188 protein-coding genes, 1 tRNA gene and 1 rRNA gene are annotated in these 228445 nt (G+C 67.3%); 83 read left to right on the top strand and 107 right to left on the bottom strand.

Annotated elements, in window-relative coordinates:
* Positions 1-83: 83 nt before the first annotated feature.
* The 4 genes from hutH to ACNQPB_RS06945 form a co-directional block, all read right to left on the bottom strand.
* Complete coding sequence (gene hutH / locus ACNQPB_RS06960) at positions 84-1676, bottom strand: histidine ammonia-lyase (RefSeq protein ID WP_498750280.1); 1593 nt, start codon at positions 1674-1676, stop codon at positions 84-86.
* A gap of 9 nt (positions 1677-1685) precedes the next feature.
* Complete coding sequence (gene hutU / locus ACNQPB_RS06955) at positions 1686-3413, bottom strand: urocanate hydratase (RefSeq protein ID WP_498750279.1); 1728 nt, start codon at positions 3411-3413, stop codon at positions 1686-1688.
* Between the two features lie 159 nt (positions 3414-3572).
* The gene (locus ACNQPB_RS06950; protein WP_498750277.1) at positions 3573-4379 is read right to left on the bottom strand and encodes an IclR family transcriptional regulator; all 807 of its coding nucleotides are present in this window, start codon (positions 4377-4379) and stop codon (positions 3573-3575) included.
* Between the two features lie 150 nt (positions 4380-4529).
* Positions 4530-4919 carry a hypothetical protein gene (locus tag ACNQPB_RS06945; protein ID WP_498750275.1) on the bottom strand — a complete coding sequence of 130 codons (390 nt, stop codon included), beginning with the start codon at positions 4917-4919 and terminating at the stop codon, positions 4530-4532.
* Positions 4920-5080: 161 nt separating this feature from the next.
* On the opposite strand from ACNQPB_RS06945, the gene ACNQPB_RS06940 reads away from it, so the two are divergent.
* On the top strand, positions 5081-6562 hold the full coding sequence (locus ACNQPB_RS06940) for an amino acid permease (RefSeq protein WP_498750273.1): 1482 nt from the start codon (positions 5081-5083) through the stop codon (positions 6560-6562).
* 50 nt (positions 6563-6612) lie between these two features.
* Here ACNQPB_RS06940 and ACNQPB_RS06935 read toward each other — a convergent pair whose 3' ends face one another.
* The 3 genes from ACNQPB_RS06935 to ACNQPB_RS06925 form a co-directional block, all read right to left on the bottom strand.
* Positions 6613-7047, bottom strand: coding sequence for a hypothetical protein (locus ACNQPB_RS06935; protein ID WP_498750271.1), 435 nt, complete (start codon positions 7045-7047; stop codon positions 6613-6615).
* A gap of 102 nt (positions 7048-7149) precedes the next feature.
* A complete protein-coding gene (locus tag ACNQPB_RS06930; protein ID WP_498750269.1) occupies positions 7150-7902 on the bottom strand; it encodes a 3-hydroxybutyrate dehydrogenase in 753 nt (250 codons plus the stop codon).
* Complete coding sequence (locus ACNQPB_RS06925) at positions 7899-9284, bottom strand: MFS transporter (protein ID WP_498750268.1); 1386 nt, start codon at positions 9282-9284, stop codon at positions 7899-7901. The genes ACNQPB_RS06930 and ACNQPB_RS06925 overlap by 4 nt, the downstream gene beginning before the upstream one ends.
* Before the next feature lie 128 nt (positions 9285-9412).
* Here ACNQPB_RS06925 and ACNQPB_RS06920 point away from each other — a divergent pair, with 128 nt between their 5' ends.
* Positions 9413-10306 (top strand): LysR family transcriptional regulator, encoded by an 894-nt coding sequence (locus ACNQPB_RS06920; RefSeq protein ID WP_498750266.1) that lies wholly within the window; start codon positions 9413-9415, stop codon positions 10304-10306.
* Here the strand turns inward: ACNQPB_RS06920 and ACNQPB_RS06915 are convergent.
* A complete protein-coding gene (locus ACNQPB_RS06915; RefSeq protein ID WP_498750264.1) occupies positions 10303-11235 on the bottom strand; it encodes a spermidine synthase in 933 nt (310 codons plus the stop codon). The two genes, ACNQPB_RS06920 and ACNQPB_RS06915, sit on opposite strands and share 4 nt — an antisense overlap.
* 150 nt (positions 11236-11385) lie before the next feature.
* Between ACNQPB_RS06915 and ACNQPB_RS06910 the strand changes: the two genes are divergently transcribed.
* Positions 11386-12645, top strand: coding sequence for a multidrug effflux MFS transporter (locus ACNQPB_RS06910; RefSeq protein ID WP_498750718.1), 1260 nt, complete (start codon positions 11386-11388; stop codon positions 12643-12645).
* Positions 12646-12743: 98 nt separating this feature from the next.
* Here the strand turns inward: ACNQPB_RS06910 and ACNQPB_RS06905 are convergent, their stop codons facing one another.
* Genes ACNQPB_RS06905 through ACNQPB_RS06895 form a run of 3 tightly spaced genes read right to left on the bottom strand, consistent with a single transcriptional unit; the run spans position 12744 to position 14111 of the window.
* Positions 12744-13217 carry a nucleoside deaminase gene (locus ACNQPB_RS06905; RefSeq protein ID WP_498750262.1) on the bottom strand — a complete coding sequence of 158 codons (474 nt, stop codon included), beginning with the start codon at positions 13215-13217 and terminating at the stop codon, positions 12744-12746.
* A 23-nt stretch (positions 13218-13240) separates the two neighbouring features.
* The gene (locus ACNQPB_RS06900) at positions 13241-13387 is read right to left on the bottom strand and encodes an N-acetyltransferase (RefSeq protein ID WP_498750261.1); all 147 of its coding nucleotides are present in this window, start codon (positions 13385-13387) and stop codon (positions 13241-13243) included.
* A gap of 52 nt (positions 13388-13439) precedes the next feature.
* A complete protein-coding gene (locus ACNQPB_RS06895; protein ID WP_498750259.1) occupies positions 13440-14111 on the bottom strand; it encodes an O-methyltransferase in 672 nt (223 codons plus the stop codon).
* A 120-nt stretch (positions 14112-14231) separates the two neighbouring features.
* Here ACNQPB_RS06895 and ACNQPB_RS06890 point away from each other — a divergent pair, with 120 nt between their 5' ends.
* Both ACNQPB_RS06890 and ACNQPB_RS06885 read left to right on the top strand, forming a co-directional pair.
* Positions 14232-14762: a YbhB/YbcL family Raf kinase inhibitor-like protein gene (locus tag ACNQPB_RS06890; protein WP_498750257.1), complete on the top strand. Its 531-nt coding sequence runs from the start codon at positions 14232-14234 to the stop codon at positions 14760-14762.
* A 43-nt stretch (positions 14763-14805) separates the two neighbouring features.
* Positions 14806-15414 (top strand): TetR/AcrR family transcriptional regulator, encoded by a 609-nt coding sequence (locus ACNQPB_RS06885; RefSeq protein WP_498750255.1) that lies wholly within the window; start codon positions 14806-14808, stop codon positions 15412-15414.
* 1 nt (position 15415) lies between these two features.
* Here the strand turns inward: ACNQPB_RS06885 and ACNQPB_RS06880 are convergent, their stop codons facing one another.
* The 3 genes from ACNQPB_RS06880 to ACNQPB_RS06870 all read right to left on the bottom strand — a co-directional run bounded on the left by ACNQPB_RS06880 (position 15416) and on the right by ACNQPB_RS06870 (position 18374).
* Positions 15416-16834 (bottom strand): APC family permease, encoded by a 1419-nt coding sequence (locus tag ACNQPB_RS06880; RefSeq protein WP_498750254.1) that lies wholly within the window; start codon positions 16832-16834, stop codon positions 15416-15418.
* Complete coding sequence (locus tag ACNQPB_RS06875) at positions 16831-17784, bottom strand: carbon-nitrogen hydrolase family protein (RefSeq protein ID WP_498750252.1); 954 nt, start codon at positions 17782-17784, stop codon at positions 16831-16833. Before ACNQPB_RS06875 ends, ACNQPB_RS06880 begins: the two co-directional genes overlap by 4 nt.
* A gap of 263 nt (positions 17785-18047) precedes the next feature.
* On the bottom strand, positions 18048-18374 hold the full coding sequence (locus ACNQPB_RS06870; RefSeq protein WP_498750250.1) for a thiamine-binding protein: 327 nt from the start codon (positions 18372-18374) through the stop codon (positions 18048-18050).
* A 92-nt stretch (positions 18375-18466) separates the two neighbouring features.
* Between ACNQPB_RS06870 and ACNQPB_RS06865 the strand changes: the two genes are divergently transcribed.
* Together ACNQPB_RS06865 and katG are read left to right on the top strand one after the other, a co-directional pair.
* A complete protein-coding gene (locus tag ACNQPB_RS06865; RefSeq protein WP_498750248.1) occupies positions 18467-19084 on the top strand; it encodes a TetR/AcrR family transcriptional regulator in 618 nt (205 codons plus the stop codon).
* Positions 19085-19232: 148 nt separating this feature from the next.
* Complete coding sequence (gene katG, locus ACNQPB_RS06860) at positions 19233-21461, top strand: catalase/peroxidase HPI (protein WP_498750247.1); 2229 nt, start codon at positions 19233-19235, stop codon at positions 21459-21461.
* A 40-nt stretch (positions 21462-21501) separates the two neighbouring features.
* Here the strand turns inward: katG and ACNQPB_RS06855 are convergent, their stop codons facing one another.
* Together ACNQPB_RS06855 and ACNQPB_RS06850 are read right to left on the bottom strand one after the other, a co-directional pair.
* Entirely contained in the window at positions 21502-21813 is a 312-nt protein-coding gene (locus ACNQPB_RS06855; RefSeq protein WP_120522655.1) for an AzlD domain-containing protein, read from the bottom strand.
* A complete protein-coding gene (locus ACNQPB_RS06850; protein ID WP_498750244.1) occupies positions 21810-22547 on the bottom strand; it encodes an AzlC family ABC transporter permease in 738 nt (245 codons plus the stop codon). The genes ACNQPB_RS06855 and ACNQPB_RS06850 overlap by 4 nt, the downstream gene beginning before the upstream one ends.
* A gap of 126 nt (positions 22548-22673) precedes the next feature.
* Between ACNQPB_RS06850 and ACNQPB_RS06845 the strand changes: the two genes are divergently transcribed.
* The gene (locus ACNQPB_RS06845; RefSeq protein ID WP_498750243.1) at positions 22674-23411 is read left to right on the top strand and encodes a fumarylacetoacetate hydrolase family protein; all 738 of its coding nucleotides are present in this window, start codon (positions 22674-22676) and stop codon (positions 23409-23411) included.
* On the opposite strand, the gene ACNQPB_RS06840 is transcribed toward ACNQPB_RS06845, so the two are convergent.
* Positions 23408-24229, bottom strand: coding sequence for a helix-turn-helix transcriptional regulator (locus ACNQPB_RS06840; RefSeq protein ID WP_498750241.1), 822 nt, complete (start codon positions 24227-24229; stop codon positions 23408-23410). The two genes, ACNQPB_RS06845 and ACNQPB_RS06840, sit on opposite strands and share 4 nt — an antisense overlap.
* Positions 24230-24331: 102 nt before the next feature.
* Between ACNQPB_RS06840 and ilvD the strand changes: the two genes are divergently transcribed.
* The gene (ilvD, locus tag ACNQPB_RS06835; protein WP_498750240.1) at positions 24332-26218 is read left to right on the top strand and encodes a dihydroxy-acid dehydratase; all 1887 of its coding nucleotides are present in this window, start codon (positions 24332-24334) and stop codon (positions 26216-26218) included.
* A 71-nt stretch (positions 26219-26289) separates the two neighbouring features.
* Here the strand turns inward: ilvD and ACNQPB_RS06830 are convergent, their stop codons facing one another.
* Complete coding sequence (locus ACNQPB_RS06830) at positions 26290-27201, bottom strand: glycerophosphodiester phosphodiesterase (protein WP_498750238.1); 912 nt, start codon at positions 27199-27201, stop codon at positions 26290-26292.
* A gap of 50 nt (positions 27202-27251) precedes the next feature.
* Between ACNQPB_RS06830 and ACNQPB_RS06825 the strand changes: the two genes are divergently transcribed.
* A complete protein-coding gene (locus ACNQPB_RS06825) occupies positions 27252-28607 on the top strand; it encodes a DUF445 domain-containing protein (RefSeq protein WP_498750236.1) in 1356 nt (451 codons plus the stop codon).
* Positions 28608-28641: 34 nt separating this feature from the next.
* Here the strand turns inward: ACNQPB_RS06825 and ACNQPB_RS06820 are convergent, their stop codons facing one another.
* Positions 28642-29391 carry a LamB/YcsF family protein gene (locus ACNQPB_RS06820; protein ID WP_498750235.1) on the bottom strand — a complete coding sequence of 250 codons (750 nt, stop codon included), beginning with the start codon at positions 29389-29391 and terminating at the stop codon, positions 28642-28644.
* Positions 29375-30187 (bottom strand): hypothetical protein, encoded by an 813-nt coding sequence (locus ACNQPB_RS06815; RefSeq protein WP_498750234.1) that lies wholly within the window; start codon positions 30185-30187, stop codon positions 29375-29377. The genes ACNQPB_RS06820 and ACNQPB_RS06815 overlap by 17 nt, the downstream gene beginning before the upstream one ends.
* 112 nt (positions 30188-30299) lie before the next feature.
* Here ACNQPB_RS06815 and ACNQPB_RS06810 point away from each other — a divergent pair, with 112 nt between their 5' ends.
* The 3 genes from ACNQPB_RS06810 to ACNQPB_RS06800 all read left to right on the top strand — a co-directional run bounded on the left by ACNQPB_RS06810 (position 30300) and on the right by ACNQPB_RS06800 (position 32647).
* Positions 30300-30449: a hypothetical protein gene (locus tag ACNQPB_RS06810; RefSeq protein WP_498750233.1), complete on the top strand. Its 150-nt coding sequence runs from the start codon at positions 30300-30302 to the stop codon at positions 30447-30449.
* A gap of 57 nt (positions 30450-30506) precedes the next feature.
* Complete coding sequence (locus tag ACNQPB_RS06805) at positions 30507-31211, top strand: DNA alkylation repair protein (protein ID WP_498750231.1); 705 nt, start codon at positions 30507-30509, stop codon at positions 31209-31211.
* Positions 31212-31276: 65 nt separating this feature from the next.
* On the top strand, positions 31277-32647 hold the full coding sequence (locus ACNQPB_RS06800) for an MFS transporter (protein ID WP_498750229.1): 1371 nt from the start codon (positions 31277-31279) through the stop codon (positions 32645-32647).
* A 158-nt stretch (positions 32648-32805) separates the two neighbouring features.
* Here ACNQPB_RS06800 and ACNQPB_RS06795 read toward each other — a convergent pair whose 3' ends face one another.
* Positions 32806-33753 (bottom strand): TM2 domain-containing protein, encoded by a 948-nt coding sequence (locus ACNQPB_RS06795; RefSeq protein ID WP_498750228.1) that lies wholly within the window; start codon positions 33751-33753, stop codon positions 32806-32808.
* A gap of 412 nt (positions 33754-34165) precedes the next feature.
* Positions 34166-34594 (bottom strand): MarR family transcriptional regulator, encoded by a 429-nt coding sequence (locus tag ACNQPB_RS06790; RefSeq protein ID WP_498750226.1) that lies wholly within the window; start codon positions 34592-34594, stop codon positions 34166-34168.
* 98 nt (positions 34595-34692) lie between these two features.
* Between ACNQPB_RS06790 and ACNQPB_RS06785 the strand changes: the two genes are divergently transcribed.
* The gene (locus ACNQPB_RS06785) at positions 34693-35322 is read left to right on the top strand and encodes an FAD-dependent oxidoreductase (protein ID WP_498750224.1); all 630 of its coding nucleotides are present in this window, start codon (positions 34693-34695) and stop codon (positions 35320-35322) included.
* Between the two features lie 47 nt (positions 35323-35369).
* Here the strand turns inward: ACNQPB_RS06785 and ACNQPB_RS06780 are convergent, their stop codons facing one another.
* From ACNQPB_RS06780 to ACNQPB_RS06755, 6 genes are all read right to left on the bottom strand, one after another.
* On the bottom strand, positions 35370-37763 hold the full coding sequence (locus ACNQPB_RS06780) for a glycoside hydrolase family 65 protein (RefSeq protein WP_498750222.1): 2394 nt from the start codon (positions 37761-37763) through the stop codon (positions 35370-35372).
* A gap of 141 nt (positions 37764-37904) precedes the next feature.
* Positions 37905-38642 (bottom strand): HAD family hydrolase, encoded by a 738-nt coding sequence (locus ACNQPB_RS06775; protein WP_498750220.1) that lies wholly within the window; start codon positions 38640-38642, stop codon positions 37905-37907.
* Complete coding sequence (locus ACNQPB_RS06770) at positions 38635-39684, bottom strand: LacI family DNA-binding transcriptional regulator (protein WP_498750219.1); 1050 nt, start codon at positions 39682-39684, stop codon at positions 38635-38637. Before ACNQPB_RS06770 ends, ACNQPB_RS06775 begins: the two co-directional genes overlap by 8 nt.
* Before the next feature lie 133 nt (positions 39685-39817).
* Positions 39818-40435, bottom strand: a complete 618-nt coding sequence (locus tag ACNQPB_RS06765) for an alpha/beta hydrolase (protein ID WP_498750217.1) — start codon at positions 40433-40435, stop codon at positions 39818-39820.
* A gap of 88 nt (positions 40436-40523) precedes the next feature.
* On the bottom strand, positions 40524-41753 hold the full coding sequence (locus ACNQPB_RS06760; protein ID WP_498750216.1) for an amidohydrolase: 1230 nt from the start codon (positions 41751-41753) through the stop codon (positions 40524-40526).
* Positions 41754-41806: 53 nt separating this feature from the next.
* Positions 41807-43189 carry a DUF3100 domain-containing protein gene (locus tag ACNQPB_RS06755; protein WP_498750215.1) on the bottom strand — a complete coding sequence of 461 codons (1383 nt, stop codon included), beginning with the start codon at positions 43187-43189 and terminating at the stop codon, positions 41807-41809.
* Positions 43190-43299: 110 nt separating this feature from the next.
* On the opposite strand from ACNQPB_RS06755, the gene ACNQPB_RS06750 reads away from it, so the two are divergent.
* The 3 genes from ACNQPB_RS06750 to ACNQPB_RS06740 all read left to right on the top strand — a co-directional run bounded on the left by ACNQPB_RS06750 (position 43300) and on the right by ACNQPB_RS06740 (position 45927).
* Positions 43300-44286 carry an Lrp/AsnC family transcriptional regulator gene (locus ACNQPB_RS06750; protein ID WP_498750214.1) on the top strand — a complete coding sequence of 329 codons (987 nt, stop codon included), beginning with the start codon at positions 43300-43302 and terminating at the stop codon, positions 44284-44286.
* A 107-nt stretch (positions 44287-44393) separates the two neighbouring features.
* Positions 44394-44717 (top strand): hypothetical protein, encoded by a 324-nt coding sequence (locus ACNQPB_RS06745; protein WP_498750212.1) that lies wholly within the window; start codon positions 44394-44396, stop codon positions 44715-44717.
* Positions 44701-45927 (top strand): HNH endonuclease signature motif containing protein, encoded by a 1227-nt coding sequence (locus tag ACNQPB_RS06740; RefSeq protein WP_498750210.1) that lies wholly within the window; start codon positions 44701-44703, stop codon positions 45925-45927. Before ACNQPB_RS06745 ends, ACNQPB_RS06740 begins: the two co-directional genes overlap by 17 nt.
* A 651-nt stretch (positions 45928-46578) precedes the next feature.
* On the opposite strand, the gene ACNQPB_RS06735 is transcribed toward ACNQPB_RS06740, so the two are convergent.
* From ACNQPB_RS06735 to ACNQPB_RS06710, 6 genes are read right to left on the bottom strand one after another with little or no spacing between them, the layout of a single operon-like run.
* Positions 46579-47682: a C45 family autoproteolytic acyltransferase/hydrolase gene (locus ACNQPB_RS06735; protein ID WP_498750209.1), complete on the bottom strand. Its 1104-nt coding sequence runs from the start codon at positions 47680-47682 to the stop codon at positions 46579-46581.
* A gap of 7 nt (positions 47683-47689) precedes the next feature.
* Positions 47690-48520, bottom strand: coding sequence for an ABC transporter ATP-binding protein (locus tag ACNQPB_RS06730; protein WP_498750208.1), 831 nt, complete (start codon positions 48518-48520; stop codon positions 47690-47692).
* Positions 48517-49350: an ABC transporter ATP-binding protein gene (locus ACNQPB_RS06725; protein WP_498750207.1), complete on the bottom strand. Its 834-nt coding sequence runs from the start codon at positions 49348-49350 to the stop codon at positions 48517-48519. Before ACNQPB_RS06725 ends, ACNQPB_RS06730 begins: the two co-directional genes overlap by 4 nt.
* Entirely contained in the window at positions 49347-50258 is a 912-nt protein-coding gene (locus ACNQPB_RS06720; RefSeq protein WP_498750205.1) for an ABC transporter permease, read from the bottom strand. Before ACNQPB_RS06720 ends, ACNQPB_RS06725 begins: the two co-directional genes overlap by 4 nt.
* Positions 50255-51196, bottom strand: coding sequence for an ABC transporter permease (locus tag ACNQPB_RS06715; protein ID WP_498750203.1), 942 nt, complete (start codon positions 51194-51196; stop codon positions 50255-50257). Before ACNQPB_RS06715 ends, ACNQPB_RS06720 begins: the two co-directional genes overlap by 4 nt.
* Positions 51197-51245: 49 nt before the next feature.
* The gene (locus tag ACNQPB_RS06710) at positions 51246-52883 is read right to left on the bottom strand and encodes an ABC transporter substrate-binding protein (protein WP_498750202.1); all 1638 of its coding nucleotides are present in this window, start codon (positions 52881-52883) and stop codon (positions 51246-51248) included.
* A 166-nt stretch (positions 52884-53049) separates the two neighbouring features.
* On the opposite strand from ACNQPB_RS06710, the gene ACNQPB_RS06705 reads away from it, so the two are divergent.
* Positions 53050-54072: a LacI family DNA-binding transcriptional regulator gene (locus ACNQPB_RS06705; RefSeq protein ID WP_498750200.1), complete on the top strand. Its 1023-nt coding sequence runs from the start codon at positions 53050-53052 to the stop codon at positions 54070-54072.
* Positions 54073-54101: 29 nt separating this feature from the next.
* Here ACNQPB_RS06705 and ACNQPB_RS06700 read toward each other — a convergent pair whose 3' ends face one another.
* The gene (locus ACNQPB_RS06700; RefSeq protein WP_498750198.1) at positions 54102-54821 is read right to left on the bottom strand and encodes an SDR family NAD(P)-dependent oxidoreductase; all 720 of its coding nucleotides are present in this window, start codon (positions 54819-54821) and stop codon (positions 54102-54104) included.
* Between the two features lie 163 nt (positions 54822-54984).
* Here ACNQPB_RS06700 and ACNQPB_RS06695 point away from each other — a divergent pair, with 163 nt between their 5' ends.
* On the top strand, positions 54985-56229 hold the full coding sequence (locus ACNQPB_RS06695) for an MFS transporter (RefSeq protein ID WP_498750196.1): 1245 nt from the start codon (positions 54985-54987) through the stop codon (positions 56227-56229).
* 80 nt (positions 56230-56309) lie between these two features.
* On the opposite strand, the gene ACNQPB_RS06690 is transcribed toward ACNQPB_RS06695, so the two are convergent.
* The gene (locus ACNQPB_RS06690; RefSeq protein WP_498750195.1) at positions 56310-57188 is read right to left on the bottom strand and encodes a helix-turn-helix transcriptional regulator; all 879 of its coding nucleotides are present in this window, start codon (positions 57186-57188) and stop codon (positions 56310-56312) included.
* A gap of 253 nt (positions 57189-57441) precedes the next feature.
* Here ACNQPB_RS06690 and ACNQPB_RS06685 point away from each other — a divergent pair, with 253 nt between their 5' ends.
* The 5 genes from ACNQPB_RS06685 to ACNQPB_RS06665 are packed head-to-tail and all read left to right on the top strand — an operon-like array spanning position 57442 to position 63356.
* On the top strand, positions 57442-58230 hold the full coding sequence (locus tag ACNQPB_RS06685) for a DeoR/GlpR family DNA-binding transcription regulator (protein ID WP_498750193.1): 789 nt from the start codon (positions 57442-57444) through the stop codon (positions 58228-58230).
* Entirely contained in the window at positions 58227-59210 is a 984-nt protein-coding gene (locus ACNQPB_RS06680; RefSeq protein ID WP_498750191.1) for a 1-phosphofructokinase family hexose kinase, read from the top strand. The genes ACNQPB_RS06685 and ACNQPB_RS06680 overlap by 4 nt, the downstream gene beginning before the upstream one ends.
* Positions 59211-59212: 2 nt before the next feature.
* Positions 59213-61294: a PTS fructose transporter subunit IIABC gene (locus ACNQPB_RS06675; RefSeq protein ID WP_498750189.1), complete on the top strand. Its 2082-nt coding sequence runs from the start codon at positions 59213-59215 to the stop codon at positions 61292-61294.
* A 34-nt stretch (positions 61295-61328) separates the two neighbouring features.
* Positions 61329-63041: a phosphoenolpyruvate--protein phosphotransferase gene (gene ptsP / locus ACNQPB_RS06670; protein ID WP_498750187.1), complete on the top strand. Its 1713-nt coding sequence runs from the start codon at positions 61329-61331 to the stop codon at positions 63039-63041.
* A gap of 36 nt (positions 63042-63077) precedes the next feature.
* Positions 63078-63356 (top strand): HPr family phosphocarrier protein, encoded by a 279-nt coding sequence (locus ACNQPB_RS06665; protein ID WP_498750185.1) that lies wholly within the window; start codon positions 63078-63080, stop codon positions 63354-63356.
* 66 nt (positions 63357-63422) lie between these two features.
* Here ACNQPB_RS06665 and ACNQPB_RS06660 read toward each other — a convergent pair whose 3' ends face one another.
* Entirely contained in the window at positions 63423-63902 is a 480-nt protein-coding gene (locus ACNQPB_RS06660; protein ID WP_498750183.1) for a Dps family protein, read from the bottom strand.
* A 198-nt stretch (positions 63903-64100) separates the two neighbouring features.
* Here ACNQPB_RS06660 and ACNQPB_RS06655 point away from each other — a divergent pair, with 198 nt between their 5' ends.
* Together ACNQPB_RS06655 and ACNQPB_RS06650 are read left to right on the top strand one after the other, a co-directional pair.
* Positions 64101-64541, top strand: coding sequence for a hypothetical protein (locus tag ACNQPB_RS06655; protein ID WP_498750182.1), 441 nt, complete (start codon positions 64101-64103; stop codon positions 64539-64541).
* 449 nt (positions 64542-64990) lie between these two features.
* Positions 64991-65497 (top strand): DUF6328 family protein, encoded by a 507-nt coding sequence (locus ACNQPB_RS06650; protein WP_498750181.1) that lies wholly within the window; start codon positions 64991-64993, stop codon positions 65495-65497.
* 20 nt (positions 65498-65517) lie between these two features.
* Here the strand turns inward: ACNQPB_RS06650 and ku are convergent, their stop codons facing one another.
* Positions 65518-66429, bottom strand: a complete 912-nt coding sequence (ku, locus tag ACNQPB_RS06645) for a non-homologous end joining protein Ku (RefSeq protein ID WP_498750180.1) — start codon at positions 66427-66429, stop codon at positions 65518-65520.
* A 38-nt stretch (positions 66430-66467) separates the two neighbouring features.
* Here ku and ACNQPB_RS06640 point away from each other — a divergent pair, with 38 nt between their 5' ends.
* Entirely contained in the window at positions 66468-69023 is a 2556-nt protein-coding gene (locus ACNQPB_RS06640) for an ATP-dependent DNA ligase (protein WP_498750178.1), read from the top strand.
* 97 nt (positions 69024-69120) lie between these two features.
* On the opposite strand, the gene ACNQPB_RS06635 is transcribed toward ACNQPB_RS06640, so the two are convergent.
* Together ACNQPB_RS06635 and ACNQPB_RS06630 are read right to left on the bottom strand one after the other, a co-directional pair.
* Entirely contained in the window at positions 69121-69375 is a 255-nt protein-coding gene (locus ACNQPB_RS06635; protein WP_498750177.1) for a hypothetical protein, read from the bottom strand.
* 94 nt (positions 69376-69469) lie between these two features.
* Positions 69470-69664 carry a hypothetical protein gene (locus tag ACNQPB_RS06630; RefSeq protein ID WP_498750175.1) on the bottom strand — a complete coding sequence of 65 codons (195 nt, stop codon included), beginning with the start codon at positions 69662-69664 and terminating at the stop codon, positions 69470-69472.
* A gap of 436 nt (positions 69665-70100) precedes the next feature.
* Between ACNQPB_RS06630 and ACNQPB_RS06625 the strand changes: the two genes are divergently transcribed.
* The 3 genes from ACNQPB_RS06625 (at position 70101) to ACNQPB_RS06615 (ending at position 73159) form a co-directional block, all read left to right on the top strand.
* Positions 70101-70913: a putative protein N(5)-glutamine methyltransferase gene (locus ACNQPB_RS06625; RefSeq protein ID WP_498750173.1), complete on the top strand. Its 813-nt coding sequence runs from the start codon at positions 70101-70103 to the stop codon at positions 70911-70913.
* Between the two features lie 212 nt (positions 70914-71125).
* Positions 71126-72712 carry an MFS transporter gene (locus tag ACNQPB_RS06620; RefSeq protein ID WP_498750172.1) on the top strand — a complete coding sequence of 529 codons (1587 nt, stop codon included), beginning with the start codon at positions 71126-71128 and terminating at the stop codon, positions 72710-72712.
* Between the two features lie 45 nt (positions 72713-72757).
* The gene (locus ACNQPB_RS06615) at positions 72758-73159 is read left to right on the top strand and encodes a VOC family protein (RefSeq protein WP_498750170.1); all 402 of its coding nucleotides are present in this window, start codon (positions 72758-72760) and stop codon (positions 73157-73159) included.
* Between the two features lie 6 nt (positions 73160-73165).
* Here the strand turns inward: ACNQPB_RS06615 and ACNQPB_RS06610 are convergent, their stop codons facing one another.
* Positions 73166-73720 carry a TetR/AcrR family transcriptional regulator gene (locus tag ACNQPB_RS06610; protein ID WP_498750168.1) on the bottom strand — a complete coding sequence of 185 codons (555 nt, stop codon included), beginning with the start codon at positions 73718-73720 and terminating at the stop codon, positions 73166-73168.
* Positions 73721-73820: 100 nt separating this feature from the next.
* On the opposite strand from ACNQPB_RS06610, the gene ACNQPB_RS06605 reads away from it, so the two are divergent.
* Entirely contained in the window at positions 73821-75275 is a 1455-nt protein-coding gene (locus ACNQPB_RS06605) for an MFS transporter (RefSeq protein ID WP_498750166.1), read from the top strand.
* Here ACNQPB_RS06605 and ACNQPB_RS06600 read toward each other — a convergent pair.
* On the bottom strand, positions 75272-75718 hold the full coding sequence (locus tag ACNQPB_RS06600; protein WP_498750165.1) for an SRPBCC family protein: 447 nt from the start codon (positions 75716-75718) through the stop codon (positions 75272-75274). The two genes, ACNQPB_RS06605 and ACNQPB_RS06600, sit on opposite strands and share 4 nt — an antisense overlap.
* 113 nt (positions 75719-75831) lie before the next feature.
* Here ACNQPB_RS06600 and ACNQPB_RS06595 point away from each other — a divergent pair, with 113 nt between their 5' ends.
* On the top strand, positions 75832-76914 hold the full coding sequence (locus ACNQPB_RS06595) for an FUSC family protein (protein WP_498750163.1): 1083 nt from the start codon (positions 75832-75834) through the stop codon (positions 76912-76914).
* Here ACNQPB_RS06595 and ACNQPB_RS06590 read toward each other — a convergent pair.
* The 6 genes from ACNQPB_RS06590 to ACNQPB_RS06565 all read right to left on the bottom strand — a co-directional run bounded on the left by ACNQPB_RS06590 (position 76850) and on the right by ACNQPB_RS06565 (position 84496).
* Entirely contained in the window at positions 76850-77656 is an 807-nt protein-coding gene (locus ACNQPB_RS06590; RefSeq protein ID WP_498750162.1) for an SDR family NAD(P)-dependent oxidoreductase, read from the bottom strand. The genes ACNQPB_RS06595 and ACNQPB_RS06590 overlap by 65 nt on opposite strands.
* Entirely contained in the window at positions 77653-79188 is a 1536-nt protein-coding gene (locus ACNQPB_RS06585; protein WP_498750160.1) for an APC family permease, read from the bottom strand. The genes ACNQPB_RS06590 and ACNQPB_RS06585 overlap by 4 nt, the downstream gene beginning before the upstream one ends.
* Positions 79189-79217: 29 nt before the next feature.
* Entirely contained in the window at positions 79218-80909 is a 1692-nt protein-coding gene (locus ACNQPB_RS06580; RefSeq protein WP_498750159.1) for an amidohydrolase, read from the bottom strand.
* On the bottom strand, positions 80906-82330 hold the full coding sequence (locus ACNQPB_RS06575) for a purine-cytosine permease family protein (protein ID WP_498750157.1): 1425 nt from the start codon (positions 82328-82330) through the stop codon (positions 80906-80908). Before ACNQPB_RS06575 ends, ACNQPB_RS06580 begins: the two co-directional genes overlap by 4 nt.
* Before the next feature lie 170 nt (positions 82331-82500).
* A complete protein-coding gene (locus tag ACNQPB_RS06570) occupies positions 82501-83994 on the bottom strand; it encodes an aldehyde dehydrogenase family protein (protein ID WP_498750155.1) in 1494 nt (497 codons plus the stop codon).
* A 31-nt stretch (positions 83995-84025) separates the two neighbouring features.
* Positions 84026-84496 (bottom strand): hypothetical protein, encoded by a 471-nt coding sequence (locus tag ACNQPB_RS06565; RefSeq protein ID WP_498750153.1) that lies wholly within the window; start codon positions 84494-84496, stop codon positions 84026-84028.
* Positions 84497-84616: 120 nt separating this feature from the next.
* On the opposite strand from ACNQPB_RS06565, the gene ACNQPB_RS06560 reads away from it, so the two are divergent.
* Entirely contained in the window at positions 84617-86599 is a 1983-nt protein-coding gene (locus tag ACNQPB_RS06560) for a primary-amine oxidase (RefSeq protein WP_498750151.1), read from the top strand.
* A 90-nt stretch (positions 86600-86689) separates the two neighbouring features.
* Entirely contained in the window at positions 86690-87304 is a 615-nt protein-coding gene (locus ACNQPB_RS06555) for a TetR/AcrR family transcriptional regulator (RefSeq protein ID WP_498750150.1), read from the top strand.
* A 75-nt stretch (positions 87305-87379) separates the two neighbouring features.
* On the opposite strand, the gene ACNQPB_RS06550 is transcribed toward ACNQPB_RS06555, so the two are convergent.
* Positions 87380-88294 carry a LysR substrate-binding domain-containing protein gene (locus tag ACNQPB_RS06550; protein ID WP_498750148.1) on the bottom strand — a complete coding sequence of 305 codons (915 nt, stop codon included), beginning with the start codon at positions 88292-88294 and terminating at the stop codon, positions 87380-87382.
* A gap of 130 nt (positions 88295-88424) precedes the next feature.
* Here ACNQPB_RS06550 and ACNQPB_RS06545 point away from each other — a divergent pair, with 130 nt between their 5' ends.
* The 3 genes from ACNQPB_RS06545 to ACNQPB_RS06535 are packed head-to-tail and all read left to right on the top strand — an operon-like array spanning position 88425 to position 90662.
* Positions 88425-88847 carry a RidA family protein gene (locus ACNQPB_RS06545; protein WP_498750146.1) on the top strand — a complete coding sequence of 141 codons (423 nt, stop codon included), beginning with the start codon at positions 88425-88427 and terminating at the stop codon, positions 88845-88847.
* On the top strand, positions 88844-89515 hold the full coding sequence (locus ACNQPB_RS06540) for a DUF1028 domain-containing protein (protein WP_498750144.1): 672 nt from the start codon (positions 88844-88846) through the stop codon (positions 89513-89515). Before ACNQPB_RS06545 ends, ACNQPB_RS06540 begins: the two co-directional genes overlap by 4 nt.
* Positions 89505-90662, top strand: coding sequence for a M20 family metallopeptidase (locus ACNQPB_RS06535; protein ID WP_498750142.1), 1158 nt, complete (start codon positions 89505-89507; stop codon positions 90660-90662). The genes ACNQPB_RS06540 and ACNQPB_RS06535 overlap by 11 nt, the downstream gene beginning before the upstream one ends.
* Before the next feature lie 94 nt (positions 90663-90756).
* Here ACNQPB_RS06535 and ACNQPB_RS06530 read toward each other — a convergent pair whose 3' ends face one another.
* Together ACNQPB_RS06530 and ACNQPB_RS06525 are read right to left on the bottom strand one after the other, a co-directional pair.
* The gene (locus ACNQPB_RS06530) at positions 90757-90933 is read right to left on the bottom strand and encodes a hypothetical protein (RefSeq protein WP_498750140.1); all 177 of its coding nucleotides are present in this window, start codon (positions 90931-90933) and stop codon (positions 90757-90759) included.
* The gene (locus ACNQPB_RS06525; RefSeq protein ID WP_498750138.1) at positions 90930-91304 is read right to left on the bottom strand and encodes a hypothetical protein; all 375 of its coding nucleotides are present in this window, start codon (positions 91302-91304) and stop codon (positions 90930-90932) included. Before ACNQPB_RS06525 ends, ACNQPB_RS06530 begins: the two co-directional genes overlap by 4 nt.
* A gap of 165 nt (positions 91305-91469) precedes the next feature.
* Here ACNQPB_RS06525 and ACNQPB_RS06520 point away from each other — a divergent pair, with 165 nt between their 5' ends.
* Positions 91470-92927, top strand: a complete 1458-nt coding sequence (locus ACNQPB_RS06520; protein WP_498750136.1) for a GntR family transcriptional regulator — start codon at positions 91470-91472, stop codon at positions 92925-92927.
* 36 nt (positions 92928-92963) lie between these two features.
* Here the strand turns inward: ACNQPB_RS06520 and ACNQPB_RS06515 are convergent, their stop codons facing one another.
* A complete protein-coding gene (locus ACNQPB_RS06515) occupies positions 92964-93902 on the bottom strand; it encodes a LysR family transcriptional regulator (RefSeq protein WP_498750135.1) in 939 nt (312 codons plus the stop codon).
* A 239-nt stretch (positions 93903-94141) separates the two neighbouring features.
* On the opposite strand from ACNQPB_RS06515, the gene ACNQPB_RS06510 reads away from it, so the two are divergent.
* Both ACNQPB_RS06510 and ACNQPB_RS06505 read left to right on the top strand, forming a co-directional pair.
* Positions 94142-95260 carry a PrpF domain-containing protein gene (locus tag ACNQPB_RS06510; RefSeq protein WP_498750134.1) on the top strand — a complete coding sequence of 373 codons (1119 nt, stop codon included), beginning with the start codon at positions 94142-94144 and terminating at the stop codon, positions 95258-95260.
* A 12-nt stretch (positions 95261-95272) separates the two neighbouring features.
* Entirely contained in the window at positions 95273-96712 is a 1440-nt protein-coding gene (locus ACNQPB_RS06505) for an SLC13 family permease (protein WP_498750132.1), read from the top strand.
* Positions 96713-96892: 180 nt separating this feature from the next.
* On the opposite strand, the gene ACNQPB_RS06500 is transcribed toward ACNQPB_RS06505, so the two are convergent.
* On the bottom strand, positions 96893-98167 hold the full coding sequence (locus ACNQPB_RS06500) for a flavin-containing monooxygenase (RefSeq protein ID WP_498750131.1): 1275 nt from the start codon (positions 98165-98167) through the stop codon (positions 96893-96895).
* 209 nt (positions 98168-98376) lie between these two features.
* Here ACNQPB_RS06500 and ACNQPB_RS06495 point away from each other — a divergent pair, with 209 nt between their 5' ends.
* Positions 98377-98886, top strand: a complete 510-nt coding sequence (locus ACNQPB_RS06495) for a tetratricopeptide repeat protein (RefSeq protein ID WP_498750129.1) — start codon at positions 98377-98379, stop codon at positions 98884-98886.
* A gap of 17 nt (positions 98887-98903) precedes the next feature.
* Here ACNQPB_RS06495 and ACNQPB_RS06490 read toward each other — a convergent pair whose 3' ends face one another.
* The 6 genes from ACNQPB_RS06490 to ACNQPB_RS06465 form a co-directional block, all read right to left on the bottom strand.
* Positions 98904-99173, bottom strand: coding sequence for a hypothetical protein (locus ACNQPB_RS06490; RefSeq protein WP_498750127.1), 270 nt, complete (start codon positions 99171-99173; stop codon positions 98904-98906).
* Positions 99174-99286: 113 nt separating this feature from the next.
* Positions 99287-101179: an IucA/IucC family protein gene (locus tag ACNQPB_RS06485; RefSeq protein ID WP_498750125.1), complete on the bottom strand. Its 1893-nt coding sequence runs from the start codon at positions 101177-101179 to the stop codon at positions 99287-99289.
* Positions 101163-101804, bottom strand: coding sequence for a GNAT family N-acetyltransferase (locus ACNQPB_RS06480; RefSeq protein ID WP_498750124.1), 642 nt, complete (start codon positions 101802-101804; stop codon positions 101163-101165). The genes ACNQPB_RS06485 and ACNQPB_RS06480 overlap by 17 nt, the downstream gene beginning before the upstream one ends.
* Complete coding sequence (locus ACNQPB_RS06475; RefSeq protein ID WP_498750122.1) at positions 101801-103153, bottom strand: lysine N(6)-hydroxylase/L-ornithine N(5)-oxygenase family protein; 1353 nt, start codon at positions 103151-103153, stop codon at positions 101801-101803. Before ACNQPB_RS06475 ends, ACNQPB_RS06480 begins: the two co-directional genes overlap by 4 nt.
* The gene (locus ACNQPB_RS06470; RefSeq protein ID WP_498750717.1) at positions 103150-104772 is read right to left on the bottom strand and encodes a pyridoxal phosphate-dependent decarboxylase family protein; all 1623 of its coding nucleotides are present in this window, start codon (positions 104770-104772) and stop codon (positions 103150-103152) included. The genes ACNQPB_RS06475 and ACNQPB_RS06470 overlap by 4 nt, the downstream gene beginning before the upstream one ends.
* 433 nt (positions 104773-105205) lie before the next feature.
* Complete coding sequence (locus ACNQPB_RS06465; protein WP_498750120.1) at positions 105206-106189, bottom strand: GlxA family transcriptional regulator; 984 nt, start codon at positions 106187-106189, stop codon at positions 105206-105208.
* A 51-nt stretch (positions 106190-106240) separates the two neighbouring features.
* Between ACNQPB_RS06465 and ACNQPB_RS06460 the strand changes: the two genes are divergently transcribed.
* Together ACNQPB_RS06460 and ACNQPB_RS06455 are read left to right on the top strand one after the other, a co-directional pair.
* Entirely contained in the window at positions 106241-106630 is a 390-nt protein-coding gene (locus tag ACNQPB_RS06460) for a cupin domain-containing protein (RefSeq protein WP_498750118.1), read from the top strand.
* A gap of 350 nt (positions 106631-106980) precedes the next feature.
* On the top strand, positions 106981-107337 hold the full coding sequence (locus tag ACNQPB_RS06455; RefSeq protein WP_498750116.1) for a hypothetical protein: 357 nt from the start codon (positions 106981-106983) through the stop codon (positions 107335-107337).
* Positions 107338-107351: 14 nt separating this feature from the next.
* On the opposite strand, the gene ACNQPB_RS06450 is transcribed toward ACNQPB_RS06455, so the two are convergent.
* The 5 genes from ACNQPB_RS06450 to ACNQPB_RS06430 all read right to left on the bottom strand — a co-directional run bounded on the left by ACNQPB_RS06450 (position 107352) and on the right by ACNQPB_RS06430 (position 112194).
* Positions 107352-107708, bottom strand: a complete 357-nt coding sequence (locus ACNQPB_RS06450; RefSeq protein ID WP_498750114.1) for a GNAT family N-acetyltransferase — start codon at positions 107706-107708, stop codon at positions 107352-107354.
* Complete coding sequence (locus ACNQPB_RS06445; protein WP_498750112.1) at positions 107705-109036, bottom strand: acyltransferase family protein; 1332 nt, start codon at positions 109034-109036, stop codon at positions 107705-107707. The genes ACNQPB_RS06450 and ACNQPB_RS06445 overlap by 4 nt, the downstream gene beginning before the upstream one ends.
* Positions 109037-109143: 107 nt before the next feature.
* Positions 109144-109536: a DUF1304 domain-containing protein gene (locus tag ACNQPB_RS06440; protein WP_498750110.1), complete on the bottom strand. Its 393-nt coding sequence runs from the start codon at positions 109534-109536 to the stop codon at positions 109144-109146.
* Positions 109537-109591: 55 nt separating this feature from the next.
* Positions 109592-110764, bottom strand: a complete 1173-nt coding sequence (locus ACNQPB_RS06435; RefSeq protein WP_498750108.1) for an amidohydrolase — start codon at positions 110762-110764, stop codon at positions 109592-109594.
* Positions 110761-112194 carry an MFS transporter gene (locus ACNQPB_RS06430; RefSeq protein WP_498750107.1) on the bottom strand — a complete coding sequence of 478 codons (1434 nt, stop codon included), beginning with the start codon at positions 112192-112194 and terminating at the stop codon, positions 110761-110763. The genes ACNQPB_RS06435 and ACNQPB_RS06430 overlap by 4 nt, the downstream gene beginning before the upstream one ends.
* 122 nt (positions 112195-112316) lie before the next feature.
* On the opposite strand from ACNQPB_RS06430, the gene ACNQPB_RS06425 reads away from it, so the two are divergent.
* The 3 genes from ACNQPB_RS06425 (at position 112317) to ACNQPB_RS06415 (ending at position 117869) form a co-directional block, all read left to right on the top strand.
* On the top strand, positions 112317-113321 hold the full coding sequence (locus ACNQPB_RS06425) for an Lrp/AsnC family transcriptional regulator (RefSeq protein WP_498750105.1): 1005 nt from the start codon (positions 112317-112319) through the stop codon (positions 113319-113321).
* A gap of 129 nt (positions 113322-113450) precedes the next feature.
* The gene (locus ACNQPB_RS06420) at positions 113451-116258 is read left to right on the top strand and encodes an aminotransferase class I/II-fold pyridoxal phosphate-dependent enzyme (protein ID WP_498750103.1); all 2808 of its coding nucleotides are present in this window, start codon (positions 113451-113453) and stop codon (positions 116256-116258) included.
* Positions 116259-116579: 321 nt separating this feature from the next.
* The gene (locus tag ACNQPB_RS06415; protein WP_498750715.1) at positions 116580-117869 is read left to right on the top strand and encodes an ATP-binding protein; all 1290 of its coding nucleotides are present in this window, start codon (positions 116580-116582) and stop codon (positions 117867-117869) included.
* Between the two features lie 6 nt (positions 117870-117875).
* Here ACNQPB_RS06415 and ACNQPB_RS06410 read toward each other — a convergent pair whose 3' ends face one another.
* From ACNQPB_RS06410 to ACNQPB_RS06395, 4 genes are all read right to left on the bottom strand, one after another.
* Entirely contained in the window at positions 117876-118775 is a 900-nt protein-coding gene (locus tag ACNQPB_RS06410) for a class II fructose-bisphosphate aldolase (protein ID WP_498750101.1), read from the bottom strand.
* On the bottom strand, positions 118775-120277 hold the full coding sequence (locus tag ACNQPB_RS06405) for a GntP family transporter (RefSeq protein ID WP_498750099.1): 1503 nt from the start codon (positions 120275-120277) through the stop codon (positions 118775-118777). Before ACNQPB_RS06405 ends, ACNQPB_RS06410 begins: the two co-directional genes overlap by 1 nt.
* A 115-nt stretch (positions 120278-120392) precedes the next feature.
* A complete protein-coding gene (locus ACNQPB_RS06400; RefSeq protein ID WP_498750098.1) occupies positions 120393-121292 on the bottom strand; it encodes an NAD(P)-dependent oxidoreductase in 900 nt (299 codons plus the stop codon).
* A gap of 28 nt (positions 121293-121320) precedes the next feature.
* Positions 121321-122820, bottom strand: coding sequence for a four-carbon acid sugar kinase family protein (locus ACNQPB_RS06395; RefSeq protein ID WP_498750096.1), 1500 nt, complete (start codon positions 122818-122820; stop codon positions 121321-121323).
* Positions 122821-122949: 129 nt separating this feature from the next.
* On the opposite strand from ACNQPB_RS06395, the gene ACNQPB_RS06390 reads away from it, so the two are divergent.
* The 3 genes from ACNQPB_RS06390 (at position 122950) to ACNQPB_RS06380 (ending at position 128268) form a co-directional block, all read left to right on the top strand.
* Entirely contained in the window at positions 122950-123978 is a 1029-nt protein-coding gene (locus tag ACNQPB_RS06390; RefSeq protein WP_498750094.1) for a lactonase family protein, read from the top strand.
* A 667-nt stretch (positions 123979-124645) separates the two neighbouring features.
* Entirely contained in the window at positions 124646-127375 is a 2730-nt protein-coding gene (locus ACNQPB_RS06385) for an alpha-amylase family glycosyl hydrolase (RefSeq protein ID WP_498750713.1), read from the top strand.
* A 191-nt stretch (positions 127376-127566) separates the two neighbouring features.
* On the top strand, positions 127567-128268 hold the full coding sequence (locus ACNQPB_RS06380; protein ID WP_498750093.1) for a FadR/GntR family transcriptional regulator: 702 nt from the start codon (positions 127567-127569) through the stop codon (positions 128266-128268).
* Between the two features lie 89 nt (positions 128269-128357).
* Here the strand turns inward: ACNQPB_RS06380 and ACNQPB_RS06375 are convergent, their stop codons facing one another.
* Entirely contained in the window at positions 128358-129401 is a 1044-nt protein-coding gene (locus ACNQPB_RS06375; protein WP_498750091.1) for a metallophosphoesterase family protein, read from the bottom strand.
* 278 nt (positions 129402-129679) lie between these two features.
* Between ACNQPB_RS06375 and ACNQPB_RS06370 the strand changes: the two genes are divergently transcribed.
* The gene (locus ACNQPB_RS06370; RefSeq protein WP_498750089.1) at positions 129680-129889 is read left to right on the top strand and encodes a dodecin; all 210 of its coding nucleotides are present in this window, start codon (positions 129680-129682) and stop codon (positions 129887-129889) included.
* A 106-nt stretch (positions 129890-129995) separates the two neighbouring features.
* On the opposite strand, the gene pdxR is transcribed toward ACNQPB_RS06370, so the two are convergent.
* Positions 129996-131432 (bottom strand): MocR-like pyridoxine biosynthesis transcription factor PdxR, encoded by a 1437-nt coding sequence (gene pdxR, locus ACNQPB_RS06365; RefSeq protein WP_498750088.1) that lies wholly within the window; start codon positions 131430-131432, stop codon positions 129996-129998.
* A gap of 122 nt (positions 131433-131554) precedes the next feature.
* Here pdxR and ACNQPB_RS06360 point away from each other — a divergent pair, with 122 nt between their 5' ends.
* Positions 131555-132460, top strand: coding sequence for a dihydrodipicolinate synthase family protein (locus tag ACNQPB_RS06360; protein ID WP_498750087.1), 906 nt, complete (start codon positions 131555-131557; stop codon positions 132458-132460).
* Positions 132461-132465: 5 nt separating this feature from the next.
* Positions 132466-133701 carry an MFS transporter gene (locus tag ACNQPB_RS06355; RefSeq protein WP_498750085.1) on the top strand — a complete coding sequence of 412 codons (1236 nt, stop codon included), beginning with the start codon at positions 132466-132468 and terminating at the stop codon, positions 133699-133701.
* Between the two features lie 33 nt (positions 133702-133734).
* Here the strand turns inward: ACNQPB_RS06355 and ACNQPB_RS06350 are convergent, their stop codons facing one another.
* Positions 133735-133962, bottom strand: a complete 228-nt coding sequence (locus ACNQPB_RS06350) for a hypothetical protein (RefSeq protein WP_426301600.1) — start codon at positions 133960-133962, stop codon at positions 133735-133737.
* Positions 133963-133970: 8 nt separating this feature from the next.
* Complete coding sequence (locus ACNQPB_RS06345) at positions 133971-134168, bottom strand: hypothetical protein (RefSeq protein ID WP_115790145.1); 198 nt, start codon at positions 134166-134168, stop codon at positions 133971-133973.
* A 248-nt stretch (positions 134169-134416) separates the two neighbouring features.
* Between ACNQPB_RS06345 and ACNQPB_RS06340 the strand changes: the two genes are divergently transcribed.
* The gene (locus tag ACNQPB_RS06340; RefSeq protein WP_498750084.1) at positions 134417-137074 is read left to right on the top strand and encodes a GH32 C-terminal domain-containing protein; all 2658 of its coding nucleotides are present in this window, start codon (positions 134417-134419) and stop codon (positions 137072-137074) included.
* An 89-nt stretch (positions 137075-137163) separates the two neighbouring features.
* Here the strand turns inward: ACNQPB_RS06340 and ACNQPB_RS06335 are convergent, their stop codons facing one another.
* The gene (locus tag ACNQPB_RS06335) at positions 137164-137457 is read right to left on the bottom strand and encodes a putative quinol monooxygenase (protein WP_498750082.1); all 294 of its coding nucleotides are present in this window, start codon (positions 137455-137457) and stop codon (positions 137164-137166) included.
* A gap of 44 nt (positions 137458-137501) precedes the next feature.
* Complete coding sequence (locus ACNQPB_RS06330) at positions 137502-138500, bottom strand: LacI family DNA-binding transcriptional regulator (RefSeq protein ID WP_498750080.1); 999 nt, start codon at positions 138498-138500, stop codon at positions 137502-137504.
* Between the two features lie 165 nt (positions 138501-138665).
* On the opposite strand from ACNQPB_RS06330, the gene ACNQPB_RS06325 reads away from it, so the two are divergent.
* From ACNQPB_RS06325 to ACNQPB_RS06310, 4 genes are all read left to right on the top strand, one after another.
* A complete protein-coding gene (locus tag ACNQPB_RS06325) occupies positions 138666-139787 on the top strand; it encodes a substrate-binding domain-containing protein (protein WP_498750079.1) in 1122 nt (373 codons plus the stop codon).
* Between the two features lie 24 nt (positions 139788-139811).
* Complete coding sequence (locus tag ACNQPB_RS06320; RefSeq protein ID WP_498750077.1) at positions 139812-140861, top strand: ABC transporter permease; 1050 nt, start codon at positions 139812-139814, stop codon at positions 140859-140861.
* On the top strand, positions 140858-141652 hold the full coding sequence (locus ACNQPB_RS06315) for an ATP-binding cassette domain-containing protein (protein ID WP_498750076.1): 795 nt from the start codon (positions 140858-140860) through the stop codon (positions 141650-141652). The genes ACNQPB_RS06320 and ACNQPB_RS06315 overlap by 4 nt, the downstream gene beginning before the upstream one ends.
* A gap of 103 nt (positions 141653-141755) precedes the next feature.
* Positions 141756-142712, top strand: a complete 957-nt coding sequence (locus ACNQPB_RS06310) for a carbohydrate kinase family protein (protein ID WP_498750074.1) — start codon at positions 141756-141758, stop codon at positions 142710-142712.
* A 22-nt stretch (positions 142713-142734) separates the two neighbouring features.
* Here the strand turns inward: ACNQPB_RS06310 and ACNQPB_RS06305 are convergent, their stop codons facing one another.
* Positions 142735-143289, bottom strand: a complete 555-nt coding sequence (locus tag ACNQPB_RS06305; RefSeq protein WP_498750072.1) for an HdeD family acid-resistance protein — start codon at positions 143287-143289, stop codon at positions 142735-142737.
* A 70-nt stretch (positions 143290-143359) separates the two neighbouring features.
* On the bottom strand, positions 143360-143953 hold the full coding sequence (locus tag ACNQPB_RS06300) for an HhH-GPD-type base excision DNA repair protein (RefSeq protein ID WP_498750070.1): 594 nt from the start codon (positions 143951-143953) through the stop codon (positions 143360-143362).
* 795 nt (positions 143954-144748) lie between these two features.
* Here ACNQPB_RS06300 and yidC point away from each other — a divergent pair.
* Positions 144749-145708 carry a membrane protein insertase YidC gene (gene yidC / locus ACNQPB_RS06295; RefSeq protein WP_498750068.1) on the top strand — a complete coding sequence of 320 codons (960 nt, stop codon included), beginning with the start codon at positions 144749-144751 and terminating at the stop codon, positions 145706-145708.
* Between the two features lie 238 nt (positions 145709-145946).
* Here the strand turns inward: yidC and ACNQPB_RS06290 are convergent, their stop codons facing one another.
* The 9 genes from ACNQPB_RS06290 to ACNQPB_RS06250 form a co-directional block, all read right to left on the bottom strand.
* Entirely contained in the window at positions 145947-146105 is a 159-nt protein-coding gene (locus ACNQPB_RS06290; protein ID WP_498750067.1) for a hypothetical protein, read from the bottom strand.
* Positions 146106-146383: 278 nt separating this feature from the next.
* On the bottom strand, positions 146384-147439 hold the full coding sequence (locus ACNQPB_RS06285; protein WP_498750065.1) for a HoxN/HupN/NixA family nickel/cobalt transporter: 1056 nt from the start codon (positions 147437-147439) through the stop codon (positions 146384-146386).
* The gene (locus ACNQPB_RS06280) at positions 147439-148329 is read right to left on the bottom strand and encodes an urease accessory protein UreD (RefSeq protein WP_498750063.1); all 891 of its coding nucleotides are present in this window, start codon (positions 148327-148329) and stop codon (positions 147439-147441) included. The genes ACNQPB_RS06285 and ACNQPB_RS06280 overlap by 1 nt, the downstream gene beginning before the upstream one ends.
* 10 nt (positions 148330-148339) lie before the next feature.
* Positions 148340-148957, bottom strand: coding sequence for an urease accessory protein UreG (ureG, locus tag ACNQPB_RS06275; protein WP_498750061.1), 618 nt, complete (start codon positions 148955-148957; stop codon positions 148340-148342).
* A gap of 26 nt (positions 148958-148983) precedes the next feature.
* On the bottom strand, positions 148984-149664 hold the full coding sequence (locus tag ACNQPB_RS06270) for an urease accessory protein UreF (RefSeq protein ID WP_498750059.1): 681 nt from the start codon (positions 149662-149664) through the stop codon (positions 148984-148986).
* Positions 149645-150124 carry an urease accessory protein UreE gene (ureE, locus tag ACNQPB_RS06265; RefSeq protein ID WP_498750057.1) on the bottom strand — a complete coding sequence of 160 codons (480 nt, stop codon included), beginning with the start codon at positions 150122-150124 and terminating at the stop codon, positions 149645-149647. Before ureE ends, ACNQPB_RS06270 begins: the two co-directional genes overlap by 20 nt.
* 13 nt (positions 150125-150137) lie before the next feature.
* Positions 150138-151874 (bottom strand): urease subunit alpha, encoded by a 1737-nt coding sequence (ureC, locus tag ACNQPB_RS06260; RefSeq protein ID WP_498750056.1) that lies wholly within the window; start codon positions 151872-151874, stop codon positions 150138-150140.
* Complete coding sequence (locus ACNQPB_RS06255) at positions 151871-152209, bottom strand: urease subunit beta (RefSeq protein ID WP_498750054.1); 339 nt, start codon at positions 152207-152209, stop codon at positions 151871-151873. The genes ureC and ACNQPB_RS06255 overlap by 4 nt, the downstream gene beginning before the upstream one ends.
* A gap of 9 nt (positions 152210-152218) precedes the next feature.
* Positions 152219-152521 (bottom strand): urease subunit gamma, encoded by a 303-nt coding sequence (locus ACNQPB_RS06250; protein WP_498750052.1) that lies wholly within the window; start codon positions 152519-152521, stop codon positions 152219-152221.
* A 186-nt stretch (positions 152522-152707) separates the two neighbouring features.
* On the opposite strand from ACNQPB_RS06250, the gene ACNQPB_RS06245 reads away from it, so the two are divergent.
* Complete coding sequence (locus ACNQPB_RS06245; protein ID WP_498750050.1) at positions 152708-153082, top strand: VOC family protein; 375 nt, start codon at positions 152708-152710, stop codon at positions 153080-153082.
* A gap of 57 nt (positions 153083-153139) precedes the next feature.
* On the opposite strand, the gene ACNQPB_RS06240 is transcribed toward ACNQPB_RS06245, so the two are convergent.
* Positions 153140-182278, bottom strand: coding sequence for a Calx-beta domain-containing protein (locus ACNQPB_RS06240; RefSeq protein ID WP_498750048.1), 29139 nt, complete (start codon positions 182276-182278; stop codon positions 153140-153142).
* A 377-nt stretch (positions 182279-182655) separates the two neighbouring features.
* On the opposite strand from ACNQPB_RS06240, the gene ACNQPB_RS06235 reads away from it, so the two are divergent.
* Positions 182656-183300: a DNA alkylation repair protein gene (locus tag ACNQPB_RS06235; protein ID WP_498750711.1), complete on the top strand. Its 645-nt coding sequence runs from the start codon at positions 182656-182658 to the stop codon at positions 183298-183300.
* Positions 183301-183324: 24 nt separating this feature from the next.
* On the opposite strand, the gene ACNQPB_RS06230 is transcribed toward ACNQPB_RS06235, so the two are convergent.
* Together ACNQPB_RS06230 and ACNQPB_RS06225 are read right to left on the bottom strand one after the other, a co-directional pair.
* Complete coding sequence (locus ACNQPB_RS06230; protein ID WP_498750046.1) at positions 183325-183804, bottom strand: carboxymuconolactone decarboxylase family protein; 480 nt, start codon at positions 183802-183804, stop codon at positions 183325-183327.
* Between the two features lie 43 nt (positions 183805-183847).
* Positions 183848-183920, bottom strand: a tRNA-Lys gene (locus ACNQPB_RS06225).
* A 316-nt stretch (positions 183921-184236) separates the two neighbouring features.
* Between ACNQPB_RS06225 and ACNQPB_RS06220 the strand changes: the two genes are divergently transcribed.
* The 4 genes from ACNQPB_RS06220 (at position 184237) to ACNQPB_RS06205 (ending at position 187799) form a co-directional block, all read left to right on the top strand.
* Entirely contained in the window at positions 184237-184896 is a 660-nt protein-coding gene (locus tag ACNQPB_RS06220; protein ID WP_498750044.1) for a hypothetical protein, read from the top strand.
* Between the two features lie 422 nt (positions 184897-185318).
* Entirely contained in the window at positions 185319-185936 is a 618-nt protein-coding gene (locus ACNQPB_RS06215; RefSeq protein ID WP_498750042.1) for a DUF47 domain-containing protein, read from the top strand.
* 1 nt (position 185937) lies between these two features.
* Positions 185938-186954, top strand: a complete 1017-nt coding sequence (locus ACNQPB_RS06210; RefSeq protein ID WP_498750040.1) for an inorganic phosphate transporter — start codon at positions 185938-185940, stop codon at positions 186952-186954.
* Positions 186955-187022: 68 nt separating this feature from the next.
* Complete coding sequence (locus ACNQPB_RS06205) at positions 187023-187799, top strand: SDR family oxidoreductase (RefSeq protein WP_498750039.1); 777 nt, start codon at positions 187023-187025, stop codon at positions 187797-187799.
* 36 nt (positions 187800-187835) lie between these two features.
* Here the strand turns inward: ACNQPB_RS06205 and ACNQPB_RS06200 are convergent, their stop codons facing one another.
* From ACNQPB_RS06200 to ACNQPB_RS06185, 4 genes are all read right to left on the bottom strand, one after another.
* On the bottom strand, positions 187836-188735 hold the full coding sequence (locus ACNQPB_RS06200; protein WP_498750037.1) for an RNA polymerase sigma-70 factor: 900 nt from the start codon (positions 188733-188735) through the stop codon (positions 187836-187838).
* Positions 188736-188745: 10 nt separating this feature from the next.
* The gene (locus ACNQPB_RS06195; protein ID WP_498750035.1) at positions 188746-189339 is read right to left on the bottom strand and encodes a carboxymuconolactone decarboxylase family protein; all 594 of its coding nucleotides are present in this window, start codon (positions 189337-189339) and stop codon (positions 188746-188748) included.
* A gap of 82 nt (positions 189340-189421) precedes the next feature.
* Positions 189422-190111, bottom strand: coding sequence for a response regulator (locus ACNQPB_RS06190; protein ID WP_498750034.1), 690 nt, complete (start codon positions 190109-190111; stop codon positions 189422-189424).
* On the bottom strand, positions 190108-191760 hold the full coding sequence (locus ACNQPB_RS06185; protein ID WP_498750709.1) for a sensor histidine kinase: 1653 nt from the start codon (positions 191758-191760) through the stop codon (positions 190108-190110). Before ACNQPB_RS06185 ends, ACNQPB_RS06190 begins: the two co-directional genes overlap by 4 nt.
* Before the next feature lie 221 nt (positions 191761-191981).
* Between ACNQPB_RS06185 and ACNQPB_RS06180 the strand changes: the two genes are divergently transcribed.
* From ACNQPB_RS06180 to ACNQPB_RS06135, 10 genes are all read left to right on the top strand, one after another.
* Entirely contained in the window at positions 191982-192995 is a 1014-nt protein-coding gene (locus tag ACNQPB_RS06180; protein ID WP_498750032.1) for a Bug family tripartite tricarboxylate transporter substrate binding protein, read from the top strand.
* The gene (locus tag ACNQPB_RS06175) at positions 192992-193507 is read left to right on the top strand and encodes a tripartite tricarboxylate transporter TctB family protein (RefSeq protein WP_498750030.1); all 516 of its coding nucleotides are present in this window, start codon (positions 192992-192994) and stop codon (positions 193505-193507) included. The genes ACNQPB_RS06180 and ACNQPB_RS06175 overlap by 4 nt, the downstream gene beginning before the upstream one ends.
* A 1-nt stretch (position 193508) precedes the next feature.
* Positions 193509-195035 carry a tripartite tricarboxylate transporter permease gene (locus tag ACNQPB_RS06170; RefSeq protein WP_498750028.1) on the top strand — a complete coding sequence of 509 codons (1527 nt, stop codon included), beginning with the start codon at positions 193509-193511 and terminating at the stop codon, positions 195033-195035.
* A gap of 195 nt (positions 195036-195230) precedes the next feature.
* The gene (locus tag ACNQPB_RS06165) at positions 195231-196226 is read left to right on the top strand and encodes a LacI family DNA-binding transcriptional regulator (RefSeq protein WP_498750707.1); all 996 of its coding nucleotides are present in this window, start codon (positions 195231-195233) and stop codon (positions 196224-196226) included.
* Between the two features lie 117 nt (positions 196227-196343).
* Complete coding sequence (locus tag ACNQPB_RS06160; RefSeq protein WP_498750026.1) at positions 196344-197339, top strand: LacI family DNA-binding transcriptional regulator; 996 nt, start codon at positions 196344-196346, stop codon at positions 197337-197339.
* 53 nt (positions 197340-197392) lie between these two features.
* A complete protein-coding gene (locus tag ACNQPB_RS06155) occupies positions 197393-198694 on the top strand; it encodes an ABC transporter substrate-binding protein (RefSeq protein ID WP_498750024.1) in 1302 nt (433 codons plus the stop codon).
* The gene (locus tag ACNQPB_RS06150) at positions 198691-199662 is read left to right on the top strand and encodes a carbohydrate ABC transporter permease (RefSeq protein WP_498750022.1); all 972 of its coding nucleotides are present in this window, start codon (positions 198691-198693) and stop codon (positions 199660-199662) included. Before ACNQPB_RS06155 ends, ACNQPB_RS06150 begins: the two co-directional genes overlap by 4 nt.
* Positions 199655-200560 carry a carbohydrate ABC transporter permease gene (locus ACNQPB_RS06145; RefSeq protein WP_498750020.1) on the top strand — a complete coding sequence of 302 codons (906 nt, stop codon included), beginning with the start codon at positions 199655-199657 and terminating at the stop codon, positions 200558-200560. Before ACNQPB_RS06150 ends, ACNQPB_RS06145 begins: the two co-directional genes overlap by 8 nt.
* Positions 200561-200586: 26 nt before the next feature.
* The gene (locus ACNQPB_RS06140) at positions 200587-201951 is read left to right on the top strand and encodes a glycoside hydrolase family 172 protein (protein WP_498750018.1); all 1365 of its coding nucleotides are present in this window, start codon (positions 200587-200589) and stop codon (positions 201949-201951) included.
* A 32-nt stretch (positions 201952-201983) separates the two neighbouring features.
* Positions 201984-203381, top strand: coding sequence for a glycoside hydrolase family 32 protein (locus tag ACNQPB_RS06135; RefSeq protein ID WP_498750016.1), 1398 nt, complete (start codon positions 201984-201986; stop codon positions 203379-203381).
* A gap of 66 nt (positions 203382-203447) precedes the next feature.
* Here ACNQPB_RS06135 and pstB read toward each other — a convergent pair whose 3' ends face one another.
* The 4 genes from pstB to pstS form a co-directional block, all read right to left on the bottom strand.
* Positions 203448-204227, bottom strand: a complete 780-nt coding sequence (gene pstB, locus ACNQPB_RS06130; RefSeq protein WP_498750014.1) for a phosphate ABC transporter ATP-binding protein PstB — start codon at positions 204225-204227, stop codon at positions 203448-203450.
* Between the two features lie 48 nt (positions 204228-204275).
* Positions 204276-205385: a phosphate ABC transporter permease PstA gene (gene pstA, locus ACNQPB_RS06125; protein ID WP_498750012.1), complete on the bottom strand. Its 1110-nt coding sequence runs from the start codon at positions 205383-205385 to the stop codon at positions 204276-204278.
* Positions 205386-206318, bottom strand: coding sequence for a phosphate ABC transporter permease subunit PstC (gene pstC, locus ACNQPB_RS06120; RefSeq protein WP_498750011.1), 933 nt, complete (start codon positions 206316-206318; stop codon positions 205386-205388).
* Positions 206319-206452: 134 nt separating this feature from the next.
* Complete coding sequence (gene pstS / locus ACNQPB_RS06115; protein ID WP_498750009.1) at positions 206453-207571, bottom strand: phosphate ABC transporter substrate-binding protein PstS; 1119 nt, start codon at positions 207569-207571, stop codon at positions 206453-206455.
* Between the two features lie 210 nt (positions 207572-207781).
* On the opposite strand from pstS, the gene ACNQPB_RS06110 reads away from it, so the two are divergent.
* From ACNQPB_RS06110 to disA, 4 genes are all read left to right on the top strand, one after another.
* Positions 207782-208909 carry an FUSC family protein gene (locus tag ACNQPB_RS06110; protein ID WP_498750007.1) on the top strand — a complete coding sequence of 376 codons (1128 nt, stop codon included), beginning with the start codon at positions 207782-207784 and terminating at the stop codon, positions 208907-208909.
* A 38-nt stretch (positions 208910-208947) separates the two neighbouring features.
* Positions 208948-210321, top strand: coding sequence for a DNA repair protein RadA (gene radA, locus ACNQPB_RS06105; RefSeq protein ID WP_498750005.1), 1374 nt, complete (start codon positions 208948-208950; stop codon positions 210319-210321).
* A gap of 103 nt (positions 210322-210424) precedes the next feature.
* On the top strand, positions 210425-211066 hold the full coding sequence (locus ACNQPB_RS06100; RefSeq protein ID WP_498750004.1) for a Pr6Pr family membrane protein: 642 nt from the start codon (positions 210425-210427) through the stop codon (positions 211064-211066).
* Positions 211067-211322: 256 nt separating this feature from the next.
* Complete coding sequence (gene disA, locus ACNQPB_RS06095) at positions 211323-212399, top strand: DNA integrity scanning diadenylate cyclase DisA (RefSeq protein ID WP_498750003.1); 1077 nt, start codon at positions 211323-211325, stop codon at positions 212397-212399.
* 83 nt (positions 212400-212482) lie between these two features.
* Here the strand turns inward: disA and ACNQPB_RS06090 are convergent, their stop codons facing one another.
* Complete coding sequence (locus ACNQPB_RS06090) at positions 212483-213283, bottom strand: hypothetical protein (protein ID WP_498750001.1); 801 nt, start codon at positions 213281-213283, stop codon at positions 212483-212485.
* A 284-nt stretch (positions 213284-213567) separates the two neighbouring features.
* Between ACNQPB_RS06090 and ACNQPB_RS06085 the strand changes: the two genes are divergently transcribed.
* The 3 genes from ACNQPB_RS06085 to ACNQPB_RS06075 all read left to right on the top strand — a co-directional run bounded on the left by ACNQPB_RS06085 (position 213568) and on the right by ACNQPB_RS06075 (position 215725).
* On the top strand, positions 213568-214686 hold the full coding sequence (locus tag ACNQPB_RS06085; protein WP_498749999.1) for an A/G-specific adenine glycosylase: 1119 nt from the start codon (positions 213568-213570) through the stop codon (positions 214684-214686).
* Between the two features lie 26 nt (positions 214687-214712).
* A complete protein-coding gene (locus ACNQPB_RS06080) occupies positions 214713-215144 on the top strand; it encodes a DUF3592 domain-containing protein (RefSeq protein ID WP_498749997.1) in 432 nt (143 codons plus the stop codon).
* Positions 215145-215233: 89 nt separating this feature from the next.
* Complete coding sequence (locus tag ACNQPB_RS06075) at positions 215234-215725, top strand: hypothetical protein (RefSeq protein WP_498749995.1); 492 nt, start codon at positions 215234-215236, stop codon at positions 215723-215725.
* A gap of 12 nt (positions 215726-215737) precedes the next feature.
* On the opposite strand, the gene dhaM is transcribed toward ACNQPB_RS06075, so the two are convergent.
* The 9 genes from dhaM to lysS all read right to left on the bottom strand — a co-directional run bounded on the left by dhaM (position 215738) and on the right by lysS (position 226387).
* On the bottom strand, positions 215738-216448 hold the full coding sequence (dhaM, locus tag ACNQPB_RS06070) for a dihydroxyacetone kinase phosphoryl donor subunit DhaM (protein WP_498749993.1): 711 nt from the start codon (positions 216446-216448) through the stop codon (positions 215738-215740).
* The gene (gene dhaL, locus ACNQPB_RS06065) at positions 216445-217095 is read right to left on the bottom strand and encodes a dihydroxyacetone kinase subunit DhaL (protein ID WP_498749992.1); all 651 of its coding nucleotides are present in this window, start codon (positions 217093-217095) and stop codon (positions 216445-216447) included. Before dhaL ends, dhaM begins: the two co-directional genes overlap by 4 nt.
* 2 nt (positions 217096-217097) lie before the next feature.
* Complete coding sequence (gene dhaK / locus ACNQPB_RS06060; protein WP_498749990.1) at positions 217098-218099, bottom strand: dihydroxyacetone kinase subunit DhaK; 1002 nt, start codon at positions 218097-218099, stop codon at positions 217098-217100.
* Between the two features lie 422 nt (positions 218100-218521).
* Positions 218522-219031 carry an amino-acid N-acetyltransferase gene (locus tag ACNQPB_RS06055; protein ID WP_498749989.1) on the bottom strand — a complete coding sequence of 170 codons (510 nt, stop codon included), beginning with the start codon at positions 219029-219031 and terminating at the stop codon, positions 218522-218524.
* 143 nt (positions 219032-219174) lie between these two features.
* The gene (locus ACNQPB_RS06050) at positions 219175-221277 is read right to left on the bottom strand and encodes a S9 family peptidase (protein WP_498749987.1); all 2103 of its coding nucleotides are present in this window, start codon (positions 221275-221277) and stop codon (positions 219175-219177) included.
* Between the two features lie 174 nt (positions 221278-221451).
* Positions 221452-223944, bottom strand: a complete 2493-nt coding sequence (locus ACNQPB_RS06045) for an ATP-dependent Clp protease ATP-binding subunit (RefSeq protein ID WP_498749986.1) — start codon at positions 223942-223944, stop codon at positions 221452-221454.
* A 294-nt stretch (positions 223945-224238) separates the two neighbouring features.
* A complete protein-coding gene (locus tag ACNQPB_RS06040) occupies positions 224239-224565 on the bottom strand; it encodes a histone-like nucleoid-structuring protein Lsr2 (protein ID WP_498749984.1) in 327 nt (108 codons plus the stop codon).
* Between the two features lie 125 nt (positions 224566-224690).
* A complete protein-coding gene (locus ACNQPB_RS06035) occupies positions 224691-224867 on the bottom strand; it encodes a hypothetical protein (protein ID WP_498749982.1) in 177 nt (58 codons plus the stop codon).
* A 2-nt stretch (positions 224868-224869) separates the two neighbouring features.
* Positions 224870-226387: a lysine--tRNA ligase gene (gene lysS / locus ACNQPB_RS06030; RefSeq protein WP_498749980.1), complete on the bottom strand. Its 1518-nt coding sequence runs from the start codon at positions 226385-226387 to the stop codon at positions 224870-224872.
* Positions 226388-226468: 81 nt separating this feature from the next.
* Here lysS and ACNQPB_RS06025 point away from each other — a divergent pair, with 81 nt between their 5' ends.
* Positions 226469-227323, top strand: a complete 855-nt coding sequence (locus ACNQPB_RS06025; RefSeq protein ID WP_498749979.1) for an alpha/beta fold hydrolase — start codon at positions 226469-226471, stop codon at positions 227321-227323.
* Positions 227324-227385: 62 nt separating this feature from the next.
* A complete protein-coding gene (locus ACNQPB_RS06020; protein WP_498749977.1) occupies positions 227386-228219 on the top strand; it encodes an alpha/beta fold hydrolase in 834 nt (277 codons plus the stop codon).
* 116 nt (positions 228220-228335) lie between these two features.
* On the opposite strand, the gene rrf is transcribed toward ACNQPB_RS06020, so the two are convergent.
* Positions 228336-228445: ribosomal RNA gene (rrf, locus tag ACNQPB_RS06015) — 5S ribosomal RNA — on the bottom strand; the annotation flags it as partial.

The raw sequence follows: 228445 nt of genomic DNA, 5'->3' as shown, positions 1-228445 counted from the left end.
ACGGAAGGCGCCCCGGACGCGGCTGTTGCCTAACATTTCCGGGGCGCCATCCAATGTTTACCTGGACCGCATTTTCTTCGGGATCAGGCGAGGATCCCGACGGCGGATTCGGCGGCTTCGCGCACGGCGCCGGAGCCCACCAGACGGTCCGCCGCTTCCAGCTCCGGGGAGAGGAAACGGTCGGTTCCGGGACCGGCGACGACGGCGCGCAGCACCTCGAGCACCGCCGCACCGGCGGGGCCGGGGGTCAGTTCGCCGTCGGACAGCTTGGTGCGGATGTCGATGGCGCGGGTGCTGGTGACCAGCTCCACCGCCAGGACGCGGCGGAGGTTCTCCACGGCCTTGCGCAGCTTGCGGGCGGCGTGCCAACCCATGGAGACGTGGTCTTCCTGCATGGCGGAGCTCGGGATGGAGTCCACCGACGCCGGAACGGCCAGCCGCTTGTTGTCCGAGACCAGGCCGGCCTGGGTGTACTGGGCGATCATGAGGCCGGAGTCCACGCCGGGATCGTCGGCCAGGAAGGCCGGCAGGCCGTGCGAGCGGGCCGGGTCCAGCATGCGGTCCGTGCGGCGCTCGGCGATGGAGGACAGGTCCGCCACGGCGATCGCCAGGAAGTCCAGCACGTAGGCCACGGGGGCGCCGTGGAAGTTGCCGTTGGAGGACACGCGGCCGTCCGGGAGCACCACCGGGTTGTCGATCGCGGCGGCCAGTTCGCGGGTGGCCACGAGCTCGGCGTGGGTCACGGTGTCGCGGACGGCACCGGCAACCTGCGGGGCGCAGCGCAGCGAGTAGGCGTCCTGGACGCGGGTGTCGCCTTCACGGTGGGAGGCCACGATCGGCGAGTTGGACAGCACCTTCAGCATGTTGTCAGCGCTGGCGGCCTGGCCCGGGTGCGGGCGCAGGGCTGCGTGCAGCTCGGGCAGGAACACCTGGTCCGTGCCGAGCAGCGCCTCGACGCTGAGCGCGGCGGTGATGTCCGCCGTCGTCATCAGGTTGCGGAGGTCCGCGATGGCCATGAGCAGCATGCCGAGCATGCCCTCGGTGCCGTTGACCAGCGCCAGGCCTTCCTTCTCGGCCAGGGTCACCGGCTCGATGCCGTGCTGCGCCAGCAGCTCGGCGACGGCGGGGCGGCCTTCGACGCCGTAGAGCTCGCCGTCGGGGCCGGTGGCTTCGCCTTCACCCATGAGCACGAGGGCGCAGTGGGAGAGCGGAGCGAGGTCGCCGGAGCAGCCCAGCGAACCGAACTCCTTGACCACCGGGGTGATGCCGGCGTTGAGCAGCTTGACGAAGGTCTCCAGGACCACCGGGCGGACGCCGGTGCGGCCCGAGGCCAGGGTCTTGGCACGCAGGAACATGATGGCGCGGATGACTTCGCGTTCCACGGCCGGCCCCATGCCGGCAGCGTGGCTGCGGATCAGCGACTTCTGCAGCTGGGTGCGCAGCCCGCCCGGGATGTGGCGGTTGGCAAGGGCACCGAAACCGGTGGAGACGCCGTAGGCCGGGGTCTCGCTGTGGGCGAGGCCGTCGATGTGGGCGCGGACCTGGGCCACGTAGTCCAGGGCTTCCTGGGAGACGGCGACCTTCGCGTCGTGGCGTGCAACGGCAAGGACGTCCTCGGCGGTGACGCCGCTGGAACCGAGGGTGACGGTCAGCGCTTCGTTGGTGATGGTAGTCACTTTTGTTTCCTACTTCTCGTTCATCGGGATGCGGACACCGCGCTCGGCGGCGACCTCGACGGCGCGCTCGTAGCCGGCGTCGACGTGGCGGATGACACCCATGCCGGGGTCGTTGGTGAGGAGGCGCTCAAGCTTCTGGGCCGCGAGCTCGGTGCCGTCGGCCACGGAAACCTGGCCGGTGTGGATCGAGCGGCCGATGCCCACGCCACCGCCATGGTGGATGGACACCCAGGTGGCGCCGGAGGAGGCGGCGGTCAGGGCGTTCAGCAGCGGCCAGTCGGCGATCGCGTCGGAGCCGTCCTTCATGGCTTCGGTCTCGCGGTACGGGGAGGCCACGGAGCCGGAGTCGAGGTGGTCACGGCCGATGACGATCGGGGCCTTGACCTTGCCCTCGGCGACGAGCTTGTTGAAGAGCAGGCCGGCCTTGTGGCGTTCGCCGTAGCCGAGCCAGCAGATGCGGGCCGGGAGGCCTTCGAACTCCACGCGCTCCTGGGCGGCGTCGATCCACTTGTGCAGGTGCTTGTTCTCCGGGAACAGCTCCTTGATGGCTTCGTCGGTGACGCGGATGTCTTCCGGGTCGCCGGACAGTGCCACCCAGCGGAACGGGCCGAGGCCCTCGCAGAACAGCGGGCGGATGTAGGCCGGAACGAAGCCGGGGAATTCGAAGGCGCGGTCGTAGCCGCCCTTGCGTGCTTCGTCGCGGATGGAGTTGCCGTAGTCGAAGGTCTCGGCGCCGGCGTCCTGGAACTCGACCATGGCCTGGACCTGGCGGGCCATGGAAGCCTGGGCCTTCTTGGTGAAGCCTTCCGGATCGGCCTCGGCTTCGCGGTGCCATTCGTCCACAGTGATGCCCTCGGGGAGGTAGGACAGCGGGTCGTGGGCGGAGGTCTGGTCGGTGACGACGTCGATGGTCAGCTCGCCGGCCTTGTGGCGGCGGAGCAGCTCGGGGAAGACCTCGGCAGCGTTGCCGACGTAGCCCACGGACCAGCCGCGGCGCTCTTCCTTGGCCTTCTGGACCTTGGCGATGGCGGTGTCCAGGTCGGTCTCGACCTCGTCCAGGTAGCGCTTGCCGACGCGGCGGCGCAGGCGGGACTCGTCGACGTCGACGATCAGGCAGGCGCCGTCGTTCAGGGTGACGGCGAGCGGCTGGGCGCCGCCCATGCCACCGCAGCCGCCGGTCAGGGTCAGGGTGCCGGCCAGCGGGCCCTCGGTGGAACCTTCGGCGGCGGGTGCCGGGTGGCGGCCCTCGGCAGCGAGCTTGTTGCCGACGGCGGCGAAGGTCTCGTAGGTGCCCTGCAGGATGCCCTGGGTACCGATGTAGATCCAGGAACCGGCGGTCATCTGGCCGTACATCATCAGGCCCTCGGCCTCGAGGCGGCGGAATTCGGGCCACGTTGCCCAGTCGCCCACGAGGTTGGAATTGGCCAGCAGCACGCGGGGTGCCCATTCGTTGGTGCGGAAGACGCCCACCGGCTTGCCGGACTGGACCAGGAGGGTCTCGTCCTTCTCCATGGTTTCCAGGGTGCGGGTGATGGCGTCGAACGCGGCCCAGCTGCGGGCGGCGCGGCCGGTGCCGCCGTAGACCACCAGGTCGTCCGGACGCTCGGCGACCTCGGGGTCCAGGTTGTTCATGAGCATGCGCAGCGGCGCTTCGGTCTGCCAGCTCTTGGCGGTGAGCTCGGTGCCGCGGGCAGCTTTGACCGGGCGGGCTCCGGTGGTGAAATCGGCGGGTGCCATGGAGGGCTCCTTCGTCTCTTGATGGGTGGTTTCGGGAAAGATCTTCTGTATCCAGTAGAGCCTGTCCGCAACGGCGGCGGAATGGCTTTTCTGGGGGTTGTGTCCGGGATTCCAGACTGGAACGGGAGGCTCGGGAACCTCGTCCGCCGTGCTGCCCGCCTACTGGGCCGGACGGCCGTAAATGCGGTTCGAGAGCTCGTCCGCCGCCTTCTGGATGCGGCCGGCGAGGGCCGGCCACTCCCCGGCGGCCACTTTGTCCTCGAGGAAGGTCACGGCGACTGCCGCCGTCGGCCATCCCACATGGTCCGTGACGGCGGCGGCGATCGAACCGAAGCCGGGCGTGACTTCGCCGTGTTCGGTGGCGTAGCCGCGCTGGCGGACCTGGTCCAGATGCGAGGAGAGCGCCGAGTACTTCATGATGGGCGATTCCATCTCGTGCCGGGCCGTGAATGCTGCCGCGTTCGGGTACAGCGCGCGGACCTGCGACTTCGGCAGCGCGGCCAGGATGGCGCGTCCGCTGGCGGTGAGGTGGCTGGGCAGGCGGACGCCGACGTCGGTCACCAGGGAGGGGCGGTTCTTGGCCCGCTCCTCCACGATGTAGAGAACGTCGCGGCCGTGCAGCACGGCGAGGTGCGCGCTCTCGCCGATGACGTCCACGAGGGACGCCAGCATGGGCCGGCCCAGCCGGGAGAGCGGCTCCTGCCGGGAGTAGGCGGAGCTGAGCTCAAAGGCGCTGATGCCCAGCCCGTAGCGCTGCTCCTCATGCAGGTGCAGCACGAAGCCGTTGGCCTCCATCACGCCCAGCAGGTGGTAGACGCTTGAGCGCGGCAGGCCCAGCGAGGTGGCAATGTTCGACGCCGCCATCGGGCCGCGGCGGGAAGCCAGCAGTTTGAGGATGCGAAGGGTGTTTTCGGCGGCCGGGACTTTGGAAGTGGCTTTGCCTGGCGCCAGCGGCTGTGCGGTCATGGTTCCTCTTGGAAGGGTATGAGTGTCCGGTATCCCGTACTTAAGCTTGCGCCGACCGCAAGAAAATGCGAAGGCCCGCCGGCCAATAGGTGTCTTGGATCCCGGACAACCGCGCGAATTCCCGGGCGCCGCCGTGAGCCATCCGGATGGTCAGCCTTTCCCGGGCCGCGCGAAACCGGCGTGCAGCTCACGGACGATGACGGTGCCGCTTCCCAGGAGTTCGGCCTTCGCCTTGGATTTGGCAAGCAGTTCCTCGGTGGGGTGACCGAAGATCTCAATGCTCTTCATGCGGATGAGCGGGGCAATCGGCGGGAATTTCGCGCCTGCGACGTCCATGTGGAACATCAATGACTCCACATCCTCGTGAAAGTGCAGGACGCTCATTTCCGTTCCGTCCTCGGTGAAGTGGACGGTATAGCCAAGGATCCGGGGTTCGTTTTCCTCCACGAACCGGGCCAGTGCGGCCATGGCGGGTTTGAGCTCCTCCAGCTTCCCGGGGAGGACCTCCGAGGTATCGAGGTACGCAATGAAGTCACCCATGACGCTGCTCCTTAATGCCGGCTGGCCGGGGAATCCCGACCCCTCAATTCTCCGACCGTCTGAGATGAAAGACACCAATGGCCCGTGAAACCAATCACAGGCCTCCGGAAAATGGTCTGCTGGTTAACGATCCCCCTCCCAATGACGAGAAGGTTATTCGCATGCAACAAGCACCAAGCGCCGCCGGAGCGGCCACGACCGGTGCGACGGCCGGCACTGTGGCGACCGCACTGAACCGAGGCCTCAACGTCCGCCACATCCGCTTCATGGCCCTCGGCTCCGCGATCGGCACCGGCCTGTTCTACGGTTCCGCGGCAGCAATCCAGAAGGCCGGCCCGGGAGTGCTCCTCGCCTACATGATCGGCGGCGCCGCCGTATTCATGGTGATGCGGGCCCTCGGTGAAATGGCCGTGCGGCACCCCGTTTCCGGTTCCTTCGGCCAGTACGCCAGCCGCTACCTCGGACCCCTGGCCGGCTTCGTGACCGGCTGGACCTACGTCTTCGAAATGGCGATCGTGGCCATCGCCGACGTCACGGCGTTCAGCATCTACATGGGCTTCTGGTTCCCGCAGGTGGACCGCTGGATCTGGGTCCTGGCCATCATCCTGTTCCTGGGTGCCATGAACCTGCTCAGCGTCAAGGTCTTCGGCGAACTCGAATTCTGGTTCTCCCTCATCAAGGTCTCCGCGATCATCGCCATGATCGCCGGCGGCGCCGCAATCATCGTGTTCGGCTTCCAGACCGGGGGCAGCAGCGTGGCTCCGGGCCTGGGGAACCTGGTCGACCACGGCGGCCTCTTCCCGAACGGTTTCGGCGGCATCCTGGCCGCGTTCGCCGTCGTGATGTTCGCCTTCGGCGGCATCGAAACGATCGGCATCACCGCAGGTGAGGCAGCCAACCCGAAGAAGGTCATCCCGCAGGCCGTCAACACCGTTCCCGTACGTGTCCTGCTGTTCTACGTCCTGACCCTCGGCGTGCTGATGAGCCTCTTCCCGTGGAACGAAATCGGCAACAACGGCAGCCCGTTCGTGCAGATCTTCGACGGCCTGGGCATTCCGGCTGCACCGCACATCCTCAACGCCGTGGTGATCACGGCCGCGCTCTCGGCCATCAACTCGGATATCTTCGGCGCCGGCCGGATCCTCTATGGCCTCTCCCAGCAGGGACACGCACCGGCCAGCTTCGGCAAGATCTCCCGGCACGGCGTCCCGTGGATGACCGTGGTGCTGATGGGCGGCATCCTGCTGGTGGGCGTGGTCCTCAATGCCGTGATTCCGGAAGACGTGTTCGTCATCATCGCCTCGATCGCCACCTTCGCCACGGTGTGGGTGTGGGTCATGATCCTGGCCTCGCACGTGGCCATGAAGCGGGAAATCGCCCGGAAGGGCCTGCCGACCTCGGAGTTCCCGTCCCCGCTGTGGCCTGCCGCGTCGGTGCTCACCATCGGGTTCATGGCCCTGGTGATCGTCATCCTGGGCGTTTTCGAGGACACCCGCGTGGCGCTCTACGTCGGCGGGGCCTGGCTTGTGCTGCTCCTTGTGGCCTACAAGCTCTGGGTGCGCGGCGGCGGACGCCAGCGCGCCGAACTGGTCGACGAGACGGCTGCGATCCCCGTGGTGAAGGAAAGCGAACTCGTTAAGTAGTCCCCCGCCGAGTTCACAGATGACGGCAGTGTTCCCAACAAACACTGCCGTCATCTGTCATTTCGCGGGAAAAGTTCGGCTTCCAGAACTTCCATCGCCTCCGGGAAGCCTGCGACTTCAACGCTGCCCCTGGTGGTCAGCAAATGCACCGAGCGGACATTACGGCCCAGATAAGGGACAGGGTTTCCGCCACCCTTTCCGGTGCCCGGATCCGACCTGCCGGAAACGAGGAAGGTGAAGGGCGGGTCACCCGGTGGCCGGGAAAACGCAGTCCGGATGAAATCCACGTTCGGCGGCCGGAATGACACGAATCCACGCTCCCAGTCCGTCCAGATGCCGCTCTTCGCGACGTCATTCGAGCGGATCCAGCACTCTGTTTGGCCGCGCCGCAGCATCTTCTTGAAGCGCCGCCTCGCGAGGGGGCGGCCCCACGGATGGGCCTCCAACACGGCGGCAAGCAACGACCCGAAAAAATCAGCGTCCATCGGGCGGATTCCTGTCACCAGCCGAGTCGATCGTGGCCATGCCACACTCTATTCCGCGCCGGACGGTTTGCAGCGCCCCTCGCGATCTTCAGTCCGCAAAGATCACCGCGCCGACCAGCCACCGTCCATGGTGTAGCTGGCGCCGGTGACCATGCCGGCGTCGGCGGAGGCCAGCCAGGCGGCCAGCGACGCAACCTCTTCCGGTTCCACGAGCCGTTTCACGGCGGCCTCGGTGAGCATCACCTTGGCGAGGACCTCGGATTCCGGGATGCCGTGCAGCAGCGCCTGATCCGCCAGTTGCTTCTCCACCAGCGGCGTGCGCACGTAGCCGGGATTGATGCAGTTGGACGTCACGCCCCGTGGCCCACCCTCCAGCGCCGTCACCTTGCTGAGCCCTTCGAGCCCGTGTTTGGCCGAAACGTACGCGCTCTTGAACGCCGACGCCCGGAGCCCGTGCACCGAGGACACGTTGATGATCCGGCCGAAACCCTGGGCATACATATGCGGCAGGGCGGCACGGATGAGCAGGAACGGCGCTTCGAGCATGAGCGCCAGGATGCGACGGAAGTCCCCGGGTTCGAACTCCTCGATGGGCGCCACCTTCTGGATCCCGGCGTTGTTGACCAGGATGTCGCAGTCGAGGCTCAGCCCCGCCAGCGCCTCCGTGTCCAGCAGATCCACGGCCCAGGCGGTGCCGCCGAGTTCGTCGGCCAGCGCTTCGGCCCCGGCGGGGTCGACGTCGGCCACCACCACCTTGGCGCCGCGGGCAGCGAACTCGCGGGCGCACGCGGCTCCGATGCCGCCGGCTCCCCCGGTGACCAGCGCCTTCCGTCCGCTGAGCGGGCCCGCACTCACGCTCCCGCCCCCTTCGCGGCGGGCAGGCCGTGGCGGCGGGCGTCGGCGTCGTCGATGTCCTCCAGTGCGACGCCGCGCGTCTCCCGCAAGGTCAGGACGACGACGGCGGTCACCGCGCAGGCGAGCAGCAGGTAGACCGCGGTTGGCAGCCAGGAGCCGGTGTCCTTGAGCCATTGGGTCGCCAGCAGCGGAGCAAGGGAGCCGGCGAAGATCGACGTGACCTGCGAACCGAGGGAGACGCCGGAGTAGCGCATCCGCGTGGGGAACAGCTCGGACATGATGGCCGGCTGGCCCGCGTACATGAAGGCGTGCAGGCACAGGCCGATCGTCACGGCCAGCACAATCACCACGGGGTTGAGGGTGTCGAACATCGGGAAGGCGAAGAACGGCCAGGCCGCCCCGGCCACCGCGCCGGTGAGGTATACGGGCTTTCGACCCCAAGCGTCGGCCAGCCGGCCCACCTGCGGGATGACCACGAAGTGCACCACATGGGCGATCAGCAAGGCCAGCAGCAGCGAGGAGGTGTCGTACTTGTGCACGCTCTTGAGGTAGACGATCGAGAAGCTCACCACGAGGTAGTACATGATGTTCTCCGCGAAGCGCAGCCCCATGGCCTGCAGGATGCCCTTGGGGTACCTGCGCAGCACTTCGCCGACGCCGTAGCTGACGGCCTGCTCCTTTTCCACCTGGGCTTTCGCCTCCAGGAAGATGGGCGCCTCGGTGACGTGGGTGCGGATGTAGTAGCCCACGAACACGATCACCGCGGACAGCCAGAACGCCACACGCCAGCCCCAGCTGAGGAAGTCGGCGCTGCTGAGTGTCTTGGACATGATGAACAGCACCAGGGTGGCGAGGAGGTTGCCCACCGGCACGGCTGCCTGTGGCCAGCTGGACCAGAACGCCCGCGATTTGTTGGGGCTGTGTTCGGCCACGAGCAGCACCGCCCCGCCCCATTCGCCACCGAGCGCGAAGCCCTGGATGAAGCGCAGCGCCACCAGCAGCGCCGGGGCCAGGTAGCCCAGTTCGGCGAAGCCGGGGAGGCAGCCCATGAGGAAGGTGGAGACACCAACAACAACGATGGTGAGCTGGAGGGTCGGTTTGCGGCCGAGCCTGTCGCCGATCTGGCCGAAGACGATGCCGCCCAGCGGCCGCGCCACGAAGCCCACCGCGTAGGTGAGGAAGGCCTGGATGACGCCGTCCAGCTCATTGCCGGTGCTGGGGAAGAAGTACTTGCCGAAAACCAGGGTGGCGGCGGTGGCGTAGAGGAAGAATTCGTACCACTCCACCACGGTGCCCACCATGGAGGCGGCCACGATCTTCCGCAAGCCTGTGCCTTTAGCCGTTTGGCCCGCCTCTGCCAGGGAGCGCTGTTCTACGCCCATGTCCAGCTCCTTTGTGTCCTCGTTGACACGTGCCGTGATCCACAACACGATTGACCCGTTGAGTCTTGCTGCACATTCCTCGCAACTCAATGGCCAAATCGGCACCGCACATGTGCAGAATTGCAGATATGAATCCGAATCCGGACGACCTCCTGGTCCTCCTGGCCGTGTCGCGCACCGGCAAATTCACGACGGCGGCCCAGCATCTGGGACTGAACCACACCACCGTCTCGCGCCGGATCGCCGCGCTGGAGAAGGCGCTCGGCGGACGGACCCTTGCCCGGGCCGCCGGCGGTTGGGAACTCACCGGGCTCGGCGCCGAAGCGGCCGCCGTGGCGGAGCGGATCGAGGCCGCGGTGGGCACGCTGGAAGGGCAGGACCGCGCGCCGGACCCGATTGCCGGCGTCGTGCGCATGACCGCGACCGACGGCTTCAGCGCGTACATCGCGGCGCCTGCCATCGCACGGCTGCGGAAGCAGCATCCGGGCCTGAGCGTGGAGATCATCACCGTGACGCGCAGGGCGCTGCAGCAGCGTTCCGGCCTGGACCTGGAGGTGGTGGTGGGCGAGCCGCAGGTGCACCGCGCGGAGTCGGTGCGGCTGGGGCAGTACATGCTGGGCATGTACGCGTCGCGGGATTACCTGGCGGCGCACGGCACCCCGCGCACGGTGGAGGAACTGGTGAAGCACCCGCTGGTGTATTTCGTGGATTCGATGCTGCAGGTGGATGACCTGGATGCCCCGCGGCGCCTGGTCCCCTCCATGCGGGACGGTGTGTCCTCGACGAACGTGTTCGTGCACGTGGAGGCCACACGTGCAGGGGCCGGGATCGGTTTCCTGCCGTGCTTCATGGCCGGGCGGCACGAGGACCTGGTGCGGCTGCTTCCCAAGGACTTCGCCGAGCTGCTCCCCTATTGGCTGGTGCTCCGCCCGGACTCGATGCGCCGCCCGGCCGTTGCCGCCGTCGTGCGAGCCTTGCAGGAGGAGACGGTGGCCCGGCGGGACGTACTGCTGGGGGCTTAGGTTTCTGGCCCGGCCGGCGTCGGCGCCTCTTCCGGCACCGCCGGATCGTGGCGGATCTCGGCGCCGCGGGCGAAGGCCCGGACCTGGGCGTCGTCCCAGATGTGCGCCGGCACCGCACCACCGAGGAGCTTGCGGGCCAGCTTCGGGTCGTCACCGAACGGAGTGTCGCTGCCTGCCATGATCATGTTGCCGTAGCGGCGGCCCTTGAGCATGGCGGGGTCGGCGATGATCATCGTGTGCGCGAAGGTGTCCGCGATGGTTGCTGCGTCCTGCCGGGCGTTCTTGAGGTCAGGGCTGTCGCCGGAGTTGACCACGTAGAGTCCGCCCGGTGCCAGGACATTCCTGGCGTGCGCGTTGAACTCGCGCGTGGTGAGGGCGCGCGGGGTGAAGGCCCCGGCAAAGACGTCGCGGATGATCAGGTCACGGCTCTGGGGTGTGAGGGTTTCGGTGACGGCCCGGGCCTCGCCCACCCGGATCCGGAGCAGCGGCGCCTTGGGCAGGTCGAACCAGCCGCGGACGTAGTCGGCCAGTTTCCCGTCCAGCTCCACCACCACCTGGCGCGCTTCCGGGTAGGCGGCGTGGACGTAGCGCGCCACCGAGCACGCCCCGCCGCCCAGGTGCAGCGCGCGCAATTTCGGGTTCTCCGAAGGGGGCCACACGGATTCCACCAGGGCGGCGATCCAGCGCATGTATTCGAAGTCCAGGAACAGCGGATCCGCGAGGTCGATGTGCGAGCTCATCACGCCGTTGACCTTCAGGAGCCAGCCGTTGGGGTTGTCCGGGTCGGCCACCAGTTCGCAGTCCCCGGTGTCGATGTAGTAGACGCCCTCCACCGGACCTTTCGGCCGGGCGCCGGCTGGAAGTTCGACGACGCCCCTCACTTGCCTGCCTCCGTTCGCCTGCCGGGCTGACCGACCGCGCCGTGCCATCAGCGGGGTCCTTGGTGAGTCATGGTTCCAAGACTAGTCCCCACTGGGAGAGTCCCCCGCCCCGTGGGAGGGACCAACAGTCCCTCCCACAACTGCGGCCTGCAAAATACAGTGAGCATCAGTTTCTTCCCTGCCAAAGGAATTCCCGTGATGCACAATTCTGCTGCCCAAAAGGTCGGACCGGCCCTTGCCACCCTGTTGATGCTCCTGACAGTGTTCGGTCCAATCTCCATGGACCTCTACCTCCCGGCGCTACCTGCTTTGACACAGGAGCTGGGTACAACCACCTCCGTAGCCCAGCTCACCGTGACGGCCTGCCTCATAGGCCTCGCGACCGGCCAGGTGATCGCAGGTCCTTTGTCCGACCGGTTCGGCCGGCGCAAACCGTTGGTCATTGGAGTCGCCGCGTTTGTGGTCGCGTCGGTGCTCTGCGCCGCCAGCCCGACGATCGAAACCCTGGTCCTGGCCCGCTTTGTCCAAGGCCTTGCCGGCGCCGTGGGAATCGTGATTTCGCAGGCCGCAGGCCGCGATGTGTACGAGGGCGGAACGTTGATCCGCTACTACGGCAGGCTCACCGTCATGGGCGGGCTTGCCGCGATCATCGGTCCCGTGATCGGCGGCCAACTCGTCCAGTTCACCAACTGGCGGGGCCTGTTCATCTTCCTTGCCGCCGTCGGCGCCGTGCTCCTGACGATGGCCTTGGTGATCTTCCGCGAAACCCTCCCGCCGGCGCAGCGGAGCAGTGGCGGGATGCGGCAAACAGGGCGGGACTTCCGCAGGCTCCTGTCCGACCGGCTGTTCCTTGGCGCGGTCCTCATCACGGGCTTCGTCTTCGCCGCGATCTTCGCCTACCTCGCCGGAGCCACCTACATCCTGCAAGGCGTCTACGGGCTGTCACCGCAGGGCTATGCGCTGGCCTTCGGCTTCAACTCTGCCGGCGTGATGCTCTTTGGTTTCCTCGGAGGCCGGGCCGCGGAACGCTGGTCGGAACGGGGAACCCTCATGATCGGGCTGTCCATGTGTGCACTTGGCGCACTGGGGCTGCTTGCGACCGGGCTCTTGGCGCTGCAGCTCCCGGCGATCGTCGCGTCGCTGTTCATCCTCGTGGCGGGCATGGCATTCGGCTCCGCCTCCACCACATCCCTCGCCCTGGCGGACTACCCTGAGCTCGCCGGCACCGCGTCCTCCCTGCTCGGACTCGCACGGTACGCCTTCGGCGGCATCGCCGCGCCACTGGTCGGGCTTGGCGGCTCACATGCCGTACTGCCGCTCGGCATCGTCACCGTTGCCTCAATAGCAATGGCGGTACTGTCCTTCATCGTCTTCGTGGGTCGCGAGCGGACGCAGCATCACGTCGCCCCGGAAGCCCGTGCAGCCGTTGAAGCCCTCCGGCAGGCAACCAGCGAGTAGACCGCTTGGATCTCCGGTCCTCCGGGGGCGCCGCGATCCAACGCACTTTCCGGGCCGCGGGTCCGCGCGGCTGTGGCGTGTGCCGTTCCAAGGAAGTCCTAGTTCCAGAATCCCTCGTGAGGGGCCGCTGCTTCTTCCTCGATATGCGGACCTGAGACTTCCGTGGGGCGGCCTCCGTCGGCAAAAACGAGCCGGCACGAGTGGGCCAGCGTAGGGTTCTCCGGATGGCCGCTGCCGGTGATTTCCAACAAGCCAGTCTCTGCCAGGCCATAAACCACCCGAGCTATGCCAGCCCAGTAGATTGCGCCGGCACACATGGCGCAAGGTTCACAGGAGGTGTAGAGGGTGTGGCTGGGAAGCTGGTCGTGCGGAATGGAACGCGATGCCAGGCGAACAAGGTTGGTTTCGGCATGGTTCGTGACGTCGTTCTCCGTGGTGACGCTGTTCTCAGCCTCAAGCACAATCTCTCCATCGCCATTGACGAGAATCGCACCAAACGGGTGGTTGCCGTTTGCCCTGGCGCTCCGGGATACCTCAATCGCGCGGCGGAGAAAGTCGATGTCGTTACGCATGTTCGTCCTGTCAGCTGCAGTTGTCATACACCCCACTCCCCGACGGCGGGACGCACCATCCGGATCTCCGGCAGTTCCTGCCACTCGGCCGGGAGGAGCTCCCGACCGCCGTCGGGCACGAAGCCGTTGCGTCGGTAGAAGGCCTGGGCGCGGGGATTGTCCTCAAGCACCCATAGGCCTCGGCGTCGCCTGCCTCAGCCGGGCGCAGCGTAAACGTCAAACTCACACCACCCTCGCGATCGCGAAGCCGTCCCAGCCCTTGGTTCCCACGGTCTGGATGGCGGTGGCGTCGAGCCTGGGGTCCTGGCCCATCATCTCCAGGGCCGCCGTGATTCCGGGGGCGTTGATCTCGTCCATGGAGTTGTCCAGGATGGCGCCCTCCCAGATGACGTTGTCCATGACGATCACGGTGCCGGGCCTGCCGAGCCGGATGGCCCAGTCGAGGTAGTTGGAATCGTTCTGCTTGTCGGCGTCGATGAACACGAAGTCGAACGCCTCCCCGTCGGCAAGCAGCGGCAGGGTGTCCAGCGCCGGCCCCACCCGGATGTCCACCTTGTGCCCCACTCCGGCGGCATCCACGTTTTTCCTGGCCACCTCAGCGTGCAGGGGAAGGTACTCGCAGGTGACCAGCCGGCCGTCGTCAGGCAGACCCTGTGCCATCCAGATGGTGCTGAAGCCGGCCAGCGTGCCGATCTCCAGCACCCGCTTCGCGCCGCTCAGCTGCACCAGCAGCTTGAGCAGCTTCCCGGCGTTGGGCGCCACCTCTATGGCCGGCATCCCGGCGTCGACGGCGGAGCGCAGCGCCCGGGCAAGCTCGGGACCCGGCCGCACGACGGCGGCGGACAAGTAATCTTCGACCTCTGCCCAGCCGTGCTGGACCCTGTGTTCGAACATGGCCCCCAGTCTGGCACCCGGGCCGCGGGCTGGGAAGGCCGCCCACATGGTGGAAGAGTGGATCCTGCCGACAATCGCGATTGCGCCCGGCCGGACCGGCCCGCGCGGGAAGGAGCAGCAATGGGAGCGCCACTGCCATACAAAACGCCAGGATCCCTGCCCGCTTTCACGGTGGAGTCCGCGTCATTCAAGGACGGGCACGCTTTGCCGCCGGCCCAAACCAGCGCGAGGCTGGGCGTCGCGGGCGGCAAGGACGAATCGCCCGGGCTCGCGTGGCGGGGCGCTCCCGAGGGAACCAAAGGCTACGCCGTCACCGTCTTCGACCCGGACGCCCGCGGCGGGTACTGGCACTGGGCCGTCGTCGGAATACCCGCCAGCACCGCATCCCTGCCGGCCGGCGCCGGCACCGCCGACGGAAGGCTGCTCCCCGGGGGCGCCTTCCAGTTGAAGAACGACGGCGGTACCGCCGGTTATCTGGGCGCCGCACCGCCCAGGGGGTCCGGACAGCACCGGTACGTCATGGCTGTCCACGCCCTCGACGCAGCGGATCTTGGCCTCAAGGCCGGTTCGCCGTCGTCGGCGCTGGGGCCGCTGCTGGACCGGCACACCCTGGCCCGCGCCACGATCACGGGGGTCTTCGAGCGGCGCTGAAGCCGCGTCCCGGCGCCCCGCCGGAAATGAGAGGATAGGGCCCATGGCACGACCCCGGAACCAGGCAGCCCGCCGTCTTGAGCTCGTCTCGGTGACGTCGAAGCTGCTGGTGGAACGGGGAGCGTCCGGTGCGCGCCTCACGGACATCGCCGAAGCCGCGGGCATCACCCCCGCCGCCGTGACCTACTACTACCCGAACCTGGTGCAGCTCTACGCCGAAACCTACGCCACGGCGACGCAGGAGTTCATCACTAAACGGCGCAAGCGCGTGGATGCGGCGGACGGCGCCGTCGCCAAGCTCACCGAATGCATCCGATTGGGCGTGCCCCGCAAAGGAAGTGGCTCCTATGCGGCCACGGTCCTGCTGGGCGAGCTTTCGGCGCTTGAGTCCCGGGAGCCATCCATCTCCGAATCCGGCCGTGCCTTCGACCAGGCGCAGTTGGAGCTGTTCGCCGAAATCCTCGACGCCGGTGTGGACGAGGGCGCCTTCACCCTCGTCCACAGCACCGCGGACACGGCCCGCGCCATCCTGGCGTTGGAGGACGGCCTGGCCCCCGGCGTCGTCAGCGGACGGCTCACCGCCGCGACGAACCTGCGGCTGGTGCTCACCATGACCGGCACGCTGGTGGGCGCCGGGCTCGGGCCCGCCTGACTTACGACGCCGGTGCTGCCGCCGCTTCCTTGCCCGGCACCGTTGCGCCCGGCACGGCGGCGTCCTGTTCAGCGGTGTCCTGTTCAGCAGCGTCCGGGCCGCCGTCGAAGTCCATTTCCGGCGTCGGGCGCTTGAATCCGCGGGTGAGCCAGAGCAGATAAGCGACGCCGAGCGCCAACCAGCAGCCGCCGATGGTGAGCGCCACCGGGTTCAGCTGGGTGAGCATGTAGACCGTGACGCAGGCTCCGAGCCCGGGGATGAGCACGTAGCCCACGACGCCGGCCGGCTGGCTGCGGCGGTGCCGGAAGAAGAACACGATCACGCAGATGTTGACGATCGTGAAGCCGGTGAAGGCTCCGAAGTTGATGAACGCCGTCGCCGTTTCCAGGGTGAGGCCAAGACCCACGAAGCACATGGCGCCGGTGGCGAGCAGGCAGTAGACGGGCGTGCGCGTCTTCCCGTTCAGGGCTCCGAACACCCGCCGCGGCAGCACGCCGTCGCGCCCCATGATGAACAGCAGGCGGCTGGAACTCAGCTGCACTGCCAGGCCGGAACCGAAGCCCGCGATGATCCCTGCGAGGTTGGTCCAGTCCGCAAATTCCTGCCCGCCCACCTGGATCGAGAGCGTGTAGCCGGCGATTTGAGGATCGTCGAACGCGCCGCCCGGGTGGACCAGCTGCATCAGGTAGGCGACGACGGCGGACAGGGAACCGCAGATCAGGATCACCAGCACCACGGCGCGCGGAATGTTCTTCTTCGCGTCCTTGGTCTCTTCGGAGAGCGTGGTGACGGCGTCGAAGCCCAGGAAAGAGTAGGCAGCCACAGCCGCGGCGCCCGCGACGCCGGGCAGGGTGCTGTTTTCGTTCCAGAGCGGGGCCGCGGACGATGCCGGCCGCTCACCGGCCAGGTAGACGATGCACGCCGCCGCGAACAGCAGCACCAGGAACATCGCCGCACCCGCCAGGACCTTGTTGATGCGGTCGCTGAGCACCACACCCATGATGTTGATGCCGGTGGTGAGGCCTGCGTTGATGAGCATCCAGACCCACACCGGGATGCCCGGAAACTGGGCGTTGAGGTAGATCGACTGGACCAGCCACGCCACCATGGGCAGGAACAGGTAGTCCAGCAGCACGCTCCAACCGGCCAGGAAGCCGACGGGTGCGCCGATCAGCTTGCGGGCATAGAAGTAGGCCGAACCGGACATCGGATAGTGGCGGGACATCTTGGCGTAGCTGAGGGTGGTCAGGAAGATCGCCGCCGTTGCCAGCGCGAAGGCGGTGGGCGCCGTGCCCCCGCTGGCAGCAGCGATGACGCCGAAGATCACCATCACCAGGCTCGGCGCCATGTAGGAGACGCCGAAAGCGACCACGGAGGCCAGCGAAAGTTGCGGCTTCAGGGCCGCCGGCTGGGTGCTCACTCGGCGGCCCGGATGCCCGCGGCGGAACCGACGCCGCCCGCGCCCCGCTCAAGGACGGAGCCCGCGGGGCGCAGTTCATCAGGGGTCTCGCGCGACACCGCGGGACGCCAGCTGCCGGGCTCGATCCGGCCGTTGTAGAGCGGGAGTTCCAGCGGCGAATCGTCTTCCTGGAAGTGCGACCACGGCCAGGAGTCCCCGCCGGTGCCGAAGGTGCGCGCGGCGCCGACCCGGTTGAAGTCGATGACGCTGATCAGTGTGGCGTCCTCCGGCCCGGCGGCCTCGACGCGGACTTCGCCTTCGGGGTCGATAAGCAGCGACTTGCCCAGGGCGGTCGGCGAGGCGCCGTTCACGCTGGCCACCCACACCTGGTTGACGATCGCGTTCGCCACATTGATGGGCACTTCCTGGGCCCGGCCCGTCGTCGGGGTCTGCACCAGGTTGACTATCAGCTCGGCGCCCATCCAGGCCAGGTGCCGGGAGTGCTCGGGGAACCAGGAGTCGTAGCAGATCGAGAGGCCGATCCGGCCGCGGCCGGGCATATCGAACACCACGAACTCGCGTCCGACGCACATCGGCTCGTAGGGACGCCAGGTGAAGATCTTGCGGTAGCTGGCCACCAGTTCGCCGTCCGGGCTGTACACGACGGCGGTGTTGTAGACGTTGCCGTCCTCGCCCTTCTCCAGGACTGTCCCGGGAATCAGCCAGATGCGCAGTTCCCGCGCCAGCGCGGCGAGCGCCTCGCCGCGGGGTCCGTCGAGGGGTTCGGCGTAGCTGCCGTAGTACTCCTCCAGGCTCATGGATTCCATGCCGAGGGAGCAGAGGTGGAGTTCGGGGTAGATCACCAGCTCGGCTGCATTGGGGGATTTCATCCGCAGGCGGAGGCCTTCGGCGAAGGATTCGAAGGACTCGGCGGGGGCTTGGACCAGCGCAAGGCGCAGGTAACGGCTCATGGTTGTCTCCTTGGCAGCGGCGGCAATGGAAGGGGATCCGTCCACAACGCGCGATGAACCACCTGATTCGTATTGGGCAACACATCAGTTGTGGCATGGCTCACGTCATTGATTATTTAAAGTTTCTTTAACAAACACGAAGCTGTCAATCCCACACTGGAGGCCGCGGGTCCGGCAAAGGGCAGCAAAAAGGCGGCCCGCTCTTGGTGCGGGCCGCCTGTGGCGAAGCTGTTCGGGACGGGTCCTTTCCAGGAGTCCTCCTGTCAGGAGTCCTGTGCGGAGATGGCGTCCTCGAGCCGCTCGATCTTCCCGGTGATTTCCCCGGAGTAGCCGGGGCGGATGTCGGCCTTGATGACCAGGGACACCCGGCTGCCGTACTTGCCAACGGCTTCGGTGGCGCGCTTGACGACGTCGAACACCTCGTCCCATTCGCCCTCGATCGTGGTGAACATGGAATCGGTCCGGTTCGGCAGGCCGGAATCCCGGACGATCTTCACGGCCTCGGCAACGGCGTCGTGCACGGAGGCATCAGCGGCAGCGGAACCTTCGGCGGGCTGCCCGGACGGGGCTACGGAAAATGCGAGCAACATGGGCCAAGTCTTTCATGGCATGCCATGTCACAAAAAGCGTCCGCAGCACCAGATCGGAGGTTCGCGGCGGCTGCGTTGCTAATCTGGGCAGCATGAGCCTGCCCCCAGAACGGAAGCCGCTTCGGGCCGATGCCGCCCGGAATGTGGACAAGATCATCACTGCGGCGAGGCAGTGCTTCCGCGAGCTGGGCCCGGATGTGCCCCTGCAGACCATCGCTTCGACTGCCGGCGTCGGCCCGGCCACTCTGTTCCGGAACTTCGCGGACAAACAACAGCTCGTCCTCGCTGCGCTCTCCCGCCAACTGAGGCTCCATGTGGACCCGGTGGCCGAGGAGGCCCTGGCCGGAATGGACGCGGCGAAGGGACTCATCCAGGTGATCGACGCCGTCGTCATGGTTGCCAGCGAAGACGCCAACCTGCTGGGCGCGGTCGCCGGAAGGCGCAGCCTGCTGATGGGGATCACGGGCGGGCTGGTCGATTCCATGGCCGTCCTGCTGGCGCGCGGCCAGGGGCAGGGCTCACTGCGCAAGGACATCACGATCGAAGACATGATCCGGCTGGTAGCCATGCTGATCGGCTCCGTGGACACCATGGAACCGGGTTCGAATGCCTGGGAACGGCCGGTTGCCCTGATGGAAGATGCGATCCGCACCGAACGGCCCGGCCGGCCGCTGCCGCCGCAGACCCCGATCCCGGGCGTCTTCCTCTAGCTTTCCCTTGGAAGGGATCGGCGCCCGCCGCCAGCCCGCTTCCTCTTTCCCGGCTGGGGTTCAGCTCGCCGCCCGTTGGTGCTCAAATGGGAGGGTTAGACCGGCTGCCCGAGTCCGACCACGGCCTCGGCCATTTGGAAGGAAGCACATGTCTGATCCCCAGGAAGCCGCCGCGGACAGCGTGACATCGCACGGCAGCGAGAGCGAGAACCCCGCGATCCCTTCGCCACAGCCGAAGCGGCACAGGCCCCGGACGAACGCCGATTGGTGGCCGAACCAGCTCGACCTCTCGGTGCTCCACACCCACCACCCGGCAGGGAATCCGCTCGGGCCGGGGTTCAGCTACCCGGATGAGTTCCGGAGTCTCGATGTCGATGCGCTCAAGCAGGACATCGTCGACGTGCTGACTACCTCGCAGGACTGGTGGCCCGCGGACTTCGGCCACTACGGCGGGCTGATGATCCGGATGAGCTGGCACGCGGCCGGCACCTACCGTGTCCACGACGGCCGCGGCGGCGCCGGCGACGGCAGCCAGCGGTTCGCGCCGCTCAACAGCTGGCCCGACAACGCCAATCTCGACAAGGCCCGGCGGTTGCTGTGGCCTGTGAAGCAGAAGTACGGCCAGAAGATTTCCTGGGCGGACCTGCTCGTCCTCGCGGGCAATGTGGCGCTGGAGTCCATGGGGTTCAAGACTTTCGGATTTGCCTTCGGCCGCGAGGACGTGTGGGAACCCGAGGAGATCTTCTGGGGACCTGAAGACACGTGGCTGGGCGACGAGCGCTACATCGGTGAAGGCAAGATGGCGCCCAACGTCGGCGCTACCGAGATGGGACTGATCTACGTCAACCCGGAGGGCCCCATGGGCAATCCCGACCCCGCCGCGGCCGCAGCGTTCATCCGGGAGACGTTCGGGCGCATGGCGATGAATGACGAGGAAACCGTCGCCCTGATCGCCGGCGGGCACACCTTCGGGAAGACCCACGGCGCAGGCGATGCCGACGGGCACGTCGGCCCGGAGCCGGAGGCGGCCGCCTTGGAGAACCAGGGCCTGGGGTGGCTCAGCAGCTACGGTTCCGGCAAGGGAGGCGACACGATCACCTCGGGGCTGGAGGTGACCTGGACGGACCGGCCAACCCAGTGGAGCAACCGCTTCTTCGAAATCCTCTTCGGGCACGAGTGGGAGCTCACCAAGAGTCCGGCAGGCGCCAACCAGTGGGTCGCGAAGGACGCCGAAGCGATCATTCCGGACGCCCACGACCCGCAGAGGAAGCACCGGCCCACAATGCTCACCACGGACCTCTCACTCCGCGTCGACCCAAGCTACGAGCAAATCTCGCGGCGGTTCCTGGAAAACCCCGACGAGTTCGCGTTGGCCTTCGCCAAGGCCTGGTACAAACTGCTGCACCGCGACATGGGGCCGGTGGGACCGCACCTGCTCGGACCCTGGGTTCCCGAACCGCAGCTATGGCAGGACCCGATCCCGGCGGTCGAGCACGAGCTGATCGACGAACAGGACGCCGCTGCCCTCAAGACCCGGCTCCTGGATTCGGGACTCTCCCTCCGCGAGCTCATCAACACGGCATGGGCAGCCGCGTCCACGTTCCGCAAGACCGACAGGCGGGGCGGAGCCAACGGGGCCCGCATCCGGCTGGAGCCCCAGCGCAGCTGGGAGATCAACCGGGCCGGACAGCTCGATGCCACCTTGCAGGCGATCGAGTCGGTGCAACAGGAATTCAACGCCGCGATGAACGGGGGCAAGAAGGTGTCCCTGGCCGACCTGATCGTGCTGGGCGGCTGCGCGGCGGTGGAGAAGGCCGCCAGGGATGCCGGCGTCGAGGTGGCCGTGCCGTTCACCCCGGGCAGGGCCGACGCGTCCCAGGACCAGACCGACGTCGAATCCTTCCAGTACCTCACACCGCGGGCCGACGGGTTCCGCAACTACGTGCGTCCCGGCGAGGAGCTCCAACCGGAAACCCTGCTGGTCGACAAGGCGTACCTGCTCGACCTCTCCGCGCCGGAGATGACGGTGCTCGTCGGCGGCATGCGGGCCCTCGGCGCCAATCTCGGCGGTTCGCCGCACGGTGTCCTGACCGGGCGGCCCGGTGTACTGACAAACGATTTCTTCGTCAACCTGCTCTCGCCGGGCACCCAGTGGAAAGCCTCGGAGTCGGAGGAGGGCGTCTTCGAGATCCGGGATGTCTCCACCGGCGAGACTAGATGGACGGCCACCGCCGTCGACCTGATCTTCGGCTCCAACTCCCAGCTCCGGGCGCTGGCCGAGGTTTATGCCAGCAGCGATGCGCGGGAGAAGTTCGTCCGCGACTTCGTGGCTGCCTGGGCGAAAGTCATGGAACTGGACCGTTTCGACCTCCGCTGAGCGGTGCTCTTCCGGGCCGGCCGCGGAAGCGGGCGCCTGCTCAGCCCCAGCCGAGCAGGCGCAGTCCCGCGGCCGCCGCCGCACCGACGATCACCACCACGAGGAACGGCGCACGGAGCCACAGCGCGACGGCGGCCGCGACGAGGGCGCCGATCCGGGCATCGAAGGCAAGGGACTGCCCCGAGGCAAAGGCATTGACCACCGTCAGGGAAGCCAGCAGACCGATGGTCATGGTGCCCGCGATGTGCATGGTGCGCGGGTTCTTCAGCAGGCTGCGCGGCACGAAATAGCCGGCCAGTTTGGTGGCGTACGCCAGGACGCAGGCAGCCAGGATCCAGGGCCAGAGATTCATTCCGCCTCCCCTCTGTCGTGGCGGTGCGCGTAGGGATCGATATCCGGCTCCAGCCCTTCATCGCTGCGGGCGTGGCTGAGCCAGCCGAAGACGCCGGCCACCGCGGCCGCCACCAGGATGGGCACCCCGGGCGGCACGAACGGCACCGCCAGCAGCGTCGCGACGGCGCAGACGACGGCGATCGCCCACGGCTCGCGGCCCTTCAGGCGGGGCCAGAGCAGGGCGAGGAAGGCGGCGACAGCAGCGCCGTCGAGCCCCCATTGCTTCGGGTCCCCCAGCGCGTCCCCGGCGAGCGCGCCGACGGCGGTGAACAGGTTCCAGAGGACGTAGATCCCGACTCCGGCGCTCCAGAAACCGCGGCGCTGTTCGTCCGGCTCGGACTGGCCCGACGCCGTTGCCGTGGTTTCGTCGATGCTCAGCTGGGCCTGGAGGTACTTGAGCTTGCCCTTGGGCAGCAGCAGCGCGTTCATCTGCATGCCGTAGATGCCGTTCCGCAGGCCGAGCAGGGCGGCCGCGGTCATGGCGGCAACGCCGGAACCGCCGCCGGCCACCACCCCGATGAACGCGAACTGCGAACCGCCGCTGAACATGATCAGGCTCAGCGCCATGGTCTGCCAAAAATCGAAGCCGGACGCCGAGGAGAGGGCTCCGAAGGAAACCCCGTAGAGCCCCGTGGCGATGCTGATGGAGAGGCCGACCTTCACGGCCGGGGATTCGAGCAACTTCGGGGGCATGCCTTCATGCAACCACAGCCCCGCCGGGCACCCTAACCACGGTCCCTCGGCCCGTTTTTGGTTCAGCATATTGAACTGCGTTCAGCATGGTGTTAGCGTGGCTGGACGAATCCAAGGAGGAACCGCATGCGCATTGCCCGTCTCCAGACTCCGTCGGGGCCCACCCACGCCGTATTGCAGGGGGAACGCTGGGAGCACATCGAGGACCCTTTCGCGGAGGAGTTCGCCTTCACCGGCGCATCCACGGCGGCTGACGACGCCGAACTCCTCGCGCCGGTGCGGCCCGCCGTGCTCCTGGGCATCGCGCAGAACCTGGGCAACAACAGCCATCCGCTCCCCATCCAGGCCTGGCACAAGTCCGTGCACACGGTCGCGGCGCCGGGCGCCGACATCGTGGCGGTGCGCGGAGCGGGCACAGTGAACATCGAAGGCGAGCTGGCCGCAGTGATCGGCAAGCGCGCGGAGAACCTCACGCTGGAGAACGCCCTGGAACACGTACTGGGCTACACGGTGGTCAACGACGTCACCAACGTGGAGCAGAACCAGGCGGACGAGAAGATGTTCCAGGGCAAGGCGGGCACCAACTACACCCCGCTGGGTCCGTGGATCGAAACCGAGCTCAAGGACCCGGACGACGTGGCCACCACGGTGACCATCAACGGCGAAACCAAGGCCAAGTCCGGCTCTTTCAACCTTTCCTCGTCGGTGGCCGCGTGCCTGGTGTACGCCACCCGCTGGCTCACCCTGGAACCCGGGGACGTCGTCATGACCGGGGCACCCAACACTTTCGTGGCCGTGCAGCCCGGCGACCTCGTTGAGATCACGCTGGACGGGATAGGGACGCTCGCCAATACGGTCTTCTAGCCCAACTGACTGGGCGACGCCGACTCAACCACAGGCACCGGCGTGTAGACGATCAGCTTGAGCGCCGGAGCGTCGGCCAGGGTGAGCTGGTGGTGCTCGTAGACCTCGGTACCGCCGTCGGGACGGTTGAAGGAACGCGTGCGGGGCGTGAAGCCGCGGATGCCGTGGGCCTCCCACTGGGCCCGGAACTCGGGGCTGGCCTGCAGCAGCCCGGCCACCAGGCTGGCCTTGCGGGCGTCCTGGATCCGGGACCCGGTCTCGGCCCGGAACTCGGCCAGAAACTGGGCGCTGGTCTGTTCCCAGTCGGGCAGGAGCGCCCGGACCGCCGGGTCAGTGAAGACGAGCTTCAACAAGTTCCGCTCCGCCCCGGAGACCTCCAGCACCCTGGGGAAAAGGGCACTGTAAGCCTGGTTCCACGCCACGATGTCCCAATTGCCCTCCAGAGCCAGCGCAGGGTTGGGATCGATGGCGTCAAGGAGCCGCTGCACGTGCTCAGTGGTTTCTGCATTTCCCGGCCCGGGAGCCGGCAGAGCGTAGCCGAAGGGCGTGAACAGGTACCGCTCCCCCGCCGCATCCAGCCGCAGCACGGTGGCCAACGAGGCCAGCACCTCGCGGGAGGGATTGACCTTGCGGCCTTGCTCCAGCCAGGTGTACCAGGTGACCGAGATGGCGGCCAGGAACGCCACCTCCTCCCGGCGCAGCCCCACCTCCTTGCCCCGGGTGGCCTGCGGCAGCCCATAGCTGCTGCGCACCGCCTCGCGGCGACGCGCGGCCAGGAAGTTTCCGAGTTCCTTGCGCCACGCTTCGGTTTCTGTCACCTGTGCCTCCTCATTTCCGACGCGGAGCCAATTCTAGTACTGCCACTACCAGTATTGACGCCGTCTTGGTGCCAGGGTTATCCGCGCGAGAGACTGGGGAACATGCCTGCATACCGTTCACGCACTGTCACCCATGGCCGCAACATGGCCGGAGCCCGCGCACTGCTGCGCGCCTCCGGCGTCGCCAACTCCGACATCGGCAAGCCGATCATCGCCGTCGCGAACTCCTTCACCGAATTCGTGCCCGGCCACACGCACCTCGCCCCCGTGGGCCGGATCGTCTCCGACGCGATCCTCGCCGCCGGCGCCGTGCCGCGCGAGTTCAACACCATCGCCGTGGACGACGGCATCGCCATGGGCCACGGCGGCATGCTCTACTCGCTGCCGTCCCGCGACCTGATCGCCGACTCCGTGGAGTACATGGCCAACGCACACTGCGCCGACGCCCTGGTCTGCATCTCCAACTGCGACAAGATCACCCCCGGCATGCTCATGGCCGCTCTGCGCCTGAATATCCCCACCGTGTTCGTCTCCGGCGGTCCCATGGAGGCCGGCCGCGTGACCCTGACGGACGGTTCCGTCCGTTCGCTGGACCTGGTGAACGCGATCGCCGACGCCGTGGACGAGTCCATCTCCGACGAGGACATCAACCTCATCGAAGAGAACGCCTGCCCCACCTGCGGTTCCTGCTCCGGCATGTTCACCGCCAACTCCATGAACTGCCTCACCGAGGCCATCGGCCTCTCGCTTCCGGGCAACGGTTCCGTCCTGGCGACGCACACCGCGCGCAAGGCGCTGTACGAGAAGGCCGGTTCCACCGTCGTCGAACTCGTCAAGCGCTACTACGACGGCGACGACGCCTCCGTGCTGCCGCGCTCCATCGCTACCGCCAAAGCCTTCGACAATGCCATGGCCCTGGACATCTCCATGGGCGGCTCCACCAACACCATCCTGCACCTGCTGGCCGCAGCCCAGGAGGCCGGCGTGGATTACGGCCTGGCCGAGATGGACGCCAAGTCCCGCCAGGTTCCCTGCCTGGCCAAGGTGGCCCCGAACGTCGCCAAGGACAAGACCTACTACATGGAGGACGTGCACCGCGCCGGCGGCATCCCCGCGCTGCTGGGTGAGCTGAACCGCGGCGGCCTCCTCCACAAGGATGTCCACTCCGTGCACTCCGCCGACCTGGACGGCTGGCTGGACGACTGGGACGTCCGCGGCGGCAAGGCCACCGAGGAAGCGCAGGCCCTGTGGCATGCGGCTCCCGGCGGCGTCCGCTCCTCCACCGCATTCTCCCAGTCGAACGAGTGGACCTCCCTGGACACCGACGCCGAGGGCGGCTGCATCCGCTCCGTGGAGCACGCCTACTCCAGGGACGGCGGCCTGGCCGTGCTGCGCGGCAACGTCGCGGTGGACGGCGCCGTGGTGAAGACCGCCGGCGTGGACGAATCGATCTGGACCTTCGAGGGCCCGGCCGTGGTGTGCGAGTCCCAGGACGAGGCCGTGGAGAAGATCCTGAACAAGACCGTCAAGGAAGGCGACGTGGTGGTCATCCGCTACGAAGGCCCCAAGGGCGGTCCGGGCATGCAGGAAATGCTGTACCCGACGTCGTTCCTCAAGGGCCGTGGCCTCGGCAAGAAGTGCGCCCTCATCACGGACGGCCGCTTCTCCGGCGGCACCTCGGGCCTGTCCATCGGGCACATCTCCCCGGAGGCTGCCTCCGGCGGGACGATCGCCCTGGTGGAAGACGGCGACATCATCCGCATCGACATCCCCACCCGGTCCCTGGAACTCCTGGTGGACGCCGCGGAGCTGGATGCCCGGCGTGAACGCCTCGAGGCCACCACGGGCTACCACCCGGTGAACCGTGAGCGCGAAGTCTCCGCCGCCCTGCGCGCCTACGCGGCCATGGCCACCTCGGCTGACAAGGGAGCAGTGCGCGACGTCGATTCCCTCTATCGCCTGACCTCGCCGCAGCCTGTGGCCAACTAAGCCCGGTCATCCGACTGACAGTCAAGGCCGTTTTGAGCGTTCAAAACGGCCTTGACTGTCAGCTGGTCGGGTTAGGACTCGCTCACCTGCGCCAGCACCTGGGCCGGCTTGTTCGTGGTGATTTCGTGGACGCCCAGGCCCTGGCAGAGTGCCACGTCCCGCTCCGTATCCACGGTCCACACCCGGAAGCGGCGTCCCGACTCGAGCCAGCGCTGCACGGTGCGGGCATGCTTGCGGACGTAGTCGATCCCCGGCCCGGCCAGCCCCACCTCGCAGTCGTCCAGGATCCGCTCCCCCTCCAGCTGGGCAGCCTTCATCACATTGGCCACCGCGCCCCCCGTGATCCGGCCGAGGCCCAGCTCCTCGCGCACTTCCTCCACGCTCACATCGTCCACCAGCTGGCAGATGTGCCGGGCCGGAACGAACTGCAGCAGGTGCTTCACGGAGTCCGGGCTGAAGCTCATGAAGGAGACCGTGATGTTGTCCAGCCGCGAGCTTTCCGCATCCCAGCCCTCCCGGACCAGGAGTTCCAGCAGCCGGTCCTCGAGCTTGAGCTGGTACGGGCTGGGGTGCTTGAGCTCGATCGCAAGCCCGATCTCCCGGCCGGCCCCGCGCAGCAGGTCCAGCAGTTCGGGCAGGGTCAGGAACTGCTCGGAAATCCCGCCGTATTCGTCGGGAATCCGGGCGCCCTTCCACGAAGAGAAGTCCAGGGTGCGCAGTTCGGCCAGGTCCTTCTCGGCCACCGGCCCGGTGCCGTCGGAGGTGCGGTCCAGGTTCGCGTCGTGCAGCAGCACCAGGTGCTGGTCCCGGCTGAGGTGGATGTCGCACTCAACCCCGTCCGCGCCGTCGGCGATCGCCTTCAGGTACGCGGCGCGCGTGTGCTCGGCGAAAACGGCGCTCGCCCCGCGGTGCGCGTAGACCAGCGGCCGCCGCAACGGAGCTGCGTTTTCCGAGGAGTCGCTCTCGGGTGCCTCGATAGTCATGCTGACACGGTAGCCCACCGGCCCGGCGGACACGGGGCTACGCTGGGCACATGCAGGTGAACTCTGAACAAATCCCGACGCCGGAGCGGACCCGCGCCGATAACCCGCCGGAAACGCCGCGCACCGGCGGGGCGTCCGCCGTCGGGCATCCCGCCGCCGTGTCCGCGAGCGACGCCGCCAAGGCCGCGGCGCTGCGCCGGATGAAGAGCGTGGCGCTGGCGCTGCTGATCGGCATGGCGGTGGTGTTCACCGTGGCGTTCGCCCTGCAGAAGCAGCACACGTGGATGGAATACGTGCGGGCCGCGGCCGAGGGCGGCATGGTGGGCGCGCTGGCGGACTGGTTCGCGGTGACGGCCCTGTTCAAGTATCCGATGGGCCTGAAGATCCCGCACACCGCCATCATCCCGCGGCGCAAGGACCAGATCGGCGAGTCGCTGTCCGACTTCGTGGAGAGCAATTTCCTCTCCGAGCAGGTGGTGAAGGACAAGCTGGCCAGCGTGGACATCGCGCGCAAGGCCGGCGAGTGGCTGCGCTCCCCCGGCGGGCCCGAGCGCGTGGCCAAGGAAGGGTCCGCGCTGATCCGCGGCGCGTTCACGGTGTTGAACGACGACGACGTCCAGGCCGTGATCGAGGGCATGTTCCGCAAGCACGTGCTGACTCCGCCGTGGGGACCGCCCGTGGGCCGGATGGCGGAGCGGATCTTCGCCGAGGGACACCACCACAGGCTGGTGGACCTGCTGGTTGACCGGGCCGCGGACTGGGTGGCGGCCAACCACGCCACCGTGAACCGGCTGGTGTCCGACCGTTCGCCGCTGTGGGTGCCGTCCTTCCTGGACGACATGGTGGGCGACAAGGTCCACACCGAGCTGTCCAAGTTCATCCGCGCAGTGCAGGAAGACCCGGACCATCAGGTGCGCCTTTCGATCGACACCTACCTGACCGAACTGGCCTACGACCTGCAGCATGATCCGGCGATGATTGCCAGGGCCGAGGGAATCAAGGCCCAGATCCTCGGTGACCCGGAGGTCCGCGAACTGGCCTCCCGCACATGGGGCACCATCAAGAACGCGCTGCTGAACGCCGTCGACGATCCGGACTCGGAGCTCAGCCTGCGCTTCAAGTCCGCGGTGCGCGACTTCGGCACCCGCCTGGTGGACGACGCCGAACTGGCCGAAAAGGTGAATGCCTGGATCGGCGATGCCGCCGGGTACCTCGTGAACACCTACCGTTCGGACATCGCCGGGGTCATTTCGGACACGGTGGCGCGCTGGGACGCCGAAGAGACGTCACAGAAGATCGAGCTCCAGGTGGGCAAGGACCTGCAGTACATCCGCATCAACGGCACGGTGGTGGGCGCCTTGGCGGGGCTGGCCATCTTCACGGTGGCGCATTTGGTGTTCGGCTAGGCGCCGACCGAGCGGCCCTAGCGAACGGCACGGCTCAGGCGAACGGCGCGATCTCCACGCCGGCGTCTTCCAGGCCTTTCCGCACCGCGGCCGCCAGTTCCACCGCACCCGGGGTGTCGCCGTGGATGCACAGGGAGTCGGCCCGGACGCGGAGCACGGAACCGTCCACGGCCTCCAGTTCGCCGTGGCTCGCAAGGCGCACTGCCCGCTCGACCACCTTGCCGGCGTCGTGCACCACGGCGCCTTCCTGGGAGCGCGGCACCAGGGTGCCGTCCGGGAGGTAGCCGCGGTCCACGAAGGCTTCATGGAACACGGGGTGGCCCACCTCGCCGGCGAGCCGCAGGAACGCGGACCCGGGCAGGCCGAGCACGGGCAGGCCGGGATCGTAGGCCTGGATGGCGGCGACCACGGCTTCGGCCTGGTCCGTGTCGTGCACGATCCTGTTGTACAGCGCGCCATGCGGTTTCACGTAGTCCACCGAAGCGCCCACCGCGTGCGCGATCCCGTCGAGAGCGCCCAACTGGTAGAGCACGTCGCCGTAGAGCTCATCGAAGGACATCTCCATGCTGCGCCGGCCGAAGCCGTGCAGGTCCCGGTAGCCGACGTGGGCGCCCACGCGGACGTCCAGTTCGAAGGCGGCGCGGCAGCTGTCCAGCATGGTCACCGGGTCCCCGGCGTGGAAGCCGCACGCCACATTGGCGCTGCTGACGATCCGGAAGATCGCGGCGTCGTCGCCCATGGTCCAGGAGCCGAGGCCCTCCCCCAAGTCAGCGTTCAGGTCCATGGTTTCCTTCCGTAAGGGTCTTGTTTTCAAAAGGGGTTGCGTCCGCCAGCAGTCCGCCGGGAATGGTGTCCGGCAGCGGCCCGAAGGCGTGCTTGGCCGAGGCCGCGACGGCCCGCCCCATCATCAGGTTCCCGCCGCCACCCACCACGGCGCCCACGCCGAAAGGCAGTGCCCGGCCCAGAAATGCGGTGCCCTGGCGCTTCAGGAGGTTGCGGAGGAAGGCCCGCTGGATGGCGTCCCTGACCATGCCGAAACTGCTTCCGGGCATCTTCCTGCTGAGCGTCTTGCCCCAGGCGTGGGTGACGCCCTTGCCGCGGCCGCGGCTTTGTCCGCTGAATGCTTCAAGCAGCGCCGTGCCCTCCTCGCCGAGCATGATCGCCATGACCATGGTGCGGGCGCGGTCCGGGTCCGTCAGGTGGATGCCGTGCAGCTCGGCGAGCGAGGCGGCGTACAGGGCGGTCGCCTCCAGGAAACCGACGGTGGCCAGCCCGGACAGACCCAGCGAGGCCACCGTTCCCAGTCCCGGCACGACGGCGGTGGCCCCCACGGCGGCTCCCCCGCCTGTGACTGCGAGCAGGTAATCCCGCTCCAGTTTGGCGGCTAGCTGCGCTGCCGTGGCGTGCGGGTGGCGGCGGCGCAGGCGCCGGAGGTTGGCAAGGACGAGTGGCCGCTGCACCTCCACGGCGCGCAGCAGCACGCTGTGGACGCCGGGCTTGGCATTGCCGTGCTCGTCGAACACCGCGTTGTGGACGGTCTCCTGGGCAATCCTGACAGCCGGGTTGGGACGCTTCGCCATGCTCACCTCCGCCTCGGAATGGGTTGCGGTCCTCCGCCCAAGCGTACCGGTCCGGCGTAGACTGGAAACCGTTCACAGGGACCGGTCCAAGCCAGGACAGGAAGTATCCGGAATGAAAAAGAACAGCAACCTGAACGACGTCAGGCACCACAGCGACGCACCCGCCGAAGGCGAAACCGAGGGTTGGGTTCCGCACGACACCGGGCTGCACAGCCAGGACCCGGCCGAGGGTCCGGACGAAGACGAACCCGCCGGCCAATAGCCCGCCCAATTGCCCCGAGCAATAGCCCAAAATCCCCGGCGATCCTAAACTTTAAGCGTGGCTCCACGCCTGCTTGCGGGATCTCCGGGGGACGCAAAACCGGGGCAATTGCTGGAGCGTGTACTGGACGAAGTACACGCCCTGCAGAAGGCCGATGCCGCCAGCCTCCGCGCCCTGCGGCGCAGGTTTTCAGCCCAGATCGCGACGCTGGACGCGGCCGCGGTCTTTGAACTCGCAGACGGTCTCCGCGCAGCCGGCTATGACTGGCTGGGCTGGGAACTGATCAACGCGCACGACGCCGCCTTCCACTCGCTGACCGCGACCCGCCTGCAGGAACTCGGTTCCGAGATTGCGTCCTGGGGCCAGGCCGACGCCTTCGGCACCATCCTCAGCGGACCGGCCTGGCGAGAAGGACTGGTCAGCGATTCCGACGTGGCAGGCTGGGCCCGGAGCGGCAACCGCTGGTGGCGGCGGCTGGCCCTCGTGTCGACCACCGTCCTGAACACCCGCTCCCGCTGGGGAACCGGCGACCGCGACCGGACGCTCGCCGTCGTCATGATCCTCATGCATGACCGGGACGACACCGTGGTGAAGGCGCTCAGCTGGGCGCTGCGTTCCTTGGTGCCCTGGGATCCGCGCGGAGTGCGCACCTTCCTGGAAGCGCACGACGCCGAACTCGCCTCCCGCGTGAAGCGCGAGGTCCGCAGCAAACTGGACACCGGGCTGAAGTCCCCGCGGCGGCACTCACCGCCGCATGCCTGAACCCCATCGAAACGGCCCATCGAAACCCCATCGAAACGGCAGAGTTCCGACGGTAGGCTGGGCTGATGGCTGCTCCGCGAGCCCTCCGGCCCTTTGCGCACCGCGAATACCGGGTGCTGATTATTGCCTTGGCCATTTCGATCTTCGGTTCGGGCATGTGGGCCGTGGCCATGGTGTACCAAGTGATCCAGCTCGGCGGCGGGCCGGTGGAGTTGTCCCTCGTGGCAACGGCGGCGGCGATCGGGCTGGTGGCGTTTGTGCTGGCGGGTGGGATCGCTGCGGACCGGGTGCCCCAGCGGCTGCTCATCATCGCCGTCGAGGGCGCCAACCTGGCCGTTATCGGCACCGTCAGCGTGCTTTCGATGACCGGGCTGCTCCAGCTGTGGCACCTCGCAGCAGGTGCCTTCGTCCTCGGCGTGGGGGCGGCGTTCTTCTTCCCGGCGTACTCGGCGATCCTGCCGAGGATCCTTCCCGCCGAGGACCTGCTCGCGGCCAACGGCATGGAGGGCACCATGCGGCCCATCCTGCAGCAGGCCGCCGGGCCGGCCGTGGCAGGCGTGGTGGTGGCCTCGTTCTCGCCGCCGTGGGCCGTGACCGGGGTGTCCCTGTGCCACCTGACGGCGTTCATCGTACTGAACTTCCTGGGCCGGCACGCCCTGGATGCGCGGGCGAACGGGGCTGGCGGCGCTGGTTCCAGGGGCACCGGTTCCTCGCGCGGTTCCGGCGGCGCAGTCCGCTCCTTCCTGCGTGACCTGCGCGAAGGCGTCAGCTACACCCTGCGCACACCGTGGCTGCTTTGGACCCTGATCTGGGCCTGCCTGTCGGTGCTGTTCATCATCGGGCCGATCGAGGTACTGATCCCGTTCGTGGTGCGCGACCAGCTCGGCGGCGATTCGCGGATGTTCGGCTTCCTGCTGGCAGTCATGGGCGTGGGCGGTGCCATCGCATCGCTGGCCACGGCATCGTTCAAGCTGCCCCGGCGCTATCTCACGGTGATGATCTCCTCCTGGGGGCTGGGCAGCCTGCCGCTGGCCGCCGTCGGGATCATGGACAACTTCTGGGTGCTGGCCGCGGCGCTGTTCATCTTCGGAGCCACCGGCAGCGTGGGCATGGTCATCTGGGGCACGCTGCTGCAGCGCCGGGTCCCCCATCATTTGCTGGGACGCATTTCGAGCCTGGATTTTTTCGTGTCGCTGGCGCTGATGCCGGTGTCCATGGCGCTTTCCGGGCCGGCCGCGCAGGTGGTGCCGATCTGGCTGATCTTCCTGGCCGCGGGGGTGGTGTGTCCGCTGATGTCAGTGGTGGCCCTGTTCGCGGCGCGCATGCTGACGGATGAGATCGAGCACCCCCTGGAAGCGGAGCCTGTGGCTGCCGGGGAGGTTGCCGCGGGACCAGCGGCGATTGATTCTGCAGATCAGACGGGTTCAGGACTGTAAAACCCGCCTCATCTGCAGGATCGATTCCAGCGATCCCGTTGCCCGGTACCAGTCGGATAACGGCGCCCAACGGGGTGCCCGGGCACTGACGCCACGAACGGGACGGCCCCCGCGGTTCGCAAACCGCGGGGGTCATCCACACGAGAACCCTCAGCCCGTTACTTGGCTGTGATGGTCCAATCACCCTCCGAGATGACCTGGATGAATCCGGCCGTCAGTTCCACGGTCCCCGAGTAGGACCCGATCTCGTTGACTGCGAGTTCCGGGAAATCACCACCGTAGCCCTGGACGACGAAGTTGCCTTCGCCCTTGTTGGTGACGGCGGCTTTGGTGCTCGTCCCCTCAAGGAAAACCACCTGGTCTCCGTGGCCCTTCGCCACCCCGTTTGAAGGAGTGACGGACGAAGGGTCTTCAATGACGAGGGTCCAGGCGCTGTCGGCCTTAATGGTGAACCGGGAGGTCGCTGAGCCCTCCTCGGTGTCGATGAGGTAGCTTCCGCTGTAGGCGCCGATGGCGTTCACGAGCACGCTCTCGGCACCGTTCGTTTCCACGACGGTGTTGCCAGTGCAGGCCTTGCAGGTGAAGGTCACGATCGCAGGCTGGCCCGCGAGATCCGCCGATTTGATGTCATCGCCGGTACCGCTGAAGGTCTTCTTCGCGAGTGCGCCAGCACCCGGAGTTTCTTCAGCAGCGGGGGATGCGTCCGGCGTCTCCTGCGGCGAGGCTACCTGCTCAGGATTTTCGGACGCGCTGACGGCCGGCCCGGCAGGGAGCGCTGACGCATTCTTGATGGCGGTCGATGCGACCACCCCGCCTACCGCTCCGGAAACCACTCCCCCGACAAGCAGGACACCCGTGACGATCAAGGCCACAAGCTTGTGCCGGGCATAGCCTTCCAAGGGCTGGCGGTTCTTGTCCGTTTGTTTTCCGGCCACGGTGATGATGAGGTCGACAAGGCTCCAGATGCCGAGACCGCCAGCGGTCACAAGCTTCAGGATGCCGGTCCCGATCTTGCCGAGGTAAAACCGGTCAACGCCCAGGCCCCCGAGGAAGAGGGAAAGCAGCCAGGTGGCCAGGAAAGACTTCCGGGGTGCAGTCGGCGGCACCGGGGCGGCTGGGAAAGCACTCTGTTGGAAACTCTCCGGGGGCGAATAAGGTCCAGGCTGACTCATTTTTGGGTCCTCTCATGGCAGCGGGAAAACAGCCCGCTCAATGACGTGGGTTCGGATGCGAGAAGAGGCGAACGGATCAGTCCGAATCGCAGGAAGCTCGGGGGAAGGCCGCGGAAGGGCCGTAAGATGCGCTACAGGCAGCTGCCAGGCATTTGTCCCCCATTTTCAACACTTCGGCAAATCGCCTCTTGGGGATGCTACACACGATGGGGAAATTCTCCCATTATGACTGGACCACCCGCCCGCCAAGCCGCCCGCCCGCGCACCACCGGCCCCCTGACCGCGCCCATTTAGACGGTTCCCGCACCACTAGACGGCGGGCACCATCGAATAGTGCGGGAACCGTCTAAATGGCGGGGCCGCGGGCGCCGTCCGTGTTCCCCCCAACGGCGGCACCCAGCCGCCCCGCGGCATCCTGCTGGATCCGTGCTGCTTTGGATGAGTAGTCCGCTATGACGCGCAATTCCTCGTCGCTGTACCCTTCCAACAGGGCCGCCAGACCGCCCATGAAGTCGACGAAGTAGGGCATTGCGGCCGTCACTTGGTCCCCCACCAACTCGATCAGGACTTTCCGCTTGTCCTCCGCGTGCTGCACCCGGCGGGCCACGCCCTTGTTCTCAAGCCGCCGCATCAATCCAGTGACCGAGGCTGGCGCCAGGCCGGAATGTTCGCCGAATTCCCCCGCTGTCATGGGCCCGAAGCGCAGCAGGATGTCGATCGCCTTGCCCTCCGTCGCAGACAGCCCGCGCAGCTCGGACAGCTTTGTATGGAACATGACAGCCGCCGTCGAAAGTTCCCGTCCGGAGGCGAAGACAGCCTCGAGCAGGGCTTGGCGCTGCGCACGTCGACGCGGGACTCGTCCCGGCTGAGCTCATGGACGTCGAGGCCGGGCGCATGAAAATGGTCTTCGGCAAGCGCTGCTTCTACTGTTACATGCAGGGCCCCGACGGCAGGATCTGGTGGTTTGCCAACCCGCTCCAGCGCTCATCGGAGGACCCGGCCACCCTGGACCAGGCCGCGCGCAAGTCCTGGCTGACGCAGCTCGTCGACGGGGACCGCACGCCGATGGCCGCCATCGTCGCGGCGACTGACGACATCATCCGGCCGTACACCACCTCCGATTTTCCGAGCATCCCCCGCTGGCACCGGGGCAGGCTGGTGCTGGTGGGGGATGCCGCCCACGCGGCTTCGCCGTCGTCGGGGCAAGGCGCATCGATGGCCATCGAAGACGCCGTCACGCTGGGACGATCACTCCGGTCCGCCTTGCCCGCTGACATTCCCGCCGCCCTGTCCCGCTATGAGGAGGAACGGCGCAGCCGGGCCGAGTTGGTGGTCGAATGGGGCCGCCGGAACGCGGCCCCGAAGATCCGCAGCCAGTTCAGGCGCGTCTTCGAGGACCTCGTACTGAAGGCAGTCTTCCAACTACTCGCCCGGAAGGCCGCCGACAACTTCGACTGGGTTTACCGCCACCACATCGACTGGGATGCACCGGTCCCGGCCTGAGCTTGCGAGGCCGGGACCGACGCCATTCTTTCGCCTCTTTCTTCCGCCTAGCCTTCCAGCGTTCCGACCACCGGCACGCCGGCCGTCGGGAACAGGCTCGGGAAGACCGATGGGTGCGGGACGGGAACCGCCTCGAGCGGCAGCGTGACCGTTTCGGGCCCGACGACGACGCGCTGGCCCCGGACGCTCACCTCCAGGTCGGTGCCACCCGGCTCAGTTGCGGAAGCCGCCGCCGCACCCGAATCAGCCGCGGTCGACAGGGCAATGCTGCCGGGCCGCAGTTCCACGTCCAGCACCTGCCCGCGGAGCCGCAGGCGGAAGGACAGGCTCTCCCAGTCCTCCGGCAGGCGCGGGTCGAAATGCAGCACCTCGCCCTGGTCCCGCATGCCGGCAAAACCGCTCACCAGGGAACTCCAGATGCCGCCGGTGGATGCGATGTGCACGCCGTCAACGGTGTTGTTGTGGGTGTTGTCCAGGTCGATGAACAGCGCCTCGGTGAAGTGCTTCAGCGCGACGTCGGAGTAGCCCACCTCGGCGGCCATGATGCCCTGGACGCATGCGGACAGCGTGGAGTCGCCCGTAGTGATGGGGTCGTAGAAGTCGAAGGCGCGCTGCTTCTCCTCGGCGCTGAAGTCCTGCCACTGCAGGAACATCGCCAGCACCGTGTCCGCCTGCTTGAGCACCTGGTGGCGGTAGATCACCAGCGGGTGGAAGTTCAGCAGCAGCGGGTACTTGGACCGCGGGGTGTTCCAGTCCCAGGGCTCCAGGGTCATGAAGTCGTTGTCCTGCGAATGGACGTCCATGTGCGGGTCGTACGGCAGCGCCATGCGCGAGGCCGCCTGCCGCCAGATGATCCGCTCGCTCTCGGGCACATCCGGGTGCTCCAGCTCGGCTGCGGCCCGGAGGTTAAAGCGTGCCATGACGTTGGTGTAGAGGTTGTCGTTGACCACGGCGGTGTACTCGTCCGGGCCGGTGACGCCGTGGATGTGGAACATGCCGTCCTTGCCGAAGAAGCCCAGGGACGCCCACATCCGGGCCGTTTCGATCAGCAGTTCGGCACCGATCTCGTTGGCGAACGCGGTGTCCCCGCTGGCCCACCGGTAGCGGTTGGCCGCGAAAGCGATGGCCGCGGCGATGTGGAACTGGGCCGTTCCGGCGGCGTAGTAGGCGCTGGCTTCGAGGCCGTTGATGGTGCGCCACGGGAACAGCGCGCCGTCCACGCTGAGCTCCTTGGCCCGGATCCGGGCGTCGGGCAGCATGGCGTGGCGCGATTCGAGGACCTGCCGGGCGGCCGCCGGATTGGTGTAGCTCAGGTACGGCAGCAGGTAGATCTCCTGGTCCCAGAAGTAGTGCCCCTCGTAGCCGGAACCGCTCACGCCCTTAGCCGGGATGCCCGCGACGCCGGCCCGCGCCGTGGCCTGGGCCAGCTGGAAGAGGTTCCAGCGCACAGCCTGCTGCATCTCGGCCTGCCCGCCGATCACGATGTCCGCGGTGGCCCAGTAGTTGCGGTAGTGCTCCGCGCTTTCGGCGAGCAGGGCGTCGAACGTGACCAGGCGCAGTTCCGCCTCCGCGGCGAGCGCTTCGCCCGGGTCATCAACGGTGTCCTCCACCGCACTGACCACATAGCTGACGCTCTTCTCGAGACGGAAGGTCTCGCCGTCGTTCACTGCCAGGACGTACCGGACAGTCGACTCGTCCTCCCCCACCACCGTCTCGAAAGGCTGGCCTTCCATGGAGATCCAGTGGTCCACGGCCAAGCCGATGCGCTGCCGGGATTCCGCGGTTTCCCAGGCGAGGCGGAGCGAGCCGTCCGTGCCCTGCATGTGCAGCGGACGCAGCACCCGGCCCGCGTGCCGGCCCGAACGCCGGGGGTCGTGGGCCGAGTGGTCCTCCACAGGCTGGTCCTGCCGGTTGAGGACGGCGGAGGTGATATCGACGGAGGCTGCACGATCGGAGCTCAGGCTGAATTCGATGCCGAGGCAGCCGCGCGATTCGAAGCCCACCACGCGGCGCTCGACGGTGGTGACAATGGCGCCGGAGCGGCATTCCCAGGTGACGGCGCATTCGTATACGCCGGTAGCGAAGTCAAGGCTGCGCCGGTAGTCGCGCACGGCGGACTCGGCGAGGGAGAGCTGCTCGCCGTCGACCATCACGGTGAAGTTGTTGGCGTCCGGGACGTACACGATCCGCTGCCCGGTGCGGGCAAAGCCGTAGGCGTTCTCGGCGTGCTTGATGTCCCAGATCTCGTGGAATCCGTTGATGAAAGTTCCGGGGAGATCGCCGTCAGCGGGGGCCCAGTGCCCGCCACGGATTCCGAGGTGCCCGTTGCCGAGGCTGAAGAGGGTTTCAAGGGTGCCGGCGTCGCCGGGGACATGGATGGATTCCACGAGCTTCCACGGTTCGCAAGGGAAGCGCAGCCGGTCGGAGCTGATGAGTGCCATGGGGAGGTGCCTTTTCGAACGGAGATGGATTGGGGAGATTCGGAGCTTTAGGGTTCTGAGTTTGGGATTCAGAGCTTGGGGGGTTCTGAGTTTGGGATTCAGAGCTTGGGGGGTTCTGAGTTTGGGATTCAGAGGAGGGGTTCAGAGGAGGTCGTCGAGGTCGTCCACCACAACGGTGGCCCCGGCGTCGAGCAGGGTCTGCCGGCCCGCACCGCGGTCCACGCCGATCACCGCCCGGAAGTTGCCGGCGCTGCCGGCCTGCACGCCGGACACCGCGTCCTCCACCACGATGCAGTCCTCCGCCGGAACATCCAGCAGGCGGGCCGCGTAGTCGAAGGTGGCCGGGTCGGGTTTGCCGGGGAGTCCGACGGCGTCCGCCACCTGCCCGTCGACCACCACCGGGAAGTAGCCGTCCAGCCCGGCAGCCTTGAGTACCGCGGGGGCGTTCCGGGAGGAAGAAACGACGGCGAGCTTGAGTCCGCGCTCCAGCGCGGCGTGGATGAAACGGACGGAGCCGGCGTACGGCTCCACCCCGCGGTTGGACACAATTTCATTGAAGATCAAGTTCTTGCGGTTGCCAAGTCCCTGCACGGTTGCGCTCTCCGGGGCGTCGTCCAGGGGTCCTTCGGGCAGGGTGATTCCGCGGGAGGCAAGGAAGTCCCGGACACCGTTGAAGCGCGGCTTTCCGTCGATGAAGTCGAAGTAGTCGCTCTCCTGGTAGCCCTCGGCGTGGCCTGTCTCGGCGAGGTAGCCGTCGAACAGTTCCTGCCAGGCCTGTTCGTGCACCACTGCGGTGGGCGTCAGCACGCCGTCGAGGTCGAACAGCAAGGCCGAGGCACCCGTCCAGGTGGAGCTCAGGGCAGCGTGGGATTCAGTCATGGTTCTTTTCCGTTCGGCGTTTGCGGCGGGTGGTCTTGCGTTCGATGAGTTTGGTGTCGAGGAAATGGCTGGTGGGCGGGTGGTCCGGTTCCGGGTTCAGCAGGCGTTCGCAGAGCAGGTTCGCCGCGAAGGCTCCCTGGTCCGCGACGGGCTGCGCCACGGTGCTCAGGCCGAGGAACCAGCTCATGGGGTGGTCGTCGATCCCGATCACGGATACGTCCTTCGGGGCGCCCAGGCCGTGCTCCCGCAGCGCCATCAGGGCACCGAAGGCGGTCTCATCGCAGTCGGCGAAGAGGGCGCTGGGCAGCCCTCGGTGGGCGATGAGCTCGGTCATGGCACTCCGCCCGCCCTCGATGGAGGAACCGGCATTGACCACAAGGTCCGGGTGGACGGTGAGGTCGTGTTCGGCCAGCGCGCGGCTGAAACCATCAAGGCGGTTGTTGCTGGTGCGAACGGAATACCCGCCCAGTTCCCGGCCGGATAGCACTGCCAGGTCCCAGTGGCCCAGCTCCAGCAGGTGGGAGGTGGCCGCCCAGGCGGCGTGTTCGTCGTCGATCCCTACGTTATCCCAGGGGACCCCGCTCATTCCAACGCTGGCGACCGCCAGGCCGGATCCTGCCAGCGCATCGATTTCACCGGCGTCCAGGTCCACGTTCAGCAGCAGGACCCCGTCCACCCGCTGGCGCAGGGCGGCGAGGTCCGCGAATATGCGGTTCCTGACCCCGGCGTTATTCCGCAGGCTGACCAGGACGGTGTCGTGCCCGCCGTCGGCGAAGACTTCCTCGGCAGATTCCACTGCCTGGGCGAAAAACCAGGCCGTGGCCGTCGGGGCGATGATGGCGATGGATCCCGTGCTCCCGCCGGCCAGCCGTGCGGCGGCGGGAGAAGCCCGGTAGCCAAGCTTCTCAGCCGCTTCGGCAACCTTGCGGTGGGCTTTTTCGGACACATTCGGCAAATTGCGCAGGGCCCGGGAAACGGTGCAAATGGACAATCCTGAGAGGACAGCAACGTCCTGGATGGTGGCGCGCTGGGCACTAACCATGCAACACGGCCTCAACCCTTTCCATGCTTGTTCAACGGTGCGGCGACTCACCGCACCGAGAGATTGTAAGCGTTTACAATTTTGCCTATCAAGGGCTGCACGAACGCGTCGCCAGTATTACGCGGGGCCCACTTCAGCGGAGCACATAGTGGCGCAGGAAGGTGCCCACGTCGGCCAGTTCCATGGCCTCGATCCGGTGGCCCATTCCGGGGTAGGTGCGGGCTGTGAGGGCGGTGTTTTGCTCCAGCCAGTCAGCGGTGTATTCCACGGCGTCCTCGTTGATCACGGGGTCCGCCTTGTCCCGGCCCCAGAAGAACGGCGGCGGGGCGTCGAAGGATTCGCTCAGGGACAAAAGCTCGTTCTCCAGCACGAAGCCGGACAGGCCAACCGTCGCCTTGAAGCCGTGTGGCCTGAGCCGCAGCAGGGTGCTGGCCATGGCCATGCCTTGGGAATAGCCCAGCAGGCTCACGCTGCTGTGGTTGCCCTTGACGGAGTCGATCCAGGCGAACACCTTGTTGGCTGCCGTGATGACGTCGGCGAAATCGTTGGCCAGGAAGTAGTCCAGCAGGAACCAGCCGTAGTCGTCCCCGATCACCATGGGAGCGCGGGGCGCGGCGCAGGTGAATTCCTCCGGCAGTTCGGGGAAGAGCTTGGCCATGCGCTGCTCGTCCGTGCCGTAGCCGTGCATCATCACAAGCAGGGGCGTTCCCGCACGCTCGTTTTCGGGCCTGGACCACAGGACGGTATCCATGGGGACAAGCGTAAGCGCTCACACAAAACGCGGCAGGCCGCCGTCGGGATCAGGTCCCGACGGCGGCCTGCCGCCTGTTGCTGGTGCCTCAGCCGAGCGCCGGGCTGCGGGTGGCGCCGGGGCGGCGGGCGGCCTGCAGCGCGAGCAGCACCTCGCGGGTTTCCGGGTTGGCGACGGTGTCGATGGTGGTCCAGGCCATGCCGAGCGCGCCGTCAAGGGCGGCCTGCTCACCGGCGGGGGATCCGGCGTCGGCGGCGAATTCGATGGTGTGCGGAACGCCGCTGGCACCCAGCACCGAGATCATCGGGTGGATGGACGGCACGGCGTGGGACACGTTGCCCATGTCCGTGGAGCCGCCGCCGAGCCTGCTGGTCTGCACCACCGTGCGGCCCATGCTGCCCAGGTTCCGGTCCCAGGCTTCGGCGAGCAGGGTGTTCTGGACGAGGTTCTCGTAGCGCGGCTCAGTGGGGGTGACCTCCCAGGTGCAGCCGCTGGCCAGGGCGCCGCCTGCGAAGCAGTTGAGCATGCGCTCCTTGGCGTCCTCGAGGGTCGCCAGGTCGTGCGCGCGGACCTCGGCGCTGACCACGGTGCGGGCCGGGATGATGTTGGTGACCTCGCCGCCGCGTTCCACGAAGGCGTTCAGGCGGATGCCGTCGGCGAGCTGCTGGCGGAGCAGGCCGATGCCCACGAGGGAGATGGTGGCGGCGTCGGCGGCGTTGATGGCCTTGTCCGGGGCGGCTGCGGCGTGTGCGGCGCGGCCGTTGAAGGTGATGGCGAAGCGGTCCACGGCCTGGGTGCGGGTGATGGCGCAGCTGAGGTCCTCGCCGGTGGCGCCGTGCACCATCATGGACACGGTGGCCTGCTCCCAGGCGCCGGCTTCGAGCAGCAGCGCCTTGCCGCCGCCATGCTCCTCCGCCGGCGTGCCGAGCAGCACCACGCGCAGGCCGAGCTCGTCGGCAACTTCGCCGAGCGCGAGCGCGGCGCCGAGGCCCGCCGTCGCGATGATGTTGTGGCCGCAGGCATGGCCGATTTCCGGCAGGGCGTCGTATTCGGCGCAGATCACCACGGTGAAGTCGCCGGTGCCGCGCACCGCCTCGAAGCAGGTCTCCATGCCGTAGGCGCTGCGTTCGACGGCGAAGCCGGCCTCCTCGGCCACCGTTGCCAGGGTTTCAGCGGCGAGCCGTTCCTCGAAGGCCAGTTCCGGGTTGTCGTGGATGATCCGGCTGACTTCGCGGAGGCGGTCCTCCCAGGAGGCGATGGTGCCGGAGGCTGCCTTCTTGAGGGTTTCGACGTCGACGGCGGTGGCTTGGCTGGGCATGGTGGCCTTTCGGGTTCGGCGGGTTGTCGGGGGGTTGTCAGGGGCGGGTTGCGTTAGTGGTGGCCCATACCGAGCGTGAACTGGGCGATGACCACGGAGAAGAAGTAGGAGGAGGCGATGGCGACCAGGCCAACCGGAACGATCCGCCAGCCGATGCGGCGCAACAGCGGGATGTCCTTGCCAAGGCTCAGGCCTGCGACGGTGAGCACCACGGTGCAGATGGACAGGAAGTTGACGCTGCCGACCATCGTGATGAGGGTCTTGGCGATCGGCGAGACGGGGCTGGAGGCCAGGGCGCCCAGGGTGATCATGAAGACCATGCTGGGCACCTTGCCGCGGCACAGCCTGGACAGGCCCAGGCCCGCCAGCAGCAGGGCGTCGATGATGGCGTAGCCTCCGACGATGTTCCAGGAGAAACCGCCCGCCGCGATCGAGGCAATGAAGATGCCGATCACCGTCAGGACGGGCATGGCGATGTAGAGCGGCACCCGCACGGGGCCGCGGTTCTCGCCTTCGGCAGCGGCGGATTCGGCAGACGCGGACTCGACGGCGGCGGACTCGACGGCGGCCGTATCCGCGGGCGCGGCGGTGGCCTTTTCAGCCGTGGTGTCCAGGTGCGGGAAACGGCGGATGAGGCCGTTGTAGATCTTGTCCGCCAGGGGCAGGGCGATCCAGATGCCGACGTAGACGCCCAGCAGGCTGGTGATGATGTTGGAGGTGCCTGCGACCGCGATGATCTGGTCCTTCAGTTCGGGGAACTGGGCAGCAACGCTTGCGGCGCCGGCCGCCATCATGGAACCGGACCCGACGCCGGCACCCATGGCCAGCGCCAGCGGGTCGAAGACCCTGAGGGACGCGGCGACGGAGGCCAGCAGGGAGATGAAGACGGCGCCGAAGATGGTGCCGAAGACGTACATGGACAGGACGCCGCGGTACGGGTGGGAATCGGTGCCGTACTTTTCGCTGACCATGGCGAAGGAGCCTTCGCGGTCGATGGAGAAGGTGGCGCCGATGGTTGCGGGACCCATCTTCAGGAACACGGCCAGGGGCAGCGCCAGGATGAGGGTGCCCAGCAGGTGGCCGAGCTCCTGGAGCAGCAGGGCGGGGCCGGCGCGGAAGAGCAGCGGGATGTTCGGGCCGATGGTGAAGGCCAGACTTCCCACGAGGATGAGGACGGAAACACCCATCAGGGCCCCGGCGGCGGACTGGAAGCTCCGCGGCAGCGGCCGGAACTTCTGCGAGGAGACGATACCGCCCGCCAGGATGCCCCACACCATGGGCAGGATGGTGATGGCGGCGAAGCCCACGGGAATGACCAAGGGGCCGACGAGCTGGCTCAGCGTTGCCAGGAGCAGCGCGAGCCCGCCGATGGGCCAGAGCCATGCCAAGGAACCCCTGGTGCGTTTGGGGGCCGCGAGGAGAGTTGGTGAAGTCATGGGATTTCCTTGCTGGGGACTGGGGATGGAAACCGGATGGGCTTATAAGCTATATAACGCGCATCACAGCGCCTCGAATATGCAGGAAATTCAGGAAAGTGAGGGCGATAATGCAGGATTTCGATTTCGATGAGCGCGATCTCCGCCTGCTGCATGCCCTCCAGATCCGCCCGCGCGCGCCGTGGGCCACCCTGGCGCCGGCCGTAGGAGCGGACCCCGTCACGCTCGCCCGGCGTTGGGAACAGCTCCAGGAACAGGGCCTGGCATGGATCGGCTGCTACCAGGGCGCGGGGAGGGGCGTCGTCATGGCATTCCTGGAAATCGAGTGCGCGCCGTCGAGCATGGCCCCGGTGACGGAGGAGCTGGCGGGCGACCCGGAAGTGCTCACGATCGACCTGACGGCGGGCGGGCGCGACATGGTGGTCACCCTGGTCTGCCGGGACGACGCCGAGCTGTCCCGGTACGTGCTGGACCGGCTGTCCACCGTGGAAGGCATCCGCAGCATGCGCACGCACCGTTCCATCCAGGTGGTGGCCGACGCCCAGGTGTGGCGCCTGCGCTCCCTGAATACGGGCGAGGTCAAGGCACTCGAACGGGCCGTGGCGCCGCCGAAAGAGCTTCTGTCCAGGGTTCCGGCGGACATCGAGGAAGGCTTGCTCGGGATCCTGCGCGCGGACGCCCGGGCCTCCGTGTCCAGGATTTCCGGCGAACTGGGCATCAGCCAGGCCCGGGCACGGAGTGCGTTGAACACCGTCCTGGCCCAGCAGCGCGTGGTCATCCGCCTGGAGGTGGCCCGGCCATACTCGGGGTGGCCGGTGTATGTGTGGTTCTTCATGCGCGTGCCGGCAACCCAGGTGGGTTCGGTGGCGGGGAAGCTGGTGGGCCTGGACGAGGTCCGGCTGGTCACCACCACGGTGGGCAACTACTCCCTGGTAGTGGCCGTGTGGCTGCGCCGCATCGAGGACATCACTCTGCTGGAGCGGCATCTCGGCGAGCGCCTGCCCTTCGCCGAGATCGTGGACCGCTCGATCGTGCTGCGTACCCCGAAGCACCTGGGCATCCGCTTGGACCCTTCGGGCCGGCGGATTGTGGGTTAAGGGCGGACCGGGCCGGCGGATTCTGGGTTAAGGGCGGACCGGGCCGGCGCGTCCCGGCTGGATTCGGTGGCGCTTATAAAGTCAGACCCCCTTGCTTGAATTGGTTCATGGAGATCAGCACCCGTTTGGAGGAGAGGGCACCGCACACCGATGCGGTGTTCGATCCTTTGCTGGTCTTGGACGGGTTGGTCTCCACGTTGGTGTCTTTGGAATCGACGATCGCCAGCTTGCAGGGCCTGCGGGAGTACACCCTCGCCCTCGCTTCCCGGCTCGGTGATGCGATGAGCGACGGCGGCGCCCGGCCGCCAGGATTCAACACCGCCCGGTGGGATGCGGCGGAGCTGGCGCAGCGTGCTGTGGCGGCGGAGATCGCGACGGCGACCCGCGCGAACGACCGCACTGTGCAGCGGCCAGATGAGCCAGGCCGTTGAGCTGCTGGACCGATTCCCGGCAACGTTCGAGGCCTTGGCGCAGGGCCGGATCAGCCTGGCCCACGCCCGCGTGATTCAGGACGCCGGCACGCCCTTGGACGATCCCGCCGCCTTGGCCCGGTACGAGACCGTGATGGTCTCGTACGCCGAAGAGCAGGCTCCCGGACGGGTGCGGCGCCTGGCCGTCCGGGAAGCCGAGAAAGCCCAGCCCGAACCGTTGGCCACCCGGCATGAACGGGCGGCCGGGGAACGGCGTGTCTGGGTGACACCTTTGCCGGACGGCATGGCCGAACTCGGCGCCGTGCTGCCAGCAGCGGTCGCCTACGGCATCCACGACCGCCTCACCCGTATGGCACAGGCACACGCAGAAGCCGCACGGACGCCTGCAGCCGACGCCGGCGAACCGCACCCGAGCGATGAATTAGTCCGGAACACCGATCAACTTCGCGCCGACCTGCTCTCAGACCTGCTGCTCCGCGGCGCCCCCACCGGGCACGACACCCCGGACGGACTCCTGGCAGCCATCACGGCCCGCGTGGATGTCACTGTTCCAGTGCTGACGCTCATCAACGGGACGAACCCGGTCCATAGCCAAGGCCCGACTGCAGGCAACCGTTCCGCAGCAGGCAATCCGGCCGCCGGACACACAGCCGGCGACAAGCCCGCGGACACCGCTTCTATGGCCGACGGCCCCGGCGTTCCGGACGCCCGGATCCCGGCCGAACTCGACGGGCGACACCCCATCGACCCGGGCACCGCAAAACTCCTCGCCGGACAAGCCACGGGCTGGAACAGGGTTTTGACCGATCCCTACTCCGGCGCGGTCCTGGCCGTGGACAGATACAGACCCGGCGAAGACCTCAAACGACTGCTTGCGGCCCGGGATTCACGCTGCCGCTTCCCGGGCTGCGGGATCAAAGCCCGCGAACTGGATCTCGACCACACCCACGACGCCGCGCTCGGGGGGACCACCGAAGCTGCCAACCTCGCCGGACTCTGCCGGCGCCACCACACCCTGAAACACCATGGCCGTTGGACTACCCGGCAAACTGGAAATGGAAACCTCGAGTGGACCAGCCCCACCGGCCGGACATACAAAGACAGTCCACCCCTGCCTCCAAGCCACACGGTTGACTCCATCGACACCTCAGGGGCAGCGCCGAAAACCACCGGCGATCAGCCAGCTGCCCCCGAGCCGCCGCCCTTCTGAGCGCCCTGCCGCCCGCGGCCCACCCTTCTGACCGCCCTGCCGCCCCCGGCCCATACTTCTGACCGCCCTGCCGCCCGGAAGACAAACCTGTCCTCCGGAGACCAGATGTGCCGGTTGTCGCAGCTATAGCCGCGCAGCCACGGCTGACCATCCACGACACGAAGATAGAAGCCCTTCGGATACTCGTCGTCTTCGCTGAGGAGCGGCGAAGCGACCGTGATTGCGCCCCGAGGCGCACGGCCCGAGGACATGACCGGGTCGGACGCCGTCGCCTGACTGAGCCACGCGAGACGGAAGTACGGACCCGTATCCGGCGGGCAGTGCAGGAGCCCTGTGCCTGCGCGGCAGCGAAGATGTCGGTCAGCACCGCACCGTCCGCCAAGCCCAATTCACCGACCGTGCGCTGGACAATGACAACTTCCTGTCCTGCCCGCTCGTCGAAGACGGGATTCCCGAGCAGGGCAGAGGCGTGCGCATTCGGGAGAACGTCGGCTGAGTCCAGTGCGCCCATCAGTTCTTCACGGGAAAGCCCGCCGACCCGCAAACTGAACCGCGTGGTGCTTACCACTGCGTGCTGCTTACCGCGTCTTCCATGGCTTCCTCCCATATTTGCCGTGCTGCGCCCGTTCACTCTACGGGCGCAGCCCCCCGTTACGACGACGCCGGCACCAGCGCCAGCCACTCCTGGCCCCGGGCGTCGATCGGGGTGCCGTTGGCCACCCGCATCTCCCGCTTGCGGTTCTCCATGGTGACTGTGGCGAGGGTGGCCCAGCGGCTGCCGAACACGGCGTCGGGTGCGGGGACGCAGCAGAGGCCCGGCTCGCCCGGACCGGAGTACAGGAACGGCACAATCTCGTCCACGCTGTCTGGCAATCGGCCCCCGTCGCCCCCATCCAGCCCATCCAGCCCATCCAGCCGGGACTGCACCAGGGCCAGGCGCTGCTGGGAGTCGGGGTCGTAGAGCCCGGGCTTCTCCCCTGCCGCCAACGCCGGGTCCAGGAAATGGTTGGTGTGGGCCAACGTGCCGTTCTCCGGCTGGATGAGCACGGCCGCACCCGGGCCGATTTCCGCCGTGACCGCGGAGTTTTCGTCCATAAGGGTCAACGCGGTGGAGGTGGTGGCCCCGGCGGAACAGACAATCGCCACGGCTTCGGCCACGGACGAGGCGTTGGCCAGCACCTCGGCGGCGATCAGGTGGACCGGAACCCCGGCCGGCCGGTCGTCCTGGTGGCCCAGGATGTTCAGGAACACGGACACCCCGGCGTCGTTCATGCCGATCTTGCCCAGCATGCCGTGCTCGGTGAGGCCTACGAAGGACTGCGCGGGCCCGGTCACCGACTGCAGGTGCCAGTACGGGTCCAGCTCCTCGTGCCAGTCCCAGGTCTGCACGCCGAACACGTGGCTGCCCTTCCGGCCGATCGTGGAGCATTCGCCGGGCCGGGTGCCGAGCGCCTGCGAGAGGATTTCGGTGCGCCCGTTCAGCGCCGCGATCTGCCAGCTTTCGACGCCGGCGCCGTCGGCAGTGCCACTCATCTCCGCGGCGAGCCGCGGCGACCAGGAGGCGACGACGTCGAGCAGCCGCTCGGCGTCGGACCTCACCGTGGACTCCAGGACGCCGACGGTGCGGAACAGCCGGAAGTACGTCTCAAGGCCGCCCAGCAGTTCCGCGCCGAGTGCGGCGCTGCGCTGTTTGCCGCGCTCGTACGGGTCCGGGCTGTCGAGGGCGATGACCGTACGGATGGTGGGGGTTTTCATGCTTTGTCTAGCTCGCAATCTCTGAGTTGAGGTGTTCGATCACGCCGCGCCGGGGTTTCCAGCCCGGCTTCGGCGCGCACTCCAGGAGGAGTTTCGTGTAGGGGGAACGCGGACGGTCCAGCACGTCGCCCACGGAGCCGCGTTCCAGGACCTTGCCGTGGCGCATCACCAGCACGTCGTCGGCGATGTTGCGGACCACGGAGAGGTCGTGGGTGATGAAGAGGTAGCTCAGGCCCTTGTCCCGGCGCAGCTCGTGCAGCAGTTCCAGCACCTGGGCCTGCACCGAGACGTCCAGGGCGGACACCGCCTCGTCCAGCACGATCACCTTGGGTTCGGCGGCGAAGGCCCGGGCGATCGCCACGCGCTGCTTCTGCCCGCCGGACAGGTTCGCAGGCAGGGACTGGGCATGCGCATCCGTGAGGCCGACGCTCCGGAAGAGCTCCGAAACACGGGCCTTGCGCTGCGCGGCGCTGAGCTGGAAATGCGCGCGGAGCACCTCGTCGACGGCGGTCCCTACCGGCAGCCGCCGGTTGAGGGAGCCGTTGGGGTCCTGGAAGACCATCTGCACGGCGCGCGCCCTTTGCCGCTGCTCCCGGCGCCGCAGGGACGCCGTCACCGGGGAGCCAGCGATGGACACCTCTCCGGAGTCCTTGGTTTCCAGGCCCACCAGGACCCGGGCGAGAGTGGTCTTGCCGGAGCCGGACTCCCCCACCACGGCCATGCAGCTGCCTTCGCGGACGCTGACGGAGACGTCGTCCAGCGCGCGCACCGGCTCGTGTTTTCCGCTGACTCGGAAGGTCTTGTTAAGCCCGGAAATCTCGATGATGTTGCTGCTCACAGGGTGCTCCCGATGGGGGTTTCGGGCGGCAGGGCCGTGCCGTCCAGCGTGGGCCGGATGCTCATCAGCATCCGGGTGTAGGGGTGCCGCGGGTTGTCGCGGATCTGTTCCGGGGTGCCGATTTCCACGACCTCCCCGTACCGCATGACCGCCAGTCGGTCCGTGACGGCGGCGGCGAGGTCCAGGTCGTGGGTCACGAAGATCATGGACATGCCCAGGTCGCGCCGCTTCTCGTCGAGGATGGCGGCCACTTCGGCCTGGGTGGTGACGTCCAGGGCCGTGGTGGGTTCGTCCGCCAGCAGGAGGTCCGGTTTGCCGGAGATGGCCCCGGCGATCACCACGCGCTGCAGCATGCCGCCGGAGAGCTGGTGCGGGAAGGACTTCAGCACGCGGTCCACGCTGCGGATGCCCACCTGCTCCAGCAGTTCCCCGGCGCGGAGCCGCGCGGCCTTGGCGTTGCGGATTTCCGGCATGCCTTCGAGGAGGTACGTCTCGATGGGCAGCACGGGGTTGAGCGCGGCGTGCGGGTTCTGCGAGATCAAGGCGATCCGGCCGGACCGCACCCTGCGCATCCGTTCGGCGGGCACGCTCCGGAGGTCCTCGCCGTCGAACATGATCCGGCCGCTGACCACCGCGTTGCGCGGCTCGATGCCGAGGACGCAGCGCAGGGTCATGGACTTTCCGCTGCCGGATTCGCCCACCAGGCCGATCGCCTCGCCGCGGCCGAGCTCCAGGGAGACGCCCTTCAGCACCGGCTTCAGGGCGCCGGAGTCCGGGTCCTTGATGCCCAGTTCCAGTTGCTCAATGCTGATCATGGCCGGGCCGATCATCGCTTGCTCCTTCCGGCCGCGGCGCGCCCGCCGAGCCGTTCGCCGATGTAGGCCATGGCCGCCACCGTGACCACGATGCACAGGCCCGCGTAGAGGCTCTGCTCGGGGAATCCCTGCTGCAGCGATTCCTGTCCGTTGGAGATCATCAGGCCCCAGTCGGCTTCCGGCGGCTGGATGCCCAACCCGAGGAAGGACAGCGCCGCCAGGTCCACGATCGCGTAGCCGAAGTTGATGGTGGAGCCGGTGAGGATCTGGGTCCAGACGTTGGGCAGGATGTGCCGCACGGTGATGGTGAAGCCGTTGATTCCCTGCAGTTCCGCGGCCTTCACGTAGGGCAGTTGCCGCTCGCGCAGGGCCACGCTGCGGATCACCCGCGCGCTGTAGGGGACGTACGCCACGGCCAAGGCGATGGAGGCTGTCACCAGCCCGGGTCCGAAGATCGCCACGCCGAGGATCGCCAGCAGCAGGCTCGGGAACGCGAACAGCACGTCCAGCACGCGGCCCAGGAAGGCGTCCACTTTCCCGCCGAACCAGACGGCGGTGAGGGCGAGCGCGGAGCCGGCCACCGCCGTCGCGGTCACCACGATCAGCGGCCCCAGCAGGCTGGTGCGGGCCCCGGCGATGAGCCGGGAGAAGATGTCGCGGCCGGCCTGGTCGGTGCCGAGCAGGTGCTCGGCGCCGGAACCAAGGTGCCGCTGCGTGACCGAACCCACCGTGGGGTCGTACGGCACCAGGAACTGCCCGACGACGGCGGCCAGCACCACCGCGGCGACCGCACCGACGCAGGCCACGCCTATCCAGCCGAGACGGCGGCGGGCACCGGCCAGGCGGTGGACATAGGGCGCTGCCGTTTCGGCAGCGCGGGTTGTTTCACGTACTTCCATGTCTCTTATTGCCACAGCGTTCACGCTCCTTTCTTCAGCCGGACGCGGGGGTCGATGACGGTGTAGAGCAGGTCCACCAGCAGGTTCACCACGCCGAAGGCGATCACCATGATCAGCGCGATGGCTTGCACCACGGCGAAGTCCTTGCGCTGCACGGAGTTGACCAGCAGGGCGCCGATGCCGTCCAGCGTGAACGCGTACTCCACTACGAACGCCCCGGCGACCAGGCCCGCAATGTGCATGCCTACCGCGGTGGTGACCGGCAGCAGGGAGTTGCGGACGGTGTGCCGCCACAGGATGATCCGCTTCGGCAGGCCGCGTGCGACGGCGATCAGCACGTGCTCGGACTCGCTCTCCTCCACGATCGCCGTCCGGGTGATCCGCGCGATGACCGCGATCGAGGGCAGCGACAGCGCCAGGGCGGGCAGGGTCAGGTGCCAGACCCGGTCGACGGCGCCCTCCCCGGCGCCGAAGACCGGGAACCAGCCCAGCCCCACACTGAAGACCGACATCAGGACGAGTGCCGCGAAGAAGGTCGGGACGGCAATCCCGAGGTTCGACGCGAAGATCACGATCCGCTCGGCCAGCCCGCCGCGGGTTCCGGCAAGGATGCCAAGGCCGATGCCGCCGACGATGATCAGCGCCGCGGCGAAGGCGGCCAGGGAGAGGGTGGTGGGGATCCGGCTTGCCACGAGGACTCCAACATCCTGCTGGGTGAGCAGCGAACGGCCCATGTCCCCGGTGAAGACGCCGCTCAGCCAGTTCCAGTAGCGGATCGGCAGCGGGTCATCCAGGGAGTACTGGGCGCGGATGGCAGCCAGGACTTCGGGGCTGACTGTGCGCCCCTGGACCAGGAACTGCTCGGGGCTGCCGGGGGCCAGGTAGAGCGCCCCGAACACAATCATGCTGGAGGCGATCAACACTCCCCCGAGCGCCAGCAGCCTGCGTACTAAGAATCTCAAGACTCGTCCTTTTCAGTCACAGTGCAGGTTCAGTCACAGCGAGGGCAGGCTACTTGCCCGTGCCGCCCAGGTCAGCGGCCCAGGGGTAGTAGAGGTAAACGAAGGAAGCCGGGGCACCCGTGACGCGCTTGTTCATGAAGAGGCGCGTGGAACTGTCCACAACCGGCAGCCACGGTTCCTTGTCCATGACCAGCGCCTCGGCTTCGACGGTGAGCTTGGCGCGTTCCGTATCGTCGGTGGTCGCCCGTGCCTTGTCGAGCAGCCCGGTGATCTTCGGGTCGGAGAAGCCGGAGTAGTTCTGCATTCCGCCGGGGCCGGCAATCGCGGTCAGGTGGATGAGCGGATCGGGCACGTTCATGTAGTTCGTGGTGACGAAAGCATCGGCACCGGCGCGGGCCTTCGGATCGGAGAAGAAGGCGCCGAACTGGGCACCCGGCACACCGCTGGGCTCGATCTTCAGGCCGAGCTTGGCGCCGGCGTTGGCGAACTCGGAGATGATGTCGGCGTAGAAGGTGCGGTCGATCGGGTAGACGATCTTGATCGGCTTGCTCAGGTCCGCCTTGGCGTCCTTCAGGGCGTTCTTGGCCGCTTCGAGGTCCGGGGTGGTCGGGGGGAGGTTCTTGCGCGCGCCTTCGAAGACTGCGCCGCCGTAGTTCCAGCCGCCGTTCGGCACCAGGGACTGGGCCGCCGTCGATGTTCCTTCATAGACGGTTTTGGCGATTGCCCCGCGGTCGGTTGCCAGGGTGAGTGCCCTGCGTACGGCGGGGTCGCCCAGGGTTCCGACGCCGGTGCTGATGATTGCCATGTTCTGCATGGACTTGCCGTAGTAGACCTGTCCGCCAGTGGACTTCGAAAGCTGGCTGAGCGCGCTCAGGGGAACGTCGTAGCTTCCGTCGACGGCGCCGGTGGCAAGGGCGTTGGAGATCGAGCTGGGGTCGGTGATGAACTGGATTTCGACCTGCTTGGTCCTGGCCTTCTTGGCCGTGTTCCAGTAGCCCTCGTAGCGGTTCAGGGTGATGGAGGCACCCTGCTTCCATTCGCCCACCGAGTACGGGCCGGTGCACATGACCCCGGCGCCGGGGTTGCCGTAGTTGACGCCGGCCTTCTCGCGCTGGGCCTTCTCGACGACGGCGCCGATGGGCGTGGCCAGCTGGTTGTTGAAGGTGACGTCGGGCTTCTTGAGCTTCACGGTGACCTCGTTCGGCCCGGTCTTCTCCACCGAGGCGATGTTCGCGGTGACGTCGGAGGCCCAGTAGCTGATTTCCTTCGGGTCGCTGTGGCGCTTGAGGCTGAAGACGACGTCGTCCGCAGTCATCGGCCTGCCGTCCCAGAACGTCACGCCGTCCTGGAGCTCATACACGTACGTAGTGTTCCCGGTGTTCTTGAAGCTCTTGGTCAGGTGCGGCTTGATCGAGAAATCCGGCTGGATCTGGAAGAGGCTTTCGCAGAGGTTGGAGACCACGCCGCTTGCGGGGTAGTCGGCGGCCTTGATCGGATCGATCGACGGCGGTTCGCCGAAGTTGTTGTTCCAGACGATCTTGTCGAGGTCGGTGGTGGCCGCCGGTGTGGTGACGAGCAGGTCATTCGAGTCAAGCGACTCCGGGGACTTGGCATTGCCCCCGTTGGAGCACGCGCTGAGAAGGATCAGCAGGCCTGCCGCTCCTGCGCCGATGAGTTTCTTGTTCAATGTTTCTCCCGAGCTTGTTAGGGCCGCCCCCACGGCTGAACGTCGTGGAATGTGACGGTATTCACCCAAAACGGTTTGGGCAAGAGTTTCGCCAAAAATTCCCAAATCGTTTTCGGCACAGCGTTGCAGGGCTTACTCTGGCTTGTATGACCAAGCGGACCCAGCCATGAGCCCACGGAATGCCAGGACCACCATCCGGGACGTCGCGCGCGAAGCGGGCGTCTCCGTGACCACGGTGTCCCATGCCCTCAACGGCAAGGGAATCGTGGCGGATGGCACCCGGGACCGGATCGCGGAAATCGCACGCCGGATGCATTACCGGCCGCACGCCGTCGCGAGCGGTTTGCGGAACAACCGCCTGGGCGTGCTCGCGCTGGTGCAGCGTCCGCTGGACACCCTCGAATCATTCCTGCCCGACGGCGTGGACTACTTCGTGCGATTCGCCGGCGCCGCGTCGTTGAGCGCGCTGGAGCACGGGTACGGGTTGATGCTGCTGAGCGATCCCACTCTGCCCGAAACACCCAGTGTGTCCCTGGCCGCCGACGGCTTCATCATCACCGAGCCGGTGGAAAACGATCCCGTCATCGACCTGTTGCTGGCCGAGGAAATCCCCTTCCTCACCGTTGGGCGCGACCCCGGACGGAAGGACTACAGCAGCTTCATCGAACCGAACACGGCCCGGATCACCACCGAAGTGCTCGACCACCTGGCCGGCAACGGCGCGCACAAGGTGGCGATCGCCGTCGGGACCGACCGCAACCACTGGAACCTCAACACCGAGGCCCGCTACCGGGAATGGTGCGCGGAGCGTGGGCAGGAGCCCGTGGTGCTGGTGCAGCGGGAAACCAGCGGCCTGGCAGGCGGCCGGGCGCTCGGCGACGAGATCCTGGCCATGGCCGAACGGCCGGACGCCGCCTACTGCCTCACGGGCCGCCACGCCGCGGGGCTGCAGGCCCGGCTCGCCGAAGCCGGCGTCACCACGCCCCGCGATTTCCTGCTGGTGGCCGGCTCCGACTCGGAACAGACCCGCAACAGCACCCCGCCCATCACTGCCATGGACCTGCTACCCGAAGCCTCGGCCCGGGCGGCCATTGCGGCCCTCGTGGAGCAGCTGGGCGGCACGCCGAAGCGGGACGGGCTGGACGGCGTCGACGGCCGTTTCATCATCCGGGAGTCCAGCCGGCGGTAGCGCCGTGGCGATGGCGCCCAAGCAGTGCGTCAGCCCGGGAAAGTCAGCCCCGTGAGTGCCTCAAGGTGCCTGATGAGTTCATTCTGGAAGGCCTGGTCGAGTGCCGCGGGATGCGGCTCGCGCGGCTTCCGGTGATGCCAGTATCCGCCCGTGCGCGGAACGATGTCCTCCGGGCGGGCCGTCGCGAGCCAGTCCTGCGTGCGGTGCCCTTCAGCCAGGCTGCCCGGGGCGGAGGGGCCGCCCATCCGGGTCGGCACCCAGCCGGGATCCACCGCATGCGCCAGGGTGCCGGGCAGCCGGCGCGCCATTGCCATGGCGAGCGCAGTGACGTACAGCTTGCTGTCCGAATACGTGACCCCACGGCCGCCACGCGCCACGCGTTCGAGGCTGGCGGACCCGGAACGGTGCAGCCCGCTGCTCACGATGATCGAGCGCGCGGGCTGCGTCATCAGGGCAGTCAAGATGAACGGGGCCAGGAGGTTGACGGGGAAGACTTCCGGGCCCTCCCAGACGCCTGCGTTGTGGATCACCGCGTCAAAGCGCCCGACGGCGTTCGCCTCCGCTGCGAGGCGGGCCGTCTCTTCCGCGCTGGAAAGGTCCGCGAACAGGACTTCCCGGACTTGGCGCGGTTCTTCGAGGCGGTCCGCCCGCCGGACGTGCAGGACCACCTCATGCCCCTGCTCCGCGAGGGCGTTTGCTGTTTCCCACCCGAGGCCTGCCGATGCCCCGGTCACCAGGATGAGCGCCATGCTTCAGTATCCCTCCTGCCGCTGCTGCTTGCCGTTCAGGTATTTCATGCCGGGGGCCGCGGAGGGAGGCTCTCCCAGTACCCGTATCAACCGGGCCTCCCTCAACAGGCCGGCGCATGGTCCGATGGATGACTGGAGATGGACTGCAATGAGAGGGAAATCCATGTCACACGACACTTCCGTCCTTGCCGGGCGCGAAGCGCGGGGACCGGCCGGCGTCGAGCATCACCCCGCACACTGGGGAGGGGTCTTCGCCCTGTCCTTCGGCGCCTTTGCCCTGGTCGCCTCCGAATTCATACCCGTCAGCCTGCTCACGCCCATGGCATCCGAGCTCCAGGTCACCGAGGGGATGGTCGGCCAGGGCATCGCGATCTCGGGCCTGTTCGCCGTGCTCACCAGCCTGTCGATCGCCGCACTGACCGGCGGCATGAACCGCAGGACCTTGCTGATCGGCCTCGCGGCATTGATGGGGGTTTCCGGTGCCCTCATCGCGCTGGCCCCGGGCTATTTGCCGTTCATGGTCGGCCGGGCGTTCATCGGCGTCGTGATCGGCGGCTTCTGGTCCATGTCCGCCGCCACGGCCATGCGCCTGGTCCCCGCGGGCCGCGTGCCCCGCGCCTTGGCGATCGTCAACGGCGGCAACGCCCTCGCCACCGTGCTGGCCGCACCCCTCGGAAGCTACCTGGGGTCCATCATCGGGTGGCGCGGAGCGTTCTTCTGCCTGGTACCGGTGTCCATCGTCTGCGTGGCCTGGCTGTGGTTCAGCCTGCCGTCGCTTGCCGCTCCGGGGCGCTCTGGCACCCGTTCGACCGGCTTCCGTGGCATCTTCACGATCTTCACGGCCTTCCGCGACCCCACCGTTGCCTGGGGCATGGCCGCCTGCGGGGCCTTCTTCATGGGCCAGTTCATCCTGTTCACCTATGTCCGGCCATTCCTGGAGACGGTCACCCGGATCGATGTGACCGCGATATCCCTGGTTCTGCTCGTCCTCGGAGTGACCGGTTTCGCCGGCACGGCGTTGATCGGCCGCTTCCTGGGGCCCGGCCTGCACCGGACCCTGATTGCCATTCCGGCCGTGATGGCGCTTATCGCGGCCGCCTTGATTCCCTTCGGTGCCTGGTTCGCCGCCGTCGTGATCCTCCTTGGCCTGTGGGGCCTGCTGGGGACGTCGGCGCCCGTGGGCTGGTGGAGCTGGGTCGCCCAGGCCATGCCCCACAATGCCGAGCAGGGCGGCGGCCTTATGGTCGCCGTCGTCCAGACCTGCATCGCCTTCGGTTCCACCCTCGGCGGCCTCCTGTTCGACTCGATCGGCTACCAAAGCACCTTCCTGGCAAGCGCCGCGGTGCTGCTGCTGGCTTCGCTCCTGGCAGCTGTGACAGCACGGCTTGCCCGCCGGACGGCCGCGTAAGCCTGCGCGACCGCCCCCGTCCCGCACCACGCCGCGACCGTGGAAATCACCCCGCGGACGGCCGGCTGAACCGCCGTGGCTCAGCGCTCCGCCGGCTGGTCGGCGTCGCCGTACTCCGCCGCCGCCCAGGAGGCGAGCATCTTCATGGCATCCGCGGACGGGGTGCCCGGCTCCGCGGTGTAGATGGTCAGCGTGAGTCCCGGGTCCGATGCCATTTCCATGCCCTCGAATGCCAGCGTCACCTCGCCGACGATCGGGTGGCGGAAGTACTTGAACCCCGCGCCCGGACGCAGGACGTTGTTGGCAGCCCAGCGACCGCGGAACTCGCCGCTGCGCGTGCACAGCTCGCCGATGAGTTCGTGGTGTTCCCTGTCGTGCGGATCCCGTCCGCCCTCGCTACGGAGGATCTGGACGGCGGTGTCGGCGGCGCGGTCCCAGTCGGGATGGAAGTCGATGCCACGGGGATCCAGGAAGATGAACCGGGCGAAGTTCGGCGCATGGTCCGGGTTGCCGTACATGTCCTTGTAGAAGGCCCGGCCCAACATGTTGGCCGCCAGCAAATCCATCCTGCCGTTGCGCACGAACGCGGCCCCTTCGGTGACGGAGTCGAGGATCCATTGGAGGCTGGCGTGCGGGGTCCAGGCCTGCGCGCTGCGCCTGCGTGGCGGCCGCGCGACAGGACTTGCGGCGTGGGCGAGCTCGAAAAGGTGTGCCCGTTCGTCGTCGTTCAGCAGCAGCGCGCGGGACAGGCTGTCCAGCACCGCGGGTGATGCGCCGCTGATCGCACCGCGTTCCAGCTTGGTGTAGTACTCCACGCTCAGACCGGCCAGCGCCGCAACCTCGGTGCGGCGCAGCCCGGCCACGCGGCGGTTGGTTCCGGCGGGCAGGTTCACCTGCTCCGGCGTCACCCGCGCCCGGCGCGAGGTAAGGAAGTCCCGGACTTGGGCACGGTTGTCCATGGATCCACGGTAGACCCGCCGCCCGGCCGCAGGGAGTCCCTCCCAGTACCTCCATGGCGGTCTGAGACGCGCCCCGGACTCCCCCGCCAAAATGACCGGCACGTTACGCCACCTTCACGGCGCACAAACTCGCATCTTTGTTTGTGTTGTTTTTTATTGACATACCCACACGAACAAAGATAGAGTCAAGCAATTCCACATCATGTGATGGTGGTCACCAAGCCGGATTCTGCTAGTACGCAATGGAGGGTATGTGTTCGCTGAAGAGCGCCAGCAGCTGATCTCCGGGCTCGTCGCCGAGCTGGGCCGGGTCAGCGTGAACGACCTCGCGGAACGTTTCAGCATCACCACCGAAACCGTCCGCCGGGACCTCGCCGCTCTTGAATCCGCCGGCAGCCTTCGCCGGGTCCACGGCGGCGCTGTCCCCTCCGATCGCCTCAGCACCCGCGAGGAAAGCGTCGGCGAACGCGCCGTCCAGCGCCAGTCGGAGAAGCTCCGCATCGCCCAGGCTGCCCTCTCCCTCATCCCGGAAAACGGCGCGGGAAGCGTCCTCCTGGACGCCGGTTCCACCACCGAAACCCTCGCCGGACTGCTCGCCGCCCAACGCGGCAACGGCAGCGACGGCGAACTCGTGGTCATCACCCACGCCATCCCGATCGCCGCACGGCTGTCCGGCAACCCGGGCATCGCCCTGCAGATCCTCGGTGGCCGTGTCCGCGGGCTCACCCAGGCCGCCGTCGGGCAGTCCACTGTCGATTCCGCCTCCCGGCTCCGGCCGGACATCGCCTTCGTGGGCGCCAACGGCATCCACGCAACGTTCGGGTTCAGCACTCCGGATCCCGAAGAAGCCGCCGTCAAGGCCGCCTTCGTCACCTCCGCACGCCGCGTGGTCGTCGTGGCGGACTCTTCCAAACTGGACGCGGAAACCCTCGTCCAATTCGCAGCCCTGAAAGATGTAGACACCGTGATTACAGACCGCGAACCCTCTGAAGAGCTTTCGGCCGCCCTGGCCGAAGCCGGTGTGGATGTCGTGCTCGCATGATCGTCACACTGACCGCCAACCCCAGCCTCGACCGCACGGTCGAGCTCCCCGCCGCTTTGGCCCGCGGCGAAGTGCAGCGCGCCGTCGCCGTCCACCAGCATTCGGGCGGCAAGGGCGTCAACGTCTCCCGCGCCCTGGTGGCGTCCGGTCTGGACACCGTTGCGGTCCTGCCGGGCGGAGATTCGGACCCGGTGCTCAGCGGCCTGCGGGAGGACAAGGTGCCGTTCGCGGCCCTGCCCATCGCCGCGCCGCTGCGCAGCAACGTCACCCTTACCGAGCCGGACGGGATCACCACCAAGATCAACGAACCCGGCCCGGAACTGAGCGCGGAGCAGCAGGAAGCCCTGATCGGGCTGCTGCTGGAGCGTTCGCAGGGCGCCAGCTGGGTTGTCCTGGCCGGCTCCCTTCCCCCGGGAGTCCCGGCGGACTTCTACGCCACGGTGGCAGCCCGCCTCCGTAGCGCGGACGACGGCGGAGCCCCCCTTATCGCGATCGATTCCTCCGGCTCCCCGCTGGCGGCGGCGATCAGCGGACGCAGGGACGGCAAGCCGGACCTGCTGAAGCCGAACGCGGAAGAACTGGCCGAGCTGGCCGCCGCAGCCGGATTCACGGGCCACCACACCGCCGAGGAACTGGAAGCGGATCCGGGCCTTGCCGCCCGGGCCGCGGCCGCCGTCGTCGGCTCCGGTGTGGGAACGGTCCTCGCAACACTCGGTTCCAAAGGCGCCGTCCTGGTAACCGCCGACGGCGCGTGGCTGGCTACGCACCCGCCGATCCAAGCCGTCAGCACCGTAGGTGCCGGCGATTCCTCCCTTGCCGGCTACCTGCTGGCCGCCACCCAAGGCGGCACCCCGCAGGACTGCCTCCGTCAAGCTGTGGCACACGGTGCCGCCGCTGCTTCGCTGCCGGGCTCCACTGTCCCGGCAGTCCACCAAACAACTCCCGACGCCGTAACCATCACGGCCCTCCCGAAGGACTAACAGTGACCGAGCTCATTACCCCCCAGTTGGTCGCCCTCGACCAGAACCTCGGCGAGGCTCCCGCCGACGTCATCCGTTTCCTGGCAGGCAAAGTGGCCGACGCCGGCCGAGCCACCGAGGTGGAAGGCTTGTTCGCCGACGCCTTCGCCCGCGAGTCCAAGACCGCCACCGGCGTGCCCGGCGGCATCGCGATCCCGCACTGCCGCTCCGCGGCCGTGACCGTGCCGTCGCTGGCCATGGCCCGCCTCTCGCAGAAGGTGGACTTCGGCGCCAAGGACGGCCCGGCGGACATCATCTTCTTCATCGCAGCCCCCGAGGGGGCGGACCAGGAGCACCTGAAGCTGCTCTCCAAGCTGGCCCGCTCGCTCATCAAGAAGGACTTCACCGCGGCCCTGCGCGCGGCTGCCACTCCCCAGGAGATCGTGGAGCTGGTGGACGGCGCCCTCGCCGACAAGCCTGCCGCCCACATTGCAGAACCCGTCGCAGTTGCTGCGGCTGCCGGCTCGGAATCGGCCGCATTCGCCGCGCCCGGGGCTACCCCGGCACCCATCGGCGGAGCAGGAAGCCACTCCGGCCCGAGGCGCATCGTGGCCGTCACTGCCTGCCCCACGGGCATCGCGCACACCTACATGGCAGCGGACTCGCTGGTGGCCGCGGCTATGGAAATCGGCGTTGACCTCCAGGTGGAGACCCAGGGTTCGTCCGGCGCCAAGCCGCTGGACCCGGCCGTGATCGCTGCGGCCGACGCCGTGATCTTCGCCGTCGACGTCGACGTCCGCGGGAAGGAGCGCTTCGCCGGCAAGCCGGTCATCAACGCTCCGGTCAAGCGCGGCATCGATGAGCCGGAGAAGATGGTCTACGAAGCCCTCGCGGCAGCCGAGGACCCCCGGGCCCACCGCGTGCCGCACGCCGGCGCCGAGGACATGGCCGAGCGCGAGGCCGAAGCGAAGAGCGAGCACATCGGCCAGAAGCTGAAGAGGGCGTTGCTCACCGGCGTTTCCTACATGATTCCGTTCGTGGCAGGCGGTGGTCTGCTGATCGCCCTTGGCTTCCTCATGGGTGGCTACCTGATCACACAGTTTGCCGACAAGATCGTGCTGGAAAACAGCATCTTCAACCTGCCGACCCAGTACCCCGATAACGCTTGGGGACCGTTGGGCGCCTACTTCGGTGCGGTCCTGTTCAAGATCGGCGCACTGTCCCTCGGCTTCCTGGTCCCCGCCCTGGCCGGCTACATTGCCTACGCCATCGCGGACCGGCCCGGCATCGCCCCGGGCTTCGTGGCAGGTGCGGTCTCCGGATTCATGGGCGCAGGCTTCCTGGGCGGCATCGTCGGCGGCCTGCTGGCCGGCTACATCGCCCACCAGTTCGGCAAGCTCGACGTGCCTCGCTGGCTGCGCGGCCTGATGCCCGTCGTCATCATCCCGCTCGGCGCTTCCCTGGTGGCTTCCGGCCTGATGTTCCTGATCCTCGGCGCTCCGATTGTTTGGCTCACCAAGGCCCTCAGCTCCGGTCTGTCCGGCCTCACCGGCACGGCCGCCATCATCCTCGGCATCATCCTCGGCCTCATGATGTGCTTCGACCTTGGCGGCCCGGTCAACAAGGTGGCCTACTCCTTCGCCGTCGCCGGTCTGGGCGCAGCCTCGGTCAGCAACCAGGCACCGTGGCAGATCATGGCTGCAGTCATGGCCGCAGGCATGGTTCCCCCGCTGGCCATGGCCCTCGCCTCCACTGTCCTGGACAAGAAGGGCTTCTCCCTGGCCGAGCGTGAAAACGGCAAGGCCGCCTGGCTGCTGGGTGCCTCCTTCATCTCCGAAGGCGCCATCCCGTTCGCGGCAGCCGACCCGCTGCGCGTCATCCCGGCCAGCATGGTGGGCGGTGCCGTGACCGGTGCCCTTTCCATGGCTTTCGCGGTCGGTTCGAAGGCACCGCACGGTGGCATCTTCGTCTTCTTCGCCATCGACAACTTCTTCCTGTGGGTGCTGTCGATCCTGGTCGGCGTCGCTATCACGGCGCTCCTGCTCATCGCCCTCAAGCGCTGGGCAGTGAAGAAGCCCGTTGATACTGTTGCGGCAGCAGCCTGACATCGCCGTTAGATAGCTAGTAGAGGACTATTCCATGCAGACCTTCTCAGGTGTTGGTGTCGCTCCGGGCCGGGTTTTGGGTCCGGTGCGGCAGATGCCCAAGCCGGTGGCCGAACCCCACGCGAACGTGAACATCCCGGCGGATGTGACAGTTGAGTCGCAGGCGGCGCGGGTGAAGGACGCGGCAAAGGCCGTCCAGGCCGAGCTCCGTGCCCGTGCCGCGACGGCCTCGGGTGAAGGCAAGGAAGTCCTCGAGGCTACGGCGTTGATGGCCGCGGACCCGATGCTGATCAAGTCTGCGGTCAAACTCCTCAACCCGGAGGCCCCGGGCGGCGCGCGTACAGCGGAGCGCGCCGTCTGGGAGGCCGCCGCCACGGTGGCCGAGACCCTGAAGGGCCTGGGCGGGTACATGGCCGAACGGGTCGCGGACGTCCTGGACGTCCGTGCCCGGATCGTCTCGGAGCTCCGGGGCCTGCCCGCCCCGGGCATCCCGGCCTCAGAGGAGCCGTTCATCCTGGCCGCGGAAGACCTGGCCCCGGCCGACACCGCCACCCTGGACCCGGCCAAGGTCATCGCCCTGATCACCTCCGGCGGCGGACCCCAGTCCCACACCGCCATCCTGGCCCGTGCCCTGGGCCTGCCCGCCGTCGTCGCCGCCACCGGCGTGGACGCCATCGACGACGGGGCCGAGGTGTACGTGGACGGCGCCGCCGGGACCATCACCACCGAACCGTCCGAGGAACTGCGCGTCGCGGCGAAGGCCTGGGCCACCCAGGCGAGCACCTTGGCCGCGTTCACCGGGGACAACGCCCTGGCCGACGGCTATCGCGTGCCCCTGCTGGCCAACGTGGGCACCGGTGCGGACGCCGTCAAGGCCGCCGCCGCCGGCGCAGAGGGCGTAGGTCTGCTCCGCACCGAGTTCTGCTTCCTGGACCGCGACGCCGAACCCACGATCGAGGAACAAATCACCGCCTACGGGGCCGTGTTCGCCGCGTTCCCGGGCAAGAAGGTCGTCGTCCGGACCCTGGACGCCGGGGCGGACAAGCCCCTGCCCTTCCTGACCAACGCCGACGAACCCAACCCCGCCCTCGGGGTCCGCGGCTACCGCACCGACCTCACCAGCCCCGGCGTCCTGGGCCGCCAGCTGCAGGCCATCGCCGCGGCCGAAGCAGCCCACGAGGCCGAGGTGTGGGTCATGGCCCCCATGATCTCCACCCCCGACGAGGCCGCACACTTCGCCGCCCTGTGCGCCGACGCCGGACTGAAAACCCCCGGCGTCATGGTCGAAGTGCCCTCCGCGGCGCTGACCGCCAACGCCGTGCTCCGCGAGGTCTCCTTCGCTTCCCTGGGCACCAACGACCTCACCCAGTACGCCATGGCCGCCGACCGGCAGCTCGGACCCCTCGCCACCCTGAACGACCCCTGGCAGCCCGCGGTCCTGCAGCTGATCAAGCTCACCGCCGACGGCGCCGCCAGGGCCGCGGCCGCCACCGGCCACGCCAAACCCGTGGGCGTCTGCGGGGAAGCCGCCGCCGACCCCGCCCTGGCCGTCGTGCTCGTCGGACTCGGCGTCACCACCCTGTCCATGAGCCCCCGCGCCCTGGCCGGCGTGGCCGCCGTCCTGAAAACCATCACCCTCAGCCAGGCCCAACACCTCGCCCACACCGCCTTGGCCGCACCCAGCGCCGCCGCAGCACGCCACACCATCCGCGAACACCTGCCCGTCCTGGACGAGCTGGGCCTCTAAGACCGTTTCCACACCACCGAACCGAAGGAGCACACCATGCCCGAACGCACCGCCACCATCGCCAGCCGTGTCGGCCTGCACGCCCGCCCTGCCGCGATCTTCGCCGAAGCCGCAGGCGAACTCGACCTCGAGGTCACCATCGCCCGCCAGGGTGAGCCCGCCGACGAAGCCATGGACGCCGCCTCCATCCTGTCCCTCATGAGCCTCGGCGCCGCGCAGGGCGACGTCGTCGTCCTGCGCGCAGAAGGCACCGGCGCCGACGAAGCACTCGACAAGCTCGTCCAGATCCTCGAAACCGACCACGACGCCGAATAGCACCAGTCGACGCAAAAGGAGCGTGCCTTCCCTTTCGAGGGAAGGCACGCTCCTTTGTCTATGAGGCTAGTCCTGCGCGGGCTCCGACACCGCGGCGCCGGCCGTCATGGTTTCGGCACTGATCATCCAGGCGAGCTGCTCAAGGCGGGCGATGAAACCGTGCAGCAGGTCCGCCGTCGTCGGGTCTTCTTCGTCCACCTGGTCGTGGACATCGCGCATGGTTTGCACGGTCCGCTCAACCCGGGCTGTGATCAGCTTGACGGCGTCCTTGGTTCCGGTGAGCCCCTCGGGGAAGGGCTCCAGCCGGGTGCCGCCCGCAACGGTGGCGCTGCGGCCGTCCGGCAGGGCGTGCAGGGCCCTCATCCGCTCGGCTGTTTCGTCGGCGAAGGCGCGGGCGGCCGCAACAAGTTCATCCAGTTGCAGGTGCAGGTCCCTGAAGTTCGGGCCCACGATGTTCCAGTGCGCCTGCTTGCCTTGGAGCTGGAGTTCGATCAGATCCGTCAGGACCAGCTGCAGGTTTGTTGCCAGTGTTTGCGATGCCTTCATGTCTTCCTCTCAGGATGCCGATCCGGTACCAAAGCCGGCCCGCAGCGCAGGATCTCCGGCGCGGGCCACTTGTAAGCTTACGACCCGAACTCTGGTTTAGTAAGCATGCTTACTAGTAAGATGAGTCATCTGGGCCAGCTCGCAGGTGGGTTTTCGAAGCGGTGCTGAGAAGGTTCGGACAACTGAAAGGAAGGGTCAATGTCGACGATTTCCCATCCCGCATCTCCCAACGAGGCGCCACAACCGAGCGCCGAACCCATCTGGTGCGGGAACTGCAACACCACCGATCACCTCATCCTGGACAGCATAGAACCGCTCAAACCTCCCGTCGACGGGCTTGTCGACATCTCCTACACCTGCGTGGAGTGCGACACCTTCTATGCCCACGTTGCCGTCTTCCTGGACGCGGCCTCAATCCTCAACGAACGCGGAAACACCATCGGCGTCCTGCAATTCGGCGGCGAGTACGTCCATTGCGGTCAGCCGATGCGGCTGACCGGTTCCGCCCACCGGAGCCTGCACGCACCGATCCTTACTGACGATCCGGGCAAGGACCCGGCCAAGGACCTGCTCGACGTCTACCTGAAGACGAAGGTGCTGCAATGCAGCTGCGGATTCCGGATGGAACTGCCGGCCTAGCCGCGCTCCGGTCCCGGTTGCGGCTCCGGCGGCGCCGCGTCCGGGTCCCCGGGAACCGGGAAAGTGTCGGGCCCCGGGGGCATGGGGAAAGGTTCAGGTTCCGGCGGAATGGGCGGCTCGATGGGCGGTGCCGGCGGCTCGAACGGCGGCGGCTGGGTGCCCGGATCCGGCGGCAGGGGCTCCGGCGGCAGGGGCTCCGGCGGCAACGGCGACGGCGGCCCGAACGGCGACGGTGGATCCCCGCCGTCGGGTTGGACGGGTGAAGGGAATTGCTGCTCATCTTTTCCTCCGATACGCGTTGGAATCCAGCTCCAGCACTCCCGACGCTAACCGCCGGCCGGCACGGAGTCCAGCATTCCGGCGAAGTTACTCAGCAGGCTTAGTTTCCCATTGAATTCCGCCGCGCCACACCATAGCGTGAAACCCGAGGGCACTGCGGAGGTTGCCAGATGGACGAAACAGGGATCCCCGAAGATGACGACCGCGGCGAGTCTCCGAACCAGAAACTCGACCGCAATTGGATGGAGCTCCTCCAGGAACTCCGGGTGCTCCAAACCGGCGTCCAGATCCTGGCAGGGTTCCTCCTGACGCTGCCGTTCCAGGCGAAATTCGCCACCTTGGACTCCTTCCAGGTGGGCCTCTACCTGTTCAACGTGATGGCCGCGGCTCTCACCACCTCCCTGATCCTGCTGCCGGTCAGCGTGCACCGCCGGCTGTTCCGGAAGCGGCTCAAGTCCGTCATTGTGGCGAGCGCGGACGCCATTGCCAAGACCGCCCTGTTCGGGGTGGCGGTCCTGCTTGTGGGCACCGCGGTGTTGGTGTACGACGTCGTTGCCGGCCGGGGTGCCGCGCTGCTCGCAGGTGCCGCAATCGTCCTCGTGCTGCTGTTCCTGCTCCTCGCGGTGCCTCTGTGGCTCAGTTACCGGTCACGCCGCCCGCCAGGTCCCCACCTTTAGGAGAAGACGTGCCGACGGCCTCAGGCGTTCTTCTTCGCCCGGACCCTGGGCTTGGCCGGGGCCTTCTCTTCCTCGGCGTCTTCCTTCGCCTTGGCCCTGCCGGCAGTGGCCCGGCTGGCAGTCTTGGAAGCGGCGGCCGCAGTCCCGCCGCGCTTCTTGTCCAGGCTGCGCTTCAGCGCCTCCATGAGGTCGATGACCTCGCCACCTTCGCCTTCGGCAGCCTGCACCCCAAACGTTTCTTCAGTGTCCAGCGAATCGCCGCGTTCAAGCTTCGCCTCGATGAGCTGGCGCAGCTGCACCTGGTAGTCGTCCGTATACGCCTCGGGATCGAAGTCGCGGGCCATGGAATCGACCAGCGCCGAGGACATCTCCAGTTCCTTGTCCGAGATCCTGATGTCGGAATCCAAAGCCGGGAAGTCTGCCTCGCGGACCTCGTCGTCCCAGAGCAGCGACTGGAGCATCAGCACGTCCCCGCGAACCCGCAGGGCTCCCAGCCGGGTCTTCTGGCGCAGGGCGTACTGGACGATCGCCACCCGCTCGGTGTCCTGCAGGGTGCGCAGGAGCAGCATGTAGGCCTTGGGCGATTTGGAATCGGGCTCCAGGTAGTAGGGCCGCTCGTACATGATGGGGTCCAGCTGCTCGGCCGGAACGAATTCCACCACTTCGATGTCGCGGCTGTTCTCCTCCGGGAGGGACTTCAGGTCCGCCGCCGTGAGGACCACGGTGCGGCCTTCCTCTTCGAAGGCCTTGTCGATATCCTCATAAGCCACAACTTCGCCGCAGACTTCGCACTTGCGCTGGTAGCGGATGCGTCCTCCGTCCTTGTTGTGGACCTGGTGGAGACTGACGTCGTGGTCTTCCGTGGCGCTGTACAGCTTGACCGGAACGTTGACCAGCCCGAACGCGATAGAACCCTTCCAAATGGCCCTCATGCACTAAGTGAACATCACATCAAGGCGGAGGTGAAGAGATGGCAGAGCGCCAGAAGGAGCGCGTGAACGTCGAGGGACGCGAACTGACGCTGACCAACCTGGGCAAGATCATCTACCCGGAGACCGGCACCACCAAGGCCGAAGTGCTCGAGTACTACGCCGCCGTCGCGCCGTTCCTGATCCCGGCGGCGGCCAACCGGCCGGCCACCCGCAAGCGCTGGGTGAACGGCGTGGGGACCGCGGAGAAGCCCGGCCAGATGTTCTTTCAGAAGAACCTGGACGCCTCCACGCCGTCGTGGGTTCCGCGGGTGACCATCCAGCACAGCGACCACACCAACGACTATCCCCTGGTGAACAACCTGGCCACCCTCACGTGGCTGGCGCAGATCGCTTCACTGGAAATCCACGTGCCGCAGTGGCAGGTGGACGCCGAGGGGACCATGCTCAACCCGGACCGCCTTGTCCTGGACCTCGATCCCGGGCCCGGCGCCGGCCTGCCCGAGTGCGTGGAGGTGGCCAAGCTGGCGCGCGCCATCCTGAAGGACGTCGGCATGGACCCGGTTCCGGTGACCAGCGGCAGCAAAGGCATCCACCTCTACGCAGGGCTGGACGGCACGCAGAAATGGGAGCAGGTTTCGGCCTTCGCGCATGAATTGGCCCGTTCCCTCGAATCCGACCACCCGGACCTCGTGGTCAGCGATATGAAGAAATCCCTGCGCGGCGGCAAGGTCCTGGTGGACTGGAGCCAGAACAGCGGAAACAAGACCACGATTGTGCCGTACTCCCTGCGTGGCCGCGCGCACCCCATGGTGGCGGCGCCCCGCACCTGGCGGGAGCTCTCCTCGGCCAAGCTCGAGCACCTGGACTTCACCGCCGTGATGAAGCGGGTGAAGGACGGCAAGGACCCCTTCGCAGCGGTGGCGGCCGGGCATTCCGGCCATGCCCCGTCGCGCCTCGGCGGGGACGACGCAGAGGATGACGACGGCGGCGCTTTGGACGGTACAGCGGGTGTCCACCCTCGCCTTAAGGACTACGTGCGGAAGCGCGATCGGGGCAAGACGCCGGAACCCTTTCCCGCCGTCGGGCAGCCCGCCGGGGCGTCCGCCGGGAAGCAGGCCGACGCGGAAGAAAACCCGGCCGGCGGAATCTTCGTGATCCAGGAACACCACGCCCGGGCCTTCCACCTGGATTTCCGGCTGGAGCACCACGGAGTGCTGGTTTCCTGGGCACTGCCGCGCGGAGTGCCCGAGACCCCGAACAAGAACCACCTGGCGGTGCACACGGAGGACCACCCGCTCGAATACGCGCAGTTCCAGGGGATCATCCCCAAAGGCGAATACGGCGCGGGAACCGTGAGCATCTGGGACAACGGCACCTTCGAATGCGAAAAGTGGCGCGACGGCAAGGAAGTGATCGCCACCCTCACCGGCCGGCCCGGCGGCGGCTTGCACGGCACCCGGCGCTTCGCGCTCATCCGTACGGGTGAATCGGACAAGCAGTGGCTCATCCACCTGATGAAGGAACAGCCCGGGCACTCTGTTCAGAAGGCAGCCCCTGCGGCCGCCTCCCGCACTCCCGCCCCGAAAAACCCCGCCCCGCCCAGCCTCGCCGCGCCGCCGGATTACGCGCCCATGCTCGCCAGCGCGGGAACGGCCGGGGACCTTAGCGGAAGCCGCTGGCTGTTCGAACTGAAATGGGACGGCTTCCGGGTGCTCGTCTCACGCTCCCGCGGGAAGCTCCGGCTCGGCAGCCGCACCGGCAAGGACATGACGGCCACGTATCCGGAGCTGAGCGACCCCGCCATCTGGCCCGAACACGACTTCGTGGCCGACGGCGAAATCGTGGCTTTCGGCAAGGACGGCCGGCCGAGCTTCGAGCAGATGCAGAAGCGGATGAACCTCACCAAGCCGGGCGATGTGGAGCGTGCGCGCGCTGTGGCTCCGGTGCAGCTGATGCTCTTCGACCTCCTGTATGACGACGGCGGCGAGCTGGTTTCCCTGCCCCTGGAGGAACGCCGCGAGCGCCTGGAGTCCTTCGTGAAGGGGCTGCCCAAACCGAAGGGAACGGGAAAAGGCAGTCCGCTGCATTTATCCGAAGTCCTGGACCACGACCATGAGGAGATCCTCGCCAGCGCCGCCGAACTGGGCCTGGAGGGAGTCATGGCCAAGCGCGCCGAAAGCCGCTACCTGCCGGGCCGGCGCAGCCATTCCTGGATCAAGCTCAAGCTTGAACAAAGCCAGGAGGTGGTGCTGGGCGGCTGGCGGCCGGGTGCCGGCGCCCGGCGCGGCACCATCGGCGCGCTCCTTGTGGGGATTCCCGACGGCGGCAAGCTGCGGTTCGCGGGGCGGGTCGGCACCGGCTTCAAGGACTGGCAGCTGCGGGACATCCTGAAGCGGGTGAAGGAACTGGAACAACCGGAGTCGCCGTTCCTGGACATCCCGACCGAAGACGCGAGCACCGCGCACTGGGTTTCCCCGGAGCTCGTGGGCGAGGTGACCTTCGGTGACTGGACCGGAAGCGGGCGCATGCGGCATCCGGTGTGGCGGGGCTGGCGGCCGGACAAGTCGCCGTCGGACGTGGCGCGGCCCAACTGACTGGCAGTTGCGGCCGTTTTGAGGGCTCAAAACGGCCTTGAATGCGAGTCAGTTGGGCCGGCGTGGTGGGTTGGTTACCCGGCGCAGGACGCGCTTGCTAGGAGGAGTGCGGCATCTGCGGACGGCTGGTTCGGTGCACTGCCGTCACGGCTGCGCCCTGGCCGGAACGTCCGTGGCTGGCGCCGCGTTCCTTGGGGTGCCGGTGCTTGCCGTTCCCGTCCGGCCAGCCGGTCCCGTTGGCCGAAGCAAGGGTGGGGGTTACGGCGGCGGGTTCCGGCATCGGGGCCATGTCCATGGCTCCGGCCAGGTGCTCGGCGAGCTCCGGATTGATACGTGCTGGGTTGTCGGCCATTGTTCTTCCTTTCCGCGGTGTTTCTGGGGTACGCAGGTGAAACGAAAGGTCTTTCAGGGTACTTCCAGGGCCTGTGCCTGTCAGCAACGGTGCGTTACCAGCGGACCTTCTTCTCGGTCTTGGCGAGTTTTCCGCTCGCGTGCGTAGGCTTCTGGCCGCGGCCGGTGCTCTGCCAGCCGGGGCCGGAGCCGCCGCGGGACTTCCGTTCCAGCATCTCCTTCTGGGCATCGCTCAGTTTGGACATGACGCCGTCGTCCCGGGCGGGCTTGTTCGCGGAATCCGCAGTCATAAAGTGCTCTCCTTAGCTTTCAAATGCCGTCAGAGGTGCCGGAGATGCGTCGTTCAAAGTGCCTTTTTTGCTGCGGAACTTAAGGTGAAAGCTGGTTCCGGATGCGGGAAAAGGGAACGACGCTGAGGCATGGCCTCAACAGGCGTGGATTTTTGTTCGGATCAAACGCAGCGGCGCGGGAAGCCCGGGCCGGCCAGTCTACTCAAAAATCAGTGTTCCCATGCCCACTACCCTAGGCAGACTCACGGGCCCTTGTGAACCCCCGACTTTTCGTGACATCGGCTAGCATTGCAACTCAGACGACCCGTACCGGGTCCCGGATCCAGGAGGTGAGACCCATCAACGCAATGGCAATCAGGGTGCTCCCTCCGCAGTCACTTCCCAGCCTGGCTTAGCCGGCCGGAGAGCACCCCTCGGTATCCCGAAAGGCTCTCCTATGACCACATCCCCTGTGCAACCCACCCATTCCGCACTCACCCTGCGCCTCCGTTCCGCGGGCTGCGTTTTCGCCGAAGAAGAGGCCACGCTGCTCCTCGCCGAAGCTGATTCGCTGGCGGACCTGGAACGGATGGCCGAACAGCGCATCGCCGGCTTCCCCCTCGAGCAGGTCCTCGGCTGGGCCGGTTTCCGCGGCCTGCGCATCGCCGTTGATCCGGGCGTCTTCGTCCCGCGCCGCCGCACGGAGTACCTCGTCGAGCTGGGTGCGCGGTTAGCACGGCCCGGCTCCGCCGTCGTCGACCTCTGCTGCGGCACCGGCGCGGTGGGTGCAGCCCTTGCGGCAGAGGTTCCGGGAATCGAGCTGCATGCGGCGGACATCGATCCCGCCGCTGTCCGCTGCGCGCGCCGCAACGTCGAGGCAGCCGGCGGGTTGGTCCACGAAGGCGATCTTTATGCGGCGCTTCCGCCGTCTCTGCGGGGCCGCGTTGATGTGCTGCTGGTCAACGCCCCGTATGTGCCCTCGACGGACATCGGGACCATGCCCCAGGAAGCCCGTCTGCATGAGCCGCTGGTAGCGCTCGACGGCGGGTCGGACGGCTTGGCGGTGCAGCGGCGGACCGTCGCGGAGGCTCCGCTGTGGCTGGCACCGGGCGGCCGCCTGCTGATCGAAACAAGCGTCCGGCAGGCAGCGGCGACAGCAGCCCTGTTCAGGGACGCAGGCCTGCTCACCCGGGTGGCGCATTCGGAAGAGCTGGATGCCACCGTGGTCCTTGGAATCCGGCCGGAATCAGCCCGCAAAGGTCACGATTAGGTAACGACTCCACGCGAAGGCCGGAAATCCGCAGGATTCCGCGGCTTCCACGATGGAATCCGTTCCGCAATACGCAACAAATCGGCTCCGAAAATACCCGAGCAGCGGGGTCGGAACCCTTAGTATCACCGCGACCCGCGTAAAATTGAAACCCTGCCCGGAGCGGGGCAGCTGTACGTCGCAAGCAAATGACCTCCTTAGGAGGGGCCCAAATGCCCACAGACCAAAGCATCACCGACTCTCCGACAGGCGCCAGGAACGCCTCCGGTTCCACCGCACCCACACCCCGCGGTTCCGCAAAATTGAAGTTTCCCGTCCGCCGCCGGCTGAAGGTTTCCGACGTCAACGTCGTGGACCAGCCGATGCTCAAGAAAGCCCTCGGCGGAACCATCGTCGGCAACACCATGGAATGGTATGACGTCGGTGTCTTTGGCTACCTGATCACCACCATGGGTCCGGTCTTCCTTCCCGAAGCCGATCCCTCGGTCCAAACGCTTTTCCTCCTTGGAACGTTCGCCGCCACCTTCATCGCCCGCCCGCTCGGCGGCGTGGTGTTCGGCTGGCTGGGCGACAAGGTGGGCCGCCAGAAGGTGCTAGCCGCGACACTGCTGCTCATGGCGGCAAGCACCTTCGCCGTCGGGCTCCTGCCCGGCTACGCACAGATCGGTATCTGGGCCGCCGGCCTGCTGGTGGTGCTCAAGCTCATCCAGGGCTTCTCCACCGGTGGTGAATACGCCGGCGCCACCACGTTCGTCAGCGAGTACGCACCGGACAAGCGCCGCGGCTACTTCGCGAGCTTCCTGGACATGGGTTCCTACATCGGCTTCGCCCTCGGTGCCGCCCTTGTCTCGATCCTGCAGCTCACCTTGGGCCAGTCCGCCATGGAGGACTGGGGCTGGCGCCTGCCGTTCTTGATTGCCGGACCGCTCGGCGCGATCGCCGTGTACTTCCGGAACAAGATCGAGGAGTCCCCGCAGTTCCAGGCCACCCTGGACGCCCAGGAAGCCCACGCCGCCGAGGCCGCCGCCGGTGACGCCGCCGTGGCCAAGGGCCCGATCGGCATCATCAAGGCGTACTGGCGCCAGATCCTGCTGGCCATGATCCTCGCCGCGGCCGCCAACACCGTGGGCTACGCCCTGACCTCTTACATGCCCACGTACCTCACCACGTCCAAGGGCTACGATCCCGTCCACGGCACCCTGCTGACCATCCCGGTGCTGGTGGTCATGGCCCTGTGCATCCCGCTCACCGGCAAGCTCTCGGACCGGATCGGCCGCCGCCCCGTGCTGTGGATCGGTGCGATCAGCACCATCGCGTTCTCGGTGCCCGCGTTCCTGCTGATCGGCATCGGCGAAATCTGGTCCACCCTGGCCGGTCTGGCACTCATCGCGTTCCCGGTGACGTTCTACGTGGCCAACCTGGCCTCCGCCCTCCCGGCGCTGTTCCCGACGTCGAGCCGCTACGGCGGAATGGGCATCGCCTACAACTTCTCTGTCGCGATCTTCGGCGGCACCACGCCGTTCATCGTGGACGCCCTGATCCAGGGCACGGGCAACGACATGATGCCCGCCTACTACCTCATGGGCACCTCCGTGGTGGGTGCGGTGGCCATCTACTTCCTGAAGGAATCGGCCCAGCGTCCGCTCCCGGGTTCCATGCCGAGCGTGGATACCCCGGCGGAGGCCCGCGAGCTGGTGGCCACCCAGGACGAGAACCCGCTGATCGACCTGGACGAGATGCCGTTCGACGACGGCCCCGCACCGGAGCTGGTCGGCGCGGCTCCGGCGGCTGGTCGCTGAGGGCAGCTTCTACCGGCGCATCGGCCATCGCCGTAGACTCGGCAGATGGCCGATGCAGCTGTGGGCTCGCTCCACCACTTGGAAATCTGGGTCCCGCATTTTGAGCGCGCCGCGGCCGAGTGGGGCTGGCTGCTCACCGAACTCGGCTACACCCCGTTCAAGCAATGGCCCAACGGCTGCAGCTGGGCACTGGGCTCCGCCTACGTGGTGGTCGAGCAGTCCCCGGACCTCACCAGCACCATCCACCGGCGCACCGACGCCGGCATGAACCACGTTGCCTTCCACGGCGGCAACCGGGAGAACGTGGACCGGCTGCGGAACCTCGCCGTGGACTCGGACTGGTTCGAGCTCTATGCGGACAAGTACCCGCACGCCGGCGGCCCGGAGCACTACGCAGCCTTCCTGATCAACTCGGACGGCTACGAGGTGGAGCTGGTGGCGGAGTAGGGGCTGCTAGCTCACCAGGCGCCGGACGCTCTCGACGACGACTTCCCGGCAGCGCGCGCGACCAGGCCGGCGGACGAGAGCGAGCTCGGGGGTGTGGAGGTGCCAACTCATCGAAAGGGCCCGGACCTCGGTAAGCAGTTCGAGCGGTGAGTACGCCGTGGTCAGTTTCCCGGCCTTCTGCGCTTCCTCGATCTTGGCGAGCTTCGCGTTGTTGGACTCCATGATCGCGGGCAGCTTTCCGTCGGCGCGCTCCAGCTGGTACCAGGTGGTCAGCCGAAGGGTGTTGGGGTAGAGCTCGTAGAGATCGAACGCACGTCCGGCGTAGCCGGGCAGGTCTGTCGCATCGAAGTCGACCTGGTCGACAAAGGCGAGCACCCGGATGGCGAAGACTGCATCGAACAGTTCTTCCTTCGTGCCGAAGTACCTGTAGATCATGGCCTTGTTCGCCGGAGCTGTCTCGGCGATCCGGTCGACGCGGGCACCCGCGATGCCGTAAGTCGTAAACTCTGCCTCGGCAGCGTCGAGGATGCGGGTGCGGGTCGCTTCGGAGTCTCTGGCCATATCCACATTCTAGAGCAAGTAACTGGTTAGTTGCATCCTGTCGGACCGAGTGCTCTACTGAAGTAACCAACTCGTTAGTTACTTTTGATCGGAGATGCGCATGTCCGTTTTATCGGCACAACCAACAACCAGCGCCCGGCACCGGACGATCGTCCTCGCGGTCATCCTGGGCTGCCAGCTCATGATGACGCTCGACGCCTCGATCGTCACCACGGCGCTCACCCACATCAAGCAGGAGCTCGGCTTCACTGACTCGTCCCTATCCTGGATTCAGAACAGTTACGTTCTCGTGTTCGGCGGACTGCTGCTGCTTGGTGCTCGTTTTGGCGATCTTGCAGGTCGGCGTCGGGTGTTCGTCGCAGGTACCGCAGTGTTCACCGCCGCGTCCCTTCTCGCCGGGATCGCGCCGTCGGCCGGTGTCCTCATCGCCGCGCGGGCGTTGCAGGGCCTGGCGTCCGCATTTGCCATCCCGTCCACGCTGGCGCTCCTGATCACCAGCTTCCCGGCGCCAGAGGAGCGTTCCCGCGCGATCGCGATCTACAGCGCCGTGATTGGCGCCGGCGCCAGTGTCGGCATCATCGTCGGCGGCATCTTCACCCAGTACGTGTCGTGGCGGTGGGGCTTGCTGGTGAACATCCCGATCGGGATACTGATACTCGCCCTCTCGCCCCGCTACCTGCAGGAAACGGAGCGCCGAGCCGGCCGCATCGACGTCCCCGGCGCGCTGGCCATTACCTTGGGTATGTCCGCCCTTGTCTACGGGCTGGTCGATGCCGCCGAGCTTGGATGGGGCAGCGCATACACGCTGGTACCCCTGGCTTCCGCGATTGTCCTCATCGTGGCCTTCGTGTTCATCGAACTACGCCAAAAGCAGCCGATCGTCCCCTTGCGGCTGTTCGCCAGCGTCCAGCGCACGGGCGCCTACCTCGGCCGCATCCTCATCGTCGGCGCGATGTTCTCCACCTTCTACTTCCTCAGCCAATACCTGCAGACCGTCCGCGGCTACAGCCCGCTGATGACCGGCTTCGCCTACATCCCGATCACGGCGATGTTCTTCGCCATGGTGTATGTGGTCCGATTCCTCGCCCCGAGGATCAGCAAGCCCGTCCTGCTGCTCGCCTCCCTCATCGTGGCGTTGGCCGGGATGGCATGGCTCAGCCGAATCGACGCGACCACGGAGTACTTCCCACAGATCGTCCTCCCGCTTATCGTCCTCGGGATCGGACAAGGTATCGCGATCATCTTGCTTACGGACTTCGGCATGGCCGACGTCGAACCCTCCGACGCCGGCGCAGCTTCGGGCTTGGTTAACACGGCCCACCAGCTCGGCGGTTCCATCGGACTGGCGCTCCTGACCGTGGTGTTCGGAGCCGCGGTCCACGACGATCAGGGTCCTGTTGCCTCCACCGCGGCCCAGGGGTATTCGATGGTCTTTCAAGTTGCGACGATCTTCTACGCCGCGGCGGCCTTCGTCAGCCTTGTCATCCTCATCGCCCAGCGGCGCGCCACCCCAAAGGACATCCCCGTCCTCGAGCCCGCCGCCTCTGTCGACTAAACCAACCCCTGCAAATACCTGTTCCGCTCTTCGATCAGGCGCTGCAGGTAGCGGCCCAGGAAGGCCTTCTCGACGATCCGGCCGAGCACTCCGAACGGCGCAGTGAACTCGACGTAGTCGATCATCAGGGTGCCGCCGCCGTCGGGCACAAACTCGTGAAGGTGCCGGAAGGCACGGAACGGACCGCGCTGCTGCTCGTCGGTGAAGGAATCCGGGAAGCTGAACTGCGTGATCCGGCTGGTCATCCGGAGTGGCAGCCCGAAATGCCGGGCCCGCCAGGTCACCACGTCGTCCAGGGACATCAGGCCGGCCGTCACCCCGGCCACCGCCCGTTCCCGGGACTTGGCCATCGAGCCCAGGTGGACGTCGACGCTGCGGGAGAGGTCGAACGCCTGCTCCGGGGTCATGGCCAGCCGGGTCCGGCAGGTGAAGGAGACCGTCATGTGACGATCCTGCCATGACGCTGCGCACATTGTGACCGGGCTGATAGCGGCGCGTCCGCGCGGTTTGGTACTTTTCCGGAAGGCCCGGTCACAGGAAGAATGGCGGTATCCCGGTGCGCAAGCTTCTCTCCCTCGCCCGGGACCTCAACTCGATCGGCCCGGCGAACAACGACCGCCTCTCCGCCGTCCGCGTTGCGCTCAGCGTGGCGGTACCCACGCTGTTCCTGCTGGCGATCGGCCGGCCCGAACTCACGTTGTACGCAGTCTTCGGCGGGCTCACCGCAATGTACGGCAGGAATGAAAACCACCAGCTGCGGCTCAAGCACCAGCTCCAGGCGGCGGTGGTCCTGCTGGGCGGCGTCACCGTGGGAACTTTCCTTGCGGTGAACCACATCCACTCCTGGGCACTGGTTGTGGTGGAGGCCCTGTTGGCCGGGGTGGGATCCGTCTACTCCGACCGGGTGCGGCTCAAACCCAACGGGCCGTTCTTCGGCATCCTCGCGCTCGGCGCCTGCGCCTCCGTCCCCCTGGCTGTCCCCTTCGGAGTGGCCGTGCTGATCGCGGCGGTCTCGGCGTCGTTCTCGCTGCTCGTCGGATTCGCGGGCTGGCTCCGGGTCCGAGCCTGGAAGTCCGGCGCCACGCGTCGCGCGCCGCGCCTGACGCCGGGACTCCGGCAGGCCGCCGTCGTGCATGCCGCCCGCTACATGACGGCGGTCGGTGTTGCCGGTGCGGTCGGGGTGCTGAGCGGCAGCGGCTATCCGCACTGGGCGATGGCCGCCGCGGCGGTCCCGCTTGCCGGCGCGGACATGCCCAGTGCCGTCAACCGCGGCATCCACCGCATTGTGGGCACCTTCCTGGGCCTGGGCGTAGTGGCGGTGGTGCTTTTCCCCGGCCCGCTCTCCCCTCTGCAGTACGTCCCGGCGACGGCGGTGCTCGTCTCCCTGGTAATCATCTGCCAGTTCTGCACCGAGCTGTTCATGACCCGGCACTACGGCTGGGCCATGGTGTTCTTCACGCCCGTGATCCTGCTGATGACCGAGCTTGGCGCGCCCGTGGACCCCGGGCGGCTGCTGGCGGAGCGCGCCGCGGAAACCCTCGTGGGCGCGCTGACCGGCATCGCCGTGGTGGTCCTCATCCGTTCGCGGAAGCGCCGTTCCGGGAAGCCGGCAGCGGCCTCCGGGGCGGGCCTGCCGTAAGCCGCGCGGGCAGGACGCGCGCGACGGCGGTCACCACCTTGTAGCGCTTAGTGGGAATCGAGATGGCCTTGCCGGCGTCGTTGTCCGCCAGTGCCTCACTCACCACTCGCTCCGGCTTGAGCCACATCCACCGGGGGGCCACGGACTTGTCCATGCCCATGCGGTCGTGGAATTCGGTGTGGACGAAGCCCGGGCAGAGCGCCGTCACCTTCACCCCGCGGGCCGCGTAGGCCAAGTTCGCCCAGCGGCTGAAGCTCACCTGCCAGGCCTTGGCGGCGGAGTAGCTCCCCCTGTTGGCGAACGCCGCCACGCTGGCCACATTGATGATCCTGCCCGAGCCGCGCTCCAGCATGCCTTGCAGCGCGGCGTGGCACAGTTCCAAAGGGGTCTGGACGTGGAGGCGCAGGTGCCGCTTTTCGTCGTCGACGCTGTTCTTCTCGAAGGAGTGCAGCAGGCCGATGCCGGCGTTGTTGACCAGCACGTCCACCGGACGCCCCGCGTCCAGGAGGCGTCCGACGACGGCGGCCACCCCGGCGTCGTCGGCCAGGTCCGCGGGAAGCACCTCAGCGGAGATGCTGTAATCGCGTTCCAGGACTTCCGCTGTCGCACGGAGCCGGCCGGCGTCGCGCGCCACGAGGACAAGGTGGTGGCCCTCCTCGGCGAGCTGCCGCGCGAACTCAGCCCCCAGCCCGGCGGTAGCCCCGGTGACGAGTGCGGTCAAGGCGTTCGCAATGGCGGTCATACGCCAAGCGTAGTCCTGCCTTCGGCAGACGGGACGCTGCTCTGACCGGCGGCTTCGCGGACCTTCCTGCCGCGGGCATAGCCCACAAGTCCCAAGGCCAGGATGCAGGCGAGCGTGCCCAGTGCGAAGGCCTCGAAGGTGAACTGGGAGACGCCCCAGACGGCTTCGAAGTCGTACTCCAGGCCGAAGAGGACCTCCAGGGTTCCGGGGAACACGGCCACCCACGAACCCACCAGGATCCACAGGAAGCAGATGGCGCCGAGGACCCGGAAGACGGCGTCGGACACGGGGACCTTGAAGGGCCGCTCGGCGTGCGGGAACTTGCTCCGCAGCCTCACAGCCGCGGGAACCGCGAAGAGGTAGCTGAGCAGGAAAGTGGAGATGGCGATGGCCAGGACCACGCCGAACAGTGCGCTGCTGGTGCCGCTGAGCTGCATGGCGGCGAACATGAACAGGGTGGCCACGACGCCGGAGAGGGTGTTGACGCGGATCGGCGTGCCCAGTTTGGGATGGAAGCGGCCGAAGAAGCCTCCGAAGAATGAACCGTCGGCGGCTGCCATGGCCTGCATGCGGTCGCTGATGATCATCCATGCGGCGCCCTGGGACACCAGTACGAAGCAGAAGATGATGGCTGAGACCGCCAGCATGGCCTGCGCGGCCGGGCCGAACACGGTGTAGACGGTGGCCACCGCGCCGAACAGGCCGCCGATGCCGGTGATCTGGTCCAGCGGGACCACCAGCAGGATGGCCAGGATCGGGAGCAGGTAGCTGGCGGCGGCAATCATGGATGAGCGTCCCACGGAGATCGGGACGTCCTTGGCCGGGTTCTTCATCTCGCCGGCGGCGCTGTTGCCGGATTCGAAGCCGAGGAAGGAGAACAGCAGCAGCGGTGTGACGCCCAGGAAGCCTGCCAGAGTGGGCGAGAAGAAGCCGAGGTCCAGTCCGTTGAAGCCGTGCTGCAGCCCGTAGACCAGGGTGACGATGATGAAGAAGGTCAGGAACATCACCTTGAGGATCGCGCCGAGCGAGGGCAGCCATTTGCCGTGCTTCAGGCTGATGACGGCGGAGGTCACCGTGATCCAGATGAACACGAGCTTGAAGATGTAGTCCCCCACACTGCCGGCTTCGACGTGGCCCACGTACTCGGACCAGGTTTCCACCGCGACGAAGGACATGGCGCCGCCCACCCACACCGGCTGGGTGACCCAGGTGAACAGGGAGGTGATGGCAGCGACCACGCGGCCGTAGGCCATTTTCGTCCAGACGTACACCCCACCCTCCTCGGTGAACGCACCGCCGGTCTCGGCGAAGATCAGGCCGTACGGCACCATGAAAGTGACCGCCAGGATGAGGGTCCAGGTGAAGGTTTCGCCGCCGAAACCCGACACTTGGCCCAAGACCTCCACCGAGATGACGGCCGCGACCACCAGCAACAGGATGTCGAAGCGGCCGAGGGATTTCTGCAGATGCTTGCTTTGCTCTTGGGCAAGGCTTGTTTGGGCAAGGCTTGTTTGGGCTGTTGGCTGATCCATGATCGGTCCTTTGCTACTGCTTGAGTTTGCTACTGCGCAAGGTGGGTGGACTGCGCGAGAGGAGTGGACAGTGCGGCACCGTCCGCGCGGCTGTAAACGGCGCGCCCGCCGGCGAGCGTGAGTTCGACGCCGATCCCGCCCAGCGCGGCGGCCTCAACGGCGTACGGGTCGGCGTCGAGCACCACCAGGTCCGCCGCCCTCCCCTCACGGATGGATCCGCGTTCCGCCTCGAGCCGGTTGGCGCGCGCGGCGCCGGTAGTGTGGGCGGCAAGCGCTGCGGTGAGGGTGATGGCCTCCGCCGGCAGGAGCGGCTCGTTCTGCGAACGCGCGTCCCTGGCGTGGGGGTCGGCGGGCGGCGCCGTGCGGTTCACCGCGGTGTGGATTCCCCACAGCGGATCCGGGCTGGAGACGGGCCAGTCGCTGCCGATGGCCAGCCCGACGCCGGCGCGGCGCAGCGTTTCGAAGGCAAAATGGACCCGCTGGTGTGCCTCGTCCAGATAGGGCAGCTTCGTCTCCACCAGCACGGGATCCTGCCGCGCCCAGAGCGGCTGGATGTTCGCGATGGCGCCGGTCGCCGCGAAGCGGGCAACGTCGGCAGGGTCCACCAGGTCCAGGTGTGCGATCTGGTGCCGCGGATCCCACCCCTGGCGGCCGGGCAGCTCGAGGGCGGTGACGCAGTCGCGTACAGCCTGGTCCCCCACGGCGTGCAGGTGCAGATCGAATCCCTCGGCATCAAGCGCCCGGACAATCCGCGCCAAGTCGTCCGCCAGGATCAGGCTCATGCCCAGTTCGTGGGGGTGCCCTTTGTACGGCCTGGTCATGGCCGCGGTGAGGTTTTCGCAGACGCCGTCCACCATGATCTTCACGGCGGTGGCCCGGAAGCGTCCGCGCGCCGCGGACCTGCGTTCCTTGAACAGTTCGATCTGCTCCAGGCCACGACCCCGCTCCCACCAGAGGGCCCCGGTCACCGTGGCAGTCAGGAGCCCGTCCGCTTCCAGGGCCAGGTAGTGCCCGAAGGAATCCGGCATTCCCAGGGCCTGCCCGACGGCGGCATCCTGCCAAGCGGTGACGCCCAGGGAGTGCAGGTAAGACTGCGCGGTGAGCAGCGCCCGCCGGACGTGCTGTTCGTCCGGCTCCGGGATGAGGGCGGACACGAGGTCTGCGGCGTGCTCGATGAGCATGCCGGTGGCCGAGCCTGCGCCGTCGCGGGCGATGATGCCGCCGTCCGGGTTCGGGGTGCTGTCCGTGATCCCGGCGAGTTCAAGTGCCCGCGAGTTCACCCAGGCGCCGTGGCCGTCATGGCTGATGAGGAACACCGGCCGGTCCGGCACCAGCTCGTCCAGCAGCGCGTGGTGCGGGAAGCCGCCGTCGAACACGTCCCCGTACCAGCCCGCCCCCTGGATCCACTGGTCGCGCTGGTGCGTGCGGGCAAAGTCCGCGATCAGGGTCCGGTACTCCACCAGCGAGTGGACGCCGGAGAGGTCGCAGCCGAGCATCTGCATCCCGCCGGCCAGCGGATGGACATGTGCATCCTGGAAGCCGGGGATCAGCGCCTTGCCCGCGAGGTCAATATGCTCGGTCGCCGGTCCGCGCCAGGCGGCGGCGTCCGCGCCGAGGGCCACGATCCTGCCGCCGGCCACGGCAACGGCGTCGCTCAGGGGACGGGACGGGTCCATCGTGTGGACGGGGCCGCCGTCGAAAATCCAGTCTGCGTGGGTCATGGCGTTACTTTCGTGTAGGTCTTGCTGGAGCCGGGCCCGAGCCGCACCAGTGCGGGGGCGGTGCGGGCGATCGCGATGTAGGCAAGCGCGCTCACGCTGAGACCCACCAGCCAGGCGATGTCGATCCCGCCCATCGCCTCGGCCACGGCACCCGTGTAGAAGGGCGTCGCCATGAACGGAACCTGGGCGAGCACGCCGATGGCGAAGACGATCAGGGAACCTGCGTTCCACCGCCCGTAGCGGCCGCCGTCGGAAGCGTAGAACTCATCCACCGCGTAGGAACCGTGACGGATCACGTAGTAGTCCACCAGGTTGACGGCGGACCACGGGATGAGGACGTAAAGCAGCACGCTGAGGAAGCTGAAGTAGGACGAGGCGAAGCTCGTGGCCGCGGCGAGCGCCAGGGCCACGCCCAGCACGTGGAGCACCAGGGAGGTGGCCAGGCGGGCCTTGGCTCCCGGGCGCCAGCCGCTGAAGAAGGTTTCCACGAACGTCAGGGCGCACAATGCGCTGCAGTAGGCGTTGACGGAGTTTCCGGCGGCAGCCACCAACGCGAACCCCACCAGGACCACGACGCCGAGCACCGGGCCGAGGATGCCGTTGAGCCCGGTCATGGTGTCCGCACCCGCCACGGCGAGCCCGACGCCGGCACCCAGGATCATCAGCAGGGCGCTGGAGAGTACGCAGCCCAGGTACGTTCCCCAGAAGGCGCCCCGGGTGCCGGTCCTGGCCGGCATGTAGCGGGAATAGTCCGACACGTAGGGTGCATAGGTCAGCTGCCAGACGATTCCGATGGCCAGCATTGCCAGGAAGCCGGTCCAGGTGAAGTCGCCGTGGTTCATTTGCGCCCAGAAGTCGCCGCTGGCAAGCAAGGCGACGAAGGAAACCAGCACCAGGGCGCCGACGATGTACGCTCCCAGCTCAGTGACCTTGCGGACCAAGTTGTAGCCGAACGCCGCGATGGCGAAGCTCAGCGCGGCGCAGCCGACGATCAGGCCGGTCCCGCTGGCTTCCGGCAGCAGTGCCGTGGTGGAGTCCGAGGAAACAATCAGGTTCGAGGAGAAGTACCCGACGAACATCAGGATCGCCACGAGCACAATGAGGCTTGCGCCGCGCGAACCGAACTGGCCGCGGGCCTGGAGCATTTGCGGAACGCCCAGCTGCGGCCCCTGGGCGGCGTGCAGGGCCATTCCGATGCCGCCCAAGGCGTGGCCCAGCAGGATGGCAAGCAGCGCCCCCGCCATGGGAAGGCCGAGGAGCGTGGTGGCGGTCGCGCCGGTCACCACGGTCAGCGGTGTCATGTTCATGCCGAACCAGATGGTGAAGAGTTCCCGGGAACGGCCATGCCGCGCTTCCTCGGGGATGGGGGCAATGGATTCCTGTTCGATTTCGAAAAGCCGTGAACGGAGCATCGTTTTCATGAAAGGCAGTCCTTAGGAAATTGGACGGATGCTTGCAGATTTGGCGGCTGGCCCTCCCCCTGGATTCTCTGCGGGCCGGCCTGCTCTGCTGTCAGGACCAGCGTAGGAGCGTGAGTTGCATCACGTAAATAAGGGAATGGCGATGTGGATCATCACTTTCTCCGATGCACTTAGCCGAACTGGATCCACGTCGTCTTGGGGGCCGTGTAGTTGTCGAAGGCGTGCAGGGACAGATCGCGCCCGAAGCCGGACTGCTTGAAGCCGCCGAATGGCGTGGTGTTGCCCAAGGCATCCACGGTGTTAACCGAGACCGTGCCGGCCAGCAGTTCCCCCGCCACCCGGTGGGCGCGGGAGAGGTTGGATGTCCACACGGAGGCGGCCAGGCCGTAGTCTGTGGCGTTGGCCAGCCGCACCGCTTCCTCCTCGGTCTCGAAGGCCTGCAGCACGGCCACCGGCCCGAAGATCTCCTCCCGGTGGACGTCGTGGTCCGCAGCCAGGCCGCCCAGCAGTGTGGGCTCGAGGTACGCGTCGGAGCCGCGGATTTCCCGGCGTTCGCCGCCGAAAAGCACCTCACCTTCGGTGCGGCCGCGCGTGATCCAGCGTTCGACGTCGTCGGCGTGCGCGCTGCTGATCAGCGCCCCGTTGCCTTCCAGGCCGGCCAGCGGATCCGCCGGCGCGTAGCCGGCCGCGGCACCGGCGAGCAGGGCCGCGAACTCGTCATGGACTTCCCGCTGGACCAGGATCCGCGAGTTGGCCGAGCACACCTGCCCCTGGTTGTAGAACGCCCCGAAGGCGGCCTTGGCAGCTGCGGCGGCGAGGTCATCCGTGTCCGCGAAAATGATGTTGGAGCTCTTGCCTCCGGCCTCGAGGCTGAGCCGCTTGAGGTTGCTGCGCCCGGACGCTTCAAGCAAGGTCCTGGAAACGGCCGTCGAGCCGGTGAACGCCAGCGCGTCGACGTCCATGTGGTGCGCCAGCGCAACTCCTACCTCGCGGCCCGAACCGGTGACGACGTTCAGCACGCCGTCCGGGAGTCCTGCCTCGCCGGCCAGTTCGGCCAGCCGCAGGACACTGAGGGAGGTCTGCTCAGCAGGCTTGAGCACCAGGGTGTTCCCGGCCGCCAGCGCGGGAGCGAGCTTCCAGACGGCGATCTCCAGCGGAAAGTTCCAGGGCACGATGGCGGCAACGACGCCCAGAGGCTCGCGTGTGACGAGCGCCGTGGCCCCCGAAGGTACCGCCGGCAGTTCCCCGCTCTGCTTGTCGGCAGCCTCCGCGTACCAGCGCAGGGTGGAGATGGCTCCCGGGACGTCCACGGTGGTGGTCTGCAGGATCGGCTTTCCGCTGTCCAGGGTTTCCAGCAGTGCCAGCTCATCGGCGTGGCGCTCCATCAGCGCGGCCAGCGCCAACAGCAGCCCCTTCCGCCCCTCGGCCCCCAGACGGCACCAGGCAGGGAAAGCGCGCCGTGCCGCGGCAACCGCACGGTCGACGTCGGCGGCAGTGCACGCGCTCAGCTCGGCGAGGACCCGCCCGTCGATGGGGCTGATGGTGGGGCGCGGCGGTTGCCCGGCGGATGTCCGGCGACCGTCCACGAAGGCGCGGCCGTCGATCGCCAGGGCGTCAGCCCGGCCCTGCCAGCCGAGGGAAAGAGTGGCGGAAGTGGTGTTCATGGTTGCTCCTTTTTCAGGGTTGCTTGTGGTTTCAGGCTTGCTTGTGGGGTTGGAAGGTCGTTCGTGGATGCTTCATTTGGGCGGACCGATGCAGGCGGAGCGCCGCGGAAGCGCCTGCCATGCAGGCCAGTTCGACGGCGATGAGGACGAGCATGGAGCCCGAATGGCCGGGCAAAGCCGAGGCCGCCCCGCCCGCTCCGTGGTGTCCCCCGGCGCCGGACGATGCCAGCAGCACCAGGTGGATGAGGATCATGGCGGCGCTCATGGCGAGCAGATGCCCGGCAGCCCGTCCCGCACAGAGCGGCCGGGCGGCCATCGGGGAAGCGCAGGCCAGGCAGGCCACACCCATCGCCGCCATCAGCCAGGTCATGGCCCCGGCAGGCGTGGCCAGGGCGGCTGCCACGTGGGCGGCGGCTCCGGCGCCCACGGATGCGCCGACGATACCCGCCGGAATCCGGGCGCGCCCGGCGCGGGCCGCGTGCGGTACTGCTGCGTGGTCCATGGATTTCCTGCCTGCCCGGCGCCGAACAAGCGAAGGACTTTACGCCGGGGCTGTGAGGTGGCTAACATCAAAGCGTTGGTTGAACAGTTGTACCATCAAAATCAGACTTCAGGAAGTGCCATGACCCTTCAAACGACCCCCTTGGCCACCTTGGCGCAGCACCCGCTTGAGCAGCTCTCGGGCCCGGAAATCCACCAGGTCCGCCGGATCCTCGCGGACGCAGGCCTGGTGGCCGACACCGCCCGCTTCGCCTACGTCGGCCTGGTTGAGCCGCCGAAATCCGCCCTCTACACGGCCCCGGGCGCGGGCGCGGCGCCAGACCGCACAGTGCGGGCAATGCTGTGGGATGCGGCCCTGTCCCGCTCCCTCGACGTCCGGCTGTCCCTCACGAGCGGCACTGTCCTTGAGAAGCGCGAGCTGGATCCCGCCGTCGACGGCCAACTGCCGGTACTGATCGAAGAGTTCGGGATCATCGAGGACATCCTCGCCGCGGACCCGCAGTGGAACGCCGCCCTCGCATCGAGGGGCCTGACGCCGGAGCAGGTGCGCGTCGCGCCGCTCTCCGCCGGCGTTTTCGAGTACGAAAACGAGGAGGGCAAGCGCCTGCTCCGCGGCCTCGGCTTCCGGCAGGACCACCCGGGCGACCACGCCTGGGCACATCCGATCGACGGCCTGGTGGCGTTCGTCGACGTCGAGAAACGGCGGGTGGACCACCTGATCGACGACGGCCCCGTCCCGGTCCCGGAGATCAACGGAAACTACACCGAGCCGGCCATCCACGGGGAACTGCGCACGGACCTGAAACCGATTGAGATCACCCAGCCCGACGGCCCCAGCTTCACCTTGGTGGGCAACCACCTCTCTTGGGCCGGCTGGGACCTGCGGGTCGGCTTCGATGCCCGCGAAGGACTGGTGCTGCACCAGCTCCACCACACGCACAGCGGCCGGCGGCGCCCGGTGGTGCACCGCGCGTCGATCTCCGAGATGGTGGTTCCCTATGGCGATCCGTCCCCGTACCGGAGCTGGCAGAACTACTTCGATTCCGGCGAATACCTGGTCGGCCGGGACGCGAACTCGCTCAGGCTCGGCTGCGACTGCCTGGGCGACATCACCTACATGTCCCCTGTGGTGGCGGACGACTTCGGCAACCCGCGCACGATCGAGAACGGCATCTGCATCCACGAAGAGGACGCCGGCATCCTGTGGAAGCACACGGACGAATGGGCCGGCTCCAACGAGGTGCGCCGCAACCGCCGCCTGGTGGTCTCCTTCTTCACCACGGTAGGCAACTACGACTACGGCTTCTACTGGTACCTCTACCTGGACGGCACCATCGAGTTCGAAGCAAAGGCCACCGGCATCGTGTTCACGGCGGCCCTGCCGGACAACTCCTACGCCTACGCCTCCGAAATCGCCCCCGGCCTGGGCGCGCCCTACCACCAGCACCTTTTCAGCGCCCGCCTGGACATGATGCTCGACGGCGACACGAACCGCGTGGAGGAACTGGACCTCGTGCGCCTGCCCAAGGGTCCGGGCAACCCGCACGGCAACGCCTTCACCCAGAAGCGGACCCTGTTGGCGCGCGAATCGGAGGGCGTGCGCGACGCCGACGGCAGCAAGGGACGCGCCTGGCACATCAGCAACCCGGAGTCCTTGAACCAGCTCGGCCACCCCGTGGGCTACACCCTCTACCCCGAAGGACAGCCCACCCTGGCCATGGCGGACGATTCCTCGATCGCCTCGCGCGCCGCGTTCGCCCGGCACCACCTCTGGGTCACCCGGCACGCCGAGGACGAGCTCTACGCGGCGGGCGACTTCGTCAACCAGCACCCGGGCGGCGCCGGACTGCCGGCCTACGTGGCGCAGGACCGCGACATCGACGGCCAGGACCTGGTGGTGTGGCACTCCTTCGGCCTGACGCATTTCCCGCGCCCGGAGGACTGGCCCGTGATGCCCGTGGACACCACCGGCTTCACGCTGAAGCCGCACGGCTTCTTCGACACCAACCCCACGCTCAACGTGCCGCCGTCGTCCGCAGGCCATTGCGCCGCGTCAGCCACAAACACCACATCCGCCGCAAACAGCACGCCGAGCTGCCACTGATAGTGTGGCGACGGCCGGGGCCCGTGCCCGGCCGTCGTCGCACGTCCCGTCCGCGGCATCCCGAAATCCCGGCATCCGGAAAGGAGCAGCATGCCCCGCTTGGTCGACCACCAGGAACGGCGCCGTGCGATCATCGAAACCACGTGGCGGCTGATCGCCGGGCAGGGCATCGAGAACGCCAGCATGCGCGACATCGCACGGGAATGCGGATACGCCGCACCAGGCGTGCTGGCCCACTATTTTCCCAACAAGGACGCGCTGCTCCTGGCGTCCTACGAACTGATCTGCGAGCGCACCAACGAACGCATTGCCTCCGGCACCGCCGGCCGCCGCGGCCTCGCAGCGCTGCGCAGCATGTGCCTCGAGATCATCCCGGCGGACCCGCTGACCGTGGTCGAGGCGCGCGTCGCCGTGTCCTTCTGGCAGCGGGCCCAGACCGAGGATGCGCTGCGCGCCGTGGGCCGGGAGGCGCTGCTGCATTGGCGTGGCCTGTTGATGGACTTCCTCGCCCAGGCGGAGCACGACGGCGAATGCGCACCTTTGGCCGACCCGGATGCGGTTGCCGACGAGCTGCTGAACATCATGATGGGCCTGCATGTGACCTCCATGCTGGACCCGGACAGTGTCACAGGGTCCCGGCAAAGGCACCTGGTGGAGCGGGCGCTGGCGCGGCTTGTGGCCTCGGAAACTCTGCCACCCGATTAGACGGTTCCCGTACTACTAGACGGTGGCCGCCGTCGAATGGTGCGGGAACCGTCTAATCGGGCACTCCAGGAGCAACTAGCCCCGCGCCGCCTTCGCCGCGACGATCTGGTGCCGGACCGCCTGAGCCACGGCACGTACCCGCGCTGTGGGGCGCTGTGTCCGCAGGTAGGCGAGCACCGTCCTCAGCTCCGGCACGTCGTCCTGGATTTCCACCGTTGCCAGCTTGCCGCCGTCGTAGGTCAAGCCGTGCTGCGGGCGCTGGTGCAGGATCGAATAGCCCAGGCCCCGCGCCACGAAGGTGCGCACGGTTTCGTAGCTTGCCGAACGGAACCTGACGTCCGGCTCCCGGCCGCCCAAGCGGGCGATGGACAGCATGAGGTCGCGGCTGTGCGGCAGGTCCAGCAGCACAAAGGGCTCATCCTTGAGGGCGGACAGTTTCACCCTGCCCGCACTGGCAAGCTTGTGGTCCGACGGGACTGCCAAGTAGGGCCTGGCGGAATCGACCACGGAGGTTGCGATCGCCTCGGGGAGGTCCAGTTCGTAGCACAGGGCGAGGTCGGCCTGCCCGCTGAGCAGCGCCGCAACGCAACCCGAGGTGTCGGCTTCGATGACATCCACTTCCAGGGCGGGGTGGTCTTCCCGCAGCTTGCTCAGGATGCCCGGAAGCAGGAACGGCGCCAGGGTGCTGAAGCAGGCCACGCGGATGCGCCCGGCAACGCTTTGGGTTTCCCCGCGCGCATGGTCAAGGCTTTCCTCGACGTGGGCCAGGATGGACTGCGCATCACGCAGGAACAGCTCGCCCGCGGGCGTGAGGACCAGGCCCTTGGAGCGCTGCCGAATGAAGAACTGGGTTCCCACATGGCGTTCCAGCTGGGCGATTGCGGCCGACACCGCGGACTGTGCAACGTTCAGCCGGACGGAAGCACCCGTCATGGAAAGCCGGGCCGCGGCCTCGACGAAATACCGCAGTTGGGTGAGGGTGACGTCCATTCCACGAGCATAGCCAATTCATCTGTTTTTTCGATACAACCGTTCTAAAAGGACTGTTGGACAGATTCCGGGGACCGGCGGGAAGCTGATTCAAAAGCATCCACCCACCGAATCGAAGAGGCAGCGGCCCGTGAAGCATCAGCGCATCCGTACGTTCAACACGAAGGAAACCTACCCGGAACAGAATCTGGACAACGACCTCTGCCAGGCCGTGGTGGCCAATGGCGTTGTCTACCTCCGGGGCCAGATCGGACAGGACCTGGAAACGCGGGAGTCCGTGGGCATCGGCGACGTCGAGGCCCAGGCAGAGAAGGCCATGGCCAACATCGACATGCTGCTCAAGGAAGCCGGCAGCAGCCTCGAAGACATCGTCAAGGTCACCGTCTACATCATCGATCCGCGCTACCGCGAGCCCGTCTACCGCACCATGGGCCGTTGGCTCAAGGGCGTGTTCCCGGTCTCCACAGGCATCGTCGTCTCGGCACTCGCCAGGCCGGAATGGCTCGTGGAAATCGATGCCACCGCCGTGATTTCTTCGGAGGGCGCGGCATGACCTTCAGCATCGCAGCCACCGACGGAAACGGCAGGTTCGGCCTCGCGGTTTCCTCCTCCTCGCCCGCCGTCGCCGCCCGCTGCGCGCACCTGCGCGACGGCGTCGGGGCCGCCAGCTCGCAGAACATCACCGACCCCCGGCTCGGCACCGCACTGCTCGACCGCCTCCAGGCGGGATACTCCGCGCAGGAGGCGGTGGACGCCGTCGTGCACGAATCCCCCGCCGCCGCCTACCGGCAGCTGGTGGTCCTTGACGCCCGCGGCGGTTCCGCGGTATTCAGCGGCGGGCATTCGCTGGGCGTGATCGGCGAGGGCCGCGGCACCAACAGCGTGGCCGCGGGCAACATGCTTGCCGGCCCCGGGGTGGTGCAGGCTCTCTGCGATGCCTTTGAAGCCGCAGACGGCGAGCTGGAGGTCCGGCTGATGGCCGCCCTCCGCGCGGGCGAGGCGGCCGGTGGAGAGGCTGGGCCGGTGCGCTCGGCCGGCATGTCGGTGGTCTCCGGCCACGGCTGGCGGGACACGGACCTGCGCGTCGACTGGCACGAGGACCCGATCGCCGAGCTCGGCAAGCTGCTGGACGTCTGGCTTCCGCAGCGCAACGACTACGTGGTGCGCGGCCTCGACCCCGCGGCCTCCGTGGGTTACGGAGTGCCCGGCGATGAGCGCTGAGGCGGCCGCGCTGAATGCGGGCACCCAGACCCGGGCCCGGGTCCTCGAGTCGGTCGCCGGGCAGCAGCCTGCTTTGGTCGGGCTTTCAGAGACGCTGCACGCCAACCCGGAGCTCGGCTGGCAGGAGCACCGCGCCGCCGGCTGGACTGCCGCCTACCTGGCCGGGCACGGTTTCGCCGTCGAGGAAGGGTATCTGGGCTTCCCGACGGCGATCCGCGCCGTCGTCGGGAACGGCTCGCGGCGCGTCGGGCTCATGGCGGAGTACGACGCGCTTCCCGGCCTGGGCCACGCCTGCGGCCACAACATCATCACCGCGGTCTCCTGCGGTGCCGCCGTCGCCCTGGCGGAGTTTGCCGCCGAGCGGGACCTGACGGTGGAGGTTTACGGAACCCCCGCGGAAGAAGGCGGCGGCGGGAAGATCGAGCTGCTCAAGAAGGGCGCCTTCCTGGGCCTGGACCTGGCCATGATGGCCCACCCCAGCCCGGTGGACTCCGCCGAGGCGCGGCCCTTCGCCGTGGCCCACAACCATGTGGAATACCGCGGAAAGTCGGCGCACGCGGCGGCCTATCCCGAGCAGGGCGTCAACGCCAACGATGCCTTCGTGGTCGCCCAGGTTGCCCTGGGTCTGCTCCGCCAGCAGCTGCCGTCCGGCACCCGCGTCCACGGCATCCAGACCCGCGGCGGCGAAGCACCCAACGCCATCCCCGAAAAAACCGAAGGCCGCTGGTACGTCCGCGCCGAATCTCTCGCGCAGCTGGGCGAGCTGGAGCAGCGGGTCCATCGCTGCTTCGCAGCCGGTGCCGTGGCGTCCGGCTGCGAACTCTCGGTCACCCCGGAATCCGAACCCTATTCGGAATTCCGCACCGATCAGCGGGCGCTGGAGCTGTACATCCGGCACGCGGAATCCCTGGGCAGGGACTTCAACGCGCCGCCCGAACAGGCGACCATGAACCGGGCATCAACCGACATGGGCAACGTGTCGCAGGTTGTCCCGGCCATCCACCCGTACATCGGCTTGGGCTGCTTCCCCGCGGCCAATCACCAGCCCGAGTTCGCCGCGCACTGTGTCGGGGAGGCGGCTAACCAGGCAATTCACGACGGCGCTGCCGCCCTTGCGCTGACAGCGCTGGACTTCCTGGCGGACTAGCCAGGCGGTTCCGGGCCGCTCGATGCCAGTAGGCAGCCTCGGGGACTTCGCGGTCCCCGAGGCTGCCGTGCTCGCGGCGGGTGTTCGAGCGGCCTCAGGCGAAGTCAGGGAAGATGTCGGCGTCGAGTTCTCCCATCAGGGCATCCGAAGTTTCCGGTTTGTTGGCCCAGGCCCGCACGGGCTCCAGCAGGTGGGGGAGGACTGTCTGGATGCGTGTACCCCCGAGGGCGAACGTCGGAGCATTGAGGGCTCCGAGACTGCGGCGCTTCATCGTTCGCCTCCACTGAAAGCGGGGGTGTACACGGGCTGGCGGAGTCCGGTGTCGGGTGAATGGCCGAAACGGGGGGCTCCGGCATGGAAGCCAGCGTCCGGCCCGAACCCCTCGCGGGCAAGGTCATGAAGCATCTGATAGTAGCCGGAGAGGGCCAGGGGCGGCACCTGGTGCAGGGAGGCAATGGTCGCGTGGGGTCGGTCCACGCGGAACAGGGCGAGGATCGCCCGGTCCTCCTGCGCATCATCCAAGGTCCGGTAGTCCCCGATCGGGCAGTCTGCCGTGAGTGCCTGGGCGTAGCGGCTGAGGCGTTCGACCGGTGTAAGGTTTCCGGCTCGGTGCCAGACGTGGACGACATCGGTGCTATCCATCTTGACCATCGGCTCCTTGGTGATGATCTGAGCGGTTCAGGGGCTCCGTTCCCCCGCCCCTTTGATACACTTGAGTTTAGAACTCTGATGTTAGATGTCAATAGACATCGAAGGTTAGATGTCAAAGTTTTTGATCATCAACTACACGGTTCAGGAGCGTGGGCCATGGCCAGCTGGAAAGAGCAACTCGCATTCGCGCCGTTGGAGACTGCTGAGCGTGGCGAGGAGATCGCCCTTCGACTCCGTCATGCGATTGAGCTGGGCGTGCTCGAGGACGGGGCCCAGCTTCCCAGTGAAAGCGAGCTGGCGGCAAGGATGCGCGTCTCCACCATGACCCTGCGAACCGCCCTCGCCGAGCTTCGTCATCTGGGTCTTCTGGAAACACGACGCGGCAAGGGCGGTGGAAGCTTCGTGAGGGCGGGCACCGGAGATCTGGCCAGGGCCCACCGGGAAGCCCTCGCCGCCTACTCCCTCGAGGATCTGCGCGACATCCGGGAATACCGGGCCTTCCTGGCAGGGTCGGCCGCCACGGTGGCGGCCGGCCGGTCGCAGCAGATCGCCATCGGGCGCCTCGCGTCGATGGCCACGACGATCGAGACCGCGCAGACACCGGCCGAAATGATGCGGGCGGACAGCCGGTTCCACATCGAGCTTGCGGCCACATCGGGGTCCGTCCTGTTCACCCGCCAGGAGATGAGGATGCAGGCCGAGGTCGGGGCATTGGTATGGGCCGGGGCTGCTGACCGCCGGCGCGCGGCCGCGAAAGAGCACGCGATGATCGTGGACGCAATCCGGGCCGGGGACACCATCCAGGCGCGTTCCCTGGCCGAACAGCATGTCCGCCAAGACATGAACCGCCTCATCGACCTGAGGATGTCCATGGAACCTCCGCCACCAGGCACACCGCCCGGAAGCGAGGGCGTCGATAGCGCAGTTTCCGCCGTCGAATCGTTCGCTGCGAGCCTCGAAGGGACCGCAGCAGCGTCGATCCGGACTGTCGAGGAAGCCGCCCAAGCCGACCTTGACCGCGCACGGAGCGGCAGGCTGGATGAATTGGAGAGCGTCTATGACGTAGCGCGCCAGAATCTGAAGGCCATGCCGGCACTGTACGGGACGGGATTCATCGCCGATCCGTCCTTCTTCGGCAAACCAGGTTCCATCTGGTGCTACCTCCCGTCGGGCCCGGAATCGCCGCAGCGGTTCGAATTCGAAGTGGGTCCGGAGTTCTATGACTACTCGACGACACCATGGTGGCCTACGCACGAGGCCGATGACACGATCCACACCACCTACGCCTACATCGACGCCCTCGGAACCAACGAGCACGTCGTCACCTTCGCCAAACGTGTCGCGAGGGCGGGCAGGATGGCAGGCGTGGCTGCCGTAGACGTTCTCGTCAGCCGCCTCCAGACTGAATTCGCCCCGTTCCTTCGGTCCTTGCCGCCAAACACATGCATCGTGGACCAGAACGACGTCATTCTCGCAACCAACACGGCCAGCCTCGTCGGTGGAACCCTTTCCCCATACCAACAGGCTGAACGGAGAATCGCTCTCCCAGCGCTCCCGTGGAGTCTCTGCCTCGCAGTAAGCACCGGACAGAACGCCGCTGATGCATCCCGCTGAACCGTCGCCTGCTCCACCCGTGCCTGTCAAGCACCGTTACAGGTAGTCCGCAGCCCGTTCCCGTGCGATCTCCAGCAAAGTTGATTGGAAGGCTACCTCCGCCGGGGCGTAGACCTTGTCCTGGCGCTGGGCCAGCAACACCCGCCGGAGTGGTGCATCGGGGCCAAGGCTGATGACCCGGACATCCGGGTGCTGCAGGGCGACTGCGGTCTTGGGCACCATAGCTACTCCCATGCCGACACTGACCATGGCCTGGGCTTCCTGGTAATCGTTGGCCAGGAAGCCGATGGTCGGTTCAAAGCCAGCAGCATGGGCGGAGCGTTGCAGCACTTCCACCACGGGGTGGGCCTCAGCGCGGACTATCCATGATTCCTTGCGCAATTCCTCCATCCGGATCTCTTCCCGGTCGGCGAGTGGATGACTGCGCGATACCAGGAGCACGGTGCTTTCCTGAAAAACCTCTGTCAAGCGGATGCTGTCATCGTGGAAGCGATTCCAAGGATAGTCCCAGAGCAAGCACAGGCCGGTGAGTCCGGACTGGAGGTCATTGACGAGTTCTTCGAAGCGGGCGCTCCGCAAGGACAGGCCGATGGCGGGGTACCTCTTCTTGAAAGCCCGGATCACCAAGGGGAGGAACGAACCGGCAAGAGTGGGGAAGGTGCCTACGGCCAGCGAACCTCTCCTTAGTCCCGCGATTTGCTGGAGGTCGGCCTGGGCGGCTTTCATCTGTCCGACGATCTTTCGTGCGTGACCGGCCAGAACCTGACCTGCCTCCGTTGGCACCACGCCACGGGAACGCCGGTTCAGCAATGGCTGGCCGACTTCCTGCTCAAGCTTCCTGAGTTGTTGGGAAACAGCGGAGGGGGTGTACAACATCAGCTCGGCAGCAGCCGTGATGGACCCTTGCTCCACGACTTCGACCAGCAAGGCCAGGCGACGGATATCGAAAAGACTTGCGTGGTCGTCGTTTAGCAATTCTTCACCCTTCAGTACGAATGGTTAATTCTATGCATGCTTCCCGAGAAAGCCGCCAATACTGGCGACGCGCAGCATGATTTCCCTAGCTTCGGTGATCAATCTCGCCTCTCAAACACAGTGAATGAAGCATTTCTACATCCCCCGCTAGATATCCAACATTGTCTTCATTTGTGATGTGGCTCAATCTCGAAGTATCCCCTTCAACATTTGGGGCCTCGGAGAGCAAGGACGAGATCATGAAGATCGACGCGGAATGGATGCGCGGTGGCACCAGTAAATGCTGGGTGTTCGAAACGGCGCATCTGGAAGAGACCCAAACGAGCCCGGACGTATTACTTCCGCGGCTCTTTGGCAGTCCCGACCACCGGCAGATCGACGGCGTTGGCGGGGCAACCTCAACAACCAGCAAGGCCATGATCCTCAACCGACCCCTCGGCGAGGATGTCGACGTCGAGTTCACCTTCGCGCAAGTCGGCATTGAAGAAGCAGCAGTGGATTGGGGCAGCAACTGCGGCAACTGCTCGGCAGTGGTCGGTCTTTACGCCATCGAAAAAGGCTGGGTGGTGCCTACAGGCGACGTCACCCGGATCGTTACACGCAACACGAACACCGGTCAGATCATCATCCAGCGGGTGGCCACTCCCTCGGGAGCGCTGCCCATCACGCCTCAAGCGCACATGCCGGGGGTACCGTTCCCGGGCTACCAGGTTGGGCTTGGGTTCCAGGATCCTGCGGGCAAGACCACGGGCAGGCTCCTGCCGACCGGGGCGGCCCGCGACACTGTGACTGCCGGCGGGACCCGCTGGACCGTCTCCATGGTCGACGCCGGAGCTCCGGTGGTAATCCTCCGGGCAGAGGATCTCGGCCTTGACCCGGAACGGCACGAAAGCTGGGCCGACGGCGTCGAACTGCAACTGCAAACCCTGGAGCGGATTCGACGTGAAGCCGCCGTCCGGATGGGACTGGCGGCAACCGCCGACGACGCGGCGCGCGCCGTGCCCAAGGTCGCGATTGTTGCTCCCCCCGCCCGGTCCGACCGGGAAAGCGACGTCAGCGTCATGATGCTCTCCATGGGCAAGCCACACCCGGCCCTGGCAATCACCGGAAGCATCGCCCTGACACTCGCCGCCCGCACCCCGGGCACCGTCATGAACGACTTCATGAGCAACAATCTTCAACCCACCCTGCGGCTGCGCACGCCCGCCGGAGTGATTGAAACCTGGAGCGAGGAACGGGACGGATCCCAGTTCGTCGGCGTGGACCGAACAGCCCGCACCATCGCTTCCACCACCATCCACCTCCCCGAGGTCGTCGGCAGCACCGTCGGCGCCTCCCTCGCCAGCGCTACTCGATGAAGAGAGAGCATCATGACTAAGACCGCAGAAAAAACCACACCCGGCACCACCCTTGAAGACCGCTCCCGGCGGACCAAGCGCCGCCGTCGTATCCTGCTGGTGACGGCAGCTGCCATCACTGTCCTGGGCTTGATCGCCCTCCTGTTCGGTGGTGTCCTGGGCAACCCAACGGCTGCCTCGGAATCGGAGCCGACCATGACCGCCACGCAGATCATCCCGCTCGTCATCCTTGTGGTGATGTTCGTGGTTGCCACGAAGTGGCCTTTGAACATCGGTGTGATGGGACTTGTTGCTTCCTTCGGCGTAGGCTACTTCGTCCTAGGAATGAGCGACAAGCAGATTCTGGACGAGTTCCCGGCGACTATCGTCCTGACGATCATCGGCGTCACCTACTTCTTCAGCATGGCCCAGCGGAACGGCTCGATCGACATCATTGTGCAGACCTGCGTCCGCATGGTGAGGGGAAAAACCATGCTGCTGCCATGGGTGTTCTTCCTCATGGCTGCGGCCCTGACTTCACTCGGCACCTTCAGCCCGGCCGCAGTGGCCCTGCTGGCGCCGGCAGCCCTCGGACTTGCCTACGAGTCGCGGATCCACCCAGTCCTGATGGGCGCCTTCGTCATCAACGGCGCCCATGCCGGCGGCTTCTCGCCGCTCTCCGTTGCCGGCGTGCTGGTCCACGATATCGCCCACAAGAATGGATTTCCCGTCGACCAAGGCGCACTGTTCCTGGCCAGCTTTGCCCTCAATCTCATCCTCTCTGTACTGACCATTGTGGTGTTCGCCCTCTTCGGGAAGCTGCGCGACAAACACGCCAACGAGTACGCCGGGCTGGGCACTCCCCGCATCGGCCGTCCCAACGGACAGCAGATGCTCACCTTGGCCCTGATCCTCGCGATCCTTGTGTGCACGCTGGGCTTCCACATGCCGATCGGATTCGTTGCGCTGTCCGCAGGCCTGCTCCTGGCCTTCGTCAACATCAAGGAACACAAGACCTTCATCGGCGGTGTCTCCTGGTCCACTGTCCTGCTGGTGGCGGGCATGATCACCTATGTCTCCTTGCTCCAGCACGTCGGCGTCATCGACACCCTCGCCGAACAGGCCCTGGCACTCGGCGCGCCGCTGCTGATCGCCCTCGTCCTCTGCTACGTCATCGGTGTCGGATCCGCGTTCGCGTCCTCCACCGCCCTGCTGACCGCGTTCATTCCCCTGGCCGGTCCCCTGCTGGCAAGCAGTTCGCTGAGCGCCTCGGGAACTGTCGCCGCCCTGTCCATTGCCGCCACCGTGGTGGACGTCTCGCCCTTCTCAACGGACGGAGCGCTCGTCGTGGCCAATGCACGCGACGCCGACCGGCAGCGGGTCTACCGCCAGCTCATGGCGTACGCAGGCGGCGTTGTTCTCGTCGCGCCGGCGCTGGCCTGGGCCCTGCTGGTGCCGACGGGCATCATGTAGCCGGCACAAGACCGTCGGACCCGTGTCCGGCAAGCGCACGGGAACCTGCCCTCCGGCGCAACAGGAGACCCGAAAGACGGGCGCAGGAACACCCCGTACGCACCAAAGGCAGGGCGGCTATTCCAGCCGCCCTGCCTTTGCCTTGTCCATGCCTAGCCAGCCACTCCAGCCGGCACCCCGTCAGACCCCGCCCGCCACGAGCGCGTGCTGTTCGTTGTGGGCCAGGTAGCTGCGCTGGATCGAAATCTGGTCGGCAACGTACTTGGCGTCATGCCACACACCCCAGATGAAGCTCGAGCCGCGGCGGGACTGCCAAGGCAGGCCGAGGAAGTAGATGCCGGGCTCGGAAGACACCCCGCGCTGCTGCCGTGGCTTGCCCTTCTCGTCGAACGCGTCCACCTGCAGCCAGCTGTAGTCGACCGCGAAGCCGGTGGCCCAGACGATCGAGCGGATTCCGGCGTCAGCGAGGTCGAGTTCGCGGATCGGTTCGCTCAGGCATTCCGGGTCCGGCCGCATTGTGCGGGCTTCGGGCTCCTCGGGAAGATCGAGGCCGTTGCGCTCGATGTATTCGTCGGCCAGGTCGAGCAACTCCAGGTAATGTGCGTCGCCGTTGGCGACATTGTCGCGGAGGTCCGGACCAAAGCCCATGGTTCCGTTATCGAAGGAAAGGGTCCTGCCGGTGAGCTTGATGCCTTCTTCGGCGAGGGCCCGGAAGTCGACAGTGTGGCCGCCGTCGGCCCCGCTGACAGCGATGGTGACGTGCTCCGCCCCTTGGGCAGGCGTGGAAGCGTCCCACATCCCGAGCACCCCGAGCCACCAGCAGAAGTCACGTCCGCGGTAGCTCCGCGGGGGACGGTCGTGCGGGCCGACCGAAAGGTGCACCTGCCGGCCGGAGCGCTGGATCTCCGCGGCGATCTGCACACCGGAGGAACCGGCCCCCACCACCAGGACGCCGCCGTCGGGCAGCTGTTCCGGATTGCGGTACGCGCTGGAATGGATCTGCACGAGCCCGGCGGCCTCAGGTACGACGGCGGGGATCACCGGTTTCTGGAAAGGTCCCGTTGCGGCGATGACATAGCGGGCGTCGAAGTCGCCGTCGCTTGTCTCCACGTGGAATCCGGGCGCACCGGCCTTCCTGCGCACGGACGTCACCTCGACGCCGCAGCGCACCGGCGCATCGATCTTCGCCGCGTAGGCCTCAAAGTAGTCAGCGACCTGTTCCTTCGAAGCGAAGTCGCCGGGCCCAAGGCCGGTGAACTCCAGCCCGGGAAAGCGGTCATGCCAGGCCGGCCCGTTCGCAACCAGGGAATCCCACCGCATGGAGCGCCACCGCCCGGCAATGCGGTCCCGCTCCAGGACGAGGTGCGAAATTCCGCGGTCGCTCAAATGCTCGCTCATCGCGATCCCGGCCTGACCTGCGCCTACAACGAGGACCTCAACCTCTTGGCTAGCCATGTCAATACTCCTATGTAACTTGACGGGCACGACATCAAAGATCGCGCCCTGGGTGACGGGTTTTACCCATCATCACGCGCCGAATTGCATCTGCATAGCAAATAAAACCGGCCAAGGAAATCTGAATATCCGATGCAGTTCGGGCTCCTTCCGCAAGTGCCATGGGCGACGCGCCCGGCTGCTTCCCGGCGCCCGCTACGCTTGTCCGTATGCAGAGCCGTGAGTGGGAAGAACGCGTCGCCGCCCTATGGGCTTCGCTGGATGACCACGAGCGGGACGACTTCCATTCCGCGATGAAAATGCTCTGCGCGGAACTGCCCGCCGGCACTGCGGACGCCGACTTCGAGCTCGCCGCCGCCTACGATTCGACCGGCTATCCGGAGCGCGCTGTTCCCCTGTACGGCAGGGCACTGGAGGCGGGGCTGGAAGGTGAGCGCCGCCGTCGGGCCGTCATCCAGCTTGCGAGCTCCCTGCGGAACCTGGGCCGGCCGGACATCAGCGTCGCGATGCTCACGGACGAGCGCGGCCGCGGCGAGGACCACCTTTCCGACGCGGTGGACGCCGTTCTGGCCCTTGCCCTCGCCGACACCGGGCGGGAGCGTGAAGGCCTCTCGCTCGCCCTCACGGCGCTGGCACCGCATCTTCCGCGGTACCAGCGCTCGATGAAGAACTACGCCCGGGCCCTGCTGGAAAAGCCGGCGACGACGGACGAAGGCTGAAGCCCGGGATCAGCGGTTCATTTCGCAGGCCGGCGGGGTCCCGTGCCGCCCTTTCGGGCGTTGCGGATCCTGACTCTTACAAGCAGGATGGCCAATGCCGTGATCCATGCCGGCAGGAGGAGAAACGCAAGGATTCCGCCGAGCCCGGTGGCGAATCCGCCCGCATTCACATAGCCCGTCAGCCCTATCCACCAGCTGAGTAGGGCAACGAAAGCACAGATCCCCGTGAGGGTGCCGCGCAGTTCCTCGCGGCCGATCAGCCTCCAATGATCATGCCGCTCAACCATGCCGACCGCCTTGCCATGGCCCGGATGAGCCCGGGCCCGATGAAATCAGGACAGCACAGATCCGGGACATTTACGAGGGGCGGCACCTCGGCTTCGGCATGCCTACCGCCCCGTCACGCGAACCGCGCCAGCGGGTTCTTCAGGCGGCCGGCCATCTGCAGCCCGCCCGAAGGATCACTGAGGTCCAGCATGCGCTGGTTGTTGCGCAGCTGCAGACGGTTCAGGCAGGACAGCTCGAAGTCCGGGGCGAAGAGATCGTGCATGGCGAACTGCTCCGCCAGTTCCGGGTGCCGCCCCTGGTATTCGCGTACGACGCCGGCCGTCACCTTCCAGAACTCGTCCTCCCCAAGCGTTCCGTCCTCCGCGAGGATTGCCGACAGGAAGCGGAAGATGCAGTCGAAGACGTCCGTGAAGATGGCCAGGACCATCTCCTCGGCGGGGATGTCGGCCTTGATGCGGGAGATTTCCTCCGGCAGTTCGAGCCGCTCCCCCATCACCACGATTTCCTCGCCGATGTCCTTCATGATGGCGCGGACGGGCACGCCGTTTTCCAGTACCAGGATGACGTTCTCGCCGTGCGGCATGAAGGCCAGTTCGTATTCGAAAAGGCAGTGGATCAGCGGGACCAGGTAGGCCTCGAGGTAGTGCCGCAGCCACTCCGCGGGCTCCAGTCCGGAGCGTTTGATGAGCGCCGAGGCCATGGAGCCGCCGTCGGGGTCCACATGCAGCAGCGAGGCCATCGTCGCCAGTTGCTGCCCGTTCTCCAGCAGGGGCAAGGGACTTTCCCTCCACAGGGCGGAAAGCATCTTGCGGTACGCCGAGCCCTTGGCCGAAGCGGCCTCGTAGTAGTGGTTGTGGTAGCCGATCGCCGCAGACTCGCGGATCACGGCCAGGCCGCGTTCCTGCAGTTCGGGGTCGCGTGCGATGAGCTCCTGCAGCCAGTCGTTGATCGCCGGGGTGGCTTTCATGTATTGCGGCGAGAGGCCGCGCATGAAGCCCATGTTCAGCACGGACATGGCCGTTTTGACGTAGCTCTTATTTGGCGCACTCGTGTTAAAAAACGTGCGGATGGACTGCTGCGCCTGGTAGGCGTCAGGTCCCGCGCCGAGGTGGACGATGTGCCGTTGGGCGATCTCCGCCGCGAACGTCACGGCGAGTTTGTTCTCCCACTGCCAGGGGTGCACCGGCATGAGGAGGTAGTCCTGCGGGTTCAGGCCCCACGCGGAAAGCTCCGCATCGAAACAGGCCAGGATATCTGGGCCAAGTTCGGCCTCAAAATGGGCACGGTAGCCCAGGCCGGCGCTGGAGGTGAACACGGCCTTGCTGCGGTGCGCCGCGACCCACTGCAGCTGCACGGCCGCACCGCTTTCCGGGGCGAAGGCGTGGTAGTCCGCGATCCCGAAGCCCAGCCGGCCGTTGTTGGCCACGAAGCACGGGTGCCCTTCGCTCATGGTGCGTTCAATCGCCTGGAAGTCGGCTGCGACGTCCGCCCCGCCCGTGATGCCGGCCGCGAGCTCCGCCGCGCGCAGGGGGTTGCCCTGCTTGTAGGCATGGCCGGCGAGGGTGCTGCTGATTTCCTCCAGGTAGACCGGAAGCTGTTCCTCGCGGATGGCCAGGGTGTCGCGGAATTCGGTGATGAAGTCCAGGGCGTCGAGCGGCAGCTCGCTGGGCCCGTCTCCGTGTCCGCCCTCCCCCACCGCAACCGGCCCATGGGACGTCCGGGTGATCGATTCCGCCGGGATGCTCCAGTGGTCCAGCTCCAGGACGGTCGCCTCGAAGCGGTACTCCACCGCGGCGTCGTCGCTCACCAGGCGGTACAGCCCGACGCCGGCGCCGGCCCCGTTGCCCGCTGCGTGCTGCAGCAGGTCCGGCACCAGGATGCGCTCATGGGAGAACTCCGCGATGGCCTTGCGGACCAGGTGGCGGTTGGCGGCCGCCCAGCGTTCGGGGTTCAGGTGCTCCACTGAAGCGGTGTCCCGGGTTGTCTCTTCAAGAATGCTGGTCATCGGCTCTCTCCTGCTGGTTCGGCAATGGGTTCGCGTGCGGTCCCGCCGGAGCGGCGGCAAGAACGGGAGTCAGGGTCGCGAGGAATTCGGCCCGCGTACAGAAGCTGAGGAGGGCTTCCTTATGGTTTTCGGAGGGGCTGTTCTCCTGGGCAGGCACGGCGGGCAGCGTCACCACCCGCTCGGGCCGGAAGCCCACCCGTTCGTTGAGCATGTGGATCTTGTGGTTCCGGGCGTCGGGCTCGACGACCACCCGTTCGACCCACGGGTCCTCGAACAGGTACGCCATCACGGACTGCATGACGGCGGTGGTGAAGCCGGTCCGGGGGCCGCCGGAGGGCGGGGCTACGAGCAGGTGCATGCCGATGTCCCACGGCTGCACCTCGTAGACGTCCGCCAGAGGTGATTCGCCCGGCAGGTACCGCTCCATGAGGAAGGCGGGGACGCCGTCGTCGAGCCCCAGGAACGCCTGGTGGTGTCCGGTTGCCGCGATCCGCGAGTATTCCTCCACAACGTCCTGGACTGTGGAGGACAACATGCCCCAGAAGCGGGCGTACGGCCGGCTCACCCAGCTGTGGAGGAGAGGTGCGTCGGCGACCGGGTCGACGGGGCGGAAGGTGAAGCTCATGCGTTCACCGCCACCGGCGAGTCGGCCATGACAGGTGCCCCGAACTGCTGGAAGGCGATGCTGCGTTCGATCGGGTAGACCTCGCGGCCGGTGATTTCGCGCAGGATCCAGGAGTTGCGGTGCGCGGCCATGCCGAGATCCGGCGTCACGAAGCCGTGGGTGTGCAGTTCGGCGTTCTGGACGAAGATTTCGCCGGGTTCGACGCCGGTGCTGTAGTTGCGCGCGACGTCGAACCGTCCGCGGTAGTCGCGCCGGATGCGGTCCTCGATGCCGGTCAGGAAGCCGGGTTCCTGATACTTGTAGCCGGTGGCGAGGATGACGGCCTCGGAGTCCAAGCTGAAGTCCCGGCCGTGTTCTTCATGGCGCAGTTCCAGGGTGTGGGTGCCCTTGTCGGCGTCCCAGCCAGCGGCGTTGAGGGAGGAGTGCGTGAAGAGCTGCGTGTCCACCATGCCGGAGAGGCTCTTCGTATAGAGGAGGTCGTAGATCTCCTCGATCAGGTCCGAGTTGATGCCCTTGTACAGGTTCTTCTGGCTGTCGATCAGCGAATCCCGCTGCCCAGCCGGGAGGGAGTGAAAGTAGTCCACATACTCCGGGGACGTCATCTCCAGGGTGAGCTTGGTGTACTCCAGCGGGAAGAAGCGACCCGAACGCGTCACCCAGTTCAGCTGGTAGCCGTGCACGTCGATTTCCTGGAGCAACTCGTAATAGATCTCCGCGGCGCTCTGGCCGCTGCCGACGATGGTGATGCTGCCCTTGGCCTGCAGCTCACTCTTCCTCGACAGGTATTCGGCGTTGTGGAGGACAAGTCCGCCCGCCCTGTCGTCTGACACTATCCCTGCACAGGCTGCCGGAATGTACGGGCTGGTGCCCGTCCCGAGCACCAGCCGCCGCGCCCGCAGCACCTCCTCGCCTTCCGGACCCTGCACGGAAAGGGTGTACACGCCGTCGTCGTAGGAAACATCCAGCACATCCGCGCTAAAACGCACGGAGTCCAGCTGGCCGGCCACCCACTGGCAGTACTGATTGAACTCGGCGCGCAGCGGATAGAAGTTCTCCCGGATGTAGAAGCGGTACAGCCGGCCGGTCTGCTTGAGGAAGTTCAGGAAGGAAAACTTCGACTTCGGATCGGCCAGAGTGACCAGGTCCGCAATAAAGGGAACCTGCAGGTGCGCCGGCTCCAGCATCATGCCCGGGTGCCAGTCGAAGGACTCCCGGCGTTCAAGGAAGACGGCGTCCAGGCCGTCGATCGGCTCGCTCAGGGCGGCCAGGCCCAGGTTGAAGGGCCCGAGGCCGATGCCGGCGAGGTCGTAGATGCGGCCGGAATCCGGGGCGGCGTCCGTGGTGCTCATGCTGCGTTGCCCTTGCTGTCGGTGCTGGTGTTGTTGCCCGGGGTGGCGAGCAGGCCGGCGCCGGTGCGGCGCAGGAGCTCGATGATTTCGCGGATGTCGTTCCGGCTCGCCTCGGCGTTGAGGAGGGTGAGCTTCAGGTAGTGGTGCCCGTCCACCTTCGTGCCGGCCACCACGGCCTCCCCGGAGGCGAAGACGGCGGCGCGGATGGCGGGGTTGAGCCGGTCGGCGGCGGCCTCGTCGAGACGGACGCTTTCAACAACAGGCCGGTAGCGGAACACGATGGTGCTCAGCCGGGGCTCGGCGGCGAGCTCGAAGTCCGGGTCCTCGGCCAGCAGCGCGCCGACCCGGCCGGTAAGGTCGATGGCTTCGTCGAACAGGGCTCCGATGGCGTTGGCGCCCATGGTGCGCAGGGTCAGCCACAGCTTCAGGGCGTCGAAGCGGCGCGTGGTCTGGATGCTCTTGTCCACCTGGTTTGGGACCTGGGCCTTGGCGGCGCTCTCCGGGTTGAGGTAGTCCGCGTAGTAGGTGACATGGCGCAGCAGGGCGCCGTCGCGGAGCAGCACGGCGCTGGAACTCACGGGCTGGAAGAAGGTCTTGTGGTAGTCCACGGTCACGGAGTCGGCCAGGTGGGTTCCCTCGATCAGGTGGCGGTGACGGTTGGAGACCAGCAGGCCGCCACCGTAGGCGGCATCGACGTGCAGCCAGGAGTCGTAGGCGCGGGCCAGGGCCGCGAGCTCTGCGAGCGGGTCGATCGCACCGAAGTCCGTGGTCCCGGCGGTGGCGACGACCGCCATCGGCACCAGGCCGGCGTCGTGCGTTTCGGCAAGGGCGGCGGCCAGCGCCGCGGGGTCCATGCGGCGGTCCGCGGCGGTCGGGACGGCCACGACGGCGTCGAAACCGAGGCCCAGCATGGAAGCCGACTTCTGGATGCTGAAGTGGCTGTCCTCCGAGGTGAAGATGCGCAGCCGGTCCAGCAGTTGCGGGAGGCGCGCGTCGCCTTCGGGGTTGGCGGCACGGAGTTTGGCGACGGCATGGTTGCGGGCGATCAGGAGGGCCTGGAGGTTGGACTGGCTGCCGCCGGAGGTGAACACGCCGTCGGCAGCATCGCCGAAGCCGAGGCGTTCGGCGGTCCAGTCGATGAGGCGGCGCTCGATCATGGTGGCGCCGGCACTCTGGTCCCAGGTGTCCATCGAGGAGTTGACGGCCGAGAGCACGGCTTCGCCAACCAAGGCCGGGATCACCACCGGGCAATTCAGGTGCGCGGCGTAGCGGGAGTCATGGAAATAGATGGCGTCCTTGAGGTAAAGCTCGTCGAGCTCCTCGAGGGCGGCGGCGGTGTCCCGGAGCGGGCGGCTGAGGTCGACGGCGTCCACTTTCGCCTTGAGCCCTGCATGCCCGACGCCGGTGAACGGCCGGTCGGTCCGCTGAACCTTGGTGGCCACGGCGTTGACACCCTGTAGCACCTGCGCGACGTAACTGGGCGAGTTCCGCGCATTGAAAAGCTGATTGGTGGCCGCGAGGGCAAGCTCCACGCTGGACCCGAAGTCCCCTTCCGGGGCGGTCCCGTCCTCGGCACCGGGCTCTTCGCTGGGCTCGGTTTCATTGGGCCGGACTTCCATGCTGGGCGACGTCACGTCGGCCTCCTTCCGCTGGGTTCGAACAAATGCCCTCGCAACACTCGGTGCGTTCTTAGGCAAGGCAAGCCTTACTTAGGCTTACCTTTTCGTCAAACTTTTGTGCCCTAATTCACGAGGTGTGACAGGGCGAAAGGCATTGACTGGAACCGGCGGGTCGGCGTGGGGTAGCTTGCCCGGCTTGCCTGGGCGGCGCAGGCGGACGGCGGCGTCTGCGCGACATTCTGCTCGATCACCCGAAGAGAAGCACGGCCGAGCCCCGGAAACTCGCGGGCCGGCGTACAGGCTCGCGGAGGTGATCCAGCAGAATGCATCAGAAGAAACCGAGACCGCTTGGGTTCAGCTGTAACAGCACACCGGCATCGGGCCACCAAGTCGTCGAGGACCCTGACCATTTACTCCTGGTTTCGGTATGCGATCAGGTGGCTCCGCCCAACTCGCTGAATCGCATCCTGTAGGCGCTGGGAGACAGTCCGGTGTGCCGTTTGATGAGGGTGCGCAGGTTTACTGCGGTTCCGAGGCCTGAACGGTGAGCTACCTCGTCCATGGTTGCCGGGGTACATTCCAGGATGCGAAGGGCCAGCTGGACGCGTTCCGCAGTGAGCCACGCCAGGGGCGTTGTGCCGAGTTCGTCTCGGAAACGCCGGTGCACGGTGGCGGGGCTGACGTTGGCGTGGCGGGCGAGGTCGGTGACGCCGGTGGTGAGCTCCAGGCGGCGTCTGGCCCATTCCAGGGTTGCGGAGAGCGGCACGTGCCGGGATTCAGGGAGCGCCTTGTCGATGAACTGCTGCTGACCGCCCTCCCGGAAGCCGGCGAAGACGAGGCGCCGGCTGACGCTGTTGGCGATCTCTGCCCCGTGATCGATTCGCACGATGTGCAGGGAGAGGTCCAGCGCTGCCGCGCTGCCAGCGGAGGTGAGGATGTCGCCGTCGTCGACGTACAGTTCGTTCAGCCGGAGCTCGACGTCGGGGTGCAGTTGCCGGAATTGCTCAGCGAGCTGCCAATGAACGGCAGCGGGGCGTCCGTGCAGCAGCCCTGCTTCGGCAAGGGTGAACGCTCCGGTACAGAGGCCGACGAGCCGGGCTCCCCGTCGGTGGGCACGTCGGAGGGCGGCCAGGACCTCCGTGTGGCTGGGCGTGCCGGGGAAGGGGCGGTTAGGAACCACGATGGTGTCCGCCGCCTCAAGGGCCGAGAGATCGGCAGCCCCGGTGACGGTGAATAGACCGTCCCGCATCAGGGTCGACGGCTGAGCGCTCACCACCTGGGTTTCATAGAGTTCGAATCCGAACTGTTCCCGGCGACGGGTGCCGAATACTTCGCAGGCGCAGGCGAACTCAAAGGGGTTGGATCCCTGGTCCACGAGGATCGCGACCGAACGCGACTGAGAGGATTCTTTCGGCACATGCTATTCATAGCACTCACAGGGGCGAAGGTGACCCAGAAGACTTGAACCATGAGTAAGCACAATGTCTTCGATGAGGCAGCCGAGCTGCAGGAATACTGGTCACAGAAGGTCCTCGGCCAAGCCAACGGGAACCTGTTCAAAGTCGCCAAGGGTATCGGGGCAGTGAACTGGCACAGCCACGACGACCAGGACGAGACATTCCTGCTGCTCGAAGGGAACCTCACCGTTCAGTTGCGCGACCGGGATGTCGACCTTCGCCCCGGGGACTTGTTCACCGTGCCACGAGGCGTCGAACACGCCCCGATCGCCACGGAGGAGGCCCGGTTCCTCATCGTCGGACCGGCCGTCACCTCGAATGCGGCGGGTGGGAAGCCCGAATGGAGCTACCGTGACGGCAATGGGTATCAGGGGGAACCACCAGCCGCGGGCAGGTCCTGAAGGGAAACACAGAGGCATGACCGCTCTGAGCTATACCGATATCCGGCGCTGCCTCGCGGATCGAGGGCCGGGTCCGGCGCGTGCCGTTGGCGCAGCGGGCCAGGGCGGGGTTGGCGCTGCGCTTTGTTCCTTACGCTACGCCTTGTTCCTGACGCTACGGGAATTCGGGCGTCGCCAGGGAAGAGGCGCGTCGATGGGCAACGAGAGCATCGGCAGGTAACCAGTGCGTCGATGGGCAACGGCAGCGGCGCCAGGATCCCGGCCGTCGATGGAACCAGCCGTGTAGAGTCCACAGCAACGCGCTTGGGCCGCCGTGGCCGGGCGAACGGCAGGCATCACAGGGGGAAACGATGCAGGACGGACCCAACGCGAGCGCAAGCTTCCGGGAAATCGACGAGCACGGAAATGCGGTGCTTCATCATCCCGCTGCGGCTCCGGACGAAATCCGGAAGATCCGCTTCAACCCGTTTATCGTGGCGCTCTGGATCCTCAACGCCGCCCTTGTGCTGTTCGTGGGATGGATCATGAACGCGAGCTTGGGACCGACCTTCTACGGCGGCCTTGTGGAGGGACCGGCCAACGGCCCGCTCTTCGTCGTTCTCATGAACTCCCTGCCGCAGATGCTGCCGCTCCCGTTGCTGACCACCGTGGCCCTGCTGTTCTGGCACTCATGGCAATGGCAGAAGCGCCGGGGACACCTGCCCTGAACAGCGGAACACCCCTACTCGTTGCCCGGCTCTCCGACGGGCGGCTCGGCCGGCCAGTCGACGTCGAGGTCATAACCTTCGTGCTGGCGCAGGAAGGCGGCGATGTACGGGCAATGCGGGATGATGCGCTTTCCGGAGGCCAACACGTCGTCCAGGGCGAACCGCGCCAGCACCTTCGCCAGGCCGCGTCCCCGGAATTTTTCCCTGGTCTCCGTGTGCATGAAATCGATATGGCCGGGCCGGTCCATGAACTGCGACATGACCGCCAGTTCACCGTTCACCAGGAGCTCGTAACGGTGGAATTTGTCGTTGCGGACGGTGGTGACGTCACCGTGGAAAGACTCTGCCAGGGAATCCGTGAACTCGGTCATGACTCGACATTGGCACGTATCCCGCGCGGGTGCAACGGTGTTCGGTGGGCCGCCGGCGCCGGCTCCACCACGCGCCCCAGCAGCAGCACCGCAAGCATGAAGCACGCCGCACCCCCGCCCAGCAGACCGACCGTGAGCCCGTTCAGCGCGGCGTCCAGCATGGGGATGAAAACCACGACGCCGGCCGTCACCACCGCGGCAGGCGCGCGGCCCCGCGCGTGGACCGCCGCCGTCGGGCGTTCTTCAAGCCTGCCACACAGCAGCAGGACCGGCAGCAGCAGCACAATGACGGCGAGCAGCACCAGCGGCCGCGCCCACCACCACTCGGCGGTGCCGGCAGCGGGCTTGGGGAAATCGGTGAGCAGCAGCAGGCCGGACATTCCAACGAGGAGAGGCAGGTGCCAGAGGTAGATGGTCATGGAGCGGCTGCCGGCTACCGCAACCATCCGGAGCACCCAGCGGACCCGGGCCAGCCAGGCGATCGCCGGACGGATCAGCTGCAGGGTGGCCGCTTGCGAAAGCCCCAGCAGCAGCATGCAGAGGTTGGGCGGGTTCAGGTTCACGATCATGTTCCCGGAATACACTCCCGCGCCGGTGATCAGCCCGAGCAACAGGTTGCTTCCCGCCACCAGCCCCACCAGCCATCCGCTGCTGCGGCCCGCGAGGAAACCGTCGGCGATGAAGAACCCGAACTGCTGCACCGCACACCAGACGAACAACATGTTGAGCGAGGCGAGAATGGGGAACGCGCCGCGCAGGCAGTCCACCGCGATCACCGCGGCCACGAGGGCCGAAAGCGTGAGCCACGGTGCACGGCCATGCAGCCTGGCCAGCAGCGGGACGCTCAGCTGGGAGGCGAGGTAGGCGGCGAGGAACCACAAAGGCATTCCCGCCCCCATGGTCATGAGCTGGACGACCTGCGGGTGGACCCCCAGGAGCTGCGCGGAAAACAGCCCCACGAACATCACAGCAAGCAGCGCAGTAGCAGGCCGGACAAGGCGAAGGAGCCGCAGTTGCGCGTAGTCCACGCCGGTTCCGCCGCGGGCCTGCAGCCGCCGCCAGGACTCCAGACCGGTGATCCCGCCCAGAACGAAGAACAACGGCATGACCTGCAGCACCCAGAGCACGGGTTCGAACCAGCGTTGCTCCATCAAGGTGTTTTCCCAGGCCACCGTGCCGTCGGCGTGCAGCACGGTGCTGACCATCATGCAGTGCGAGAGGACCACCAGGGTGAGGCAAAAGAAGCGGGCGATATCGATGACCGGGTCGCGCCGCGCTCCGCTGGCGGCCTGCCCGGCAACTGCCTTGTCATGGCCCAACAATCCCATCGCGCCCCCTGCGGCTGATGTTCCCTGCTGGCTCCATTGTCCGCCGAGTTGGCAGATAACGGCAGTGGTGCCGCGCGGGACTGCCGTTAAGTGCCAACCCGGCAGTATCAGCCGAGTGCGACCGCCAGGATGCCGAGCACGACGGCGAGGAGCGGCGTCGTGCCCTGGAGCACCGCGGGACGGAGGTACTTCCGCCCGCTGGCCGCCAGGACCAGCGACGCCAGCAGCATGGAACCGCAGGCGCTGAAGACCAGGGTCCAGCCGATCTCCGGGCGCCCGCCGGCCACGAATCCGATCCCGGCGAGCGCGCCCACGGCCAGGAACAGGTTGTAGAAGCCCTGGTTGAAGGCCATGGGCCTGGTGGTTTCGGCGTCGGCCTGGGTGGCGACGCCGAAACGCTTCCAGGTTGCCGGGCGGGTCCAGGTGATGGATTCCATGCTGAAGATGTACACGTGGAGGAGGCCGGCGAGCAGCGCGAATACCAAGGATGCGACGGTCATGGACCGATCCTAGCCGCGCCACCCACCGGCCCCGCGCCGCACGCGCCCACCCCGTTCAGGACCGCCGAAGCAGTCTCTCCCGCTCCCGCGGATCCACGGCGGCAGCCGCCGCTGCCATCGCCATGCCGAACGCGGCGTCGAGCACTGCCCGGTCCGCCGAGGCGGTGGCTCCGTGCGCGGCGAACTCCGCGGTGTGGTGCGCCGCGCCGCCCACCTCGTAGCCCACCAGCGGATGGATGCTCGGCACCAGCAATGAAACGTTGCCCATGTCCGTGGACGCCACCGGGGCGGGGTCGAATGCGACGTCCCGGCCACGGAGCACCATGGCTTCCCGGTAGGCCTCGGACAGGTAGCGGTCCTGCCGCAGTTCGGCGTAGGGGTTGCCCGACGGCGTCACGGTCAGGGAAGCGCGGCTGGCCAACGCCCCGGCTTCGAGGCAACGGCGGACCCGGTCCTCGATCACGCGCAGGGTGGCGATGTCCGGGGCGCGCATTTCCACATTCGCCCGGGCCCGCTCCGGGATGACGTTGACCGCGCTTCCGCCTTCGGTGACGATCACCGAGACGATGGCTCCGGCGGGGAGCTGTTGCCTGGCCAGCGCGAGGGCGGTCTGCGCCACCACCACGGCGTCCAGGGCGTTGATGCCTTCCTCCGGTGCGGCGGCAGCATGGGCGGGCCGGCCCTCGTAGAGCACCTCCCACATGCACATCGCCAGGGAGCTCCCGCCCACCACGTCCGCGGCGGCGGCGTGGGCCATCATGGCCAGCGAGACGTCGTCGAAGAAGCCTTCCTCGATCATCGCCACCTTGCCGCCCACGCTTTCCTCCGCCGGGGTCCCGAGCACTTTGACGGTGATGCCGAGGTTATCGGCGACGGCGGCGAGCGCCAGGGCGGCGCCTACCGCGCCGGCGGCGTTCACGTTGTGCCCGCAGGCGTGGCCGATGTCCGGCAGGGCGTCGTACTCGACGCACAGGCCCACCACCAGGCTGCCGCTGCCGTACCGGGCACTGAACGCGGTGGGAAGCGAGGGCTGGACGGCGTCGAAGGCGAAACCCGCGGTGCCGAGCAGTGCCCGGACGCGTTTGGCCGCCCGGAACTCCTCCCCGCTGAGCTCGGGGTCCGCGTGGATCGCGTGGCTCAGGCCGAGGATGTCGGCTTCCCAGCGGTCCAAGGCGGATTCCAGTTGGTGCTGCACGGCCGCCGGGGCCGCAAGGGCTGCGTTGCTCATGCCGGCTCCTTCACCTTCGGGTAACGGGCCGAGGCCACCGAGGCGAGCAGCGCGGCCACTGCGAGCGCACCCCAGATGGCGAAGAGCCCGCCCTCGCTGATCCGCCCGCCGTCGGCGGTGCTTGAGGAGATCAGCTTCACGACGGCGGCGCCCACCGCGATCCCGACCGACAGTGCCAGCTCGTTCAGGCCGGCCGCCGTCGAGGTTTCCTCCATGGGGACGCCCTCCACGGACAGGGCCCGGGTGCCGGCCTGGTACATGCCCAGGCTGAGGTTGAACAGGGCGAAGCCGGCGCAGTATCCGGCCAGGGAACCATGGGCGAGGGCCATGACGGCGAAACCGCCGGCCAGCAGCACGCCGGCGGACACCAGCGTTGCCCGTTCGCCGAAGCGGCGCAGCACGCGGGCGGTCAGGAGCGAGGACACGAGGGACAACACGGAGCCCAGGGCCAGGATGATGGCGATGTTGAAGGAGCTCATGGCGAAGCCGTAGCCGGTCTTTTCCGGGTGGGCGTGCAGGAAGATGCCGTTGGTGCCGAAGTAGCTGATGGAGGCGAAGCCGAAGAAGAAGGTTGCCAGGGAAACCGTGCGGATGCGGGGATTGGCAAGCATGCGCAGGTCCATGAAGCGCCGGGTTGCGCCGGCTGCCGGCCGCCGGGAGTCGATCCTGGCCCAGACGACGAGCAGTGCAAGCCCGAGCAGTCCGGCAAGCAGGGTACGGGCATCGACCCAGCCCCATTCCGGGCCCATGGACAGCGCCACCACGAAGCCGATCAGACCCAGCGAGCAAGCCATCAGCGGCACCACCGCGAGGCCTTCGCGGGTGGGGGTTCCGGCGTCGGGCAGGAGGAAGGAGGCAACAAGGCCGACGACGGCGAACGGCACGGCCACCCAGAGGCCGAGGGTCGGCTGGGAGGCGCCGATGATCCCGGCCAGGAGCCCGCCGGCACCGAAGGTGATCATGAGGACGCCGATCATTACGCTGACGCCGGTGCGGGTGTGGGCGGGGCTGCTGACGCGTAGGATGCCCATCATCAGCGGGATGAAGCCCACCACGCAGGTCAGCAGGACGACGCCGGCCGTCACCGTCCACAGGGAAGGCCAGAACGCCATCATGAAAGCACCCAGGGCCACCACCACGGTGGAGCAGCGCAGCACCAGCCGGTAGCCGTAGCTGTCGCCGAGGCGGGAAATGATCGGGGTGAGGACGGCGAAGCTGACGTTGGAGATCAGGAAGATGCCGTTGATGGTGGGGTCGTCGATGGCGAACACCGGGCCCAGGGCGGGCAGGATCGGATTCAGGTAGCCCTGTGTGACGCCGCTGAGGGATTCGACCAGGGCCATTGCCAGGATCATGCCGAGGACGGCCTTGCGGGTGACGTCCGCCGTCGCCGACGGCGCTGTCGTGGGCGGCACTGTCTTGCTTGCCATATGCTTCCTTGGGGTTCGGGGCGCCCGGAGTGGCGCGAGTCACAACATTATTCAGCCCCTCACGCACCGGCGGATTATTGATGAAAACCTCCATCAGTGGCGCAAATTTGAAAGAATCTCCCATGATCTCCGAGTTGGATCTTGAAGTCGTCAACGCCCTCCAGATCAATCCGCGGGCCGACTGGTCGCGGGTGGCGGACGTCCTGGACCTGTCCGGGCCCACCGTGGCCCGGCGCTGGGGTGCGCTGTCCGGGCAGGGCCTGGCCTGGATCACGCCGTCTCCCGGCCCGCGTTACCTCAGCGCCGGCTGGTCCGCGTTCATCAACCTTTCCTCGGTGCCGGAGCAGCACGGGGCCCTGATCGAACGGCTGTGCGCCGAGCCGGCGTTCGGCACCGTGTCGCTGGTGTCCGGGCCTCACGATTTGTTCGTGGACTGCTTTGCCTCCAGCCACGAGGAACTGATGGCGATCGTGACCGGCTCTTTCGCAGACCTGCCCGGCGTCACCCGGCGCGAGGTGGTGTTCGTGACCCAGCTGTACCGGCAGGCTTCAGATTGGCGCAGCGGCACCCTGGAACCGGCGCGGGCCAGGCTCATGGCCAAGGAATCCACGCCCGCGCCTCCGGCCTACTCCCCCGACACGCTGGACGCCGCACTGCTGGAAGCCCTGGCCAGGGACGGCCGGGCCAGCTGGGCGGAGCTTGGCGCCGCGTGCCGGGTCTCCGCCCAGACAGCGCGCCGGCGGGTGGAACGTTTCCTCGCCGCCGGCTACATCACCATGCGCTGCGACACCGCAGCCGCGGTGCAGCAGAACCTGCGCGAAGTGAGCCTGGTCCTCAACGTTCCGGCCACGCAGGTGGACGACGTCGGCCGCTACTTCGCCGCGCTGCCCAGCTGCCGGCTGAGCGCCCAGGTTCTGGGTGCCCAGAACCTCGTTGTCACGTTCTGGGTGCGGGACTACCTGGAAATCCAGGCCCACGAACGCGAGCTCGCTGCCCGCGCACCGGGCAGCACGGCGATCTCCCGGCAAGCGGTGGTGCGCACCTACAAGAGGCTGGGGCATGTGCTGGATGAAACCGGCCGCAGCACGGATGTGGTCCCGCTGCCGCTCTGGCGGGAAGGCCGGTAGCGGGGGCATTCCGGAGTTCCAGAATGAAGCCCGCGTAATGCAGCCCGAAGAATTGGCGTTCAGAGTTTAATGGGTGGAGTCGGTGGCAACGAGGCCACTGGCACCAGCAGAACGAGAACCAGGATTCCCATGATTCCCGCAGCGCCCGTCCGCCATTCCCTTGCCGCAGCCGTCCCGCAGGACCGATCGCACCTTTCCGATACAACGCCCGACGCCGGCACCCGCCTTCCGGGCCACCTCAACGGAGCCGGGACTCCCGGCCGGGAAGTGCCCAGCAGCGCATGGCGGCTGCGCGTGGACACGTGGGAATACCTGGGTTACGCGGTCAAGCAGGCTGCCGCCGTCGGGCATGGCTCCGGAACGGAAAGCTCCCGCAACGGGCAGCTGCACGCCGAAGCTGCACGGCTGCTGCCGATGCTGGAGGCCGTGGAAATGTATTGGGCCGCTCCCGGGCAGGGCTATGTGGCGGAGCTGCGTCAAAGCCTGGAACAGCGCGACTACACCACGGCGCTGGCGCTGATCGAACCGGTGACGCGGCGGCTGTCCCGGCACGGTCAGGCCGCCCCCGAAACAGCTGCGGACCCGGAACGGGAATCAGAGCAGCCCGAGGGCCCGGCCGATGCGCGCCGGCGCTTCGAGGTACTGGTCATCGACGACATGTCCGAGACAGAACGCGAGGCCATGCGGGCCGACCTGCTGGCCCAGCGCCGCCCGGCAGACGAGTTCGTCTACGAGCCGGTGTTCGTGCCCAGCTTCGAGGACGCCCTGGTGGCAGTGCTCCTCAACCCTGACATCCAGGCCTGCGTGCTGCGGCCCGGTTTCGTGGCGCGCAGCCGGCAGCGGCTGAGCAGGGACCTGCGTGCCTTCCTGGAAGGCTTTGTGGGCGGCGAGGTGCCCGTCCGGCCCATGGACCGGATCCTGATGCTCGCGGAGAAGCTCGGGGAACTGCGCCCTGAGCTGGACCTTTACCTCGTGGCCGGGGTGTCCATCGAGGAACTGGCGGGTTCCCTCACCCGCCGTTTCCGCCGCCTGTTCCGGCGCCAGGACGGCTTGGAACTGCACCTCTCGCTGCTGGGCGGCGCAGCGGCTCGCTACGAGGCGCCGTTCTTCCACGCCGTGCAGCAGTACAGCCGCAAGCCCGCCGGCGTTTTCCACGCCCTGCCCGTTTCGCGCGGCGGCTCGGTGGTCAATTCCAAGTGGATCGATGACCTGGGCGAGTTCTACGGGCTGAACCTGCTGCTGGCCGAAACTTCGGCGACCTCCGGGGGGCTGGACTCCCTGCTGGACCCGCATGGCTCATTGAAGAAGGCCCAGGCGCTGGCGGCGCGGGCCTACGGGGCGCAGAAATCCCTCTTCGTCACCAACGGAACGTCCACGGCCAACAAGATCGTGCACCAGTCGATCGTGGCACCCGGGGACGTGGTGCTGGTGGACCGGAACTGCCACAAGTCCCACCACTACGCCCTGATGCTGGCCGGTGCGCAGGTGGCTTACCTGGATGCCTACCCGCTGGATGAATTCTCCTTCTACGGCGCGGTGCCGCTGGAGAGCATCAAGCGCATGCTCCTGGACTACCGGCGGGCCGGGCGGCTGCATGAGGTGAAGATGCTGGCGCTGACCAACTGCACCTTCGACGGGATCGTCTACGACGTGGAACGCGTCATGGAGGAGTGCCTGGCCATCAAACCGGACCTGGTGTTCCTCTGGGATGAGGCCTGGTTCGCCTTCGCGGGATTCCACCACATCTACCGCCGCCGCACCGCGATGGCCGCCTCGCAGAAGCTCGAAAAGCAGTTCCGCGACCGCGGCTACGCCCGCCGGTACGCCGAACAGCTGCGGCGCCTTGACGCCGTCGACGGCCTTGACAACGTGAGCGACGAGCAGTTGCTGCAGACCCGGCTCATCCCGGACCCGGCGAAGGCACGGCTGCGGGTCTACGCCACCCAGTCCACGCACAAGACCCTCACCTCGCTCCGGCAGGGTTCGATGATCCACATCCACGACCAGGATTTCGGGCAGCTGAACGCCGAGAGCTTCCACGAGGCGTACATGACGCACACCTCCACCTCGCCGAACTACCAGATCCTGGCCTCGCTGGACATGGGCCGCCGGCAGGTGGAGTTCGAAGGCTACGAGCTGGTGCAGCGGCAGGCGGACCTCGCGGTCAGCATCGCGCAGGCCGTGGCGCGGCACCCCCTGCTGAAGAAGTACTTCCGGATCCTGGGCACCCGTGACCTGGTCCCGGCGAAGTACCGCGAAACGCAGCGGCAGATGCCCCTGCGCGACGGCCTGGCCGCGATGGCCGAGTCCTGGCGGCGGGACGAGTTCGTGGTGGACCCCAGCCGGCTGACCCTGCACATCGGACTTTCGGGCGTGGATGGCGACACCTTCAAGCACGAGTACCTGATGGACAGGTACGGGATCCAGGTCAACAAGACTTCGCGGAACAGCGTGCTGTTCATGACCAACATCGGCACTTCACGCAGTGCCGTGGCGTACTTGGTGGAAGTGCTGGTGAAGCTCGCCGAATCCTTCGAAGACGAGCAGGCGGCCATGAGCGGCCTCGGCCGGAAGGCCCATGAAGCCCGCGTGGCCGCGCTGACCAGTTCACCGCCGCCGCTGCCGGACTTCAGCCGCTTCGCCGAGCGTTTCCGGGTGGATTCGCTGACTTCCGACGGCAACATGCGGGACGCCTACTTCGAGACGTACAAGCCGGGAGCCACGGAGTACCTGTCCGTGGCCGAGCTGGAGCGCCGGGTGGCGGCCGGCGAGGAACTGGTCTCGGCGTCGTTCGTCACGCCCTACCCGCCCGGCTTCCCGGTACTGGTGCCGGGCCAGGTGATCACGGCCGAAACCCTGGCCTTCATGTCGGTCCTGGACACCCGGGAAATCCACGGCTTCAACGCGGAGCTGGGCTTCCGGGTGCTGACCGGGTAACGGGGCTCGCGAATCATCATTTTTCCGAAGCTTTATTCTTCAGTTCTCATCGCTTTTTCTTAAGTCACGTTCCCCCGATACTGGACGGGACTTAGTAGGGCGTCACAGCGGCGTGGCGCCCTACCGATACTCCAAAGGAATACCAACTGCCCATGAACGGCTCACTTCAATTTCGGTCCTTCGCGCCCCTGCCCGACACGCCTGCGGATCCCGTCGATTGCGGCGGCGATGAGGATTGCTTCTACTGCAGCTGCCCGGAGACCGACTGACATGGCGCCTACCTCCACGATTGCTACCGCGCCGGCCGGCAGCAGACCCGCCATCCAACCCTGGAGCGTGCGGGATTTCCACCCCGATGACCTGGACCAGCTCATCGGCGTCTGGCAGGACTCCAGGACGCCCGGGGTGCACCCCGTCTACACCCTCGCGGAAATCATCGACGCCTGTTCCAACGGCGTCGCCGCCGTCGCAGTCAGCGAAGGGCGGGTCATCGGGGCAGTGGTATGCAAAATCCAGGATGCCCGGGCCTGGATCGTCATGCTTGCCCAATCCGCGGACTGGCGGGAACAAGGACTCGGCAGCGCGTTGCTGGCAGGCATGGAGGACCGGCTCACCAGCCAGGGGATCCAGCGGGTTTCCGCGCTGCTGCCAGCCTCCGAGACCAGGGTCCGCGCCTTCCGGAACAGCGAATACAAGGTGGAGGAGGACCTCCACTACTTCGAACGAACCATCCCCCTGCAGGCCAAGGAGATCGGGCCGCTCAGCCAACTGGGTGGCCGGCTCCTCCCCCACGGCCTCTGGGACGCCCTGGCCGGCATGCAGGGTGAAAAGTCCCTCATCGAGAACCGGCTGATCCTGCCGCTGGCACGCACGGAACTGGCCAAGTCCCTGGGCGTGACCCCGCCGCGGTCCGTGGTCCTTTTCGGCCCGCCCGGCACCGGCAAGACCACCTTCGCCAAGGCAGTGGCTTCCCGCCTCGACTGGCCCTTCGTCGAGGTGTTTCCTTCGCGGCTTGCGGCCGATCCGCAAGGGCTCGCCGGCGCCCTGCGGCAGGTCTTCGCCGACATTGCCCGCCTGGAGCACGCCGTCGTCTTTATCGATGAGGTCGAAGAGATCGCCGCCGCCCGGACCGGCGAGGCGTCGTCACCGCTCCAGGGCGTCACCAACGAACTCCTGAAAATCATCCCCGCCTTCCGGGAGAAGGAAGGGCGCCTGCTGATCTGCGCCACCAACTTCATCCGTTCCCTGGACAAGGCCTTCCTCCGTCACGGCCGCTTCGACTACGTGATTCCGATCGGGCCGCCGGACCTGGACGCGCGGACGGCCATCTGGAACAGGTACATTCCTCCGGCAATCGCGGCGCACATCGACGTCGACGCCCTTGCGCAAGCGAGCGAACGCTTCTCCCCTGCCGACATCGAGTACGCGGCCAGGAAGGCATCCCAGCAGGCCCTCGAACGCGCCGTCCAGGGGACTACGGAATCCCTTGGCAGGGAACAGGCCCTCACCACCGGCGACTACCTGCAGGCCATCGAAGGAACCCGCGCCACCGTCACGGAGCCAATCGTCAAGGAGTTCCTCGAGGACATCCAGCGGATCGCGAGGGTGTAGCCGGCGCTACTCCCCCAGTGTCCGCAGCGTGGCCGCGGCGAACTCCCTGGCCGAAGCGTTCCAGCGGCCCAGCAGGCCCTGGAGGTTCTCGCCGTCGGCCCGGTGCGCAGGGGTTTCGGCCTCGAGCGTGGCCAGGATCCCGCTGCGGAGTTCGGTGTTGAAGTTGACCTTGCCCACGCCCAGGGTGCGGGCCTTCAGCAAGTCCGCGGCGGGGATGCCGGAGGCGCCGTGCAGCACCAGCGGCACCGGGGATTCCGCCGAGATCCGTTCCAGCACGTCCCAGCGGATCTGAGGGGCGCCCGTGTATTTTCCGTGCACGTTGCCGATGGCCACGGCGAGCAGCTGCGCTCCGGAGCGCTCCGCGAAGTCCCGCACCTGGGCGGGATCGCTGAGGCCGGCGGCCTCCTGCTCTTCCGCTCCGAGGGCAAAGGCCTTGTCCTCGTCGCCGGCCAGCCCGCCGAGTTCCGCTTCGAGCACGACGGCGGAAGCACCGTCGGCGTCCAGCCCGCCGTCGACGTCCAGCGCGGCGTCAGCGTCCAGCGCGGCGCGGACCTCGCGCACCAGCGCGATGTTCTCCTCGAGGCCGAGCGAGGAACCGTCCGCGAGCACGCAGTCGGCGCCGGAGCGGACGGACTCAACGATGACCGCCAGGTCCGAGGCGTGGTCGAGCTGCACGCAGACGGGAACCGAGGCGCCGTCGGCCAGGCCGCGGAGGGCCGCGACGAGTCGCTGCCCGGCACGCGAGGCCGCGGTCTTGGGCGCGACGTTGAGGATCACGGGCAGCCCGGTCTCCTCGGCGGCCTCCACCACGGCGGTAGCGGTGGTGAAGTCGTAGCAGGTGAACGCCGGAACGGCCGCCCCGCGCTGCAGGGCGGCCGTTACCAGTTCGTCGAGTCGGGCTCGCATCAGTGGGCCAGTCCTCCGACCAGGATCCAGGCCAGGAAAGTCAGCGCGAAGCCGGCCAGGCCCAGGATGGTGGTGAGCACGGTCCAGGTCTTGAGGCCGTCCGCAACGGTGATGCCGTAGTACCGCACCACCACCCAGAAGCCCGCGTCGGTGACGTGGCTCAGGCCAAGCGCACCGAAGCCGATCGCAATGACGATGAGGGCGATCTGCACCGGAGTGTAACCGCCGCCCTGCACGGCCGCGGTGAGCAGGCCGGTCGTGGTCACAATGGCCACGGTCGCGGAGCCCTGGGCGGCGCGGAGGGCCAGCGAGATGATGAAACCGAGCAGGATGATCGGCAAGCCCATGCCGGAGAGGGTGGAGGAGAGGGCCGCGCCGATGCCGCTGACCTTCAGGACCTCGCCGAACACGCCGCCGGCGGCCACGATCATGAGGATCGAGGCGATCGGGGGCAGGGATTGTTCGAAGATCTCGCCCGTCTCGGACAGCGACCAGCCGCGGCGCACCGCGAGGAAGAAGAAGGCCAGGATGACGGCGACGAGCAGCGCGAACGCCGGGGTGCCGATGAAGGCGAACACGCCGAAGAGCTCGTGGGTCTTCGGCAGGACGAGCGTGCCGATGGTACCGATCATGATCTGGACGATGGGGGTCGCGATGAGCGCCATGATGAGGCCGGCCGAGGGCGGAGCCATGACGGCGGAGTTGATCGAGGTGGCCCCGGGGCCGGACTTGGTGGCGTGCTGCTTGTGGCCCTCGTGGACGGTGTCCGGGTTGCCGTACTCCGCAAGCTGGGCCTTCACGGAGGGCAGGAGTTCCATTTCACGGCGGTTCATCAACGCGCCCACGAAGTAGGAGAGGAAGCCGAGCGGCACGCAGATGGCCAGGGAAAGCATGGTGATGAGTCCGACGTCGGCGCCCAGGACGCCCGCGCCCGCCACGATGCCCGGGTGCGGCGGGACAGCCACGTGGATGGACAGCATGATGCCGGCCATGGGCAGGCCGAACTTGATCGGGTGCAGGTTCAGGAGCTTGGAGAAGGCGTAGACGATCGGGACGAGCACGATCACGCCGACTTCGAAGAACACCGGGATGGCGACGAGGAAGCCGACGGTGGTCAGGGCGATGCCCACGCGGGTGCGGCCGAAACGTGCTACGAAGTGGTCCGCGAGGGACTGCACGCCGCCGGAAACCTCGATCATGCGGCCGAGGATGGCGCCGAGGGAGATGAGCAGCGCTACCTTGCCCATGGTGGTGCCGACGCCGTTGGCCACCACCGTGAAGATGTCCTTGAGCGGGATCTGGGCCGCGAGGGCGACGCCGATGCTCACCGTGAGCAGGGCGACGAAGGCCTGGACCTTGAAGCGGATGATCATGACCAGCAGCACGGCCACGCCGAGGGCGGCGATGGTCAGCAGCAGCGGGGTGCCAAGCTCCACGGCCGGCTTGATGACGGGAGGGGCGTCTGCGGCCCGCACCGCCAAGGAATTGATGAGCGGATTCATCGGGGATTGTCTCCTTTGACGTGCTAGTTAAAGGCTAGCTGGGGTGCTTGACGGCGGAGGGGGGGACCGCCGTCAAGCGGCTTTGAGGGGGATGTACTACTTGGAGCGCCGGGTACTACTTGGTGCGACGGGTGGGCGCGACGACCTTGATGACGGCGGAGTCGTCGGCTGCGGCGAGGCCCTGCGCCTGGCCGAGCAGGTAAAGCTGTTCCGCGGCTGCGGCGACAGGTGCGGCGAGGCCGGCGGCACGGGTTGCCTTGCCCACGATGCCCATGTCCTTGACGAAGATGTCCAGGCGGGAGAGCACCTCGGCGCCCTCCTCGGTGTAGGCCTCGAGGATGCGCGGGCCGCGGTTGGAGAGCATGAAGGAACCTGCGGCCCCCGCTTCGAGGGCGGCCAGGGTCTTCTCCTGGTCCAGGCCAAGTGCGTCGGCCAGGGCCAGGGCTTCGGCGGCGGCCGCGATGTGGACGCCGCACAGCAACTGGTTGACGGTCTTCAGGGCCTGGCCGTCGCCGGGCTTGTCGCCCACGATGCTGAGGGTGGAGGCCAGCAGTTCCAGGGCCGGGCGGGCCTTTTCGAGGGCAGCCGGCGCGGCACCGACCACGATCAGCAGGTCGCCTTCGCCCGCGCGCTTGGGCCCGCCGGACAGCGGTGCGTCAACGAGTTCGACGCCGTACTCCGCCAAACGTGCGACCGTTGCCGGGATCGCTTCGGTGCCGACGGTGCTGCCGAGGATGACGACGGCGCCTGGCTCCAGTACCGAGGCAACACCGTTCTCGCCGAAGAGGACGTCGTTGAGCTGTTCGCCGTTGCGCACGGCCAGCAGCAGGGCGTCGGCGCCCTTGGAGGCTTCCCGGGCGGAGGAGAAGGTGCGGATGCCGGCGTCGGCAGCGAGCTGCAGGCGCGGTTCGGCGATGTCGAAGCCGTGGACGGTCAGCTGGGAGGCCATGCGGGTGGCCATGGGCAGGCCCATGGCGCCGAGGCCCAGGACGGTGACGGTGTAGTTGCTGGTCATGGTGTTCTCCATTGAATACTGGGGCGTACTAGAAGGAAGTGCTGAGCTTGCGGGTGACCTGGGCGAGGGAGTCGTCGTCGCCCACGTTGCCGGCGAAGACGATGTACGGGATGCCCTTCGCGGGCCCGTCCACCGGCTCCCACAGCGAGACGATGCCCGGCAGCATGGGGCCGCGGACGATCGCGTGCCGGATTTCCAGGCCGTGCGCCGCGACGTCGGAGGAGGTGATGCCCCCCTTGGCGATGACGAAGCGCGGCGGGAAGGTCTTCAGCGTCCGGTTCACCACGGAAACGACGGCGGCGGAAACGGTGCGGGCGATCTGCAGGCTCGCGGCGGCGTCGTCGCTCTTGATGAGCAGGCGGCTGGTGTGGACGATTACGTCGCCTTCGTGCAGGGCGTCGACGACGGCGCCCACCACGGTGTCCGTGTAGCTGTCAGCTTCTTCCGCTGCTTCGGTTTCGGCGGCGAGCAGTTTCTCGACGTCGATCTCGATGATGCGGGCGGAGCTGTGTTCCGCGGTGAGGACGTTGAGCTGGCGGGTGGTGAGCCCGACGTGCGAGCCGACCACGATCAGGCCGCCGGCTGTGGAGGGGGTGTTGCCTTCAAAGGCTTCCTCGCCGCCGAGCGCGGCGCGGATTTCCTGGCCGATGCGGCCGCGCACAAAGGGCGGGCCCACACGGTAGAGGAGCTTCTTGCCGCGGTGCTCGGCTTCCTCCAGGCCGAGGGCGAGCAGGCGGAAGTCGTTCTCGCTGACGATGTCAGCGACGATCGGCGTGGAGTTGGCCGCGGATTCGATGGCGTCGGCAATGGCCTTGGCGGCGATCTGCGGATCGTTTTCGGAACCGGCTGCACGGATGACGTTCAAGTCCAAGACGATCACGGAGTCCGCGGCGAAACGGCCTTGCGACTTCTCCTCCACATACTTGGCCATCTCGGAGTTGGCGAAGCCGAAGCTGGCGTCCTTGGCGAACTCGGTCTCGGATACCCGGGTGAGGGTGCCGGCGTCGCCGCGCATGTAGTGCACACCGCCGATGGTGACGCGGCCGGCGTCGGGGAATGCGGGAACGATCACGACGCCGTCGGTCGCCTCGCCGGTGCAGGCGGCGACCGTGGCGGCGATGACGTCCGTCTCCAGCGGGTAGTGGCCGCGCAGGGTCGAATCGGAGCGGCTGACGAAGCCCACGCGCACGCCGGCGGCCGGGGCTGCGGCGAGGGCGTTGCGGACGATTTCTTCGTTGCGGTGGGCGGCCTCGGCGGGGTCGAGGCTGCGGGTGTTGGTGAGGACGTACACGGCGGGCTCCAGGCCGTTGTCCACCACGTGGGTGAAGGCCCAGGCGAAGTCCTCGATGTCCCAAACCGTCAGCACGGGCAGCTTGGCCACGGACTGGGTTCCGGTGGGGTCGTCGTCCAGCACCACCAGAATGCGCGGCGAGGAGGCGGCGGACGCGGCGACGGCGTCGGCCACGAGCTGGGCAGGAACCTGGACTTCGGCCGGGAAGGCGGCCAGGACGTCGGCTTCAAGGGCCACGGGGCACTCCATTGTGTGGGAAAGGCTGCTATCTGTTTTGAATGTAAGATGTCAGACATCTTGCATTTGCTCAAGTGTGACACAGCTCCCCACCGCCGTGCAAGGTGTTACCGGCGCTAGGCTGGCCGCATGGCTGACACCTTGATTTGGACCGGCTCATACACGGCCGATGCCGGCGGCAGCGGCGAGGGAATCGGGGCCCTGCGGGCAGGGTCGGACGGCTCACTGGAATCCCTCGGCCTCGCGGTCGCCTGCGAGTCGCCGTCGTTCCTTGCCGCGCATCCGACCCTCCCCGTGGTGTATGCGGTCCACGAACACGCACGAACGGTGCGGGCTTATCGGCGCACCGGCGCCGCCGGGCTTGAGCCCTTCGGCCGGCCCTGGAGCGCCGGCGCCGCGGCCTGTCACGTGGCCATCGACCCGCGGGGCCACTTCCTGATGGTCGCCTGCTGGGGCGACGGCCAGGTGCTGCTGTACGAGCTTGATCACGACGGCGACATCACTTCACGCACCGCAGCCGATCAGTCACAGGACCCATACGGCGCCGGCAGGCCCAGCCGGGCACACGCCTCCCTCATGCTGCGGGGCGGCCGGATCATGACCACGGATCTCGGGCACGACCTGCTGCGGCTGTGGGACTACGTGCCGGGCGAAGGGCTGCGGGGGGTGCAGCAGATTGTGCTGCCGAAGGACTCCGGGCCGCGGCACCTGGTTCAGCACCCGGGCGGAGCGGTCTTCGTGGTCACCGAATACTCCATCCAGGTCGCCACGGTGCGCGCCGGCGAGGACGGCCGTTTCGCCCTCGCCGCCATCGGCCCGGCGGGCGTGGAGGAAGCGTCCGACGGCGACGCGGCGGCGGAGATCGCCCTGTCACCTGACGGGCGCCACGCCTATGTGGGCGTCCGCGGTTCCAACCGCATCTGCACGCTGCGGGTCGGCGACGACGGCACCCTCATCGAGCCTGTGGCCGACACTCCCAGCGGCGGCGACTGGCCGCGCCACCACCTGGTCCGCGAAGGCTGGCTGCATGTGGCACACGAGCGCTCCAACGACGTCGTGACGTTCCGCCTGGATCCGGAGAGCGGCCTGCCTGCGGGACCGGCCGGACGGCTGGAAACCGGATCGCCCACGGCGCTTATTGTCGGAGGCCAAGCCTAGGCCTCCGGGAATCACAGGCGGCACCTCCAAGCCGATCCAACAACGGATCTTGCGGGCGCCATGACATTCTGCTGGATCACCCATAATCCCGGGCCCGGCAGAACCGCGGCTTTCCGCACTCGCCCGACCAGCCCGCCCCGGGTGATCCAGCAGAATGTGCGCACGAACCCAAAGGCCGGCCGCCTCCTGGATTCGACCCGGCAGGTCGTCGCGGCATCATTCCGCGCGGCGCGCACCGGCCACGTGCTTCTGCAAGGGAGGCCGGGCGCCGAGCGAATGGCACCGCGGGATCTGTCACGATCTCGCCCCGACCCGCGGCGCCATGACATTCTGCTGGATCACCCACAATCCGGGCCCGGCAGAACCGCGGCTTTCCGCGCTCTCCCCGGCCAGCCTGCCTGGGTGATCCAGCAGAATGTGCGCACGAGCCCCTTGGCAGCGATTGAAAGCGTTTCCAATATTGAGCAGGAATGCAGATTAAGAACCAGCGAAATGGCGATAAATAGCCTAGATTCAGCCACTACAAGCGTTTACAGTTGTGACTTGCCACACAGCATCCTCGTATCGTGAAAGGCTCAATCACTTGTCATTCCCCAGAACCTCCAAGGACGGAGCTGCGCGCCGGGTCGGCCACCGTCGGCCGCTCGGCCGGACTGCCGCCGTCGTCCTGGCCACCGCACTGGCCTGTTCCGCAACCGTTCTTCCCGCCGGCGCCGCCAATGCCGCCGACACTGCCCGGAAGCCCTCTCCTGACGCCGCGCATTCTGTCCGCGGTGGCATCAGCGAGCAAAACTTCTACTTCGTCATGGCCGACCGTTTCAACAACGGCAGCACCGCCAACGACACCGCCGGCCTCGGCACGAATCCCTTGGTGTCCGGCTTCGAACCCACCCGCAAGGGCTACTACAACGGCGGCGACCTCAAAGGCCTGCAGGACCGCCTCGACTACATCAAGGGCCTGGGAACAAACGCCCTCTGGCTCACGCCGAGCTTCAAGAACAAAGCTGTCCAGGGCGGCGGACAGCTGGACAACAGCTCGGCCGGTTACCACGGCTATTGGGTCACCGACTTCACCCGGATCGACCCCCACCTGGGCACGAACGCCGAGCTGAAGTCGCTGATCGACGCCGCGCATTCACGCGGAATGAAGGTCTATTTCGACATCATCGCCAACCATACGGCGGACGTCATCCAGTACCGGGAGAATTCCGCCGCGCCCTATATCACCAAGGCCACCTCGCCCTACCGCTCCGCGAGCGGCGAGGTCTTCGACGACCACGACTACGCGGGCACCGAAAGCTTCCCGGCCCTCGACGCCGCAACGTCCTTCCCGTACACGCCGTTCGTTCCGGCCGCGGAGAAGGACGTCAAGGTCCCGGCCTGGCTCAACGACCCCACGCTGTACCACAACCGCGGCAACACGAACTTCGCGGGCGAGGACTCCACGTACGGGGACTTCTTTGGACTGGACGACCTCTTCACCGAGCAACCACGCGTGGTCAACGGCATGGTGGATATCTACACGGGCTGGATCCGGGACTTCGGGATCGACGGCTTCCGGATCGACACCATGAAGCACGTCAACGACGAATTCTGGCAGCAGTTCGGCCCGCGGGTCCTGAACTACGCCAAGGCCCACGGCAAGGAGCAGTTCTTCATGTTCGGCGAGGTCTTCGACACCTCCAAGGCCATCACCTCGAAGTACACCACCCGGAACCGCATGCAGGCCGTGCTGGACTTCGGCTTCCAGGGCGCAGCCCGCAGCTTCGCTTCGCAAAGCAGCAAGGCTTCCGGCCTGCAGGACTTCTTCGGCGGGGACGACTGGTACACCGACGCCGACTCCAACGTCTACCAGCTGCCCACCTTCCTGGGTAACCACGACATGGGCCGGATCGGCATGTTCATCTCCCAGGACAACGTCGGCGCCTCCGATGCCGAATTGGTGAAGCGGGACGATCTGGCGCACGAACTGATGTACTTCTCGCGCGGCAACCCGGTGGTCTACTACGGCGACGAACAGGGATTCACGGGGGCCGGCGGCGACCAGGATTCCCGCCAGCCGATGTTCGCCAGCCAGGTCCAGGAGTACCTCGACGACGACCTCCTGGGCACCTCGGCCACGCACGCCACCGCCAACTTCAACACCGGGCACCCGCTGTACCGCAAGATCAAGGAACTCGCCGCCCTCACCAGGGAGCACCCGGCCCTCCGCGACGGCGCCCAGCAACACCGCTACGCCGCGGACGGCGCCGGCATCTACGCTTTCTCCCGGATTGGAGCCACCGAACAGCGCGAATACCTCGTGGCACTGAACAACAGCGAAACCACGCAGACCGCGGCCGTGCCCGCGTACCGGGCCAACGCCGGGTTCAAACGGATCTACGGCGACGCCGCGAAGGAACTCACCACGGCCGCGGACTCCACCCTGACCGTCACCGTGCCGCCGCTCTCGGCCGTCGTGTACCGCGCGGTGGACAAGCTCCCGACGTCGACGGCGGCTCCCGCTGTCACGCTCGGCAAGCCAGTCACCGCCGCGGCGGACAGCAGTCGCATGAAGGTCAGCGCCGCCGTCGACGGCAAATCGTTCAACGAGGTCAGCTTCGAGGCCCGGGTTCCGGGCGGCGACTGGCAGCGCATCGGCGTTGACGACAACGCCCCGTACCAGGTGTTCCACGACGTTTCCGCCCTTGCGGCGGGCACCGCCGTCGAGTACCGGGCCGTGGTGCTGGACAACGCAGGCCACACCGCAGCAAGCGATGTCCGCAGCGGGACCGTCGGCGAACCCACCCAGCCGGATACGGTCACGGTGGCCGGCAGCCTCGACAGCGAACTCGGCTGCTCCGCGGACTGGCAGCCTGGCTGCGCCCAGGCCGGCATGAGCTACGACCCCACACACCGCCTGTGGCTGCTGCGGGTCCCGGACCTGCCGGCCGGCCACTACGAGTTCAAGGCAGCACTCAACGGCGGCTGGGACGAAAACTACGGTGCCGGCGGCGAGGCCAACGGGCCCAACATCGCCCTGGACCACCCGGGCGGTCCGGTCACGTTCATCTACGATCACAGCACCAACGTCATCCGCGCGGCCTACGCCGGCCAGCAGCCTGCCGCGGTTTCCGTGCCGGGCAGCCTGGACTCGGAGCTGGGCTGCGCCGGGGACTGGATGCCGGACTGCGCCCAGGCCCAGCTTGCCTATGATCCGGCTGACGGCGCGTGGAAGCTCTCAGTCGCAGACCTCCCGGCGGGCAGCTACGAGTTCAAAGCCGCCATCAACAATTCCTGGGCGGAGAACTACGGGCTGGGCGGTGCGGCCAACGGCAGCAACATCCTGCTCAACCACTCCGGCGGTCCGGTGACCTTCCGCTACGACCCCGCCAGCCACCTCATCACGGCCGGCTGAGACCCTCCACCCGGATAGACTCGGAAAACACGGGCCCGCGTTGCGTCGATTGTGCGCAACGCGGGCCCGTGTTTTCCGGGGTGACAGGCGGAGCGCTGCAGTGCAGCGTAAAATGTCAGACATCTATGGTGTTGCCTGCGCGCAGGCAACACCGCAAGCCGGCCCGGCCGGCGCAAGAGAAACGGAGCACCATGGCACGCAAGTCGCTGGTCGGCGTCGTCGCTGATGAGCTGCTGGACCGCATCGTGGCGGGCGAGTTCCCGCCCGGAACAGTGGTCCCGGGCGAACTCGAGCTCAGCGCGAAGCACGAAGTCAGCCGGATGACCGTCCGCGAAGCCATGAAGACTCTCCAGGCGCAGCAGATCCTCAGCGTGGAAAGGGGCCGCGGCACCTTCGTGAACCCCCTCAACCGCTGGGCCTCGCTGGAAGCCGTGCTGCGTGCCGCCTCCGAAGGGGAGAAGGACGCCGCTGCCGCCGTCCAGCTCATCGAACTGCGCCGCATGCTCGAAACCGGAGCCTGCGAACTGGCAGCGTCCAAAGTCTCGGCGGAAGACCTCGCCCAGCTGCGCAGGCACGTCGATGCAATGCAGGCTGCCCACGGGAAGAACGACGTCTCCGCGTTCGTCGAGGCGGACCTGGCCTTCCATGACGTGATCCTGCACGCCTCCGGCAACGTATTCGTCGCCGTGCTCTTCGAGCCCCTCCAACGCGTCCTCGAGGCCCGTCGCACCCAGACCTCCAAGGTTCCCGAGATCCAGGAGCACGCGATCGGCCACCACCGCAGCATCCTCGAGGCGCTGGCCTCCGGCAGTCCGGACAAGGCCCGCCAGGCGATGGACGCCCACATGCAGCAGACCCTGGACGACCTGAAGAGCTACGTGCTCGAGGCCTGAGCTTCCCTCGACCCCCGTTGCGAGGCCCGCTCTACGTCCAATGGATCCCTCAAAGGACGCAGAGCGGGCCTCGCATTTGCCTGGAACGCTCAGAACAGCGGGATCTGGACTTCCTTGATCCACTGGCCGCGGCGGTAGTCGCGGGCCTTGACGATGACGCAGTCCTTGTAGACCTCCACCTGCAGGCCGCTGGCCTCACGGGGGTCCAGCGCACGTTCGCCGCCGGTGCCGTTGTCCTCCCAGAGGGTCTGGATGGCGCCGGTGTTGATGACCTGGAAACCCTGGAGGTTCTCCATCCCCGGAACGGTGCGGCGCACTTCCCAGTCGGCCAGCTGGAGGGCCCAGTGGGTGTGCGAGGTAAAGACGAAGGCGTTCGGGTACTTGCCGAGGATGCCCAGCAGGCGGTCCGCCTGGAGGTAGTCGCTGAGGTAGAGCTTGTTGCGGGTTCCGGAGACCGTGTCCGGCAGCGGGTGGTGGGTGAAGACCATCACGGGCTTCCGGCGGGCGCTCCAGTAGGCCAGCCGCTCCTCGAACCAGGCGATCTGCTCTTCGCTGAGCCACACCTCGTCCCAGAGTTTGGCATCGTGGTAGTGCATGTACTTCTCGGTGCCCAGGATCAAGCCGGGAACCCCGCCCAGGTCGATCTCGGTGTAGACCTTGTCCCGGCCGGTGAACCTGTAGAAGCTTTCGAAAAGCGAGGCCTCGGTGGTGCCGTTCGGCCAGCTCGCCTGCGCCAGCGTTGACGGGCTGGAGTACTTGGGGACGTAGAACTCGTGGTTGCCGATGCCCCAGTGGACGTTGGCGGCGTGCGGATTGGCGTCCAGGACCTTGCGGACGGCCTCGTATTCGAAGTCGTAGCCGCGCGGGGTGATGTCGCCGTTGACCACCAAGCCGGCGCTGCGGCCGGCCGGGTTGGTCTTCTCGATGTCCTTCAGGGCCAGGTCGAAGTCGCCCAGGTCGCCCTGGACATCGCTGATGACGGTGAACACGGTAGGCGTACCGGACGGACGGGTGCTGCCGAACGCGGGGGTGGTGCTTGCGGTGGCGGATCCTGCGGAGGCGGCGGTGGCGCCGACGGCGGCCAGGCCGGCGAGGGACGCGGCAATCGCCGTGCGGCGGCTCGGGGAAGTCATAGGGAGTTTGGCCTTTCAGCTTGCGGGTGGATGTTTCAACCCCCGCAGCCTAAAGACATCGGATGAATAGGCGGGAAACGCCCCGTTACCGCTTGAAACTTTAGGGATAATCCTCGCCACAACACCGCGAAACAACCGATGAAACCCCGGAGCGCCTACCCCTAGCCGCGAGCCTTTGCCTGGGCTAGTCTGCTCTCACCGCCTGCTTGCCGGGCCGCGCCTGCCTCCAGGTCGCGTGCCGGGCCGCAGGCACCAAGGACGATCGCGAGGAGCACAAAATGGCTGACCACACTTACAGCATTTCCGAGATTGTTGGGACTTCTTCCGAAAGCATCGATGCTGCCATCAAGAACGGCATCGCCACTGCAAAACAGACCCTCAGGCACCTCGACTGGTTCGAAGTGAAGGAGATCCGCGGCCATCTCAATGAGGGCGACGTGGCCGACTGGCAGGTCAGGATCAAGCTTGGCTTCCGGCTGGAGCGCTGACTCCTCGCAAGCGAATAACAGCAAAAGGTTGGCGGGGAGGACCGGCACACTGTGAGGTGTCCGGTCCTCCCGCTTCGTCTTTGGCGGGCTGCCGGCGCGCAGGCGTTCACGCGGATCCGGCGTTGTTTCCCTTCGCCTTCGCATCGATGATGGCCGTGATGATGTCCAGCGCGCGGGAGAGTTGCAGGTCCGATGGCGCACCGTAGCCGATGACCAGCCCGTTTTCCGCGCCCCCTTCGGCAAAGTATCCCTCCAGGGACACAACGCAGACGCCCTGCTTCAGGGCTTCTTCGACGACCTCGCGGGCGTCCACCCGCTCGTCGATGCGGATAATGGCGTGGAGGCCGCCGTCGAGGGCTGCCAGCTTCAGATCGGCGCGTCCTCCCAGGCGGTCGATCATCAAGGCCCGCCGGTGGGCATACTGCCGCCGGGCCCGGGCGATATGCCTCGCCAGCCCTCCGCCGTCGAGATAGTTGGCCAGCGCTGACTGCAACATGCCGGAGACCGGGGTATCCAGCTCTTCCCTGGCTCTCTTGATGCGCTCCCCTGCTGCTCCCCGGACCACGAGGTAGCCACAGCGCAGCCAGGGACTCAAGGTCTTCGAGAAGGTGCCGATCAGGATCACGTCGGCGTTGGAGGGCAGCGAGGCGAGCGCCGGCAAGGGCATCCTTGTGTGGCGGAATTCGCTGTCGTAGTCGTCCTCAAGAACCGTCACGTGGTTCCGCCCGGCCCAGGCGAGCACGGCGAGGCGTTCCTGGACCGGCATGCGGCCGCCCAGCGGATACTGGTGGCTGGGAGTGAGCAATATGGCATCGGGGCGGGACCCCAGGGCGTTGAGCCGGCGTGCTTCTGACCCGTCTTCCCCGACCGGAATCGCTTCAACGAGGGCGCCGGCGGCGGTCAGCACCCGCCGGGCGGTCGGGTATCCAGGATCTTCAACAAGAACCCTGGGAGCGCCTGTTCTACTGCGCAGGGCCGTTGCGATGAGCTGGAGGGCGTCGCTGGTGCCGGCGGTAATGACGATGTCCCCAGCGTCCACGGTGAGTCCCCGGGATGCGCCCAGGTGGCGGGCCAAGGCTGTGCGCAGGGCCGGCATTCCCAATGCAGGAGGGAGCTCAACCTGGACCGGCTCGCCGATGGCTTTCTTCCATGCTGCCTTCCATTCAGGGTCCCGGAACGGCTCGCCGGAGGGCCTGCCAGGGGTCAGGTCGATCATGGCCTTCGGAACCGGCGCGGGCTTGGGTGTGGTTTTCGGCGCGGGCATTCCGCGGCCGTCGAGGCGCACCGCTACGCGGGTGCCGGCCGATCCACGGCTTTCCAGGTACCCCTCGCCGGAGATCTGCTCGTAGGCCCGCACCACCACGCCGCGGGATACTCCCAGCTCAGCGGCGAGTCGCCGCGAGGCGGGCAGGGTGTGTTCGGGCCGAAGGGTTCCTTCGAGGATCGCTTCCCTTAGCCGGCCCGCGAGCTGGGCTGCGAGCGGAACATGGCTGGTGCGGTCCAGGACGATCGGAAGTTCCACCTCCATTTTTGGTCCCCTCATTCTCTTGATTCTTGGATCTATGTTAGAACCAAGCCGACTGTGAGCATGAGTACGGGGCTGCTTGTTGATTCATCAGCAACCCCATCCGTACCGCCTGACGCCCACCCGAGGAGCCAACCATCATGTTCACCGGCCTCAACGCCTTCCCCCTGACGCCGCTCGCTGAACAGCGCATCGACGAAGCCGCATTCACCACATTGGTGGAGCGCCTTGTAGCGGCCGGCGTCGACGCGATCACCGCACTGGGATCGACCGGCTCCTACGCCTATTTCACCCGGGAAGAGCGCGCCCGCGTGGCGCGCCTGGCCGTCGGCAGCGCCGGAGACGTGCCGGTCATGATCGGAGTGGGCGCGCTGCGCACCAAGCATGTCCTTGAACTGTTGGAGGACGCCCAGGGCGCCGGTGCCGCGGGCGTCCTGCTCGCGCCGGTTTCCTACCAGACACTCACCCCGGAGGACGTCTACGGTTTGTTCGAGGACGTGACCCGGGAACTGTCCGTCCCGCTGGCGCTCTACGACAACCCCGGGACCACCCGTTTCGCCTTCACGGACGAGCTCTACCGGGCCATCGCCGCGCTTCCGAACGTCGCCTCGATCAAGATCCCCGGTGTTCCCGCGGACCCTGCTGCGGCATCCGCGCGCATCGCCCAGTTGCGGAGCATCCTCCCCGCCCACGTCACGATCGGGGTGTCCGGAGACGCGTTCGCCGCGACAGGACTGAACGCCGGATGCGATGCCTGGTATTCGGTGATCGGCGGCACCCTGCCCGCCCTGGCCTTGGAGCTGACCCGGGCCGCCCGATCCGGGGATGCGAGCAGTGCACGGGAGATCTCCGGGCGCCTGCAACCGTTGTGGGACCTCTTCAGCCGCCACGGCAGCCTCCGTGTGACCGCGGCAATTGCCGAATACCTCGGCCTGGCCCAGCCGCACAGCCTCCCCCTGCCCATCCGCGGGCTCGACGGCGGCCAGCGCGCCGACGTCGAACGCGTCTGCGAGCTGCTGGACTTCACGGGGGTCCGGCAGGCGTGAAAAGCATGAGCGCCCCTGTGACGGGGCAGCACCTACAGGACGGGCCGCGCACGGCGCCCGGGGGCCTGGCGCGGTATGTCGCCGCAGCAACCCTGGCCCGCACAGCCGACGGCGGCGCGGTGGTCGCCATCGTGCTGCTCGCGACCACCAGCGGCGCACCCGGCTGGCTTGCCGGTCTGCTGGGCGCGGCGATCACCGCCCCGCACCTGGCCGGTCCGTTCATCGCACGCGTGCTCGACACCGCGAAGGACGGCCGCACCGTCATCGCCTGGGCGTGCATCTTCCATGGCGCGACGCTGGCTGCCGCCGTCCTCGTCTACCCACATGTGTGGACGGTCATCACGGTCGCGCTGCTCGTTGCTTCCGGGCTGGTCGGCCCCCTGCTCACCGGAGGCATCAGCAGCCGCCTCCCGGCCATTGCAGGTCCTGACCGCTCAAGCCAGCGCCGCGCACAGGGCTGGGACGTTGCCACCTACGGCATCGGCGGCACCATTGGCCCCTCGCTCGTGGCAGCGATCTCCGCCTGGTCCAGCCCAACCGTGGCGGTACTCGTCCTCGCCGCCGGAACCTTCGCCGCGGCCGGACTCATACGCCTGCTTCCCTATGCGGCACCGCCGGCCGACGCCGGCGAAGTGCCACACCCAGCGCAAACCCTCGGGCTGATGCTCACTACCGGCCCACTGCGCCGCACCCTCTACCTGACCGTGATCGTGGCGTTCTCCGTCGCGGTGCTCCCGATCACCGCCGTCGGCGCTGCCGGTCCCCTCGGCGTCGCCCCGGCCGCTGCCGGCATCCTGACGGCGGCCTACGGGCTGGGCGGCCTGGCCGGGTCCGGGATGCTCATGGTCAAACCCTTGCCCGGAGACGCCGACCGCACCATGACCCATCTGGCAGCGATCGTTGCGGCCGCGCTGGGCCTCGTTGCGCTCACCGGCGTCTTCTGGGCAGCGGTTGGCGCCTATGCCGTTGCCGGGGCGGCGAACTCGCTGTTCTTTGCCGCGACGTTGGCCGCACGCAGCGAATACGCGCCCGCCAGGGCGCGGGCCCAGGTGTTCGTCTGGGTAGGGGCATTGAAGATCGCCGCAGGCTCTGCCGGGACGGCGTTCGCAGGGGCCACCATCGCGACGGCGGTGCACGCCCCTCTGGTCGTCGTCCTCACCGCTACGCTGGCCTCTTCCGGGGCATCGCTCCTCGAACGCCTGCGGGAACGGCGGGCGTCACCCAGCCGCACGGCGTCCTGAAAACGGGAAGACCTTCGAAGGCCGTTTCCGAAGCTAGGCTGCCCAGACCTCGAGGGGATCGTTACCGCAGATCAGGCGGCGGCCGCTCTGCTCCAGGACGATCCACAGCATGCGGTGCTCGCCGGCCACCTCATCGACGATGCCGGTGTCATAGCCCCAGCCGTCTTCGTGGACCCAGACGGCGTCGCCGCGGTTGAACGTGGACCAGTCGGCGGGCGGAACAAGCCTCGCTTCGGGTGCGGGCTTGCTGGGAGCAACCACCACGGGCATCATGCCGAAACCGCCATCGCCGGGCGCGGGCGCCACATGGTCGGAGTGCCGTTGTGGGCAGGGAAGACGTGGCCCTCGGCGAAGGTCTGCACGGCCTGCGGCTCGGCGTCGGGGCTCCACGGCCCGGAAGCGGGAACGTGGGAGCCGGTGGGGCTGACGGGGGCAACGCGGTTGCCCAGGAGTGCGATGCGCTTCATCGTTGAACCTCATGCTTGGCCGTTGGAGATCAGGAACTTCCTCAAGCCTAGAAAGTCGCGCAGCTCACACCAATGGGCATTTGGCCAGAGATTCGCAAGCTTGATGTGCAGCCAAACAGTCGCCGCTCGAGGCGTCTCCCACCGATCGCCGATCGTTGACTTGTCTCGTGGACATAACCTAGCGTTCCCCGCATTGACAACGATGTCTATTGGGGAAGACACGCGCGATGAAGGGCGAATCCACACAAATGCACAAGAAACGAACCATCGGCCTGCAGTCACTCTCAGCTCTGACGCTCGCCGGACTCACGCTCGCGGGAGCACTCGCCGGAGCAGGTCCCGCCACGGCAGGCAGGGCCGACGTCGGAAGCCCCCTGGCGGGCACCGGGACTTCCGGTGACATCCTGGGGCAAGAGCAGTACCGCCCCGCGTTCCACTATTCGCCGGCCAAGAACTGGATGAACGATCCCAACGGGCTGGTGTTCTACAAGGGGGTGTACCACCTCTTCTACCAGCACAATCCGCAGGGAAACACGTGGGGAAACATGTCCTGGGGACACGCCACGTCCAAGGACCTGGTGAGCTGGAAGGAGCAGCCGTTGGCGATCTCCGCGGACACGCAAGAGGACGTCTTCTCCGGAAGCGTCGTGGTGGACAAGGACAATTCTTCGGGCTTCGGCACAGCAGAGAACCCGCCGCTCGTGGCGATCTACACCAGCGCCTACAAGGAGGCCTCACCGCACCGTGGCCTCCAGGCGCAGTCGCTTGCCTACAGCCTTGATGACGGCCAGACCTGGACCAAGTACAGCGGCAATCCTGTGCTGAACCGTAATTCGGCGAACTTCCGGGACCCCAAAGTGTTCTGGTACAGCTCCCCCGACGGCGGGGGCTACTGGGTCATGACGGCGGTGGAGGCGCTTGAGCACAAGGTGCTGCTCTACAAGTCGGAGAACCTCAAGGACTGGACGGCCCTGAGCCAGTTCGGCCCCGCCAACGCCACCGGAGGCCTGTGGGAGTGCCCGGATCTGTTCCCCCTGGCCGTTGACGGTGATACCAACAACGTCAAATGGGTCATGGTGGTGAACGTGAACCCGGGCGGGGTCGCGGGCGGCTCGGCCGGCCAGTACTTCGTGGGCACCTTCGACGGCACCACGTTCACCTCCGAGACCACGAAGCCGGCGGACGCACTTCCGGCCGGCACCCCGATCGCGGGCTTCAACGACGGCACGTACAACGGCTGGACCGTGAACAACGAGCCCGGCAACTGGAAGAACGGTCCGTTCGCGAACAGCCCTGCGGCAGGATCCCTGCCCGGACAGAACACCGTGAGCGGTTTCGCGGGCGCCGGGCTGGTCAACTCCTTCAACGACGGCGACTGGCCGTTGGGCACCATGTCCTCACCCGACTTCACTGTGGACAGCGATTACATCAACTTCCTGGTGGGCGGCGGCCAGCACCCCCGGGTCTCCGACAAACTGGACAACACTCCCCCGCCCGGCGACCTTCTGTTCAACGGTTTTGAAGGTCCGGACGACAGCACGCTCGCCGACACCGGCTGGACCGGAACCGGCGACCTCGCACCCCAGTTCCAGCCCGCTACCGCCGGCGGTGACTTCTACATCGGCGCCAAACGCATCAATACCTTTGAAACCGGCGGGAATCCCGGGGACGACCGGGAGGGCACCCTGACCTCACCACCGTTCACGGTCGGCAAGAACTTCATCAGCCTGCTGGTGGGAGGCGGCAACCGCACCGCGGAGACCGGACAGGTACTGGAGGCCCAGTTGCTGGTTGATGGCAACGTTGTCAGAAGAACCGCCGGGGACAATGCCGGACAGCTGAACTGGAAAGGCTGGGACGTTTCCGAATTCGCCGGCAAGCAGGCCCAGCTTCGGATCGTGGACCAGGCTACCGGCGGATGGGGACACCTGACCCTGGACCATGTCATGCTGACGGACTCCGCCGCGGTGCCCCGCTCGGACGAAACCACGGTGAACCTTGTGGTCGACGGGCAGGTGGTCCGTTCCACCACGGGCGCCAACAGCGAGGTCCTGGACTGGGCCTCCTGGAACGTCTCGGAGTTCAAGGGCCGCAAGGCGAACATCCGGATCGTGGACAACAACCGCTTCGGCTGGGGCCACATCCTGGCGGACGAGTTCATCGCTTCCGAGCAGTCCGCAAGGCCCCGCATCAACGGCTACGACTGGCTGGACTATGGCCGCGACCTGTACGCCACCGTCTCCTTCGGCAACATGCCGCAGGACAAACGCGTAGTGCTCGGCTGGATGAACAACTGGGACTACGCCAACACGATTCCCACTTCCCCTTGGCGCAGCGCCATGTCGCTGCCCCGCGAGGTGGCGCTGACCCAGACGGTCGACGGGCCGCGGCTTACACAGAAAGCCGTCAAGCAGGTGGACTCCCTCGCCCAGAAACCCAGCTATCAGGACAAGGTAGGCGGGTCCATCGTTCCCGGCACGCACGTGCTGCCCCGCCAGGCTTCTGGCGACGTGCAAAGGATCGACGTCACTTTCAACCCGGGCACGGCGCTGAAATCGGGGATCACGGTGCTTGGAAACGGCACGTCGTCGACCGTCATCGGCTACGACGCCAGGACGAAAGAGCTCTACGTGGATCGTGGAAACTCCGGCAACACCGGATTCAACCCGCTTTTCACATCCTTGGATTCCGCTCCCGTCTCCGTTGATCCGCAAGGCAACATAACCCTGCGCATCTACGTGGACCGCTCCTCCGTGGAAGTCTTCTCCCAGGACGGCCTGCGAAGCATCACCGACCAGGTGTTTCCGGACGCCGGGGCCACGGACGTCGCGCTCTTCGCCGACGGCGGCACGGCGCACCTCAAGTCCCTGACGGTCACGCCGTTGCGGCAGTCGATGTTCAAGTAGCGCCGACAACCCAGCTGACCCGCATCAGGTGCCGTCTGAACCTTCAAACGGCATCAACTGCGGGTCAGCCGGGTTTAAGGGGGACTTGTTCAGGCGAGCGGTTCGAGCCAGGTGAGCACCGAGCCGTCTTCCTCGATGTGCTCTGCGAGTTCGGCATTGAAGACCGCCCCGTAATCGGCGGTGATGTGCTCGCGGAAGGCTTCGTCGTCCCGATACACCTCGAACACGAAATACTCCCGCGGCTTGGATTCACGGGTGTACGGCAGGAACAGCTGGTTGCCGGGTTCATTGCGCACGCGTTCGGTCAGTTCGCGCATCATTTCGGCGACCCGTTCCTCGCTGCCGGGCTTGACGGTGAATTCGGCATACAGTGTCTTGGCCATGCGGGGCTCCTTGCTTTGATGATGGATCTCTTGGGGACGGGACTTTAGTACGACGGCGGCAGCTCGCCGGAGCCGCGCACGATCAATTCGGAGGGGACCACGTAAGTCCGCGGCGCGCCGTCGTCGCCGTCTATCCGGGCAAGCAGCCGTTCGGCTGCGAGCTTGCCGATCCGTTCAGGATGCTGGGCAATCACGGTGATTCCCGGGTCCATCATGTCGGCAAGGGCAAAGTCGTCGAAGCCCACCAAGGCTATGCGGCGGTTCGCGCCCAGTTCCTTCAATGCGCGCATAACCCCGAAGGTGACCAGGTTCTGGCTGGAGAAGATGGCCGTGGGCGGCTCATCCGAAGCCAGGATTTCAAGCGCTGCAAGCCTCGCCGCTTCTTCGTCGCGCAAGCCTTCACGGACGGGAACCGTGGAGGTGGCGATGCCGGCGTGGCCCAGTTCCTCGATGAAGCCGCGGCGGCGTTCCCGAGCGGTCTGGATATCCGGCGTGTCGCCAAGGTAGGCCAGCCGCCTGTGTCCGTGGCCCAGCAGGTGGGCTGCCGCCCGTGCAGCTCCCGCGGCGTTGTCCGTCACGACGGCGTCGGCCTCGATGCCGACCGGTTCACGGTCGATGAAGACCAGCGGAAGGTCCCGCGAGTGCTCCGGGATCACATAGGCCTGGCTCTTGGCGATCGGGGTGAGCACCATGCCGTCCACCCGACGGCGAAGGAAGGCGGTCACGAGTGCCTTTTCCCGGGCAGGGTCCTCATCAAGGCTCGCAGCGAAGACCGCGATGCCCCGCTCCGAGAGTGCGTCTTCCAGCGCCCTGTGGATTTCGCCGCTGAAGGGGTTGGCCACACTGGGCAGCAGCAAGCCTATTGACAGGGTCTGCCGTCCCGTCCGCCGCAGGCTGCCCGCGGCCATGTCCAGGTGGTAGTTCAGCTGTTGCGAAGCACTCAGGACACGCTTCCGGGTCGCCTCCGAAACTCCCGGCTCATCGTTCATGACCCGCGAGACCGTCTTGATTCCGACACCTGCAAGTGCAGCGACATTGCGCATGGTGGGCCGGTTCTTCGCGCCCTCAGTTCGATAACGATCTGACATCGTTGTCATAACCTCGCTCTTTCATCATCAGTTGCCCTTGACTCTACATTGTGAGCTTGGTTACATAACTTACGACATCGTTGTCAGGCGCGAAAAGTGCCTCGAATACCAGGAGTTTCAATGACGAGTTCCATCGCCCCACGCTCCACCGCCAGCCGGCTGTTCGCCGCAGGCGCAGCCCTTTCCCTCGGGGTACTCAGCCTGACGGCCTGTGGAGGTAACTCCCCCAGCACCGGTACCAGCAGCGGGGCTTCCTCCTCCGAGAAGATCGGCGTCTCGCTGATCGTCAAGACCACCGCCAACCCGTTCTTCGTCTCCATGCAGGACGGCGCAAAGAAGGCCGCGGAAGCTGACGGCGTCGACCTCAAACTCGCAGCGGGCAAGGCCGACGGCGACGAGGACACCCAGATCCAGGCCATCGAAAACGCCATCTCCAAGGGCGACAAGGGAATCCTCATCACGCCCAACGGCCCGTCCGTCGTCGACGCCCTGAAGAAGGCCAAGGACGCCGGCCTGTTCGTCATCGCACTGGACACCCCGCCGGACCCTGCCGACGCTGCAGACATCACGTTCGCCACGGACAACTTCGCCGCCGGCGAGCTGATCGGAAAGTGGACCGCCGCGCAGCTGGGCGGAAAGAAAGCCACCATCGCCCTCATCGACCTCTTCGATGACAAGGTTGTGTCCGTTGACTACAACCGCGACCAGGGCTTCCTGACGGGCCTCGGCGTCGACACCGCGGACAAGAAGAAGAACGGCGACGAGGCCAAGACCGGCAAGTACACCGGCGGCAAGGGCGGCGACTACGAAATCGTAGGCAACCAGGCCTCCCAGGGCGCCGAGGACGGCGGCCGCACGGCCATGGAAACCCTGCTGTCCAAGAACCCGAACATCAACGTCGTCTACACCATCAACGAACCTGCTGCCGCCGGTGCCTACGAGGCGCTCAAGTCCGCCGGCAAGGAAAAGGACACTCTCGTTGTCTCCGTCGACGGCGGCTGCACCGGCGTGAACAACGTCAAGGGCGGCATCATCGGTGCCACCGCCCAGCAGTACCCGGTCAAGATGGCCGAACTCGGCGTGAAGGCAATCGTCGAACTCGCCAAGACCGGCAAGAAGCCGGAGAACTCCCCCGGCCTGGACTTCTTCAACACCGGCGTGGAACTGGTCACCGACAAGGCGGCCGACGGCGTCAAGAGCATCAGCACCGCGGACGCCGCCAAGATCTGCTGGGGCAAGTAGAGCCAGCCGGTGACAGGAGCAAACATGACCCAGCAACAGCAAGCCGCCGGACCCCCGGTGGGGAAATCCACAGATCCGGCCGAGGAATTCCTCGACAGGAGCACGCCCCTGAGCCGCATCCGCAATGTACTGCACCGCTACCCCGCGCTGAGCCCGGCAATCGTCCTGCTGGTAGCCGTGGTGGTGTTCGGGATCCTCAACGACCGCTTCCTGCGCGTTGAGAACCTCTCCCTCATCACCCAGCAGGTTTCCGTGGTGGGAACCCTCGCCATCGCACAGACCCTGATCATCCTTACCGCGGGCATCGACCTCTCCGTGGGCGCCGTGATGATCCTGGCCTCCATGGTCGTGGCACAGGTCACCGTGAACAACGGCGTGCCGGCACCCCTGGCGCTGGTGGCAGGACTCGTTGTCGGCCTCGGCGCCGGGGCCCTCAACGGTTTCCTGGTGACAAGGTTCAAGCTTCCGCCGTTCATCGTGACCCTGGGAACCCTGAACATCTTCATCGCGTTGACCTTGCTGTACTCGGGCGGTTCCACCGTCCGCGGTTCGAGCATGCCTGCCCTGCTGACGTGGATGGGCAGTACGTTCCCGGTGGGACCGGTCCGGATCTCCACCGGCGTGGTCGCGATGCTGGTGCTCTACATCGTGGTGGCCTTCATCCTCGGCAAGACGGCCTGGGGACGGCACGTCTATGCGGTGGGCGATGACAAGGAAGCAGCCCGCCTCGCCGGCATCCCGGTCAACCGGGTCCTCATGAGCGTCTACCTGGCCGCCGGCGCGGTGCTGGCGATCGGCGCGTGGATCCAGATCGGCCGCACCAACGCAGCCAGCCCCAACGCGGGCGTGGACCTGAACCTCGACTCGATCACCGCCGTCGTCATCGGAGGCACCAGCCTCTTCGGCGGCCGCGGTTCCGTCTGGGGTTCGCTGCTCGGGGCGCTGATCGTGGGCGTCTTCCGCAACGGCTTGTCCCTGGCCGGCCTGGACATCCTCTTCCAGACCCTCGCCGTGGGCGTGCTCATCATTGTCGCTGTGTCGGTGGACCAGTGGATCCGAAAGGTTAAGTCATGACCTCCGTCGACGTTCCCACCCCGGCAAACGGCAGCCGCCAGCCCATCCTCCAGGCCCGCAACCTGGTCAAGACCTTCGGCAAGGTGGTCGGCCTGGACGGCGTCAGCCTGGACCTCTACCCCGGCGAAGTCCTGGCCATCATCGGCGACAACGGTGCCGGCAAATCCACGCTTATCAAGTGCCTGACCGGGGCGGAGGTGCCCGATACCGGCGAACTGCTGGTCTCCGGGCAGCCGGTGCACTTCAAGCGACCGCAGGACGCCCGGGTCCACGGAATCGAGACCGTCTACCAGAACCTGGCGGTCTCCCCCGCCCTGGACGTGGCGTCCAACCTGTTCCTGGGCCGGGAAGAGCGGCTCCCCGGCCCGCTCGGCAAGATCTTCCGGGTCCTGGACACCAAGGGCATGCGCCGCAAGGCCAAAGCCGAGCTGACCCGGCTGGGGATCTCCACGCTCCAGGACGTCACCGTTGCGGTGGAGAACCTCTCCGGCGGACAGCGCCAGGCCGTGGCTGTGGCCCGCGCCGCGGCCTTCGGTTCCAAGGTGGTGGTGCTGGATGAGCCGACGGCGGCACTCGGCGTACGGGAATCGAACCAGGTCCTGCAGCTGGTCCGGGACCTCCGCGACCGCGGGCTGCCGGTCATCCTCATCAGCCACAACATGCCGCACGTGTTCGACGTCGCCGACCGGATCCACATCCAGCGCCTCGGCAAGTGCGCCGCCACGATCACGCCGCAGTCCCACTCCATGACGGACGCCGTCGCCATCATGACAGGTGCAGCAACCGCCTGAGCTGTCACCGCTGTCCCTGACAGCGTTCCCCCACCTCCCGTCCGCGGACCTGGCGAAGCCAACAACGCCCGGTCCGCGGACGCCTTTGCGAAAGGCACCTGCAATGACCCAGCCATACGCAGCTTCCAACCCCGCCGGGGAGTCCGCCGACGTCGTCGTGATCGGCGAGGCACTCATCGACGTCGTGAGCAGTTCCGACGGCACTGCCTCGCCCACCACAGTGGAGCATCCGGGCGGCTCGCCCGCCAACGTGGCCTACGGCCTGGGCCGGCTGGGCGTCCGGACAAGCCTGCTGACCTCGATCGGCGACGACGAACGCGGCGCCGCGATTGCCAGGCACCTTTCTTCAGCCGGCGTCGCCCTGCTCCCGGGCTCCACCTCGGCGTCGCGCACGGCCTCGGCCACGGCAACCCTGGCCCCTGACGGTTCGGCCAGCTACGAATTCGACATCTCCTGGGAACTTGCGCCGGTGGCTCCCGCCTACCTTCCAAGGGTTCTTCACACCGGGTCAATCGCCAGTTTCCTCTCCCCCGGTGCGGGCGCAGTGAGGACCTTGCTCGAACAGTCATACCGCGAAACCCTGGTCACCTACGACCCCAACATACGGCCGGCGCTGCTCGGCACCCATGCGCAGGCCCTCGCCATCTTCGAAGACCTGGTCCCCCTGACCGACGTGGTGAAGCTCAGCGACGAGGACGCGGACTGGCTCTACCCCGGTCTCGGGCTGGACGAAGCCGCGGGCAGGATCCTGGAACTCGGTGCGGGCCTGGCGGTCGTCACGCGCGGGGCTGAGGGTTCGCTGCTCGCGACGCCGGCCACCCGGCTGCACGTGCCCGCGGTGCGGACGGTCGTGGCCGATACCATCGGGGCCGGTGATTCCTACATGGCGGCCCTGATCTACGGGCTGCTCAGCCGCAGCAGCGAGGGACTGGCCCCCGCAGTGCTCGAAATCCTCGGCCGCACAGCATCGCAGGCCGCCGCCATCACTGTCAGCAGGCCGGGAGCCAACCCGCCCACAGCGGAGGAACTGGCCGCGGAACCGGTGCCGATGCCCGCGTAGCCTCCCGGTGGCTTGGCTTCCGCTAGCTCCGTGCGGCAGCAACCCTGCGCATCGAGTATCCGGAAATCACCAAAAGCAATCCGGCGATGGCGGTGAACGCCGCCAACATGCCGGAAAGGGCAAGGATTCCGGTGCCGGGGTTGATGAGGACAAGGATGCCAAACGCGAGGAGGACAAGTCCTGTCAGCGCGGGGCTCCGCCAGGCCCTGACGGTCGTCCTGCCTTCAAGCGCGATGAAGATTTGCGAGATTCCCAGCGCCAAGGCCCATATCGCGATGAGGAGCGCCAGCGACATGACCGCAATGCCGGGCCACGAAACGGTCACCAGGCCGACAGCCACGGATGCAACCCCGCCGATCATGCTCCAGCGGGAATGGCGTGCGGGATCGTAGTAGTAATGTGCCAGGTTCGCGAGGCCGTCGCTCATCGCATAAATTCCGAACACATACGTGAGGGCGAACACCGTGGCAACCGGCAAGGATGCAACCGCCAGGGCGAAGAGCAAAGCCAATGCCCCGCGGAATATGAGTCCCGTGCCGGAATGCTTGAACAACTTGCGCGCTGCGATGGCGGACATAGCCCCATTTTAGTCGGGCACGGCGCCGTGGGACATGGGGCAGAGCCGCCGATTATTCAGCGCCGATTCCTCAACGACCTGCGGGCTTGGCGGACTTGGCCGCCTTGGCCGCGGCCTTGGCGGCCTGCTTGGAGGCGCGCACCTTGCGCAGGGATTCAGGATCCACGATGTCGGCCACGGACAGGAAGACCTCAGCCTGCCCGTAGTTCCCGGCGGCTTCGCGCCAGCCCGCGGCCTGGAGCCCGCACTGTTTGCCCAGGAGGGCCAGGAAGATCTTGGCCTTCTGCTCACCGAATCCCGGCAGGGCCTTGAGCCGCTCCAGCACTTCCTTGCCGTCGGGATCGCCCTGCGTCCAGATGGCAGTGGCGTCCCCGCCCCACTCGTGCTCGACGGTTTCGGCAAGCGCCTGGACCCTGCCGGCCATCGAGCCCGGGAAGCGGTGAACGGCCGGGCTCTCTTTGAACATCTCCACGAAGCCCTCGGGATCGTAGCCGGCGACCGTTGCCGGCGCGATCGAGCCGATGCGGGTCCGGATCTTTTCCGGGCCGGCAAACGCCGATTCCATCGTCACCTGCTGGTCGAGCAACATGCCGGTGAGCAGCGCAAACGCGTCGTCGCTGAGCAGTTTGTCGGCGGCCGGGTCCCCTGTGATGTGCAGTTCCATGCGCCCTATCCTGCCACCCGGCCCCGCACCCGTCACGGCCCGTCGTCCGACGACGCGGGGTCACTTACTACGAGAAGCTCACAAGCGCCGACGCGGCGTACCGGCGCCGGACCGTCGCCGTCCACCGACACTGACCTGGGAATCTCGTCTTGACGGTCCGGGATGCCGAAGCCGGAGGACTTCGGCCACACGAACCTGATACTCGGTGTTGGTCATTTGGCGGGACATGCGAACTGGAATTGTGCTGAGTGTGCGCTGGACCTCAGGGTGGATGGATTCAGTCATTGGCGAAGTTCACGTTGTTTCCGCAATAGTCACCATCGCCGCGCAAATCCCGATAGCGCCGGTTTTCGAGTTTTCATTGCTTCCCCCAAAGCGTCCGGGCGGAGTTATCTGCGAAACCGCCGCCAGTGTTCGAGCACTATTGCATGACGAATTCCATTGCACAAGGATCTTGTTTGATCGCAGCGACAAGAATCCTGGTCATCAAAATGGAAGGGACTAGCTTCACCGGCTGCGCCGTTTTCGGTCGCTTCGGACGCGAGTAGGTATCTGCGTTGGGTCCAACTCGGGCCGCGCGAGAGAGCCTTCTGGTCTAGCTGGCAGTAGTCTCAACAACGGCGCCTACCGATCAATCACCCAGAATGAAAATTGAGTTAGGCTCACGACATGGAGCCCCCGCCGTTCGCTGAAGATCCATTCCCTGGAATTTTTCTGCGCGGGACTGTTTCTACAAGCCTGGTTGCTCGAACCAGCGGCGAAGTCCGCGTCCGAGCTGGCAGATAGGGATCCCTTATGGACTTGTTTGAAACGATCATGTTTCCGTTCAAATGGTTTGTCTCCATCATTATGGTGGGCTTCCACGAGGGCATTAGTTCGATTGGAATGCCGCCAGCCAGCGGCTGGACGTGGACGCTTTCCATCATCGGGCTGGTACTGGTGATCCGTGCTGCCCTGATCCCGGTCTTCGTCAAGCAGATCAAGGCACAGCGTGGCATGCAGCTGCTGCAGCCGGACCTGAAGAAAATGCAGGACAAGTACAAGGGCAAGACCGACCAGCTTTCCCGCCAGGCCATGGCGCAGGAGCAGATGGCCCTGTACAAGAAGCACAGCACCAACCCGTTCTCGGCCTGCCTGCCCTTGCTGATCCAGATGCCGTTCTTCTTCGCACTGTTCCAGGTGCTGTCCGGCATCACTCACGCGAAGAACCAGGGCGAAGGCATCGGTGCGCTGAGTCACGACCAGGTCCTTCAGTTCGACCAGTCAAGCATCTTCAGCGCTCCGCTGTCCGCAGCCCTGCTAAACAACCCCGGCGGCAACGTTGCTGTCATCGTCCTCACCATCGTGATGATCCTTGCCATGACGGCCTCGCAGTTCATCACGCAGAAGCAGATCATGGCGAAGAACATGTCCGAAGAGGCAATGGCCAGCCCGTTCATGCGCCAGCAGAAGATGATGCTGTACATCCTGCCGGTGGTCTTCGGTGTGGGCGGCATCAACTTCCCGATCGGTGTGCTGATCTACTGGACCACCACAAACCTGTGGACCATGGGCCAGCAGTTCTTCGTCATCCGCCGCATGCCGACCCCGGGATCTCCCGCTGCGAAGGCCCTCGCCGAACGCCGCGCCGCCAAAAGACCACCCGCACTGCCGATCCTCGGCGGAAAGCGCGAAGAAGCGAAAGCCGCTGCCGCCGTCATCCAGGCCAAGGGCCAACGAACCCAGCCGCAACGCAAGGGTAGGAAGAAGAAATAGCGGGCCGGTCAAGGTTGGAGGGACCGCATGGATGCGGCCGCTGGGATCTGGTGTTCGTGGGCGCCGGGCCGGGCAGTGACGATGCGGTTGCGCCCGAGGCGTTGAGATGGAACCCGCAAAGCAAGCCTGGTCGCCGTCGCTGGGCGCGCCTGGACGGCGCGCCTCGCTTTCGCCACTACCTCCGGCCGGGGAGCAGGTGTTTCCGCTGTATTCGTCGGCCCACGTGTGGGCGTCCTGGCTAGTACCAGTACCGGCGCCCTGCGAAGATGGGTCGATTGAGCGCGCCGAGAATAAGCAGGATGACGCCGATGCCCAGCACAATCCAGCCGATGGTGACGAGGATGCCGATGTTGAGTAGCCAGCCGGCGATCAGCAGAACAAGTCCCAGGATGATCATTTCTTTCCTTTCGCGTTGTCGCGGAAACGGGCCTTCTCCGGCGCGGAGAAGGCAGTTGTACACGCACCACCTTGTTCCCCGGAAGGGGCCAAGGCTGCGCCTGCCCTAGTCATGAACTAAGCAGCCTTACTAAATCAAGATTACCTGAACCAGAAGGAAATGGGGATGCTGCTAAACCCCGGCCCGTGCCAACGGATCGCCATGCCTTGGCCGGAAATCCTCGAGCCTGGGCGTTCGGGGTCTGCCGGTATCCGTCGCGGTCGAGTTATGGAGCGGGCCTATCGGGGGCCTTTGGGCAGAGGCGGCCTGCGCAGCGCGGAGATTCCCCACACCGCCAGCAGCACCGCCACGAGGAGCAGTCCCGCCTCGCCGAGATCGACCGACCCAAGCCAGGTGGTCAGCGGGTCGTCCAGGCCGAACGCGGCATTGAGGAAGCCGCCCAGCGTGATGACGGAGATGAACAGGGCGGAGAGCGCCGAGATGCCGGTGATCACGGCATTGAAGCCCAGTTTCCGGCGCGGGTCCGCCAGCGCGGAGCGGTACATGCGCATCATCGCCACGCCGTTGACCGAATCGCAGAGCGTCATGGCCGCGGCAAAGGCCAGCGGCAGCGCGAGCAGCGCCAGCGGGGAGACTCCGGCGAGGGAGGCCGCCGTCGTCATGAGCAGCAGCCCGATGGTGGTGGCGGTATCGAAACCCAGCCCGAACAGGAAGCCGATCACGTAGATGTTCCGGGGGCGCCGCACCCGGGCCAGCGGCCGGGCCAGCAGCCGCGCCACAAAACCGCGGGCCTCCAGGTCCTCGACGGCGACCGCCCCACCCGCTTTCGCCTGCCGGTACAGCTGCGCCGCCCGGAGGAACGCGGAGCCGTTGAAGATGCCCATCGCCAGCAGGAACAGACCCGAAACGCCGCTGCCGATCAGCCCGAGCACCAGGTTCCCGGCGCTGCCGTCCTGCATGAACTGCCCCACCGCGGTGGCTCCCGCCAGCACCAGCACCCCGGCCAGGACCACCACGGAGCTGTGCCCCAGGCTGAACGCGAAGCCCACGCTCACGGGTTCCCTGCCCTGGGCGACGAACTTCCGGGTGGAGTTGTCGATCGCCGCGAGGTGGTCCCAGTCGTAGCTGTGCTTGACGCCGCCCAGGTATGCGGTGAGCACCAGCCCGAGCGCCAGCGGCTGCCCGCCGCCGCTTTCCCCCGAACGCAGCAAGCCGGAGAACAGCAGCCCGACGGCGGCAAGATGCAGGGCGGCCACCGCACCGAAGGTGAACAGCAGCCGCGTCCGCAACGGCAGGAGTTCGCGTTGCCGGTACAGGTCAGCGAGCGCTGTCATCAATACTTCCTCAGGTTCAGCGGCCCCTGGCCGTACCAGCGCCTGCGCAGATGCGCCGTGCAGGCACCAAGCAGGCGGTTCAGCTCTTCAGTGTTGTCCGACAGTGCGCGCAGCACCAGCCCCGTGGTTCCGCCGACCGCCGCGCTCAGGGAGACTCCGGCCAAGGCGTCGTGCGCGGCGGCGAGCACGTGCAGTTCGTCGGCGAGCGCCTGGTCGACGCGCGGATCGACAACCAGCAGCGATCCCAGGTGGCTGCGGCCCTCCATGAAGCCCAGCCCGGTGACGTCGCCCGCTGGTGCACCAAGCCGCGGCCGGATGAGCACGTTGTCCAGCGCCAGCAGGCCGCCGCCTTCCTCGCCGTCGGCGACCCGGATTTCAGTGCGCAGCCGCAGTTCCTCGTATTTGAAGGCAGTGCCGTCCGGAGACCAGCCGGGCGTAACGACTTCGCTCATGAGCAGGCTCGACGCCGGGTGCATGGTGATGCGGGTGTCCTGCCGGTAGCTGGCTTCCCGGTAGGCGATGAGCTGGTCCGGCGCCAGCTCCAGCCTGGCGCCTTCGCCGAGGCGGATGGCCATGCGCTGCTCGGCGAAGGAGCCCGGCGTGCGGTAGATCTTGGTGGCCGACTGCGTGGTCAGCAGCAGCGATGCCCCGCCTTCGACCTCGACGTCGATCACGTACAGGTCCGCCCCCAGGTAGGCCCCGCCCGGGTTCACCATCACATAGCCAAGCTGCCCCGAATCATCCAGGTAGTGCGGCCGCAACACCCGCAGGGCGCCTTGATGGAACTGGTGCACGGCCACGGAACGCCCGCCGCGGCGCGCCACCCGCAGCTGGAGTTCCCCCATCGGTGACTCAACGGCAGCAGGGGCGGGTGCCGCCGTCGTGCTCATGAGGCCCCGCTCATGAGGCGAGGTCAAGCATCAGGACGTCGTGCCGGATCCATTCGATGACTGCATCCAGGCCTTCGTCGGTCTTGAGGTTGGTGAAGCAGAACGGTTTGGCTCCCCGGAATTCCTTCGAGTCGCGCTCCATCACGGCCAGGTCCGCGCCCACGTGGGGTGCCAGGTCCGTCTTGTTGATGATGAAGAGATCGGACTTGATCATGCCCTGCCCGGCCTTGCGCGGGATCTTCTCGCCCTGCGCCACGTCGATGATGTAGATCGAGAAGTCCACGAGCTCCGGGCTGAAGGTGGCGGAGAGGTTGTCGCCGCCGGACTCGACGAAGATCACCTGGAGGTCCGGGTGCCGCTTCTTGAGTTCCTCGATGGCCGCGGTGTTCATGGAGGTGTCCTCGCGGATGGCCGTGTGCGGGCAGCCGCCGGTTTCGACGCCGATGATCCGGTCCTCGGGCAGGATGCCGTTGGCGGCGAGGATCTTGGCGTCCTCGATCGTGTAGATGTCGTTGGTGATGGCGGCCATGGAGATTTCCGCGCTCATGTGCCGGGTGAGGCGTTCCACGAGCTGGGTCTTGCCGGCGCCTACCGGCCCGCCGATGCCGATCTTGATGGGTTCAGACATGGTCTCTCCTTGATCCGTAAGAACTGTCAGCTCATGAACATGCGGGCGCGCTGCTTCTCGTGCCGCATCTGCGAAATTTCCAGGCCGGGGCTCACGGCCCCGAAGTCGTCCGGCGTGAGTGCGCGGACACGGTCGATGGCGGCAGCAACGCCGTCGTGCGCGTTCCGCAGCACCCTTTGACCGGCGTTCTGGCCGAGCGGGATGGCCCGCACGGCGTTCTGCGTCAGTGAGGTGACCGCGGCGAAAAGGTACGCCGCGAGCGCCTCCTCGAGCGGGACGCCCAGGGAGCGCGCGACGACGGCGAACGCCAGCGGCTGGTGGCCGGCGGCCCGGCCCTTACTCACCAGGTCCCGGTAGGCTTCCAGCTCCGGCGACGGGAAGACTCCGGCGCCGATCTCGAGCAGCCGGCCGCCCATCTTGGTGCTGGCCTCCCGGATCTGCCGGGGAAGCAGCTGCGCGCTGAGGTGTTCATCCAGCTCCTCGACCGGAGTCCCTTCGTAGAGGAAGCGGATGGCCAGGGCGTCCGAGTATGTCAGCTGCTGGCCCAGGAACGCGGCCAGCCAGGTGGCGAAGCTTGCCTCGTCGTGCACCAGCCCGCGCTCCATGTAGGACTCGAAGCCGAAGGAGTGCGCGAACGCCCCGGTGGGCAGCGCGGAATCCGTGAGCTGCTGCAGGGCGAGGCGTCGGCTAATGGGTGTGTTCGGCATGGCGGAAGGGGACGGGCATCACGCGTTCCTGGCGGTCGTAGGGCACGCCGACGTGCTTCAGGTAGTCCTCCACAGTGTGGTCGTACTGGCACACCATGACCTCGGCGGCGTACTCGGACGCGGCGTCGAAGAACTGCGCCTGCAGGTGCCGGTTGCCCAGGGAATGGGCTACGACGCCCATCTCGTGGATGCTGCGCGGCGCGATCACCAGCACGTCCGTGGGCAGCACCGACACGACGATCAGGTTCTTCTCCTCCACAGCCAGGATGTCGCCGTCGCGCAGGTCCGGGGAGCCGGACGGCAGGCGGATCCCGAGCTCCTTGCCGTGGTCCGTGGTGACCCGCTGGATGCGCTTGACCAGCAGCGCGCTGGGCAGCACCACCTTCTCCCTGTGGCGCCCGGCGTAGGCGCTTGGATCGGGCAGCTCGTGCACGTTGCCCAGGATTTTTTCGATGATCATGCTGGTTCTCCGTTTAGAACAGGAAGTAGCGCTGCGCCATGGGCAGCTCGGCGACCGGTTCGCACGTGACGTCCTCGCCGTCCACGCTCACCCGGTACGTTTCGGGGTCGACGGCGATCTCCGGCGTCGCGTCGTTGAACTTCAGGTCCGCCTTGCTCAAGGTCCGGATGCCGGAGACGGGGCGGATCACCTTTTCCAGGCCGAGTTCCTCCGGGACGCCGGCCTCGATGGCAGCTTTGGACAGGAAGGTGATGGAGGACTTCTGCAGGGCCTTGCCGAAGGTGGCGAACATGGGCCGCATGGTGCGCGGCTGGGGCGTGGGGATGGAGGCGTTGGCGTCGCCCATGATGGCGTAGGCGATCTGCCCGCCCTTGAGCACCAGCTCCGGCTTCACTCCGAAGAACGCCGGGTCCCACAGGACGAGGTCCGCGAACTTCCCCTCCTCAACTGAGCCGATTGAGTCGGCCATGCCCTGTGCGAGGGCCGGATTGATGGTGTACTTCGCCACGTAGCGCTTGAGCCGGAAGTTGTCGCTGCCGGCCGAGCCGTGGGCGGCCGCTGCCGGGTCGTCCAAAGCGCCCCGCTGCTTCTTCATCTTGTCCGCCAGCTGCCACGTGCGGGTGATGACCTCGCCCACCCGGCCCATGGCCTGGGAGTCGGAGGAGGTGATGGAGAAGATGCCGAGGTCCTGCAGCACGTCCTCGGCAGCAATCGTTTCCGCCCGGATGCGTGAATCGGCGAAGGCCACGTCCTCCGGGATGTCCGGGTTCAGGTGGTGGCAGACCATGAGCATGTCCAGGTGCTCTTCGATGGTGTTGCGCGTGTACGGCAGCGTGGGGTTGGTGGAGGCGGGCAGCACGTTGGGGAGCCCTGCGATCTTGATGATGTCCGGCGCGTGCCCGCCGCCGGCGCCCTCGGTATGGAAGGTGTGGATGACCCGGCCGTCGATCGCCTTGATGGTGTCCTCCACGAAGCCGCACTCGTTGAGGGTGTCCGTGTGGATGGCCACCTGCACGTCGTATTCGTCCGCGGCCTTCAGCGAGTTGTCGATCGAGGCGGTGGTGGAGCCCCAGTCCTCGTGGACTTTCAGCCCGACGGCGCCCGCCCGGATCTGCTCGGCGAGGGGTTCGACGGCGGAGGCGTGGCCCTTGCCGAAGACGCCGATGTTCACGGGCAGTCCCTCTGCCGCCTGCAGCATGCGCTTGATGTGCCAGGCGCCGGGGGTGACCGTGGTGGCCTTGGTGCCTTCGGCCGGGCCCGTGCCGCCGCCCACCATGGTGGTGATTCCGCTGCTGATCGCCGTGGGCACCTGATCCGGGGAGATGAAGTGGATGTGGGTGTCGATGCCGCCGGCCGTGAGGATCTTCCGCTCGCCCGCGATGACCTCGGTGCTCGCCCCGATCACGATGTCCACGCCGCTGCTGATGTCCGGGTTGCCGGCCTTGCCGATCTTGAGGATGTGGCCGTCCCGGATGGCGATGTCCGCCTTGTAGATGCCGGTGTAGTCCAGCACGATCACGTTGGTGATGACGGTGTCCGGGACACCTTCTCCGGAGTCACGGGTGGCCTGGCCGTTCTGGCCCATGCCGTCGCGGATCACCTTGCCCCCGCCGAACACGGCTTCTTCGCCGTAGACCGTGTAGTCCTTCTCGATCTCCAGGAACAGTTCGGTGTCGGCGAGGCGGATGGCGTCGCCCGTCGTCGGGCCGTAGAGCTCGGCGTATTGCCGGCGCGGAAGGTCGAAGCTCACTGGGCGTCCTCCTCAACGTAAGTGCCGCCGTCGAGCTTTCCGTTGACAGCGTTGCTAAGCCCGTAAACCTCACGGTTCCCGGCGAGCTCGACAAGCCGCACGGTGCGCCTGTCCCCCGGTTCGAAGCGCGCCGCGGTGCCCGCCGGAATGTCCAGGCGGCGGCCGAAGGCGGCCTCCCGGTCGAATTCGAGCGCCCGGTTCGCCTCGGCGAAGTGGTAGTGCGAGCCGACCTGCACGGGCCGGTCGCCCCGGTTGACGACGTCGACGGCGATCGCCTCGCGTCCGCTGTTGCAGTGGATCGGCTCGGGGCGGAGCCGGTATTCGCCCGGGATCATGGCGGCCTCCTAGCGGATGGGGTTGTGGACGGTGACGAGCTTGGTGCCGTCGGGGAAGGTGGCCTCGATCTGCACGTCGTGGATTATTTCCGGCACCCCTTCCATGACGTCCCCGCGGCCGAGGATGGTGGTGCCCCAGCTCATGAGATCAGCCACGGTGCGGCCGTCGCGAGCGCCTTCAATGAGTTCGTAGCTGATGATCGCCACCGCTTCGGGATGGTTCAGCTTGAGCCCGCGGGCCTGCCGCCGCCGGGCCAAATCCGCCGCCACCACGATCATGAGCTTTTCCTGCTCACGGGGCATCAAGTGCATCGCTTCTCCTCATCGCCGGCACAGTCCTGCAGGTTCGTGACAAGAGTAAGCCCGGGGTGTTTCAAGGAGATTTCGTTTTGCCCCGGCTCCCGCACCGTTGTCCCCCGTATTAGGCTGTGGACATCGTCGCGTGCCGATGGCGGACTGCGCCAGGCATGGAGGCGCCGTATTTCAAGGGGTCACAACATGACCATGTCTTTCAACCACACCATCATTGCCGCCAAGGACCGGAACGAATCTGCGCGGTTTTTCCGGGAAATTTTTGAGCTTCCCGAAGCACCCTCCTGGGGACCGTTCACCAACGTCCTGCTGGAAGACGGCGTGCTGCTGCAGTTTGCCGAGCCGCCCGTGGACATCCAGATGCAGCACTACGCATTCCTGGTGGACGACGCACTTTTCGATCGCGCCTACGCACGATTGCAGGCCAACGGCGTTGAGCACTGGGCGGATCCGCAGATGCAGCTGGCCGGCCGGACCAACACTGAGAACGGCGGCCGGGGAGTCTATTTCAAGGACCCCTCCGGCCACGGCCTGGAAATGATCACCCGGCCGTACCTGTAGGGCGCCCGCGCGAGACGGCGTGCTCAGACCGTGAAGGTGCTCAGACCGTGAAGGTGCTCAGACCGTGAAAGTGACCGTGGCCAGGACGCGGGAGCGGTTGATCTGCTTGGGGATTTCCAGCGTCGCCGTGCAGCTGCCCGACGGCGGGTAGGCGGCCTGGGTGGTGCCGGTGCCGTCCGCGCCGATCACCACCGTGAGGGTGGTGGAGTAGTCCCCGCACACGATCCGCACGGTGTAGTAGTCCCGGTTGTTGGCGCCCTGCACGGTGAAGCTGACGCCGCCGTCGGGCAGGTAGTTCACGGTGAGCGGGGCGTCAGAGTTTCCCGCGGCGGGAGCCGCCGTGGCCGCCGATGACGTATCCGACGGCGTGCCCGAAGAGGTGTCCGGCGTACTGTCCGGCGACGACATGGTGGTGGCTGCCGCGTTGCCCGCCGGGGCGGCGTCGTCGTTGCTGATGGTCACCTGGCCGAAGCCGTCGGCGAGGTTGAAATCCGGCCCGGCAAGGAGCTGGACCATGAACTGCTCGGCGGACTCGTAGAGCGTATCCCCGTAGACGGTCACCGTAAGGGTGGCCGTGGTGCTGTTGGCGGCGAAGGTGACGGTTCCGGAGGCCACGGCGAGGAAGTCCGTTCCCGCCGTCGCGGTCCCGGCCAGGGTCCGCCAGCTCAGCGTCAGCGGGGTGGATTGGGCCTGGCTCAGCGTCAAAGTAAGCGTCACCGTTTTGGCCCCGCTGTTGCCCTCGACAACGGTCGCATCGCCGATCCGGACTTCCCGCTGGATGACGGCGGGAGGGGTGAACTGGCCGTCGTCGGTGCGGAAGCGGAAGCTGTTGAACGAGGCTGGCTCCGTGCCCGAAGCGGGCTTGCCCAGGAGGCCGGTGCGGCCGTCCGCGACGGCGGAGTTGAAGGAGCGGCTGGTGACCACCTGGCCGTTGAGCGTCACGGTAGTCACGGTGGCCTTGAGCACCAGGTTGAGGGTCTGTTCGCTGCCGGCCGCGATGCTCCGGGCGACGGACTGGTCCACCACCCAGCCGCTGCGCGGGCTCACGTGGCCGATCAGCACCCGCTGGCCGGGAACGTCCAGGACCACGAACTTGTAGTCGTTCGGGGCGTAGTAGTCGAAGACGATGCCGGTGACGCCGGCGGCCCGGAACGCGGCCTCGACCTCCACGTAGGACAGGGGGTCGATCCCGGTGCTGCCGAACTGTGCGGCCGCGAGCGCGGTGTTACCGGCACTCACACCTCCAAGGTACCGGCCGGTGTCGATGCTCCACGCTCCCGCCGCCGGGGTGAACGCCTCGGCCGTGCCGTCGTCGAAGTATTCCGCGCGGTCCAGCGAGATCTCCGGCGAGATGACCGTCAGGGCGATGTTGTCGAACCAGCCGCGGGCCTGCTGCGAACCGAAGCCCACCAGCCCCTTGTTCAGGGCCACGGCGTCGCCGTCGACGTACCGCACCGGGAACTGGTAGCTGAAGGCGTTCTTGCCGTCGATCGTCACGGTGACCACCAGCCCGTTGACCACCACGTTGAGCTCGTAGAACCGGCCTGCGCTGACCGAGCCGGGCACCGAGGCCTGGGCGTCGTACCACCAGCCGGAGGCGTTGCGGTGGCCGATCACCATCTTGTTGATCGAGTCGTCGATGCCGGCGAACTTGAAGTCCTCCGGGCCGAAGTAGTCGAAGATGGTGAACGCATTGGCCTTCCAGCCGCCCACCGCCTTGTCCATGGAGATCTTGGCGGCGAGTTCGTAGTACACGGACTTGTAGGCGTCCGAGTACCAGACGGCGACGGCGTCCTGCGAGGGGCTAGCGGCCGTCACCTTGAGCAGGCCGTTCTGGACGGTGAACGCACCGGAATCGGTGGCGAAGCCCTGCAGGGTGCCGTCGTTGAAGTCAGCGCCGCGCAGGGTGTCGCGGCGGCCTCCCGGGATGTTCCCGGCCTGCGGGTCGGTTGGCCCGCCGGTCTGCGTCTGCCACTGGCCGTGGTCGTGCTGGGTGATGAGGCCCAGTTCGCCGTCGGGCTCGCCGTTGCGGGCGGGGTCGTTGCCCGTGTCCGTGGCCCGGGTGGGATCCGCGCCCTGGCTGCGGGAGAGGGCGTACAGGAACCGGGGCAGCTGCGGTTCCACCTGGCGGCTGACGGTGGCGATGCCGAACGGTGCGAACGGTACGAGGTAGCTGTTGAACTCGCCCACCCAGTCGATCAGCCGGTCGCCGCCGGTGTTGCCGATCAGGATGTCCAGGCCGGCGCCGCCGTAGACACGGTCCTGGTAGCTGGAGTTCACGCCGTCGGGGGCGTCGTTGAGCCCGTTGTTGGTGGTCAGCAGATCGTCCGCGTTGGAGAGATCGTTGCCCCAGCCGGCCCAGATGGTGTCCTGACCGCTGCCGCCCACGGACCAGTCGTTACCGAGGTCGCCGAAGATCGCGTCGTCGCCGTCGGAAGGCTGGTTGGTGGCGGTTCCGGTGCAGTTGCCCTGGTTGTCGACGGCGATGCAGGCGGTCACCCAGTTGCCGGACGCGGCGTCGTTGTTCAGGAAGAACTGCCTGGCCCATGGCGGGGTGGTTCCCTTCCAGACGCTGCCGTCGGCGTTGAAGAGGATCACGCGGCGCGGATCGTATTCGTCGTAGAGGAGGAATTCGCCCAGCCGGCCCATGTTGTGGTTGTTGCTGTGCCAGGCGTTGGTGTCGGCGCCGAAATGGAGCACATCGCCCGGGTTGTACGGGTGCAGGAAGTCGATCAGTTCCAGGCCCACCGGGTTGCCGTTGGCGTCAAAATGCTGGGCGTAGGAGGTGCCGAGCGCCTCGGAGCCGGAGACGGCGTCGTCGCCCGCGCCGCCGTGGATGAAGTCGTTGCCCCAGCCGCCGAAGATGATGTCGTCCGAGTTGTTGGCGTCGAAGAGGGGTTGGTTGGCCACGTGGTGCTGGCTGGCGTTGACGTTGTCGCCCAGGTTGTACGGGGTAAGGTCAACGGCCTTGGCCAGCTGCCCGGCGACGTTGATCGTAGCGGTCTGCACTTGGCCGGGGGTGTAGATGGCCTCGTTGAGCACGTCCCCTTCGCTGGTGCGGGTGTCCGGGTCCACGGTGCGGAACTTGTAGACGCCGTAGAGCGGCTCGCCCAGCTGCGTGCACACGGCGCTGGAGGCCACGGAGCAGCCGGTGTTGCGGCTGGTGAAGATCCGGCCGTCGTCGCCGAGGATGCCGTCCATCCCGGATCCGCCGGAGATCCAGTCGTTGCCCCAGCCGCCGATCAGGTCGTCGTCCTGCGCGTCGCCGTAGAGCGCGTCGTGGTCGGCGCCGGCGTAGACGGTGTCGTCGCCGGATTCGCCGTGGACCTCGTCGCGGCCGCCGATCTGCGCGTACTTCCAGGTGCCGGTGGCGGTGTCCAGGGCGATCGAGCAGGTGGGCTGGGTGGGCGAGCCGTTGCAGTCCGAACCGGCGCCCTGGCCGAAGTTGGCCGGGACGAAGTCCGGGCCGCCCGGTGTGTAGTCGAGCAGGTGGACGCCGCGGACCACTATCCGTTGTGTTCCGTAGTTGTCGTAGTTGAAGGTGACGTAGTTGGCCGTGCCCGGCGTCGTCTGTCCTGCCCCGGCGGGGTTGATGTCCGTGTGGTTCACACCCACGATCCGGATGATCCGGCCGTTGTCCGCCACGATGGTGTCGGCGTCGCGGGCGTGCATGTTGGCGGGAAGCGTGTTGTCGGCCAGGATGCCGCCGGCAAGGCCCGGAGTGCCGGGCACGCCGCTCACCTGGTTGTTCATGGCGATCTGCGTTCCGGCGCCGCCGAACAGCAGGTCCGCGCCGCGGTCATCGCCCGGTAGGTAGGCCAAGGCCGGGAAGGGCAGGCCGTCCGGCCGGAGCTCCGGGGTGGTCAGCGAGAAGAAGTCGCTGCTGCCGCCCACGATGTCGTCCTGGCCGAGCCCGCCGAAGACCACGTCGTTGCCGGCGTTGCCCTCGATGTAGTCCTCGCCGTCGGTGGCCGACTCGAAGGAGCCGACGACCGTGAGCACGCCGGTGAAGTCGCAGACCATGTTGCCGGGGGTTCCCGTGCAGCCCAGCGGGGTGCGGGAGGCGCCCGCGTGCAGGGTCGCCGTCGGGTCGTCCACCATGCGTGCGAAGGCCTGCTCGATGCCGCCGTCGCCCTGGATAACGTCGTTGCCCAGCTGGCCGAGGACCACGTCGTGGCCCGCCCCGCCGGCGAGGTAGTCGTTGCCGAAGCTGCCTGCCCACTTGCTGCCCTCGTCCGAGGCGAAGTCGTGGAAGAGGTTCGTGACGTCGTATTCGGCCCACCAGGGGGCGCCGTCCGGATCGCGGTAGGCGCGCGGGGCGCCGTCCACCAGGAGCAAGCCGCTGTTGTCCTCGGTGACTGTTCCGCCGCAGGCGTTGGGCTGGTCGCTGCGGCTGTAAAGCAGGGTGCCGCAGAGGGTCTGGAAGTGGAAGCTCAGGAAGTCGGTCCGGAGCAGGTAGGCGTTGTCGCCGAGGATGAGGTCGTCCGCTTCGTCGCCGTCGGCCATGTCGTTCCCGGCCCCGCCGATCAGCAGGTCCCGGCCGAGGCCACCGAAGATGATGTCGTCCGCGCCGCGCTGCAGGTTGCGGGACTCGACCGCCAGGACGGAGGCGAGCGCCGTCGTCTGGATCTTCTGCAGGCGGGCGTCCGGTTCGTTCGGGTCCGCGACGTCCTGGATCACGGCGCCGTGGTCGCCGAAGACGATGTCGTCATAGGCGCTCTCCACAGGAGAAGGCACAGCTCCGGTGCCTTCTCCGAAGAGCAGGTCCCGGCCCGCCGTCAGGAGATCGTCGCGGACCGGTGACGGGTACGGCTGGATGGTGGTGCCGTTGTTGAGGAAGCCGGCTCCGGTGACGGACGGCAGGGGGCTGCGGTCGACGACGGCGATGTCCAGCGCCCGGGTGAAGACGTTGACGTTCACGCCGGAGTCGCCGTAGATGTGGTCAACGCCGCGCTGGCCGCGGATTTCGTCGTCGCCCGAGCCGCCGGCCAGGTGGTCGCCGGCCTGGCTGCCGATGATCAGGTCGTCGCCGAGTCCCCCGTAGGCGGTGAAGCCGACAGTGGGCAGCTGGGCCGCCGCGAGGTGGGCGAACAGGCCGGAGGCGTCGATGATGTCGTTGCCGGCGTAGTCGTACGGGTTGGCCAGGCCGAGCAGCCACTCGTCGTCCTCGTTCTCCGCGTCCGGAATATTGACGAAGGGATCGAAGGGCTTGGGACCGAATTCCATGCCGAGGACGTCGTAGGGGTGTCCCGAGTACCAGACGCCGTCCTGGCTGGTGTCGCCGTAGACCACCAGCGGCGAGCCGGGACCCGCGGTCGCGTCCCGGTCACAGGGGACGGCCGTGCCGTCGATGACCGGGGCCGCAAGGTTGCAGACGGTGATGGTGTCGCCGCCGATCAGCAGGCTGTCTTGTGCCGGACCGGCAAGGGCCGCGTCGAAACCGGTGACCGTGAAGACCGGCGCATCCCAGACCGCCACACCGGCGGCGTTGAGGTGGACGGTGGGCCGGAGGGCCGCGTTCCAGAACGTCATGGTGCCGGCTGTCAGGGCCTTGATGGTGAAGGGCCCGGCGAGGCCGCTGATGCGCACCTGCATGCCCACCTTGAAGCCGTCGGCCAGGAAGGAGCCGCCGTCGGTCCGGACCAGGTAGTCCGTGTGCAGTTGCATGGTGCCGCTGGCGGACAGGGCCACGGGCTTGGCCGCGTGCACGTCAGTGGGAAGCACGGCCGCCGGTCCTGCGTAGAGGGGCCCGGAGAGGTACATGACGGAGCCTTCGCCGCAGTGCGGGAACGGGTCGGTGAACGGGCAGGCGGCGTTGCCGAAGCCCAGGATGAGCCGGGTGAAGGACTCCCCTGCCAGCTGGATGTGCTGCGGGCCGTGGCCGTACGGATCCAGGGCGAAGTAGCCGCTGCCCGGCAGGAAGCCAGTGAGTGCCCACGGCAGGCCGTCCTGGCGGGTGAGGAGCAGGCCCGTGCCCGCGGGTGCTCCGGCGCCGTTCCCAACACCGGGGGCGGAGCGTTCCATGTCGAAGGCGTTCCGGATGAAGGAGTTGCCGCCGCCGTGCACGGTGGTCAGGCCGCCGTGCGGTCCGGGAACGAACACGGTGCGGCTGCCGTTCAGGGCGGGCAGCGGGTCTCCGCGGCCCAGGGTGAGCACCAGGTCCGTCACCGCCGTGAGCCGCCAGGCGCCCGTGACGCCCTGGATCATCACCAGTTGGCCGGCCACGAAGCCGTCGGCGATCCAGCTTCCGCCCGCCCGGGTGACCGTTCCGCCGTCGTTCGCTGCGTTGGGGACGGTGGCGACGGCACCGGTGAAGCTGACCGGCACGTCCGCGGCCACCAGCGTGCGCAGGGCGGTGGAGGCCCCGGCCGCCGGGCCGGAGAGCTGCAGCAGATACATCACCGTGTTGTCCGTGGTGTCCATCGGGTCGTCGTCGCCGAAGCCAAGCACCTTCCACGTGCCGGCGAGGCCGCTGATGGTCACCGGCTGGCCGGCCAGGAAGCCCTGGGCCTTCCAGTCGAACGGGGCGGGGCGGCTGATCCGGTGGGTGGAACCCGCCGGGGCACCAACATCTCCCGCGGACGGAGCCAGCACCACGGTGCCGGTGAGCTTCACAGCGTCGTCCGGCTGGAGGGTGCCCTGGATGTCCAGGTGGTCGTTGCCGGTGCCGAGCATCAGGTTGAAGATCTCGATGGTGGACTTGGCGCCGTTGGTGACGAACTGCCCGGCAGTTCCGTCTCCAATAAATTGGACCGTGCCGTAGCTGATCCCGCCCGGGAACACCTGCGGTTCGCCGAAGGTCTGGCCTTCGGCCCCGCCGTAGCCGGCCCCGAAGTCCAGGTCCTTGGCCATGTTGAAGCCGCGCAGGGAGGTGCTGTTCATGGCCCCGCGGCCGTTCGCCTGTGAGGAGTCGTTGTAGATGTCAAGGATGTCGATCTGCTTGCTTTCCGGCGCCTGGGCGGCGATCGCGAAGAGCGGGCCGTCCTGTTCGCCCGGAAGCTTCAGGCCCAGCTGGAGAGAGCGGTCGGCGCCGGTGACGCCGCCTTCCACGGCGAGCGGTCCGCGCAGCCGGGACACCTGGTGCTGGCTGGCCGGGAAGATCTTCACGCCCTGCCGCTGCAGCGGCTGTTCGTAGGCGACGTCCGCCCGGAGTTCGACGAACTGCTCCTGGAACCAGTTGGCGGCGGTGAAGTCCACGACGGCGGCAATCCGCACCACCGTGAACGCGCCGGCGCCGAAGCCGGCCAGGGAGTCGCCGCTGAGCAGGAAGTTGCGCAGTTCCAGTTTCTCGTCGTGCCCGGCGTTGCTTCCGCGGATCACGGCGATCTTGGCCCGGATGCATGTGCCGGCCTGGCAGATCTGCACCCACTGGCCCTCGCTGAAGCCGTCGGCCAGCCAGCTGCCGCCCGTCGGTCCGACAACCGGCCGGACCAGCCGCCAGGCTCCGCCGACGAATTCGGTGGTGGCCGTGCCGTCCCACGCGCCGGAGCGGGTGATCCGGTTGATGCTGATGGCCGTGCCGCCGGCGCAGCCCGGTGCGGAAGACAGGACCATGGACTTGCCGTTGGCGCTGACGGAAAGGACGGTGAAGACCGCAGTGCCGCAGCTGGAGATCGTGATCCGCTGCCCTGCAGCGAAGCCTTCGTCGAGGAAGCTGCCGAGGTCGCTGCCGTTGGCCCGGCTGACGGTGGCTCCGCTGATGGCCAGCGCGCCCTGGAAGGCACGGGCCGGGATGTCCCCGCCCACCACCGCGTAGTCCGCCGGGGTGATGGCCACGCCGCCCACGGAGACCACGTCCACCAGGCCGTCGGGGATCAGCGCGATCCGGACGGCGCCCGCGGCGCCGCCGGCGGGGGCCCTGGTGAGCCGGATCGTGTAGCCGTCGGTGCCGCCGGGGATGGTGCAGGCGGTGTTGCCGCACTTGACCACCACGGTGTCCGTCCCGGTGGGGAAGCTGACCACATTGGGGGTTTCGTCGTCGTACACCAGCACGTCGGTGCGCTGCAGGCCGCTGCGCAGGTTCGGGAACGGGTAGGCGGCTGCCGCGGCGGGTGCGGTGAGCAGGGTGTCGAGTTCGTAGTTGATGACGGCTGTCAGGGGGTCGCCGGCGTCGCTGTTGTTCCGGGCCTTGACCACGATCCGCAGCGGGGTGTTCCAGTTGCCGGCGGTGAAGCTGACGGAGTAGTAGGTGCCGCCGTGGCCGTCGGAGAAGGCGAGCCAGCGGCCGGCCGGGACCAGGCTGAAGTCGAGCTGGATGAGCCGCTGGCTGTCCGCGTCCATCCAGACCTTCACCCAGATGGTGTGGCCCGCGGCGGGCGCCTTGGCAAGGCTGAGCAGGAGGTCGTCGGTGCGCTGGGTCAGGGCGCTGCCTTCGATGACCACAGTGCGGCCGTCCGCGGCGGTGCCGCCGGGTTCGACCTCGGTGACGTACACGCCGGGGGTGTCGTTGTCGTACACCAGCGCGTTGACCTGGCGGACCGCGGCCCGGTGGAAGCGGGCGTCCTGGCTGATCACGCTGTGCTGCAGGACCACGGTGCGGTCGCCTTCGGCGCGGGGATCGTCCACGGCCCAGACGTAGACCCGCTGCGGCACGTTCCAGTTGCCGGCCGTGAAGGTGAGGGTCACGGCCCGGCCGGCCTCGTCCACCACCACGCCGTTGACCACGAAGTGCCGCTGGAACTCGGAGAACTCGTCGCACTGGGAATCGGTGGTTCCCACGCACAGCCACACGGTGTCGCCCAGGCCGTTGGGTAGCGGGGCCGGGTTGGCGAGGCTGCCGTCGGCTTCCTGCGAAGGCGCGAAGCCGGCGGAGACGGTCACGTACACGTTCGACGTCGGGACCACCGCGAGTTCCACCGTGTAGTAGGCGTAGCTCTTGATGGCGTCCGTGGCGGCGGCTCCTTCGCGGACCCGGGTGCCGCCGGTGCCTTCCCGGATGACCACGATGCCGCGGTCCTGGGTGGCCAGGTTGTAGGGCACGCCATCGGCGGTGAGGCCGTCATAGCCGGGGTCGCCGGGCGAGGTGACGATGTGGTCCACAGCCCCGCTGAGGCCCTCGAGTTCGCGGGTGACGATGTCCGCGGTGACGTCGCCGGTCACGCTGATCATGTCCGAACCGAGGCCGCCGATGATCCGGTACGCCACTCCGTAGGCGGTGGACTGGACGAAGAACTGGTCATCGCCCTCCAGGCCATCCACCTCCACCACTTCGACGGTGGTGTACTTGACGTTCAGGCCGGCCCCGAAGATGCCCTTGTCCGTGATGGCGAAGTCGTCCGCGAACTCGGTGCCCAGCACCACCAGCTTGTCGAAGCCGGTGCCGCCGTCGACGTTGACCGGGGCGTTGACGTTGTACTGGACCTCGTCCTCGCCGCCGCCGGCCCGGATATCCAGCGGCCGGGAGGTGGAGAAGCCCAGGCCGATCACGGGAACCGCTACGCCGTTCGCGTCCAGCGGGATGATGTCGTCTTCCCACATGGTGTTGTCCAGGTCGGCGTTGCTGCCCGGCAGGTGGTTGAAGGTGGTGTGGGCGTCGGCGTTGTTGCAGACACCGTCCCCGTTGCGGTCGTAGCGGGTGTAGCCGGCGTTGATGACGCAGGAACCGAACGCCACGGTGGTGGGGAAGTTTCCGCCGGCGGGGACGAAGGCGACGTCGCTCAGGCCGCAGCCGGCGATGCTGTCCGAGTCCGTGTCGCAGACCGCGGCCACCGCGAAGGCCCGCACGATGAAGATGTCATTGTTGTCGTCGCCGTTGAGCTGGATCTCGGCCTGGTTGGAGTACACGGTGAACTGGTCGTTGCCGGTGCCGCCGGTGGCCAGCAGCGGGGCGTGCGTTCCGGGGCTGAGCCAGCCGCGGGTCGTGGGGACCAGCGCCGGGAAGGTGTCGGCCGGGAGGAGGGCGCCGCCGTCGGGAGCGTTCTGGGCGCCGCGCCGGGTGCCGAAGATCTGTCCGATCTGGAACACGTCGTTGCCGGCGCCGCCGTCCAGGGTGATCGTCGCGGAGGCGTCGTCCACGTAGAAGGCGTCGTTGCCGCCCTCGCCGAAGACCGTGATGCGGCCGTTGAGCGCGGTGTCGTAGTTGATCCGCTGGACCATGGCGCTGGGTTCGTTGCCGGCAATCCGGTCGCGGTAGGCGCCGATGCCGCCGTCCGCGGCGAGGCTGCCGGCCAGCAGGGCGACGAAGGCCGGGTGGTCGGCCGTTTCCGTCGGGCTCAGGCAGTTGCTTGGGACGCCCGTGCCGAGGTCGAAGGGGCTCTCGTTGTCGATGCATTTGAGGGCCCGCAGCAGGAAGATGTCGTCCGTGGCGGCGTTCCTGGTGGTGCCGGGCAGGTAGCCGTTGTAGGCGGCGGCGGTGTTGTTGTAGCCGTGGATGGCGAGTTCGTCCACGCCAGCGTCCGGGGCGCCGGTGTCCAGGACGTTGATGACGTAGTTGCGGACGTTGCCGTGGCTGCCGTTGGTGTAAATGGCGTAGTGGTCGCTTTCGCCCTGCCCGTCCAGGGTGAGGGTGTGCCCGGCGCCGGCGCCTGTCCCGCCGCCTGCCTGAAGGCCGGTGGGGCTGGTGAGCACGTTCATGGACTGCAGGTACCAGACGGTGATCCGGTCCTCGCCGTCCGCGGTGCCGGAGGCCGTGGTGGCGTTGCCGTGGACCGTGGTCTTGGCGCCCAGGAAGATGTAGCCGGGTTCGCCCTGCTGTTCCTTGTTCAGGGCCGGGTTGGAGGTCTGCGCGAGATCGAGTCCGGAGGGGTCGCCGAGTTGGATGATGTCGACGTCGGAGCCGCCCCAGACGTGCACCTGGCGGCCGGACACGGGGTTGGCGGTGCCCGGGGCGCAGCTGCCCATGGGGTCGCCGGTGGAGTCGCCCGGGGTGACGGTGCAGTCGGCGATGATCCGGCCGCGCAGGATCATGCTGCTGCCGTATTCGGGGTCCGGGACGGCCAGGGTGCCGCCGGTGTCCGCATTGCCGAAGTCGCCGCGGATGTCGATTCCGAGCTTCGCCAGGATCTGGCCGTTCTGGTGGAGCGTCACGTCGTCGCCCACGCGCAGCTCCACGCTTCCGGTCTCGGCGAAGATTGTGCCGGCGGGGATGCTGCGCAGGCGGTCGGCGTCGTTGCCCGGGAGGGTGGTGTTGTCCTCGGCGAAGTTGGCGCTGCCGTCGCGGATCAGGAACAGGTCCTCGTCCAGTTCCGCGGTCTCCCGGACGGTGATGCGGATGTTGCCGGTGACGGCGTGGGCCAGGACCAGGCGCAGGTACGCGTCGGTTTCCGTCAGGTAGATGCCGGTGCCGGCTTCCAGGGCGACGTCATCCGCGGCGGCGGCCAGGCCGGAATCGGAGGCCCCGCCGGAGGCACCACCAGAGTTGTTGGTGCAGTTGGTGTTGGTGCAGGCGAACGGCGAGCCGCGGAGCGAATCGATGTCCAGGTCCTTGGCGGCGGTGCCGATGGATCCTCCGTGGGCGTCGATGTCGATTGCCTGACCGAGCACGTCGGCGGCCGCGTCGCCGAGCGCGTCGATGATGGACCCGGCGCGGCTGCGCAGGGACACGTTGCCGGTGCTGAGGCTGTTGTCGCCCGCGGTTTCCACGACGCCGATCCGCAGGTCCCCGGCCACCTGGTCGAGGTAGATGCCCAGGGTCTTGTCGTCGTCGGCCGCGAGGTCGTGGGCGTCGAGGAGGCCCTTGGCCACGGATGGGAAGCCGCCCACGGCGTCCACCTGGATCTCCAGGAAGTTGTCCGGCAGGCCGATGCCGCCGGTGCCGGAGACGCTGCCCGCCTCGCCCAGTCCGTTGTCGCCCGCCGTGAGGGTGATGTTGCGGCCAGTGACGTCGATGCCGTTGTTGACGCCGGAGATGTCCAGGTCGTACGCGTCCACCAGGACGCCGTCGTCGTCGGTGTCCAGCACGCCGTTGTCCAGTTCGGCGTCGAGGATCCGCGCCGGCGAGTCGAGCCGGACGTCGGCGGGGATCGGGTTGGCGCAGAGCGCCGCGGCGCCGGTGCAGAGGCCGGTGGCGTGGATGTGGCCCACCCGCAGATCGCCCTTGCCGCTTTGCTCGATGACCCAGATGTTGCCGTTGTTCAGGACGTCGGTCTTGCCGGATCCGTCGGTGACGCCGTGCGTGGCGCCGGTGTCGTCGTCGCTCCACTGGGCGTCGACGTCGGTGAAGGCCTTGATGGTCATGGCGGTGGCCGCGGACGGGTGGAAGATGGCGATGTTGTGCCCGGCGCGGATGTCGCTGAAGGTGTAGTTGGCGTTGATTGGCGTCAGGTCGGTCCCAAAGGCGACCGCGACGACGGCGCCGCCGACCACCACGGGAATGTCCGTGGCGCCGGTGCAAGACGCGCCGTCGGGCCGGAAGTAGCAGGTGGTGGGGACCGTTTCGAGGACGCTGCCCGAGCCGTACGGTGCCGGCTTGTTGTCCGGGGTGTAGATGTCCACGTTGATGTCGCCGATGCCGGGACCGTTGATGCCCTCGGCGCTGTCGCGCAGGATCACGACGGCGTCGTGCCCGGCCTTGATGGGGCCGATGACCGGGTTGATGGCGGCCGGGTTGGCGGTGAGGGAATCGCGCCGGAGGACGGTCAGGTCCAGGTAGAGGTCCTGGCCTGCTTCGGCGTCCAGCCCGACGGGCTTGAGCACTGCGGGGACGCCGGGTTCGCCGGTGTGGAAGATCTGGAGGAGGACCAGGATCAGCGGGTTCGGGACGGTACCGAGGGAGCCGGACTCCGAGTCCAGGGTGATGGTGTTGCTGTAGAACGTCTCCGTGCCGGCGTCGCTGCCGCGGAGGATGGAGCCGCGCTGGTTGCTGAGGCGGGTGCTGCCGATGAGGTTGCGGATGTCGCCGTCGATCGTGAGGTCGAAGCCGGTGGCTGCCGTCGGCCGGAGGCTTTCGATCACTACGCCGGTGGCCGGGAAGATATGGTGCACGTGCCAGAACCATTGCGTGGCAGGGGGTGCGTGCGGGCCGTTGTCCACGGAGACGCTGATGACGGCTTCGGGCGTGCTGCTCAGCTGCGAGTTGACCGTGTTGATGGAGACGCTCTGCGGGTCCGTGGTGCCCTTGAGGACAATGTTCTTGTCCGAGCTGTTGCGGATCAGCACCGAGTTCCAGGTTTCCTGCATGTAGAAGAGACCCAGGCTGCCGTGGATGAGGCCGTTGCAGTCGGCGTCGCATTCGCCGCCGGCGTTGTTGGCTTCGAAGAGGGCCGCCGGCAGTTCGTCGTAGATGATCGGGTCGATCCAGATGGTGGGGCCGGAGACGGTGTCGCCGATGCCCAGGGCCGGTCCGAACTGACTGGAGCGGACCGTCACGTTGTAGGTCTTGGCGATGATCTTGCCGCTGGCGTCCACGATCAGCACCGGGTTGGGTTCGCCCAGCAGGTACACCGTGGATTCCCACAGGATGTCCCGCTTCGGCTGGTAGTTGATGTTGCCGTCGGCGCTGCCGAAGTCGAAGAGCCCGCCGGAACGGTGCGCGTGGTAGTACAGGCGGTCGACGTACTGCAGGGCCGCCACGTGCAGTTCGGCCGTGCGGATCACGGATTCGTCGAGGCCCTGGACCGCCGAGCTGCCGGTGAAGGAAACGTAAGCACGCGCGTCTGTGTCGCCGCCGCCGCAGCCGCAGTTGGCGTTCGCGTCGGCCTGCAGGTTCAGGTGCTCGTGGGCAGCGCGGATGAAGACGGATTCGCCTTCGATGTAGGAGCCGGTGTCCAGCTTCGTGAGGACGCTGTCCGTCACGCTGACGTAGGCTCCGGCGTCGGAGTCCGCACCGAGGGCGTAGGCGTCGGCGTCGGAGCGTGCGACGCCCCTGGCTTCAAGTGCGCGGCCGTCGATGCTGCCGTCGGTGAAGTCGATGGCGAAGGCCGTGCCGACGCCGGCGGAGACCTGGACCTGGGCGCCGCGCAGCTTCGCGGTTCCGCCGAGGCTTGTGGCCACCTCTGCGGTGTAGTCGTGGCCGATCTGCACGCCCTGGCCGTCGTCGTCGTTGGCGTCCGAGTTGGTGCCCAGGCCCCCGGAGCCGGACGAGGCCCGCGCGTTGGCGGTGAACCCGGCGGCGGCGTCGATCAGCAGGGAGCGGTTGGCGTAGAGGGTGCCCGCCACCTCGGTCTTCACGGAGTAGCCGAGTTCAAGGTCGACGTCGGTATCCGCTCCCGCGATCAGCCCGCCGGTGCGGTTGACCGCTTCGCCGTTGGCGGTGGTGATGCCGGTGGCCGTGACCTGCAGGTCCGTGGAGGCGAAGATGTTGGCCGTGCTGCCGATTGTGACCAGGACCGTGTTGGTGGCATCGGCGAAGGCGTTGGAGGCGCCGAAGCCGAGGAATCCGCCGCCCTTGCCCACGGAGCTCACGGCGAGGTTGATGTAGGAGGTGCCGTCGATCAGCACCGCGTTGCCGCGCAGCGTACCGGCCTGGACGTCCACCGTGAGGGAAGGCTTGGAGGTGGCCTCGGAGTAGACGTCGCTGAAACGGAAGAGCCCGCCGCCGATGCCCGTGGACGTTGCGCTGGCCACCCCGTTCGTGGAGCCGGCGGGGTCGGCCAGGAGTGCGCCGGGGCCGCCGACGCCGATCATCACGTGCGGGGTGCCGGCCAGGGCGCCCGCGCCGAGGTCGATGTAGAGCTGCTGGGTGCCGGTCCCGCCGCTGACGGCGGCGATGCCTTCGTTAACCAGCCGGTGGGTGCCCTGCTTGCTGGTGTCCAGGCCCGTCATCAGGGTTCCGGCAGCATTGCGCAGCTGGAAGTCGGTGCCGTTGACGACGTCGATGAAGTACATGTTCCCTTCGACGAGCCCGATCGATTCGTACCCGACCCGGCGCAGCGAGTGGTTGGCGCGCAGCCCTGCCGGGCTGGTGTTCGGCACCAGGGCGATGACCTGCATGACCTCGGTGCAGGGGTGGAGGTCGACGCCGGCGCCCGGGTCGGCGTCGTACTGTCCGATTCCGGCGTGGCAGGCAGAGTCCGCGAGCCGGACCATGTGGTTGCCGGCGGCGAACATGCTGCCGATCCCGTCGAGGTCCTCGAGCACGATCCAGACGTGCTGGCCGTTGAACAGGCCGCCGATGGCCGGGCCGTCCGTCACGGTGTAGACGTACTCGGCGTTGTCGATGGCGCCGTGGGACGGGGCGTAGATGGTGTTCCAGGAGCTGTCGTGGTCGATCCCGTTGTTGTCGTTGTCCTGGAGCTGCCCGCCGCCGTCGGTGTTGACGTCCACCAGGCTGGACTTGAAGTCGATGGTGGCCGGTGCGTGGTAGACCACGGCGCGGCCGTCCAGGCCGGTGGTGTCCGCCACCTGGAAGGTTGAACCGTCCGGCATGGCCGTACTCGGGTTGAAGGTCACCACGTTGCTGCCAGCGGCACCGAGCGGGGTGGAGGAGAGCCGGATGTCGAACTCGTCCACGGCGAAGACGTAGTAGGAGCTGCCGCAGGCGAGCCCGGACACCGGGAGCGTGCCGAGGGCGCCGCCGCCGTTGCAGTTGTAGACCACCCGGTCCCCGGTGCGGAAGTTGTGGCCGCCGGCGAAGTGCAGGGTACCGGTCTGGGCATTCACGACGCCGGCGGCGTTGAACTCGACGCCGAGGCGGAGGGTGTTGTTGTCCACCTTGATGACCCCGTAAGTGCGTCCGTCGCCGAGGCCCGGGATCGCGTTGGGGTTCGGGACGGTGCCTTCGGCAACGCCCGGTACCGAGGAAGCGGGGGCGCTGTAGGTGACGGTGGTGCCGGTGCCGATGCCATGCGGCAGGGTGAAGCAGATGGTGTCCGCGCCGTTGCAGTTGATGCCTGCGACGGTGCCGTCGGACAGCGGTGCCTGGGCCGCTCCGTGCAGCGCCGTGATGGATAGCAGCCCGCCTGCCTGGACGAAGCCGCCGGTGACGATCGCGGAGACCTTGGGGCTGGCGAAGGACTTGGCGGTGAACCCGGCCTGGATGTCGATCAGCCCGCCGGAGGCCGCGTAGGCGTAGGAGTCGGCGTCGGTGACGGACTGGGCCAGGACTGTGACGCCCTGGGTGGCGGTGACCTTGCCGCCGCCCAGCTGGGCGCGGACTTCCGGTTCGGTGCGGGCCTCGGCGGAGGAAGCCGAGACGGCCACGAGGCCGATGGCCAAGCTGTCGACGCTGGCGTTGGTGGCGTCGTCGCCGATCGCCTTGACCTCGATGCTCAGCGCTCCGGCGTCGCCCACGGTGCCGACCGCGGGATCGACATGGGTGGTGCCGACATCGCCGTTGAGCTCGGCCTTGGTGATGGCCCTGTCCGTGGCGCTCGGGAACATGACGCCGATGCTGACGGCGCCGATGCCCTTGCCGCCGGCCACCGCCGTGGCCCGGTTGACCGCGTGGGCGTAGACGAGGAGCTGCTGGGTCAGGCCGCTGATTTTCGCGGCGCCGCCGATGATCGCGTAAGTGACGGTGGCGTTGGTGATGTCTGCCGGCGCCGCGGCCCCGGTGACTCCCACGATGCCGGTGGCCAGGACTTTCGCGGTGGAATTGGCCGTGTTGGTTGCATCCGCCTCGACGGTCATGTTGCGTCCCGCGGTGGCCGCGCCGTCCCATTGTGCTCCGGTGGGTGCCGAGATGTCCGCGACGGGGGCGCTGACTGCCACGCCGCCCAGCAGGCCGCCCGTGATGACGTTCGAGTAGGCGGTGGCGGTGTTGACGCTGGTGGCCTTGATGGTGATGTCGGCACCGGCGGCGGCGATGCTGCCCGCCCCGGTGGCGAGGGTTCCGGCGTCGACCTTTGAATCCGCCGCACCGATCGCCAGGCTCACGAGCGCGACGGCGGCCGTCTTGACCCGTGCCTCGCTGCTGTTGTGCGCGTCGGCCAGGACGTCCAGCTTGCCGGCCGCAGTAATGGCGCCGTCCAGGGTGGCGCGGACCTCGTTGGAAACGCGGGCCACGGCCACCATGGCCTTGAGGTCGATGAGCCCGCCGCTGGTGGAGTCCACGATGCCCTTGGCGAGGTTGCCGTCGCCCTGGGTCCGGGCCTTGATGGTGATGGTGCCGCCCGAGCCTGAACTGCCAGTGCCGAGGCTGGCGGTGCCGTCCACGATCGCACGGATCCAGGCGTCGGACGTGATTCGCGAGCTGGCCCAGGCGCCGCTCAGGCCGATGAGCGAGCCCGAGACCAGGACGGTTTCGGTGTCAGCCTTGTTGGCGGCCGTGGCCGTGACGTCGATCGAGGAGGCGCCGGTGACGGTGCCGGTGGTCTTGGCCAGGGTGTGTCCGGACAGTTCCGCGAAGGAGACCGTGATGCCGATGGAGACGCCGGCGATCGAGACGCCCGGGGAGCGGACAGTCGCGGTGTTGGTGGCGGTGGCCGTGGATTCGACGGCGCCGCTGGTGGCGGCGCTGCCGCCCACGATGGACTCCAGGTGCCGGGCGGATTCGGCGCGCACCACGGTGAGGCCGATCGCGAGGCCGCCCACGGTGACGTTGAGCGTGGTGGCCTGGACCGTGCGTGTTCCGGTGGCGGTGGCGGCCACCCCGCCGGAGCCCACGGTGCCGCTCGGGGAGGCGGAGGCCTTGGCCGTGCCCGCCAAACTGACAAGGGTGACGACGCCGCCGATGGCCCCGGCACCGCCGGCGACGCTGACGCCCAGTCCATAGACGTTGAGGTTGTCCACTGTGTTGGCCTTGAAGCTGGCCACGGTGCCGGTGGCGCCGACGGCGACCGTTCCGGTTTCAGCGGTGTTGTCGCCCGAGACGTTGACGACGGACACCGAAACTCCTGCGCCGACGGCTCCGATGGCCAGGCCGATCGAGTAGTTCTCAAGCCGGCGCTCGGCGGTGGATCCGACAGCGACTCCACCGCCGGCCTGCAGGATCTGCGCGCCGCCGTCGATGTGTGCCCGCTGGGTGCCGCGGTCGTTGATGACCACAACCTGGCCGGCGATCCCGACGGCGCCCACGGCGCCGGAGAAGCCGAAGCCCACCGAGTCCTCGTCCATGGCGGCCTGGACGGACACCTCGCCGGCGCCGCCGGAGCCGGCGGTGATCTGCGCGGTGGAGCCGATGCCGGCGTCGGTGTTGCTCTTGATGTTCAGGACGAGGACGGAGATGCCGACGCCGACTGCTCCAACCGCGCCGGCACCTGCGACGCCGAGGATCAGCAGCCCGTCCTTCGCCCAGGCGCGTACGTGGCCGCCGGCGAGGACGATGGCGTTGATGGTCGCGGTGGTGCCGCCCGTGGGGACGGTGCCAAGTGCGTCGTTGCCGGGGTTGCTGGCCGGGGCCGCCGCGGAGATGCGGCCCGAGGCCACACCCAGCTGATCGGCGAGGCGCTGGTTCGTCCTGCTCTCCGAGCCCGAGACCAGCCGCCACTTGGCACCGGCGGTTCCCGGAGCCAGGGCCACGCCGTTGGCGATGTCCTCGGTGGCCGACCAGGTCTGGCCGTTGTAGCTGGCGAGGGCTCCTTCGTCCCAGGCCTGGGCGCTGGTCCACGCGGTGGCCGCGCCGGCCGTGGTGCCGGTGAGGGTGTTGTCCTTGTAGCCACCGCTGCCGCCCTGTGCCGCCGAGCCGCCCTGCTGGACGCTGTTGAGGGAACCGCCTTCGTTCCAGTTGCCGGCGTCCAGGCCCGGCCGGGTGGCGCTGTGCACGCCGTCGGCCGTGGCGGTGTAGTACTTGCCGTCCACAGTGTCGCGGACCTCGTCGCCCTTGTTGTAGTACTCCGCCGCGGACCAGTCGCCGCGGCCGAAGGCGCTGGATTCGCCCAGCCACTTGGCGGGGTTGTTCCTGGGCGAAGCGCCGCCCAGCACGCCGTCTTCCTTGGCGGAGTAGCGCTTGCCGTCGGCGGTGTCGGTCACGACGTCGCCGCGCCGGTAGCTGGTGCCGCCGTTCCAGTTGCCGCGGTAGTCGCCGCCGGCCGCCGCGTGGTAGCCGCCGGTGGCCGTGGTGCCCACGGTCCAGACCGACACGGCCGCCGCGACGCCCACGAATCCGCCGGAGACACTGACGGCGAAGGTGCTGACGTCCTTGGCGGAGACTGCGTAGACCTGTACGTTTCCGGCCGCGTGGATGGTGGCGCCGGTGCCCAGAATGGCCTGAACCGAGTTGTTGGCCACGCCGACATCCACGCCGCCGGAAACACCTACAAAACCGCCCGCGATGCCGCCGGCGATCGTCAGCGACTTGAACCTGTCCGTCGCTGAAACGTTGACGCCCTGGGAGCCGCCCGCTCCGGGCAGGCCGTTGACCGTGCTGTTGCCCCCGATGAAGGCCTTCACCAGCACGGTCAGCAGGGTCACGGACACGCCGCCGGCCACGCCCACGAACCCGCCGCCCACCGCGGCGACCAGCCCGAAAATGTCCTCCACCGAGTCGGCCCGGACGATCACGCCCGAGAAAGACTGGCGGCCGAAGTCCGCGGCCGTCCCGGAACCGCTGAGCCCGGCGCCGTTGGACACTCCGCCGATCGCGCCGCCAAGGGCCAGCGCGTCCACCACGCCCCCGGCGCCCAGGTACGCCTGCACCTTCTTGTCCAGGACGGCGACGCCGACTGCGGCACCGACGCCCACGTAGCCGCCGGCCGCGGCGATGGTGAGCAGGAGCAGCCGGGTGTCGTCCTTCGCGGACACCAGCACGTTGTTGTCGGCCTTCAGCGTGGCCCCGGTGCCGAGGCATTCGAAGACGAGGGTGCCCGTGGGGGTGCCGGTGCAGGCGAAGGTGTTCAGCTTCAGGACGGTCACGGCGACCGTGCCTGCCACGCCGACCGTTCCGCCGCCGGCCCCGGCGGCCACGGAGACCACGGCGTCCTTGGCGTTGGCGGTGACGGCGATGTTGTTGCGGGCGTTCACGGTGCTGCCGGTGCCGACATATGCGTAGCTGTCGATGTTGACCACGCGGACGTCCACGGGGACGGCCACGCCGGCGCTGCCGCCGATGCCCACGGCGGCAGCGATGCCCAGCTGGTAGTACTGGTTGGCCGCGGAGACCTGGACGGACTGCCCGGCGTTGGCGCCGGCAACGTTGGAGGCGCACGTGGCGCCGCAGTTGATGCGGGCGTTGGAGCCGATGTGCGCCGAGGTGTGGATGGTGTTGACCGCGACTGCGCCGGCGAGGGAGACGCCCGCCGTGCCGCCGATGCCCACTGCCACACCGAAGGCGCCGATGTTGTCCGAGTTGTTGGCGGTGACCGCCACGCCGCGGAAGTCGGGGGTGCTGCCGGCCTGGATGACGCGCGGTCCCATGGCGCTGGCGTCGCCGCCGGGGGCCGTACCGGACTTGGTGATGCTGTGTGCCTTGCCCGTCGTGCCGCTGAGGGACAGGACCACCGGGGTGCCGCCGTCGGTGCTCTTCTTGTTCAGCAGCTGGAAGGTGTTCCCGCCCAGGCTCTTGTAGAAGTATGTGCCGCCGTCCACCAGCCCGCCGATCACGGCGCCGCCACCGGAGCTGTAGACCACGGCGTCGTCGTTGGCGGCGCCCACGGAGTACGGGGTGGTGATCTGGTTGCCGGACACCGCCGTCTGCGGGTTGAAGCGGAGGGTGTTGTCTTCCTGGACGTTGGCCTCGTCTGTGGCGAAGAAGCGCTGGTTTTCGGTGCTGCCCGCGCTCTGCAGGTCCACGGCCGCGCCGCCCGGCGTGGCGGAGACCTGGAAGGTGTTGGTGGTGGCGTTGACGACGTAGTAGGTGCCGCGGTGGGTCAGCCCGGTGATTCCGCAGCCGGCGGTGTCGCAGCCGCGGTCGTACTGGACCTGCTGGCCGTTCTGGAAGCCGTGGTTGGCCACGGTGATGGTGTCGCTGCCGGTGTTGACGTCCGCCGGTGCGAAGCGCATGTCCTTGGTGGTCACGCTGTAGCTCCCGGTGGCCACGGTGACCGTGCCGGCGCCCTTGGCGGAGACCCGGGCGAAGTTGCCGATCCAGGCGTGGGTTTCCTTGGTGGTGACCGGCACCGACACTGCCGCGCCGACGCCGGCGCTGCCGCCCACCGCGATGTTGCCGCCGATCACGTTCAGGGTGAGGGATTCGTCGGCGTTGACCCGGACGCTGCCGTCCACTGCGACGACCGCGGCATCGGAGGCGGAGGTGCCGTCGGCGATGAAGGCCTTGGTGGTGATGGACAGCACGGACACCGCGGCGTTGACGTTGACGGCGGCGGAACCGGCGAAGCTGCCGCCGACGGAGATGGAGGTGATCTTCTCGGCGGACTGGGCGTCCACGGTGAGGTTGCCGCTGCCGGTGACGGAGGTGTCTTTGGCGATCCAGGCCTGGGTGTCCTTGGTGATGACCTCGACGTCGACGCCGGCGCCCACACCCGCCGAGCCGCCCACGGTGAGGACGCCCGCGAGCGCGAGGACCGTCGTCGTGTCCTTGGCCAGGACCGTGGTGTGCGTTCCGGCCGAGGAGGCCCCGGCGTCGAGGTGTGCCTTGGTGGTGTCGCTGCTGACGTTGACCACCACGGAGCCGGCCACGCCGGCGGAGTTGCCGCCCGCACCGCCGACGGCAAGGAATTTGAAGTCGCCGGACTGGATGGCGCTCACCGTGAGGCCGGTACCGCCGGCTTCGATGTCCGCGCCGGCTCCGACGTACGCTTCCACGACGCTGCTTCGGACGATCACGACGGCGGAGGCACCGACGCCGGCCGAGCCGCCGCCGATTGCCAGGTTGCCGGCGGAGAACGGTCCGCTGGCGGTCCGGCTGGCCAGGACCTTGACGGTCCCGAGGCCGTGGACCTGGGCGCCGCCTTCGATGGAGGCGACGACGGCGGGGTTGGACGCGCCCTGGTTGAATACGAATACGAGCACGGCGCCCGTGACGGCCGCGCTGCTTCCGCTCACGCCGCCTGCCACGGAGAGTTCGAACCAGTCCTCGCCGCCCTTCGCCTCGACCGTGACGCTGCCGCCGGCCCGGACAAGCGAGTCGGCACCGATCCTGGCCCGGACGTTGGAGTTGATGACGTCCACGATCACGGTCAGGCCCACGGCCGCCGAGCTGGCGCTGAAGGACAGCGCCCCGGCGACGTTCACGATCTGCAGGCTGTCCTCGGCAGTGACGGACACCGACTGGCCTGCCCCGCCCACGACGCCTTCCTGGTTCACCCTGGCGCCGTTGCCGAGGTAAGCCTGGGTGTCGAAGGACATGATGTCGATGATGAAGGAGCCGCTCACGGCGGCGCCGCTGTTGCTGGCGCCGGCGCCCACCGCGACGTTGGTGACGGAGGGCAGGGTGATCTTGCCCTGCAGCGGGGTTTCCGGTTCCAGCGGCACCAGGGTGGCCTTCGCTGCGACAGTCAGGGGACCGGAAGCATCCACGGAGGTGACCTGGCCGGCGGCGGTGCCGGAGTCGATGAATGCCTTGGTGGTCACCTCCAGGTAGTTGACCGCGACGGCGCCGCCCACTGCCGTGCCGCTGCCCGTGGAGAAGCCTCCGGAGAGCGCGATGAGCTGCAGGCCCATCGGCTCGGTGGCCCGGACAGCCACGCCTCCCCCCGCGGAGTCCAGCTGCGCGCCCTTGCCGACGGACGCCGTCGTGGTGATGAGGAGAATCTGAACGCCCGCGGAAGCGGCCACGCCGGCGCTGTTCTTTCCGCCGCCGGCGGCGATTCCCCAGACAATGAAGTCGTTGCGCTCACCGGCGGGAGTGACCGCTTCCACGGTGATCCCGGTGCTTCCGCTGATCACCGCGCCCGCGCCGATGGTGGCGGTGCTTGTGAGGTCCTGGACGTTCAGGCCGATCGCGGCGCCCACCCCGGTGTCGTTCTGCAGGTCGATGGCCGAGCCCATGGCGCGGGCGTTGGCGTCCACATGGCTGAGGGCGCGGACCGTGACGGCGCCGGCCGTGGCGGTGACGGTGCGGTTGGCGGTGATCCGCGCGGTGTTGACCATCACCACCCAGTTGACGGCGATGGCGCCGGCCACCCCGGTTCCGCCGCCGCCGCTGCCGGACTCGCTGCTGGCCTTGCCGTTGGCGCCGGTGGCGCCGTTGCTGCCGTTGGTGCCGCCGCTGGAGCTGGGCAGCGTTCCGGTGCCCTGGTCCTTCGTGTTCGGGTTGTCGCCGTTTACCTGGCCGTTGGCGTTCTGGTCGCCGCTCTTGGGGTCGCTTTCGCTGCTGCCCTTGGCGCTGGCCACGGCCTTGGCTTCGCTCTTGATTTCGCTGGAGGCCACCACGTCCACGGAGGTGCCCGTGACGTTCCGGGCGATTTCCGCCGTCGTCTGCCAGCCGACCGCCACGTTGATGGAGATGTCGATCCCGACGGCGGTGTCCTTGCCGGCCGCTTCGGCGTTGCCTTCGGTGTGGATCCGGTTGAGGTGGGTGGCGGTGACCTTCACGGCGCCGCTGCTGCCGAGGGCGGAGCCGGTGCCGAGGCGGGCGGTCACGTGGTCGTCCTTGCTGATGAGCAGGGCCACCACCGGGGTGACCGCGGTTCCGCCGGCCGTGCCCCCCTCTGCCGTGGTGACGATGTCGCGGAAGCCGAAGGCGTCCACGGTCACGGACGATCCGCCGCTGAGGCCCCCGCTGCCAAGAACCGCGCCGTTTTCGGCTTCCGCCCGGACGGTGGAGGGCACCAGGACCTGCAGGGCAACGGAGGCGCCGACGCCGGTGGCGCTGCCAACCTCGGCCTTGCCGCTCGCCTTGGCATAGTCGTATTCGTTGCTGAGCGCGGAAATCACGACGGCGGAGCCGCCGAGCGTCGCCGAGGCACCGGCCTGCAGCACTGCTTCGGTGGTGTTGGTGACGATGTTCAGTGCCAGGGCGCCGGCGACTCCGACGCTCGAGGCCTTGCTGGCGCCGGCGCGGGCCGTGGCGGAGACCTCGTGCTCCCAGAGCCGGAAGAGCTGGTCCGTGGCGGGGCTGGCCGGGAAGTGGTCGCCGTCGCTCAGGGTCACGGACTGGGCCACCCACTGCTGGGAGCCGTTGCGCTTGTAGAAGCCGGGAGCGTTGCTGCCGTCCTGGGCGGTGAGCTGGAACCAGTCGTTCTCTTCGATGTCGTTCTTGGGCAGTTCTTCCTTCTGCCCGTAAGTGTCTGCCGTGACGAAGTCCCACTCGGTGCCGTCGAACTTGTAGACGCTGTTTCGCGGGTGGCCGTCGTGGGCGGTGCTGAGCAGGAAGTAGTCGCCGCTGGACGGTGAACCGGGGAACTCCGCACCGCTGGTGATGGTGACGTCCTGATCCATGGTCCAGTCGCTGCCGCTGAACTTGTAGATGCCGTCGTTGCCGCCGGTGCCGCCGTTGGTCTTGACGTAGGCGAGGTCATCCTTGGACGGGCCGGGAAGTTCGGCGCCGCTCTCCACGGTCTTCCATTCGCTGCCGGTCCAGCGCCGCACCACGTCGTTGGTGTCGCCGCCGGTCAGAGCCGCGGTGAGGACCAGGCCGGTGCCGGTGATGGTCGCGGTGCCCGTGACGGCCCGGTTGACGATATCCACCTTGTTCACGGCCACGCCGGCGCCGATGCCCACGCTGGCGTCCGCGGCGCTGTCGCCCTTGGCGTTCGCCAGGGCATCGGTGTTGGCCAGGCTCTTGAGGGTGACGATCCCGCCGGAGCTGATGGTCACGCCGTTGGCGAACCAGGCCCGGGAGCTGGTCTCCACAACGTTGATGGCGATCGCGCCGGCGATCGAGACCGAGCTTCCGCCGTCTTCGTTGCTGGCGGCCTTCGGGGTGGAGCTTGTGCCGGAGGTCTTGCCGGTTTCGGCGGACTGGGTGTTCTTGGCCTGGCCGAGGTTGTCGTCGGCCTTCTTGTTGACGTCCTTGCCGCCGCCGCTGCTGCCTTCACTGGGCGAGGCGCCCTTCGCGGAGGCTTCGGCCGTGCTGCTGGTTTCGGAGGTCCCGGTGGCCTTGAAGCCGACGGCGCCGCCGGCCGTGATGCTGCGGGCACTGCCTGAATCGACGTCGTTGTCGATGATGGCCAGTGCGAGGGAGACGCCGATGCCGGCGGTGCTGCCCACCTTGGTGTCGCCCTTGGCGGTGGTGGTGGCCTTGACGGTCTGCGTGGCCTGGGCGTCCACGGCGCCGCTGGCGGTGAGGGCCGTGGCGCTGGCGCCGAGCGAGGCGCTGCTGAGAATGTTGGCGATGGTGATCGCGATTGCCGGGGTGATGCTGACTGTTCCGCCCGCTGATCCGCTTTCGGCTGTGGTGGTCAGGGTGTGCGCGGTGGTTCCTGCGATGGTGACGTTTCCGGCTCCCGTGAGCGGGGGTCCGCGCGTCGGGTCGCCCACCTGGTCTATTCCGGCGTACACCGTGTCGTTGATCAGGTTCAGCGCGAAGGCCGCGCCGATGCCCACGGTGCCGCTGCCGGACTGGCTGGCCTTGGCCTTGGCGTTCGAGGTGGAGCTTGAGCCGGCGCCCATGGCCACGGCTCCACCGCCCGTGATGGCCACGCCGGGTGCCGCCGGGGCCTGCGGTGCAGGGGTCGGGTCGGCGTGGATGGCGGCGAAGGTGTCCTGGTCGATGATGTTCAGTGCGAAGGCGCCCGCGATGCCCAGGTTGCCGCTGCTGCCCGAGGCCCCGGCCTTGGCGTCCGCCTCGAAGGCGTGCACCGTGTCCGTCCCGCCGGCCAACGACCGCATGCCGGCCGTGAGGTTCAGCCCGCCTGCCGTGACCGCGGTCCCGACGCCAATGCTCGCCTCGTTCCGCAGGATCACCTTGTTGATGGCCAGGCCGGCGCCGATGGTCACCGAGCTGCCGTTGCTGGCCGAGCCGTCGGCGACGGCCTTGGCGTCGGTGTTGTTGAGTGCCTTGAACGTGACGGCCCCGGCGGCGATGACCACGATGGCCGGCTGGCCGGCCGCCGCAACGGCGAGCGCCGTCGTCGTCGATGTCACCAGGTTCAGCGCGATCGCGGCGGCTACCGTCACGGTGGTCCCGTCCTCGTTCTTGGCGGCCGGGGTGCTGGTTCCGTTCGAGTTGGTGGAGGTGGACTTGGAATCGGCGAAGCCGAGCTGCGCGTCGGACTTTTGCTTGCTGTCCTTGTTGGAGGAGTCCTTGCCGCCCGCGCTCTGGCCGCCCTCGGCGCCGGCCGCGCTGGCCGTTGCCGTGGTGACCGTGGTGGAGGTGCCGTCCGCTTCCATGCTGATCAGGCCGCCGGAGGTGGTGTTCCGGTAGAGCGAGGAGTCCACCAGGTGCTCTGCGGAGGTGAGGGCGAAGGAGATCGCGGCGCCGAGGGTTGCGCCGGCGCCCGCAGTGGTGGCGCCGAGGGCCTTGGTCTCCACGGTGGCGGTCTGGTCGGCCTTGCCGGTGATGTTGCCGGTGGTGGTGAGGGCGCTGCCCCGGCGGACGGATGCGCTGGTGGAGACGTTCGAGATGGTGATGCCGACGACGCCGGTGAGGACTGCCGCGCTGCCGCCGGCCGCGCCGCCACTCGCCTCGGTGGTGGTGGCGTCCGTGGTGGTGGCGTTCATCGCCAGCTTCTTCGCGGCGGTGAGGATGCCGTTGACGGCCAGCCCGGCCTCCACCACGTTGTTGATGATGTTGATGGCCACGGAGGCTCCGATGCCTACCGAGCCGCCGCCGTCCTGCTTCGCCTTGGCCGTGGCCTTGTTTTCGTGGCTTGCCTTAGCCGTCTGGGTGAGGTCGGAGCCGTTGAGGTTGGCGCCGGCGCCACGGACGTTGGCCAGGGTGGTGGCGGTGATGATGTTCAGCGCCAGCGATCCGGCCACTCCCACCGTGGCGTCCCCGCCGGCGCCGGAGGTGGCGTCCGTTGAGAAGGTGTTCTTGCCGGTGGCGGGGCCGAAGGCTTCGAGCACCACGCCGCCCGCGTTCAGGATGGCGCCGCCGGCGAGGTAGGCCTCGGTCAGCAGGGTGACCACGTTGATGCCGACCGCGACGCCGACCCCCAGCCCGCCGCCGGAGGTGGTGCTGCCGTCCGCCGCGGCCGTGGCGTCGTTGCTGGACCCGGCGTGGATCCGCTGCATCCCGGTGGTGTTGACCTTGGAGCCCGAGATGTAGGCGCCGGTGCTGCTGTGGAGGACGTTGACGGAGAGGGCGCCGGCGATGCCGATGTTGCCGTCTGCGGTGTTGGCTTGGCCGTTGCCGCGGTCCGCCGAGTTGGGGTCCTTGTCGTTCTGCGTGGAGCCTTCGACGCCGGCCTTGGTCGTCGAGGTGTTGGCGCCCTCCGAGTCGGCGGTGATGTCCAGCTTGGCGGCCGTCGTCGGGGTGGCGCTGGTGGAGTCGATGAACGCGGTGGTGGTCTGGTCCAGGTTCGCGATGGCGATGCCGGCACCGGAGTTGGCACCGCTGGCGTCGCCGGTGGCGGTGAGCGTCGCGTGGTTGACGGCGGCGATGGCGAGGTCCCCGATCACCTCGAGGTGCGCGGTGCCGGTCACCTTGGTGATGGTCTTGGCCGTCACGGTGAGGATGGCGACGGCGGCGTCGAAGGTGCTGGTACCGGAGGAGTCGGCGTCGCCTTCGTCCTTGCCGGCCGAACCGGGGGTGGCGCCGGCGTCGACGGTGGACGTGGAGGTCAGCGTGACGTTGGAGCCGGCGGTGACCACGGCGCTTCCGCCCACGGTCACTCCGGCGTCGGAGGAGATGATGGCGAGGTCGCCGTAGTCCTTGTTCAGCGTCACCGGGCCCACTGTGGAGGTGGCCGACATGACCACGGCCCCGGCCGCTGCGAGGTGGGCGTTGCCCGTGACGTTGACCGCGGCGTTGGAATCGACGTTGATGGCGTAGGCGGCGAAATGGCTCGCGTCGGGGACGATGCTGGATGCGGCGGTGAGGTTGAGGTTGTTGGCGCTGATGTTGCCGCCGTTGATGTTGACCGCGACGTCGGTGCAGTGCGTAGCCAGGGCCACGAGGCAGCCGAGGACGGGTCCGCCGGTCACCGAGTCCGCCGCCTCGAGGGTGACGTCGCCCGTGGTGGTGATGTCGGCGTCGTCGGCCACCTCGATGAGTTCCATCTGGACCAGCAGCCAGGCGGCCATCAGGGCGATGGTGCCGGAGATGGTGATCTTGTCCTTGCCGGTCCCGCCCTTGATGGTCAGGGAGGTGGTGGGGGCGGCGAATGCCACGGTCTCGAAGGTGGCGCCGCTCAGTTCCAGCAGGCCGCCGCCGTTGAGGGTGAGGGTGGCGTCGTCGTCGCCGCCGGTCAGTTCGTAGACCGCATTGGCGGCGTCGCCCGAGGCGATCGGCTCGATGTTCAGGTATTTGATCACCGTGGCGTCCAGCCACAGGGTGCCCGAGTGGGGGTCGGCGGCGACGGAGCGGCTGCTCGCTGTGGTGCCCGCCGTGACCAGGGTGTCGAAGCCGGCGGCGCCGTCGAACGTCACCGTGATGGCCGGGTTGTTCGTTCCGCGGTCGACGGTGAAGGTGTCGTTGCCCGCGGTGCCGGTGACGCTGATGGAGTCGATCCCGGCCAGGCTGCGGGTCTCGCCCGCGAAGCTTGCGGTGCCGTCCGCGTTGAAGGCCAGGGCGGCCGAGGTGCCGGTCATGGCCAGGACCCAGGTGGAGGGTGCGGGCGCTGCGGGGGCCGCGGGTGCCGGCGCAGCCTCGGCGGGTGCCGGGTCCGTTGCTGCGGGGTCCGGTGCCGGAGCCGGTTCCGAAGGCGATTCTGCCGTCACGGGGGCTCCGGCCGCGGAAGCCGGTGCGGGAGTGGATTCGGTGGAGGCATCGGGTTCGGCGGCCGGAGCTGCTTCGTTGGCCAGGGCGGCTGCGGGTGCTGGTTCAGCGGCCGGGGCCGGCTCGGCCACGGCGGCCGGCTCAGCCGCCGGTGCGGGCTCCGGTGCAGGGTACATCCGCTCGTTGCTGTTGAAGCGCCGCTCCCCCGGGCTAAGCGTGCGGGTCATCAGATCGGCCCCGCCCTCGACGTCGGCGAAGCCGGCGATGTGGCCGTACTCATGGGCGAGGACGGTCAGCAGGTCCATGGTTCCGGGAGCGGGCGCATCCGAGGTGGCGGACCAGCCCCAGCCTGCCGCCGTCGGATCAACCGCGATGTTGTTCCCGGAGGTGATGGCCAGAGCGTCGCCGGGCAGGTCCTGCAGGAAAACCGAGGCCCCGCCGATGTTCCAGCCCGGCCATTGCGCCGCAGCGGAACCTTGCACCGCGGCCAGGTCTGCCGCCGAGATCGTGACGCCGGACTGGGCGCCGGCGGTGTACGCGGCGTCCTGATGCTCGCCGCCGGACAACACGAATTCCTGGAGACCCTGGGCGCGTGAAAGGCCCCCCGCTGAAGCGGCCGCGGCCGGAATTGCGGAGGGAAGATTGAACGCAAGCACCATGCAGAGCGTCACCGCGGCGGACACTAACCGCCGCAGGGCCGGCCCCAGCACAGTCCAAGTCATTGCGTGCATCCTCGCGGACGTAAACCCCCAGAATGCGCCTGCTCCCAGGCAACGCTGCCTGGCGTCGGGGCGCGCGTGGTCCCGCTTGGGAGACCACGACATTCACGCTTTCCGGAACGCCCCCAGAGGCTCCGTCCGGACCGGATGCGGGCCGTTGAACCGACCCAAGCGGGAGAATATTCCTGCCCGGATTTATAAGTCAATACCCTTTAGGAATTCCCTCGGCGAGTCGCTGTAGCGACACGCCGATGTTATTCGTTTCAAAAAATCAGACTTCATCACCGAAAATCGACCGCGGGTACGCTTGGAACCGCACCCGATGACAGGAGGCTGACGTGGCCGGCGCAACGCTGAACGGAACGACTGTTGCCGAGGTGATGGCCGAACTGGCCGCGCTTGAAGACCCCAAATCGCGCCAAGTCAACGAACGGCATGGCGACGACCACGGCGTGAACCTTGGCAAACTGCGGGCCGTTGCGAAGCGTCTGAAGATCCAGCAGGACCTGGCACTTGAACTGTGGGCCACGGACGACACCGCGGCGAAGCTGCTGGCGCTGCTCATCTGCCGGCCGAAGGCGTTCGGGCGCGATGAGCTCGACGGCATGATCCGCTCGGCGCGCACTCCCAAGGTGCACGACTGGCTGGTGAACTACGTGGTGAAAAAGAGCCCGCACGCCGAAGAACTGCGGCAGGCATGGTTCGCCGATCCGGATCCGGTGACCGCGAGCGCCGGCTGGGCACTCACCAGCGAACGCGTAGCCAAAAGCCCCGAGGGCCTTGACCTTCCCGGGCTCCTGGACATCATCGAAGCGCAGATGAAGGACGCCCCGGACCGCCTGCAATGGGCCATGAACGAATGCCTGGCCCGGATCGGGATCGAGCACGCAGGCCACCGCTCCCGCGCCATCAGCATCGGCGAGCGCCTCGAGGTCCTGAAGGATTACCCGACGCCGCCGGGCTGCACCTCTCCGTTCGCCCCGGTCTGGATCAACGAAATGGTGCGCCGGCAGGACGCCGGTTAGGGCTTCAGGCGGGCGGCAAGCCGCTCAGTGGACGAGCTTTCCGGCGGCGTCGCGCGGACGCACCGGATGTCCGCTGAGGATTGAGATGCGGTTGAAGGCATTGATGGTGACCGCCACCCATTCGGCCGCGACGAAAGCCTCTTCGCCCAGGATGATCCGGGCGTCCGCCAACTCCACTTTGCTTTCTTCTGTAAGTGGCAGTTTGGTGCCGGCTTCCGTGATCGAGAGGACGGCCGCCTCACGCTCGGCATACGCGTCGGTCTCCCGCCAGGCTGCGAGCAGGTCGAGCTTCTGCTGCGAAATCCCGGCGTGCCGCGCCTGCCGGGAATGCAGGTCCAGGCAGAAGGCGCAACCGTTGATCTGGGAGGCCCGCACCTTGATGAATTCCACCTCTTGGGCGCTGAGTCCCCGCCGCAATGCAGCCTCGCCGATTACGGCCGCATAGGCCTGTGCGGCATCCCAGGCCTCGGGCATGACTTTGTCCAGGAAGGGGCGCGTATCCATATCCCCGAGGATAGCCGGGGATATGGAGGAGGAAGAAAAGGGGTGGGCCCTGTGGGGCTCGAACCCACGACCCACGGATTAAAAGTCCGATGCTCTACCAACTGAGCTAAAGGCCCCTGCCGGCAACCGCCGGCCCAGTCCATTTCTGGACGATAAATACTCTACCGCACACCAAAGGACGCCATGACACGGTGCTGGCCACCGCCGTCGGGAGTTCTGAAACCGGGCCGCCACTGCCGTCCTGACCCCTTTTGGCCGACGGAACGACGGCGGCGCGCGGCCCCGGCGGCGTGTCGCTGCACCTGCCGGTTCAAAGAAGGTCAGGAGGGCGAGCCTCCCGCAGACCAAACCAGCACAACAAACCCGGACGACCTCCCCGAAACCAACCATCCCATGAGTGCACGAGCGAAAGCACAGGAGTAGCGTTGGGGCATGAGCGATCCAGCAGCCTCGACAGGTTCCAGCGGAGCACCCAGGCAACACAAGCCCAAGCCCTTCGCGCCCATCGATTTTGAACCCTTCGCGGGGGGCGCGGACCCGGCGAGGGTGTCGGAGGCTGCCCACCTGGCGGCGCAGGCTCTGGTGCGCCGCGGCCGGGACAGCGACGATCCCAAGGTCACCAAACGGCTGGTCAAGCTCGCAGACGAACAAGGCCTGGATGCCATCGCCGAAATGTGGGCCGAGAGCCCGGCCCGTTCCCTCCCCGGCGCCCTGTGGCGGCTGTACGCCCTCCGCGCCGCCACCATCCAAAACTCCGAACGGATCTCCGTCTACTTCAAGGCCGGAAAGGACACCGCCCAGGTTTCGCACGTCGTTGCAGGGGCCGCCGAGCCGCCAGGAGCGGACGAAATGAAGCAGATGGCGGATGCCATCCTTTCGGGAGCGTTCGACGGCGATTTCGACGTGGCGCTGGAACGTTCCGCCGCGTTTTGCCGCGTGGTGGCGCTGGGCCAGGCGACCATCGCGGACAGCGCTGAGCACGCCAGCGAAAGCCACGCCAGCAAGCTCACCAGGAGCTCACACCAGCTGGTGAAGACGGCCGAGGACCTCGAACACGCAGCCAACGCCTGGCGGCTGGGGGAGCTGGACTGAGCCGGCCCGGCCGCCCCGGCCGACGCATCCACCCCAACGCGAATCTGTCAATGTTGACTTAGCTTGGACGAGGTATAAGACTAAAACTGGTGTCGAACCGCGAAACCCCCGGGCTTCAACTTATAGCCGCTTCGAGCGGCCTACCGCCGAGAGGCGTATCCGGTTCGGCACCATTTTCATGCCCTCTTCGCGGCCATCGGCGCCTGCCCGCCTAAGGACGGCCTGCGCCTGCCGCCTCAGCGCACCCAAAGACCAGCGCCTCCAAAGACCAGCGCCTCCAAAGACGGCGCACCAGCACTGAAGCAACCCGTCCGGGGCGCAGCTTGAACTGCCGTAAAGTTGGTGTCTGTGAACGTTCCCGCGTCAAGTCATGCGATCCTCGTTGCCGCACACCCCACCGACTCCGCAGAACGGGCACCACTGTGAAGCTGCGCCTCTTTCCCCAGGAACCCGCCGGGCTGAAGCTGCTGTCCCAGATGGCCCGCCAGATCCTGGAGGGCACGGGCACCCTTTCGGAAATCCTCGGGGCGCCCGTCACGGAGCATGAGCGGCTCGTCGACGAACTGCACGGGCACGAATCGAAGTCCACGGAACTCCACTTCGCCCTGCTCACCCACATGCGCACCAGCTTCATCAACCCGCTCCCCCGCGAAGACATGTACGCCCTCTCCCGCTTCCTCAACGAGGCCATGGAGAAGCTGGACGCCGCGGGCGAACTTGTGGCCCTGTACAAGCTGGACCGGCTGCCCAAGCGCGCGGCGGACCAGCTGGAGGTCATCAGCCGCCAGGCCGAGCTGACGGTCGAGGCCATGGGCCGCCTGGACGACCTGGACGAACTTGAGGACTACTGGATCGAAATCCTGCGCCTGGCCAAACGGGCCGAGCGCAGCCACCGGATCTGGGTGGCCGAGATGTACCGCGACATGAAAGCCGCGCAGTACGCCCGGCACCGGGACGTCGCCAACCAGCTGGTGGACGTCACCAAGGACATGCGCAGGGTAGCCACCCAGGTAGGCAGCATCATCGTCAAGGAAGCCTGACGTGGCGACCGGCTTTTTCGTCCTGGTTGTGGCCCTGGCCTGCGGTTTCGCCTTCCTCAACGGCTTCCGCGACGTCTCCACCGCCGTCGCGCTGTCCGTCCGGACCCGGGCGCTGACCGCCTCGGTGGCGGTCCTGCTGGCGGCCGTCTTCAACTTCGCGGGCGCCATGCTCAGCGGCGGCTTCGCACTGCTGTCCAGCCAGAGCCTGCTTGACCTGCCCGACGGCGTCAGCGGCCTGAGCATCCTTGCCTCCGCGCTTGCAGCGGCCGTCCTGTGGGGCGTCTACGCCTGGTGGCGCGGCATCCCGCTGTCTTCAACGCACGCCCTGGTGGGCGGGCTCGCCGGCGCCGGTGCGGCCAGCATTCTTGTGGGCGGGCGCCCGATCGGGGGCGTCGACAACGCGCTGCTGTTCCAGGTGGTCCTGCCCCTGGTGCTGTCACCGCTGATCGCCTTCGCCGCAGCCTACCTGCTGATCTGGCCGGCTACCTGGGCGGCCCGCTTCACCCAGCCCGACGTGGTGCACAGCCGTTTCCGGCGGGCCGAGGCAGTCTCGGCCGCCGCCGTCGCATTCGGTCACGGCCTGCAGGACGGCCAGCGCACCATTTCGGTGCTGCTTCTGGCGGGCGTTGCGGCGGGACTGTCCGACGGCGGGCAGCTGCCTTTGTGGCCCGTGTTGCTGACCGCCGTGCTGCTGACCGCCGGCACGCTGTTCGGCGGCTGGCGGATTTCGCACACCCTGGGCCACAAACTGATCCGGATCGATCCCCTGCGTGGTTTCGTGGCACAGAGCCTGAGCTCGCTGATGCTTTTCATCGGCGCGATCGGCCTGCACCTGCCGCTCTCCACCACACATACCCTCACCTCCGCCGTGCTGGGCGCGGGGACCAACCAGAGCTTCCCGGCCACCCACCGGCCCATGGTGCTGCGGATCCTGGGCTTCTGGCTGCTCACCCCGGTAATGACGGCGGCGGCGGCGTTCGTCCTCGAGCTGGCTTTCTCGCCCCTGGCCAGGCTCTAAGCGGCTTAGGCGAACAAAACGCGCCCTACCCGGCAGGCGATGGCTGGAGGCCTTATAGGCTCGTGCACATGAGCAGGCTGGGTAAATCAGGCGTCGCGGTTATTACAGGCGTCGGACGTCGTCGTTCAATCGGAGCAGGTCTGGCTGTTAGCCTGGCGCAGGATGGCTGGGACCTCGCACTCAATTACTGGAGGCCGTATGACGACCGTGCGGGACTTGATCGGAATGCGGATGATCCGAAGTCCATTGCCGAAGAATGTCGGGCTTTCGGCGTAACTGTCGAGCTCATTCCAGGCGACCTCGCTAGCCCGGACACCCCCGTCAAACTCCTTCGGGCTGCCCACGCAATGGGCCCCGTCACCGCTCTTGTCATGTCGCATGCCGAATCGATCGACAGTTCAGTCCTGACCACAAGCCTTGAAAGCTGGGAACGCCACTTCGCCGTAAACGCCCGGGCTGCATGGCTGCTGATCAAAGCTTTCGCGGAGCAACTTCCCACCGCCCCAACGGGCGAGGTGAGCGGCCGAATCGTTGCACTCACCAGTGACCACACGGTCCATAACCTTCCTTACGGCGCCAGCAAGGGCGCCCTGGACCGCATCGTTACCGCAGCTGCTGTTGAACTCGCCGAACTCGGAGTACGGGCGAACGTCGTGAATCCCGGCCCGATCGACACCGGATGGATGAACGATGAAGTTCGCGCATTGTGCATCGGCGCAACACCCATCGGCCGGCTGGGTACGCCCCATGACAGTGCCAACCTCATCCGTTTCCTCCTATCCCCCGAAGGATCATGGATAAACGGTCAGATTCTGTACAGTAACGGCGGCTTCAAGGTCGGCTAGTTCGCAAGTAACGACGCCGGCTCCGGAACAAACACGCTAGCGCGCGAGCTCGGTTTCGGCCTCGAGCCCGCCCAGCTTGTCCGGGTTGCGCATGGCAAAGATCCGCGCGATCCGCCCGTCCTCCACCACCACGCTGATGAGCGACGGGCCGCCCACCTCGTCGTCGATCCGGATGCCGAGTGCACCGTTGAGCCAGAGCAACGCGCTCCTCGGGTTGACCGCGACCTTCGGGAAGGGCCGCAGCAGGTTGATCACCTTCTTCGCGCCGTACACCGGCACCCGCGCGGCCTGCGCCACACCGCCGCCGTCGGCGATCAGGACGACGTCGGGAGCCAGGACGTCCATCAGCCCCTGCACGTCCCCGGTGGTGACCGCCGCCAGGAACCGTTCGACGACGGCCTGCTGCTCGGTGCGGTCCACCTGCATGCGGGGGCGCCGGGCTGCCACGTGGGAGCGGGCGCGGCTGCCGATCTGCCGCACGGCGGCGGTCGACTTCCCCACCGCCTCGGCGATCTCCTCGTAGGGCGCATCGAAGACCTCGCGCAGCACGAAAACCGCCCGCTCGACAGGGGCAAGCGATTCGAGCACCGTAAGCATGGCGATGGAAACGCTCTCGGCGAGCTCGACATCTTCGGCGACGTCCGGCACCGTGAGCAGCGGTTCGGGCAGCCACTCCCCCACATACTCTTCCCGCCGCCGGCTCAAGGTGCGCAGGCGGTTGAGTGCCTGGCGCGTGACGATGCGGATGAAGTAGGACCGCGGCTCGCGGACCTCGGCACGGGCTTCGGAGCCAAGGCCCTCCCACCGCAGCCAGGCCTCCTGCACCACGTCCTCGGCGTCGGCGGCGGAGCCGAGCATCTCGTAGGCCACGGTGAAGAGCAGGCTGCGGTGGGTGACGAAGAGGTCCAGGCCGTCGGTGGTGCCGGAGCTGCGCATACCGGTCACGCTACCGTGCGCCCGCCTGGGACCGCGAGAGACTTGGCGCCGCGAGGGGCTTGAGCCCGCACGAGTCCGCGAACCCCTCGGACTCGATGCCGAGCGCGACGTTGCCGCGGGTCGTGAGGTTGGCGTAGCCGATGACGCTCGTGAGTTCGACCAGGGCCGCCGCGCCGAGCTGATCGAGCAGCCGGGCGGCGAGCTCGTCGGTGACGGTCACGGGAGTCGTGCTCATGGCCTCGGCATATTCCAGCACGTCGCGCTCCAGCGGCGTGAAGACCTCGGATTCGCGCCAGCACGGGATCTGCTGCGCCTTCTCCAGGTCGAGGCCGTTGTTGTGTGCCATGAAGTAGTTGAAGTCCAGGCACCAGGTGCAGCCGATGAGCGAGGCCACGGCCATGTGGGCGTAGGACTTCAGCGACTCGTCGCAGCTGTTCCATTTCTGCAGCTTCTGGCCCATGCCCATGGATGCCTTGAGCACGGCCGGGTTGTGCCACATGACGCCCAGCGACTCCGGTACCTTGCCGAACATTTTTGCGCTGAACTTCTTCACCAGGGCGCCGTAAAGGCCGGTGATTTCTGCGGCGGGGATCCGGGTAGTCATGGTTCCTCCTGCGGGTCGGGTTCTTTGCCTTGCGACATCAAGACACCGCCCGCGGGCAATCTGTGACAGATTCGGAAGAAATTCAGCCCTGCCACTTATAGCGGCGCTCCGGCCGGCCGATCCCGCCGTACCGCAACTGCACCAAGGCACGGCCTTCCTCCACGAAGTACTCGAGGTACCGGCGGGCGCTGACCCTCGAGGTGCCCAGGGCGTCGGCGGCCTCGGTGGCAGACAGGTCCGCATCGGCCGAATTCCCGGCGGTGCGTCGCAACAGGTCCTCCACCAACCGCAGGGTCTCGGCGCTGAAGCCCTTGGGCAGCGGGCGCGTGGTGCCGCCCAGGCCGAACACCCGGTTCACATCCGCCTGCTCCGCCGTTTCCTTCTCCGAGCCCGGCGACAGCGCCTGGTAGCTTTGCCGGTAATGCTCAAGCCGTTCGTGCAGGTCTTCCGAGGAAAAAGGCTTCATCAGGTAGTGGACGATTCCGCCGCGCAGCGCCCGGCGCACGGTTTCCACTTCGCGGGCCGCACTGATGACCAGCACGTCGAGTTCCGGCACCACTTCGCGCAACTGCTGCAGCAGCTCCAGTCCGTTGATGTCCGGCAAGTGGATGTCCAGGAGCACCAGGTCCGGCTGGAGCCGCCGCGCCTCGGCCACCGCCTGGGCCCCGCTGTGGGCCGCCCCAACCACTTCGAAGCCGGCAAGCTGCCGGACGAAGCCCGAGTGCACCTTGGCCACCATGAAGTCGTCGTCGACCACCAGGACCCTGATCATGCCTGCAGGTTTCCTTTCTCCGAGCGCGTCTTCCCGGGCGAGCGGTACAGCGTCGCGGTGAAGACTGCTCCGCCGTCGTCGTGGACCTCCACGTCGCCGCCACGGCGCAGGCACACCAGCCGGGTCAGCGGCAGCCCGAAGCCGCGGCCGCCGGCGCCGTCGGACGCCTTGGTGCTGAAACCGCGCCGGAAGATGTCCTCCCGTTCCGCGGGCGCGACGCCGGGACCGGAGTCCCGCACGGTGACCGTCACCTTGCCTGCCTCCTCGATGAGCCTGACGCTGACCCTGCCGTCCGGGGCATCCCCGGCGGCGTCCAAGGGAGCAGCGTCCATTGCAGCTGCATCCATGGCAGCGGCGTCCATGGCATTGTCCACCAGGTTCCCGACGACGGTGGTCAGGTCGCGCGAGAATTCCTCGTCCACCCGGCCCAGGCCGGAAGCGGCATCCAGCCGCAGGGCCACGTTCCGTTCCCCGGCGAGGCTGCTCTTGGCGATGAGCAGGGCCGCGAGCGCGGGGTCGTGGATGCGGGAGGTGATGTCGTCCGAAAGCTTGTTGCGGCTCAGGCTCACGCCGTCCACGAAGCTGACCACCTCGTCGAACTCGCCCAGCTGGATGAGCCCGGAAATGGTGTGCAGCTGGTTGGCGAACTCGTGGGTCTGTGCGCGGAGGGTGTCCGTGGTGCTGCGCGTGCGGCCCAGTTCCTTCTCCAGCGAGGACAATTCGGTGCGGTCGCGCAGGGTGGTCACGGAGCCGATCACGCGGCCACGGGACGTCATGGGCTTGCGGTTCAGGACCACCAGCCGCTCGCCCACGAGGAGCAGGCGGTCCGGCTCGGGCTGTTCAGTGGTGAGGTCCTCCCGCAGCTGCCGCTGCACGCCGAGCTCGCCGAGGCTGCGGCCCACGCAGTCCTCCGGCAGGTCCAGGAATTCCCGGGCGCTTTCATTGGCCACGGTGATCCGTTCCTGCGGGTCCAAGGCGATCACCCCTTCCTTCACGCCGTGCAGGATCGCCTCGCGGTGCTCCACCAGGCCGGCGATCTCCCGCGGCTCCAGGCCGAAGGTCTGCCGCTTGACGCGGCGGGACAGCAGCAGCGAACCGGCCGCGCCCAAGGCGAGGGACACGCCCAGGTACACCAACAGATCGGGCACCGTCTCACCGAAGCGTTCCAGAACGGAAGGATACTGGCGTCCGACGGCGACGATGCCCACCGTGCGTCCGCCGTCGTCGATCACGGGAACGTGGGCCATCAGGGAAAGGTTGCCTCCCATCTCCAAAGGCCCCGTCCAGGCCCGTCCCTGCAGCACCGTGCTGCCGCCGAGCGGGAGCGGGGTGCCCACGGCGGCGGGGTCCTCCGGCGAGGTGAGGATGGTGCCGTCTGTCTTGGCCAGGATCACAGTGCTGGCCCCGGACACCGTCCGGACCGACTCCGCAACAGACGGCAGGGCCGCGCCGTGCCGGGGCTCCGCCGTCGGGATCAGCGAACGGACGGTAGGGTTCGCGGCAAGGGATTCCGCCACCGAAAGGGCCCGGCGGCCCTCCACCCGTTCGAAGGTCGCGGCCGACTGCACCTGGGATATCGCGATCACGCCAAGCAGCACCGCCAGCACGATCAGCAGCTGAAGACCCAGGTACTGGCCGGCCAGGGACAGGCGGCGCCGACGGCGGGGCTGGGGATGGCCAGGCTGCAGCGGCACGTCTTCGGGCACGGGGTTCCTTCGGCTGGGGATTTCCCCTTCATTATCCGGCCGCGGCATGCCAAGGGCACGTGACCACAATGAACAAAACAATCTTTGAGAACACAAGCGTGACCGGCGTCACGTCAAGTCATAGCGTGAAACCACTCCCCCAATGATGAGAAGAGGAAACACAAATGCGTCGATTGAACGCACTGCGCGCCATTGCCGTCGCTGCAGGCCTTGTCGTCGCGGCCACGGGCTGCGGCGTCACCAGCGGCGGCGGATCCGCCGCCAGCAGCGGAAGCACCGCCGATTCCGGCCCCCTCACCGGACTGCGGATCATGGTCCCCAACACCGCAGGCGGCGGCTACGACACCACTGCCCGCACCGCAGCCAAGGTCATGAATGACACCAAGACCGCCACCAACGTGGAGGTCTTCAACCTCGCGGGCGCCGGCGGCACCGTGGGCCTGGCCCGGCTGGTCAACGAAAAGGGCAACAAGGACCTCGCCATGCTGATGGGCCTTGGCGTGGTGGGCGCCAGCTACACCAACAAGTCCGAGGCGAAGCTCACGGCCACCACTCCCCTGGCCCGCCTCATCCAGGAACCGGGCGCGATCATGGTGTCCAAGGATTCCCCGTACAAGACCATCAACGAACTCGTCGACGCGTGGAAGAAGGACCCGTCCAAGCTGGCCGTCGGCGGCGGCTCCAGCCCGGGCGGCCCGGACCACCTGCTTCCGATGCAGCTCGCCCAGGCCGTGGGCATCGACCCCAAGAAGGTCAACTTCGTGTCCTTCGACGGCGGCGGCGATCTCCTGCCCGCCATCCTCGGCAACAAGATCGGCTTTGCCGCATCCGGCGCGGGTGAGTACATCCAGCAGATCAAGACCGGCTCCGTGCGCGTCCTGGCAGTGAGCGGTGCCGAACGCCTCAATGGCATCGACGCCCCCACCCTGAAGGAATCCGGCATCGACCTCGAATTCACCAACTGGCGCGGCATCGTGGCCCCTCCGGGTGTTTCCGACGCCGACCGTGACCGCATCGTGGCCGCGCTGACCAAGATGCACGGCACCGATGAATGGAAGGCCGCCCTGAAGGACCACGGCTGGACCGATGCCTTCATCACCGGCGAGGAATTCAAGACCTTCCTGAAGGACCAGGACACCCGGGTTGCCGATGTCCTGACGAAGCTGGGGCTGGCGTGAGCCAAAAGACCGACGCCGGAACTCCGGCAAGCAAAGGCCGCTCCGAACTGGGCATCGCTGCCCTGCTCGGGGCGGCCGGCGCCGTCGTCCTCCTGGACGCGTCCCGCATCGCCGCACCGTACTCACAGTCCGATCCGGTGGGTCCGCGCACCATGCCGCTGGTCATCGGAGTCCTGCTGCTCGTTTCCGCTGCAGCCCTGGCCGTCAACGTGCTGCGCGGCGGCCGCGGCCAGGCAGAAGAAGGCGAGGACGTGGACCTGACCCACCCCGCCGACTGGAAGACGGTCCTTCCGCTGGTCGGCGCCTTCGTGCTGAACATCCTCCTGATCGACGCCGCCGGCTGGGTCATTTCCGGCACCTTGCTTTTCTGGGGCAGCGTCTGGGCCCTGGGCAGCCGCCACTACGTGCGGGACGGCCTGATCTCGCTGGGCCTGGCCCTGGCCACTTTCTACGGCTTCTACTTCGGGCTGGGCATCAAGCTGCCGGCCGGAATCCTGGCAGGAGTTCTCTGACATGGATACCCTCAACCTCCTCATCCAGGGTTTCGGCACGGCGCTGACGCCCATGAACCTGCTGTACGCCTGCATCGGCGTGCTCCTCGGCACCGCCGTGGGCGTGCTGCCGGGCATCGGCCCCGCCATGGCAGTGGCACTGCTCCTGCCGGTGACGTACAACCTCGGCCCCACCAGCGCGCTCATCATGTTCGCCGGCATCTACTACGGCGGCATGTACGGCGGTTCCACCACGTCCATCCTGCTGAACACACCCGGCGAATCCTCCACCGTGATCACTGCGATCGAAGGCCACAAGATGGCCAAGGCCGGCAGGGCCGCACAGGCCCTCGCGACGGCGGCCATCGGCTCCTTCGTGGCCGGCACCATCGGCACGGCCCTCCTGGCGGTCTGCGCACCTTTCGTGGTGAAGTTCGCAGTGAGCCTCGGCCCGTCCAGCTACCTGTCGATCATGGTCCTGGGCCTGCTGACCGTCACCGCGGTGCTGGGCTCCTCAAAGGTCCGCGGTTTCGCTTCGCTTGGCCTGGGCTTGGCGATCGGGCTCATCGGCCTGGACCCCGTGACCGGCCAGCAGCGCCTCGTGTTCGGCCTCCCGCTGCTTTCCGACGGCATCGACATCGTGGTGGTGGCAGTGGCCATCTTCGCCGTCGGCGAGGCCCTCTGGATCGCGGCCCACCTGCGCCGGAACAAAACGGAGACCATCCCGGTGGGACAGCCGTGGATGGGCAAGAAAGACTGGCAGCGCTCCTGGAAGCCATGGCTGCGCGGCACCGCCCTCGGCTTCCCGTTCGGGGCCATGCCGGCCGGCGGCGCGGAGGTCCCCACCTTCCTGTCCTACGTGACGGAAAAGAAGCTCAGCAAGCACCCGGAGGAATTCGGGCACGGCGCCATCGAAGGCGTCGCCGGACCGGAGGCCGCCAACAACGCCTCGGCGGCCGGCACCCTGACCCCGCTGCTGGCCCTGGGCCTGCCCACCAACGCGACGGCGGCCGTGATGCTGGCGGCGCTGGTGCAGTTCGGCATCCAGCCCGGTCCGCTGCTGTTCGAGAACGAGCCGGTGCTGGTCTGGGGCCTGATCGCGAGCCTGTTCATCGGCAACACCCTGTTGCTGCTGATCAACCTGCCCATGGCACCGCTCTGGGCGAAGCTGCTGCAGATCCCGCGCCCTTACCTGTACGCCGGAATTCTGTTCTTTGCCACCCTGGGCGCCTTCTCAGTCAACATGCAGGCCTTCGACCTGGTGCTGCTGCTGGTGCTCGGCGCCCTGGGCTTCGCGATGCGGCGCTACGGACTGCCGGTCCTGCCCCTGATCATCGGCCTCATCCTCGGCCCGCGCATCGAGGGCCAGCTGCGCAAATCGCTGCAGCTGAGCGCCGGCGACGTCTCCGGGCTCTTCAACGAGCCGGTGGCCATCGTGGTGTACATCCTGGTGGCCGTGCTGCTTGCCCTGCCGGTCTTCATCCGCCTGTGGCGGAGGTTCGGCCCGCAGAAGCCGGCCGCCCTGCAGCTCGAGGATCAGCTCCGGTAACTCCCGGACAGAACGACGGCGACAAAAAACGACGGCGGGCGGCACACCCAAGGTGCCGCCCGCCGTCGGGCCTTCTGCTTGCCACCCGGAACGGAGCCGTGCCGCGTCTTGCGCGAGCATGCTCTGTAGACTGGCCAACAAGGCGCAGTAATGCATGCGCAAATGATTCCATAGGGGCGGCCGACGATGACGACAATGGTAAAAGTGGCTAAGCTCGCCGGCGTATCCATCTCCACCGTCTCCCACGTTCTCAACGGCACCCGCCCGGTCAACGAGGAAACGCGGCAGCGGGTCCTGAAAGCCATCAAGGAAACGTCCTACCGCCAGGATGCCTTGGCCCGGGCCATGCGCCGCTCCAAGACAGACAGCATCGGCCTCATCATTTCCGACGGCGGCGAGCCCGCCTTCGCAGAAATGGTCCGCGGCGTCGAGCAGGCGGCAGCGCGGCAAGGCGTCACCCTGCTCCTGGCGAATTCGGCCGAGGATCCGCAGCGGGAATCGAGGGCGGTGCGGACGCTCCTGGAACGCCGCGTCGACGGCCTGATCCTCGCGCGTGCGGCCGGCTCCGACCCGGAAGAGCTGGCTGTATTCACCCAGGCGGAGACGCCGCTTGTCCTGATGGACCGTTTGTCGGACCTCCCCTTTGACCAGGTGGGCATCGAAAACCAGGGGCCCACCACCGAACTGGTGAAGTACTTCGCTTCCCAAGGCCACCGCCGCTTGATGCTGGTCGTCGGAGACACGAGGGTGTCCACCCTCCAGGAGCGGCACGCGGCCTTCATGCAAGCCCTCCCTGAGGCCGGGCTCTCGCCCGAAGAGCAAGTGGCCATAGCCGCGACGGACACGGGCGCCCTGGAGGCCGAAATCGGGGCAGCACTCGACGGCGGCGCGCCGCCCACCGCGGTCATCGCCTGCAGCACGGTGCTGGCCGCCAGCGCCCTGCGCGCCATCCAGCGCCGGGGCCTTGCGATGCCGGACGACATCGCGTTCGCCACCTTTGACGGCTTCGCCTACTCCGACCTGTTCGAACCGCGCCTGACGACCGTCCGCCAGCCGGCGTTCGACGTCGGCGTGACCGCCGCGGAACTACTCGCCAAGCGACTCGCAGACAAAGAAACGGAACCCTCCACCATCAGGCTCATGCCTGTCATCGAATACCGGGAGTCCAGCGGGCCGCTGCCCGCCTCCTAATCCGGCCGCGCGCCGTCGTGCTCTTCGCCTAAGAAATTCCTTGTGAGCCATTGCACATCGAAACGTTTGCGCCTACCATCGAAACGTTCGCGCAATCGTTTCGCCAAAGGAGTCGCAGTGGCAACCATCGTTGATGTCGCATCACTCGCGGGAGTATCGACGTCCACTGTCTCCCACGTCCTGAACGAAACCCGCCATGTGGAACCGGAAACCCGGGCACGGGTCCTCTCTGCCATGAAAAGCGTCGGCTACCGCCGCGATGCCCTGGCCAGGTCCCTGCGCCGTGCCCGCACTGATTCGATCGGCCTGGTGGTTTCCGACGCCGGAGAGCCGGCCTTCGCGGACATGGTGCACGGCGTCGAGGAGGCCGCCGCGCAGCGCGGGCTCTCCTTGCTGCTTGCGAACTCGGCGGAAGACCCCGACCGGGAACGCATAGCTGTGGAAGCCCTGCTTGACCGCAGGGTCGATGGCCTGATCCTCGCCAGGGCCGCCGGCTCCGGTGCCGGCCTGCTGGCGAGAATCCGCCAAGAGAAGAAACCCCTTGTCCTCCTTGACCGGATGGGGGACCTGGAAGTTGACCAAGTGGGTGTGGACAACGAATGGGCGATGACCGCGCTGGTGGATCACCTGACCGGCAAAGGCCATGAACGCATCCTGCTCGTCGCGGGGGACCTCAGGGTTTCCTCGCTCAAGGAACGCTACGACGGTTTCCTCGCCGCCATGGAAGCACGCGGCCTCGCCACTCCCACCAGCACGGTCTGCGAGGGAACATCGACCACCGAAGGGACCTTCGAGAAAGTAGGCGAACTCCTCCGTACGGCACTGCAACGGCCCAGTGCCGTCCTGGCCTCAAGCACACTCCTGGGCGCAGGGGCACTGAGGGCAATCCAACAGGCCGGCTTCAAGATCCCCGAAACGATGGCGTTTGCCACATTTGACGGTTTTGCATACTCGGACCTGTTCACTCCCCAGATCACCACGGTCCGGCAGCCGGCCTTCCAGCTCGGCGAAGAAGCCGTCGGCCTGCTGATGGGACGCATCGAGAATCCTTCGGGCCCCACACGGGTTCTCCGGCTGGAATCCTCCATCGAGTTCCGGCGGTCGACCGAGTAGCACCCCAATCTCCCCCAACACTCCACCGAACGCATCATGCAAAGGAGCAACACATGAAAAAGTCCCTAAGCGTTGCCGTGGCAACCATGGCGGCATCTGCCCTTCTCGCACTAACCGCCTGCGGGGGTCCGCAGGCCGCAAACGCCCCGGCCGCAGACGGCCCCTACAAGGCGCCGGCCAAGGACATCACCGCAACCATCTCCGTTTCCAACTGGGGCGATCCCGGCGACAAAGCCATCTACGACAGCGTTGCGGCACGTTTCAAGGAGAAGTACCCCAACGTCACTGTGAACAATAACTTCACACCGATCACCACCTGGACGGAGTACGTCAACAAGCTGGTGACGCAGGCTGCCGCCGGTCAGGCACCGGACGTCATCAACATCGCCACCGAGGGCGTGCAACTCGGACTGGACAACGAACTCTTTGCTTCCCTGGATGGCTTCCTGGAGAACGATCCGGAAGCGAAGACCCTGCAGGACAACATCGACCCGAAGCTGCTCGACGGATTCCGGAAGGACGGCTCAACCTACCTGATGCCAAACACCTTTAACACGATGGTGATCTACTACAACACCAAGATGTTCAAGGAAGCTGGCATCGCGCGTCCCAGCGATGACTGGACCTGGGACGACTTCCTGGAGATCGCCAAGAAGCTCACCAAGGGCTCCGGTGCCGACAAGGTTTACGGCTTTGCCCTCCCCTACTATTCCTTCGGGATCACTCCGTGGCTGTACTCCAACGGAACGTCCATGATGAGCGATGACCTGAAGACCTCACAACTGACCGACCCCAAGTTCCAGGAAACCATCGCCTGGGTCCGCGACCTGGTCACCAAACACGGCGTTTCACCGCAGCCCAAGGGCTCGGACCCATACCAGCTCTTCCCCGCAGGAAAGGCAGCGATGACCGGCGCCGGACACTTCGTCACTGGCGGCTTCGCGAAGGCTGGATTCTCGGACTACGACATCCTGCCATGGCCGAAGAAGTCCACCAAGGCAACGGTCTTCGGCGCCGGAGCCTTCGCGATCTCCAAGACCTCCAAGAACCCGGAACTGTCCTGTGAATTCATCAAGATGCTGACGGACCAGCAGACGCAGAAGAAGTGGGCCGACGCCGGCTCGGCAGTACCGTCCACGAAGACGGCGGCTTCCTCCAAGGAATTCCTGGCCAGCCCGGAACACGCCAGCGAGTTCTACAACTCGCTGTCCTACGCCAAACCGGTTGCGGCGCCCGGCGCCTACAACGTCCTTGATCCGGCCTTCATGCGGGCGATGGACGAGATCATGTCCGGCCAGGACGTTGCGGCGTCCTTGAAAAAGGCGAACCAGGACGTCGAGGCGGCCCTGAAGTGACAACCACCGCTCATAAGCACTCGTCGGCCGTGCTCCCCTCGGGAGGCGCGGGCCGGCCCCCGGGTCCCGGGTTCGCGGAACGGCTCAGCACAGTGAAACGCAAGGACGCCCTGACTGGCTACGCCTTTACTGCTCCGACCATCCTCGGGTTTCTGGTGTTCGTCCTTGGCCCCCTGCTGGCCGCCATCTGCCTCAGCCTCACCAAGTACAACATCCTCACGGCACCCAAGTTCGTGGGCCTGGACAACTACATCCGCATGTTCCGGGATGAGCGCCTGGCCACCACCTACGGGAACACCGTTCTCTACGTCGCGGCCGCAGTGGTGCTGATCAACGGATTCGCCCTGGTATTTGCCGTCCTGATCAACCAGCGCCTCCCCAAGGCACTCACCTACATCTTCCGCTCCGCTTACTTCTTTCCCTACCTGGTTGCCTTGGTGTACGTCTCCATCATCTGGCAGGCCCTCTTCCAGAAGGACACAGGCATCCTGAACTACTACCTGGCAGGACTGGGCGGGGAGAAAATCGACTGGCTCAACAGCCCGGAGTTCTCCAAGGTCTCGGTGATCATCGTCGACACCTGGCGGAATGTCGGTTTCTCGATGCTGATATTCGTCGCGGCCCTCCAAGAAGTCCCGAAGGACATGGTCGAAGCGGCCCGGATGGACGGAGCCAACGAGTGGCAGATCTTCCGCCGCATCATCATCCCGATGATCAGCCAGGCCACGTTCTTCAACATCACCATCACCATCATCGGCGCCTTCCAGATCTACGAATCCATCATTGTCCTGACCCGCGGCGGGCCCGGCGACGCCAGCCGCAGTGTTGTCATGTACATCGCAGAAGTCGCCTTCAACAAGTTCGACATGGGCTACGCCTCAGCCATCGCAGTAACCCTGTTCCTCATCATCATGCTGGTGACGATGGCGCAGTTCCGTCTCAGGAAGTCGTGGGTGAACAATGAGTAAGCTCAACGTTTCCGGCGCACCGGGCCGCCGGACGGACATCGCAAGCCGGGCGGACAACAAAAGGCCGCACCGCCGTCGGGGCCTGGGGAAGGCGGTCTCGGTCGCCCTGCTGGTGATCGGAGCCGTCGGAATGATCGCCCCGTTCCTGTGGATGTTCACAACCTCGCTCCGCGACGCCGGCCACGCATACGACCTGCCGCCGCAATGGCTTCCCACGGAGTGGCAGTGGTTCAACTACGCTGACGCCGTCACCGGCCCCGTGCCCATCCTGAAGAACATGCTCAACAGCGCCGTGATCGCCATCGCGGTCAGCATCGGGATGATCATCACGGCCCCCATGGCGGGGTATGCCTTCGCCAAGCTCGAGTTCCCTGGGAAGAATCCGATCTTCGTGGGCCTGCTGTCCTCCCTCATGGTCCCGGCGCAGGTGACGATCATCCCCTTGTTCCTGCTGATGCGCACCTTCGGCCTGCTGGACAACCCCCTGAGCCTGATCCTCCCCGGCATAACCGGCGCGCTGGGCGTCTTCCTGCTGCGCCAGTTCTTCCTGGGGCTGCCGCAGGAAATCATCGACGCCGCCCGCATGGACGGTGCCAGCGCCTGGCAAACGTACCGCCTGATTGCCCTGCCACTGGCTAAGAACGCGGTCAGCACCCTGGGAGTCATCACCTTCCTTGGCAGCTGGAACGCCTATTTTGCGCCGTCGATCTTCCTCAACAGCACCGAAACCGCCACCCTCCCGCTCGGACTGGTCCTCATGCTCGGCCCCTACGGAGCCGGCAACGTAGCCCAAGTCATGGCGGCAACCACCATCGCCATCGCCCCGGCCCTCATCGTCTTCCTCGTGGCCCAGCGGTGGATCATCGCAAGCCTCACCCAGTCCGCCGTCAAGGGCTGAACACTTCCGAAAGGACAAGCACCATCATGTCTTCAAACACCCGCTCCGGCCTGCTCTCCAGCCTCACCAAACTTTCCACTGCACGCACCGCACGGGCATCCAGCTGGGACCAGACCGGCCGCAACCGCGACAACTGGATCATCATGCCCGGCGAGGAACGCGTCCTCGCGGACCTCGAGGGCCCCGGCGCCATCACCCACATATGGATGACCCAGTCCTGCCGCATCCAGCCCGGCCCGGGCCAGATCTCCCCCGAACTGGTGGGCGTGCCGATGCTGGAGATCCACAACGCGCTGGGCGTCAGCTGGGAAGTCGTGGACCCGGACTACTACCGCAAGATCGTCCTGAAGGTTTACTGGGACGACCAGGAAACGCCGAGTGTCATCGCGCCCCTGGGTGACTTCTTCGGACTGCTCAACTCGCTCTCGGGCTCCTACGATTCCCTGCCGCTCTCCGTCTCCGCCAAGGAAGGGGAACTGAACACCTTCGGCGGCAGTGCGGCCTTCAACAGTTATTTCGAAATGCCGTTCAACTCCCGCGCCCGGATCGTGGTCGAAAACCAGAACGACATCCCCTACCTGCAGTACTTCTACATCGACTACGAGCTCTACACCGAGCCGCTTCCGGAAGACACCGCCTACTTCCACGCCCACTGGCGCCGGCAGAAGCCCAACGCCGGCTGGGGCCCGGACCTGCAGACCAACAGCATCGAGGTCACCATCCCAAACCTCACCGGGGAGGACAACTACGTGGTGCTGGAAACGGAAGGGCACGGCCACTACGTGGGCTGCAACCTCGCCGTGCGGCACTTCCAGGGCTCCTGGTGGGGCGAAGGCGACGACATGATCTTCATCGACGACGACACCTGGCCGCCGAGCCTGCACGGCACCGGAATGGAGGACTACTTCGGCCACGCCTGGGGCATGCAGCACAACGCGTTCATGATGAACGGCACCATGGTCCACGAAGAAAACGTCCCCGGCTTCCACCACAGCTACCGCTTCCACATGACCGATCCCATCCGCTTCCAGAAGCGCATCAAGGTCACTTTCGAGCACGGCCACGCCAACCACCTCTCGGATGACTGGTCCTCCACCGCCTACTGGTACCAGACCCTGCCGTCCCCCGCCCTGGATATCGCCCCGGTGGAAGACCGGCTCCCGCTGCGGCCCCGCGAGCAGGTGGAGGAGCTGCCCCTCCCGGTGCTGACCCCCGCCCAGCAGGCAGCACGGGATGCGGCGGCCGAGCGCATGAAGAAGTTCACGGAGGTCCGCGATGCGGTGCGTGCCGAACGCCGCGCGGAAATCGACCAATGGGAGCAGGGCAACGTCAGCCAGGCCCGCGACGTCCGCGAGCGCTACCTCGCCTCCCAGAGCGTCCCGGCGACCTAATCCACTTCCCCGCAACAGACGAACGGATCAGCATGACTTCCCCCACTCCCCGCCCTGCCTTCCACTTCACGGCAAACAGCGGCTGGATCAACGACCCCCTCGGCCTCACCTGGAAGGACGGCACGTACCACCTCTTCTACCAGTACGTCCCCGGCCGGACCAGCTGGGCCTCCAACTGCCACTGGGGCCACGCCACCTCCCCCGACATGATTGCCTGGACAGAGCAGGGCGTCGCCGTAGCCCCCGGCAACGGCGACGACGGCGTCTGGTCCGGCTCGATCGTCACCGATTCCGGGGGCAAGGCCACCATGTTCTACACCTCAGTGACCGAGCCGGGCATCGGCATCGGCACGGTCCGTACCGCAAGCCCCGACGACGACAGCTGGGACAGCTGGACCAAGGGCGGCAAGCTCATGACCGCCCCCGGTGCGGACGTTATCGCCTACCGGGACCCCTTCGTCTTCCGCGACGGCGGACAGTGGCGGATGTTTGTCGGGGCAGGGCTCGACGGCGGAACCGCCGCCGCGATCTCCTACAGTTCCGCGGATCTCGCCGAATGGACGCTGGACGGCATCGCGGCCCGTCGGCCCGGCAGCGAAAAGGACCCTGTCTGGACCGGAACGATGTGGGAATGCCCGCAGTTGTTCGAGATCGACGGGTCCCACGTCCTGGTCACCTCGATCTGGGAAGACGACGTGCTGCACTACGTGGCCTACGGCGTGGGCGGCTACACCGACGGGAAGTTCGAGGCCCGGGCCTGGGGCCGGCTCAGTTACGGCAAGAGCTACTACGCGCCGTCCTTCTTCCGCGACAAGGACGGGGCGCCGTCGTTGATTTTCTGGGTGCGCGGCGTGATCAGCCCCGCAGATGAGACGGGCAGCGGTCAGTGGGCCAGCGCCCTCAGCGTCCCGCACACGCTTTCCCTCGACGGCGACACCCTGGTGGCCGTCCCGCACACGGACCTCGGCAAGTACTCGACGCCGGCCCGGCTTGAGCAAACGGGAGACGCAGTCTTCGAAACCGTCCTGGCAGAGGGCGCAGACCTGCGCTGCACGGCCGTCTCCGGCACGGTCATCAGCCTGGAAGCGCTCGAAGGAACATTGCTCAGGATCAGCCACGACGGGAATGAAACCCGGGTCACGGCTCCCGGGAATACCGACTTCACCGGCGTCGCCTTCCCCCTCGCGGAAGGCGACGAGCTGCGCCTCATCGTGGACGCCGGCGTCGTGGAACTCTCCTGCCCGGAAGGCATCATGGCCGTTCCGTTGCCCATCTTGGACGCCCCTGTGACGCTGGCAGTGCGCGGTTCTGCGGCCGAACCGCGGCTAATGACCATCTGCGGCCGGGCGTCGGGAGGGGAAATGCCGCTTCTGGCGCGCACTTCCCTGCCAGACCTGCTGGGCACCACAGTCAGCCCAAGCAGAACATGAAAAACGACGGCGGGCGGCACCCCCAAGGTGCCGCCCGCCGTCGGGCTTAAGGGGCTGTTGAGCCTGTCACCCGAAGCGGCCGGAGACGTAGTCTTCCGTGGCCTTCCGGGCGGGGTTGTTGAAGATCGTGGTGGTGTCCGCGAACTCGATCAGCTTGCCGGGCTTGCCGGTGCCGGCGATGTTGAAGAACGCCGTCTTGTCCGAAACACGGGCGGCCTGCTGCATGTTGTGGGTCACGATCACCACGGTGTACTGGTCCTTGAGCTCGTTGATGAGGTCCTCGACGGCCAGGGTGGAGATGGGGTCCAGGGCGGAGCAGGGCTCGTCCATGAGGATGACCTGGGGCTCCACCGCGATGGCGCGGGCGATGCAGAGACGCTGCTGCTGGCCGCCGGACAGGCCCGAACCGGGCTTCTCCAAGCGGTCCTTGACCTCGTTCCAGAGGTTGGCGCCAAGCAGCGACTTCTCCACCAGGGCATCAGCCTCGCCCTTGGAGATCTTCTTGCTGTTCAGCTTCACGCCGGCCAGTACGTTGTCGCGGATGGACATCGTGGGGAAGGGATTGGGCCGCTGGAAGACCATGCCCACCTGCGTGCGCACGGTCACCGGGTCCACGCCGGGGCCGTAGAGGTTGTCGCCATCGAGCAGTACCTCGCCCTCCACGCGGGCGCCCGGAAGGACCTCGTGCATGCGGTTCAGGGTGCGCAGGAAGGTGGACTTGCCGCAGCCGGACGGGCCGATGAAGGCGGTGACCGACTTCGCCTCGATGTTGATGTTGACGCCTTCGACGGCCAGGAAGTTGCCGTAGTAGACGTTCAGGTCCTTGACGTCGATCCGCTTAGACATGGTGTTCCTTCAATGCTGTGGTGGGAAGAATGTGGTGCGGCCAGGCAGTCATCGGCCGGCCTTGGGGGCGAAGATCCGTGCGATCAGCCGGGCTGCGAGGTTCAGCAGCATCACCAGGATGATCAGCACCAAGGCCGCGCCCCAGGCCCGCTGGTCCGAGGGACCGGGGTTGGAGGGCGAGGTCGGGTTGAGGATCTGCGTGTAGATGAACGTGGGCAGCGAGGCCATCCAGCCGCCGAAGACGTTGTTGTTGATGGTGGTGGCGAAACCTGCGGTGACCAGGATCGGCGCGGTTTCCCCGATCACGCGGGCGATCGCAAGGGTGACGCCGGACGCGATGCCGGAGATCGCCGTCGGGATGACCACCTTCAGGATGGTCCGCCACTTCCGCACGCCCAGCGCGTAGGACGCCTCGCGCAGTTCGTTCGGGACGATCTTGAGCATCTCCTCGCTGGAGCGGACCACCACCGGGATCATCAGCACCGAAAGCGCGACGGCGGCGACGGCACCTGTCTTGGTGCCCGGCCCGACGACGGCGAAGAAGAACGCGGCGGCGAAAAGGCCCGCAACGATCGAGGGGATGCCGGTCATGACGTCCACGAAGAAAGTGATGGCACGGGCCAGGGGACGGTCGTTGCCGTATTCCACCAGGTAGATCGCGGTGAGCAGGCCAACCGGCACCGAAATGACCGTGGCCAGCAAAGTGATCTCCACGGTGCCGATCAGGGCGTGGTACACGCCGCCGAGCACCTTGGTGCCCTCGTCGACGCTCTTGTTGTCGAAAGTGCCGGTGACGCCGTTCATGGAGGTCCCCAGGAAGCCCGGGGTGATGATGCCGGGGATGCCGTTGACCAGCACGGTCCAGATCACCGAAACCAGCGGGAGCAGGGCAACCAGGAACGCGCCGACCACCAGGCAGGTTGCCAGCTTGTCCTTGGCTTTGCGGGCGCCTTCAACCACGCCGCTCCAGGACACGAGGCCCACGGTGAACAGGATCGCGGAAACCACGCCCCAGCTGAAGACGTTGAAGCCGATCAGGGCAAGGATGGCGGCGCCAAGCACCAGGGCGGCGGCGAGGACCACATAGGGTGCGTACGCGGGCAGCTGGCCTTTGGTAAGGGCGGAGCGTTTCCGGGTTACGGGGGCTGTGAGGGTCATTTAGTTCGCTCCCGAGAATTCTTTGTGCTTGGTGATGATCCAGCGCGCCACCATGTTCACGCCCAGGGTGATAACGAACAGCACCAGGCCTGCAGCGATGAGGGTATTGACCTTCAGGCCGCTGGCTTCGGGGAAGTTGAGGGCGATTTCAGCGGCGATGGTCTGGTTGCCGCTCTGGATCAGGCTGGCGGTCAGCACACCGGAGGAGAGCACCAGGGCCACGGCCATGGTTTCGCCGAGGGCGCGGCCCAGGCCCAGCATGACGGCGCTGATGATGCCGGGGCGCCCGAACGGCAGCACGGCCATCTTGATCATTTCCCAGCGGGTCGCTCCGAGGGCGAGCGCGGCTTCCTCGTGCAGCTTGGGGGTCTGCAGGAAGATTTCGCGGCTCAGGGAGGTGATGATCGGCAGCACCATGACGGACAGGACGATGCCGGCGGTCAGGATGGTCTTGCCGGTGGCGGACGCCGGTCCTTGGAAGATCGGCAGCCAGCCCAGGTTGTCGGCCAGCCAGTCGTAGGCCGGAGCAATTTCCCTGGCCAGGAAGGCCGCACCCCAGGCGCCGTAGACAACCGAGGGGATGGCGGCAAGGAGGTCCACCACGTAGCCCAGGCCCGAGGCGAGGCGGCGCGGGGCGTAGTGCGAGATGAACAGCGCCACGCCGATCGCCACAGGGGTGGCGATCACGAGGGCGATCAGGGCCGCGATCAGCGTGCCCAGGACGATCGGCCAGATGTAGGCGGCGAAGCCCTGGCCGCCCTGGATGTCGGCTGCCGGGGCCACGAAAGCCGGGATGGCCTGGACAACCAGGAAGAGTGCGACGCCGAACAGGACGGCGAGGATGAGGCATCCCGCGGTCATGGCGGCCCCGGAGAAGACCTTGTCCCCGGCGCGCCCGGCGCCCTGGGGAGTGGTCAGGGAGTTGGTGGTCACGTCTACCTTCAGCAATCAGTGCGGAAATGGCCAAGTTCCCCGCCCCGCCGGGATGGTGTGCCATCTTCGGCGGGACAGGGAACTACGGTGTTCCAAGCCGGCGGCACCGCGGTGCCGGCGGCCGGAGCGGGTCCTTAGGACTTGACCTTGATGGACTCGATGGCGGCCTTGGCCTTCTCCTGCAGCGCCTTGGTCAGCGGAGCGGACTTGGCGGCGTCTGCGGCGGCTTTCTGGCCTTCGTCGGAGACTACGTAGCTCTCGAAGGCCTTGACGAGGTCCACGGTTTCCTTCTTGTCGTAGGTGGTGCAGACGACGTGGTAGGAAACCAGGACAACCGGGTAGACGCCGGCTTCGGTGGTCTTGCGGTCCAGCTTGATGGCGAAGTCGTTGGCGGGGCGGCCTTCGGCCGGCTTGCTGATCTCGACGGCCTTGGCGGCGGCCTCAGGGGAGATCTTCACGAACTCGCTGCCGACCTTGATCTGGGCGGTGCCCAGCTTGCCGGAGACTGCGGAGTCGTCAGCGTAGGTCACGGCACCGGGGGTGTCGGTGACGGTCTTGACGACGCCGGAGGTGCCCTTGGCGTTCTCGCCCTTCAGGGAAGCCGGCCACACGCCGTCGGCTTTGTCGGTCCAGACGTCCGCAGCAGCGGAGGCGAGGTAGTCGGTGAAGTTCTTGGTGGTACCGGAGTCGTCAGAGCGGTTCACGGGGGTGACCTTGAGGTCCGGGAGCTTCGCGTCCGGGTTCAGGGCGGCGATTGCGGGGTCGTTCCACTTGGCGATCTGGCCGCGGAAGATCTTGGCGACGGTGGCGGCGTCGAGCTTCAGTTCCTTGATGTCGGGCAGGTTGAAGGCCACGGCGATCGGGGAAATGTAGACCGGGATGTCGATGGCGCCTTCGGGGCCGCACTTGGCCTTGGAAGTGGCGAGTTCTGCGTCCTTGAGGTACGCGTCGGAACCGGCGAACTGGGCCGAACCGTCCAGGATGGCCTTGCGGCCTGCGCCGGAACCGTCCGGGGAGTACTGTACGGTGGCGCCCTGGTTGGCAGCTGCGAAGCCGCTCTTCCAGGCGTCCATGGCCGCGCCCTGCGCGGTGGAACCAACACCCGTCAGAGTGCCGGTGACTTTGGTGCCGGCAGCGGCCTGGCTGCTTGCCGGGGAGCCGGTTGCGTTGTCGGAACCGCAAGCCGTGAGCGCCAGGGCGCCAGCTGCGATGACCGCGATTGCCGCGTTGCGGCCGAAGCGAGTTGCCTTCACTTTGATGTACCCCTTCCAGGGATTCTCAGATGCGTGCCGAGGAGGGTCGGCTGTTGGGAGATTCGTACTCGTTTTGTACCTTGATCGACGGTAAGAGGCCTAGGTAACGGGATCGGCGGTCCAAGGTGAACGGCGGGTGAACGGAAGCAGACCATTCCCTTACAAATGCGGCGCCACCCTTGCGCGTTTGTCCCTGAATAGACTTGAGGCATGGACGCCCCGCCCGGACTCTCAGCCACCTCGAAATTCCTTCGGACGCGGCTTCGCACGGGCATCACCCGGACCCGGAAGTCGGTGGTGCCCGCCGTCCAGATGACGGTCTGTGCCGTGGGCGCCTACGCCTTCGCCGAACGGGTCCTCGGCCACACCGGCCCGCTCTTCGCAGCCACGTCCTCCCTGATCGCCCTGGGTTTCTCGCGCGATCCCCGCCTGCGCCGGGTGATGGAGGTGGGCCTGGGCTGCACCCTGGGCATCGTCGTGGGCGATCTGCTGGTGCACTGGCTCGGCTCCGGAGTGTGGCAGGCCGCCGTCGTGCTGCTTTTCTCGATCCTGCTTGCCCGGTTCCTGGACAGCGGCACCATCTTCACCACCCAGCTGGGCCTGCAATCCCTGCTGGTCGTGCTGCTCCCGGCCCCGCCGGGAGGCCCGTTCACCCGCAGCCTTGACGCCGTCGTCGGGGGCGTCTTCGCGCTGCTGGTCACGGTGCTGATGCCGAAGGATCCGCGCGTGGAGCCGCGGCAGGACGTGCGAAAACTCCTGCACGAGCTCGCGGAGGTGCTGCGGGAATGCGCGGACGCCATGATCGACAGCGACTCCACCATCGCCTGGCATGCCCTAGTCCGTGGCCGTAATTGCCAGCCCCTGGTGGACCGGATGCGCCAGTCGCTGCGCGCCGCGGGCGAGGTGGCCACGCTGGCGCCCGCGTACCGCAAGCACCGCGATGAACTGAACGCGATGGAAACCTCGCTGGACTCGATCGACCTCGCCCTGCGCAACAGCCGGGTGTTCGCCCGGCGGCTCACCAGCGCGATCAACCACACCGCGCTCACGGACGAGGCCACGGACAGCATCTCCGGGGTGCTGCGGGACACCGCGGCCGCGGTGGATGAGCTGTCGCTGGGCCTCGCGGAAGTGCACGACGGCGCCCGCCGGGCCCACCTGCGTGTCGCCAGGCAGGACCTCGCGGACATCGCCACCCGCCTGCACCCGAAGCTGCTGAGCGTCGAGCGGCTCGAGGGCGAAACCGTGGTGATGCTTTTCCGGCCGCTCATGGTGGACCTGCTCGAGGCCGCCGGCATGGAACACGCCGAGGCCCGGGACGCCCTGCCGCCGTTGTAGCGGCTTTCCTGTCGCACCCCTCCACTAGCCTTGTACGCATGGCTACCAAGACCTCCCGCGCCTCCAAGGCCCCCGCGTTCAAATGCGCCGAATGCGGCTGGACCACCGTCAAGTGGGTGGGCCGCTGCGGCGAGTGCCAGGCGTGGGGAACCGTTGAGGAATCCGGTGCCACGGTGGCGCGTACGACGGCGGCGGCAACCGTTTTGGAGCCCGCGCGCCGGATTGCCGAAGTGGACGGTACGACGGCGGCTTTCCTGCCTACCGGCGTCGACGAACTGGACCGGGTGCTGGGCGGCGGGCTGGTTCCGGGCGCGGTGATCCTGCTGGCCGGGGAGCCCGGCGTCGGGAAGTCCACGCTGCTGCTGGATGTCGCAGCCAAATTCGCCCGCACGGGCCAGGACGTCCTGTACGTCACCGGCGAGGAATCCGCCGCGCAGGTGAAACTGCGCGCCGAACGGATCAGCGCCATCGCGGACACCCTCTACCTCTCCGCGGAAACGGACCTCGGCCAGGCGCTTGGGCAGGTCGAGAAGCTCGAACCCAAGCTGCTCATCGTCGACTCGGTGCAGACGCTCAGCAGCGCCGAGGTGGAGGGCAGCGCCGGCGGTGTTTCCCAGGTCCGCGAAGTAGCCGCCTCGATCATCTCCGCCGCCAAGCGCCGCAACATGACCACCTTGCTCGTGGGCCACGTGACGAAAGACGGCTCCATCGCCGGTCCGCGCCTGCTGGAGCACCTGGTGGACGTCGTGTGCCAGTTCGAAGGCGAGCGCCATTCCCGGCTGCGGCTGCTCCGGGCGGTCAAGAACCGCTACGGCGCCACGGACGACGTCGGCTGCTTCGACCTCAACGAGACCGGAATCGAGGGGCTTGCCGATCCGAGCGGCCTCTTCGTCTCCCGCACCCGCGAACCGGTTTCCGGCACCTGCATCACCGTGACCATGGAGGGCCGCCGGCCGCTACTGGCCGAAGTGCAGTCGCTGCTGGCCGAAAGCGCCAACTCCCAGCCCCGCCGGGCCACCAGCGGCCTGGACAGCTCACGTGTCTCGATGCTGCTGGCCGTGCTGCAGCAGAGGGCCGGCTGCGTGCTGCACAAGGACGACTCCTATGTGGCCACCGTGGGCGGCGTGAAGCTCAGTGAACCGGCCACGGACCTCGCCGTCGCCCTGGCCGTGGCCTCCGCGAAATCCCGGAAGGCACTCCCCCAAAGGCTAATTGCCTTCGGCGAGGTGGGCCTGGCCGGTGAAGTGCGCCCGGTTCCCGGCATCAACCAGCGCATCCACGAGGCCCAGCGCCTGGGCTTCACGCATGCGGTTGTTCCCGCCAGCCCCAACGGTCCGGGCCCGGTCCCGGAGGGGTTCTCCGTGCGGGAGGTGGCCCATGTGGCCGAAGCGCTTGAGCTGCTGATCAGCTGAGTCTTCATCCCCGACGCCGCCGGATAACGCCGGCCGGCGCGGGGCAACCCGAGCGCGGGGTGTCGCGGGGCGGCAACGCACGGCGGTGCGGAAGAGTGGTCCCATGACCAAAAGAACGGCACTGACCAAAAGAACGGTGCTTATTGGGGGACGCTTCTTCTTCGGCCTCTTGACCCTCGTCGCCGTCGGCACGCAGCTGGCAGTACACATCAGCCTGCGGTACGACGTGTGGAACTTCTTCAGCTACTTCACCAACCTGTCCAATCTCTTCGCCGCAGTTGTGCTGTTGGTCAGCGGGTATCGCTTGCTGGTCCGTAAACAGCCCAGCGAACTGGATGAAACCACCCGCGGAACGGCCACCATCGCGATGGCCATTGTGGGCATCGTCTTCGGCGCTTTGCTTACCGGCCAGGACCTCGGCTCGATGGTTCCTTGGGTGAACTTCGTGGTGCACTACCTGATTCCGGTGGTGATGGTGGCCGACTGGCTGTTCCAGCCCCCGCGCACCACCATGACGGTCCGGCATCTCTGGTACTGGCTCGTCTACCCGATCGCCTACCTCGTCTACAGCCTGATCCGCGGTTCGTTCGTGGACTGGTACCCCTACTGGTTCATCGATCCTGCGCGTGCCGGCGGCTGGGGCGGGGTTGCCCTGTTCGCGGTGGGCATCGCTGTCGGCTTCCTGCTGGTCAGCCTCGCGATGCTCCGCCTCGGCAACAAGCTCGAGCGCCAGGCGGACTACTGAGCCGGCTGCGCGGCGCCGTCCTCATCGAAGCAGCCTGACCCGCCCAAACGGCCCTCCGCGGAGATGCCCGAAAGCCCGTTTCCTACCCCCTTCGGGCAGCGGAGGAATGACCCACTTTGAGGCTTGCCTGTGCGGTTAAGGGGTCCGCGAGGATCTATCATGGTGCTAGCCGCTGCCGGGGCACTTTTCCTGAACATCGCCGGCACTGATGCCGGCCCGGTTGCGGGCCTTGCTTTCACCTTCGAAGGGAACACCCATGGCCCGGAGTCCCGAGGAATCGCTCAAGGCGACCTTGGCAAGAGTCGCCCCCGGCACCGCGTTGCGGGACGGGCTCGAGCGCATCCTGCGCGGACGCACCGGCGCCCTGATCGTCCTGGGCTCGGACCGCACCATCGATTCCATCTGTTCGGGCGGCTTCGAAATCGGCATCGAGTTCTCCCCGACGCGGCTCCGGGAACTAGCGAAGATGGACGGCGCCATCGTCTGCGACAAGGATGCGAGCAACATCGTCCGCGCAGCCGTCCAGCTGGTCCCCGATTCCAGCATCGAAACCCAGGAGTCGGGCACCCGGCACCGAACCGCGGAGCGCGTCGCCATCCAGACCGGCGTGCCCGTCATCTCGGTCAGCCAGTCCATGCAGATCATCGCCCTGTACGTGAACGGGCTGCGGCACGTGCTGGAGGGCTCGGAGAAGGTACTCGCGCGCGCCAACCAGGCCCTGGCCACGCTCGAACGCTACAGCGCACGCCTCGACCAGGTCACCAGTTCACTTTCGGCGCTGGAAATCGAAGCCATGGTGACGGTCCGCGACGTCGCAGTGACGCTGCAGCGCCAGGAGATGGTGCGCCGGATCGCCGAGGAAATCGCCCAGTACGTGCTCGAACTCGGCGAGGACGGACGCCTCCTCTCCCTGCAGCTGGAAGAGCTCACCATGGGCCGTGGCCCCGGCAACGACGTCATCATCCGCGATTATGCCGGCGACGCCGCCTCCCCCGAGGACATCGACGCCGCTGTGCAGGCGCTCATGGATCTCGGCCCGACGGAGCTGATCGACTTGGGCAGGATCTCCAGCATCATCGGCTTTGCCGGCGGGATGGATGTGCTCGACGCCGGTGTGCAGCCGCACGGATACCGCCTCCTTGCGGGGCTCAAGTCGGTTCCGAAGGCTGTGGCTGACCGTCTGGTGGAGCATTTCGGCGGACTCCAGAACCTCATGGCCGCCACCATCGAAGACCTCATGACCGTGGACGGCATCGGCGACCAGCGCGCCCGGACCGTCCGCGAAGGCCTCAGCCGGATGGCCGAGGCGAGCCTCCTGGACCGTTTCCTCTAGAAGGCATCCATCGGCTGCTCCGCAAGTGTCGTTTTGAGCGTTCAAAACGACAACCATGGAGCAATCGATGTGGATCCCCGGGGTCACCGCAGCTGGAAGACAGCCTTCGGACTGACCTTGTTGCCCAGCGACGCCGTGAACACGTAGGTGCCCGCACCGGGCTTGGCGTTCACCACGCTGCAGCCTTCCGTGGTGCGGTTGCGCTGCCAGACGAAGTTCGCGGTCTCGCTCTTGCCCGGCAGGATGGTTTTCACCAGGTCCTCGCTGGTGGCCTGGCAATCCCGGGAGGAGAAGATCCTGTCCGGGCCGCTGGTCACCTGGAACTCCATCTGCGAGGTTCCCACGTTGACCTGGCACGGCGTGGCGCCACCGTTGGTGACCTTCAGCCCCAGCACCGGGTTCTGGCCGGCGGCGTAGGATCCAGCGTCGGTGCTGGCGGCGACGGTTACCAAATTCAAGTCGCACACCGGGGTTGCCTTGGCGGAAGGGGTCGCAGCACCCGAGGCGCTGGGTGACGGCATGCTTTGGCTGTCCTGCGGCTGCGGGCTGTTGGCGGCCTCCGGGGCGGGGTCGGCCTTTCCGGCGAAGGACGACGCGATTGCCACAGCACCGGCGGTCACCAGACCCAGGACCACCAGCAATGCAATGAAAACAACCAGGCGACGGCGGCGGTACACAGCCGGGCTCGGCCTGCGGCGGTTGCGCTGGGACGCCGGGCGTTGGGATGCCGGACGCTGGGACGTTCCGCTTCGGGGCTTTCCGCCGCCGCTCGAAGCGTTGCCGCGGCCTCCCGATTTGGGGCCGGCTGAGGCCTGGGTCCGGGCACCATTGCCTGGCGCGCGTGTTCCGCGCGCGTTTGACGGTGGATTGCCCTTGGTGACCATATGACTAGGCTAGGCAACGCCAGCCCTGGATTCGGCCACACCACGCCGCGACCGCGGGCGTCCGGCAGTATGAGCTCCCTCATGTTGCGCCCTCCATGCGCCGCCTCCGCAATTGGTCCCGCAGATCCGGCGGGGTTTGAACACCACACCCCGCCTGATCTGCAGGATCAATCCCAGCCGGCCGTCATGCCACGGTCCGCGGAACGCAGGCTCGGCTACAGTGGAGGGCAGGAATCGGCGGCCGCGCGGCCGCGACAGCAAGCAGCCGCAGCAAAGGGTCCCCAATGTCATCGCCAGCAGCCACGGAACCGTCCGGCACCGGGCCCTCGGCCGCCACACCCTCCGGCGCAGCCACCACACCCTCCTCGGCCACGAAGCCCGCCACCCCCGCGCGGACCGCGCGAACGTCGCGGCGCGCGCAATCCCGGCCGGCCGGCAAACAGCAGGCCCCGTCCCACCAGCTCGAAGCAGCGCGGCTCGACGCCCTCCACCAGGAGCTGGACCGTTGGTTCACCGCAAACGCCCGGGAGCTGCCGTGGCGCGAACCCGCTTGCAGTCCCTGGGGCGTGCTGGTCAGTGAAATCATGCTCCAGCAGACCCCCGTGGTGCGGGTCCTTCCGGTATGGCTGGACTGGATGGAACGCTGGCCGGAACCTGCTGACCTCGCCCGGGAGGCCTCCGGCGAAGCCGTGCGCCACTGGGGCCGGCTGGGCTACCCCCGGCGTGCGCTGCGCCTGCACGCGGCCGCCGTCGCGATTGTCGAAGAGCACGGCGGCAAGGTGCCCGGAACGTACGAGGGCCTGCTTGGCCTTCCCGGCGTCGGCGACTACACGGCTGCGGCCGTTGCGGCGTTCGCATTCGGCGGACGCGAAACGGTGCTCGACACCAACATCCGGCGTGTCCACGCCCGGCTGGTGTCCGGAACGGCCCTTCCTGCGCCGTCGCTCACCGCCGCGGAAATGCGCCTGGCCGAAGCCCTCATGCCGGAGGACACATCGCTGTCCGTGCGCTGGAACGCCTCGGTCATGGAACTGGGTGCGCTGGTGTGCACCGCCCGCTCCCCCAAATGCTCCGACTGCCCCGTCCGTGACGGATGCGCCTGGCTCGCGGCAGGCGAGCCGCCGCCGTCGTACGTTCCCAAGGGCCAGGCCTGGCACGGCACGGACCGGCAACTCCGGGGCGCCGTGATGGCCGTGCTCCGCGTTGCGGAGGCGCCGGTGGCGCGCGGACTTTTCGAACGGGCACCGGCCGACCTCGGCTTCGCCGCCGAAGGAACCGCGGTTCCCCTGGCCGCACTGCACCGCCTCAACTCCGCCCCCGAACAGCTCGAGCGGGCCCTGGACGGGCTGGTCCGCGACGGCCTGGCGGAACTGCACGACGGCGACTACCGGCTGCCCGCCTGACCACCACTCACAGGGGAGAGACGAACGTGAAGACCGTGATCTACATTGTCTGGGCTCTGTTCCAGATCGGCGCGATCGCCGCCTTGGTGCACACGGCCCGGAAGGCGAAGCGGCAGGAAGCGCGTACCGCCGGCTGGCCAAGGGTCCAGGCAGTGGTCACCGGGAGCACGGCGGGCTGGTCCGGCAGGGCCGGCGGTTCCGATCCGTCCCGGCGCTTCTTCCCCACGTACCAGTTCAGCGGGCCGGGCGGTGAGGTCTTCAACGGCACCTCGGACGTTCCTTCGGCGGAGGTCCCGGCCCCCGGCTCGTACATCGAGGTGGCGGTGAACCCGGCCAACCCCCACGAGTCGTTCCACCAGTCCACCAAGGAGAAAGTGGGCATCGGCTGCGCCATTGCGTTCTTCGCAGTCTTCGCGGTGGTCTCGTTTTGGTTCATCGGCATCTTCCCGATCGGCTGAGCGTTACCGCACTGGGCGGCACCATAACGATGTCGGCAAGCTTCCATGCGGGCCGGTCCCGCACGCGTACGCCGGTCCTACCCTGAGGTATGCGCAAGTTATGGGCGGCCGCGGCTTTATGCACGACGGCGTTGCTTGGCTCCGGATGCCATCCTGAAGCGGCGCCGTGCCCGGCCATCGCCATGGCGCCTGTGGTGGGCCTGACCATCGCGAAGGACTATGTGCCGACCGTACAGGGCGTGCATCTGCGGGCCTGCCAGGACGGCAAGTGCAAGGAGGCCGACCTGAAACTGCTCCCCGGCACGAGGTCGGTCCCGCAGGCGTGCAGCACCGGCCCGGAGGGAACCTGTTCGGCAACGATGACCCCGGACGGCACCATGTACGGCCTCCTGGACATGGGGGTCCTCACGGCCTCCCCGATCAGCGCAAAGGTCACCGGCACCGCATCCACCGGCAGGCCGCTTCCGGTCCGCACCCTCGACTTCACGCCCAAGAGCCTCAAGCCCTTCGGCGAGAAATGCGCAACGGTCATCACCGCCAACCTGGTGCTGGACGCCACCGGACTCAAACAGGCACCCTGACATCCGGCCGGGCTACTTCTCCCCGAAGCCGTCCTCCACCAGGCGCCGCACGTAGGCCACTGCTTTTGCCGCGTCCTTGCCCCGCGCTTGCACCGTGAGCGTGCCGCCCCGGCCAACCGCCAGGGCCATCAGTTCCATCACTGAGGTGCCGTCGACGCCGTTGACCGTCACCTCGGCATCCAGGCCGGCCAGGCCGCCGGCGATCCGGGCCGCGGGCCGGGCGTGGATCCCGGCGGCATTGACCAGTACGAACTCGCCGCTTTCCTGCGGCGCCGCGGGCAGTCCGCCCGGGTGGGCTCCGCCGTCGGGACTCCCGACGCCGGTGCTGCCGCCGTCGTTGCTGAACCGCACCGCAGCGACGGCCGCCTTCACGGCGGGCGCGTCGGCTCCGCCCTGGGCAGCTACCGCCGCCGCGACGAGCCCCTCCACCAAGGGGCCGTCGGCCAGGAACACGTCCTGCGGGGCGCTGCAGAATTCCACCACCGCTTCCGCCGTCATCACCGCCGAGCCGAGGTCCGTCAGCACCACAACACCGGCGCCCGCAGCAGTTTCCAGTGCCGATTCGACGGCGGCCTGGATGAGTTCGAAGCTGGTGCCGATCCTGCCGTCGTCGGTTCCGCCGGCGGCGAAGAGGCGGACGTCCGGGGCCATCTGCCCGGCAAGTTCAACAGCCCCTTCGGCGATCTTGGCACTGTGCGAAACCACCACCAAGGCAACGGTCACGCGGGCTCCCCATCGGGGAAACCGGCCGCTGTTGCCGCGGCCCGCAACAGGAGCGCGGTGGAAGCGGCTCCGGGATCACGGTGCCCGGCGCTGCGTTCGCCGAGGTAGCTTGCGCGGCCCTTCCTGGCCACAAGCGGATCCGTGGTCACGGCCCCTACCTCCGCGGCTTCCGCGGCGGCGGCAAGGACGGCAACGGCGTCCGCGCCGAGGGCCGCGGCCTCATTGGCCGCCTCCACTGCCGGGGTCCAGGCGTCCACCATGGTCTTGTCACCGGGCTCGGCCTTGCCGCGTGCCACGATCCCGTCCCGGGCGGCTTCAAGGGCGGCGGCGAGCGCGGCGGCGTCAAGGTCTTCCAGCGTGCCCAAAGCCGTGGAAGCCCGCAGGTATGCGGTGCCGTAGAGCGGGCCGGCCGCACCGCCCACCTTGGACATCAGGGCCATGGCAGCGAGCTTCAGGGCTGCTCCGGGCGTGTCCGGAGCAGCCTCGGCGATTTTCTCCAGCACGGCCTGGAAGCCGCGGTCCATGTTCTCGCCGTGGTCCGAATCGCCGATTGCCCGGTCAAGTTCGATGAGCTCCACACGGTGTTCGGACATCTTGCGTGCGGACAGCTGCAGCCATGCAATGGCCCAGTCGACTCCCAGCCCCACGGTCACATCCCCCAACGGAGGGCAGCAGTGTGCACCGGGGCATCCCACAGTTCAACGAGTTCGTCATCGAGCCTCAGCACGGAGATGGAGCAGCCCTGCATCTCGAGGGAGGTGACGTAGTTGCCCACGAGGGACCTCTCCACGGTGATTCCCTTCTCTTCCAGCAGCCGGGCGGCCCGGCGGTACACGATGTAAAGCTCACTGAGCGGTGTCCCGCCCATGCCGTTGACGAAAAGCAGCGCCCTCTCCCCCTTGCCGAGGCCCAGGTCCTCCACCACCGGTTCCAGCAGCCTGGAAGTGATGCCGTCGGCGCCCTCCATGGGGATCCGGTGGCGGCCCGGTTCGCCGTGGATGCCGATGCCGATCTCGATCTCGTCGTCGGCGAGTTCGAAGCTCGGCACTCCGGCATGCGGCACGATGCAGCCCGAAAGTGCCACACCCATGGTGCGCACGTTGCGGGCCACCGTTTCCGCGACGCCCGTGACGGCGTCGAGGGTGTCACCCCGGACGGCGGCGGCACCTGCGATCTTTTCCACGAGCACGGTACCGCCAACGCCGCGCCGGCCCGCCGTGTACAGGGAGTCCTCCACGGCGACGTCGTCGTCAACCAGGACCGTGCGGACGCTGATGCCTTCGGCCTGCGAGAGTTCGGCGGCGGTTTCGAAGTTCAGGACGTCGCCGGTGTAGTTCTTCACGATGTGCACGACGCCGGCACCCGAGTCCACCGCTTCGGTCGCCGGGATGATCTGGTCCGGTGTGGGCGAGGTGAACACGGCACCGGGCACCGCGGCGTCGAGCATCCCGTGCCCGACGAATCCGGTGTGCAGGGGTTCGTGCCCGCTTCCGCCACCCGAGACCAGCGCCACTTTGCCTGCCACCGGGGCACCTTTGCGGATGACAAATGCCGGATTGGCGTGGACGTCCAGAATGTCCGCATGGGCCAGGCCGAAGCCTTCGAGGGATTCGTCCACCACCGCGCGTGGATCGTTGATGAGCTTTTTCACGGCTTGCTCCTGGAACGAATCGGGTAGCTTGCTTTGACCCTACTACCCGTCCGGCAGCCGCGGTAGGTCCGGCCCAGGGCCGCGGTTTGCGGCCTGCTGACGTACCCCCGGCCGCCTTTGGTCATCCGTTTTCCTCGTCCGGTAACGAGCGATCCTTCCCCGGCGCATCGGGCCAGGACTCCAGGCCCTCCGCCTTGGCGCTGCCCCCTCGCCGGCGCTGCTCCGCAGACGGAACGGCTCCCGGGATCTCCATTTGGAATCCTGAGAAATCGGGGAACACAACATGGTAAGTCATGGTTCGCCTCCACAGACCGGCGGCCCGGGGGTGGTGGGCCCCAGCTAGTTTATCCATCAAGTAGATATATGCAAGGGGACCTGGCCCAGGACCTGCCGCGGGCACCCGCGGTCCGGGCCGGAGGCGCTTAGAGGGACTTGATCATGCGGGTGTTCCCCAAGGTGTTGGGTTTGACCCGGGCCAGGTCCAGGAACTCGGCAACGCCTTCGTCGTGCGAGCGCAGGAGCTCCGAGTAGACCTCGGGATCCACGGCCGACTGGTCGGCCATGACCTCGAAGCCATGCCGCTTGAAGAAGTCCACTTCGAAGGTCAGGCAGAACACCCGGGAAACCCCCAGCGCCTTGGCGTCTTCCAGGAGCTGCTGCACCAACACGTGCCCCACTCCCCTGCCGCGCCAGTCGGCGGCAGCCGCGAGCGTGCGGACCTCGGCCAGGTCCTCCCACATCACGTGTAGGGCCCCGCAGCCAATGATCTCGCCGTCGGACGACTCAGCGATCCGGAACTCCTGCAGGCTCTCGTAGTACGCCACCGTTTCCTTGGCCATCAGGATCCGCTGCGCCGCCAGCGGCGCCACCAGCTTCTTGATCGCGGCGACATCGCCGGTGCGGGCTGGGCGGATGCTGAACGTTGGAGTCACAGCCCCATCCTATGTCCCGCGGACCCCGGCCTGGCCGGCACGTCCCCGTGCCGGCCAGGCCTCCCATGTCGGCCGGGCCTCCCCGCCCGGCCATGTCCCGGCAGCCGTCCCCACAGCCGCCAAGACAAGCTTTCAAATCGGGCCTACAGGCCCAGGTCCTCCGGCAGCGCGAGCTCCTTGCCCAGGACCTGCTTGGCAAGGAAGTGTTCCACCACGCCGTACCAGACCTTGGCATGCTGCGGCTGGAGCACCCAGTGGTTCTCGTCCGGGAAGTACAGGAAGCGGTGCTGCGTCTCCCCGTTTTCACCGGCAGGCAGCTGCGAGCCGGACAGCAGCTCGTACCAGAGCCGCAACCCTTCGCCGATCGGAACCCGGTAGTCCTTGTCACCATGGATCACGAGCATGGGGGTGGAAATGTTCCCCAGGTGCAGGTGCGGGGAATTCTCCAGCGCCATCTCCGGGGTCATTTCCTTGAGCCAGTACTGTGAAGCGTCCGTGGTGGGGCCGAACTGGTCCAGCGCCCAGAGGCTCGCGTGCGTCACGATCGCTTTGAAGCGGTCCGTGTGGCCGGCCACCCAGTTCGCCATGTATCCGCCGAAGGAGCCGCCCATGGCCGCGGTGCGGGTTTCGTCGATGTCCGGACGGGCCACGGCCGCGTCGGTAACGGCCATCAGGTCCTCGAACGGCGCTTTGCCCCAGCTGCCCCATCCTCGCTGGATGTAGTCCTGCCCGTAGCCGGTGGAAAGGGCAGGATCCGGCAGCAGCACGGCGTAGCCCTTCGTGACCAGCAGCCACGGATTCCAGCGCCAGGTCCAGGCATTCCAGGATCCGAGCGGGCCGCCGTGGATCCACAGCAGGAGCGGGGCCGGGTTCTCGGCCGAAGCACCTTCGGGCAGCGCCAGGTAGGCGGGCACCCGGCTGCCGTCGGCCGCCGTCGTTTCGATCCGCTCAAGGGAGCCCTTGACGGCGGGCCTTTCGGCCGGCGCGGGAAGCCGCACGACGTCGCCGCTCGCCAGGTCAATGCGGACCGCTTCGGCGGGGAAGCCGTAGGAACTGCGCAGGGCATACGCAGCGTTCCCGTCCGGCGAGACCATGACGTCGGTGTACGCCGCGGCGTCGGGAGTCACCCGCGAGACCGCACCGCTCGCCACGTCGATGCGGAAGACCGGCGTCGCACCGTCCTCGTCGGCGGTCACCAGGAGGGACTTTCCGTCGGGCAGCCAGGCGGCCGGCGTCGCCCAGCGGTCCCATTCCGGCGCCAGCGGCTGGAACCCCGCGCCCGCGCCGCTTCCGACGTCGAGCAGGTGAAGAGACACCCGCGGCGCCTGCAGCGGGGTACTGTCGCTTTCGCTGACGACGGCGAGCGTCCGGCCGTCCGGACTCACCGGCCCCGGGAAGTAGCTCATTCCCTCACGGTCCAGGATGACCTTGAGGCCGCCCGTGGCGACGTCGACGGCGGCCAGGACGTAGCGGGAATCTGCCTTTGCGAGCGGCTGCTGGAGGCTGGTGAAGACTGTTGCGCCGTCCGGGCTGACAACCGCTTCGGTATCCCTGAGGCGGCCTGCGGCCTCGGGGGTCAGGTTGCGGAGCTTCAGCGCCGGCGCGGCGTCCACCGTCGCGGGCTTGCCTGGACCCTCGTTTTCCCCCGCTTCGACGGCGAAGAGCCGCGGCTGGGACGGACCGAGGTCGGCATCCCAGTACCGGACGGGATAGCCGCTGTGCAGGATCGCCGAGACCTTGTTGTCCTTGCGGCTCTTGCGCCGTTCCTCGTCGTCCTTTTCGTCGCTTGAACCGGCGAGGACCGGGGCCTTCACGAAGGTCGCGTCCGCGTCCTTCGCTGTCAACACGGCGCTGATTCCGCCGGCCCGCGAGTGCGCGACGCGGGCTTCGCCGCCGTCAGCCGGCAGCAGCCACAGGGCGTCGACCGGATCTGCGTCAGGGCTGTCGGGGTCGGGCCGGGCGGAGGTGAAGTAGAGGTCGCCATTTGCGGCGAAGGCTGCGCCCGCCTCGCCCTTGGCGCTGCGGGTAATGCGCCGGGCATGCTTCGTGCCGGCAGGATCGAGCTCCCAGAGGGCGGTCACGTATTCGGTGCCCTTGCCGTTGAGGGTGGCCACTGTGGTGACCAGGCGGCTGCCGTCGGGGCTGAGGGCCAGGCCGCTCACGCGCGGGATGGCCAGATAGTGGTCCAGATCGTGGAACGGGGTTTCGGGCTGTGCGTCCGGGGTCTCGGGGGGATTCGCGTCCATGGTCCGATTCAACACTGATTGTGCCGCTGATCACAGGGAGTTCTCTAAGAGTGAAACAGTACTTTCAGAAACAGTTCATAGGATCCCCGGATGCCGGAAAGTCCGGGGGAACGCGAAGGACCCCCGTTCCAGGAACGGGGGTCCTTATACGCTTGGCGGCCGAAGCCGCGGCGGTTAGGCGCTCGGCGCGATCTCGGGGATGCGCGGCTTGGCGTTGCCGGCGAACGTGAACTTGGCGTCGTCGCCTTCGCCTTCCACGTCCACCACCACGATGTCGCCCTGGTGCAGCTCGCCGAAGAGGATCTTTTCGGAGAGCTGGTCCTCGATCTCGCGCTGGATGGTCCGGCGCAGCGGCCGGGCGCCCATGGCGGGATCGTAGCCGCGGGTGGCCAGCAGGACCTTGGCGGCAGTGGTCAGCTCGATGCCCATGTCCTTGTCCTTCAGACGCGCCTCCAGGCGGGTCACGAACAGGTCCACGATCTCGATGATCTCTTCCTGGGTCAGCTGCGGGAACACCACGACGTCATCCACACGGTTCAGGAATTCGGGACGGAAGTGCTGCTTGAGCTCTTCAGTAACCCGGGCCCGCATGCGGATGTAGCCCGTCTGGGTGTCCGTGCCGGACTGGAAACCGGTGGCAACGCTCTTGGAGATGTCGCGGGTACCGAGGTTCGTGGTCATGATGATCACGGTGTTCTTGAAGTCCACCACGCGGCCCTGGGAGTCGGTCAGGCGGCCGTCTTCCAGGATCTGCAGCAGCGAGTTGAAAAGGTCCGCGTGGGCCTTTTCCACTTCATCGAACAGCACCACGGAGAACGGACGACGGCGGACCTTCTCGGTCAGCTGGCCGCCCTCTTCGTAGCCCACGTAGCCCGGAGGCGCACCGAAGAGCCGCGAAACCGTGTGCTTCTCGGAGTATTCGGACATGTCCAGAGTGATGAGGGCGTCCTCTTCACCGAACAGGAATTCCGCAAGCGCCTTGGCCAGTTCGGTCTTGCCGACGCCGGTGGGGCCGGCGAAGATGAACGAACCGCCCGGACGCTTGGGGTCCTTCAGGCCGGCACGTGTGCGGCGGATCGCCTGGGAGAGGGCCTTGATGGCCTCGTCCTGGCCGACGACGCGCTTGTGCAGTTCCTCTTCCATCTTGAGCAGGCGGCTGGACTCTTCTTCGGTGAGCTTGAAGACCGGGATGCCCGTGGAGTTCGCCAGGACTTCCGCGATGAGGTCTTCGTCCACTTCCGAGACGTCGTCCATGCCGCCGGACTTCCAGTTGCGTTCCTTCTCGGCACGCTCCGCGATGAGCTTCTGCTCCTTGTCGCGCAGCGAAGCGGCACCTTCGAAGTCCTGGGCGTCGATGGCCGATTCCTTCTCGAGCTTCACCTCGGCGATGCGCTCGTCCATTGCCTTCAGCTCCGGCGGAGCAGTCATGCGGCGGATGCGCAGGCGGGCGCCGGCCTCATCGATCAGGTCGATCGCCTTGTCCGGCAGGAAGCGGTCCGAGATGTAGCGCTCGGCGAGCTGGGCGGCCGAGGCGAGGGCGCCGTCGGTGATGGTTACGCGGTGGTGCGCCTCGTAGCGGTCCCGCAGGCCCTTGAGGATCTCGATTGCGTGCGCAACCGAGGGCTCCTTGACCTGGATCGGCTGGAAGCGGCGCTCCAGGGCGGCGTCCTTCTCGATGTGCTTGCGGTATTCGTCAAGCGTCGTGGCACCAATGGTCTGGAGTTCACCGCGGGCCAGCATCGGCTTTAGGATGGAGGCTGCGTCGATGGCACCCTCGGCAGCACCGGCACCGACGAGCGTGTGGATCTCGTCGATGAACAGGATGATGTCGCCGCGGGTGCGGATTTCCTTGAGGACCTTCTTCAGGCGCTCTTCGAAGTCACCGCGGTAGCGGGAACCGGCCACGAGGGACCCGAGGTCCAGGGTGTAGAGCTGCTTGTCCTTGATGGTCTCCGGGACATCGCCGCGGACGATCGCCTGGGCGAGGCCTTCGACGACGGCCGTCTTGCCGACGCCGGGCTCACCGATCAGCACGGGGTTGTTCTTGGTACGGCGGGAGAGGACCTGCATGACGCGTTCCATCTCCTGCTCGCGGCCGATCACGGGATCGAGCTTGTTCTCGCGGGCGGCCTGCGTCAGGTTGCGGCCGAACTGGTCCAGCACAACAGAGCCGGCCGGGGTACCTTCCGGCTGGCCCGGCCCCGCGCCGGTGCCGGCTGCTTCCTTGCCCTGGTAGCCGGAGAGCAGCTGGATGACCTGCTGGCGGACGCGGTTCAGGTCCGCGCCAAGCTTGACCAGCACCTGGGCTGCAACGCCCTCACCTTCACGGATGAGGCCGAGCAGGATGTGCTCGGTTCCGATGTAGTTGTGGCCGAGCTGCAGGGCTTCGCGCAGCGAGAGCTCCAGCACCTTCTTGGCACGCGGGGTAAAGGGGATGTGGCCGGAGGGCGCCTGCTGGCCCTGGCCGATGATCTCCTGGACCTGTTCCCGGACGCCGTCGAGCGAAATGCTCAGGGACTCAAGCGCTTTGGCAGCAACGCCTTCACCCTCGTGGATCAGACCCAAGAGGATGTGCTCGGTACCGATGTAGTTGTGGTTGAGCATGCGTGCCTCTTCCTGGGCAAGCACAACAACGCGACGGGCACGGTCCGTAAATCTCTCAAACATTTCGCCACACTCCTAGCTACGACGTACTTTGATGCTACGTGCCGGGGCAAGGATTTTGGGGCGTGTTCGCCACAGGGGAAACAGGGAGGGCGCAGGGAATACTTTCCCTGCGCCCTGCGCTGCACGTCGGATCGAACGCCGGCATGCCCTGGCGGCACCTGCCGCCATCGTGAGCGCCGCCAGCCTGGCCGCACAATTCGAATTCCCCCATGGTTTTCGAAGTGGCGGATAAACCGGCAATTCGCCCCGTTTTGGAACCTTGGAACCCGGAGAAACCGGAATCCTGTGGATTCCCTAGGAATTTGCCTTCTGGTAGGCTTCCTGAATTTCGGCTTGGATCCGGCCGCGGCTGTTTACGGTGTATCCGTTATCGCGCGCCCATTGACGGATCTGTGCCGAATCCTGGTTCCTTCCCGCGGAAGCCCTGTTCCGTGTGGCGCGTCCGGTAGACGTTTTACGGGCTTTGGCGATAAAAGGCTCCAGGGCATCGCGCAGCTTGGACGCGTTTACCGTGGACAGGTCCATCTCATAGCTGACGCCGTCCAGGCCAAAGCGGACCGTTTCGTCCGCCTCACCCTCGTCCAGGTCGTCAACGAGGATGATTTTGACTTTCTGTGCCATTGAAAAGACTCTCTTCGGGGGATGGGGGATGCAGATTTATGTCCTGCTAATTACAGATTATCGTCCAGCGCGCCGCAGGACGTCAAAGACATAAACAATTTCTGTGGATACCCCGCCCGAAAGGGCTATTTAGCGGGAGTCGGACCGCCGTCGGGAGATGCCGAATTTCCAAGTGCGGCTTCGCGCTGGGCGCGCGCTTCGGCCTGCCGTTCCGCTTTGTCCGCGTTGAAGATGGACTTCATGGCAAACCAGAAAAGCAGCCCCACCACAACAGAGGGTGCGAGGACGGCGATGTATTCCATGGTCAGTGGCCTTCGGGCTTGAGGAGGGGGAACAGAATGGTTTCGCGGATTCCGGCTCCCGTGAAGAGCATCACCAAGCGGTCAATGCCGAGGCCGATTCCGCCCATGGGCGGCGCGCCGTATTCAAGCGCCCGCAGGAAGTCCTCGTCGAGCTGCATTGCTTCGTCGTCGCCCTCAGCGGAAAGGCGGGACTGCTCGGTGAGGCGTTCGCGCTGGATGACGGGGTCGATCAGCTCGGAGAAGGCGGTGCCGCGCTCCATGCCCCCGATGATCAGGTCCCAGGCCTCGATGAGGCGCGGCTTGTCACGGTGCGGCCGCGCGAGCGGCTGCGCCGAGGGCGGGTAGTCGTAGACGAACGTCGGGTTAAGCAGGGTCGGTTCGACAATCTCGCCGAACAACTCGATGACAGCCTTTTCCTGCGTCCACAGCGGATCAGTCTTGACGCCGTGCGCCTCACCGATCTCAAGGAGCCGCTCGAGCGGGGTGTCCGGCGTGATTTCGACGCCAACGGCCTCGGACAGGCCCGGGTATACGGCAAGCCAGGCCCATTCGCCGTCGAGGTTGATCTCGCCCGCCTCGGTCTGGATGGTGCGGGTGCCCACGACGTCGGCCACGTTGAGGATGATCTCCTTCATCCGCTCGGCCATGACGAACTGGTCTGCCCAGGCTTCGTAGCATTCGAGCGTGGTGAACTCCGGGCTGTGGGTGGAGTCGACGCCCTCGTTGCGGAACACGCGGCCCATGTCGTAGACACGGTCGATGCCGCCCACCACGGCCCGCTTGAGGAAGAGTTCCGTGGCGATGCGCAGGGTCATCTTCTGGTCGAAAGCGTTCATGTGGGTTTCGAACGGGCGGGCGGTGGCGCCGCCGTGGACCAGCTGCAGGATCGGAGTCTCCACCTCGACGTAGCCGTGGCGGTCCAGGGTGTCGCGGACGGAGCGGGTGATGGCCGCACGGGTGTAGACCATCTCGCGGGCTTCGTCGCGGACGATGAGGTCCACATAGCGCTGACGGACGCGGGTTTCCTCGTTCAGTCCGGCGTGCAGCACGGGCAGCGGGCGCAGGGACTTGGAGGCCATGGACCAGGAATCGGCCATGACGGAGAGCTCACCACGGCGGGAAGAGATGACTTCGCCCTTGATGAAGACGTGGTCGCCGAGATCCACCAGGGCCTTCCAATCCGCCAGGCCTTCCTCGCCGATGTTGGCCAGGCTCAGCATCGCCTGGAGACGGACACCCTTGCCGTCCACACCGCCTTCCTGGAGCGTAGCAAAGCACAGCTTGCCGGTGTTGCGGATGAACACCACGCGCCCGGTGATCCCCACGGTGTCCCCCGTGGTTTCGTCGGCCTGCAGGTGCCCGTACTTTTCCCGGACCTCCGCGAGCGAATGGGTCCGCTCAACACCCACCGGGTAGGCTTCGCCGCCGCGCTCGATCAGCTTGTTGCGCTTTTCCATGCGGATGCGCATCTGTTCGCTGGCGTCTGCGGGCTCTGCGGAGGGGGTGTTTTCTGAAGTCACAAGGCTTAATTCTAGCGGAGTCAGGGACCTCGCCCCGCGGTCCCGCCCGCGCGGAGCCGACCGGCATCTAGACTGTCCCAAATGGACGAACGCACCTTGGAGACTGACGACGGCGGACGGCTGGCTCTCTACAGCTACGGCCCCGCCGAAGCACCTCCGGAGCGGCGGGTCCTGGTGGTCGGCGGCGCCTTCCTGACGGCCTTGATCTACCGCCCGTTCGCGATGGCGCTGGCAGCCGGTCTGGGCAATGAATGGGCCGTGGACGTCTACGACAGACGCGGCCGGGGGCAATCAAGCGAGCAGCCGCCCGGGTATTCGATGGCCACGGAAATCGCGGACGTCCGCACCGTGCTGGATGCCACCGGGGGCCGGAGCATTTTCGGGCACAGCCTCGGCGGATCGGTGGTGCTGAACGCCGCAGCGGAGTTCGCCGGCACGGCACACGAGGCCGCGAAGCTGGCCGTTTACGACGCCGCCGTGAACATCGGCGGAAGCATCGACAGTTCCTGGCTTTCCGGCTTCGAAGAAGCGGTCAACGCGGGCCAGCCCGGCCGGGCCATGGCCAGGGCAAAGAAGGGGCTGGCCCCGGGCAGCGCACTCGCGCGCGTCCCGGAACCGGTGCTTGCGGCCCTGATGACCGTCATTTCCCGGACCGGAACCGGCCGGTTGTTCCGCGAACTCATGCCCACCGCCGTCGGCGAACTGAAGGCCGCCATGGAAGAGCCGCTCAGCGCCGCCGACTTCTCCGGGCTGCCGGCCGGCACCTGCTTCCTGGTGGGCGCGAAGAGTCCCGACTACTACAAGGTCACCGCCACACGCCTGCATGCGGCGGTTCCCGGAAGCGCGCTCAAAGTCTCGCCGAAATGCGTCCATGGTTCGGTGCCGGCCGCAGTGAAGGAACTCGTCACGGACATCGCAGGCTACTTCAAGGCATAGGTCCGAAGCGGCGGAAGCGTTGCGTACTGTCAGCGTTCAGGTAGCTCCGTTAGGCTCAAGCCATGACGAGCGAGAAGATCACCACCCCTGACGGAGCGAGCCTCGAGGTCTTCACCACCGGTGGAGAAGCAAGCTCCAAAGGCAACGGCGTCGTCGTCGTGCCGGCATCAATGGTGACCGCCGCGGACTACACGAAGTTCGCGCAGAAGCTCAGCGCGGCGCTCGGCCGGCCGGTGCACACGTTCAACCGCCGCGGACGGGGTGGCTCGTCGCCGCAGCCGGAGGACTACACCCTCGACGTCGACATCCGGGACCTGGCGGCCGTCATGAAACACACCGGAAGCACGGACGTCTTCGGACACAGCTTCGGCGGTGCGGTGGCGCTGCACGCAGCGCGGACGCTGCCGGTGGAACGGCTGGCCGTGTACGACCCCGCAGTTTCCGTCAACCACAGCGTCAAGGCCGACTGGACAGTCGAATACGAACGCGCGACGGCGGCGGGAGACTTCGACCGCGGGCTCGCCGTCCTGGTGAAGGGCGTGGAGACCGAGGGAGCGTTCTCGAGGATGCCGCTTTCCATGCTCACCCTCGCCAACAAGCTGACGGCCGGCACGCACATGGGCAAGCAGATGCGTGAACTGATGCAGGCCGGGGTCCGCGAAATCAAGGCCGTCATCGCCGCCGACATGCCCGCCGAGCCCTTCCTCGAGCTTCCGCTCGAGACCCTGATCGTGGTTGGCGAAAAGAGCCCCGCCTACTTCGGTGTTGCCTGCGGCCAGATCCACGACGTCCTGTCCGGCTCCAGCTACACGATCCTTCCCGGCTACGGGCACGACGGCGCCAACCGGGCGCCGGACAGGCTCATCTCTGAGCTCGCTGCGTTCTACGCCGGCTAGGCCCGGGGCCGCAGAAGGCGCAAGGCGCCGGGGCGTCTTATTGCTTAAATGTGGGAGGCCCCCGGGGGGGAGCCCTTGTTGGGGGTTCCTTCCGGGGGCCTCGACCTGTAATGGTTGTCCGGCGGTGTCCTACTCTCCCACACCCTCCCGGGTGCAGTACCATCGGCGCTGTGGGTCTTAGCTTCCGGGTTCGGAATGGGACCGGGCGTTTCCCCCACGCTATGAC

Source organism: Curtobacterium sp. LFS079 (assembly GCF_047977865.1).
In the GTDB taxonomy this organism is placed as follows: domain Bacteria; phylum Actinomycetota; class Actinomycetes; order Actinomycetales; family Micrococcaceae; genus Arthrobacter.
Note: the sequence above shows the minus strand (reverse complement) of the source record. Positions and strands in the feature narration are given on the sequence as shown.

Excerpts from the sequence above, each read along its gene's own strand:
- ACNQPB_RS06615 (WP_498750170.1), top strand. The coding sequence starts at position 72,758 with ATGGCCGATGCAGCTGTGGGCTCGCTCCACCACTTGGAAATCTGGGTC.
- ACNQPB_RS06695 (WP_498750196.1), top strand. The coding sequence starts at position 54,985 with ATGTCACACGACACTTCCGTCCTTGCCGGGCGCGAAGCGCGGGGACCG.
- ACNQPB_RS06895 (WP_498750259.1), bottom strand. The coding sequence starts at position 14,111 with ATGTTCGAACACAGGGTCCAGCACGGCTGGGCAGAGGTCGAAGATTAC.
- ACNQPB_RS06635 (WP_498750177.1), bottom strand. The coding sequence starts at position 69,375 with ATGGCCGACAACCCAGCACGTATCAATCCGGAGCTCGCCGAGCACCTG.
- ACNQPB_RS06500 (WP_498750131.1), bottom strand. The coding sequence starts at position 98,167 with ATGGCTAGCCAAGAGGTTGAGGTCCTCGTTGTAGGCGCAGGTCAGGCC.
- ACNQPB_RS06155 (WP_498750024.1), top strand. The coding sequence starts at position 197,393 with ATGAAAAAGTCCCTAAGCGTTGCCGTGGCAACCATGGCGGCATCTGCC.
- ACNQPB_RS06360 (WP_498750087.1), top strand. The coding sequence starts at position 131,555 with ATGTTCACCGGCCTCAACGCCTTCCCCCTGACGCCGCTCGCTGAACAG.
- ACNQPB_RS06650 (WP_498750181.1), top strand. The coding sequence starts at position 64,991 with ATGGACGAAACAGGGATCCCCGAAGATGACGACCGCGGCGAGTCTCCG.
- ACNQPB_RS06355 (WP_498750085.1), top strand. The coding sequence starts at position 132,466 with ATGAGCGCCCCTGTGACGGGGCAGCACCTACAGGACGGGCCGCGCACG.
- ACNQPB_RS06700 (WP_498750198.1), bottom strand. The coding sequence starts at position 54,821 with ATGGCGCTCATCCTGGTGACCGGGGCATCGGCAGGCCTCGGGTGGGAA.
- ACNQPB_RS06800 (WP_498750229.1), top strand. The coding sequence starts at position 31,277 with ATGGCTGCTCCGCGAGCCCTCCGGCCCTTTGCGCACCGCGAATACCGG.
- ACNQPB_RS06195 (WP_498750035.1), bottom strand. The coding sequence starts at position 189,339 with ATGACTACCCGGATCCCCGCCGCAGAAATCACCGGCCTTTACGGCGCC.
- ACNQPB_RS06765 (WP_498750217.1), bottom strand. The coding sequence starts at position 40,435 with ATGGATACCGTCCTGTGGTCCAGGCCCGAAAACGAGCGTGCGGGAACG.
- ACNQPB_RS06285 (WP_498750065.1), bottom strand. The coding sequence starts at position 147,439 with ATGACAGCGCTCGCTGACCTGTACCGGCAACGCGAACTCCTGCCGTTG.
- ACNQPB_RS06135 (WP_498750016.1), top strand. The coding sequence starts at position 201,984 with ATGACTTCCCCCACTCCCCGCCCTGCCTTCCACTTCACGGCAAACAGC.
- ACNQPB_RS06410 (WP_498750101.1), bottom strand. The coding sequence starts at position 118,775 with ATGCGAGCCCGACTCGACGAACTGGTAACGGCCGCCCTGCAGCGCGGG.
- ACNQPB_RS06865 (WP_498750248.1), top strand. The coding sequence starts at position 18,467 with ATGAGCCTGCCCCCAGAACGGAAGCCGCTTCGGGCCGATGCCGCCCGG.
- ACNQPB_RS06640 (WP_498750178.1), top strand. The coding sequence starts at position 66,468 with ATGGCAGAGCGCCAGAAGGAGCGCGTGAACGTCGAGGGACGCGAACTG.
- ACNQPB_RS06790 (WP_498750226.1), bottom strand. The coding sequence starts at position 34,594 with ATGTTCCATACAAAGCTGTCCGAGCTGCGCGGGCTGTCTGCGACGGAG.
- ACNQPB_RS06825 (WP_498750236.1), top strand. The coding sequence starts at position 27,252 with ATGCAGGTGAACTCTGAACAAATCCCGACGCCGGAGCGGACCCGCGCC.
- ureG (WP_498750061.1), bottom strand. The coding sequence starts at position 148,957 with ATGTCTGAACCCATCAAGATCGGCATCGGCGGGCCGGTAGGCGCCGGC.
- ACNQPB_RS06405 (WP_498750099.1), bottom strand. The coding sequence starts at position 120,277 with ATGAATCCGCTCATCAATTCCTTGGCGGTGCGGGCCGCAGACGCCCCT.
- ACNQPB_RS06780 (WP_498750222.1), bottom strand. The coding sequence starts at position 37,763 with ATGGCACTCATCAGCTCCGACCGGCTGCGCTTCCCTTGCGAACCGTGG.
- ACNQPB_RS06475 (WP_498750122.1), bottom strand. The coding sequence starts at position 103,153 with ATGAGCACCACGGACGCCGCCCCGGATTCCGGCCGCATCTACGACCTC.
- ACNQPB_RS06345 (WP_115790145.1), bottom strand. The coding sequence starts at position 134,168 with ATGAAGCGCATCGCACTCCTGGGCAACCGCGTTGCCCCCGTCAGCCCC.
- ACNQPB_RS06565 (WP_498750153.1), bottom strand. The coding sequence starts at position 84,496 with ATGGACCACGCAGCAGTACCGCACGCGGCCCGCGCCGGGCGCGCCCGG.
- ACNQPB_RS06830 (WP_498750238.1), bottom strand. The coding sequence starts at position 27,201 with ATGACTATCGAGGCACCCGAGAGCGACTCCTCGGAAAACGCAGCTCCG.
- ACNQPB_RS06760 (WP_498750216.1), bottom strand. The coding sequence starts at position 41,753 with ATGCCCAGCCAAGCCACCGCCGTCGACGTCGAAACCCTCAAGAAGGCA.
- ACNQPB_RS06230 (WP_498750046.1), bottom strand. The coding sequence starts at position 183,804 with ATGGATACGCGCCCCTTCCTGGACAAAGTCATGCCCGAGGCCTGGGAT.
- ACNQPB_RS06555 (WP_498750150.1), top strand. The coding sequence starts at position 86,690 with ATGCCCCGCTTGGTCGACCACCAGGAACGGCGCCGTGCGATCATCGAA.
- ACNQPB_RS06890 (WP_498750257.1), top strand. The coding sequence starts at position 14,232 with ATGGGAGCGCCACTGCCATACAAAACGCCAGGATCCCTGCCCGCTTTC.
- ACNQPB_RS06245 (WP_498750050.1), top strand. The coding sequence starts at position 152,708 with ATGACCATGTCTTTCAACCACACCATCATTGCCGCCAAGGACCGGAAC.
- ACNQPB_RS06850 (WP_498750244.1), bottom strand. The coding sequence starts at position 22,547 with ATGCCCCCGAAGTTGCTCGAATCCCCGGCCGTGAAGGTCGGCCTCTCC.
- ACNQPB_RS06940 (WP_498750273.1), top strand. The coding sequence starts at position 5,081 with ATGCAACAAGCACCAAGCGCCGCCGGAGCGGCCACGACCGGTGCGACG.
- ACNQPB_RS06485 (WP_498750125.1), bottom strand. The coding sequence starts at position 101,179 with ATGACCAGCATTCTTGAAGAGACAACCCGGGACACCGCTTCAGTGGAG.
- ureE (WP_498750057.1), bottom strand. The coding sequence starts at position 150,124 with ATGATCATCGAAAAAATCCTGGGCAACGTGCACGAGCTGCCCGATCCA.
- ACNQPB_RS06905 (WP_498750262.1), bottom strand. The coding sequence starts at position 13,217 with ATGCGTAACGACATCGACTTTCTCCGCCGCGCGATTGAGGTATCCCGG.
- ACNQPB_RS06600 (WP_498750165.1), bottom strand. The coding sequence starts at position 75,718 with ATGACGGTCTCCTTCACCTGCCGGACCCGGCTGGCCATGACCCCGGAG.
- ACNQPB_RS06690 (WP_498750195.1), bottom strand. The coding sequence starts at position 57,188 with ATGGACAACCGTGCCCAAGTCCGGGACTTCCTTACCTCGCGCCGGGCG.
- ACNQPB_RS06370 (WP_498750089.1), top strand. The coding sequence starts at position 129,680 with ATGGCTGACCACACTTACAGCATTTCCGAGATTGTTGGGACTTCTTCC.
- ACNQPB_RS06145 (WP_498750020.1), top strand. The coding sequence starts at position 199,655 with ATGAGTAAGCTCAACGTTTCCGGCGCACCGGGCCGCCGGACGGACATC.
- ACNQPB_RS06845 (WP_498750243.1), top strand. The coding sequence starts at position 22,674 with ATGCGCATTGCCCGTCTCCAGACTCCGTCGGGGCCCACCCACGCCGTA.
- ACNQPB_RS06540 (WP_498750144.1), top strand. The coding sequence starts at position 88,844 with ATGACCTTCAGCATCGCAGCCACCGACGGAAACGGCAGGTTCGGCCTC.
- ACNQPB_RS06945 (WP_498750275.1), bottom strand. The coding sequence starts at position 4,919 with ATGGGTGACTTCATTGCGTACCTCGATACCTCGGAGGTCCTCCCCGGG.
- ACNQPB_RS06610 (WP_498750168.1), bottom strand. The coding sequence starts at position 73,720 with ATGGCCAGAGACTCCGAAGCGACCCGCACCCGCATCCTCGACGCTGCC.
- ACNQPB_RS06815 (WP_498750234.1), bottom strand. The coding sequence starts at position 30,187 with ATGGCGAAGCGTCCCAACCCGGCTGTCAGGATTGCCCAGGAGACCGTC.
- ACNQPB_RS06140 (WP_498750018.1), top strand. The coding sequence starts at position 200,587 with ATGTCTTCAAACACCCGCTCCGGCCTGCTCTCCAGCCTCACCAAACTT.
- ACNQPB_RS06100 (WP_498750004.1), top strand. The coding sequence starts at position 210,425 with ATGACCAAAAGAACGGCACTGACCAAAAGAACGGTGCTTATTGGGGGA.
- ACNQPB_RS06740 (WP_498750210.1), top strand. The coding sequence starts at position 44,701 with ATGAGCCAGGCCGTTGAGCTGCTGGACCGATTCCCGGCAACGTTCGAG.
- ACNQPB_RS06450 (WP_498750114.1), bottom strand. The coding sequence starts at position 107,708 with ATGACCGAGTTCACGGATTCCCTGGCAGAGTCTTTCCACGGTGACGTC.
- ACNQPB_RS06775 (WP_498750220.1), bottom strand. The coding sequence starts at position 38,642 with ATGACTGAATCCCACGCTGCCCTGAGCTCCACCTGGACGGGTGCCTCG.
- ACNQPB_RS06255 (WP_498750054.1), bottom strand. The coding sequence starts at position 152,209 with ATGATCCCGGGCGAATACCGGCTCCGCCCCGAGCCGATCCACTGCAAC.
- ACNQPB_RS06380 (WP_498750093.1), top strand. The coding sequence starts at position 127,567 with ATGGCACGCAAGTCGCTGGTCGGCGTCGTCGCTGATGAGCTGCTGGAC.
- ACNQPB_RS06510 (WP_498750134.1), top strand. The coding sequence starts at position 94,142 with ATGAAGATCGACGCGGAATGGATGCGCGGTGGCACCAGTAAATGCTGG.
- ACNQPB_RS06785 (WP_498750224.1), top strand. The coding sequence starts at position 34,693 with ATGGACGTCGAGGCCGGGCGCATGAAAATGGTCTTCGGCAAGCGCTGC.
- katG (WP_498750247.1), top strand. The coding sequence starts at position 19,233 with ATGTCTGATCCCCAGGAAGCCGCCGCGGACAGCGTGACATCGCACGGC.
- ACNQPB_RS06180 (WP_498750032.1), top strand. The coding sequence starts at position 191,982 with ATGCGTCGATTGAACGCACTGCGCGCCATTGCCGTCGCTGCAGGCCTT.
- ACNQPB_RS06425 (WP_498750105.1), top strand. The coding sequence starts at position 112,317 with ATGATCTCCGAGTTGGATCTTGAAGTCGTCAACGCCCTCCAGATCAAT.
- ACNQPB_RS06725 (WP_498750207.1), bottom strand. The coding sequence starts at position 49,350 with ATGATCGGCCCGGCCATGATCAGCATTGAGCAACTGGAACTGGGCATC.
- ACNQPB_RS06870 (WP_498750250.1), bottom strand. The coding sequence starts at position 18,374 with ATGTTGCTCGCATTTTCCGTAGCCCCGTCCGGGCAGCCCGCCGAAGGT.
- ACNQPB_RS06390 (WP_498750094.1), top strand. The coding sequence starts at position 122,950 with ATGGCTGACACCTTGATTTGGACCGGCTCATACACGGCCGATGCCGGC.
- ACNQPB_RS06660 (WP_498750183.1), bottom strand. The coding sequence starts at position 63,902 with ATGAAGGCATCGCAAACACTGGCAACAAACCTGCAGCTGGTCCTGACG.
- ACNQPB_RS06270 (WP_498750059.1), bottom strand. The coding sequence starts at position 149,664 with ATGCCGAACACACCCATTAGCCGACGCCTCGCCCTGCAGCAGCTCACG.
- ku (WP_498750180.1), bottom strand. The coding sequence starts at position 66,429 with ATGAGGGCCATTTGGAAGGGTTCTATCGCGTTCGGGCTGGTCAACGTT.
- ACNQPB_RS06855 (WP_120522655.1), bottom strand. The coding sequence starts at position 21,813 with ATGAATCTCTGGCCCTGGATCCTGGCTGCCTGCGTCCTGGCGTACGCC.
- ACNQPB_RS06445 (WP_498750112.1), bottom strand. The coding sequence starts at position 109,036 with ATGGGATTGTTGGGCCATGACAAGGCAGTTGCCGGGCAGGCCGCCAGC.
- ACNQPB_RS06630 (WP_498750175.1), bottom strand. The coding sequence starts at position 69,664 with ATGACTGCGGATTCCGCGAACAAGCCCGCCCGGGACGACGGCGTCATG.
- ACNQPB_RS06025 (WP_498749979.1), top strand. The coding sequence starts at position 226,469 with ATGGACGAACGCACCTTGGAGACTGACGACGGCGGACGGCTGGCTCTC.
- ACNQPB_RS06190 (WP_498750034.1), bottom strand. The coding sequence starts at position 190,111 with ATGATCAGGGTCCTGGTGGTCGACGACGACTTCATGGTGGCCAAGGTG.
- ACNQPB_RS06625 (WP_498750173.1), top strand. The coding sequence starts at position 70,101 with ATGACCACATCCCCTGTGCAACCCACCCATTCCGCACTCACCCTGCGC.
- radA (WP_498750005.1), top strand. The coding sequence starts at position 208,948 with ATGGCTACCAAGACCTCCCGCGCCTCCAAGGCCCCCGCGTTCAAATGC.
- ACNQPB_RS06455 (WP_498750116.1), top strand. The coding sequence starts at position 106,981 with ATGCAGGACGGACCCAACGCGAGCGCAAGCTTCCGGGAAATCGACGAG.
- ACNQPB_RS06735 (WP_498750209.1), bottom strand. The coding sequence starts at position 47,682 with ATGAAAACCCCCACCATCCGTACGGTCATCGCCCTCGACAGCCCGGAC.
- ACNQPB_RS06040 (WP_498749984.1), bottom strand. The coding sequence starts at position 224,565 with ATGGCACAGAAAGTCAAAATCATCCTCGTTGACGACCTGGACGAGGGT.
- ACNQPB_RS06310 (WP_498750074.1), top strand. The coding sequence starts at position 141,756 with ATGACCCAGCCATACGCAGCTTCCAACCCCGCCGGGGAGTCCGCCGAC.
- ACNQPB_RS06755 (WP_498750215.1), bottom strand. The coding sequence starts at position 43,189 with ATGACTTCACCAACTCTCCTCGCGGCCCCCAAACGCACCAGGGGTTCC.
- ACNQPB_RS06240 (WP_498750048.1), bottom strand. The coding sequence starts at position 182,278 with ATGACTTGGACTGTGCTGGGGCCGGCCCTGCGGCGGTTAGTGTCCGCC.
- ilvD (WP_498750240.1), top strand. The coding sequence starts at position 24,332 with ATGCCTGCATACCGTTCACGCACTGTCACCCATGGCCGCAACATGGCC.
- ACNQPB_RS06530 (WP_498750140.1), bottom strand. The coding sequence starts at position 90,933 with ATGAAGCGCCGCAGTCTCGGAGCCCTCAATGCTCCGACGTTCGCCCTC.
- ACNQPB_RS06035 (WP_498749982.1), bottom strand. The coding sequence starts at position 224,867 with ATGGAATACATCGCCGTCCTCGCACCCTCTGTTGTGGTGGGGCTGCTT.
- ACNQPB_RS06300 (WP_498750070.1), bottom strand. The coding sequence starts at position 143,953 with ATGGAACTGCACATCACAGGGGACCCGGCCGCCGACAAACTGCTCAGC.
- ACNQPB_RS06535 (WP_498750142.1), top strand. The coding sequence starts at position 89,505 with ATGAGCGCTGAGGCGGCCGCGCTGAATGCGGGCACCCAGACCCGGGCC.
- ACNQPB_RS06480 (WP_498750124.1), bottom strand. The coding sequence starts at position 101,804 with ATGAGCTTCACCTTCCGCCCCGTCGACCCGGTCGCCGACGCACCTCTC.
- ACNQPB_RS06440 (WP_498750110.1), bottom strand. The coding sequence starts at position 109,536 with ATGACCGTCGCATCCTTGGTATTCGCGCTGCTCGCCGGCCTCCTCCAC.
- ACNQPB_RS06770 (WP_498750219.1), bottom strand. The coding sequence starts at position 39,684 with ATGGTTAGTGCCCAGCGCGCCACCATCCAGGACGTTGCTGTCCTCTCA.
- ACNQPB_RS06920 (WP_498750266.1), top strand. The coding sequence starts at position 9,413 with ATGAATCCGAATCCGGACGACCTCCTGGTCCTCCTGGCCGTGTCGCGC.
- ACNQPB_RS06745 (WP_498750212.1), top strand. The coding sequence starts at position 44,394 with ATGGAGATCAGCACCCGTTTGGAGGAGAGGGCACCGCACACCGATGCG.
- ACNQPB_RS06085 (WP_498749999.1), top strand. The coding sequence starts at position 213,568 with ATGTCATCGCCAGCAGCCACGGAACCGTCCGGCACCGGGCCCTCGGCC.
- ACNQPB_RS06525 (WP_498750138.1), bottom strand. The coding sequence starts at position 91,304 with ATGGATAGCACCGATGTCGTCCACGTCTGGCACCGAGCCGGAAACCTT.
- ACNQPB_RS06925 (WP_498750268.1), bottom strand. The coding sequence starts at position 9,284 with ATGGGCGTAGAACAGCGCTCCCTGGCAGAGGCGGGCCAAACGGCTAAA.
- ACNQPB_RS06580 (WP_498750159.1), bottom strand. The coding sequence starts at position 80,909 with ATGACCCACGCAGACTGGATTTTCGACGGCGGCCCCGTCCACACGATG.
- ACNQPB_RS06470 (WP_498750717.1), bottom strand. The coding sequence starts at position 104,772 with ATGGAAGTCCGGCCCAATGAAACCGAGCCCAGCGAAGAGCCCGGTGCC.
- ACNQPB_RS06340 (WP_498750084.1), top strand. The coding sequence starts at position 134,417 with ATGCACAAGAAACGAACCATCGGCCTGCAGTCACTCTCAGCTCTGACG.
- ACNQPB_RS06520 (WP_498750136.1), top strand. The coding sequence starts at position 91,470 with ATGGCCAGCTGGAAAGAGCAACTCGCATTCGCGCCGTTGGAGACTGCT.
- ACNQPB_RS06820 (WP_498750235.1), bottom strand. The coding sequence starts at position 29,391 with ATGGACCTGAACGCTGACTTGGGGGAGGGCCTCGGCTCCTGGACCATG.
- ACNQPB_RS06050 (WP_498749987.1), bottom strand. The coding sequence starts at position 221,277 with ATGGACGCGAATCCCCCCGAGACCCCGGACGCACAGCCCGAAACCCCG.
- ACNQPB_RS06750 (WP_498750214.1), top strand. The coding sequence starts at position 43,300 with ATGCAGGATTTCGATTTCGATGAGCGCGATCTCCGCCTGCTGCATGCC.
- ACNQPB_RS06435 (WP_498750108.1), bottom strand. The coding sequence starts at position 110,764 with ATGAGCAACGCAGCCCTTGCGGCCCCGGCGGCCGTGCAGCACCAACTG.
- pstA (WP_498750012.1), bottom strand. The coding sequence starts at position 205,385 with ATGACCCTCACAGCCCCCGTAACCCGGAAACGCTCCGCCCTTACCAAA.
- pstB (WP_498750014.1), bottom strand. The coding sequence starts at position 204,227 with ATGTCTAAGCGGATCGACGTCAAGGACCTGAACGTCTACTACGGCAAC.
- ACNQPB_RS06400 (WP_498750098.1), bottom strand. The coding sequence starts at position 121,292 with ATGACCAGCAACTACACCGTCACCGTCCTGGGCCTCGGCGCCATGGGC.
- ACNQPB_RS06165 (WP_498750707.1), top strand. The coding sequence starts at position 195,231 with ATGGTAAAAGTGGCTAAGCTCGCCGGCGTATCCATCTCCACCGTCTCC.
- ACNQPB_RS06205 (WP_498750039.1), top strand. The coding sequence starts at position 187,023 with ATGAGCAGGCTGGGTAAATCAGGCGTCGCGGTTATTACAGGCGTCGGA.
- ACNQPB_RS06935 (WP_498750271.1), bottom strand. The coding sequence starts at position 7,047 with ATGGACGCTGATTTTTTCGGGTCGTTGCTTGCCGCCGTGTTGGAGGCC.
- ACNQPB_RS06020 (WP_498749977.1), top strand. The coding sequence starts at position 227,386 with ATGACGAGCGAGAAGATCACCACCCCTGACGGAGCGAGCCTCGAGGTC.
- ACNQPB_RS06885 (WP_498750255.1), top strand. The coding sequence starts at position 14,806 with ATGGCACGACCCCGGAACCAGGCAGCCCGCCGTCTTGAGCTCGTCTCG.
- ACNQPB_RS06605 (WP_498750166.1), top strand. The coding sequence starts at position 73,821 with ATGTCCGTTTTATCGGCACAACCAACAACCAGCGCCCGGCACCGGACG.
- ACNQPB_RS06235 (WP_498750711.1), top strand. The coding sequence starts at position 182,656 with ATGGCCGAACTGGCCGCGCTTGAAGACCCCAAATCGCGCCAAGTCAAC.
- ACNQPB_RS06550 (WP_498750148.1), bottom strand. The coding sequence starts at position 88,294 with ATGGACGTCACCCTCACCCAACTGCGGTATTTCGTCGAGGCCGCGGCC.
- disA (WP_498750003.1), top strand. The coding sequence starts at position 211,323 with ATGGCCCGGAGTCCCGAGGAATCGCTCAAGGCGACCTTGGCAAGAGTC.
- ACNQPB_RS06335 (WP_498750082.1), bottom strand. The coding sequence starts at position 137,457 with ATGGCCAAGACACTGTATGCCGAATTCACCGTCAAGCCCGGCAGCGAG.
- ACNQPB_RS06330 (WP_498750080.1), bottom strand. The coding sequence starts at position 138,500 with ATGCGCAATGTCGCTGCACTTGCAGGTGTCGGAATCAAGACGGTCTCG.
- ACNQPB_RS06320 (WP_498750077.1), top strand. The coding sequence starts at position 139,812 with ATGACCCAGCAACAGCAAGCCGCCGGACCCCCGGTGGGGAAATCCACA.
- ACNQPB_RS06280 (WP_498750063.1), bottom strand. The coding sequence starts at position 148,329 with ATGAGCACGACGGCGGCACCCGCCCCTGCTGCCGTTGAGTCACCGATG.
- ACNQPB_RS06680 (WP_498750191.1), top strand. The coding sequence starts at position 58,227 with ATGATCGTCACACTGACCGCCAACCCCAGCCTCGACCGCACGGTCGAG.
- ACNQPB_RS06250 (WP_498750052.1), bottom strand. The coding sequence starts at position 152,521 with ATGCACTTGATGCCCCGTGAGCAGGAAAAGCTCATGATCGTGGTGGCG.
- ACNQPB_RS06585 (WP_498750160.1), bottom strand. The coding sequence starts at position 79,188 with ATGGATCAGCCAACAGCCCAAACAAGCCTTGCCCAAACAAGCCTTGCC.
- ACNQPB_RS06375 (WP_498750091.1), bottom strand. The coding sequence starts at position 129,401 with ATGACTTCCCCGAGCCGCCGCACGGCGATTGCCGCGTCCCTCGCCGGC.
- ACNQPB_RS06910 (WP_498750718.1), top strand. The coding sequence starts at position 11,386 with ATGCACAATTCTGCTGCCCAAAAGGTCGGACCGGCCCTTGCCACCCTG.
- ptsP (WP_498750187.1), top strand. The coding sequence starts at position 61,329 with ATGCAGACCTTCTCAGGTGTTGGTGTCGCTCCGGGCCGGGTTTTGGGT.
- ACNQPB_RS06620 (WP_498750172.1), top strand. The coding sequence starts at position 71,126 with ATGCCCACAGACCAAAGCATCACCGACTCTCCGACAGGCGCCAGGAAC.
- ACNQPB_RS06590 (WP_498750162.1), bottom strand. The coding sequence starts at position 77,656 with ATGACCGCCATTGCGAACGCCTTGACCGCACTCGTCACCGGGGCTACC.
- pdxR (WP_498750088.1), bottom strand. The coding sequence starts at position 131,432 with ATGAGGGGACCAAAAATGGAGGTGGAACTTCCGATCGTCCTGGACCGC.
- ACNQPB_RS06505 (WP_498750132.1), top strand. The coding sequence starts at position 95,273 with ATGACTAAGACCGCAGAAAAAACCACACCCGGCACCACCCTTGAAGAC.
- ACNQPB_RS06290 (WP_498750067.1), bottom strand. The coding sequence starts at position 146,105 with ATGATCATCCTGGGACTTGTTCTGCTGATCGCCGGCTGGCTACTCAAC.
- ACNQPB_RS06325 (WP_498750079.1), top strand. The coding sequence starts at position 138,666 with ATGACGAGTTCCATCGCCCCACGCTCCACCGCCAGCCGGCTGTTCGCC.
- ACNQPB_RS06045 (WP_498749986.1), bottom strand. The coding sequence starts at position 223,944 with ATGTTTGAGAGATTTACGGACCGTGCCCGTCGCGTTGTTGTGCTTGCC.
- ACNQPB_RS06110 (WP_498750007.1), top strand. The coding sequence starts at position 207,782 with ATGGACGCCCCGCCCGGACTCTCAGCCACCTCGAAATTCCTTCGGACG.
- ACNQPB_RS06075 (WP_498749995.1), top strand. The coding sequence starts at position 215,234 with ATGCGCAAGTTATGGGCGGCCGCGGCTTTATGCACGACGGCGTTGCTT.
- ACNQPB_RS06950 (WP_498750277.1), bottom strand. The coding sequence starts at position 4,379 with ATGACCGCACAGCCGCTGGCGCCAGGCAAAGCCACTTCCAAAGTCCCG.
- ACNQPB_RS06665 (WP_498750185.1), top strand. The coding sequence starts at position 63,078 with ATGCCCGAACGCACCGCCACCATCGCCAGCCGTGTCGGCCTGCACGCC.
- yidC (WP_498750068.1), top strand. The coding sequence starts at position 144,749 with ATGGACTTGTTTGAAACGATCATGTTTCCGTTCAAATGGTTTGTCTCC.
- ACNQPB_RS06315 (WP_498750076.1), top strand. The coding sequence starts at position 140,858 with ATGACCTCCGTCGACGTTCCCACCCCGGCAAACGGCAGCCGCCAGCCC.
- ACNQPB_RS06810 (WP_498750233.1), top strand. The coding sequence starts at position 30,300 with ATGAAAAAGAACAGCAACCTGAACGACGTCAGGCACCACAGCGACGCA.
- ACNQPB_RS06655 (WP_498750182.1), top strand. The coding sequence starts at position 64,101 with ATGTCGACGATTTCCCATCCCGCATCTCCCAACGAGGCGCCACAACCG.
- ACNQPB_RS06875 (WP_498750252.1), bottom strand. The coding sequence starts at position 17,784 with ATGAGCCGTTACCTGCGCCTTGCGCTGGTCCAAGCCCCCGCCGAGTCC.
- ACNQPB_RS06915 (WP_498750264.1), bottom strand. The coding sequence starts at position 11,235 with ATGGCACGGCGCGGTCGGTCAGCCCGGCAGGCGAACGGAGGCAGGCAA.
- ACNQPB_RS06490 (WP_498750127.1), bottom strand. The coding sequence starts at position 99,173 with ATGGTTGAGCGGCATGATCATTGGAGGCTGATCGGCCGCGAGGAACTG.
- ACNQPB_RS06460 (WP_498750118.1), top strand. The coding sequence starts at position 106,241 with ATGAGTAAGCACAATGTCTTCGATGAGGCAGCCGAGCTGCAGGAATAC.
- ACNQPB_RS06420 (WP_498750103.1), top strand. The coding sequence starts at position 113,451 with ATGATTCCCGCAGCGCCCGTCCGCCATTCCCTTGCCGCAGCCGTCCCG.
- ACNQPB_RS06575 (WP_498750157.1), bottom strand. The coding sequence starts at position 82,330 with ATGAAAACGATGCTCCGTTCACGGCTTTTCGAAATCGAACAGGAATCC.
- ACNQPB_RS06220 (WP_498750044.1), top strand. The coding sequence starts at position 184,237 with ATGAGCGATCCAGCAGCCTCGACAGGTTCCAGCGGAGCACCCAGGCAA.
- ACNQPB_RS06170 (WP_498750028.1), top strand. The coding sequence starts at position 193,509 with ATGGATACCCTCAACCTCCTCATCCAGGGTTTCGGCACGGCGCTGACG.
- ACNQPB_RS06090 (WP_498750001.1), bottom strand. The coding sequence starts at position 213,283 with ATGGTCACCAAGGGCAATCCACCGTCAAACGCGCGCGGAACACGCGCG.
- hutU (WP_498750279.1), bottom strand. The coding sequence starts at position 3,413 with ATGGCACCCGCCGATTTCACCACCGGAGCCCGCCCGGTCAAAGCTGCC.
- ACNQPB_RS06705 (WP_498750200.1), top strand. The coding sequence starts at position 53,050 with ATGAGCCCACGGAATGCCAGGACCACCATCCGGGACGTCGCGCGCGAA.
- ACNQPB_RS06200 (WP_498750037.1), bottom strand. The coding sequence starts at position 188,735 with ATGCGCAGCTCCGGCACCACCGACGGCCTGGACCTCTTCGTCACCCAC.
- ACNQPB_RS06570 (WP_498750155.1), bottom strand. The coding sequence starts at position 83,994 with ATGAACACCACTTCCGCCACTCTTTCCCTCGGCTGGCAGGGCCGGGCT.
- ACNQPB_RS06560 (WP_498750151.1), top strand. The coding sequence starts at position 84,617 with ATGACCCTTCAAACGACCCCCTTGGCCACCTTGGCGCAGCACCCGCTT.
- ACNQPB_RS06305 (WP_498750072.1), bottom strand. The coding sequence starts at position 143,289 with ATGTCCGCCATCGCAGCGCGCAAGTTGTTCAAGCATTCCGGCACGGGA.
- ACNQPB_RS06430 (WP_498750107.1), bottom strand. The coding sequence starts at position 112,194 with ATGGCAAGCAAGACAGTGCCGCCCACGACAGCGCCGTCGGCGACGGCG.
- ACNQPB_RS06495 (WP_498750129.1), top strand. The coding sequence starts at position 98,377 with ATGCAGAGCCGTGAGTGGGAAGAACGCGTCGCCGCCCTATGGGCTTCG.